210 protein-coding genes, 5 tRNA genes and 2 pseudogenes (1 of these 217 cut by a window edge) are annotated in these 230,686 nt (G+C 67.5%); 94 read left to right on the top strand and 123 right to left on the bottom strand.

What is annotated here, in order from left to right:
- A protein-coding gene (gene valS / locus EV653_RS01060; RefSeq protein WP_134097038.1) for a valine--tRNA ligase crosses the window boundary here: on the top strand, positions 1–2,241 show its 3' portion. Its footprint begins 303 nt before the window's first position; the window shows 2,241 of its 2,544 coding nt (coding positions 304–2,544); the start codon falls outside the window, past its left edge; it ends in the stop codon at positions 2,239–2,241.
- Positions 2,242–2,379: 138 nt separating this feature from the next.
- Positions 2,380–3,234, top strand: coding sequence for a hypothetical protein (locus EV653_RS41940; protein ID WP_238159491.1), 855 nt, complete (start codon positions 2,380–2,382; stop codon positions 3,232–3,234).
- A gap of 31 nt (positions 3,235–3,265) precedes the next feature.
- On the opposite strand, the gene EV653_RS01050 is transcribed toward EV653_RS41940, so the two are convergent.
- Entirely contained in the window at positions 3,266–4,192 is a 927-nt protein-coding gene (locus EV653_RS01050) for an AEC family transporter (RefSeq protein WP_134097036.1), read from the bottom strand.
- Positions 4,193–4,260: 68 nt separating this feature from the next.
- The gene (locus EV653_RS01045) at positions 4,261–4,713 is read right to left on the bottom strand and encodes a MarR family winged helix-turn-helix transcriptional regulator (RefSeq protein ID WP_166679258.1); all 453 of its coding nucleotides are present in this window, start codon (positions 4,711–4,713) and stop codon (positions 4,261–4,263) included.
- 71 nt (positions 4,714–4,784) lie between these two features.
- Here EV653_RS01045 and EV653_RS01040 point away from each other — a divergent pair, with 71 nt between their 5' ends.
- The 5 genes from EV653_RS01040 (at position 4,785) to EV653_RS01020 (ending at position 9,621) form a co-directional block, all read left to right on the top strand.
- Entirely contained in the window at positions 4,785–5,204 is a 420-nt protein-coding gene (locus EV653_RS01040) for a PPOX class F420-dependent oxidoreductase (protein ID WP_134097032.1), read from the top strand.
- 12 nt (positions 5,205–5,216) lie between these two features.
- The gene (locus EV653_RS01035) at positions 5,217–5,675 is read left to right on the top strand and encodes a nitroreductase/quinone reductase family protein (protein WP_134097030.1); all 459 of its coding nucleotides are present in this window, start codon (positions 5,217–5,219) and stop codon (positions 5,673–5,675) included.
- Positions 5,676–5,764: 89 nt separating this feature from the next.
- Positions 5,765–6,298: a YbhB/YbcL family Raf kinase inhibitor-like protein gene (locus EV653_RS01030; RefSeq protein ID WP_134097028.1), complete on the top strand. Its 534-nt coding sequence runs from the start codon at positions 5,765–5,767 to the stop codon at positions 6,296–6,298.
- A gap of 104 nt (positions 6,299–6,402) precedes the next feature.
- Entirely contained in the window at positions 6,403–7,446 is a 1,044-nt protein-coding gene (locus EV653_RS01025) for a LacI family DNA-binding transcriptional regulator (RefSeq protein WP_134097026.1), read from the top strand.
- 129 nt (positions 7,447–7,575) lie between these two features.
- Positions 7,576–9,621: a beta-galactosidase gene (locus EV653_RS01020; RefSeq protein WP_202871442.1), complete on the top strand. Its 2,046-nt coding sequence runs from the start codon at positions 7,576–7,578 to the stop codon at positions 9,619–9,621.
- On the opposite strand, the gene EV653_RS01015 is transcribed toward EV653_RS01020, so the two are convergent.
- The 5 genes from EV653_RS01015 to EV653_RS00995 all read right to left on the bottom strand — a co-directional run bounded on the left by EV653_RS01015 (position 9,615) and on the right by EV653_RS00995 (position 14,115).
- The gene (locus EV653_RS01015; RefSeq protein WP_134097024.1) at positions 9,615–10,130 is read right to left on the bottom strand and encodes a hypothetical protein; all 516 of its coding nucleotides are present in this window, start codon (positions 10,128–10,130) and stop codon (positions 9,615–9,617) included. The genes EV653_RS01020 and EV653_RS01015 overlap by 7 nt on opposite strands.
- A gap of 268 nt (positions 10,131–10,398) precedes the next feature.
- Complete coding sequence (locus tag EV653_RS01010; protein WP_134097022.1) at positions 10,399–11,637, bottom strand: hypothetical protein; 1,239 nt, start codon at positions 11,635–11,637, stop codon at positions 10,399–10,401.
- A 2-nt stretch (positions 11,638–11,639) separates the two neighbouring features.
- Positions 11,640–13,193, bottom strand: a complete 1,554-nt coding sequence (locus EV653_RS01005) for an alkaline phosphatase D family protein (protein WP_134097020.1) — start codon at positions 13,191–13,193, stop codon at positions 11,640–11,642.
- 125 nt (positions 13,194–13,318) lie between these two features.
- Positions 13,319–13,690: a DUF1304 family protein gene (locus tag EV653_RS01000; RefSeq protein WP_134097018.1), complete on the bottom strand. Its 372-nt coding sequence runs from the start codon at positions 13,688–13,690 to the stop codon at positions 13,319–13,321.
- Positions 13,687–14,115: a cupin domain-containing protein gene (locus EV653_RS00995; RefSeq protein ID WP_134097016.1), complete on the bottom strand. Its 429-nt coding sequence runs from the start codon at positions 14,113–14,115 to the stop codon at positions 13,687–13,689. The genes EV653_RS01000 and EV653_RS00995 overlap by 4 nt, the downstream gene beginning before the upstream one ends.
- 121 nt (positions 14,116–14,236) lie before the next feature.
- Here EV653_RS00995 and EV653_RS00990 point away from each other — a divergent pair, with 121 nt between their 5' ends.
- Positions 14,237–15,286: a helix-turn-helix transcriptional regulator gene (locus tag EV653_RS00990; RefSeq protein ID WP_134097014.1), complete on the top strand. Its 1,050-nt coding sequence runs from the start codon at positions 14,237–14,239 to the stop codon at positions 15,284–15,286.
- On the opposite strand, the gene EV653_RS00985 is transcribed toward EV653_RS00990, so the two are convergent.
- Entirely contained in the window at positions 15,276–16,175 is a 900-nt protein-coding gene (locus tag EV653_RS00985; RefSeq protein ID WP_134097012.1) for an AraC family transcriptional regulator, read from the bottom strand. The two genes, EV653_RS00990 and EV653_RS00985, sit on opposite strands and share 11 nt — an antisense overlap.
- A 120-nt stretch (positions 16,176–16,295) precedes the next feature.
- Between EV653_RS00985 and EV653_RS00980 the strand changes: the two genes are divergently transcribed.
- Positions 16,296–17,147 carry an NAD(P)H-binding protein gene (locus EV653_RS00980; protein WP_134097010.1) on the top strand — a complete coding sequence of 284 codons (852 nt, stop codon included), beginning with the start codon at positions 16,296–16,298 and terminating at the stop codon, positions 17,145–17,147.
- Between the two features lie 98 nt (positions 17,148–17,245).
- On the opposite strand, the gene clpX is transcribed toward EV653_RS00980, so the two are convergent.
- The 5 genes from clpX to EV653_RS00955 form a co-directional block, all read right to left on the bottom strand.
- The gene (gene clpX / locus EV653_RS00975) at positions 17,246–18,538 is read right to left on the bottom strand and encodes an ATP-dependent Clp protease ATP-binding subunit ClpX (protein WP_134097008.1); all 1,293 of its coding nucleotides are present in this window, start codon (positions 18,536–18,538) and stop codon (positions 17,246–17,248) included.
- 135 nt (positions 18,539–18,673) lie between these two features.
- Entirely contained in the window at positions 18,674–19,285 is a 612-nt protein-coding gene (locus tag EV653_RS00970; RefSeq protein ID WP_134097006.1) for an ATP-dependent Clp protease proteolytic subunit, read from the bottom strand.
- Between the two features lie 25 nt (positions 19,286–19,310).
- On the bottom strand, positions 19,311–19,934 hold the full coding sequence (locus EV653_RS00965; RefSeq protein ID WP_134097004.1) for a ClpP family protease: 624 nt from the start codon (positions 19,932–19,934) through the stop codon (positions 19,311–19,313).
- 352 nt (positions 19,935–20,286) lie between these two features.
- Positions 20,287–21,687, bottom strand: coding sequence for a trigger factor (gene tig, locus EV653_RS00960; protein WP_134097002.1), 1,401 nt, complete (start codon positions 21,685–21,687; stop codon positions 20,287–20,289).
- Between the two features lie 78 nt (positions 21,688–21,765).
- Positions 21,766–21,838, bottom strand: a tRNA-Pro gene (locus tag EV653_RS00955).
- Positions 21,839–21,945: 107 nt separating this feature from the next.
- Between EV653_RS00955 and EV653_RS00950 the strand changes: the two genes are divergently transcribed.
- A tRNA-Gly gene (locus tag EV653_RS00950) sits at positions 21,946–22,016 on the top strand.
- A gap of 632 nt (positions 22,017–22,648) precedes the next feature.
- Here the strand turns inward: EV653_RS00950 and EV653_RS00945 are convergent.
- The gene (locus EV653_RS00945; RefSeq protein ID WP_134097000.1) at positions 22,649–23,059 is read right to left on the bottom strand and encodes a hypothetical protein; all 411 of its coding nucleotides are present in this window, start codon (positions 23,057–23,059) and stop codon (positions 22,649–22,651) included.
- 261 nt (positions 23,060–23,320) lie between these two features.
- Between EV653_RS00945 and EV653_RS00940 the strand changes: the two genes are divergently transcribed.
- A complete protein-coding gene (locus EV653_RS00940; protein WP_202871441.1) occupies positions 23,321–23,806 on the top strand; it encodes an NUDIX domain-containing protein in 486 nt (161 codons plus the stop codon).
- Between the two features lie 262 nt (positions 23,807–24,068).
- Here the strand turns inward: EV653_RS00940 and EV653_RS00935 are convergent, their stop codons facing one another.
- Positions 24,069–25,928 (bottom strand): hypothetical protein, encoded by a 1,860-nt coding sequence (locus EV653_RS00935; protein WP_134096996.1) that lies wholly within the window; start codon positions 25,926–25,928, stop codon positions 24,069–24,071.
- Between the two features lie 152 nt (positions 25,929–26,080).
- On the opposite strand from EV653_RS00935, the gene EV653_RS00930 reads away from it, so the two are divergent.
- The 5 genes from EV653_RS00930 to EV653_RS00910 all read left to right on the top strand — a co-directional run bounded on the left by EV653_RS00930 (position 26,081) and on the right by EV653_RS00910 (position 34,077).
- Positions 26,081–27,142: an AAA family ATPase gene (locus tag EV653_RS00930; protein WP_134096995.1), complete on the top strand. Its 1,062-nt coding sequence runs from the start codon at positions 26,081–26,083 to the stop codon at positions 27,140–27,142.
- Positions 27,135–28,916, top strand: a complete 1,782-nt coding sequence (locus EV653_RS00925; RefSeq protein ID WP_202871440.1) for a vWA domain-containing protein — start codon at positions 27,135–27,137, stop codon at positions 28,914–28,916. Before EV653_RS00930 ends, EV653_RS00925 begins: the two co-directional genes overlap by 8 nt.
- A gap of 64 nt (positions 28,917–28,980) precedes the next feature.
- Positions 28,981–30,213, top strand: coding sequence for an MFS transporter (locus tag EV653_RS00920; RefSeq protein WP_166679257.1), 1,233 nt, complete (start codon positions 28,981–28,983; stop codon positions 30,211–30,213).
- A 328-nt stretch (positions 30,214–30,541) separates the two neighbouring features.
- Positions 30,542–32,206, top strand: coding sequence for an ABC transporter ATP-binding protein (locus EV653_RS00915; protein ID WP_238159490.1), 1,665 nt, complete (start codon positions 30,542–30,544; stop codon positions 32,204–32,206).
- On the top strand, positions 32,203–34,077 hold the full coding sequence (locus EV653_RS00910) for an ABC transporter ATP-binding protein (protein WP_134096989.1): 1,875 nt from the start codon (positions 32,203–32,205) through the stop codon (positions 34,075–34,077). The genes EV653_RS00915 and EV653_RS00910 overlap by 4 nt, the downstream gene beginning before the upstream one ends.
- A 36-nt stretch (positions 34,078–34,113) precedes the next feature.
- On the opposite strand, the gene EV653_RS00905 is transcribed toward EV653_RS00910, so the two are convergent.
- Positions 34,114–35,049, bottom strand: a complete 936-nt coding sequence (locus EV653_RS00905; RefSeq protein WP_134096987.1) for an RNA polymerase sigma-70 factor — start codon at positions 35,047–35,049, stop codon at positions 34,114–34,116.
- Positions 35,049–35,987 carry an NAD-dependent epimerase/dehydratase family protein gene (locus EV653_RS00900; RefSeq protein WP_134096985.1) on the bottom strand — a complete coding sequence of 313 codons (939 nt, stop codon included), beginning with the start codon at positions 35,985–35,987 and terminating at the stop codon, positions 35,049–35,051. Before EV653_RS00900 ends, EV653_RS00905 begins: the two co-directional genes overlap by 1 nt.
- 206 nt (positions 35,988–36,193) lie before the next feature.
- On the opposite strand from EV653_RS00900, the gene EV653_RS00895 reads away from it, so the two are divergent.
- Positions 36,194–37,345 carry an AAA family ATPase gene (locus tag EV653_RS00895; RefSeq protein WP_134096983.1) on the top strand — a complete coding sequence of 384 codons (1,152 nt, stop codon included), beginning with the start codon at positions 36,194–36,196 and terminating at the stop codon, positions 37,343–37,345.
- Between the two features lie 2 nt (positions 37,346–37,347).
- Here the strand turns inward: EV653_RS00895 and EV653_RS00890 are convergent, their stop codons facing one another.
- The 12 genes from EV653_RS00890 to EV653_RS00835 form a co-directional block, all read right to left on the bottom strand.
- On the bottom strand, positions 37,348–38,184 hold the full coding sequence (locus tag EV653_RS00890) for a hypothetical protein (protein WP_134096981.1): 837 nt from the start codon (positions 38,182–38,184) through the stop codon (positions 37,348–37,350).
- The gene (locus tag EV653_RS00885; RefSeq protein ID WP_134096979.1) at positions 38,185–38,907 is read right to left on the bottom strand and encodes a CDP-alcohol phosphatidyltransferase family protein; all 723 of its coding nucleotides are present in this window, start codon (positions 38,905–38,907) and stop codon (positions 38,185–38,187) included.
- Between the two features lie 150 nt (positions 38,908–39,057).
- Positions 39,058–39,498, bottom strand: coding sequence for a nitroreductase family deazaflavin-dependent oxidoreductase (locus EV653_RS00880; RefSeq protein WP_134096977.1), 441 nt, complete (start codon positions 39,496–39,498; stop codon positions 39,058–39,060).
- Positions 39,499–39,585: 87 nt separating this feature from the next.
- On the bottom strand, positions 39,586–40,047 hold the full coding sequence (locus EV653_RS00875; protein WP_238159489.1) for a hypothetical protein: 462 nt from the start codon (positions 40,045–40,047) through the stop codon (positions 39,586–39,588).
- Positions 40,048–40,058: 11 nt separating this feature from the next.
- Positions 40,059–40,760, bottom strand: a complete 702-nt coding sequence (locus EV653_RS41935; RefSeq protein WP_238159488.1) for a class F sortase — start codon at positions 40,758–40,760, stop codon at positions 40,059–40,061.
- Between the two features lie 34 nt (positions 40,761–40,794).
- Positions 40,795–41,808 (bottom strand): hypothetical protein, encoded by a 1,014-nt coding sequence (locus EV653_RS00865; protein ID WP_134096975.1) that lies wholly within the window; start codon positions 41,806–41,808, stop codon positions 40,795–40,797.
- 192 nt (positions 41,809–42,000) lie between these two features.
- Complete coding sequence (locus EV653_RS41525) at positions 42,001–43,104, bottom strand: hypothetical protein (protein ID WP_441294966.1); 1,104 nt, start codon at positions 43,102–43,104, stop codon at positions 42,001–42,003.
- 122 nt (positions 43,105–43,226) lie between these two features.
- Positions 43,227–44,321, bottom strand: coding sequence for a PP2C family protein-serine/threonine phosphatase (locus EV653_RS00855; RefSeq protein ID WP_134096971.1), 1,095 nt, complete (start codon positions 44,319–44,321; stop codon positions 43,227–43,229).
- A 63-nt stretch (positions 44,322–44,384) separates the two neighbouring features.
- Complete coding sequence (locus EV653_RS00850) at positions 44,385–45,212, bottom strand: Fpg/Nei family DNA glycosylase (protein ID WP_134096969.1); 828 nt, start codon at positions 45,210–45,212, stop codon at positions 44,385–44,387.
- A 186-nt stretch (positions 45,213–45,398) separates the two neighbouring features.
- On the bottom strand, positions 45,399–45,866 hold the full coding sequence (locus EV653_RS00845; protein WP_134096967.1) for a ribose-5-phosphate isomerase: 468 nt from the start codon (positions 45,864–45,866) through the stop codon (positions 45,399–45,401).
- Positions 45,867–45,882: 16 nt separating this feature from the next.
- Positions 45,883–46,662, bottom strand: a complete 780-nt coding sequence (locus EV653_RS00840; RefSeq protein WP_238159487.1) for a class A beta-lactamase-related serine hydrolase — start codon at positions 46,660–46,662, stop codon at positions 45,883–45,885.
- Between the two features lie 66 nt (positions 46,663–46,728).
- On the bottom strand, positions 46,729–47,325 hold the full coding sequence (locus EV653_RS00835) for a mycothiol-dependent nitroreductase Rv2466c family protein (protein WP_134096965.1): 597 nt from the start codon (positions 47,323–47,325) through the stop codon (positions 46,729–46,731).
- A 111-nt stretch (positions 47,326–47,436) separates the two neighbouring features.
- On the opposite strand from EV653_RS00835, the gene pepN reads away from it, so the two are divergent.
- Positions 47,437–50,010 carry an aminopeptidase N gene (gene pepN, locus EV653_RS00830; protein ID WP_134096963.1) on the top strand — a complete coding sequence of 858 codons (2,574 nt, stop codon included), beginning with the start codon at positions 47,437–47,439 and terminating at the stop codon, positions 50,008–50,010.
- 79 nt (positions 50,011–50,089) lie between these two features.
- Positions 50,090–50,620 (top strand): hypothetical protein, encoded by a 531-nt coding sequence (locus EV653_RS00825; RefSeq protein WP_134096962.1) that lies wholly within the window; start codon positions 50,090–50,092, stop codon positions 50,618–50,620.
- On the opposite strand, the gene EV653_RS00820 is transcribed toward EV653_RS00825, so the two are convergent.
- Positions 50,617–51,609 (bottom strand): aldo/keto reductase, encoded by a 993-nt coding sequence (locus EV653_RS00820; protein WP_134096960.1) that lies wholly within the window; start codon positions 51,607–51,609, stop codon positions 50,617–50,619. The genes EV653_RS00825 and EV653_RS00820 overlap by 4 nt on opposite strands.
- 269 nt (positions 51,610–51,878) lie before the next feature.
- On the opposite strand from EV653_RS00820, the gene EV653_RS00815 reads away from it, so the two are divergent.
- Positions 51,879–52,586: a hypothetical protein gene (locus EV653_RS00815; RefSeq protein WP_134096957.1), complete on the top strand. Its 708-nt coding sequence runs from the start codon at positions 51,879–51,881 to the stop codon at positions 52,584–52,586.
- On the opposite strand, the gene EV653_RS00810 is transcribed toward EV653_RS00815, so the two are convergent.
- The 6 genes from EV653_RS00810 to EV653_RS00785 all read right to left on the bottom strand — a co-directional run bounded on the left by EV653_RS00810 (position 52,556) and on the right by EV653_RS00785 (position 58,082).
- Positions 52,556–53,152, bottom strand: coding sequence for a GNAT family N-acetyltransferase (locus EV653_RS00810; RefSeq protein ID WP_134096955.1), 597 nt, complete (start codon positions 53,150–53,152; stop codon positions 52,556–52,558). The two genes, EV653_RS00815 and EV653_RS00810, sit on opposite strands and share 31 nt — an antisense overlap.
- A 3-nt stretch (positions 53,153–53,155) precedes the next feature.
- Positions 53,156–53,557: a DUF5130 family protein gene (locus EV653_RS00805; protein WP_134096953.1), complete on the bottom strand. Its 402-nt coding sequence runs from the start codon at positions 53,555–53,557 to the stop codon at positions 53,156–53,158.
- Positions 53,544–53,834, bottom strand: a complete 291-nt coding sequence (ctaJ, locus tag EV653_RS00800; RefSeq protein ID WP_134096951.1) for an aa3-type cytochrome oxidase subunit CtaJ — start codon at positions 53,832–53,834, stop codon at positions 53,544–53,546. The genes EV653_RS00805 and ctaJ overlap by 14 nt, the downstream gene beginning before the upstream one ends.
- A 412-nt stretch (positions 53,835–54,246) precedes the next feature.
- Positions 54,247–54,750 (bottom strand): hypothetical protein, encoded by a 504-nt coding sequence (locus tag EV653_RS00795; protein ID WP_202871439.1) that lies wholly within the window; start codon positions 54,748–54,750, stop codon positions 54,247–54,249.
- A gap of 144 nt (positions 54,751–54,894) precedes the next feature.
- Positions 54,895–57,012 carry a 4-alpha-glucanotransferase gene (gene malQ / locus EV653_RS00790; RefSeq protein ID WP_134096949.1) on the bottom strand — a complete coding sequence of 706 codons (2,118 nt, stop codon included), beginning with the start codon at positions 57,010–57,012 and terminating at the stop codon, positions 54,895–54,897.
- Between the two features lie 65 nt (positions 57,013–57,077).
- A complete protein-coding gene (locus EV653_RS00785) occupies positions 57,078–58,082 on the bottom strand; it encodes a hypothetical protein (RefSeq protein WP_134096947.1) in 1,005 nt (334 codons plus the stop codon).
- 44 nt (positions 58,083–58,126) lie between these two features.
- On the opposite strand from EV653_RS00785, the gene EV653_RS00780 reads away from it, so the two are divergent.
- On the top strand, positions 58,127–58,915 hold the full coding sequence (locus tag EV653_RS00780) for a mechanosensitive ion channel family protein (RefSeq protein ID WP_134096945.1): 789 nt from the start codon (positions 58,127–58,129) through the stop codon (positions 58,913–58,915).
- Here the strand turns inward: EV653_RS00780 and EV653_RS00775 are convergent.
- Positions 58,863–59,558: a GNAT family N-acetyltransferase gene (locus EV653_RS00775; protein ID WP_166679256.1), complete on the bottom strand. Its 696-nt coding sequence runs from the start codon at positions 59,556–59,558 to the stop codon at positions 58,863–58,865. The genes EV653_RS00780 and EV653_RS00775 overlap by 53 nt on opposite strands.
- Before the next feature lie 115 nt (positions 59,559–59,673).
- Between EV653_RS00775 and EV653_RS00770 the strand changes: the two genes are divergently transcribed.
- Complete coding sequence (locus EV653_RS00770) at positions 59,674–60,663, top strand: chitinase (protein ID WP_134096941.1); 990 nt, start codon at positions 59,674–59,676, stop codon at positions 60,661–60,663.
- Between the two features lie 49 nt (positions 60,664–60,712).
- On the opposite strand, the gene EV653_RS00765 is transcribed toward EV653_RS00770, so the two are convergent.
- From EV653_RS00765 to EV653_RS00750, 4 genes are read right to left on the bottom strand one after another with little or no spacing between them, the layout of a single operon-like run.
- Entirely contained in the window at positions 60,713–61,141 is a 429-nt protein-coding gene (locus EV653_RS00765) for an OsmC family protein (protein WP_130438763.1), read from the bottom strand.
- A 26-nt stretch (positions 61,142–61,167) separates the two neighbouring features.
- Positions 61,168–61,587, bottom strand: coding sequence for a globin (locus EV653_RS00760; RefSeq protein ID WP_134096939.1), 420 nt, complete (start codon positions 61,585–61,587; stop codon positions 61,168–61,170).
- A gap of 15 nt (positions 61,588–61,602) precedes the next feature.
- On the bottom strand, positions 61,603–62,022 hold the full coding sequence (locus EV653_RS00755; RefSeq protein ID WP_134096937.1) for an acyl-CoA thioesterase: 420 nt from the start codon (positions 62,020–62,022) through the stop codon (positions 61,603–61,605).
- A complete protein-coding gene (locus EV653_RS00750; RefSeq protein ID WP_238159486.1) occupies positions 62,019–62,444 on the bottom strand; it encodes an acyl-CoA thioesterase in 426 nt (141 codons plus the stop codon). The genes EV653_RS00755 and EV653_RS00750 overlap by 4 nt, the downstream gene beginning before the upstream one ends.
- A gap of 90 nt (positions 62,445–62,534) precedes the next feature.
- On the opposite strand from EV653_RS00750, the gene fabG reads away from it, so the two are divergent.
- Together fabG and EV653_RS00740 are read left to right on the top strand one after the other, a co-directional pair.
- Positions 62,535–63,287, top strand: coding sequence for a 3-oxoacyl-ACP reductase FabG (gene fabG, locus EV653_RS00745; RefSeq protein ID WP_134096935.1), 753 nt, complete (start codon positions 62,535–62,537; stop codon positions 63,285–63,287).
- A gap of 13 nt (positions 63,288–63,300) precedes the next feature.
- Positions 63,301–63,756, top strand: a complete 456-nt coding sequence (locus EV653_RS00740; protein ID WP_134096933.1) for a MaoC family dehydratase — start codon at positions 63,301–63,303, stop codon at positions 63,754–63,756.
- On the opposite strand, the gene EV653_RS00735 is transcribed toward EV653_RS00740, so the two are convergent.
- The 3 genes from EV653_RS00735 to EV653_RS00725 form a co-directional block, all read right to left on the bottom strand.
- Positions 63,753–64,637, bottom strand: a complete 885-nt coding sequence (locus EV653_RS00735) for a GNAT family N-acetyltransferase (RefSeq protein WP_134096931.1) — start codon at positions 64,635–64,637, stop codon at positions 63,753–63,755. The two genes, EV653_RS00740 and EV653_RS00735, sit on opposite strands and share 4 nt — an antisense overlap.
- 91 nt (positions 64,638–64,728) lie before the next feature.
- Positions 64,729–65,523 (bottom strand): retropepsin-like aspartic protease, encoded by a 795-nt coding sequence (locus EV653_RS00730; protein WP_134096929.1) that lies wholly within the window; start codon positions 65,521–65,523, stop codon positions 64,729–64,731.
- Between the two features lie 3 nt (positions 65,524–65,526).
- Positions 65,527–66,435: a GNAT family N-acetyltransferase gene (locus EV653_RS00725; RefSeq protein ID WP_238159485.1), complete on the bottom strand. Its 909-nt coding sequence runs from the start codon at positions 66,433–66,435 to the stop codon at positions 65,527–65,529.
- A 247-nt stretch (positions 66,436–66,682) separates the two neighbouring features.
- Between EV653_RS00725 and EV653_RS00720 the strand changes: the two genes are divergently transcribed.
- Complete coding sequence (locus EV653_RS00720; RefSeq protein WP_134096927.1) at positions 66,683–67,213, top strand: hypothetical protein; 531 nt, start codon at positions 66,683–66,685, stop codon at positions 67,211–67,213.
- On the opposite strand, the gene EV653_RS00715 is transcribed toward EV653_RS00720, so the two are convergent.
- On the bottom strand, positions 67,204–68,175 hold the full coding sequence (locus tag EV653_RS00715; RefSeq protein ID WP_134096925.1) for a helix-turn-helix transcriptional regulator: 972 nt from the start codon (positions 68,173–68,175) through the stop codon (positions 67,204–67,206). The genes EV653_RS00720 and EV653_RS00715 overlap by 10 nt on opposite strands.
- Before the next feature lie 53 nt (positions 68,176–68,228).
- Here EV653_RS00715 and EV653_RS00710 point away from each other — a divergent pair, with 53 nt between their 5' ends.
- Positions 68,229–68,798 carry a TIGR03086 family metal-binding protein gene (locus EV653_RS00710; RefSeq protein ID WP_238159484.1) on the top strand — a complete coding sequence of 190 codons (570 nt, stop codon included), beginning with the start codon at positions 68,229–68,231 and terminating at the stop codon, positions 68,796–68,798.
- Here the strand turns inward: EV653_RS00710 and EV653_RS00705 are convergent.
- The 3 genes from EV653_RS00705 to EV653_RS00695 are packed head-to-tail and all read right to left on the bottom strand — an operon-like array spanning position 68,795 to position 71,925.
- Positions 68,795–69,547: an SDR family oxidoreductase gene (locus EV653_RS00705; RefSeq protein ID WP_134096923.1), complete on the bottom strand. Its 753-nt coding sequence runs from the start codon at positions 69,545–69,547 to the stop codon at positions 68,795–68,797. The genes EV653_RS00710 and EV653_RS00705 overlap by 4 nt on opposite strands.
- Entirely contained in the window at positions 69,547–70,767 is a 1,221-nt protein-coding gene (locus EV653_RS00700) for an acetyl-CoA C-acetyltransferase (protein ID WP_134096921.1), read from the bottom strand. Before EV653_RS00700 ends, EV653_RS00705 begins: the two co-directional genes overlap by 1 nt.
- A 12-nt stretch (positions 70,768–70,779) precedes the next feature.
- A complete protein-coding gene (locus tag EV653_RS00695; RefSeq protein WP_134096919.1) occupies positions 70,780–71,925 on the bottom strand; it encodes an acyl-CoA dehydrogenase family protein in 1,146 nt (381 codons plus the stop codon).
- 73 nt (positions 71,926–71,998) lie between these two features.
- Here EV653_RS00695 and EV653_RS00690 point away from each other — a divergent pair, with 73 nt between their 5' ends.
- Complete coding sequence (locus tag EV653_RS00690; protein WP_202871438.1) at positions 71,999–72,598, top strand: TetR/AcrR family transcriptional regulator; 600 nt, start codon at positions 71,999–72,001, stop codon at positions 72,596–72,598.
- Positions 72,599–72,642: 44 nt separating this feature from the next.
- Here EV653_RS00690 and EV653_RS00685 read toward each other — a convergent pair whose 3' ends face one another.
- Positions 72,643–73,212 (bottom strand): YceI family protein, encoded by a 570-nt coding sequence (locus tag EV653_RS00685; protein ID WP_134096915.1) that lies wholly within the window; start codon positions 73,210–73,212, stop codon positions 72,643–72,645.
- Between the two features lie 143 nt (positions 73,213–73,355).
- Between EV653_RS00685 and EV653_RS00680 the strand changes: the two genes are divergently transcribed.
- A complete protein-coding gene (locus EV653_RS00680; protein ID WP_134103731.1) occupies positions 73,356–73,814 on the top strand; it encodes a MarR family winged helix-turn-helix transcriptional regulator in 459 nt (152 codons plus the stop codon).
- 20 nt (positions 73,815–73,834) lie between these two features.
- Here the strand turns inward: EV653_RS00680 and EV653_RS00675 are convergent, their stop codons facing one another.
- On the bottom strand, positions 73,835–75,202 hold the full coding sequence (locus EV653_RS00675) for an FAD-dependent oxidoreductase (RefSeq protein WP_134096913.1): 1,368 nt from the start codon (positions 75,200–75,202) through the stop codon (positions 73,835–73,837).
- Positions 75,203–75,287: 85 nt separating this feature from the next.
- On the opposite strand from EV653_RS00675, the gene EV653_RS00670 reads away from it, so the two are divergent.
- Together EV653_RS00670 and EV653_RS00665 are read left to right on the top strand one after the other, a co-directional pair.
- The gene (locus tag EV653_RS00670) at positions 75,288–75,728 is read left to right on the top strand and encodes a MarR family winged helix-turn-helix transcriptional regulator (protein WP_134096910.1); all 441 of its coding nucleotides are present in this window, start codon (positions 75,288–75,290) and stop codon (positions 75,726–75,728) included.
- Between the two features lie 41 nt (positions 75,729–75,769).
- A complete protein-coding gene (locus EV653_RS00665; protein ID WP_134096908.1) occupies positions 75,770–76,642 on the top strand; it encodes an aminoglycoside phosphotransferase family protein in 873 nt (290 codons plus the stop codon).
- Here the strand turns inward: EV653_RS00665 and EV653_RS00660 are convergent.
- The 4 genes from EV653_RS00660 to ettA form a co-directional block, all read right to left on the bottom strand.
- Positions 76,626–77,243: a dihydrofolate reductase family protein gene (locus tag EV653_RS00660; RefSeq protein ID WP_134096906.1), complete on the bottom strand. Its 618-nt coding sequence runs from the start codon at positions 77,241–77,243 to the stop codon at positions 76,626–76,628. The genes EV653_RS00665 and EV653_RS00660 overlap by 17 nt on opposite strands.
- Complete coding sequence (locus tag EV653_RS00655; RefSeq protein WP_238159483.1) at positions 77,240–77,713, bottom strand: SRPBCC domain-containing protein; 474 nt, start codon at positions 77,711–77,713, stop codon at positions 77,240–77,242. Before EV653_RS00655 ends, EV653_RS00660 begins: the two co-directional genes overlap by 4 nt.
- Complete coding sequence (locus EV653_RS00650; protein WP_134096904.1) at positions 77,710–78,048, bottom strand: ArsR/SmtB family transcription factor; 339 nt, start codon at positions 78,046–78,048, stop codon at positions 77,710–77,712. Before EV653_RS00650 ends, EV653_RS00655 begins: the two co-directional genes overlap by 4 nt.
- A 105-nt stretch (positions 78,049–78,153) precedes the next feature.
- The gene (gene ettA / locus EV653_RS00645) at positions 78,154–79,836 is read right to left on the bottom strand and encodes an energy-dependent translational throttle protein EttA (RefSeq protein WP_134096902.1); all 1,683 of its coding nucleotides are present in this window, start codon (positions 79,834–79,836) and stop codon (positions 78,154–78,156) included.
- A gap of 109 nt (positions 79,837–79,945) precedes the next feature.
- On the opposite strand from ettA, the gene EV653_RS00640 reads away from it, so the two are divergent.
- Positions 79,946–80,407: a single-stranded DNA-binding protein gene (locus tag EV653_RS00640; protein WP_166679254.1), complete on the top strand. Its 462-nt coding sequence runs from the start codon at positions 79,946–79,948 to the stop codon at positions 80,405–80,407.
- Between the two features lie 81 nt (positions 80,408–80,488).
- Positions 80,489–81,106, top strand: a complete 618-nt coding sequence (locus tag EV653_RS00635; protein WP_238159482.1) for an SRPBCC family protein — start codon at positions 80,489–80,491, stop codon at positions 81,104–81,106.
- A gap of 77 nt (positions 81,107–81,183) precedes the next feature.
- On the opposite strand, the gene EV653_RS00630 is transcribed toward EV653_RS00635, so the two are convergent.
- The 3 genes from EV653_RS00630 to EV653_RS00615 all read right to left on the bottom strand — a co-directional run bounded on the left by EV653_RS00630 (position 81,184) and on the right by EV653_RS00615 (position 88,712).
- Positions 81,184–82,863 carry a GTPase gene (locus tag EV653_RS00630; protein WP_134096898.1) on the bottom strand — a complete coding sequence of 560 codons (1,680 nt, stop codon included), beginning with the start codon at positions 82,861–82,863 and terminating at the stop codon, positions 81,184–81,186.
- Entirely contained in the window at positions 82,860–86,897 is a 4,038-nt protein-coding gene (locus tag EV653_RS41930) for an AAA family ATPase (protein WP_238159481.1), read from the bottom strand. Before EV653_RS41930 ends, EV653_RS00630 begins: the two co-directional genes overlap by 4 nt.
- Before the next feature lie 90 nt (positions 86,898–86,987).
- Positions 86,988–88,712, bottom strand: a complete 1,725-nt coding sequence (locus tag EV653_RS00615) for a PrsW family intramembrane metalloprotease (protein ID WP_134096896.1) — start codon at positions 88,710–88,712, stop codon at positions 86,988–86,990.
- A 160-nt stretch (positions 88,713–88,872) separates the two neighbouring features.
- On the opposite strand from EV653_RS00615, the gene EV653_RS00610 reads away from it, so the two are divergent.
- From EV653_RS00610 to EV653_RS00600, 3 genes are all read left to right on the top strand, one after another.
- Positions 88,873–88,946, top strand: a tRNA-Arg gene (locus EV653_RS00610).
- A 497-nt stretch (positions 88,947–89,443) separates the two neighbouring features.
- Positions 89,444–90,232, top strand: coding sequence for a bestrophin-like domain (locus tag EV653_RS00605; protein ID WP_134096894.1), 789 nt, complete (start codon positions 89,444–89,446; stop codon positions 90,230–90,232).
- 541 nt (positions 90,233–90,773) lie between these two features.
- Positions 90,774–91,436 carry a hypothetical protein gene (locus tag EV653_RS00600; RefSeq protein WP_134096893.1) on the top strand — a complete coding sequence of 221 codons (663 nt, stop codon included), beginning with the start codon at positions 90,774–90,776 and terminating at the stop codon, positions 91,434–91,436.
- Positions 91,437–91,608: 172 nt separating this feature from the next.
- On the opposite strand, the gene EV653_RS00595 is transcribed toward EV653_RS00600, so the two are convergent.
- Positions 91,609–92,208 carry a muconolactone Delta-isomerase family protein gene (locus tag EV653_RS00595; protein ID WP_134096891.1) on the bottom strand — a complete coding sequence of 200 codons (600 nt, stop codon included), beginning with the start codon at positions 92,206–92,208 and terminating at the stop codon, positions 91,609–91,611.
- Positions 92,209–92,391: 183 nt separating this feature from the next.
- Between EV653_RS00595 and EV653_RS00590 the strand changes: the two genes are divergently transcribed.
- Complete coding sequence (locus EV653_RS00590; protein ID WP_238159480.1) at positions 92,392–92,976, top strand: AAA family ATPase; 585 nt, start codon at positions 92,392–92,394, stop codon at positions 92,974–92,976.
- On the opposite strand, the gene EV653_RS00585 is transcribed toward EV653_RS00590, so the two are convergent.
- Positions 92,969–93,961, bottom strand: a complete 993-nt coding sequence (locus EV653_RS00585; RefSeq protein ID WP_134096887.1) for a hypothetical protein — start codon at positions 93,959–93,961, stop codon at positions 92,969–92,971. The two genes, EV653_RS00590 and EV653_RS00585, sit on opposite strands and share 8 nt — an antisense overlap.
- A 90-nt stretch (positions 93,962–94,051) precedes the next feature.
- Here EV653_RS00585 and dnaN point away from each other — a divergent pair, with 90 nt between their 5' ends.
- Together dnaN and EV653_RS00575 are read left to right on the top strand one after the other, a co-directional pair.
- Positions 94,052–95,185, top strand: a complete 1,134-nt coding sequence (gene dnaN, locus EV653_RS00580) for a DNA polymerase III subunit beta (RefSeq protein WP_134096885.1) — start codon at positions 94,052–94,054, stop codon at positions 95,183–95,185.
- A gap of 85 nt (positions 95,186–95,270) precedes the next feature.
- Positions 95,271–96,377, top strand: a complete 1,107-nt coding sequence (locus EV653_RS00575; protein ID WP_370356976.1) for an acyltransferase family protein — start codon at positions 95,271–95,273, stop codon at positions 96,375–96,377.
- On the opposite strand, the gene EV653_RS00570 is transcribed toward EV653_RS00575, so the two are convergent.
- Complete coding sequence (locus EV653_RS00570) at positions 96,359–97,126, bottom strand: alpha/beta fold hydrolase (RefSeq protein ID WP_166679253.1); 768 nt, start codon at positions 97,124–97,126, stop codon at positions 96,359–96,361. The two genes, EV653_RS00575 and EV653_RS00570, sit on opposite strands and share 19 nt — an antisense overlap.
- A gap of 167 nt (positions 97,127–97,293) precedes the next feature.
- On the opposite strand from EV653_RS00570, the gene EV653_RS00565 reads away from it, so the two are divergent.
- The 4 genes from EV653_RS00565 (at position 97,294) to EV653_RS00555 (ending at position 100,602) form a co-directional block, all read left to right on the top strand.
- Positions 97,294–98,265 (top strand): LysR family transcriptional regulator, encoded by a 972-nt coding sequence (locus tag EV653_RS00565; protein WP_134096879.1) that lies wholly within the window; start codon positions 97,294–97,296, stop codon positions 98,263–98,265.
- 44 nt (positions 98,266–98,309) lie between these two features.
- Positions 98,310–99,470, top strand: a complete 1,161-nt coding sequence (locus tag EV653_RS00560) for an NAD-dependent formate dehydrogenase (protein WP_134096877.1) — start codon at positions 98,310–98,312, stop codon at positions 99,468–99,470.
- Positions 99,471–99,575: 105 nt separating this feature from the next.
- Positions 99,576–99,749, top strand: a complete 174-nt coding sequence (locus EV653_RS40905) for a hypothetical protein (protein WP_166679252.1) — start codon at positions 99,576–99,578, stop codon at positions 99,747–99,749.
- Between the two features lie 97 nt (positions 99,750–99,846).
- Entirely contained in the window at positions 99,847–100,602 is a 756-nt protein-coding gene (locus EV653_RS00555; protein ID WP_134096875.1) for a GntR family transcriptional regulator, read from the top strand.
- 7 nt (positions 100,603–100,609) lie between these two features.
- Here the strand turns inward: EV653_RS00555 and EV653_RS00550 are convergent, their stop codons facing one another.
- The 8 genes from EV653_RS00550 to EV653_RS00515 all read right to left on the bottom strand — a co-directional run bounded on the left by EV653_RS00550 (position 100,610) and on the right by EV653_RS00515 (position 108,960).
- Complete coding sequence (locus EV653_RS00550) at positions 100,610–100,927, bottom strand: DUF1048 domain-containing protein (RefSeq protein WP_134096873.1); 318 nt, start codon at positions 100,925–100,927, stop codon at positions 100,610–100,612.
- 1 nt (position 100,928) lies between these two features.
- Entirely contained in the window at positions 100,929–101,285 is a 357-nt protein-coding gene (locus tag EV653_RS00545) for a DUF1048 domain-containing protein (RefSeq protein WP_134096871.1), read from the bottom strand.
- A complete protein-coding gene (locus tag EV653_RS00540) occupies positions 101,282–101,608 on the bottom strand; it encodes a PadR family transcriptional regulator (protein WP_134096869.1) in 327 nt (108 codons plus the stop codon). The genes EV653_RS00545 and EV653_RS00540 overlap by 4 nt, the downstream gene beginning before the upstream one ends.
- Before the next feature lie 134 nt (positions 101,609–101,742).
- Entirely contained in the window at positions 101,743–102,291 is a 549-nt protein-coding gene (locus EV653_RS00535; protein ID WP_134096867.1) for a hypothetical protein, read from the bottom strand.
- A gap of 2 nt (positions 102,292–102,293) precedes the next feature.
- A complete protein-coding gene (locus tag EV653_RS00530; RefSeq protein WP_134096864.1) occupies positions 102,294–103,790 on the bottom strand; it encodes an Nramp family divalent metal transporter in 1,497 nt (498 codons plus the stop codon).
- A gap of 64 nt (positions 103,791–103,854) precedes the next feature.
- The gene (locus EV653_RS00525) at positions 103,855–105,996 is read right to left on the bottom strand and encodes an acetate--CoA ligase family protein (RefSeq protein WP_134096861.1); all 2,142 of its coding nucleotides are present in this window, start codon (positions 105,994–105,996) and stop codon (positions 103,855–103,857) included.
- A gap of 15 nt (positions 105,997–106,011) precedes the next feature.
- A complete protein-coding gene (gene frc / locus EV653_RS00520) occupies positions 106,012–107,238 on the bottom strand; it encodes a formyl-CoA transferase (protein ID WP_134096859.1) in 1,227 nt (408 codons plus the stop codon).
- A gap of 12 nt (positions 107,239–107,250) precedes the next feature.
- Positions 107,251–108,960 carry a thiamine pyrophosphate-binding protein gene (locus tag EV653_RS00515; RefSeq protein WP_134096857.1) on the bottom strand — a complete coding sequence of 570 codons (1,710 nt, stop codon included), beginning with the start codon at positions 108,958–108,960 and terminating at the stop codon, positions 107,251–107,253.
- Between the two features lie 131 nt (positions 108,961–109,091).
- Between EV653_RS00515 and EV653_RS00510 the strand changes: the two genes are divergently transcribed.
- Positions 109,092–109,361 (top strand): hypothetical protein, encoded by a 270-nt coding sequence (locus tag EV653_RS00510; RefSeq protein ID WP_134096855.1) that lies wholly within the window; start codon positions 109,092–109,094, stop codon positions 109,359–109,361.
- A gap of 529 nt (positions 109,362–109,890) precedes the next feature.
- Here the strand turns inward: EV653_RS00510 and EV653_RS00505 are convergent.
- A complete protein-coding gene (locus tag EV653_RS00505; RefSeq protein ID WP_238159479.1) occupies positions 109,891–111,240 on the bottom strand; it encodes an MFS transporter in 1,350 nt (449 codons plus the stop codon).
- A 262-nt stretch (positions 111,241–111,502) separates the two neighbouring features.
- On the opposite strand from EV653_RS00505, the gene sucC reads away from it, so the two are divergent.
- Positions 111,503–112,660: an ADP-forming succinate--CoA ligase subunit beta gene (gene sucC, locus EV653_RS00500; RefSeq protein WP_134096853.1), complete on the top strand. Its 1,158-nt coding sequence runs from the start codon at positions 111,503–111,505 to the stop codon at positions 112,658–112,660.
- 2 nt (positions 112,661–112,662) lie between these two features.
- Positions 112,663–113,544, top strand: coding sequence for a succinate--CoA ligase subunit alpha (gene sucD / locus EV653_RS00495; protein ID WP_134096851.1), 882 nt, complete (start codon positions 112,663–112,665; stop codon positions 113,542–113,544).
- Here sucD and EV653_RS00490 read toward each other — a convergent pair.
- On the bottom strand, positions 113,530–114,567 hold the full coding sequence (locus EV653_RS00490; RefSeq protein WP_134096849.1) for a LacI family DNA-binding transcriptional regulator: 1,038 nt from the start codon (positions 114,565–114,567) through the stop codon (positions 113,530–113,532). The two genes, sucD and EV653_RS00490, sit on opposite strands and share 15 nt — an antisense overlap.
- A gap of 138 nt (positions 114,568–114,705) precedes the next feature.
- Between EV653_RS00490 and EV653_RS00485 the strand changes: the two genes are divergently transcribed.
- The 4 genes from EV653_RS00485 to EV653_RS00470 all read left to right on the top strand — a co-directional run bounded on the left by EV653_RS00485 (position 114,706) and on the right by EV653_RS00470 (position 119,737).
- On the top strand, positions 114,706–115,647 hold the full coding sequence (locus EV653_RS00485) for a carbohydrate ABC transporter permease (RefSeq protein WP_238159478.1): 942 nt from the start codon (positions 114,706–114,708) through the stop codon (positions 115,645–115,647).
- Positions 115,648–115,664: 17 nt separating this feature from the next.
- The gene (locus tag EV653_RS00480; RefSeq protein ID WP_238159477.1) at positions 115,665–116,507 is read left to right on the top strand and encodes a carbohydrate ABC transporter permease; all 843 of its coding nucleotides are present in this window, start codon (positions 115,665–115,667) and stop codon (positions 116,505–116,507) included.
- 11 nt (positions 116,508–116,518) lie between these two features.
- A complete protein-coding gene (locus EV653_RS00475; protein ID WP_134096847.1) occupies positions 116,519–117,880 on the top strand; it encodes an ABC transporter substrate-binding protein in 1,362 nt (453 codons plus the stop codon).
- A gap of 117 nt (positions 117,881–117,997) precedes the next feature.
- Positions 117,998–119,737: a glycoside hydrolase family 35 protein gene (locus EV653_RS00470; RefSeq protein WP_134096845.1), complete on the top strand. Its 1,740-nt coding sequence runs from the start codon at positions 117,998–118,000 to the stop codon at positions 119,735–119,737.
- Between the two features lie 57 nt (positions 119,738–119,794).
- Here the strand turns inward: EV653_RS00470 and EV653_RS00465 are convergent, their stop codons facing one another.
- Positions 119,795–120,766, bottom strand: coding sequence for a 2-dehydropantoate 2-reductase (locus EV653_RS00465; RefSeq protein ID WP_134096843.1), 972 nt, complete (start codon positions 120,764–120,766; stop codon positions 119,795–119,797).
- Positions 120,767–120,941: 175 nt separating this feature from the next.
- On the opposite strand from EV653_RS00465, the gene EV653_RS00460 reads away from it, so the two are divergent.
- From EV653_RS00460 to EV653_RS00450, 3 genes are all read left to right on the top strand, one after another.
- Positions 120,942–121,493, top strand: coding sequence for a dihydrofolate reductase family protein (locus tag EV653_RS00460; RefSeq protein ID WP_134096841.1), 552 nt, complete (start codon positions 120,942–120,944; stop codon positions 121,491–121,493).
- Between the two features lie 27 nt (positions 121,494–121,520).
- Positions 121,521–122,300 carry a hypothetical protein gene (locus EV653_RS00455; RefSeq protein ID WP_134103716.1) on the top strand — a complete coding sequence of 260 codons (780 nt, stop codon included), beginning with the start codon at positions 121,521–121,523 and terminating at the stop codon, positions 122,298–122,300.
- Between the two features lie 95 nt (positions 122,301–122,395).
- Positions 122,396–122,599: a cold-shock protein gene (locus tag EV653_RS00450; RefSeq protein ID WP_134096839.1), complete on the top strand. Its 204-nt coding sequence runs from the start codon at positions 122,396–122,398 to the stop codon at positions 122,597–122,599.
- 22 nt (positions 122,600–122,621) lie between these two features.
- On the opposite strand, the gene EV653_RS00445 is transcribed toward EV653_RS00450, so the two are convergent.
- Positions 122,622–123,104, bottom strand: coding sequence for a GNAT family N-acetyltransferase (locus EV653_RS00445; RefSeq protein WP_134096837.1), 483 nt, complete (start codon positions 123,102–123,104; stop codon positions 122,622–122,624).
- A gap of 75 nt (positions 123,105–123,179) precedes the next feature.
- On the opposite strand from EV653_RS00445, the gene EV653_RS00440 reads away from it, so the two are divergent.
- From EV653_RS00440 to EV653_RS00420, 5 genes are all read left to right on the top strand, one after another.
- Entirely contained in the window at positions 123,180–124,067 is an 888-nt protein-coding gene (locus EV653_RS00440) for a class I SAM-dependent methyltransferase (RefSeq protein ID WP_134096835.1), read from the top strand.
- Positions 124,068–124,151: 84 nt separating this feature from the next.
- Positions 124,152–124,772, top strand: coding sequence for an oligoribonuclease (gene orn, locus EV653_RS00435; protein ID WP_134096833.1), 621 nt, complete (start codon positions 124,152–124,154; stop codon positions 124,770–124,772).
- A 68-nt stretch (positions 124,773–124,840) separates the two neighbouring features.
- A tRNA-His gene (locus EV653_RS00430) sits at positions 124,841–124,913 on the top strand.
- Between the two features lie 540 nt (positions 124,914–125,453).
- Entirely contained in the window at positions 125,454–125,942 is a 489-nt protein-coding gene (locus tag EV653_RS00425; protein WP_134096831.1) for a SigE family RNA polymerase sigma factor, read from the top strand.
- 14 nt (positions 125,943–125,956) lie between these two features.
- A complete protein-coding gene (locus EV653_RS00420; RefSeq protein WP_134096829.1) occupies positions 125,957–126,745 on the top strand; it encodes a hypothetical protein in 789 nt (262 codons plus the stop codon).
- A gap of 42 nt (positions 126,746–126,787) precedes the next feature.
- On the opposite strand, the gene EV653_RS00415 is transcribed toward EV653_RS00420, so the two are convergent.
- Together EV653_RS00415 and EV653_RS00410 are read right to left on the bottom strand one after the other, a co-directional pair.
- Positions 126,788–127,189 carry a hypothetical protein gene (locus EV653_RS00415; RefSeq protein WP_134096827.1) on the bottom strand — a complete coding sequence of 134 codons (402 nt, stop codon included), beginning with the start codon at positions 127,187–127,189 and terminating at the stop codon, positions 126,788–126,790.
- A 172-nt stretch (positions 127,190–127,361) separates the two neighbouring features.
- A complete protein-coding gene (locus tag EV653_RS00410; protein WP_134096825.1) occupies positions 127,362–127,973 on the bottom strand; it encodes a MarC family protein in 612 nt (203 codons plus the stop codon).
- 47 nt (positions 127,974–128,020) lie between these two features.
- Here EV653_RS00410 and EV653_RS41925 point away from each other — a divergent pair, with 47 nt between their 5' ends.
- Complete coding sequence (locus EV653_RS41925) at positions 128,021–128,371, top strand: thioesterase family protein (RefSeq protein WP_134096823.1); 351 nt, start codon at positions 128,021–128,023, stop codon at positions 128,369–128,371.
- Here the strand turns inward: EV653_RS41925 and EV653_RS00400 are convergent.
- Both EV653_RS00400 and EV653_RS00395 read right to left on the bottom strand, forming a co-directional pair.
- The gene (locus tag EV653_RS00400) at positions 128,368–129,354 is read right to left on the bottom strand and encodes a cation diffusion facilitator family transporter (protein ID WP_202871435.1); all 987 of its coding nucleotides are present in this window, start codon (positions 129,352–129,354) and stop codon (positions 128,368–128,370) included. The two genes, EV653_RS41925 and EV653_RS00400, sit on opposite strands and share 4 nt — an antisense overlap.
- 28 nt (positions 129,355–129,382) lie before the next feature.
- Positions 129,383–129,742, bottom strand: a complete 360-nt coding sequence (locus EV653_RS00395) for an antibiotic biosynthesis monooxygenase family protein (protein WP_134096821.1) — start codon at positions 129,740–129,742, stop codon at positions 129,383–129,385.
- A gap of 93 nt (positions 129,743–129,835) precedes the next feature.
- Here EV653_RS00395 and EV653_RS00390 point away from each other — a divergent pair, with 93 nt between their 5' ends.
- Complete coding sequence (locus EV653_RS00390; RefSeq protein WP_166679251.1) at positions 129,836–130,672, top strand: helix-turn-helix domain-containing protein; 837 nt, start codon at positions 129,836–129,838, stop codon at positions 130,670–130,672.
- A 13-nt stretch (positions 130,673–130,685) separates the two neighbouring features.
- Here EV653_RS00390 and EV653_RS00385 read toward each other — a convergent pair whose 3' ends face one another.
- The gene (locus tag EV653_RS00385; protein WP_134096819.1) at positions 130,686–131,366 is read right to left on the bottom strand and encodes a DUF429 domain-containing protein; all 681 of its coding nucleotides are present in this window, start codon (positions 131,364–131,366) and stop codon (positions 130,686–130,688) included.
- A complete protein-coding gene (locus EV653_RS00380; RefSeq protein ID WP_134096817.1) occupies positions 131,359–133,068 on the bottom strand; it encodes an aminotransferase class V-fold PLP-dependent enzyme in 1,710 nt (569 codons plus the stop codon). Before EV653_RS00380 ends, EV653_RS00385 begins: the two co-directional genes overlap by 8 nt.
- Positions 133,069–133,159: 91 nt before the next feature.
- Here EV653_RS00380 and tenA point away from each other — a divergent pair, with 91 nt between their 5' ends.
- The 4 genes from tenA (at position 133,160) to EV653_RS00360 (ending at position 137,173) form a co-directional block, all read left to right on the top strand.
- Complete coding sequence (gene tenA, locus EV653_RS00375) at positions 133,160–133,822, top strand: thiaminase II (RefSeq protein ID WP_134096815.1); 663 nt, start codon at positions 133,160–133,162, stop codon at positions 133,820–133,822.
- Positions 133,819–135,366, top strand: a complete 1,548-nt coding sequence (locus tag EV653_RS00370) for a phytoene desaturase family protein (RefSeq protein ID WP_134096813.1) — start codon at positions 133,819–133,821, stop codon at positions 135,364–135,366. Before tenA ends, EV653_RS00370 begins: the two co-directional genes overlap by 4 nt.
- 59 nt (positions 135,367–135,425) lie before the next feature.
- Positions 135,426–135,498, top strand: a tRNA-Lys gene (locus tag EV653_RS00365).
- A 478-nt stretch (positions 135,499–135,976) separates the two neighbouring features.
- Positions 135,977–137,173: a helix-turn-helix domain-containing protein gene (locus EV653_RS00360; RefSeq protein ID WP_134096811.1), complete on the top strand. Its 1,197-nt coding sequence runs from the start codon at positions 135,977–135,979 to the stop codon at positions 137,171–137,173.
- A 221-nt stretch (positions 137,174–137,394) separates the two neighbouring features.
- Here the strand turns inward: EV653_RS00360 and EV653_RS00355 are convergent, their stop codons facing one another.
- Positions 137,395–137,865, bottom strand: a complete 471-nt coding sequence (locus EV653_RS00355) for a hypothetical protein (protein ID WP_134096809.1) — start codon at positions 137,863–137,865, stop codon at positions 137,395–137,397.
- A 166-nt stretch (positions 137,866–138,031) separates the two neighbouring features.
- Here EV653_RS00355 and EV653_RS00350 point away from each other — a divergent pair, with 166 nt between their 5' ends.
- On the top strand, positions 138,032–138,340 hold the full coding sequence (locus EV653_RS00350; RefSeq protein ID WP_134096807.1) for a transposase: 309 nt from the start codon (positions 138,032–138,034) through the stop codon (positions 138,338–138,340).
- Positions 138,337–138,888 (top strand): hypothetical protein, encoded by a 552-nt coding sequence (locus EV653_RS41520; protein WP_202871433.1) that lies wholly within the window; start codon positions 138,337–138,339, stop codon positions 138,886–138,888. The genes EV653_RS00350 and EV653_RS41520 overlap by 4 nt, the downstream gene beginning before the upstream one ends.
- 143 nt (positions 138,889–139,031) lie before the next feature.
- Here EV653_RS41520 and EV653_RS00340 read toward each other — a convergent pair whose 3' ends face one another.
- Positions 139,032–141,923 (bottom strand): hypothetical protein, encoded by a 2,892-nt coding sequence (locus EV653_RS00340; protein ID WP_134096805.1) that lies wholly within the window; start codon positions 141,921–141,923, stop codon positions 139,032–139,034.
- Positions 141,924–142,409: 486 nt separating this feature from the next.
- On the opposite strand from EV653_RS00340, the gene EV653_RS00335 reads away from it, so the two are divergent.
- From EV653_RS00335 to EV653_RS41920, 3 genes and pseudogenes are all read left to right on the top strand, one after another.
- Positions 142,410–145,187, top strand: a complete 2,778-nt coding sequence (locus EV653_RS00335; protein ID WP_238159476.1) for a S8 family serine peptidase — start codon at positions 142,410–142,412, stop codon at positions 145,185–145,187.
- A 151-nt stretch (positions 145,188–145,338) separates the two neighbouring features.
- Complete coding sequence (locus EV653_RS00330; RefSeq protein ID WP_166679250.1) at positions 145,339–145,575, top strand: AAA family ATPase; 237 nt, start codon at positions 145,339–145,341, stop codon at positions 145,573–145,575.
- A gap of 17 nt (positions 145,576–145,592) precedes the next feature.
- Positions 145,593–145,775 (top strand): annotated as a pseudogene (locus EV653_RS41920) (IS1634 family transposase); the annotation flags it as partial.
- Positions 145,776–146,254: 479 nt separating this feature from the next.
- On the opposite strand, the gene EV653_RS42835 reads toward EV653_RS41920, so the two are convergent.
- The 11 genes from EV653_RS42835 to EV653_RS41515 form a co-directional block, all read right to left on the bottom strand.
- Positions 146,255–146,581, bottom strand: coding sequence for a DUF7674 family protein (locus EV653_RS42835; RefSeq protein WP_441294965.1), 327 nt, complete (start codon positions 146,579–146,581; stop codon positions 146,255–146,257).
- A gap of 48 nt (positions 146,582–146,629) precedes the next feature.
- Positions 146,630–155,200 (bottom strand): golvesin C-terminal-like domain-containing protein, encoded by an 8,571-nt coding sequence (locus EV653_RS00320; RefSeq protein ID WP_134096801.1) that lies wholly within the window; start codon positions 155,198–155,200, stop codon positions 146,630–146,632.
- 1,786 nt (positions 155,201–156,986) lie between these two features.
- A complete protein-coding gene (mhpA, locus tag EV653_RS00315; RefSeq protein ID WP_134096799.1) occupies positions 156,987–158,543 on the bottom strand; it encodes a bifunctional 3-(3-hydroxy-phenyl)propionate/3-hydroxycinnamic acid hydroxylase MhpA in 1,557 nt (518 codons plus the stop codon).
- Positions 158,540–158,905, bottom strand: a complete 366-nt coding sequence (locus tag EV653_RS00310) for a DoxX family protein (RefSeq protein WP_134096797.1) — start codon at positions 158,903–158,905, stop codon at positions 158,540–158,542. The genes mhpA and EV653_RS00310 overlap by 4 nt, the downstream gene beginning before the upstream one ends.
- Positions 158,902–159,834, bottom strand: a complete 933-nt coding sequence (locus EV653_RS00305; protein WP_134096795.1) for a fumarylacetoacetate hydrolase family protein — start codon at positions 159,832–159,834, stop codon at positions 158,902–158,904. The genes EV653_RS00310 and EV653_RS00305 overlap by 4 nt, the downstream gene beginning before the upstream one ends.
- A complete protein-coding gene (locus tag EV653_RS00300; protein ID WP_134096793.1) occupies positions 159,831–160,964 on the bottom strand; it encodes a VOC family protein in 1,134 nt (377 codons plus the stop codon). The genes EV653_RS00305 and EV653_RS00300 overlap by 4 nt, the downstream gene beginning before the upstream one ends.
- Positions 160,965–161,018: 54 nt before the next feature.
- Positions 161,019–161,723 carry a TetR/AcrR family transcriptional regulator gene (locus EV653_RS00295; protein WP_134096791.1) on the bottom strand — a complete coding sequence of 235 codons (705 nt, stop codon included), beginning with the start codon at positions 161,721–161,723 and terminating at the stop codon, positions 161,019–161,021.
- Positions 161,724–161,750: 27 nt separating this feature from the next.
- Entirely contained in the window at positions 161,751–162,839 is a 1,089-nt protein-coding gene (locus tag EV653_RS00290; protein ID WP_134096789.1) for a catalase family protein, read from the bottom strand.
- Between the two features lie 24 nt (positions 162,840–162,863).
- The gene (locus EV653_RS00285) at positions 162,864–164,195 is read right to left on the bottom strand and encodes a Dyp-type peroxidase (protein WP_134096787.1); all 1,332 of its coding nucleotides are present in this window, start codon (positions 164,193–164,195) and stop codon (positions 162,864–162,866) included.
- An 8-nt stretch (positions 164,196–164,203) separates the two neighbouring features.
- Positions 164,204–164,635 carry a hypothetical protein gene (locus EV653_RS00280; protein ID WP_202871430.1) on the bottom strand — a complete coding sequence of 144 codons (432 nt, stop codon included), beginning with the start codon at positions 164,633–164,635 and terminating at the stop codon, positions 164,204–164,206.
- A complete protein-coding gene (locus EV653_RS41515; RefSeq protein ID WP_202871429.1) occupies positions 164,632–164,811 on the bottom strand; it encodes a hypothetical protein in 180 nt (59 codons plus the stop codon). The genes EV653_RS00280 and EV653_RS41515 overlap by 4 nt, the downstream gene beginning before the upstream one ends.
- Positions 164,812–165,005: 194 nt before the next feature.
- Between EV653_RS41515 and EV653_RS00275 the strand changes: the two genes are divergently transcribed.
- The 3 genes from EV653_RS00275 (at position 165,006) to EV653_RS40900 (ending at position 168,405) form a co-directional block, all read left to right on the top strand.
- Positions 165,006–165,641, top strand: coding sequence for a TetR/AcrR family transcriptional regulator (locus EV653_RS00275; RefSeq protein WP_134096785.1), 636 nt, complete (start codon positions 165,006–165,008; stop codon positions 165,639–165,641).
- 101 nt (positions 165,642–165,742) lie between these two features.
- Complete coding sequence (locus tag EV653_RS00270; RefSeq protein WP_134096783.1) at positions 165,743–167,530, top strand: AMP-dependent synthetase/ligase; 1,788 nt, start codon at positions 165,743–165,745, stop codon at positions 167,528–167,530.
- Between the two features lie 713 nt (positions 167,531–168,243).
- On the top strand, positions 168,244–168,405 hold the full coding sequence (locus tag EV653_RS40900) for a hypothetical protein (RefSeq protein WP_166679249.1): 162 nt from the start codon (positions 168,244–168,246) through the stop codon (positions 168,403–168,405).
- Between the two features lie 48 nt (positions 168,406–168,453).
- On the opposite strand, the gene EV653_RS41510 is transcribed toward EV653_RS40900, so the two are convergent.
- On the bottom strand, positions 168,454–168,705 hold the full coding sequence (locus EV653_RS41510) for an SbtR family transcriptional regulator (protein WP_202871428.1): 252 nt from the start codon (positions 168,703–168,705) through the stop codon (positions 168,454–168,456).
- Between the two features lie 52 nt (positions 168,706–168,757).
- The gene (locus EV653_RS42565) at positions 168,758–171,727 is read right to left on the bottom strand and encodes a helix-turn-helix transcriptional regulator (RefSeq protein WP_134096781.1); all 2,970 of its coding nucleotides are present in this window, start codon (positions 171,725–171,727) and stop codon (positions 168,758–168,760) included.
- 353 nt (positions 171,728–172,080) lie between these two features.
- On the opposite strand from EV653_RS42565, the gene EV653_RS00255 reads away from it, so the two are divergent.
- Entirely contained in the window at positions 172,081–172,530 is a 450-nt protein-coding gene (locus tag EV653_RS00255; RefSeq protein WP_134096779.1) for a hypothetical protein, read from the top strand.
- 67 nt (positions 172,531–172,597) lie between these two features.
- Here EV653_RS00255 and EV653_RS42560 read toward each other — a convergent pair whose 3' ends face one another.
- Entirely contained in the window at positions 172,598–175,594 is a 2,997-nt protein-coding gene (locus tag EV653_RS42560; RefSeq protein WP_305000367.1) for a helix-turn-helix transcriptional regulator, read from the bottom strand.
- Positions 175,595–175,764: 170 nt separating this feature from the next.
- On the opposite strand from EV653_RS42560, the pseudogene EV653_RS00245 reads away from it, so the two are divergent.
- A pseudogene (locus EV653_RS00245) lies at positions 175,765–176,070 on the top strand (ATP-dependent DNA ligase); the annotation flags it as partial.
- A 255-nt stretch (positions 176,071–176,325) separates the two neighbouring features.
- Here EV653_RS00245 and EV653_RS00240 read toward each other — a convergent pair.
- A complete protein-coding gene (locus EV653_RS00240) occupies positions 176,326–176,961 on the bottom strand; it encodes a GNAT family N-acetyltransferase (protein WP_166679247.1) in 636 nt (211 codons plus the stop codon).
- A 225-nt stretch (positions 176,962–177,186) separates the two neighbouring features.
- Between EV653_RS00240 and EV653_RS00235 the strand changes: the two genes are divergently transcribed.
- From EV653_RS00235 to EV653_RS00210, 6 genes are all read left to right on the top strand, one after another.
- A complete protein-coding gene (locus EV653_RS00235; protein ID WP_134096771.1) occupies positions 177,187–177,414 on the top strand; it encodes a hypothetical protein in 228 nt (75 codons plus the stop codon).
- A 250-nt stretch (positions 177,415–177,664) separates the two neighbouring features.
- The gene (locus EV653_RS00230; RefSeq protein WP_134103710.1) at positions 177,665–179,092 is read left to right on the top strand and encodes an alpha/beta fold hydrolase; all 1,428 of its coding nucleotides are present in this window, start codon (positions 177,665–177,667) and stop codon (positions 179,090–179,092) included.
- A gap of 1,043 nt (positions 179,093–180,135) precedes the next feature.
- On the top strand, positions 180,136–181,668 hold the full coding sequence (locus EV653_RS00225; RefSeq protein ID WP_134096769.1) for an MFS transporter: 1,533 nt from the start codon (positions 180,136–180,138) through the stop codon (positions 181,666–181,668).
- Positions 181,669–181,791: 123 nt separating this feature from the next.
- Positions 181,792–182,301, top strand: coding sequence for a TetR/AcrR family transcriptional regulator (locus EV653_RS00220; protein WP_202871616.1), 510 nt, complete (start codon positions 181,792–181,794; stop codon positions 182,299–182,301).
- A gap of 29 nt (positions 182,302–182,330) precedes the next feature.
- Positions 182,331–182,585: a hypothetical protein gene (locus EV653_RS00215; RefSeq protein WP_166679246.1), complete on the top strand. Its 255-nt coding sequence runs from the start codon at positions 182,331–182,333 to the stop codon at positions 182,583–182,585.
- 381 nt (positions 182,586–182,966) lie between these two features.
- On the top strand, positions 182,967–183,581 hold the full coding sequence (locus tag EV653_RS00210) for an SIMPL domain-containing protein (RefSeq protein WP_134096765.1): 615 nt from the start codon (positions 182,967–182,969) through the stop codon (positions 183,579–183,581).
- Positions 183,582–183,590: 9 nt separating this feature from the next.
- On the opposite strand, the gene EV653_RS00205 is transcribed toward EV653_RS00210, so the two are convergent.
- The gene (locus EV653_RS00205) at positions 183,591–183,938 is read right to left on the bottom strand and encodes a TraR/DksA family transcriptional regulator (RefSeq protein WP_134096763.1); all 348 of its coding nucleotides are present in this window, start codon (positions 183,936–183,938) and stop codon (positions 183,591–183,593) included.
- Positions 183,939–184,121: 183 nt separating this feature from the next.
- On the opposite strand from EV653_RS00205, the gene EV653_RS00200 reads away from it, so the two are divergent.
- Entirely contained in the window at positions 184,122–185,360 is a 1,239-nt protein-coding gene (locus tag EV653_RS00200; protein ID WP_134096761.1) for a hypothetical protein, read from the top strand.
- Between the two features lie 212 nt (positions 185,361–185,572).
- Positions 185,573–185,740, top strand: a complete 168-nt coding sequence (locus EV653_RS41505) for a hypothetical protein (RefSeq protein ID WP_202871426.1) — start codon at positions 185,573–185,575, stop codon at positions 185,738–185,740.
- Positions 185,741–185,820: 80 nt separating this feature from the next.
- Here EV653_RS41505 and EV653_RS41500 read toward each other — a convergent pair whose 3' ends face one another.
- A complete protein-coding gene (locus EV653_RS41500; RefSeq protein ID WP_202871425.1) occupies positions 185,821–185,985 on the bottom strand; it encodes a hypothetical protein in 165 nt (54 codons plus the stop codon).
- The gene (locus EV653_RS00190; protein ID WP_134096759.1) at positions 185,982–187,031 is read right to left on the bottom strand and encodes an aldo/keto reductase; all 1,050 of its coding nucleotides are present in this window, start codon (positions 187,029–187,031) and stop codon (positions 185,982–185,984) included. The genes EV653_RS41500 and EV653_RS00190 overlap by 4 nt, the downstream gene beginning before the upstream one ends.
- Before the next feature lie 77 nt (positions 187,032–187,108).
- On the opposite strand from EV653_RS00190, the gene EV653_RS00185 reads away from it, so the two are divergent.
- The gene (locus tag EV653_RS00185) at positions 187,109–187,651 is read left to right on the top strand and encodes a TetR/AcrR family transcriptional regulator (protein WP_134096757.1); all 543 of its coding nucleotides are present in this window, start codon (positions 187,109–187,111) and stop codon (positions 187,649–187,651) included.
- A gap of 302 nt (positions 187,652–187,953) precedes the next feature.
- Here the strand turns inward: EV653_RS00185 and EV653_RS00180 are convergent, their stop codons facing one another.
- The gene (locus tag EV653_RS00180) at positions 187,954–188,337 is read right to left on the bottom strand and encodes an ArsR/SmtB family transcription factor (RefSeq protein WP_134096755.1); all 384 of its coding nucleotides are present in this window, start codon (positions 188,335–188,337) and stop codon (positions 187,954–187,956) included.
- Between the two features lie 108 nt (positions 188,338–188,445).
- Between EV653_RS00180 and EV653_RS00175 the strand changes: the two genes are divergently transcribed.
- Positions 188,446–189,525, top strand: coding sequence for a cation diffusion facilitator family transporter (locus EV653_RS00175; RefSeq protein ID WP_134096753.1), 1,080 nt, complete (start codon positions 188,446–188,448; stop codon positions 189,523–189,525).
- Between the two features lie 371 nt (positions 189,526–189,896).
- On the opposite strand, the gene EV653_RS00170 is transcribed toward EV653_RS00175, so the two are convergent.
- From EV653_RS00170 to EV653_RS00155, 4 genes are all read right to left on the bottom strand, one after another.
- On the bottom strand, positions 189,897–191,525 hold the full coding sequence (locus EV653_RS00170; RefSeq protein ID WP_134096751.1) for a glycoside hydrolase family 13 protein: 1,629 nt from the start codon (positions 191,523–191,525) through the stop codon (positions 189,897–189,899).
- 138 nt (positions 191,526–191,663) lie between these two features.
- Entirely contained in the window at positions 191,664–192,347 is a 684-nt protein-coding gene (locus EV653_RS00165) for a response regulator (RefSeq protein WP_134096749.1), read from the bottom strand.
- A gap of 15 nt (positions 192,348–192,362) precedes the next feature.
- The gene (locus EV653_RS00160) at positions 192,363–192,728 is read right to left on the bottom strand and encodes a response regulator (RefSeq protein ID WP_134096747.1); all 366 of its coding nucleotides are present in this window, start codon (positions 192,726–192,728) and stop codon (positions 192,363–192,365) included.
- 84 nt (positions 192,729–192,812) lie between these two features.
- A complete protein-coding gene (locus EV653_RS00155; protein WP_134096745.1) occupies positions 192,813–194,294 on the bottom strand; it encodes a sensor histidine kinase in 1,482 nt (493 codons plus the stop codon).
- Between the two features lie 151 nt (positions 194,295–194,445).
- Here EV653_RS00155 and EV653_RS00150 point away from each other — a divergent pair, with 151 nt between their 5' ends.
- Both EV653_RS00150 and EV653_RS00145 read left to right on the top strand, forming a co-directional pair.
- Positions 194,446–195,132: a GAF and ANTAR domain-containing protein gene (locus EV653_RS00150; RefSeq protein ID WP_238159475.1), complete on the top strand. Its 687-nt coding sequence runs from the start codon at positions 194,446–194,448 to the stop codon at positions 195,130–195,132.
- A 130-nt stretch (positions 195,133–195,262) separates the two neighbouring features.
- Positions 195,263–195,481: an ANTAR domain-containing protein gene (locus EV653_RS00145; RefSeq protein WP_134096743.1), complete on the top strand. Its 219-nt coding sequence runs from the start codon at positions 195,263–195,265 to the stop codon at positions 195,479–195,481.
- Positions 195,482–195,529: 48 nt separating this feature from the next.
- Here the strand turns inward: EV653_RS00145 and EV653_RS00140 are convergent, their stop codons facing one another.
- The 4 genes from EV653_RS00140 to EV653_RS00125 all read right to left on the bottom strand — a co-directional run bounded on the left by EV653_RS00140 (position 195,530) and on the right by EV653_RS00125 (position 201,013).
- Positions 195,530–196,132: a TetR/AcrR family transcriptional regulator gene (locus EV653_RS00140; RefSeq protein WP_134096741.1), complete on the bottom strand. Its 603-nt coding sequence runs from the start codon at positions 196,130–196,132 to the stop codon at positions 195,530–195,532.
- Between the two features lie 141 nt (positions 196,133–196,273).
- Positions 196,274–197,140 carry an alpha/beta fold hydrolase gene (locus tag EV653_RS00135; RefSeq protein ID WP_134096739.1) on the bottom strand — a complete coding sequence of 289 codons (867 nt, stop codon included), beginning with the start codon at positions 197,138–197,140 and terminating at the stop codon, positions 196,274–196,276.
- A 32-nt stretch (positions 197,141–197,172) separates the two neighbouring features.
- Complete coding sequence (locus tag EV653_RS00130) at positions 197,173–198,168, bottom strand: NADP-dependent oxidoreductase (protein WP_134096737.1); 996 nt, start codon at positions 198,166–198,168, stop codon at positions 197,173–197,175.
- Between the two features lie 145 nt (positions 198,169–198,313).
- The gene (locus EV653_RS00125) at positions 198,314–201,013 is read right to left on the bottom strand and encodes a bifunctional acetate--CoA ligase family protein/GNAT family N-acetyltransferase (RefSeq protein WP_134096735.1); all 2,700 of its coding nucleotides are present in this window, start codon (positions 201,011–201,013) and stop codon (positions 198,314–198,316) included.
- A 251-nt stretch (positions 201,014–201,264) separates the two neighbouring features.
- Between EV653_RS00125 and EV653_RS00120 the strand changes: the two genes are divergently transcribed.
- The gene (locus EV653_RS00120) at positions 201,265–202,113 is read left to right on the top strand and encodes a universal stress protein (protein ID WP_134096733.1); all 849 of its coding nucleotides are present in this window, start codon (positions 201,265–201,267) and stop codon (positions 202,111–202,113) included.
- Between the two features lie 133 nt (positions 202,114–202,246).
- Here the strand turns inward: EV653_RS00120 and EV653_RS00115 are convergent, their stop codons facing one another.
- Positions 202,247–203,299 (bottom strand): zinc-dependent alcohol dehydrogenase family protein, encoded by a 1,053-nt coding sequence (locus EV653_RS00115; protein WP_134096732.1) that lies wholly within the window; start codon positions 203,297–203,299, stop codon positions 202,247–202,249.
- A gap of 252 nt (positions 203,300–203,551) precedes the next feature.
- Between EV653_RS00115 and EV653_RS00110 the strand changes: the two genes are divergently transcribed.
- Entirely contained in the window at positions 203,552–204,052 is a 501-nt protein-coding gene (locus EV653_RS00110) for a DUF1579 family protein (protein ID WP_134096729.1), read from the top strand.
- A gap of 69 nt (positions 204,053–204,121) precedes the next feature.
- Here the strand turns inward: EV653_RS00110 and EV653_RS00105 are convergent, their stop codons facing one another.
- Positions 204,122–205,954: a copper resistance CopC/CopD family protein gene (locus EV653_RS00105; RefSeq protein WP_166679245.1), complete on the bottom strand. Its 1,833-nt coding sequence runs from the start codon at positions 205,952–205,954 to the stop codon at positions 204,122–204,124.
- A gap of 230 nt (positions 205,955–206,184) precedes the next feature.
- On the opposite strand from EV653_RS00105, the gene EV653_RS40895 reads away from it, so the two are divergent.
- Together EV653_RS40895 and EV653_RS00095 are read left to right on the top strand one after the other, a co-directional pair.
- A complete protein-coding gene (locus EV653_RS40895; RefSeq protein WP_166679244.1) occupies positions 206,185–206,850 on the top strand; it encodes a response regulator transcription factor in 666 nt (221 codons plus the stop codon).
- Entirely contained in the window at positions 206,822–207,943 is a 1,122-nt protein-coding gene (locus EV653_RS00095) for a sensor histidine kinase (RefSeq protein WP_134096723.1), read from the top strand. Before EV653_RS40895 ends, EV653_RS00095 begins: the two co-directional genes overlap by 29 nt.
- 17 nt (positions 207,944–207,960) lie before the next feature.
- On the opposite strand, the gene EV653_RS00090 is transcribed toward EV653_RS00095, so the two are convergent.
- The 7 genes from EV653_RS00090 to EV653_RS41890 form a co-directional block, all read right to left on the bottom strand.
- Positions 207,961–208,443: a hypothetical protein gene (locus EV653_RS00090; RefSeq protein WP_134096721.1), complete on the bottom strand. Its 483-nt coding sequence runs from the start codon at positions 208,441–208,443 to the stop codon at positions 207,961–207,963.
- A gap of 66 nt (positions 208,444–208,509) precedes the next feature.
- Positions 208,510–211,554: a multicopper oxidase domain-containing protein gene (locus EV653_RS00085; protein ID WP_134096719.1), complete on the bottom strand. Its 3,045-nt coding sequence runs from the start codon at positions 211,552–211,554 to the stop codon at positions 208,510–208,512.
- A gap of 10 nt (positions 211,555–211,564) precedes the next feature.
- A complete protein-coding gene (locus tag EV653_RS00080; RefSeq protein WP_134096717.1) occupies positions 211,565–212,854 on the bottom strand; it encodes a multicopper oxidase domain-containing protein in 1,290 nt (429 codons plus the stop codon).
- Positions 212,855–212,869: 15 nt separating this feature from the next.
- Positions 212,870–214,147, bottom strand: a complete 1,278-nt coding sequence (locus EV653_RS00075; protein WP_134096715.1) for a multicopper oxidase domain-containing protein — start codon at positions 214,145–214,147, stop codon at positions 212,870–212,872.
- 74 nt (positions 214,148–214,221) lie between these two features.
- Positions 214,222–219,582: an IPT/TIG domain-containing protein gene (locus tag EV653_RS00070; RefSeq protein WP_134096713.1), complete on the bottom strand. Its 5,361-nt coding sequence runs from the start codon at positions 219,580–219,582 to the stop codon at positions 214,222–214,224.
- A gap of 174 nt (positions 219,583–219,756) precedes the next feature.
- The gene (locus tag EV653_RS41895; protein ID WP_255510750.1) at positions 219,757–220,116 is read right to left on the bottom strand and encodes a PEP/pyruvate-binding domain-containing protein; all 360 of its coding nucleotides are present in this window, start codon (positions 220,114–220,116) and stop codon (positions 219,757–219,759) included.
- Between the two features lie 19 nt (positions 220,117–220,135).
- A complete protein-coding gene (locus EV653_RS41890) occupies positions 220,136–220,747 on the bottom strand; it encodes an Rv1733c family protein (RefSeq protein WP_238159474.1) in 612 nt (203 codons plus the stop codon).
- A 265-nt stretch (positions 220,748–221,012) separates the two neighbouring features.
- Between EV653_RS41890 and EV653_RS00060 the strand changes: the two genes are divergently transcribed.
- The 3 genes from EV653_RS00060 to EV653_RS00050 are packed head-to-tail and all read left to right on the top strand — an operon-like array spanning position 221,013 to position 223,007.
- Positions 221,013–221,795 carry a 2-oxo acid dehydrogenase subunit E2 gene (locus tag EV653_RS00060; protein ID WP_134096709.1) on the top strand — a complete coding sequence of 261 codons (783 nt, stop codon included), beginning with the start codon at positions 221,013–221,015 and terminating at the stop codon, positions 221,793–221,795.
- The gene (locus EV653_RS00055; protein ID WP_134096707.1) at positions 221,792–222,574 is read left to right on the top strand and encodes a universal stress protein; all 783 of its coding nucleotides are present in this window, start codon (positions 221,792–221,794) and stop codon (positions 222,572–222,574) included. Before EV653_RS00060 ends, EV653_RS00055 begins: the two co-directional genes overlap by 4 nt.
- A 1-nt stretch (position 222,575) precedes the next feature.
- The gene (locus tag EV653_RS00050) at positions 222,576–223,007 is read left to right on the top strand and encodes a hypothetical protein (RefSeq protein WP_134096706.1); all 432 of its coding nucleotides are present in this window, start codon (positions 222,576–222,578) and stop codon (positions 223,005–223,007) included.
- Between the two features lie 115 nt (positions 223,008–223,122).
- Here EV653_RS00050 and EV653_RS00045 read toward each other — a convergent pair whose 3' ends face one another.
- A complete protein-coding gene (locus tag EV653_RS00045) occupies positions 223,123–223,407 on the bottom strand; it encodes a DUF1876 domain-containing protein (RefSeq protein ID WP_134096704.1) in 285 nt (94 codons plus the stop codon).
- A gap of 159 nt (positions 223,408–223,566) precedes the next feature.
- Between EV653_RS00045 and EV653_RS00040 the strand changes: the two genes are divergently transcribed.
- Together EV653_RS00040 and EV653_RS00035 are read left to right on the top strand one after the other, a co-directional pair.
- Positions 223,567–223,758, top strand: coding sequence for a hypothetical protein (locus tag EV653_RS00040; RefSeq protein WP_134096702.1), 192 nt, complete (start codon positions 223,567–223,569; stop codon positions 223,756–223,758).
- 85 nt (positions 223,759–223,843) lie between these two features.
- Positions 223,844–224,326 (top strand): peroxiredoxin family protein, encoded by a 483-nt coding sequence (locus EV653_RS00035; protein WP_134096700.1) that lies wholly within the window; start codon positions 223,844–223,846, stop codon positions 224,324–224,326.
- 39 nt (positions 224,327–224,365) lie between these two features.
- On the opposite strand, the gene EV653_RS00030 is transcribed toward EV653_RS00035, so the two are convergent.
- The 6 genes from EV653_RS00030 to EV653_RS00005 form a co-directional block, all read right to left on the bottom strand.
- Complete coding sequence (locus EV653_RS00030) at positions 224,366–224,680, bottom strand: hypothetical protein (RefSeq protein ID WP_134096698.1); 315 nt, start codon at positions 224,678–224,680, stop codon at positions 224,366–224,368.
- Positions 224,677–224,964: a hypothetical protein gene (locus EV653_RS00025; RefSeq protein ID WP_134096696.1), complete on the bottom strand. Its 288-nt coding sequence runs from the start codon at positions 224,962–224,964 to the stop codon at positions 224,677–224,679. The genes EV653_RS00030 and EV653_RS00025 overlap by 4 nt, the downstream gene beginning before the upstream one ends.
- A 14-nt stretch (positions 224,965–224,978) precedes the next feature.
- Positions 224,979–226,424, bottom strand: coding sequence for a dihydrolipoyl dehydrogenase family protein (locus tag EV653_RS00020; protein ID WP_202871424.1), 1,446 nt, complete (start codon positions 226,422–226,424; stop codon positions 224,979–224,981).
- Between the two features lie 79 nt (positions 226,425–226,503).
- A complete protein-coding gene (locus tag EV653_RS00015) occupies positions 226,504–229,230 on the bottom strand; it encodes an ATP-binding protein (RefSeq protein ID WP_202871423.1) in 2,727 nt (908 codons plus the stop codon).
- A 146-nt stretch (positions 229,231–229,376) separates the two neighbouring features.
- A complete protein-coding gene (locus EV653_RS00010; protein WP_134096694.1) occupies positions 229,377–230,150 on the bottom strand; it encodes a ferredoxin reductase in 774 nt (257 codons plus the stop codon).
- 44 nt (positions 230,151–230,194) lie between these two features.
- Positions 230,195–230,686 (bottom strand): TOBE domain-containing protein (locus EV653_RS00005; RefSeq protein WP_134096692.1); only part of this gene is annotated, 492 nt, incomplete at its 5' end.

Below are 230,686 nucleotides of genomic sequence, written 5' to 3'. Positions count from 1 at the left end.
GGCGTCAAGTGCGACCCCTCCATGCCGTACGACCCGGATTTCACCCCGCCGGCCAAGCCGGACCCGAAGAAGCAGATCCCGATCGCCCGGCAGAACTTCGTCGAGCTGTGCGGTGAGCTCACCCACATCGACGAGCAGGCGTTCGAGTCGATGTGGCGGACGGTCGGTCTGAGTGTCGACTGGGACCACCTCTACACGACGATCTCCGAGGACTCCCGGCGTACGTCGCAGCGCGCCTTCCTGCGGAACTTCGCCCGCGGCGAGGCGTATCTGGCCGAGGCGCCGACGGTCTGGGACGTCACGTTCCAGACGGCGGTCGCGCAGGCCGAGATGGAGGCCCGGCCGTATCCGGGCGCCTACCACCGGATCGCGTACCACGGCGCCGACGGCCCCATCTACATCGAGACCACCCGGCCCGAGCTGATCCCGGCCTGTGTCGCGCTGGTCGCCCACCCCGACGACGACCGGTACAAGCACTTGTTCGGGACGACCGCGAAGTCGCCGCTGTTCGGCGTCGAGGTCCCGATCCTCGCCCACCCGGCCGCCGAGATGGACAAGGGCGCCGGCATCGCGATGTGCTGCACCTTCGGCGATCAGACCGACATCCAGTGGTGGCGCGAGCTGCAGCTGCCGGTCCGGACCGTCATCGGCCGCGACGGCCGGTTCCTGCGCGAGACCCCGGCCTGGCTCGAGGACTCCGCCGAGCTGTACGGCGAGCTGGCCGGCAAGACCGTCTTCAGCGCCCGCGAGCTGATCGTCCAGAAGCTGCGCGAGAGCGGCGAGCTGGACGGCGAGCCGAAGCCCACCGAGCGGATGGCGAACTTCTACGAGAACGGCGACAAGCCGCTCGAGATCGTCTCCACCCGGCAGTGGTACATCACCAACGGCGGCCGCGACGAGGCGCTCAAGCAGGAGTTCATCGAGCGCGGCGAGGAGCTCGCCTGGGTCCCGGAGCACATGCGCCACCGCTACCTGAACTGGGTCGAGGGGCTGAACGGCGACTGGCTGATCTCCCGCCAGCGGTACTTCGGCGTCCCGTTCCCGGTCTGGTATCCGCTGGACGCCGACGGCGAGCCCGATTACGCGCACCCGCTGATGCCGTCCGAGGCCGAGCTGCCGATCGACCCGACCTCACAGGCACCGCGGGGGTACGACGAGTCCCAGCGCGGCAAGCCGGGTGGGTTCGAGGCCGACCCCGATGTGATGGACACCTGGGCGACGTCGTCGCTCACTCCGCATATCGCCTGCGGCTGGGAGCGCGACGACGACCTGTTCCGGCGTACGTTCCCGATGGACCTGAACACGCACGCGCACGAGATCATCCGGACCTGGTTGTTCTCCCGCGTCGTCCGGGCCCACTTCGAGAACGGCACGCTGCCGTGGGCGCGGTCGATGATCTCCGGGTTCGTCGTCGACCCGGACCGGAAGAAGATGTCGAAGTCCAAGGGCAACGCGGTCGTCCCGACCGAGATCCTGGACAAGTTCGGCGCGGACGCGGTCCGGTGGCGCGCGGCGATGGCCCGTCCGGGGATGGACTCGCCGTTCGACGAGTCGCAGATGAAGGTCGGTCGGCGGCTCGCGATCAAGGTCCTGAACGCGTCGAAGTTCGTTCTCGGGTTCGGCGCGACGACGGTCGACACGTCCGCGGTCACCGAGCCGGTCGACCTGGCGATGCTGCAGCAGCTGCGGTCGATCGTCGCGGAGGCCACGGCGGCCTTCGAGCGGTTCGACTACACCGGCGCGCTGGAGGTCAGCGAGCGGTTCTTCTGGACGTTCTGCGACGACTATGTCGAGCTGGTCAAGGAGCGGGCGTACGGCGGTCAGGGTGACGCCGCGGCAGCTTCCGCGAAGGCGGCGCTCGCGGTCGCGTTGTCGGTCCAGCTGCGGCTGCTCGCGCCGTACCTGCCGTTCGCGACCGAGGAGGTCTGGTCGTGGTGGCAGGAGGGTTCGATCCACCTGACCAGCTGGCCGCAGCCGGATGTCGATCTCGCGGTTGCCGCGCAGGAGCCTGAGGTTCTGGACGCGGTCTCGGAGGTTCTGGCGGGGATCCGCGGGGCGAAGTCCGAGGCGCAGGTCTCGATGAAGACCGAGGTCAGCAAGGTCGAGGTCACCGGTCCGGCCGCGCGGCTGGAGCTGGCCGAGCGGGCCGAGCCGGACCTGCGGGCCGCGGGCCGGATCACCGGGGAGATCGTCTGGCACGCCGACGACTCCGACGCGGTGAAGGTCGTCGCAGCGCTCTGAGCACGATCCCGGTGCCCGTCTCCTGCTGGAGGCGGGCACCGGTGCTTGTCGCGGAACGACTACCCTGCGAGACCGGTTTGTGCTGATGTGGAAGCATCGGGTCCGAACCCCGTGACCGAACGTCCGAGGAGCCAACGCATGAGCGACCCCACCACCCCGGCGGATCCGAGGCCGACGGAGGAGGCCGTCACCACGGCCGACGCCGGCGCGGACACCGCCGAGCTGGCCGCCGTCCCCGCCGCGGCAGAGAAACCCGCTGGGACCGTGAACGCTGATGGGGCCGAGAAGTCCGCTGGGACCACGAACTCTCCTGGCACCGAGAAGCCTGCTGCGACCACGAAGCCTGCTGGCACCGAGAAGTCCGCTGGGGTCGAGACGTCTGCTGGGGCCGCGGAGGGTGTTGGGGAAGTGCCTGGGGATACGAAGGTTGATGTCGCGGCCGAGCAGACCAAGAAGCAGTGGTGGCGGCGGATCAAGCTGCGGGGGCCGTGGCTCACGGTCGGCGCGGCGGTCGTCATCCTCATCGCGCTGGCGTTGCTCGGGTACATCTGGGGTCTCGGGCCACTCAACCGGCTGAACACCGAGCGTGGGATCACCCCGCCGGCAAAGCTGGCCGGGCTCGACCGGATCACCGACGCGAATATCCGCGGCCAGTTGCAGCTGGACCAGACGCGCGAGGCGCTGAGCCGGATCAACAACGGCAAGCAGGCCACGGTCGAGGCGTACGGGACCATCGACGGCAACCGGATGTTCGTGATCATCGCGCTGCGCGGCAAGGTCGACATCGACAAGACAGTCGCCGACTCCGGCGCGACCCCGGACAAGATCAAGAAGATCGGCAGCTCCACCTGCGTCGAGTCGTCCGGCAACCTGCCGACCCAGTGCTACCGCGGCTCCAACACCCTCACCGTCATCGCCCAGTCCGCGAACGAAGGCGTGAAGGTCGACCAGGTCGAGCCGGTCGCCGAAGAAGCCTTCAAAGCCATGCGCTGAGCCGCGCTGACAGGCGCTGACAGACGCTGACTCAGGCCAGCAGTCCCGCGATCAGGATCATCACCGGGATCGACAGCACCGTGCTCAGCAGGACGGCACTCCGCGCGAGCGTCCGGCTGCTCCGGTAATGCACGGCGTACACATAGACGTTCTGCGCGGTCGGTAGCGCAGCCAGCAGCGTCGGCGCGAGCAACGCCGTACCGTGCAGGTCGAGGACCCACCGCGCGATCACGTACGCCGTCAGCGGCTGGACGAACGTCTTCAACGCCACCGCGAGTACGACGTCGCGCCGCAAGGTGATCGAGTCCTTCGTCCCCGCACTCAGGCTCAACCCATAAGCGATCAACGCAACCGGCACGGCCGCGGCGGCGACCAGGTCGATCGGCCGCATCACGACGTCCGGCAATCGCACGCCCAGCAGCGAAAACAGCAACCCGAGCAACGAGGCCACAGTCAGCGGATTGCGGAACGGCCGCGTCAGGATGGTCCGCAGCGACACCCGCCGCCCGCTCCCCTGCCGATCATGGTCCAGGACGGCGAACGCGATCGGCGCCATGATCACGACCTGGAACAAGACGATGGGTGCGACCAACGCACCGTTCCCCAGCACGTAGGCCGCGACCGGTACGCCGAGGTTCCCGGCGTTCACGTACGACGACGCGAGTACGCCGATCGTCGCCTCGGACCGCGTGCGCCGCCAGATCGCGGCCGCGACGACGAGGAACACGACCTGGACCACGAACAGACTCAGCAGGTTGGTGACCAGCACGACCGAGAAGATCGCGCGTAGATCGGCCCGCGCGACCGTCGTGAACAGCAACGCCGGCGTCGCGACGAAGAACGCCAGCCGGGACAGGACGAGCTCGTCCTGCGAACGCAGTACGCCGAGAAGGCCGACGACGTACCCGAGCACGGCGACCGCGACCAGCGCGCCGAAGGCACCGACGACGGCGGACATCTCAGGAACTCAGCAGCTTCGGCACGCTGTGATCGTATAGGAAACCGTTCTCCACCACGCTGGGCAGCTCACCGCTTGGTATCGCTGCGGCAGCTGGTGATGATGCCGGCCATGGTGGCGCTGAACTGCTCCCGATCCGCCGGGCTCAGGTCGGCCATCAGTCCGTTGAGCGCCTCACCGACGTCGGCATGGAACGCCTTCGCAGCCCGGCGGCCCGCCTCGGTGAGATTGACCTGGAGCGCCCGCCGGTTGCCGGGAACCGCGGAACGCTCCGCCAGACCACGCTTCTCGGCCCGATCCATCAGCCCGGTGAGCGCCGCCTTCTCGACGCCGAAGCACGCCGCCAACTCGGCCATTCCGCGCGGGCCGCCGAGCAGCACGCACAGCAGCTTGGCCTGAACGGGCGTCAGGTCGTGCCGGTCGGAGACGCGCGCGTAGATGCCCTGCACCAGCCCGCTCAGCTGGATCAGATTCCCGGCCGCGTCCAACTGATCGAGCGGCGCGATCTCCGTCTCACTCACCCCACCACGGTACAGGGCATGTATAGTCAACGATGCGTACAGTTAATGGCATTAACTATCGAGGAGCATCGATGGCTTTCAGCGACCAGGAACTCGAGTACCTGAAATCCCAGCCCATCGCGCGGCTCGCCACGGTCGGCTCCGACGGGCAGCCGGACGCCGTCCCGGTCGGGTTCGAGTACGACGGAACGTACCTCTACATCGGCGGCGTCGACCCGGTGCGCACACGAAAGTTCCGCAACGTGCGGGCGGGCAATTCCAAGGTCGCCGTGATCCTCGACGACCTCCCGTCGACCGACCCGTGGATCCCCCGCTATCTGCGCATCTACGGCGAGGCCGAACTCGTCGAGCGCACCGGCCGCTTCGGCCCGGGCAGCTACCTGCGGATCACGCCCACCACCTCCTGGAGCTTCAACCTCGAGGGCAAGCCCTTCACCCACGACGACACAGTCATCACCACGCGCACGGAGCATGAGCTGCACGGAACATGAGACCGTGACCGGATGAGCTTCGACACCCGAGCCGGCACCCGTGGCGCTCGGCAGCCGAACGGCCGCGCCTGGCGCTGGCTGAACAACTTCGTGGCCCCTGTGATCCGGCGCCGGGGCGGCAGAGTCGCCGGCATCGACATCTTGGTCCTGCACACGATCGGACGCCGGTCCGGTGAGGTCCGGATGACACCGGTCAGCTGGCTCCCGGCCGCCGATGGCAACCGGCTGATCATCGCCTCCGCGGCCGGCGCCCCGGCGAATCCGGCGTGGTACTACAACTTGGCCGCACATCCCGACCGGGTCCGCATCGAGGTCGGCAAGAAGACGATCGAGGTCCATGCGGAGCAGCTGCACGGCACGGAACGCGCCGAGGAATGGAAGCGGATCATTGAGATCGCCCCGCGCTTCGCCGGCTACCAGCTGAAGACCGACCGCGAACTGCCCGTCATCAAGCTGACCGAGCGGCACTGAAACATCGGTCAGATGCTGAAGCTCGCCGGGAAGTGCCGTGTCCGCAAGGATCAGCCGACCTTCGTCCCGGCCGGTAGTACGTTGAGCGCATGCGACGACTGCTGCTGTGGGCGGCCGTGCTGGTCAGCACGGCCGCCTGCGGCGGCGGGTCCGGGAAGGAGCCTGCCGTGACCGCACCGACCAGCATCACCGTCACGAGTCCGGTCCTCCGCGACGGAGAGGCCATTCCGAGCAAGTACACGTGCGACGGCAAAGGCATCTCTCCACCACTGGCGTGGACCGGTACACCCGCCGGCGCGAAAGCTCTGGCGCTCGTGGTGGACGACCCCGACGCACCCAGAGGTACCTTCACCCACTGGGTGCTGCTCGATCTCGATCCAGGGACGAGTTCGATCACCGAGGGCACCACGCCGCCCGGCGCCAAGCAGGCGAACAACTCCGCCGGCAAACCGTCGTACTACGGCCCGTGCCCACCGAGCGGCACGCACCACTACCGGTTCACCGTCTACGCGTTGTCCAAGGCAACCAATCTCGCCGACGGCGCCGGTCTCGACGAGGCCCTCGAAGCCATCGACGCCGCCACCATCGCCCGCGGCCGGCTCACCGCTCTGTACAGCCGTTGACCTCAATGTGACTCAGGTCACAGGGAGCGAGTCATTGACGTTTCTGACTACGTAGACACATTCTGACTACGCAGTCAGAACACACCCGTGAGAGGCTCATGACCATGGCGAAACCGGAGGGCGGCGTCGGCTCGGCGCGGCGTCGTCCGGGGAGCACGGACGTGGCCCGGCTGGCGGGTGTCTCGCAGAAGACCGTTTCCCGGGTGCTCAACGACGAGCCGTACGTCAAGGAGGAGGTCCGGCTCCGGGTCCAGGCGGCCATGCGGGAGCTCGGATACCGCCGCAACGACGCCGCCAGGGCGCTGAACTCCGGCCGAACCAAGCGGATCGGGGTGGTCTGCCTCGGTACGGCGCTGTTCGGCCCGTCGACCCAACTGGTGGCGGTCGAACGCGCGCTGCGGACGACCGGTTACTCGGTCACCATCGTGAACACCCTCGAAGGCGACACCATCGCGGATGCGGTCGAGCACCTGCTCGAGCAGGGTGTCGACGGGATCATCCTGTCCGAGCCGATCGACGAGGGCGACGGCGTACCGATCGAGGCCGATCTCCCGGTGCTGAGCTTCGGCCGGTTGCACGGGCTCAACGCGAAGCCGAGTCTGGTCACCGGCGGCGACAACGTGGACGCCGGCCGGAGCGCGACCGAACACCTGCTCGGCCTCGGGCACCGGACGGTCTGGCATGTCGCCGGCCCCCAGCGCTGGTGGGCCGCCCAGGACCGGCTGGCGGGCTGGCGCCAGGCGCTGGCGGCTGCCGGTGCGCCCGAACCCCCTGTGCTGGAAGGCGATTGGCTGCCTGCTTCCGGCTACGCCGCGGGCCGTGAACTGGCCGCGAATCCCGATGTCACCGCGATCTTCGTCGCCAACGACGACATGGCCATCGGGGTACTGCGTGCGCTCGCCGAGGCCGGCCGTTCGGTCCCCGGGGATGTCAGCGTCGTCGGCTTCGACGACATCCCCTCCGCGGCGTTCCTGACGCCACCGCTCACCACCGTCCCGCAGGACTTCGACGTCCACGTCGACCGCGGGATCGCGAACCTGGTCACCGAGATCGAGTCGCCTACCGGCGATCGCTCGCCACTCCCGGAGCCACCTCCGCTCCGGCTCGTCGTCCGTCACTCCACCGCCGCGCCACGTCCGGCGGGCTGATCGCCGCATCACCTCCGGCGCGCGGCCGCCGGAACCGCCCTGGGCTTCGCCGCCGCACTGGCTCTGGCCACCTGCGGTGGAAGCGCCGGCGGCGTCAAGACCTGATTCCCTTCTATTATTGGAGAAAGCGTGCACGAGCGTGTGCTCTTCGGAGCTGCGTACTATCACGAATACCAACCCACCGACCGCCTCGAGCGGGATCTCGACCTGATGGCCGAGGCGCGCTTCTCGGTCATCCGCGTCGGCGAGTCCGTCTGGTCGACCTGGGAGCCGGAGAACGGCCGCTTCGATCTCGACTGGCTGCAACCCGTCCTCGACGGCGCGCACCGGCGCGGTATCGCGGTCGTCCTCGGCACTCCGACGTACGCCGTGCCGCCGTGGTTGGTGCGGTTGCATCCGGAGATCACCGGCGAGCGGAAGACAGGCCAGCGGATCGGGTGGGGTGCGCGGCAGGAAGTCGACTTCACGCATCCCGGCTTCCGGTTCCACGCCGAGCGGGTGATCCGGAAGATCGCCGACCGGTACGCCGGGCACCCGGCCGTGATCGGTTTCCAGGTCGACAACGAACCAGGGAACGAGCTGCTGCACAACCACGGCGTCTTCCAGCGCTTCGTGGACAGCCTCCGGCACAAGTACGGCGACGTCCAGAGCCTGAACGACGCCTGGGGCCTCGTCTATTGGTCGCACCGCCTGTCGGACTGGGCTGACCTGTGGACTCCCGATGGCAACGTCCAGCCGCAGTACGACGTGGCGTGGCGGCAGTTCCAGGCAGATCAGACAACGGAGTTCATCGGCTGGCAGGCCGACATCGTTCGCGAGTACTCACGGACGGACCAGTTCGTCACCACGTGCATCGCCTACGACCGCCCGGCCGTCGCCGACGACGAGCTGGTACGGCGTCTGGACGTCACCACCGGCAACGCGTACTACGCGATGCAGGACGGCCTGCAGCACCCACCTCATGGTCCGGCGCGGCAGGGCTGGACCACGACTGGCACCTGGGCGCTCTACCTCAGTGCAGACCGGATGTACTCGTCCCAGCAGCGGCCGTTTCTCGTCACGGAGACCAACGCGCAGTCCATCGGGTCCCCGTGGAGCAACCATCCGGCGTACGACGGCCAGTGGCGCCAGGCAGCATGGGCTCTGGTGTCTCGTGGCGCCACGATGGTCGAGTACTGGCACTGGCACACACTGCACTTCGGTGCCGAGACCTATTGGGGTGGAGTCCTTCCCCACAGCGGCGAACCGGGCCGGGTCTACCGGGAGATCGCACAGCTGGGTGCGGAGTTCGAGGCCGCCGGCTCACTGGTTGCCGGCATCACCCCGGACAGTGACGTGACGATGCTGTACTCGGTGCCCAGCAAGTGGCTGATGCAGAAGTACCCGGCACTCGCGAAGGAAGACGGCAGCCCGGACGAGCGCGCGTACCACGGATTCTTCGACCCCTTCTATCGTGGGGCTTTCGACGCCGGCCTTCAGGTCCGCATCCTGCACACGAGCCAGTTCACGGGCTCGGTCGAGGAGCATCCGATTCTCGTCGTACCCGCGCTGTATCTGGCCGACGACGACCTGCTGGACCGGTGGATCGCGTACGCCGAAGCCGGCGGGCACCTGGTCGTCGGACCGCGCACGGGATACGCCGACGAGGAAGCGCGAGTCCGCACCGACGTCCAGCCCGGCAGGCTGTCGGCCGCAGCCGGTGTCTGGTACGACGAATACAGCAATCTCGACGCAGACCTGTCCGTTCAGGGTGCCGGCCTGGAGCTCGGGGACGACGCTGCCGCAACTCGCTGGGTGGACGGGCTTCAGCTCGACGGCGCCGAGGTGCTGGTCGGCTATGACGATCCGCACTTCGCCAGATGGCCGGCGATCACCACGCGGGCCTACGGCTCCGGCCGGATCACGTACGTCGGCACGGTTCCCAATCCGGCACTCGCCGCAGACCTGTTCCGGTGGATCAAGCCCGACTCATGGTCGGAGCGGCCGAGAAGCGTGACCGTGACGTCCGCGACCGCTGCGGACGGACGGCGGCTCCGGTTCGTCCACAACTGGTCGTGGGACAGCGTCGACCTCAAGATCCCCGGTCCGGCCCGCGACGTGCTCGCGGACCGGCCCACGAACGGCAAGCTCGAGCTCGGGCCGTGGGATGTTCGCGTCCTGGTCGAGGATCAGTAACCGTAGCCGCCGCCACCGCCGGATGAGCTGGACGGAGCCTGGGTGGGCGCCGCTGCCGTAGTGGTAGCGGCGTGCCAGGTGAAGCTCATGCCGGAGAACGAGTCGGTGACGTTGTTGCCCTGGGCCTTGCCGGCCCCGGTGTCGAGTTTGAAGGTGTAGAGCGGTTTGCCCTGGAAGGTGAGCTGGTCGGCGCTGGTGTCCGAGCGCTTCATGACGCCCAGACCGGTGACAGACTTCGCGTCCGCGGCCGTACCCGTGGCCGGCATCCAGAAGCTCAGGCAGTTGCCGGTGCACTTGACCATCCCGCCGGCCTCCTGGTCGGCGAAGTACAGCGTCTTACCGGACGAGTCGACCAGCGTCTGACCGACTCCGCTCACGTTCTGGACCGAAACCGCAGCCCCTGTCGCAGCCCCGCCGCTACTGGTCTGGGCGGTGTTGTCGCTGCCGCACGCGGCCAGCGTTCCGACCGCGGCCACGGTTGCTCCTAGCAACAATATTGTCGTTTTCATCGGTAGCTCCTTTCACCGGCAGATACGTGCGACAGCGCCGACCGGTTCAGTTGAACCTTGTACGGTTCCGCTACGTAGTTCTGAGGTGTGGATAACGACACGCTGGTCCGCGCGTTGTCTCCTGCACGCCGTACCGGTTGAAGACACCGAGACGGAGCGGCCGGAGCTGGGGCCGCTCGTGCTCAAGAAGAGGAAGCGGCCGAGGCGTCTCCGCTGGGTGCGGCCGGGGACAAGGTGCTCAGCACCATGTCCCCGACCTCGCACTGAATCACCAACTGTTGTTGGAGATCCCCGTGCCCAGGATGACCTGGTCGTACGTGTTGCCGTCGTTGTCGTCGGTGTAGGCAACAGCCACTTCGGCGTACGGCGAGACCGCCACCGTCATCTGCTCTTGCCGACCAACTGTGGCCGAGCTCAGCTGCTGCGGCGACAGTCGTCCTGTGTCCGTGCCGTCCGTCCCGAAGCCACGGATCCACACATCGAGATCAGTGGCCTGGACCGTCCAGCCCACCACGGTCTGCGCTTGGTCGTCGATCCCGATCGACGGCGCAGTACCCGCGGCCGCAGCCTGTACGTCGGCATACCGGGCGGTGCCCGCCGAGTCGAACGAGCGCGTGCTGAGCGCCGTACCCGATTGCCATGCGACCGCGAAGTCGCCGTTGAAGTTGGCTGCGACAGCCGCGTGCGTCTGCTGGCCCGTCGTCGTGGCGTTGGCGAGCCGGCGGGACAGGCTGGCTGCGCCGTTGGTCCGACCCAGACGGATCAGTCCGATGTTGTAGTCGCCGTTAGCGTCGCCGTCCTCGTCCCAGACGACCACTGCGTCGCCGGACGCGGACACCGCCACGTCCGGGTTGTGGTGCTGGCCGGTCGTCTGCGAGGCGGTGACCTCCCAGGCGCGTGTGGTCGGTCCGGTGTAGCCGGCTGCCTTCACGGTGGCCGGCGTACCGGTCTGGATGTCCTCCCAGACAACTGAGAACGCGACTGCGGCAGTGGATGGCGCGCCGTCCGGGTCCACAGCCACCCGCGGGTTGATCTGCTGGCCGGTCGCGCTCGTGTTCGCGTTGCCAGACGCTGTCACGGTGCCGGCAGTGTTGAGGACGCGGTACGGGATGTTGTAGAACCCATTGCCGTCCGGGTCGTCCTGCCACACCACGACTGCATTGCCGTTGTCGTCCAGACCGACGTCCGGGTGCAGGTGCCGCCAGTTGGTCACTCCGCTGTCGCCACCGGTGGAGAGCTTCTTCTCGTACACAGCAGTGCCGTTGTGGAACAGCCGGACCCAGATGTCGGTGTGGACGTTGTCGGTCGCGTTGTCGGTGTCGCGGTCGTCCTCCCACGCCACAGCGACGTACCCGTTCCGGTTGATCGCAACGGACGCATTGTCCTGGTCGCCGGTGGACACGCTGTTCGCCGTGACCCACGTGGGTGCGGCAACGTGCGCGTCAGCAGGGATGGCAGTGAACACCAGAGCAGTCGCAGCAAGCGCCGTAATAAGTAGCGTCTTCATAGTCACACCGCCTGCAGTCCGGGCTGGCCCTCTTGGATGACGAACGACTTCGCAGTAGCCGCGGCGGCGCCGTGCTCGGACACCTTCGCGACGTTTCGGAAGTCGGCCCGCATCTCGGTCGGACTGACTGTCGCGCGGATGTAGCCACGCCGGTTGTTGTAGAACTTCAGCCACGGATTCGTACCGACGTCTGGGATCGTCGTAGCTCCGTCGCCGTCACCGCTCGAGGTGACAGAGCTGGTGACGAGTTCGGTGCCGATGGTCGCCGAGTTCGCGTTGTTGTAGTCGGCCTTGAGGTCGTTCGCCCACGCCCGGTGCACATCTCCGGTGAGTACGACGGGATTGCGGACCGACCGATCCACCCAGCCCTGCTGGATCCGCGCCCGCGAAGCGCGGTACCCGTCCCAGGAGTCCATACTCGCGCCGGTCGAGTTGAAGCGGCGGGCGAAGAACACCTGCTGGCCGATGATGTCCCACGTACCGAGGTGCTGCCCCAGACCGTCCAGCAGCCACGTCTCCTGCGGGTTGCCGGGCAGACTGCGGCTGGCCAGATCGGCGTCCGAGCACAGCTGCCAGCCGTCACCACATGCCTGGTCGTTGCGGTACTGGCGGGTGTCGAGCATGTGGAACGTCGCCAGACTCCCCCACCGCAGCCGCCGGTACAGCTGGATGCTGTTGCCGCTGTTCACCTGGGCGGGCCGCAGCGGCATGTTCTCGTAGTACGCCTGGTACGCCGCCGACCGTCGCGCGGTCCACTGCGCCGCGGTCAGCGCAGGAGTGTTGTTCTCGCGCACGGTCCCGGCGTAGTTGTTCTCGACCTCGTGGTCATCCGGTACGACGATCCACGGCGCGACCGCATGCGCAGCCTGCAGGTCCGGGTCCGTCTTGTACTGCGCGTACCGGCGGCGGTAGTCCGCGAGCGACACAATCTCGTTGCCGAGGTGGAGTCGCGGGCGGCCCGTCGTCGGACCGTACTCGTAGATGTAGTCGCCGAGGTGCAGGATGACGCCCGGGTTCTCCTCGGCCATCCGGCGATAGACGGTGAAGTAGCCCTCCTCGTAGTGCGAGCAGGAGGTGAACGCCATCACCAGGTCTCGCCCGGCGGCGCCGACCGCGGGTGTGGTGCGGGTCCGGCCCACGGGCGAGATGTGGCCCTGGGCCCGGAACCGGTAGAAGTAGTCGGAGTCCGGGTTGAGGCCGCCGGCGATGGCGTGCACCGAGTGCGCGGCGGCGTACTGGGCAGTGACTGTGCCGGATGCGACCAGAGTGCTGAAGGTGTCGGTGGTCGACACCTGCCAGTCCACGGTGACGTCGGCGTTCGCCATCCCGCCCTGACCGTCGGCGTTGGTCGGCGACGGGGCCAGGCGGGTCCACAACACGACGCTGCTCGCGTCCGGCTCACCGGAAGCGATACCGAGTTGGAACGGGTACGGGACGGCGGCAGTGGCGGTGATCACGGACGACTGGGCGGTGGCTGATTGACGGGCCGGGAGGGCGCCGACACCAGCCGCGGCGAGTCCGCCGAGAACGAGGGTCCTGCGACTGATTGGGCTCATGAGCCTCACCTTCACGGGTACTCAGGGCGGCAGGCCCCCGGATGGCCGAACGCTGGGTGACCATCCGGGAACCTTGAGTGTGTGCGGTGTTTCATGCCCATGATTGCGCAGCTTTCGTAACTTTCCTACAGCATGAGGATGAGCAAAATCGCGGCAGGAATGCCTTCCATGAGCGCGTTCAGCCACAGACGCCGCTCGGTCACGACCAGTACGACGGCCAGGAACGTGTGCTGCGCCGCGGTGAAGGTCACCAGCGCCTCCCCCGCCGGCTCATGCCCGTTGACCGCGAGGATCACGCCGATCACCAGGGCGGCCGCGGTCGTCAGGTTGTACCAGCCCACGTTCACGGTCCACAGCCGGACCGCGTCGAAGTCGGTCGGCTTGGTGAGGAACAGCGGATACAGCCTCGGATGCCTGTAGAGGATCGACTCCATCACGAACACCACGGCCAGCATCACCGCGATGCAGATCGCCAGCACCTGCGCCGCCGTACTCATGCGAGCGAGACCCCGTGACAGGCGGAAACCTCGCCCAGAGCGGTGTAGTCGGTCGGGTCGGCAGTCGCCAACTCCGCGAAGAAGGCGCCCATCCGGTCGGCCTGGCTGATCGTGAGGAACTTCGCCGACGGCGTCAGCACCGAAAAGGTGTTCAGCGTGCCGGCCGGGATGCTGATCGACGAACCCGGGCCGAGGTCGTAGCCCTGATCGCCTGCCTGGACGAGGATCCGGCCCTGCAGCACGTAGAACGCCTTGCTCCAGGACTCGCTGTGCGGCGGGGCCGCGTCGCCGCGGGGCGCGTCGATCTCGAAGAGCTCGTACTGCCCGTCGGTGTGCTCGGCGCCGATCTTGACTGTCACGGTCGCATCCGGAGCGGCGTGCTCGACCCCGCTGCCGGCGTTGCTCAGATGCACTGATTCGGTCATGGCCGCGACGCTAGGTTGCAGCGGAGGCGGCCGAAATCCCGTGCGGCTGGGCTCAGGAGCGGACCGGAATCCCCACATTTGCGGGATAGTCGGCCCGGGTACGGCGGCGCATACTGAGCGCATGTGGGAGGGCCAGGCGCGGGCCGCGCGCCGGGACATCGCGGCCCTGGCGACGTCGGGGATGGGCGTCGTCGACCTGCACGCGGCCGCGATCGAGGTGGTCGAGCGGGTGGTCGGCAGCGAGCTGACGTGCTGGGCCGGCCTTGATCCGGGCACGCTCGTGATCAGTTCGATGACCAGCGGGCAGGCGCGCATCCCCTCGGAGTACGAGCCGAGGCTGGCGGAGACGGAGTACGCCGGCAGCGTGCCGAACTCGTTCGCGGAGCTGGCCCGGAACGATCGCCGGGTCGCGCGGATGTCCGACCTGCCGTACCGCGAGGTCGTCGGGCACCGGCGGCTGAACGAGGTGTGGCGGCCGCTCGGGATCGAGCACGAGGTGCGGGCCACGTTCACCGTCGACGGGGACTGTTGGGGTGCGGCCGGGTTCGTGCGGAGCGGGTCCGACTTCAGCGATCGCGAGGTGGAGTTCCTCGGGTCGGTGGCGCCGGTGATCGGAGCGGCGACGCGGGTCGCCGTACGGACGGACGCGCACGGGTACCGCGGAGGGGTCGGCCCGTCGATCGTCGTCACCGGGCCGAACGGCGAACCTCGGGCGATCACCGCGGCCGCGCAGACCTGGCAGGACGAGCTGAACGAGATCGCGCCCGGGCGGTTCGACGTACTGCTGCGCGCGGTCGTCACCGGCGCCCGGGTGGCGGCCGGCGGGACCTTCCAGGCCCGGGTGCAGACGGCGTCGGGCGGATGGGTTGTCCTGCAGGGCAGCCGGTTGCTCGGGGACAACCACGAGGAGGTCGTGGTCACGATCGAGCCGGCGTCCGGACATCACCTGGTCGGGATGCTGCTGGCGGCGTACGGCCTGACCACGCGCGAGCGGGAGATCTGCCTGGAGGTGATCTCCGGGCACACCACCACCGAGATCGCGGATCGGCTGTCGATCTCGCCGCACACGATCCAGGACCACCTCAAGTCGGCGTTCGCCAAGGTCGGCGTCCGCAGCCGCGGCGAGCTCGTCGCGACGCTGCGCCCCGAAGATCTGACCGTCAGGCCATAGCCAGCTGCTTGCGATACGTCCCTGGCGGTACGCCGAAGTCGCGCTTGAACGCCTTCGCGAACGCGAACTCCGATGTGTAGCCGATCTCCTTCGCGACGGTGGCGAGCGGGCGATCGTGATCGCGCAACAGCCGCGCCGCGGTCGTCATCCGCCAGCGGGACAAGTACGTGAGCGGCGGCTCGCCGACCGCCTCGGTGAACCGTCGCGCGAACGCGGCCCGCGACAACCCGACACCGGCCGCAAGATCGGCCACCGTCCATGCCGCGCCAGGCTTCTCGTGGATCAGTTCGAGCGACTGCACGACAGCGGGATCGGTCAGCGCCCGCGCCCAGCCGCGATCCGTTGGGCAGTCGTTGTTCTCGAACCAGGCCCGCAGGATCAGAACCAGCAGCGCATCGACGAGCGCCGGTACGACGGCGGCCGCGCCGGGCCGCTGCGCGTCGAGTTCCTCGCCGAGGATGCTGATTGCCGTGTGCAACGTTCGGTGCCGGCCCGGATCCGCCGGCACGACGACCACGTCGGGCAATCTGCTCAGCACCGGGTGCGGACGTTCGCGATCGAGCCGGTACGTCCCGCACAGCAGCAGCGTGCGGGCGCCCTGACCGTGCGGCGGCTCTTCGACCGACGGATCGAAGTCGACGGTCGGCGACTCCGGATGGTCGGCGAGTGTGTGCTGGAGGCCGCGCGGGAGCAGTACGGCGTCGCCCGGTCCCAGCGGGATCGGGTCGCCGTCCGGCGGCAGCAACCACGCCGTACCCTGCAGGACCAGGTGGAACGTGGCACCGAACGAGTGCCGGAACCGCAGTCCCCACGGCCCCCGGACGTCGGTGCGCCCGGACGTGGCCGGACCGGTCTTCATCGCGGAGACGACATCGGCGAGCACATCCATGTCCACCATCATACGCGCGCCAGTCAAGACGATGAGACATAAACCAGCGCTCCATAGACATAGATCCGCTCGCTACACCTGTCTACTGTCGGTGACAGACATCAACGACTAGGAGTACAGATGAGCATCGTCGTCACCGCAGCAACCGGCCACCTGGGCAATCTCGTCATCGACGAACTGCTGCAGCGGGTCCCCGCCGACCAGGTCGTCGCGGTCGCGCGGAACGCCGAGAAGGCCGCCCCGATCGCCGACCGTGGCGTCGAGGTCCGGATCGCCGACTACAACGACCCGGCCGCGCTGGCGAAGGCATTCGGCGCCGGGGACACGGTGCTGCTGATCTCCGGGCTCGAGCCGAACCGGTTGGACCAGCACAAGTCGATCATCGCGATCGCGAAGGACGCCGGCGTCGCGCGGATCGCGTACACCGGCGCGCTCGGCGGGCCCGAGGCCGACTTCGACCTGGCCGCCGATCACCGCGCGACCGAGCAGGCGATCCTCGACTCCGGGCTGCCGTACACGTTCCTCCGCAACGGCTGGTACAACGAGGTCTACACCGACCAGATCGCCGTACAGCTGGAGCACGGTGTTGTCGGCAGCGCGGGCGACGGGCGGATCGGCTCGGCCGCGCGCCGGGACTACGCAGCCGCGGCGGCCGTCGTACTGGCCGGGGACGGGCACGAGAAGAAGGCCTACGAACTGAACGGCGACGTCGCGTGGACGCTGACGGAGTACGCCGCCGAGCTCGCCCGGCAGTCCGGGAAGAATGTTGCCTACAACAACGTTCCGGCCGAGACGCACCTGCAGATCCTGATCGGCGCCGGGGTGCCGGAGACGTTCGCGCCGATCCTCGTGGACGTCGACGCCGCGATCGCCCGCGGTCGCCTCGCCGGCCGCGGCAGCGACCTCAGCCGCCTGATCGGCCGCCCCACCACGCCGATCGCCGACTCGATCGCTGCCGCCCTCACCGACTGACTGTCAGGTAGCTCGTTTCCGTGCTTTCTTGCCTGTAGACGTGAAAGAGGCCGGAATCCGCTGTGCAGCGGACTCCGGCCTCCTGTCGTCGGGTTCTGTTACGCGCTCTTCTCGCGGCGCTTGGTGCGCTCGATCTGGTCGCGTGGGATCAACGTCGGGTTGACGTTCTCCAGGACGACGTCGCCGGTGACGACGACCTTGGCGACGTCCTCGCGGCTCGGCACCTCGTACATCACGTTGAGGAGGACCTCTTCCATGATCGCCCGCAGGCCACGGGCGCCGGTGCCGCGCAGCAGCGCCTGGTCCGCGATCGCCTCGACCGCGTCGTCGCTGAACTCCAGCTCGACGTTGTCGATCTCGAACAGTCGCCGGTACTGCTTGACCAGCGCGTTCTTCGGCTCCGAGAGGATCTTGATCAGCGCCTCGCGGTCCAGCGGCGACACCGTCGTGATGACGGGGAGCCGGCCGATGAACTCCGGGATCAGCCCGAACTTGAGCAGGTCCTCCGGCATGACGTCGGCGTACCCGCCGAGCTCCTTCGGCTTCTCCGGCTCGCGCGAGGTGTTGAAACCGAGGGTCTTCTTGCCGACCCGCTGCTCGACCATGTGATCCAGACCGGCGAACGCGCCACCGACGATGAACAGCACGTTGGTCGTGTCGATCTGGATGAACTCCTGGTGCGGGTGCTTGCGGCCGCCCTGCGGCGGGACACTCGCGGTGGTGCCTTCCAGGATCTTCAGCAGCGCCTGCTGGACGCCCTCGCCGGAGACGTCGCGGGTGATCGACGGGTTCTCGCTCTTGCGGGCGATCTTGTCGACCTCGTCGATGTAGATGATCCCGGTCTCGGCCTTCTTGACGTCGTAGTCGGCCGCCTGGATCAGCTTGAGCAGGATGTTCTCGACGTCCTCGCCGACATACCCGGCCTCGGTCAGCGCCGTCGCGTCCGCGATCGCGAACGGGACGTTGAGCATCCGGGCCAGCGTCTGGGCGAGGTAGGTCTTGCCGCAGCCCGTCGGGCCGATCAGCAGGATGTTGGACTTGGCCAGTTCGACGGCCTCGTCCTTCGCGTGCCGGCCCGCGCTCGAGGCGCCCTGACCGTCGCGAACCCGCTTGTAGTGGTTGTACACCGCTACCGCGAGCGCCTTCTTCGCCACGTCCTGTCCGACGACGTACGCGTTGAGGAAGTCGTAGATCTCCCGCGGCTTGGGGAGCTCTGTAAGACCGACCTCGGAGCCCTCGTTCAGCTCCTCCTCGATGATCTCGTTGCAGAGATCGATGCATTCGTCGCAGATGTAGACGCCGGGACCGGCGATGAGCTTCTTGACCTGCTTCTGGCTCTTCCCGCAGAACGAGCACTTCAGCAGGTCGCCGCCGTCACCAATGCGTGCCACCGGGACAGATCCCTTCTATGCGCAGTCGGACCGTTTCGACGGTACCCCGTCGCGGGCTAAAAAACCGCGCTCGCCACCGGGTTGTGACTACGCCGGTGGCGAACGCGTCGAGCTCTTGACAGCCCGTCGGCCGGGTCAGACGCCGGCCGGGACCGGGGTCTTGAGGGTCTGCAGGACGTCGTCGATCAGGCCGTACTCGATCGCCTGCTCGGCGGTCAGGAACTTGTCCCGCTCGATGTCCCGGGAGACCTCCTCGCGCGACTTGCCGCTGGCGTCGGCGATCATGGTCTCCAGCAGCGCCCGCAGGCGGAGGATCTCGTTCGCCTGGATCTCGATGTCGCTGGACTGCCCGTAGGTGCCCTCGGTGGCCGGCTGGTGGATGATGATCCGGCTGTTCGGGAGGGCGAGCCGCTTGCCCGGCGTACCGGCCGCGAGCAGCACCGCCGCCGCGGAGGCCGCCTGGCCGAGGCAGACCGTCTGGACATCGGGCTTGATGTACCGAACGGTGTCGTAGATCGCGGTCAGCGCTGTGAACGAGCCGCCCGGCGAGTTGATGTAGATGCTGATGTCGCGGTCGGAGTCCATCGACTGCAGGCACAGCAGCTGCGCCATCACCGCGTTCGCGATCTCGTCGGTGATCGGCGTGCCGAGGAAGATGATCCGGTCCTCGAACAGCTTCGTGTAGGGATCGATCCGGCGCATGCCGTACGACGTGCGCTCCTCCCACTGCGGGATGAAGTAGTTCATGGTGCGTCCTAACTGGAGTGGGAGATCAGGAGTTCGGGCTGCCCTGGCTCAGCTGGGCGGCGCTGGTCACGACGTGGTCGATGAAGCCGTACTCCTTGGCCGCCTCGGCGGTGAACCAGCGGTCGCGGTCCGCGTCGTTCTCGACCTGCTCGAGCGGCTGGCCGGTGTGCTCGGCGATCAGCTTGAACAGCAGCGCCTTCAGGTGCAGCGACTGCTCGGCCTGGATCTTGATGTCCGAGGCCGTACCACCCATACCGCCGGACGGCTGGTGCATCATGATCCGCGCGTGCGGCAGCGAGTAGCGCTTGCCCTTCGCGCCGGCGCAGAGCAGGAACTGGCCCATGGAGGCCGCCAGCCCCATCCCGACGGTGGCAACGTCGTTGGAGATCCACTGCATGGTGTCGTAGATCGCCATGCCGGAGTCCACCGAGCCACCCGGCGAGTTGATGTACAGCCAGATGTCCGCGCTGGGATCCTGAGCGTTCAGCAGCAGCATCTGCGCGATGATCGCGTTCGAGTTGTCGTCGCGAACCTCGGACCCCAGGAAGATGATGCGGTTTTTCCGCAGCTCGCGGTAGATGTCGTCGTCTTGTCCGCCGGAGCCGTTGCCGCCCGCGGCGGTGGGGCTGGCTGCAAATGTCTCGTTCACGAACCCGACATTACTGGTCGGCGGCGACAGACCTAAGGCTGGGCCGCAGGTGTTCGCTCACGGCGCACCTCGCCGCCCGTTTCGTCTGCTGTGAGCGAATTCGGCGCGCTTTTCACCACCCGCACAGGACGACGGACCCCTGCTCGTCGACAGCTGCCTCGTCAGGTACTTCGCCGAGCTCCGGCCGGTCGACCTCGGGCTCCTCCAGCAGCACGGTCACACCCGCCTCCTCGCCCGGAAATCGTTTCACCGGCCACGCTAGGCGGTCCAGCTGTCGGTTTCCTTGCAGCCGGTTCGCAAAATGCGAACGGCCCGGAACCCCTGCTGGGGTTCCGGGCCGTTACGGCGTTGATCAGGCCTTCGCGGGCTCCTCGACCGGGGCCTCGGCGTCGGCCGCCTCGTCGGCGCCCTCCGCCTCCGGGTCGGCGTACGTGCCGTCGGGCTGCAGGGTCTTCAGCTCGACCGTGTTGCCGGACGCGTCGGTGACCTTCGCGTTCTCGACCAGGTACGCAAGGGCCTTGCCGCGGACGACCTCGGACACCAGGCTCGGGACCAGGTTGTTCTCGACCGCGTGCTGGGCGAACTGGTCCGGGCTGACGCCGGAACGCTGCGCGTGCCGGACGATGTGCTCGGTCAGCTCCTGGTCGTTGACGCTCAGCTCCTGCTGCTCGGCCACCAGGTCCAGCACGAACTGCGCCTTGATCGCGTCCTCGGAGCGCTTCTTCAGGTCCTCGTCGAACTCTTCCTGGGTCTGCTCCTCGCCCTCGAGGAACTGCTCCATCGTCATCCCGGAGTACCCGAGCTGCTGCTCCAGGTTCTCCTTGCGGGCGGCGAGCTCGTCGGTGAGCAGGCCCTCGGGCACCGGCACGTCGACCAGCGTCAGGATCTTCTCCAGCACGGCGTCACGCGCCTCGCCGGCCTGCTCGAGCCGCTTGCCGCGCTCCAGCCGGGTGCGGACGTCGGCGGTCAGCTCCTCCGCGGTGTCGAACTCCGAAGCGGTCTGCGCGAACTCGTCGTCGAGCTCCGGCAGCTCCTGCTCCTTGACCGCGGTTACCGTCACCTCGACGTCGACGTCGTCGCCCTTCAGCGCACCGCCGACCAGCTGGGTGACGAACGTCTTCTTCTCGCCGGCGTTCAGGCCGATGACCGCCTCGTCCAGGCCGTCCAGCAGCTGACCGCTGCCCACCTGGTACGACAGGCCGGTCGCCTGCGCCTCCTCGACCTTCTCGCCGTCCTTGCTGGCCGACAGGTCCAGCGTGATGAAGTCCTTGTCCTGCACCGCACGCTCGACCGGGTTCAGCGAGCCGAACCGCTGCCGCAGACCCTCGATCTGCTCGTCGACCTCGTCGTCGGAGATCGCGATGTCCTCGACATGGGCCTCCAGGCCCTCCAGGTCCGGCAGGGTGATCTCCGGGCGGACCTCGACCTCGGCGGAGAACTGCAGGCTCTCCTTGTCGTTGAACTCGGTCACGTCGACCTCGGGCCGGCCGATCGCCTTCACCTGGTTGTCACTCACCGCCTGCGAGTACAGCTTCGGGAGCGCGTCGTTGATCGCCTCCTCGAGCACCGGGCCGCGGCCGACGCGCTGGTCGATGACCTGCGGCGGGATCTTGCCCTTGCGGAAGCCCGGCACCTGGATCTGCTGGGCGATGCTCTTGTACGCCGCGTCGAGGCTCGGCTTGAGCTCCTCGAACGGCACCTCGACAATGAGCTTGACCTTCGTCGGGCTCAAGGACTCGACGGTGCTCTTCACGGTGGCGGTTCTCCTTGATTCGGTGACATTGCAAGCCAGGGCGACGGCCCGGACCGCAGCAGTGCTGCAGGGGGTTTGTCGGGGCGACAGGACTCGAACCTGCGGTCTCCTGCTCCCAAAGCAGGCGCGCTAGCCACTACGCTACGCCCCGCAGTGACCGCACGAGTCTAGTCGACCCGAACCAGTGCTCGCGCCACCACCCCGGCCGAATACCGTTTTGAGTCCGACCGGGTCCGTATGGAATCATGTCCGAGCACCGCGGGTGTAGCTCAATGGTAGAGCCCTAGTCTTCCAAACTAGCTACGCGAGTTCGATTCTCGTCACCCGCTCGGGCGAGTGGCGAGGCATGCCTGCGGAAAGCGCAGGCGGCCTCGCCCTCTTCTTTTGTGCGCCTTCGCTCCGCTCGGCGCGAGCGGGGGCTCCGCCACCCGCACCCCCTTTTGCCTTCGCTTCGCTCGGCTCCTGGGTCGGGTTTGCCTCTTCGCTCGGCGCCGGGGTCGGGGTTTGCCGCTTCGCTCGGGACCAGTACTCCGGACAGTTCGTCGTCGTCATCGCCCTTGGCCTCAAGAGTGACCACCTCGCTTAGCAGAGCAGCGATCTCCCGAGCCCGTTCGTCGGTGTTGTGCTGGTAGATGAGCGCCGCGCGCATCGAGCCGTGCCCCATCCGGTGCATCAGTTCCTTGGTCGACGCACCACTCTTCGGAGCCAGGTGATTACCGGTGTGACGCAGGTCATGGAAGTCGAACCCGGCAGTCAGCCCCACCGTCGCGGTCCACTTCACCGTTGAGCGCCAGCTCCCCCGCTTCGGAGCGTCCCCCCGGCCGCTCGATCGTACGGCCATCACGACACGCATCAAGAGCGCCTACGGCGTCCGTACGGGATCGGCAAGCCGACTCTTGACAGGCGCCGCGCTGACCTGTGTTGGCAGCTATTGGGGGACGGGGCAGGTGTGGCCGCGGCGCTAGTCCAGGAACGTCCAACCAGCGAGCACGTATGCCGTTGCACCCCCGATGATGCAAAGGATCAGGAGCAACTGCGACAGGCAGGATGCTCGATCACGTCGGTCGATGGCTTCCCGCTCCTCACGAGACATGCGACGGTAAGCGCGCGCCTTCATCCCAGGCGGATCGAACACCCGCGCCGGTCGACCTCCCGTGATGAGGAGGATCAACAACGAAACCAGCGTCGCGCCTCGAAGAGCACCGAGCAGCGAAGTTCCCTCGATCCCGCAGCGCACGAAGAAGGCGCTACTGGCCGCCACCACGCTCACGAGTACCTCGCCAGCCTCCCATCCACTCGCCCGGGCACTTACCAGGGCGAGCACGACATACACCAACCATGTCGCCGCGAAGAGGCTGAGCCAGAGGGTCATGCCGCGCATCTTCTCGCGGGCGATTAGCGAGCGATTACGAGAGGGCAACTGAGGTCAGTCTCGGTCACTCCGCAGCCACCGGCTCAGGCTCACCACCAGACGGTGAGCGTGGCGGAGACCGATCTTCCAACTAGCTACGCGAGTTAGATTCTCGTCAGCCGCTCGGGCGGATGGCGAGGCATGCCTGCGGTAGGAGGGGCGGCGGTTTCGCTACCGTCAGGCTATGGTCATGCGCGCCCGAAGAGTCGTCAGGTACTGCAAGTGAGCGCGGTCCCGTTCGAGGAGTCGTACGTCGGCAGCTTGCGCAAGTACGTCGGCGCCCAGCGAATCATCACGCCCGGTCCGCGAGCCGTGATTGTCAACGATTCCGGTGACGTGCTCCTCGTCCGACGCAGCGACGACAACACGTGGGTGATGCCGGCCGGCGGCCTGGAGCTGGGCGAGTCGATCTGGGACGCGCTGGTTCGCGAGGTGCTGGAAGAGACCGGCCTGGTCGTCGAAGCGGCAACCCCGATCGCGCTGTACACGGGCCCGCAGTACTGGTTCACCAACGCATACGGCGCTCACCACCAGATGTTCGCGGTCGTGTTCCGGGTGGACCGTTGGAGCGGCTCGCTGCGCACCGAGACCGATGAGACCCGGGATGCTCGGTTCTTCTCGCGCAGCGACCTGCCCCCATTGCGGGACGTCTACCGGGAAACCCTGGCCGACCTGGACGCGTTCGACGGAACCCTGATCCTGAAGTGAGGCCGTGGCTGTCGACACGCCCGCGCGGGCAACGAGATCGGCTGCTTCGGGCTGACCGAGCCGGACTTCGGATCGAACCCGCAGACATGGGACAGCCTGTCGTATCCGTGCATCACCTGACCGACCTGATGGTGTACGGACTGGACGAGATTAGGCGTGTTCGGCCCGTCGACCGACGGCCTTGGGGAGGATTGTGCACCGGATCGGGCGCAGGATCCTCCCCAACCTAGCGTCGCTCATGGAGCGGGTTGACTTGGGTGAATCAGGCACGGAGTAGGGCTACGGCGTCTATGGAGGCGGGGGCTGTGCTGGTGGAGATGATCTTCAAAGCGCCTGTACGGAAGACGGTGGTGGGGAGGTAGGTGACTACTCGGCTGGTGGTGGTTGCGGCCAGGGAGACTGTGCCGATTTTGATGTTGGCGTGGTAGATGTCCACACGTCCCTGGCCCGGGCCGTGGAGGGCTATGAGGGCTATGCGTTGGCCGGCTTCGGTGGCCTTGGTTAGGTAGGCACCGTTGGCTTTGAGGATGGTGGTGGTGCCTTGGAAGGCCAGGGTGCTGGTGGTGCGGGTGACGGTGCCGGCGGAGGTCAGGGCTCGGTCGTCTTCGGGGGCTACTGAGCAGATGGGGGCGGACCACGCGGACAGGTTGCCCAGGTAGTCGCGGGAGCGGACCATGAAGCACTCGTCCCAGCCGAGGCGGGGAGCCCATGTGATCGACGTGATGCGCGTGTTCTGCCAGGTGGCCGGGTAGATCCACTTGCCGAACGCGACACCTGGTGCGGCGGTCTTGTAGACCACGTCGTACGACGCGATGTCGGTGTCGTCCTTGTACGCCCAGCGGACAGTCGCGGACCCACTCAGCTGCACCCGGTCGCCGATCCGCCACGTGATGAGCGACGGCGCGGTGCCGTCGACCTCACTGCAGTACGACGCACTCCACGCACTCACATTGCCCGCGTAATCGCGGGCACGGACCGACCAGCACGTGTCCGTGCCGATCGGAGCGGTCAGACTCGCACCCGTCGTCTTCAGCCCCTGCCACGCGGACACCAGGTTCCAGGCGCCGTACGGCGACGTGCGGTTCGGGCGCTGCTGGATGCGCAGGTCGTAGCTCAACACGCCCGTAGCGGGCGAGTTCGGGTCCTGCGGGTCAGTGAAGGCCCAGTCGAAGGACAGACTGGTGTTGTCACGGACCCGGTCGCCGGCCGACGCACTGGTCAGTACGGGCGCAACCGTGTCCGGGTGCTGCTGCGGGTCCGGACTCAGCCAGCTCAGCGTGATCACACGCGGATTGCCGTCCGAGTCGGCGTACACGATCTTCGCCAGACCGGAGCCGTCCGCGCGGAAGCTGGGACCGGCGGTGCGGATCGGTCCGTACCTGCGCTGCCCGAGAGACGGATCGTTGAGGTCAGTGACCAACAGGTCCGATCCGGACGCCTGAACCGCAAAACCATTACCCAGCTGTGAGTCCGCGGCCACCGACAGATTCCGCGGCGGCTGCGGTCCGTTGACGTCGACAACCTGGTTACAGCCGCTCAGCACAGCCCACCGGCCGTTCACGCCGTCCGGGCCGACGGTGCACGCAGTCGCGACCAGCACAGTCTTCACGTCACCAGTAGTCAGGTTCTTGCCGTCCAGATGCCCTGGCGACGTCACCTTCCACACGGTGTCGCCGGACATGGCGAACGGCGGCGCGTAGTCGGCCAGCTTGGTCTTGGAGGCGACGTCGTACACCTCTGCGGTCGCTCCGGCCGGCGTGCGGTGCGAGACGAGCTTGCCGCCCTTCCCGAGCACCACGTCGTCCGCAGCGGGGAATGTGAGCCCGCCGACCTTCGCCGTACTCCCGTCGAATGTCAGCAGCGCACTCCCCTCGACCTGCAGCGGCTTACCGACATTCGTGCCGCCGGACGCGGTCCAGGTGGTCCCGTTGTTGCTGGTCTCGTAGACCGGGTTCGACACGACCACCCGGGCACCGGACATCCCGACGTCGACCGCAGACCGCCCTGGGACGAGCACACCCGCCCCGAGGTGCGGCGGCGGGTCGGCAGCCAGCGCCTGCGACGCCGAGACCGGCAGCAGTACGGCGGCGCACACAGCCGCCGCCTTGACCCGAAAGCTCACCACGAGAGACCCCCCAGTACTCCGAAGACAACGGGCCGCACCCTAGCCAGTAACCACCGGTAACGGAAGCACCCTGGAAAACAGAGTGACACACCGTGACTCCAAGAGGATCCTGGAGGGCTGACCAAGGACGGCAGCCACGAAAGGAATGAATGCAGGCAGGGATCACGGTATCGGCGGCAGAACTGCCCGAAGTACTGCTGCACGTCGCAGTGGTACGCCCGGTCTTCCTTTGGGGCGCACCGGGGATCGGGAAGAGCAGCCTGGTGCGGGCGTTCGCGGAATCGCTCGGTCTGGAGTGCGTGACGCTCCTGGGCACGCAGCTCGCGCCGGAGGACCTCATCGGCGTACCGCAGATCGTCGATGGCCGCAGCCGCTTCGCACCGCCCGTGGCCATCGCGCGGGACGAGCCCTACTGCCTGTTCCTCGACGAGCTGAACGCGTCGTCGGCCGAGGTCCAGAAGGCGTTCTACTCGCTCATCCTCGACCGCCGGATCGGTGAGTACGAGTTGCCGGAGGGCTCCGTGGTGATCGGCGCCGGCAACCGCGCCACCGACAACGCGCTGGCCCGTCCGATGGCGAGCGCACTGGTCAACCGGCTCGTCCACGTCCACCTGCGTGCCTCCGCGAGCGACTGGCTGCAGTGGGCCGGTACGGCGGGCATCCACCCCTGGGTCCTCGAGTACCTGCGCAACCGCCCCGACCACCTGTGGACCGCCCCGCCGAAGATCGAGGAGCCGTTCTCCACCCCGCGCTCGTGGCACATGCTCTCGGACGCCCTTCACTCGTACGGCGACGGCGTGTCCGACGAGACGCTTCGGGTACTTGCCTTCGGCACCTTGTCCGCCGCGCACGCCTCCATGTTCCGCGCGTACGTGAAGACGGTCCGGCACGCCTTCGGCCTGGACGCCGTACTCAAGGGTGAGACCGGTTGGCCGGCCGCTCCGGAGGACCGCGACCTGCTGTACTTCCTCGCCGAGACCTTCCGCGCCCGTCTGATCAAGGAACTGGCCGCCGACAAGGCCTCCGCGAATCCAGCCGCCCGTCAGCTCGCGCACCGCGGCAAGGCGCTGCTGGTCGAGCTGGCGGAGATCTCGCTCGAGATCGCTCAGCTGGTGATCGCGTCCGACGACGACGGCCGTCCGGTGCTGCCGACGTGGTTCCTGGTCGAGGTCAGCCGCGATCTGCCGCGGCTGGTGGCGGCGCGTGCCTAAACGCCACAAGCAGCGGGACCCGGCGTGGGAGGCGATCCAGGCCGCCTGGACGACCGTCGTACAGCACCCGCTGTTCGCTCCGATGGCCGATTGGGCGCGCAGCCCGATCCGTGACGACGACTGCCCGGCCGACGCCTGGGCGATCATCGACTCGAACGGCCAGATCCGTACGCACCGGACCCGCCGCGCCACGCCGGACGAGTGGACGTGGGTCTTCGCGCACCTGCTCATCCACCTCGGTCTCGGCCACGCAGACCGCGACCGACCGGAGCCGGACCATGCTGCCCAAGCCGCGTGCGACGTAGCGGTCAACCGCTACCTCCAGTCGCTCAAACTCGGTACGCCGATCGTCGAGCTGCCCGCGTCCTTCCCCGCGATGGAGGAGGACGCGCTGGCACGCCTCTGGCGGCGCGAAGGCGTACCAGCGGAGTACGACGGACTCGGCACGGCAGGCCGGACCTCCGACGTCGAGACGGCCCGCTGGAACGGCTGGGGCAAGCCGCCCCAGTGGGGCGAGTTGTTCGCCGCCGGACTGTCGGCCGCAGCAGCAGCGGCCGTCGAGGTCGCAGGCGGTGCACGCTCTTCGCTGAGCGCGGACCGTGGCGGACGGGACAAGTGGGACCTCGCGCTCGGCTGGTTCGTCTCGTCGTACCCACTACTCGGTGCGATTGCGTCGAGCATGACGATCGTCGCCGAGGCGGAGCTCGCCCGCGGCTGGGACATCCACGTCGCGGCAGTGAATGCAGCCGCCGGCGAGATCTACGTCAATCCGCTCATCAGCATGACGCTGAGCGAGTGGCGGTTCGTGATGGCCCACGAGATGCTGCACGCCGCACTGCGCCACGGTGAGCGTGTCGGTGGCCGCGACCCGTACCTGTGGAACGTTGCCGCCGACCTGGTGATCAACGGCTGGCTCCTGGAGATGGGCGTCGGCAGCATGCCGGACGGTGCGCTCCACGACCCGGTCCTGAAGGGCATGTCCGCCGAAGAGGTCTACGACCGCATCACCACGGACCTGCGTCGCTACCGCAAGCTCGCGACCCTGCGTGGCGTCGGACTGGGCGACGTACTCGGCCAGCCGCTGCCTCACGCAGGTGAAGCCGCACGCGGTGCTGGTCTGGACGACATCTACCGGCGGGCACTGACCACTGGTCTGGCGTACCACGACTCCGCCCGTGGCACGCTGCCTGCCGGACTGGTCGAGGAGATCCGCGCGCTGGACCACCCGCCGCTCGCCTGGGACGCACAGCTGGCCCGCTGGTTCGAGGAGCACGTGCCGGCCCTCGAGAAGACCCGCACGTACGCCCGCGCGTCTCGGCGCCAATCCGGTACGCCGGACATCCCGCGCCCGGGCTGGATCCGCCCGGTCGAGCTCGACCGGCTCCCGACGTACGGCGTGGTGCTGGACACGTCCGGCTCGATGGACCGCGAGCTGCTGGGCAAGGCGCTCGGCGCGATCGCGTCGTACTCGCGTGCTCGCGACGTACCGGCCGCCCGGGTCGTGTACTGCGATGCGGCGGCGTACGACGCCGGGTATGTGCCTGTCGACGACATCGCCGGCCGGGTGCAGGTCCGTGGGCGTGGCGGGACGGTGCTGCAGCCCGGCGTCGACCTGCTCGAGCGGGCGGAGGACTTCCCCGCGGAGGGCCCGATCCTGCTCATCACCGACGGGCAGTGCGACGTCGTCCGGGTACGGCGCGAGCACGCCTGGCTGATCCCCCGCGGTGCCTCACTCCCCTTCACTGCAAGGGGTCCTGTGTTTCGCGTGGAGTGAACAAGCTCTGCCGGCGGCGAACAGCCGTAGTCGAATGACTCTGCTGGGTGACAGGTTCACAGGTATGGCGTGGGTCGTTAACGGCGAGTTCAGGAAGCTGTGGATCGGACAGCTGGTGTCGGCATCCGGCAGTGCCGTCACGACTGTTGCCCTCCCGCTGGTGGCGGTCGTGACGCTGCAGGCATCGGCTGTGCAGATGGGTGCGCTGTCCGCAGTGTCGATCGCGCCCCATCTGCTGTTCGGACTGCTGGCCGGTGTCTGGGTGGACAGGTGGTCGCGACGGCGCGTGCTGATCTGGACCGACGTCGGACGCCTTCTGCTGCTCGGCTCGGTGCCGGCCGCGGCGGCCCTGCAGGCACTGCGGATCGAGCAGCTGTACGTCGTCGCCGTACTGACCGGGGTGCTCACGCTGCTGTCCGACACCGCGTCCCAGACGATGATCCCGATCCTCGTTCCACGAGAGGACCTCATGCGGGCCAACAGCGCCGCCCTGCTGAACCTGAACCTCGCCTCGACTGTCGGCCCGTCCGTCGCCGGTTTCCTGGTGCAGGTCCTCACAGCACCCTTCGCGATCGTCATCGACGCCGCGTCGTACGTCGTGTCCGCAATCGCGGCGTACCTGATCCGCGAACCGGACCGCATGCGCGCGCGACCCCGCTCCGAGGTGCGGCTGTCGGCAGGCCTGCGAGTGCTCTTCGGTCACCGGATGCTCAAACCACTCGTCCTCTCCGCGGCCATTGCGGCCCTGGCCGGATCTCTGCAGGCGCCACTGGTCGTCCTGTTCCTCATCCGTGAGCTGCACCGCTCGCCCGCGTTCGTAGGACTCACGCTGACCGCCTTCGGCGCCGCTGCGGTCGCGGGGACGCTGGTAGCCGGTCCGTGGTGCCGGCGGGTCGGCATCGGCCGCTCCTACCTGTCCGGCTGCTTCCTTGCCTCGCTCAACGGCGCCTTGCTCTGCACCGGCCGTACGCCGTTCATCCTGCTCGGCCAGGTGCTCGCCGGCGTCGGCATGGCGCTGTTCGGCGTACCTCAGCGCACGCTGCGGCAGGCGCTGGCCCCCGCCCACCTCCTGGGCCAGGTCACGGCCTCCTGGCGCACGCTGGTCATCGGCGGCCAGACCGCGGGCGCGGCCGTCTCGGGCGTCCTGGCGACCGCCCTCCACCTCCGCCCCACCCTCCTCATCGCCACCGCGGGCATGCTCGCGGGATCCCTGGTCGCCCTCTTCTCGCCGCTGCGCGGACTGCGCGACCTGCCGGAACTGCCCGAAGAGGAACCGGCAGGGCGATCGATGGCCTAGCACTGATTACGAACCGCGATAGGTCCGGACAGGCCTCCCGCGTGGCACCGGGACGGGTTATTGCGTCCGGTGGTTATTCATCGACGGGGAATGGAATTGGCAGGACAAGCGCTTACCTACTGGGCGATACTGGAAAGTGCGCCGTTTTCCGGTCGCCCAAGCCCCTTGTGAACCGAAGTAGATGGGAAGTGCGCCCGTCCAGATGCCGTCAGAGCACGCTGTCACAGCGCCGTCGATCGCTGCCCCTACCACCCGTGTCCCCGAACGCAGCCGCAATCTGTGGCGACTGCGTCCTTACCTGAAGCCACACCGCTGGCGCCTCGCGGTGATGTTCTCCACCGCCATGCTGGGCGTCGGTGTCAGCCTCACCGTCCCACTGGTCACCAGGTCCATCATCGACGGACCTGTCACCCGCCACGAACTGAGCATGCTGGTACCGCTCGCGCTGCTGGCCCTCGGGCTCAGCATCGCCGAGGTCATCTTGGTGTGGATGCGCCGCTGGGCGCAATCCCGGACGGTCAGTGATTTGGAGGCGACTCTCCGGCATGACCTGTACGTCCGGCTGCAGTCGCTGCCGATGGAATTCCACACCCGGTGGCAGAGCGGTCAGTTGCTCTCCCGCGTCACCACCGACCTGTCCACGATCCGCCGGTTCATGGGCTTCGGCCTGCTGTTCCTGGTGATGAACATCCTGCAACTGATCGTCGTCACCATCCTGCTGCTGCAGCTGTACTGGCCGCTCGGTCTCGTGGTCCTGGTGGCCGCCGTACCGGTTGTGATGGTGTCGCTGAAGTTCGAGAAGAAGTACCTGCGGATCTCCCGCAAGGTCCAGGACCAGCAGGGCGACCTGGCCACCCGGATCGAGGAGTCCGCGCTCGGCTTCCGGGTGATCAAGGCGTTCGGCCGGCGGCCGCACGTCCAGCGACAGTTCGACGACGAGGCGACCACGCTGTACGACACCGAGGTCGAGAAGGTCCGGCTCGCCTCGAGGTTCTGGAGCTTCCTCGGCGTGATTCCGAACCTGACCCTGGTGATCGTGCTGCTACTCGGCGCGCTCGCGGCCGGGCGCCAGGCGATCACCCTCGGCACCCTGGTCGCGTTCATCACGCTGATGCTGTCGCTGGTGTGGCCGGTCACCTCACTCGGCGCGATCCTGGCGATGGCGCAGGAGTCGATGACCGCGGCGGACCGGATCAGCGAGATCCTCGACACCTACTCCGTGATCAAGTCCGGTCCGGAGGAGCTCACCAACGCGCGTGGTCACCTCCGGTTCGAGCACGTCGGGTTCCGGTTCTCCGACGACTCGACCGAGGTGCTGCACGACATCAACCTCGACCTGACCCCTGGTACGACGCTGGCCCTGGTCGGCGCGACCGGGTCCGGCAAGACCACTCTGACCGCACTGGTCCCCCGGCTGTACGACGTGACCGCCGGACGGATCACCATCGACGGGCACGACATCCGGGACCTGTCCCTGGTGTCACTGCGGAGCGCGGTGGCGTCGGCGTTCGACGACCCGACCCTGTTCTCGATGAGTGTCCGGGAGAACCTGACGCTCGGACGCCCGGACGCCAGCGACGCCGACGTACAGCAGGCGTTGGAGGTGGCACAGGCGCAGTTCGCCAACGACCTGCCGTGGGGTCTGGAGACCCGCGTCGGTGAGCAGGGCATGTCGCTGTCGGGTGGACAGCGGCAGCGGCTCGCACTGGCCCGTGCAGTGCTCGCCAGGCCGGCCGTACTGGTGCTGGACGACACGCTGTCGGCGCTCGACGTCCACACCGAGGCTCTGGTGGAGGAGGCGCTGCAGAACGTGCTCGCCGACACCACCGGCATCGTGGTGGCGCACCGCGCGTCGACCGTGATGCTGGCCGACAAGGTCGCCCTGCTCCAGGACGGCACGATCACCCACGTCGGAACCCATCAGGAACTGCTGGCGACAGTGCCGGAGTACCGGCACCTGCTGGCAGCCGAAGAAGAGGAGGTGCACGCATGACGACGACCCAGCAAACACCTCCTGCAGCGAAGGAACGGGAGCAGAAGCCGCCGGAGGAGCAGAGCTGGCGGGGCCTGTTCGAGGAGGACCCGGATCGGGAGATCTCCCGGGCGACGACCATCCGGCTGAAGGAGGACTCCCGCAAGCTGCTCGGGGAGCTGCTCCGGCCGTACCGGAAGCTGATCTGGCTGCTGGTCGCGATCGTGATCGTCGAGAACGGCGCCCGGCTCGCGGTGCCGTATCTGGTCCACCTGGGGATCGACAACGGCATCCCGCCGATCCTGGCCGGCAAGGGTTCGCAACAGCTGATCACGATCGTGATCGCGGTGTTCGCGGCGGCGTTGCTGCAGGCGTGGGCGCGGCAGATCTTCCTGATGCGGTCCGGGCGGCTCGGTCAGACGATCCTGCTCGGCCTGCGCAAGCGGGTGTTCGACCACTTCCAGCGGCTCAGCCCGGCGTTCCACGACCGGTTCACCTCGGGTCGCGTGATCTCCCGGCTGACGTCCGACGTACAGGTCATCGACGAGATGCTGGCGAGCGGCTTCGACAGCCTCGTTACCGCAGTACTGACCCTGGTCGGCACGTCGATCATCCTGCTCACGCTGGACGTGAAGCTCGGTCTGCTCGCACTGCTGTCGTTCCCGGCGCTGCTGGTCCTGACGGCGTGGTTCCGGAAGCGGTCCGCGGTCGTGTATCGGCAGACACGTGAGGCCGTCGTCCTGGTCATCGTGCACTTCGTCGAGTCGATGACCGGGATCCGCGCGGTCCAGGCCTTCCGCCGGGAGCCGCGCAACGAGGAGATCTTCCACGGGGTCAACGACCGTTACCGGAAGGCGAACCTCGAGTCGTTCCGGCTGAACGCGGTCTTCATGCCGGCGATCAAGGGCGTCGGCAACATCACGATCGTCGCGATCCTGGCGTACGGCGGTTACCAGGCGTACCACGGGCACGTGACGGTCGGCGTCCTGACGGCGTTCCTGCTCTACCTGCGGCAGTTCTTCGAGCCGCTGCAGGACATCACGCAGTTCTACAACACGTTCCTGTCCGCCTCGGCGGCGCTGGAGAAGCTGTCCGGTGTGCTGAACGAGACCCCGGACGTTCCGGAGCCGATCGAGCCGGCCAAGCCGCGCAAGGCGCGCGGTCACCTGGAACTGCGGAACGTGCGGTTCGAGTACGTCGACGGCGTACCCGTGCTGCCCGGTCTGCAGCTGGACGTGCCGGCTGGTCAGACGCTGGCCCTGGTCGGTACGACGGGCGCCGGCAAGACCACGATCGCCAAACTGGTCGCACGGTTCTACGACCCGACCGGCGGGCACCTGCTGCTCGACGGCGTGGACCTGCGCGACCTGTCCGAGGACGATCTGCGCGAGCGGGTGGTCATGGTGACCCAGGAGAACTTCCTGTTCACCGGTTCGGTGGCCGACAACATCCGCTTCGGCAAGCCCGACGCCACGATGGAGGAGGTCGTCGAGGCCGCGAAGGTGATCGGCGCGCACGACTTCATCTCGGCTCTGCCCAACGGCTACGAGACCGCGGTGGAGAAGCGCGGTTCCCGGTTGTCGGCCGGTCAGCGTCAGCTGGTCGCGTTCGCGCGGGCGTTCCTGGCCGACCCCGCCGTACTGATCCTGGACGAGGCCACGTCCAGCCTGGACATCCCCAGCGAGCGCCTGATCCAGCGGGCCCTGAAGACGATCCTGGCCGACCGTACGGCGATCGTCATCGCCCACCGGTTGTCCACCGTCGAGACCGCGGACCGGGTGCTGGTGCTGGAACACGGCCGGATCATCGAGGACGGCTCACCCGACGACCTCATCACCCATGACGGTCACTACGCCGGGCTGCACCAGGCCTGGGAGGACTCCCTGGCCTGAGCGGCTTCAGGCAGGTGCGGGCGCGTGGGGGCTTCCCTACGCGCCCGCATCGGTTTTCCGGGCCTCGGTGGTTTCGCGAACGACGGCCCACGCGTCGGCGACCGGGCCGACGTGCCGCAGCTTGTCCGGGTTGACCACGGCCCGGATGGCGACGATCTGGCCGTCGGCGATGTCGAGGGTCCAGGTGTTGACCACACGGCCGGCGGCGTCGCGGAAGATCGCACCCGGCTGCCCGTTCACCTGGTGCGGCTCGACGACGCCTCCGATGCGCGCGAACGGCTCTGCGAGCGCGGAGAGCATGGCGGCTACATTGCGAGCGCCGACGATCAGGCCGCGACCCCACTGCGGCGCCTTGCCCCCCGCGTCGCCGACCAGCTGTACGTCTGCTGCCAGGAATTGCAGCAAGTCGTCGACGGCACCTTCCCTGAACGCGTCGAAGAAGCGGACCGCCAGCTCGTCACACTCACGCCGGTCCGCCTCGAACCTCCTCCGGCCGTCGTCCATGTGCCGCCGCGCCCTGGCCACCAACTGACGGCACGCGGGCTCCGAGCGGCCCAACGAAGCGGCGACCTCCGCGAAACCGAAGCCGAACACCTCGCGCAGTACGAAAGCTGCGCGCTCCAACGGAGACAGGCGTTCGAGCAGGAGCAGCGCCGCCGTCGACACCGAGTCGGCGAGTTCAGCCGCGCGCTCCGGGTCCTGGTACGGGTCGGACAGCAGCGGTTCGGGTAACCACGGCCCGAGATACGCCTCGCGTCGATGTCGGGCCGACCGCAGTACGTCGACCGAGATGCGCGTGACGACAGCCGACAGGAACGCTTTCGCCGACGCCGGCCGGATCCCGGAACCGGCGTACCGCAACCAGGTGTCCTGGACGGCGTCCTCCGCCTCACTCACGCTGCCGAGGATCCGGTAGGCGATCGAGAACAGCAGCGGTCGCAGTTCCTCGAACTCCTCGTCGCGATCTGCCATCAGGACTCCGCCAGCTCGGCCTTGAACCCGAGCCGCCAGGACGGGTACCGCAGCTCCCAACCGAGCTCCTTCTTGGCTTTCGCGTTGGAGAATCCCCGGCCCTCGGTCATCATCACCACCGCTTGGTCCCCCGCCAGCCGCCGCGCGAGCCAGACCGGAACACGCATCGGCGGCTTCGCGCCGGCGCACTCGGCCAGATACGGCAGCCACTCACTGGCCGGCGCCGGGTCGTCGTCGACGATGTTGAAGACGCCATGGACCCGTTGCTCGACAGCCAGCACAGTCGCGCTCGCCGCGTCGTCGAGATGCACCCAGGAACTGTAACCAGTCCCCTTTCCGACCAGCGGGTACTGGCGTTTGCGCACCAGCTCCACCTGGTCGTCGATGGCGCCGGGTCCGTAGAACGCGCCGTACCGCATGACCGCGCCGCCGATCCCGAGGACGAGATCCTCGATCCGGCTCAGCGCCTTCAGGCCGGCGTACGCCGCTGTTCCGTCGAGCAGATCGAGCGGATCCTCCTCGGTCTTCACCCACCCGCCTTCGCGGATGCCGTTCCAGCTCGCATATCCCTGGGCCACGAAGTGCGGCACACCGACCGCCTCGGCCGCGGCGAGCAGGTGATCGGTGCCCTCGGTCCGCAGCCGGTTCGTCTTCGCGAACCAGCGGTCCGGGTGCTTGATATCCGGCTTGCCCGCGTGGGTCATGGAGATCGCGGTCATCTGATGCACGATCACATCCGGCTTCGCCAGCGCGACCGCCTCACCGACGGACGCTCCGTCCAGGCCGTCCATGACGACCGCCTCGGCGCCCGCGGCTGTGATCAGGTCCAGCTTGGCCTTGGTCGTCGTGGTCGCCGTCACCTCGTGCCCACGGGCCACCAGTTGCGGCACCAGACGACGGCCCAGGACACCACTGCCACCGGCTACGAATACTCGCATCTGCCTTCACGCTCCTCTGTGTCGCCCCCCGAGACGAGACAGCGCCACAGATCGTGACACGATCAGCAAAAGATGCTGAGTAATGCCTATTAGCGTCTAGCGCCTGCGCGAACCCAGTGAGTACGCCGACGGCTACCTGATCGCCGACGCCGTCCGCTGGTGCCGCGTGTCATAGAAGTGTCCGGGGGCGTCGGTACCTTGGGCGCATGCTGACGACGCTGGCGGTGGAGAACTACCGGTCCCTGCGGCGGATCGTCATGCCGCTGGGTGGGTTGAACGTGGTGACCGGAGCGAACGGGACGGGCAAGTCCAGCCTGTACCGGGCGCTCCGGTTGCTTGCCGATGCCTCGCGCAACGGCGCCATCGCAGCCCTGGCACGCGAAGGCGGACTCCAGTCGACGCTGTGGGCCGGGCCGGAACATGTCCGTAAGGACCGGCCGGTCCAAGGCACGGTGCGGACCGGTCCGGTGACATTGCGGATGGGGTTCGCGGCCGATGACTACGGCTATCTGATGGACCTCGGGCTGCCCGTGCCCAACGGCTCGCAGTTCGATCTCGATCCCGAGATCAAGCGGGAAGCCTTGTGGGCAGGCCCGTTCCTCCGACCGGCGGCGCTGCTGGTCGATCGGAGCAATCGTGAGGCGCGGATCCGTTCGTCCGGTGGCGAGTGGGAACGCGCGGGTCATCAGCTCCAGACGTTCGACAGCATGCTGAGCGAGTTCGCGGATCCTGAGCGTGCGCCGGAGCTCATGCTGGTGCGGGACCGGCTGCGCGGTTGGCGGTTCTACGACCATTTCCGCACCGACGCCGATGCGCCCGCCCGGCGAGTGCAGATCGGGACGCGGACCGCCGTACTGTCCCACGACGGCGGGGACGTCGCGGCCGCGCTGCAGACAATCCGCGAGCTCGGGCCGAACGGCGCACTCGACGAGGCCATCGAGCTGGGCTTCCCCGGCAGCCGGGTGGATGTCGTGAACACCGCCGGCCGCTTCGAGATCGCGTTCCGCCAGCACGGTCTACTCCGGCCGCTGTCGGGTGCCGAGCTGTCCGACGGCACGCTCAGATATCTCCTGTGGGTCGCCGCACTACTGACGCCGAGACCGCCAGAACTCCTGGTCCTCAACGAGCCCGAGACGAGCCTGCACCCCGACCTCCTGCCCGCCCTCGCGAATCTCGTGGTCACCGCGGCCAAGGAGGCGCAGGTCATCGTCGTCACCCACTCGCGCCCGTTCATCTCCTCACTGCAGGCCCTGTCCCCCGAACTGCACACGATCGAGTTGGTCAAGGACCGCGGCGCCACCACCATCGCCGGCCAAGGCCCGCTCGACGAACCACCCTGGAAGTGGCCGTCGCGCTGAGGTCAGTGCTTGACCGACTCGAAGCGGACCAGGACCACCGATCCGGCTGCGGAGAGGGCGAAGCCGATGATCGCCGCCGGCCACCAACCAGCGCGTACGGCGTCGTTGAGGACGAAGACGCCGACCGCGGCCGGGGTGATGGTCTGAAGGGCGATCATCGGCGTCGTCGCCAACGTCACCGAACCGCGCTGCAGGGCCAACGAGTACAGGATGAAAGCGAGCGCTCCACTGATCGGGAGCGCGTAGAGCGTCGGGCTGTGGAACAGCTCAGAGAGGGAACCGTCCTGCAGCAGACGAGCGGAGATGGCGACTCCGGCGTACCCGAGACCGGCCAGCAGTCCGAGCAGGGCGGTCGACACACCGTGCTGCGACCGGCTGGCGAGGGCGCCCAGTACGGCGATCGTGATGAGGCCGACGATGATGCCGATCGTGAGGCCGTGATGCTGGGCGGCCGCGCCGGCGTCCCCTGCTGACACCGCGAGCAGGCCGAGTCCCACGACGACGCCCGCAACTGCCGACCACTCGAGCGCGCTGAGTTGATCCGACATCAGCCGGGTCGCGAGCAGGGCGGTGACGACCAGGCTGACCGCGATACCGGCTTGCGCCAAGTACAACGGCAGCAGCCGCAGCGCGACGAAGTGCAGGCCGAAGCCGGCCAGATTCAGCGCGAGTGCGCCGAGGAACGCGGGCTGCCTGAGCAGCGCGACGACGAACCCGCCGAACCGCCGCGGATTCAGCTCCGACTCGGTCGGCACCTTGCGCGAACCGACCGCCTGCATGATCGCGCCGACACCGAACAGCACCGCGGCCCCCAGAGCCGCGCCAAGACCGAGAACCATCTACGCGGCAGCCTTACGGCGCCAGGTCAGGTACAGACTCAGGATGCCGTAATACACCAGATACGACAGCGAGACGCCGACCACGATCGGGTTCGGGTTCGGCATCTGCGCCAGGAGTACCGCGTACGACGCGAGCCAGACCGCGGTCGTCAGCAGGTTCAGCGAGCGGAACGCCTTCGTGCGCGACGGGTACACGTACTTCACCGGGATGAAGACGAGGATCGAGCAGACGACCAGGATGATGCCGGTGGTGACCGGGCTGAGGCTGAGCACCACGACGTAGAACGCGACCACGTTCCAGTAGCTGGGGAAGCCGAGGAAGAAATGGTCCTCGGTCTTTGCGTCGACCCGGCAGAACTGGTAGCTGGAGGCAAGCAACGGCAGCGCGCCGAGGATCGCGCCCCAGGTGCCGGACGGCAGGTAGCCGCCGGTCCACAGCAGGACGATCGGGGCGAACGCGTAGGTCAGGTAGTCGACGATGTTGTCGAGCATCGCGCCGTCGAACCACGGGATGGTCTCCTTCACCCGCAGCCGGCGCGCGAGCATCCCGTCGGTACCGTCGATCACCAGGGTCGCCAGCCCGAGCCAGAGGGCGCGGACCGCGTCGCCGTCGATGGCGGCGATCACGATCAGCAACGCGAGCACCGTTCCGCTCGCGGTATAGGCATGCAGTGCAAGTCCGGCCAGACGCAACCGCGTCGACCCGACGAACGGTTCCTGCACCGCGTCGTGTGTGGTCAGGACGACTCCCAGAACTCAAGCGACGCAGCGCGCCGGGCCGGGTCGAAGTGAACCCAGCCGTCGCCAGCGTCTCACAAGCCTGGTCCCGCCCTGCTCACCGACCGTCATCCGGAGCGAGATCTTTGCAAGGACTTAGTTGATGGGGTCCAGCACAAAGAGCGGGATCTTCCGGGTGGTCTTGGTCTGGTACTCCGCGTATGGCGGGTAAGCCGCGACGGCCCGCGACCACCACTCGTCGTACTCGGCGCCCTCGATCTCGCGGGCGACGTACTCCTTCGTAACCTCGCCGTCCTGCAGGGTGAGCTTCGGGTCTGCCTTCAGGTTGTAGTACCAGACCGGGTTCTTCGGCGCGCCGCCCAGCGAGGCGACAGCGGCGTACACACCGCTGTGCTCCACCCGCATCAGCGGGACCTTGCGGATCTTGCCGGACTTGGCGCCGCGCATCGTCAGCAGCACCACGCGCATCCCCTTGATGTCGACCGCCGCGGTGGTGCCGGCCTCGGTGACCTTCTCCACCTGCTCGCGGACCCAACCGGTGGGGCTGGGAGCGTAGTCGTCGTTGTTCGATGTCATGTCACCAATCTTAAGGTGACACGTCACCATTACCAATCGCCGCGTGTCGCCCCGCCTCGGTCCGAGGCCGGGGGCGTTCGGGTCCGGTCAGACGGCGCAGGAGCGGAGCTGGGTCGCGGTGGCGATCGTCGCCTCGATCCAGCGGCGGCGCAGGAAGTGCGCCTTGGCCAGCCGGTGCACTCCGTCGAGGACGACGAGCCGGCCGCGGTACGCGACCAGGTTGATCGGGAAGTCGAGGTCCGCGTCCATCACCCGCTGGTAGTGGGCCCGGAAGTTCATCGGCGTCTCCGCAACCTGGTTCGGCGTGACCCGGAACCGGTCGCCGTCGAGCTGCCACAGCGGCAGGTCGAACATCCAGACCAGGTCGGCGATCTCCACCGGCTCGACCTTCAGGTCCAGCTCCCACAGCTTGGCCAACTGCCAGCGGTACGGCGGGAACACCTCCCGCAACGCCTCCGGCATCATCGCGACCAATTCGTCGAACGAGACGTCGGGCGCGACCCGGTCCACCTCGGCGCCGAAGGTGTCGCCCAGCCCATCGATCGTCACGACGGAGCAGGCTACGCCATCGGCAGGGCGATCACGACCACGTTGCTGAGGTACACCTGGCCGTTCCAGTCCTCACACGTCACCAGGACGAGCCGGCCACGAACGCTCTGGTCGAACAGTTGCGCGGCGCGCTTGGCCAACGTGGCTTTCCGGTACGTCGTCACTGTGGAGACCTGGTACCGCAGCTGACCCCGAACCGTCGCCACCTGTACGACCGATCCCGGGTCGAGCTTGCCGAGGTTGTCGAAGGCCCCGCCGCCGTTGTGCACCGTGTGCCCGGTGATGACCGCCGACCCGGTCTTGCCACCAGGCTGGGCGCCACCGGACCACCAACCGACCTTCGACGGGTCGGACGGTGGCATCAGCGCGGCATGAACTGCGCTGATCGCCACGACCGGAGCGTCCACGCCCAGTTGCGCGATGTGGATACCCGTGGGGCGTCCGGCGCGCGCCGTCGTACGACTGCTCGACGGGACGGCCGGAACGGACTCAGGAACCGCTCGACGGGACTGAGCGACCGGACTGCTGGATGGGACCGGTGAGGTCGGTGAGGCGAATCCGGTGGTCGGCACGGTCGGGGCGCCGGTGTGCTCGTCGCCACCGCGGCCGAACTGCAAGTACGCACCGGTCGCGAGCGCACAGACACCCACGAGCGCGACCGCCCCGCTCCACCGGAGTGGAGCCGGGCGGCCGCGTCGTCGGGCAGAACTCACGTCAGACCCATTTCAGACCGATTTCGGGCCCACGTCAGACGCTGTGCTTTCCACGCCGCCGGAAGGCGACGACACCAGCGCCGGTCAGCAGCAGACCGCCGACGGTCAGCAGCAAACCACCGGCCAGACCGAAGGGACTGTTGCTACCGGCAACCGAGTTGGCGGAGCTACCAGGACCACCGAAGCCGGCGTCGACCTCGGTCGGTACGCCGGGCGTCGGCGTCCCACTCGGCACGTCGGGGGCCGGCGTCGACGTGGTGGCTACCGGCGAAGTGCTTGACGGCGACGTCGAGGTGGTCGGTGCGGTCGGCGTTCCCGGAGAGGTCGGTGTGGTCGACGGCGAACTCGGCGGCGTCGTGGGGGCAGTCGTCGGCGGGGTGTCCGTCGTGGTGGGCGGCGTGGTCGGCGGCGTGTCGGTCGTCGTCGGCGGAGTCGTCGGCGGCGTGTCCGTCGTCGTCGGAGGCGTGGTCGGCGGGGTGTCCGTCGTCGTGGGCGGACTCGTCGGCGGCGTGGTCGGCGGGGCGTCGCAACCCTGCACCCAGAAGACCTTGTGCTTCACGTCGTTGCCGATCGAGCCGGGCGCGTTCACCGTGAGCTTCACGTGGTAGCCCTGCTGCGGCTGCGGCTGACCGGTGAACTTCAGCGTGTAGACCTCCCTGGCGTCCAGGTCGGTGCCGCCGCCGGCTGCATCCTCGCCGATGAACGGATGAAGGTTGCCGGAGACAACCTGCAGTCCGCCGTCCTTCGTCGGCGCCTGGTCCTCGAACGTGACCGTGGCGTTGTAGTCGCCCTCGTCGTAGTTGTAGAACTCGACACTGAACGTGCAGCCCTGGTGCGGGTTGTTGTCCGGCGGTCCGCTCTGGATGTCGGCGCCCTCGATCTTGACCGTGCCGTTGTTGCCCGGCGGATTGTGGCTTCCGGCCACAGCCGCCTGGTCCGCGTTGGCGGACGGCGCGACCAGCAGTGCGGTGGCGCCGAGTAGAAGTGAAAGTGCTCCGGCCCCGGCAAAGATGCCGGTGGCACGGGAGCGGATGCCCGTGTGGGTCATGTCCGTCCTCGAACAACGCAGGGGATTCAGATTCTGGAGAAGTATTTCGGTTCCGTCACAGCAATCAAGTTTGTTGGGTAACGATTGATCGCGTGTCGCGGCCGTTGTCCACAGGCCCGCAGCGGCGGGCCTGTGGACATCACGCATCGGCAGCAATTGGTGACCGTCAGTGCTCGGTCAGGTCGTCGGGCGTCAGCGGGCGTGGCGTCCGCGGCGTCGCAGCGATGCGACCGCACCGCCGGCGAGGAGCATGCCGCCGAACGTCATCAGCAGGCCCCCGGCTTGATTCGTGCGACCGTCGTTCACCGCGGCGACCGGGCGGGTCGGCGGACCGGAAAGCCCTGCGTCCACAGCGGTCGGCAGACCCGGAGTCGCCGTCGTACTCGGATGGTGCGTCGGCAGAGGAGTCGCCGAGCTGGTCGGCGACGTCGCGGGGCTGGTCGGCAGCGTCGTGGCTGGAGTAGTCGGCGGAGGCAGCGTCGTAGCCGGAGTGGTCGGCGGCGTCGTGGGTGGTGTGGTGGGTGGTGTGGTGGGTGGTGTGGTGGGTGGTGTGGTGGGTGGTGTCGTCGGTGGCGTGGTGGGAGGCGTCGTCGGAGGCGTCGTGGGAGGCGTGGTGGGAGGCGTCGTCGGAGGCGTCGTGGGAGGCGTGGTGGGCGGTGTCGTCGGAGGTGTCGTCGGCGGCGTCGTCGGAGGTGTCGTCGGCGGTGTCGTCGGCGGCGTGGTGGGCGGAGTTGTCGGTGGCGTGGTGGGAGGGGTGGTGGGTGGGGCGTCGCAGCCCTCGACCCAGAAGACCTTGTGCTTGGTGTCGGCGCCGATCGAGCCCGGGGCGTGGACGGTGATCTTGACGTGGTAGCCCTGCTGCGGCTGCGGCTGGCCGGCGAACTTCAGGGTGTACGTCACCCGCGCGTCCAGGTCGTTGCCGCCGCCGGCCGGATCACCGCCGATGAACGGAGTGAGATCGCCGGAGACGACCTGCAACCCCCCGTCGGCCGTCGGCGCCTGATCCTCGAAGATGACCTGCGCGTTGTACGGCCCCTCGTCGAAGTTGTAGAACTCGACGGTGAACGTGCACCCCTGGTGCGGGTTGTTGTCCGGCGGCCCGCTGGCGATGTCCACCCCTTCGATCTTGATCGTGCCGTTGTTCCCCGGCGGCGCGGCCAGCGCCGCACCGGCCGGAGCGATGGACCCGTCGCTCCCGGGACCCGGCTGGACGAACATCGCCGCGGCACCGATCAGAACCGTGAGCGCTCCGGCGGCAACCGCCGCACCGGCCAATTGAGCATGAACCCGCTTCACGACCATTCCCCGTCCCCTGTCTTGCGTATGGTCATTGCCCGGGCGGACATCTCACCTGCAGTATGGCCCTCTAGTTGCCCAAGTCAACAAACAGGAGAATGACAACGAGAGACTTAGTTGCCTCAAGCATGCGCCGTGCGGTGGATGATCACGATCGCCGAATCGTCACCCGGGCCGCCGGCGGTCGCGACCAGTTCGGCGGCGCCGCCGACGAATCCCTGCGCCACAAGGCGTTCCGCGTGGCCCGTGAGGCGGTCGGTGCCGCGGCCGATGTCCCGCCGGGGCGTCTCCACCATGCCGTCGCTGTACAGGAACAAGGCGTCCCCGAGGCGCAGCTGCCCGTGGTTCGCTTGGAACTCCGGGGCCTCCATCAACCCGAGCAACGGGCCGTCCGCGTCCCGCGTCTGCCACCGCCCGGACCAGGCATCGAACTGGATCGCCGGCGGATGCCCGGCCGTGCGTACGTCGAACTCCCCGGTCCGTAGGTCGAGCACGACGTGGACCACGGTCGCGAAGTCGTCGTCCCAGTCCTGCCGGCGGATGTACTGGTTCGCCGACGGCAGGAACTCCGCCGGGGGTACGACGCCGAGCAGACCGCCGAACGCACCGGACAGCAGCAGCGCCCGCGTCCCGGCATCGATTCCCTTGCCCGAGACATCGACCAGCGCCACCTCGAGGAACTCGTCGTGCATCGTCGACACGACGAAGTCACCCGAGAACGTCGATCCGCCGGCGGACTGGATCGCCACCTCGACCCGCCAGCCGGGCGGCAATGCCGGCATCTCCCCCTGCGCGGTGAGTGTGTCCCGCAGCTCCATCAGCATCGACTCGCTCCGGGTGCCGGCCACACCGAGCCGGCTGCGCACCTTGGCGCTGGCGATCATGATCCAGCCGACGATCACCAGCACCAGCACGAAGCCGATCCGCGGCATCGTCATCCCGCGGGACAGTACGACGTACGAACCGAACGCCGCCGTGATCCCGGTCAGCGCCACCAGCTCGCCGAAGCGCAGCAGAACGCCGCCGACGACGAGCGGGACGATCAGGAAGGACGCCGGCACGGAGGTCATCCAGATGGCGCTCGCCAGTGCGATCACCAGCTGCATCAGCGCCAGGGCAACGAACGCCAGCCGGTGGGACCGGCGAGCACGACGGCCCAGCGCTTCGACCCGGCGGCCGATGCGTCGTACCAGCGCGAGACCGCCGTTCTTCCTCATGGTGTGAAGAAGATAACGGCACCACTCGGTCCGCGCATCAATTCGCAACACAACTGATGGGTTTCAGCTCTTGCGAGTGAGTCCGGTCCGTTGACATTTGGGACACCAGAAAAGGTTGCGGCCGGCCAGGATCTTGGTCCGGATCACCGACTGGCAGACGAAGCAGTGCTGCCCCTGCCGCCGGTAGACGTAGACCTCTCCGCCATGGTCGTCCTTGCGTGGGTCGCGGCCCATCGCCTCCGGTGTGTGGTCGTCGGCAACGGTGTCGATCCGGCCGGTCTCGACGCCGTACTTCATCAGCGCCAGCAGGTCGTCCCACATGCCCTGCCACTCGCGCTTCTTGACCACATTGCCCGGCGTCATCGGGTTCAGCTTGGCCCGGAACAGCACCTCGGCGCGGTACACGTTGCCGACCCCGCTCAGTACGTCCTGGTTCATCAGCAGCTGCCCGATCGGCAGCTTGCTGCGGTGGATCCGCTTCCAGGCGAGCTCCGGATCGGCGTCGTCGCGCAGCGGGTCCGGTCCGAGCCGGCTGAGCAGCTTGTCGCGTTCCTCGCCGGTGATGACCTCGCACACGGTCGCGCCGCGCAGATCGGCGTACGACGTGGCGTTCTGCAGCCTCAGCCGCACCTGTCCGACGGGCTCGGGCACCGGGGCCGGACGGATGTCCATCTTGCCGATCAGGCCGAGGTGGATGTGCAGCCAGCCGGCGCCCTCGAAATCGGCGAGGAAGTGCTTGCCGTGGGCCTCGGTCTGCGTCAGGACATGTCCGTTGAGCAGCGCGGCGCCGTCGACGAACCGGACCTGCGGGCTGGACGCCTGGACCAGGCGGCCGCCGAACGCGTCCCAGACGTCGTTCGCCAGGCGGTGCAGGGTGTGACCTTCAGGCATGATTCCTCATATGGGGACGACAGGTGGTTCTGGTGCAGCTAAGGGCGGACGCGCAGCGCCGCCCACTCCGGCCGTGGTCGGCACCGGCCGGTCGATGCGGGCCCGGGACGTCTCCCGGCCGCGTCGAGAGGTAGAACGCCGGCCGGCGCCACAAAAGTCCGGCGACGGCCACGGCGGTCAGGGCGATCAGGGCAAGGGCGGGAGCTCACCGGTCGCCTCGTAGTCCGACAGCATGTCGATCCGGCGGGTGTGCCGCGCCGCGCCGGAGTAGTCGGTGGCCAGGAACGTGTCGATGAAGCCGGTCGCCTCCTCCTCCGAGTGCATCCGGCCGCCGACGCTGATCACGTTGGCGTTGTTGTGCTCCCGGCCGAGGCGTGCGGTCTCGGTGCTCCAGGCCAGCACGGCCCGGACACCCTTCACCTTGTTGGCGGCGATCTGCTCACCGTTGCCCGAGCCACCGATCACAATGCCCAGGCTGCCGGGGTCGTCGACGACGGCCTGCGCGGTCCGCAGGCAGAACGGCGGGTAGTCGTCCTCGGCGTCGTACGCCGCCGGACCGTGGTCGACGACGTCGTGCCCAGCAGCAGTGAGGTGCTCTACCAGGTGGTTCTTCAGCTCGAAGCCGGCATGGTCGCAGCCGATGTGCACTCGCATGGCCAGCAATCTACTGTCAGCCTGCTTGCGCGCGTACGCCGCCCGGCACCGTCAGCCCTGCGGTCAACTGGGTCACCACGGCATAAGCCTGCTCGTACGGCGTTCCGCTCGGATGCAGCGTGAAGACCGCGACGATGCTGCGATCGTCCACGCCGACCGTTCCGGTGGTGTGCAGTGCGTCGCTGACCAGGTCCAGCGCGGACTCCGGCTTCGCCCGGTCCGACTGGTAGCCGCTCGACCCGTGGAATCCGGACCAGCCCTGCTTGATGCTGAAGTCCGGGTCGAACACCGACGGGATGCCGAAGAACTGGTCGAAGCCGTCGGTGCCGTAGCGGGTCGGCGTGTGCAGCAGATCCATCACGTACGCCCCGACCGGCTGCGGAGCACGGTCCAGGATGTATCGATAGATCCGGACCGTGTCGGCGGCGGTGATCGCGACGTACCCCCAGAAACCTGGGTGGGTGGCGGGCGGTCCGGCCGTGTCGGTCAGGCCGAGCCGCGCCACCATCCGCTCCACGATCGCCGCGCCGCCGAGCTCGTCCCAGTAGTAGCTCGCCGCGTCGTCGTCACTGCTGCGCAGCATGACCTCCAGCCGCTCCTGGTCCGCGGGCGGGACGTCGTACTGCGGGCCCCGGTCCCACATGAAGTCCAGCACGATCAGCAGCTTCACCACGGACGCCGACCGGAACTGGTGGTCGGCATTCAGCTGCTCGACGAACTGTCCGGTGTGACGGTCGAACACAGCGACCCCGGCGGTCACAGCTGGAGGTACGGCGATCATTCGGAACCTACTCACCACTTGACGACTTGCTTGGTGAGCAACTTTCGCCGTCAGGGGACTTCGATCGCAACCCCTGAACCGTTAGTCGAAGATCGGACCGCGGTCGCGGGTGCGCTTGATCTCGAAGAAGCCCTCGGTGCCGGCGACGAGCCGCACGCCGTCCCAGAGCTTGCCGGCCGCCTCACCCTTCGGCGCCGGTGTCACGACCGGCCCGAAGAACGCGGTGCCTTCGACCGCGATGACCGGCGTACCGACCTCCATGCCGACCAGGTCCATGCCGGCGTGGTGCGACTTCCGCAGCGCGTCGTCGTACTTGTCCGAGTCGGCCGCTTCCAGCAGCGACGCCGGCAGGCCGACCTCCTCGAGCGCCTCGGCCAGCACCGCTTCGTCATTGCCGCCACGGCCCTCGTTGTGGATCCGGCGGCCGAGCGCGGTGTAGAGCGGCAGCAGTACTTCGTTGCCGTGCGCCTCCTCGGCCGCGATCAGCACCCGGACCCGGCCGAGCAACCGCAGCCAGTCGGCGTCGTGCTCACGGCGGTCTTCGTTCAGGACGGCGAGGCTCATCACGTGCCAGGTCGTCTTCACATCCCGGACCTGCTCGACCTCGAGCATCCAGCGGGACGTCATCCAGGCCCAGGGGCAGGCCGGGTCGAACCAGAAATCTGCAGAGGCAGTCATATTCACCATCATACAAAGTTGAAGGACACCAGATATCGTCTCGGTATCCAATACCCAATATCGCGGGGAAACCCTCGGCGAACCTGAGAACCAGGTGCATAGGATGCGGACATGCCTGGAACCAACCTGACGCGCGACGAGGCGCGTTCCCGTGCGGGCGTGGTCAGTGACGTGACCTACGCGATCGAGCTCGACCTGACCGGTGCCCCGAGCGGCGCCCCCACGTTCCCGTCCGTGACCGCCGTGACCTTCACCGCCACCGCCGGCGCGAGCACCTTCGCCGACCTGATCGCGGACAAGGTCCGCTCGGTGACCCTGAACGGCGTCGCCCTCGACCCGGACGTGGTGTACGACGGCGCACGCATCCAGCTCGACGGGCTGGCGGAGCGCAACGAGCTGACCGTGGTCGCGGACTGCCTCTACTCCCGCACCGGTGAAGGGCTGCACCGCTCGGTCGACCCGGCCGACAAGGAGACCTACCTCTACACGCAGTTCGAGGTGCCGGACGCCCGCCGGGTGTTCACCACCTTCGAGCAGCCCGACCTCAAGGCCCCGTTCACCTTCACCGTCTCCGCACCTGCCCGCTGGGTGGTCATCTCGAACGCCCCGACGCCGGAGCCGACGACGTACTCCGGTGAGCACGGGGAGGAGCTGGCCCGGTGGGAGTTCCCGCCGACGGAGCGGATCTCGACGTACATCACCGCGGTCGTCGCGGGTCCGTACCACGTGGTGACGGACGCGTACGAGGGCCCGCACGGGACGTACCCGATGTCGCTGCTGTGCCGTCCGTCGCTGAAGGAGGCGCTGGACATCGAGGACCTGTTCGAGGTCACCAAGCAGGGCTTCGCGCTGTTCGAGGAGGCGTTCGGGACGCCGTACCCGTTCCACAAGTACGACCAGGCCTTCGTGCCGGAGTACAACATGGGCGCGATGGAGAACGCGGGCTGCGTGACGCTGCGGGACGAGTACCTGTTCCGCAGCCGGACCACGCACGCGGAGATGGAAGCCCGCGCCAACACCGTGCTGCACGAGCTGGCCCACATGTGGTTCGGCGACCTGGTCACGATGACCTGGTGGGACGACCTGTGGCTGAACGAGTCGTTCGCCGAGTGGGCCAGCCACTGGGCCCAGGTGGTTGCGACGACGAAGTACTCCGACGCGTGGACGACGTTCTGCAACGCCCGGAAGAACTGGGCGTACCGGCAGGACCAGCTGCCGTCGACGCACCCGATCGCCGCCGACATGATCGACTTCCACGCGGTCGAGGTGAACTTCGACGGCATCACCTACGCCAAGGGCGCGTCGACGCTGCGTCAGCTGGTCGCCTTCGTCGGTGAGGAGACGTTCGTCACCGCACTGCAGGAGTACTTCCACGACCACGCGTTCGGCAACACCGAGCTGACCGACCTGCTGAAGCCGCTCGAGAAGGCGTCCGGCCGCGACCTGGACGACTGGACCGAGCGCTGGTTGCGGACGGCCGGTGTGAACACGCTGCGCGCCGACTTCACCGTCGACGACCAGGGCGCGTTCAAGACGTTCGCGATCGAGCAGACCGCGACCGAGAAGTTCCCCGTACTGCGCCCGCACCGCCTCGCGGTCGGGCTGTACCGGCGTACCGACGAGGGCCTGGTCCGGACCGAGCGCTTCGAGGTCGACATCGACGGCTCCCGCACCGAGCTGCCCGAGCTCACTGGCGCCACGCAGCCGGACCTGGTCCTGCTGAACGACGACGACCTCACCTACGCGAAGATCCGGCTGGACGAGCGCTCCCGCGCCACGCTGGTCGAGTCGATCGACCAGCTGACGGAGTCGTTGCCCAGGGCACTCGCCTGGGGCTCGGCGTGGGACATGACCCGCGACGCCGAGATGCCGGCCAGCCAGTACGTCGGCATCGTCCTGCGCGGCATCCGCGCCGAGACGGATCTCACCGGCGTCCGCTCGCTGCTCGCGCAGGCCAACACCGCCGTCAACCAGTACGCCGCCCCGCAGAACCGCCCTGCTCTGCGGGCGCAGCTCGAGGAGGCACTGGCCGGTCTTGTCGCGGACGCGGAGCCGGGCAGCGACCACCAGCTGGCCTTCGTCCGGGCGTACAGCTCGGCGGTGTTCTCGGCGGCGGGCGCCGACCGGATCGCCGGCTGGCTGGAAGGTCGCGACCTGCCGGAAGGCCTGGTCGTCGACACCGACCTGCGCTGGACGCTGATCGTGGCACTGGCCCGCCTGGGGAAGATCGGCGCGGACGAGATCGACGACGAGCTCACCCGCGACACCACGATCACCGGTCAGGAGCGGGCCGCACAGGCCCGTGCCGCCCGGCCGACGGCCGAGGCGAAGGAAGAGGCCTGGCGGATCGCGGTGGAGTCCGAGGACACCCCGAACGAGACGCAGTTCCGGACCATCCTCGGCTTCCAGCAGCCCGGTCAGGAGGACCTGCTCCGGCCGTACGTCGACAAGTACCTGAACGCGGCCAAGGACGTCTACACCCGGCTCGGCTCGTCAATGGGCGAGAACGTGCTGGTGTACCTGTCGCCGCGTCACCTGGCCGACCAGGCCGCACTGGACGCGTTGACCGGCTGGCTCGCCGCGGAGACGTCGACAGTCGACGCTCCGACGCTCCGGTACGTCACCGAGGCGCAGGCCGACCTGACCCGCGCGATCGCCGCGCAGGCGACGGACGCCGTCGCCTGATCGACCCTCTGACAGGGCCGGTCTCATCAAGAGACCGGCCCTGTCGCATTGAACCTGGCTGTGCGGTAAGACTGGTTCGGTGCCCGCCTCCGACCCCGCCTTGGCCGGTGCGGCAGCTGTTGCGCTGACCGGACTCGCAGAGGCGTACAGACCCCACCCAGTCACTCCCCTGATGCCCTGGCGGTACTCCAACCGCCTGGTGAAGCCGTACATCATCACCGCCCGCGGGCGGCAGTGGGACGACCACATGGTTGACGTAGCCCGCGGCACTGCCACGCGCCAGCTCGAGTTCGACGACGCAATGGGGTCGGTCGGCCTCGGCGTCGTCGTACTGCACCTGGGCGACGACGGCATCTACCTGGTCGTGCAGAGCTGGGCCAAGGACTTCCAGTCCCGTCTGAGCATCTTCAGCGGCATGGAGGTGGACGACCTCCGCCCTGCCCCGATCGGCGCCGGCCCATGCGTCTGGGAGCTGGAGGTCCTCAGCCACGAGCGCGCGTCGTACGTGCAGCACATCCTCTCCGCGGGCGTCGACATCGACGCCTGGCTGGACGACGCCATCGACACCCGCCCGAAGGCGAAGTACGACGGCATCCCGTCCGGCACCTAGTTCTGGCCGGCGGCGTCCAGGTGGTTGCATTGCTCGGGGGTGAGCTCGAGGTCGGCGGCTGCGAGGGTCTCGTCGAGCTGGGCGACGGATGAGGCGCCTACGAGCGGAATGATGGGGATGTCGCCGCCCATCAGCCACGAGAGGACCACCTGGTTCGCCGTAGCACCGGTCTGTTGTACGACGTCGTCCAGCGCGATCTTGCGGGCTCTGGTTCCGGCGTGGTCGTACAACTCATCCAGCGGCTTGTCAGCTCGGACGTAGGCGCCGCTGAGGAGTGGTGTGTACGCCACCAGCGTCAGGCTGGGCTCTTCGCGCAGATAGCTCAGCAACTGCCCGTCGGTGACGCCGATACTCCCGTCGCGTGAACGGAGGCCGCCCTGGTCGGTCCGGGCCCGGAAGTACGTGTGGTGATGCTGCAGCACCTCACAGCCCGGCAGACCGGCAGCTGCGGCCAGCGTCCTCGCCCGCTCGATCTGCCAGCTCCAGTAGTTGCTCAGCCCGAGCAGACCGACCGTCCGGTCCGCAGCCAGCTGCCCGAACGTCTCGACCTGCTCCTCCAGCGGTACGGCGGGATCGGGCACGTGGGCGTAGTACACGTCGACGTGGTCGCGGCCGAGGTTCTCCAGGCTCCGGGCCAGGGACTCCTTGATCACCTGAGCCGACAGGCCCTCGAGATGTTCGCTCAAGGCCTTGGCCGGCCGCGGCGGCCGGCCGCCTACCTTCGTCGCGATGGTCAGCTCGTCCCCGATGCCGCGGCTGCGCAGCCACCGGCCGAGCAGTTGCTCGCTCTCGCCGCCCTGGGTGCCGTTGACCCAGAACGCATAGTTGTTGGCCGTGTCAACGAACGTGCCGCCCGCCTCGACGTACCGGTCCAAGATCGCGTACGACGTCGCCTCGTCGGTCGACGTACCCATGAGCATCGCCCCGAGGGCGATCTGGCTCACCCGGCGCTGTCGCGCGGGGTCATTTCCGATGGTCAGATAACGCATGGCAGGAGCGAATCAGCTGGAGTGCGGTCTAGGTCAAGACTGGTGCTCCAAGCGCCGTAGCGCTTCCGGACCGCCCGACCCCGCTCGGTGAAAGTCAAACGATTGCTCGTCGGCAGATCGTGAGGGGACGTGTGCGGTGCGCGATTCGCTTGCAGGGAAAGAGATTCTCCCCACCTGAGAGAGGCTCATTTATTCGGTCGTTCGGTTTAAGCTGCACCGGACTATCCATCCACGGACAGTCCGGGTTTTCTTGGGGAGGGGCCCTTGCCGTGACTCGCGTCGATCACCGGAAGCCGCCCGCTCGGGTTGCGCGCAAACAACAGAAGACCGCTGCCGGCCGGAGTACGCCGGAAGCCGGCCCGCGGAAGGCACAGCGTTCGCACAGCGCCATCGGCGCGGGTGTCGTGGCCGCGGCGGCGATGGTCGCGGTGTTCGGGTTCATCCTGACCCGGGGAACCTCCGACGACCCGCCGGCGGACGGGCTGCGGATGGGATCGGGCACCGATACCGGCGCCGCCGCACCGCAGGTTCCGACCGAGGCCGCGAGCGGGACCGCCTCGAAGGCGGATCGGCAGCCGCCGGCCTCCACGACGGCGCCGAAGGCCAAGGCGGAGAAGACGACGCCGCAGGTGGACACCGGGCCGATCTCGCCGAAGTTCAAGCGCGGCCAGTGGATCGTCGTGATCGACAAGTACCCGACCGACGTCGGCATGCCCGCGGACCAGACTGCGAAGAACACCGCGGCAACGCTCACCCGGGCCGGGATCCCGGCGAAGGCGATGCTGGTCAACGGTCAGTACCCGGGCCTGAAGAACAGCAGCTCGATGACGCCGGTCATCAACACCTGGATCGTCTACCTCGGCCCGGGCTCCTCCTCGGCGCAGGTCCTCAACCTGTGCCTGGACCCCCGCACGCAGGCGGCGTACCCCAGCCCGGCCTGTCCGACCTACGAGCCGGCAGCTCCGGCGGGCGGCTGAGCGACGACGTCGGTGGCCAGCCGGGCGTGCAGGTGCGAGTCGTGCCGCTTGCCGGTCGGTTCGACGTAGTAGTCACGCATCACGCCCTCCAGCTGGAAGCCGGCGCGGAGTGCGACGTGGCACGAACCCTCGTTGATCAGCGAGTGGTCGAGTGAGATGCGATGCAGTCCCAGTCCGTCGGCTGCGAAGCCCCAGGTCGCTGCGGCATCGAGTGCGCGCGCACCGAGCCGGCGGCCGCGGGCGACCGGGCTGACCCAGTACGCCGCGACAGCCTGATCCGGGATGCGGTGCACGTCCCGGAGCGACACGTTGCCGAGCACCTGGTCCGTGGCAGCGTCTGCGATCGCGAAGACGGCGCTACCGCGGTTCCAGCCGTCGATGCGTGGCTCCAGCCACCGGCGGGCGCGCTGGTCGGCTGGTGCGCGGATGACCGCCGTACCAGCGGTCCAGCGGAGGATGCCGGGGTCACGCAACGCCTCGGCCACTGCAGCCTCGTCCGATGCGACGAAAGGACGCAGTACGACGTCGCCCAGCTCGATGCGGCGGGGCTGCAGGGCCGGTGGCACGGGCTACAGCTTGTGCTGCTCGTCGCTGGCGTGCAGCAAGGGCGGCTGGTGGGCGTGCGTGCCCAGCTGCTGTACGCCGGTGACCAGACCGCCGGTGAGGTCGCCGGTGGCGAACGACGTCTGCATGGTCAGCGCGGCCAGTCCGGCGGCTGTGTCCGACAGCTGCCGCTTGGCGAGCGGGCCGGTGACGATCTCGAGGCGGCGTCCGGCCGGGTCGACGTACACCAGGACGGAGCTGTCCGGGTCGTCGAGCTCGTTGAACAGCTCGAGCGCGAACGGGCGGGTCTCGGAGTCCGCGCCGCCGACGTACACGGAGAAGTGCAGGCCGGACGTCTCCTCGGCGTACCGGACCGCTCGCTCGAGGTCGTAGAGCTGGTCAGGGGTGAATGCGTCACCAGCTGGCACTTGCGCCTCCGGTCGTGCGGGCGACGCCGGTGCCGGCGGTCGCGGTGGTACCCGGCGCGCCGGTCAGCTCAGGCAGCTCGGGCAGGTTGGCCGGATCCGGCTTGGTTGCCGTCGGCCCGTTGATCCAGACCGGCGGAGCCCACCAGGACAGCCCTGGACGGTACCGCGGCCCGTCAGCGATCGACGACGCGAACACCAGCAACGCCAGCACCGCGACAACCAGCAGAGGAATCCCGACGAACACCAACAGGGAGTGCCCCGACAATTGAGGTATCACGCCCCGAAGCCTAGTACCCACCAACCGACGACCGCCCCAGGGCCTCACCCCAGGGCGGCCGCCGGTCCCAGAAGCGGATCAACAACCTCCGCAGTTGCCTCTTCACAACCCCGCGCGGAGCGCGGCTGCCTTGTTGTCAGCAGCCGCGACAGTCACCTATCCACAACCCGCGCGGAGCGCGGCTGCTTTGGTTCATAGCAGCCGCAGTTCCCTTTCCACCACCCGCGCGGAGCGCGGCTGCCTTGTTGTCAGCAGCCGCCGCGGTCGCCTCTCCACAACCCGCGCGGAGCGCGGCAGCTTTGGTTCATAGCAGCCGCAGTTACCTTTCCACCACCCGCGCGGAGCGCGGCTGCTTTGTCAGCAGCCGCCGCAGTTACCTCTCCACCACCCGCGCGGAGCGCGGCTGCTTTTGTCAGCAGCCGCCGCAGTTGTAGTACGTGATGTCCCAGTGGCTGCCCTCGTCGGCGTAGATGTTGCCGGCGCCGGACCGCCATTGCGGGTACCCGTCGCCGCGGTCGGCGATGCGGGTGAAGGTGTTGTGGATGTAGTTGCCGACGCAGGTGTACTTCGAGATGTCGACCTTGTAGCCGTTCCAGTGGCTGTAGGTGCCGCTGGCGTGGCCGGTCTCGGTGCCGCCGGTGATGTTGATGGCGCAGCCGCTGGCCTGCTTCAGCGTGCGGACGCCGTACACGGTGCTGTCGTTGATCTGGTCGAACGACGTGCAGGTGGAGTTGTTGCGGTTGGAACAGTTGCCGCTGGACGACCAGGTGATGCCGGCAGCCGAGAAGATCGCGGTCGCCTGGGCGTGCGTCAGCTTGGTGAGCGCCGACGCCTGCTCGACTGCGACCACACCGGGCAGCAGGCCGACCAGCAGGGCGACAAGCGGGACCACGACGCGACGGAGCACTGACTTCATGGGGACACTCCTCGAAATATGGGGCGGTTATTTCAAGGAGTGCACTGCCCGGGAAAGATATTGGCGAAACATCAGATTGAACGCGAAATTAACATCCGAGCACCGGTAGAAGGCGTTCGAATGTGTCGGCGCTGGTCCAGGACGCTAGATGTTCAACGCGCCGATCAGCCGGCGCAGGCGGTGGTTGTTGGGCAGGTCCTCGATCAGGACCGGCTCGCCGTCCGGGCCGCCCAGCGGGATGCGCCAGTTCGGGTACTCGTCCGTGGTCCCCGGTTGGTTCTGCGTACGCCGCTCGCCGACCGCATCCGTCAACGCGACACCGACGAGCTTGGACGGCGTATGCGCGACGTACTGATGCAGAGCCTCAACGATCCGCTCGACGTCCCCGTCGGTGTCCCTCAGCAGATGGCGCTCGCGCAACGCCGCCAGCCACGCGTCCCGATCGGCCTCGTCGACGGCAAGCTCCTCCGCGACCGGACGCGTCAGCAGACCGAGCCGGTTCCGCAGCTCGACATGATCGCCGGCCAGGTAGCCCGCCGTCGGCGGCAGGTCGTGCGTGGTGACGGTGGCGAGGCACAGCTCCCGCCACCGCTCCGGCGCGAGCGGCTTCCCGTTCGCGTCCCGCTCGAACCACAGCACCGACGTACCGAGGATCCCGCGCTCGGTCAGGTAGTCGCGCACCCACGGCTCGACCGTCCCGAGGTCCTCGCCGATCACGGTCACACCGGCGCGCTGGGCCTCGAGCACCAGGATCCCGATCAGCGCCTCGTGGTCGTACCGCACGTACGTCCCCTCGGTGGGCCGCTCCGGCGACGTCACCCACCACAGCCGGAACATCCCGAGGATGTGGTCGATCCGCAGTCCGCCGCCGTGCCGCATCTCGGCCCGCACCAGATCCCGCCACGCGGCGTACCCAGTCTCGGCCAGCGCATTGGGCCGCCACGGCGGCTGCGACCAGTCCTGCCCCTGCTGGTTGAACGCGTCCGGCGGCGCACCGACGTGGATGTTTTGCGCAAGGACGCTCTGCAGCGCCCACGCGTCCGCGCCGTCGGGATGCACACCGACCGCAAGATCGTGGACGACGCCCAGCGCCATGCCGGCCGCCTTCGCCCGCGCCTGCGTCCGCGCGAGCTGCTCGTCCAGCTGCCACTGCAGCCAGCAGTGGAACTCCACCGCGTCCGGGTTCTCGTTGCGGAAGGCAACAACCGCCGGTGACGTCGGCTCCTGCAGCTCCTCCGGCCACTTGCTCCACTCCGGCCCGTGCACATCCGCGATGGCGGCCCAGGTGGCGAAGTCGATCAGCCCCTGGCTCTCCCGGTCGCAGTACGCTCCGTACTCCGCGATCCGTCCGATCGACGGCTGCACGCGGAACAACAACTGCAGCGCCTCTCGCTTGGCCGCCCAGACCGTGTCCCGGTCGATCGCGGTCACGTCCTCGCTCAGCGCCCGCGCCTGCAGCGCCAGCGTCCGCACGCGATCCCGCTCCGCCGGCGCGAGGTCGCCGTACTCGTCGATGTCCTCGATCCGCAGGTAGATCGGGTTGCTGAATCGCCGCGACGCCGGGAGGTACGGCGAGGGCTCCATCCGTCCGGCCAGCTCCGCGGCGTGCAACGGGTTCACCAGTACGAACCCGGCGCCCAGGTCATGCGCCGCCCACGCAGCCAGGTCACCCAGGTCATGCAGGTCGCCGATCCCCCACGACCGCCGCGAGCGAACCGAGTACAGCTGCAGCACCCAGCCCCAGGTGCGGCGCAGCTTCTCCGGCTCGAGCTTCCGCGGTGTGACGATCAGCGTGCCGACCGAGATCTCCGGACTGGTACCGATCCGCGCGCACAGCCGGTGATAGCCGAGCGGCAGGTCCCCAGGCAGCTGGAACGTCGCCTCGCCGACCTGTACGCCGTCGACCCACTCTGGCTCCGCCCAGTGGTCCTGCTGCGGGATGTCCCGTCGCTGACCGCCGTCCTCGAGGTCGACCCACACCTCCGCCGTCGACCCGTGCGGCAGGTGTACGGCGAACCATGGCGTCCACCCCTCCCGCATCACCAAGGTGGCGGGAAGCGTACGCCGCCAGCGCGCCAGCTGGTGCTCAGCGAGCGCAAGAGCCGCCTTGTCCGGCGTGGACGCGTCCACGCCGAGCGCAGCGAGTACGTCGGCCACGACCTCGCTCGAGACGATCACATGCTCGCCTTGCCAGTTCCAGTACTCCGTCGCCACGCCATGGGCAACCGCTAGCTCGACAAGGGCTGGAGTGGGAGCTGTCACCTCAGCGAGTCTGCCGCATCAACCGCGTCAACGGCTAAACGGCGCGCGCCGTACGAGGGCGTCTGCTACTCGTTCGAGCGCCGCCGACTCAGCATCAGGACCGCGAGCAGGAGGACTCCACTCGCTACGACCAGTCCGACCGCCACACCGGCCATGTTGTCGGTGAGCTGGTACAGCGACGTCGGCCAGATGACCAGGAGGATCGCGCAGCCCACCACGGCGTACGACGAACGCCGGGTCAGGCCGTAGGCGACCAGCAACGCGGCTGGGCCGGCCGTGCCGACGGCCAGCGCCATGATCTCGCCGCGCTCCTGCACCAGCCAGCAGATCGACGAGCTGAACATCGCCGCTCCGGCCAGTGACCACGACGTCACCTGATCACGCACCAGGCCGAGCATCGCGAACACGAACGCCACGATGATGAATCCGGTGCCGGCGATGCCCGCGCTGTTCGCCGCCGATCCGGTGTCCGGAGTGAGGACATCTGCCGTGATGACCAACACACCGACGGCCAGGATCCCGAACGTTGCCACCAGCAACGATGACCCCTCGAGCCACCACAACCCGACCGCGGCCAGCGCGAGCGCGACCGCCACCCCGGCGACCTGCCCGGTCTCCCCCTCGATCGCCACGTACGTCGCGAAGCCGGCCACGCAACAGCCGAGCGACGCGAGCGCCGAGCTCAGCTGTTCGCGGCGGCGCAGCAACGCGAGAACGACGGCCGCACCGAGCAGCACCACGGCTGCCGTCGTACCGGTGCTGACTCGGGCCGCGCGACCCATTTCGCCCCAGTTCGCCAAGGTCAGGAGCGCGACCGCGCCGAGCAGCAGCGCGCCGCCGATGTACCCGAGCACCTCGACCAAGGCGTTCGGGTGGACCTCGACGGGAGGCGCCTTGGGTTTGGCCGGCTCGGGCGCCTGGGCCGCGGCCTGCGGATGGGGCCGGCCGGGGTCGGCCAGCGCCGCGTCGATCTCGGCATCGGCGGCGTCACGGATCGAGTCGGCCTGGTACTGGCGCAGCACACCAGCGCTCACGAGCCTGGACAGCTCGTCATCCAGCCGGCTCGACATGCTTTTCCGTCTCCTTGTCAGCCTTACTAAGATCAGGCGGCGAGATGCCTATTCTGACCAGCTACCTTCTGTCCCCGTTCAGTCACCCCCTGTTTTCGCGCTTGTTGTCGCCCCCGGACGCGTTTCCGACGTTCTTCCGCACCGGCAACGACGGCAAACTCGAGGTGACCGATCAGGTCGTGGTCGTCCCGGCCCGCATCGCGGGACTGATCATCGGCTTCTTCGTGCTCCGCTGGCTGCTGCACAAGGTCATCCGGCGGTTCGCCCGCCGGACCGGCAACGGCGCGGTGGCGGGCGTGCTGTCGAAGTCCAAGCGCGGCCAGGAGTTCGTCGAGAACACCCTCGCGAACGAACGCCGGGCGCAGCGCGCGGAGACGATCGCGTCGCTGCTGACCAGCGCGGTCACTATCGTCCTGACCGCCGTCCTCGTGGTGATGGTGCTGGCCGAGCTCGGCTTCAACATCCTGCCGGTGATCGCCTCCGCCAGCATCATCGGCGTGGCGCTCGGTTTCGGCGCCCAGACGCTGGTGAAGGACTTCCTGGCCGGCGTGTTCATGATCTTCGAGGACCAGTACGGCGTGGGCGACCTGATCGACATGGAGAAGGCGACCGGGACCGTGGTCGCGGTCGGCCTGCGGATCACCACCCTGCGCGGCGAGGACGGCACCACCTGGTACGTCCGCAACGGCGAGGTGGTCCGGATCGGCAACCTGACCAACCGCGACCCGCACAGCGAGGCCCCTTCCGGTGTCGGCTCCCGCACCGAGAAGGAAGAGGAAACTAAGGCCGACGAAAGTGTGACGAGCGGAAAGCAGGACGAAACCCAAGCTTGAGGTAGAGCCGCTCCGCGTCCGATCCCTCGACCACCTGCAGCGTGAGCCGCCCGCCGGCCGCGTCCCGCCGGGCCTGCGCGAGCAGCGCCGTCGCCAGCCCTCGCCCGCGGTACTGCGGTTTGGTCGCGACTGCGTAGACACCGACGACTGATCCGGTCCGCAGCACCAGCGTGCTCGACGCGGGCTCGCCATCGACGCGGAGCAGATACAGGGACTGGTCCGGCGCTCGGTAGTTCTGCAACGCCCGCTCGACGAACATCTTCTGCCACCAGTCGTAGTCCGGCTCGCCGACCTCGAGAAACGCCGCACTCTGCACCTCCGCAAACCCCACCGCGTCCGCATCCGAGTCGATCGCCGCGACCGGCTCTCCCTCCGCGGACCCGGCCGGCGCCTCCATGTGAACCAGGACCTCGGCCGGCTCGAAGCCATCCGCAGTCAGGCGCTCCACCCATCCCGCACCGCTCCATGGCACTAGGCGGACCGTAGAGGTCCCGGCCGGGAGCTCAGCGGCCGGCGAGAGCGGGATCCACGCCGAGAACTCGTCCGATTCGCCCACCACCTCGATGGCCGCGGCGGAGCGGCGTACGGCTCCGCGATGGGCGGCGAGGAAGGCGAGGTGGTTGTCGACCAGTTCTTCGAGCATGCGAGCAGTCTGGTCGACGGCGCCGACATAAATCGGTCTCCGATATTGACCGGTTCTCCAATTGATAGGAAACTTTCCTAACTCTTTGCCCGCCCCCAAGGATCGGAGTTTCGAGATGCACATGTTCAAGGCCGCCGTCGTGACGGCAGCCGTCGGCACATTGCTGCTCGGTGCGGCTCACGCCGCGCAGGCGTCCACCCAGCAGGTCCAGGCGGACCCGGCAAGCATCGGGGCCGCGCCGTACGAGTACCTCGGCTGGGGTAACCCGCAGAAGCCCGTCGACGTGATGAAGGCGGCCGGCAACAAGTGGTTCACGCTCGCGTTCATCCTGTCCGACGGCGGCTGCAACCCGAAGTGGGACGGCGACCGCGCGCTGACCGGCGGCTCGGACCAGACCGCGATCAACAACATCCGGGCCGCCGGCGGCGACGTCATCCCGTCGTTCGGCGGCTGGTCCGGTAACAAGCTCGGCGAGAAGTGCACCTCGGCCTCCGCCCTGGCCGGGGCGTACCAGAAGGTGATCGACGCCTACAAGCTGAAGGCGATCGACATCGACATCGAGGACACCGAGTTCCACAGCTCCGCGGCGCGGCAACGGGTCGTCGACGCGCTGAAGACCGTCAAGAGCAAGAACTCCGGGATCAAGACCTACATCACGATGGGCACCGACCAGACCGGTCCGGACTCGTCCGGTGTCGACCTGATCAACCGGGCCGCCAAGGCCGGCCTGGCCAACGACGGCTGGGTGCTGATGCCGTTCGACTTCGGCGGCGGCTCGACCAACATGGCGACGCTGACCCAGAAGGCCGAGGAGGGCCTCAAGGGCCGGCTGAAGACGGCGTACGGGTACTCCGACGACACGGCGTACCGGCACATGGGCATCTCGTCGATGAACGGCAAGACCGACGACGGTGAGACGGTCCGCCTGCAGGACTTCAAGACGATGCTCGCCTACGCGCAGCAGCACCACCTGGCCCGCTTCACGTTCTGGTCGGTCAACCGGGACCGGAAGTGTGGAGGTAGCAACACCGATGGTGACTCGTGCAGCGGGATCTCGCAGAACGCGTACGACTTCACCAAGGTCGTCGCCCAGTTCCACGGCTGAAACGACGGAACGCCCGGCGAGCGACTGGCTCGCCGGGCGTTCCGGTACGTCATGCGGTGAAGGTGACGTCCAGCGTGATCGGGACGGCCGACAGCGCCTGCGAGACCGGGCAGTTCTTCTTCGCGCCCTCGGCGTACTCGGCGAACTCGTCGGCGGTCAGGCCGGGGACGTTGCCGTTGACCGACAGCTTGATGCCGGTGATGCCCTCACCCGGCTGGAAGGTGACGTCGGCCTGGGTGTCGATCGACGTCGGCGCGTGGCCCGCACCGGCGAGCGCGTGCGACAGCGCCATCGAGAAGCAGGTGGAGTGCGCGGCCGCGATCAGCTCCTCCGGGCTGGTCTTGCCGTTGGCGTCGTTCGCGCGGGAGGCCCAGGTGACGTCGTAGGTGCCGACACCGGACGACTCGAGAGCGACCTGGCCGGCGCCCTCCATCAGCGAGCCTTCCCAGTGGGCCTTGGCCGTACGAGTGGTAGCCATGCTCGTGTTGTCTCCTTCGAAGAGGTTCAGCGGCCGGACACGTCGATCGCGCCCGGGTACTGCGGTTCGTCGGTGTTCACCATGCTCTGCGCGGCCATCACCATGTAGGTCCAGATCTGCTCGTCCTGCTCCGGTGTCAGGGCGAGCTCGTCCAGCGCGGCGCGCATGTGGCCCAGCCACAGGTCCCGAGCGCGTGGAGTGACCGCGAACGGGGCGTGCCGCATCCGCAGCCGGGGGTGCCCGCGCTGCTCGGAGTACGTCTTCGGGCCGCCCCAGTACTGCTCCAGGAACATCCGGAAGCGCACCTCGGCCGGACCGAGGTCCTCCTCCGGGTACAGCGCTCTCAGTTCCGGGTCGGCGGCAACACCGCGGTAGAAGGCTGCCACCAACCGGTGGAAGGTATCCGCCCCACCGACGGCGTCATAGAAGCTCTGCTGCTCACTCATGTCGGATCTAGTCTCTCAAGTGGTCACAACGTGCTCGAGGAGGGCTGCCCGTTCGGCCTCTCCCAGCTGCCGCTTCGCGTGCGTCTCACCGTCCACCACGACCAGTACGGACTCCGCCTTGGCGTACACGTCCTCCGACTCGCCACTGCGGTCCACGATCCGCGACCCGAGCGTGTACGACGTCGTACCGACGGAGGCGACCCACACGTCCACGTCGTACGGCGGGTGCCGCAGGTGGATCGGACGCAGGTAGTCCACTGTCTGGCTGACGAGCACGACCGGGTACTGCGCGAAGTAGTCCCCCGTGGTCCCCATGATCTGTGCGAGGAACGCGATCCGGGCTTCTTGCAGGTAGTCGAAGTACCGCACGTTGTTGACGTGGTCGTACGAGTCGATGTCGGACCAGCGCACCAGGACCTGGTACGTGAAGCTCATGCGCCCACCAGCTTGGTCAAGGCCTCGCGCTCCACCGGCGTGATCCGGCGCAACCGATTGGCGTTGAAGTCGAACGGCACCAGCCGCGTGCGCGCCTCCACATAGGTACGGCGCTCCGGCTCCGCGTCGAGGATCTCGTAGTCCACCGTGAACGAGGCGGCCTTGATCTCACTGATCCACAGCTCGATCCGGACCGGCTCCGGGCGGAACAGCAGCGGCGCCCGGTACTGGACCTCGTGCCGCGCCACCAGCAGCCCGGTCTCGAGGGCGTCGGCGCCGAGCTCCTTGGCCGTGCGGAACAGGAAATCCACGCGGGCGTCCTGGAGATAGTCGACGTACCGGCCGTTGTTGACGTGGCCCAGGGCGTCCATGTCACCCCAGCGCAGCGGACAGTGGTACACGTGCCGGTTGTGATGATCCACACGGCGATCATCGCATCCGGAGTACTTCCCGGGTGACGGAGCGTGGGTAATGTCATCCCCGGCAGACCAGTGGACCGATTGGAGCGGTGAATGACGGAGCGGGTGGCGATCGTGACCGGGGCGGCCCGGGGAATCGGCGCGGCCGTCGCGCAGCGGCTCGCACAGGACGGGAACGCCGTCGCCGTCATCGACCTCGACGAGGGCGCCTGCGACGCGACCGTGAAGGCGATCACCGAGGCGGGCGGCAAGGCGATCGGCGTCGGCGCCGACGTCAGCAAGTCCGACCAGGTCGCCGCCGCGGTCGAGCGGGTGGTGGCCGAGCTCGGCGCGCCGACGATCCTGGTCAACAACGCCGGCGTACTGCGGGACAACCTGCTGTTCAAGATGTCCGAGGACGACTGGGACACGGTCATGTCGGTCCACCTCAAGGGCAGCTTCCTGATGTCCAAGGCGGTCCAGTCGCACATGGTCGACGCCGCGTACGGGCGAATCGTGTTCCTCTCCTCGACCTCCGCGCTGGGCAACCGCGGCCAGGCCAACTACGCCTCCGCGAAGGCCGGTCTGCAGGGCCTGGCCAAGACGCTGGCGATCGAGCTGGGCAAGTTCGGCGTCACCGCGAACGCGATCGCGCCGGGCTTCATCGAGACCGACATGACGGCGGCCACCGCTGTGCGCGTCGGGGTCGACTTCGAGGAGTTCAAGAAGGCGACGGCCGCGACCATCCCGGTGCAGCGGACCGGGAAGCCGGAGGACATCGCCGCCGCGGCCTCGTTCTTCTGCAGCGAGGAGGCCGGTTTCGTCTCCGGCCAGGTGCTGTACGTCGCCGGCGGACCCCGGAACTAGGGAGCGAACGAGCATGCCGCAGACCTTCAACGGTGCCGACGAGGTCGCGCACGCGGTCGGCACCCAGCTCGGCGACACCGAGTGGCTGGAGATCACCCAGGAGCAGGTGAACCAGTTCGCCGAGGCGACCGGTGACCACCAGTGGATCCACGTCGACGTCGAGCGCGCCAAGAAGGGCCCGTACGGCGGGACGATCGCCCACGGCTACCTGACGCTGAGCCTGATCGCCCGCTTCGGCGACGAGCTGTTCAAGGTCGACGGCGTCACCGCCAAGCTCAACTACGGCGTGAACAAGGTCCGCTTCCCCGCCCCGGTCCCGGTCGGCACCCGTGTCCGGGCCGGCGCCTCGATCTCCAACGCGGTCGAAACCCCGGCCGGCGTACAGGTCTCGCTGAACTGGGTCATCGAGCTCGAGAACTCCACCAAGCCCGCCTGCGTGGCCGAAACCGTCGTACTGCTCGTCCCCTAGAGAGGGCAGATCAGGACCGCGTGGGTGGCAATGCGGTCGTAGCCGAGCCAGTCGTTGACCGCGATCATCGGGGTGTTGCCGTCGTAGTTGGCGGTGTAGGCGCCCTCGATACCGGCGTCGGCGGCGCGGTGCAGGGCGGCGCTCTTGACCAGTTTGGCGAGCCCGCGACCGCGGTACTCCGGCATCGTCGACGTCATCCTCGACCACATCTTGGCGCGATCGCCGTGATTGCGGGTGAAGGCGATGACCTGGCCGTCGTAGATGGCGGCGACGCTCACCTCGCGGACCAGGTCCGGTGCGTTCCAGATGTCGGCGAGCCACGCGTCGTACGGGTGCGAGAAGATCTTCGCGTCGCCCGGCTTGGTGCGCTGGGCAACTTCGTCCGCGGCGTGCAGCAGGCGCGGATCGACCTCGGTGAACGGCACCAGGCTCACCTGGCTCGGGACCTCCGGGCTGTCCTGGGCTTTGCGCGGGTCGATGCCGGCGTAATGCACCTGCCGCGTCTGCCGGTAGCCGAACCGAGCTGCCCAGTCGACACTGCGCGGGTCGGCGAACACCCGGGCCGACGTCGCCCCGGCCGAACGCAGGTCCGCGTGCATTGCCTCCAGCAAGCTTGTGCCGATCCCGCGACCGCGGTACTCCGGCCGGACCAGCAGCCGTAGCTCGCCGTCCAGCGGGTCCGAGCCGCCGATCAGCCCGCCCGATGCCCAACCGACCAGTTCACCGTCGTGCACCGCCGCGAACGCGCCTCGCCCTGGAGCGACCGGTGCCGTCAGCCGCCGGATCAGCGAACTCCGGGTGACCACCAGATACGGAACGAGCGCGTCGTGTAATGCGACCGCCGCGTCCACATCTTCTGGTCCAGCCGCCCTGATCTCCATCCCAACTCCTCGGGAACTCCAACGACGAAGTCCCCCGGAAGGTAACGCCCTTTCAGGTGCATACCGGAAATAAACCGATTACAGCTCCGTCTCAGAGGGTTCGCGCCCCGAGCACAAGCCGAGCCCCCGTGATGTCGAAAGTCATCCTGTACCGGTCGAGATACCCGGTACCCACCAGACCGTCATGAATGATGTCCTGGAACATGATCCGCGGCGCTGCCTGCGCGGTCTGTCGCGCAGCAGCCAGATGAACACTCCCGGCGATCGTCGCCCAATGTCGTTGCCATCTGTAACCGGTCTCGTCGGTCCCGGTCCGCATGGTCACGTCAGGATCCGTCAGATCGATGCCGCAGTCCGCTGCGAAGCGGGTGTCCAGGATCAGGCTGTCCGATCCCGTGTCCACCTCCACAGTGATCTCCCGTCCGCTCGGCAGCACGAGCTGCGTGAATGGGTCAGCCGACACCGACTCACGCCGTACGTCCAACGGAATCTCGGGGCCATCGGCAAGGAAGTAGTCCCGCGGCTGAACTGTCAGCGTCCTGGCGTCGGGATCCGTCGTGACGGTGTGATTCTCGAAGAAGGTCGGCCCGAGGATCCCTGCGAAGTCATCACCCAGATCGGCGACGCCGGCGATATGCCCCTCGACCACATAGTCACCGAGCGCGATCCGCGGCACCCGGACCAACGGCACCTCGATCGCCTGGCCGGACATCCGCCGCCCGGTGAACGTCTCACCTGTCGTTGCCGCGTCGAGGCGATCGGCGACCGCCGACGAGACCACCGTGGTCCCGATGCCGGTGTCGACGAGGAAGCGATACGTCGCAGAGCCGATCGTCACCGGTACCTGGACCAGATGTTGCACGCGATCGAACGCGATCGTCGTCACCGCTCAGTTGTCCAGGGTGCGCAGGAGGCCGAGTTCGGTCTGGACGCGGCGGTAGCCGAGCCAGTTGTTGATGGCAAGCATCGGGCCGTTCTCGTCATCGTTCGACGTGTACGCCGACGTGATCCCGGCCGCGGCCGCCCGGCGCAGCGCGACGGACTTCACCAGCTTCGCCAACCCCCGGCCGCGGTACGCCGGAATCGTGCCGGTCATGCCCGACCACATCCGATCGCCGTCGGTCTCGACCAGGGTGAACGACGCCATCTCGTCACCGGCCATCGCCGCGACGCTGAGCGACTTGTCCAGCGACGGGCTGTTCCAGATCTCCTCGACCCACCGGTCGTACTCCATCGAATCCATCGGCGAATCACCCGGCTCGTCCAGCGACGCGATCGTGTCGCCGGTGTACGCCGCGCGCGGATCCACCTCGCCGAACGCGACCACCTCGATGCCGTCCGGCGTCGCGGGCTGCTCCGGCAGCGACGTCAGCTCGACGCCGGCGAAGTGCATCTGCCGGGCGCCGTCGTACCCGCGGTTGCGGGCGAACTCCAAGCCGTCAGGGTGGACGAAGGTCCGCACCCGGATCGCGCCGACCTCGGTCAGGTGCTGATGCAACCGCTCGGCCAACTGACTGCCGATGCCCTGCTTGCGATGAGCGGGATGCACGAAGACCATCACTTCGCTCTGGCCCGGCTCACTCGTCCAGACGGTCAGGCCGGCCGATCCCCACGCAACGATCTCGCCCTCGTATTCCGCGACCAGCGGCAGGAAGCGCTGCCCCGCCGACGGGACGTCGATCATGTGCCGGATCGCCGCCGGTGACATCGCCTTGTACGGGTACACCGCTCGCCGTACCGCCGCCACTGCTTCGGCGTCGTCACCGACCGCCTGCCGGATCACCACCCGCGTCGTCATGACCCGGACCCTAGCCAGCACGCCGCACCCACGCCATGCATTAACAACCAGCAACGCGATCGCAACAGCGGCGAGAGTCTCGTGATTCGGCTGTGTGGCGGAGTCGTACTAAAGTGACGCGGTGCTGTCGGACTGATCGCCCCGACCGCCGGAAGTGCCATCGTGGTTGCACGCGACGGGGTCACCGGCGGCGGGGCGTCCGCATTCACGCTTGACCCCGTTCGGATGTCAGGCGTAAACAACAATCATGCAGATTACCGACGGCCCCTCGGCTGCCCGGACCTTCGCCGAACTGATGGTCTCCGAGGCCCCCCGCCCGGAGTACGCCGAAGCCTTCGAGCCGTTCGCGTCGCTGATCGGCAGCTGGGATCTCGACGTCGCCTGGTACGACGAGACCGGTGCCGTCACGCGGCAGACAAGGGGTGAATGGCATTTCGCCTGGGTGCTCGACGGACGCGCCGTCGCGGACATCTGGATCACCCCGAGCCGGGCGGCCCGCGCCACCGACGGCGACGGCGAGTGGGGCCTGTCGATGCGCATCTTCGATCCCGAACTGCAGGCGTTCCGCTCGACCTGGATGGGACCGAAGGCAGCCTTCGTGATGCCGTTCATCGCGCGCGCGACCGCGGACACGATCACGCTCGAGTCGCAGAGCGCGAAGACCCGTTGGGAGTTCACCGGCATCACCGAGACCGGCTTCCACTGGCGCAACGAGGATGAAGATGCCGACGGCAACATCATCTTGCGGCAGACCTTCGTCGCAACCCGTCAGCGGTAGGTCGCGACCGCAGCCTCGGCCAACTCCAGCATCCGCGCCCTGATGTCGGCCGGTTCGAGCACCTCGACATCACCCGCGAACCCGAGCAACACCCCGCACGCCGCCTCCCGCACCCGGAAGTGCATCCGCAGATGCGGCCACTCGTCGTCGCTCGGTACGTCGCGCGCGACTTCGCCCTTGGCCAGCATCGGCGTCGCGATCCGCCGCACCATCTCGACGCGCTCCCGACGTACGCGGACCAGTACGTCGACCCCGAGCGGCATCTGTCGCTCGAGCGCCGACCGCAGCCGCTCCCACTCCGCACGCACGTCGAGCCCGTCGGGCCGATCCGCCAACTCCTCGAGGATGTCCGCTTGCTCCACGCGCGACACCCGGTACATGCGCGCCGCGCCCCGATGCGCCGCCACGAGGTACCAGCGTCCGGCCTGTTCCACCAACCCCCACGGATCGACAGTACGGCGCTGCACGCCTTCGCTGGCCGATGCGTAACGCAGGCGGACCCGTCGGCGCTTGACCACCGCCTGTCGCAGTACTGGCAGCGCACCGGTGTCCTCGGCCTCCGCGAACCACCGTCGCCGATCGACCACGATCGCACCCGACAACGCGTCAGCGTCCCCCTGCAGCTCGACGGGCAATGTCGCGGACAACTTCCCCATCGCCGAGTGCAGCGCGTCCTGCAGCCCGAGCTCCTCGGACAACGCAGCGCGCCCCGACCAGGCGAACAGCGCCTGCGCCTCCCTCGGCGTCAGCTCACTGACGTCGGCGCGGTACCCCGGCAGCAGCACACAGCCCCCATTACGCCCGCGCTCGCTATAGACCGGTACGCCGGCCGCCGACAACGCCTCCATGTCCCGCAGGACGGTCCGCGTCGACACCTCCAGCCGCTCGGCGAGGTCGCGCGCACTCAGCCGCTCATGCCGCTGCAGCAACAGGATGATCTGCAACAACCGGTCCGCTCGCATAATCTCAGAATATGCGACAGAAGATGTCATATATACCCCGCGAAGCTGTTGCCATGAACAACTTCGAAGACGCGCGACCGATGTTCGTCCGTTCCGTCGACCAGGCCCAGCAACTGATGGAGTCGGTCCAGCCCGAGGAGCTCGGCCTGCCCACTCCGTGCACGGAGTACGACGTCCGCACGCTGCTCGGCCACCTGCTCACGGTGATCGGCCGGATCGACCTCGCGCTGTCGGGCGAGGACATCTTCAGCATCCCGACGGTGACCGAGACCGAGGACGTCGCCGCCGTCTGGAAGGAACGCCGGACCGCCCTGGAAGCGACACTCGCCGAAGACGGCGTGCTGGAGCGGGTCTGCCGCGTTCCCTGGGGCACGGTGTCCGGCGCCGTGGCCCTGAACTCCTATGCCCGCGAGCTCGCCACCCACTCGTGGGATCTCGCGAAGGCCACCGGCCGGCTGGACGTGCTCGACGACCGGATCGCGACGTACCTGCTCCCCATGACCAAGCAGTACCTTCCCGCCGAGCCACGCGGCGGCCAGATCCCGTTCGACGCGGTGGTGCCTGTCGCCGACGACGCGGCGCCGTACGACCGGCTGGTGGCCTGGCAGGGCCGTCAGCCCTAGGCGATCCCGCCGTTCAACGTCAGCCCGCCGTCGATCGTGATGGTCTGGCCAGTGATCCACGACGCCTCGTCGGACAGCAGGAACCACACCAGCGAGGCGACGTCCTCCGGCCGGCCCAGCCGGCCCAGCGGGTACGTCGACGCGACCTTCTCCTCACGTCCTTCGTAGAGGGCTCCGGCGAACTTTGTCTTGACCACAGCCGGAGCCACCGCGTTGACCCGGATCTCCGGAGCCAGCTCGACGGCCAACTCCTGTGTGATCCGGGACAGCATCGCCTTGGTCGCGCCGTACCACCCGATGCCCGGCGACGGACCCAGCCCGGCCACCGACGACAGGTTGACCACGGCCCCACCGTGCGCGCGCATCCACGCGTCCCGGCAGGCCTTCACCCACGAGATCGCAGCCAGCACGTTGGTGTCGACCATCTTGGCCGCCACTCCTTGGTCGACGTCGAGCAGCTTCCCGTAGATCGGGTTGATGCCGGCGTTGTTCACCAGCAGATCCACCGACCCGTACGTCGCCACCGCCGCCGCAACCACCGCGCCGCGATGCGCTGGATCGGCTGCGTTACCGGCGATCGCCAGCGCATGCTGACGACCGCCCAGCAACTTCACGGCCTCGTCGAGCGTCTCCTGGGTGCGGCCTGTGATGACCACCCGCGCACCGTCTGCCACCAGCCGCTGGGCGACCGCCAGCCCGATCCCTCGCGAGGCTCCGGTGACGATCGCCGTACGGTTCTCCAGCGTCATCAGCTGAGACGCTCGAGCACGACCGCCATACCCTGACCGCCGCCGACGCACATGGTCTCGAGGCCGAACTGCTTGTCCTCGAACTGCAGGCCGTTCACCAGCGTGGTCATGATCCGCGCACCGGTCGAGCCGAACGGGTGGCCGAGCGCGATCGCGCCGCCGTGCACGTTCAGCTTGTCCTCGTCGATGCCGAGCTCGCGCGCCGAACCGATCACCTGGACCGCGAACGCCTCGTTGATCTCGACCAGGTCGATGTCGTTGATGCTCATGCCGGCCCGGGCCAGCGCCTGCTTCGACGCCTCGACCGGACCGAGGCCCATAATCTCCGGCGACAGACCGCTCACACCGGTGGACACGATCCGCGCGAGCGGCGTCAGGCCGAGCTCGCGAGCCTTGGTGTCGCTCATGATCACCACGGCTGCCGCACCGTCGTTCAGTGGGCAGCAGTTGCCGGCCGTGACAGTGCCGTCGGGGCGGAAGACCGGCTTCAGGCCACTGACACCTTCAAGCGTGGTGCCCGCCCGAGGGCCGTCGTCCTTGCTCACGACAGTGCCGTCCGGCAGTGTCACCGGGACGATCTCCCGCTCGAAGAACCCGTTGCCGATCGCCTTCTCGGCAAGGTTCTGCGACCGTACGCCGAACAGGTCCTGGTCCGCCCGGGTGATCCCCCGCGACGTGGCGACGTTCTCCGCGGTCTGGCCCATCGCGATGTAGATGTCCGGGATCTGCCCGTCCGCGCGGGGATCGTGCCAGGTGTCGTTGGTCTCGGCGTACTTCTCGGTCCGCGCGACCGCGTCGGCGAAGACCGGGTTGAACGAGCTCGGATCGCCGACCCCGGCCGAGCCGAAGTTCTTGTACCGCGACACACACTCGACGCCGGCGCTGACGAAGATGTCGCCCTCACCGGACTTGATCGCGTGGAAGGCCATCCGCGCGGTCTGCGTCGACGACGCGCAGAACCGGTTCACGGTGGTCGCCGGCGTGTTGTCCCAGCCGAGCTGCACCGCGACCCGGCGGGCCATGTTGCCGCCGTGCTCGTCGTGCGGCTCCGCGCAGCCGAGCGCGAGATCCTCGATCTGGTCCCCGGTCAGCCCGACCTTGTCGACCGCCGCCTTGATCATCTGGACGGCGAGGTCGTCCGGCCGGATCGTGGTCAGCGATCCCTTGAACGCGCGGCCGATCGGCGAGCGCGCGGTGGAGACGATGACTGCTTCAGGCATCTCTTATCCCTTTCAGAGGCCCAGATCGCGGCCGATGAGTTCCTTCATGATCTCGTTCGAGCCGGCCCAGATCTTCGTCACCCGGGCGTCGCGCCAGGCACGGGCCACCCGATACTCGTTCATGTAGCCGTACCCGCCGTGCAACTGCACGCACGCATCCAGTACTTCGTTCTGCACCTGCGCACTCCACCACTTGGCCTTCGCGGCATCGACCGCGGACAGCCGGTCCTCGTCGTGCGCGACGACGCCGTTGTCGACGTACGCCTGCGTGACCTCGACCTTGGTGACGAGCTCGGCGATCAGGAACTTGTTGTACTGGAACGAGCCGACGGACTGGCCGAAGGCCTTGCGCTGCTTCACGTACTCGATCGTCTCGTCGAGGATCTGGGTCGCGTGCGCGATGTTCGACACCGCGGCGCCGATCCGCTCCTGGGCCAGCCGCTCCATCATGTGGATGAAGCCGCGGTCGAGCTCGCCGAGCACGTTGTCGTCGGCGACGAACAGGTCCTCGAAGAACAGTTCCGACGTACCCGACTCGGTCTGGCCGACCTTGTCGAGCTTCCGGCCGCGGGCGAAGCCCTCCATACCCTCCTCGACCACGAACAGCGTGATGCCCTTCGCGCCCTTCTCCGGGTTGGTGCGGGCCGCGACGATCACCAGGTCGGCCATGTCGCCGTTGGTGATGAAGGTCTTCGAGCCGTTCAGCACCCAGCCGCCGTCGGCCTTCTTCGCGGTCGTCTTCAGCGCGGCGAGGTCGGAGCCACCCGACGGCTCGGTCATCCCGATCGCGGCGACGTACTCACCTGAGCAGAACTTGGGCAGCCAGCGCTGCTTCTGCTCCTCGGTGCCGAGGTCGACGAAGTACGGCGCGGCGCAGTCGTAGTGGATGCCGAAGCAGCTCGACAGCGATGCGGAGACCTTCGAGACCTCTTCGGCGAAGACCTGGTTGAAGCGGTAGTCGCCGACGCTCGAACCGCCGTACTCCTCCGGCACGTCCAGTCCGAGGAAGCCCTGCTTGCCGGCCTCCAGCCAGGCGGCCCGATCGATCGTCTTCTCTTCGAGGAACTGCTCCATCCGCGGTACCAGCGAGCGGTCGCAGTACTCCTTCGCACTCGCTCGGAATGCATGGTGGTCCTCGTTGAAGATGACGCGCTGCATCGGGCCTCCCCAAGGTGTGAGATGCATGGCTAAGCGCTTGCTTAGCTTCACGCGTCTGGTGCAAGGTGTCAACGTGTCCGCAGTCACGACTCCCCTGGTCTGGGAGCATGTCCAGCCGGCCGCCGCGCGCCGGCTGCTGACCGGCGCCGTCGATGCGTTCGCCGAGCGCGGTTACCAGGCCACGACGACCCGCGACATCGCGTCCCGCGCTGGGATGAGTCCGGCCGCGCTCTACGTGCACTACCCGTCCAAGGAGCGCCTGCTCTTCGAGATCAGCCTCTACGGCCACAACGCAGCGCTCGAGGTACTGCGCTCCGCCGACGTCGGCTCGACGCCCGCCGTCCGGCTGCGCTCCCTGGTCGCGGCGTTCACCGCCTGGCACGCCGAGCACCACACGATCGCCCGCGTGGTCCAATACGAGTTGGCCGCCCTGACGCCGGAGCACCTCGCCGAGGTGGCCGTCATCCGGCGGGCCATCTCCACCCAGATCGAGCAGGTGCTGGCGGACGGCGTACGCGACGGATCCTTCGCGGTTTCCGACCTTCCAGGCACGACACTCGCCGTACTGTCGCTGTCCATCGACGTCGCCCGGTGGTACACCCCGCACCGCGGCGACCCCGCGGCGTTGGGCAAGCTGTACGCCGACCTCGCCCACCGGATGGTCCAGACATAGCAAAGACCCCGCACCACCGGTGCGGGGTCTTTCGCGTCAGCAGATCAGGCCTGCAGCGCTGCCTGGACGTCGAGGTGGATGTCCACCTTGTCGCCGATCAGGAGCTTGCCACCCTCGAGCGGGACGTTGAAGTCGATGCCCCACTCCTTGCGGCTGATCGAGGTCGAGGCCTCGAAGCCGATGATGGTCTGGCCGTAGGCGTTCTGGTCGACGCCGAGGAACTCGACGCCGAGCTCGACCGGCTTGGTCACGTTCTTGATGGTCAGCTCGCCGGCGAGGACGTAGTCGTCACCCTCGGGCTTGATCGCGGTGCTGACGAAGGTCATCTTCGGGCTGTTCTCGGCGTCGAAGAAGTCGCCGGACTTCAGGTGCCCGTCGCGCTGCGCGTTCCGGGTGTGCACGGAACCGAGCTCGATGGAGACGTTGGTGCCGGACTCCTCGATGGTGTCCTTCACGGTGATCTCGCCGCTGAACTCCTGGAAGGTGCCGCGGACCTTGGTCATCAGGTGCCGGACGGTGAAGCCGATCTCGGTGTGCGCGGTGTCGATCGCGTACGTGCCGGCGACCAGACCGGGGATGGTGCTGGTCAGGGTGCCGGTGGTGGTGTCGCTCATGGGGTCCTCTCGGGAAGGTGTACGTACTGGTCGGGGGCGACGCAGCCGGGTCTATAGTTAAAACTTCAACCGATGACTACGACAGTAGGCAGTAACGGTTTAAAAGTCAACTACATTCCCGGTACACTGTTCCCGTGACGACGATGGAGACTGGGACTCGGTGGCTCAGCCCCGAGCAGCAGGTGGCGTGGCGTGCGTACCTGCTGGGCACCGCACGCCTGATGGCCAAGCTGGATGACGACCTGCGCCGGTTCGGCATCGGCATCAACGACTACGAGATCCTGGTCCGGCTCTCCGAGTCCCCCGACCGGCGGCTCCGGATGGCGGATCTGGCCGACCGGCTGCACCAGAGCCGGTCGCGCCTGACCCATACTGTCGGTCGCCTGGAGGCCGCCGACCTGGTCCGCCGTACGTCGTGCACGAGCGACAAGCGCGGCGTCTGGGCCGAGCTGACCGACGCCGGGTTCTCCCTGCTCGAGCAGGCCGCGCCGTACCACGTCGAGGGCGTCCGGGAGAACCTGGTCGACCTCGCCAGCTCGGAGGACTTCGCTGCCGTCGGCCGCGTGTTCGACGCTGTGTCGGAGCACGTCGGCCAGCGCTGACCAGCCTTGGCCCGCACCGATCAGCGGGCCGCCGGGCGGGGTGTGATCTCCAGGGTCAGCTCGGCCCGGTCGGCGCCGCGGTAGGCCAGCATCGAGTCGCGCATCCGCCGCTTGACCGGCGGTAGGTGGTTGACCGTGCGCATCGCCGTACGCATGCCGGCCAGCGCCACGCGCCCGACGACCGGCTTGTGCACCGGATCGGTCGACGTCATCTGCGCCCGCGACTTGATCACGGCATCGAAGCCGTACTCGATCATCTTCGCCTCGTACTCGTTGACGGCCGGGATCAGCTCCCGGCGACCATCGCGTACGTCGATCAGCGCGCGGCACAGGTTCACGGCGTCGCGGAGCGCGGTGTTAGCGCCGACCCCGCGGCCCGGGGTCATGGTGTGAATCGCATCACCCAGCAGCGTGACATTCGTGGTCTTCCACGGGTCGAGCGGGACCGAGGTCCAGATATTCACCGGGAAGCACGTTCCGGGATCGGTCAGCTCGAACAGCCGGCGCAGGTTCGGATGCCACCCCGGGGTGACGTCGAGGGCGACCTTGATGAGCTCGCGGCCCCTCAGCTCCATGATGTTCGCCGGCAGCTTGTCCCTGGTCGCGGACAGGCCCCAGTTGATGTAGTCACGGGTGTTGTCGAACTGCAGGCCGGGCCAGCGGCGGATGAGCTCCTCGGTGTTGCCGCCGATCCCGCTCTTGACGTGACCGTCGCGGTCCCACTGGAACTCCATCACATGCAGGATGCAGGCGAAGCCACGCGGCGCGGTGACGATCGAGATGCCCTCGAAGACCTTCGGCGGCACCAGCTTGGCGCTCTCCGCGGTGATCGGCAACTTGCCCGCGATCGCGACGATCCCGGTCTCCTCGGTCTTCGCCTGCGGCAGGTACTGACGCCTGACCCGCGATCCTGATCCGTCCGCGGCGACGAGCAGGTCGCCGGTGGCGCTCGTACCGTCCGCGAAGTACGCCGTGACTTGCTCGCCGTGCTGCTCGAACCGGGTGAACTCCTTGCCGAACTCGACGATGTCGTCCAGCCCGGTCAGCAGCACCTGCCGCAGCGTCATCCGGCTGATCGACTTCTCGCTCTCGACCGGGTCCGTCGACGCCGGGATCTCCATCGACAGGACCTCCTTGAGGTCCTCGGTGAGCATGTTGAAGTACTTCGGGTCGCGCGCCTTCGTGGCCACGAACGTGTCGTACAGGTCCTTCGGCAGCAGCGCATGCAGCGCGCGACTGCCGTCCGGGTCGATCCCGACCCGGTAACCGTGCAGGCCGTCGGTCCGGACCGCGTCCCGCTCGAACACGGTCACGCCGATGCCGGCCCGCTTCAGGCCGTGCGCCAGAGCCAGGCCGCCGGTCCCGCCGCCGATCACCAGTACCTTCATTGGTTCCCTCGCTTCTTCAAGTATCTCGGTAATCCGAGTATCTTGGAGATCCGAGAGAAACGCAAGCCCTATGCTGAGGCGGACCATGACCAGTACTCGTGAAGAGCTCACCGGCGAGATCCAGGGGCGCCTGATCCGATTCATCGCCGAAGCGGTGCTCTACAACCACGCCGTGTCGGCCAAGGTCGGACTCGGCGCCAGCGACTCGCAGTTCATGACGCTGCTGCAGACGTACGGCCCACTGACGCCACGGCAGCTCGCCGAGCGCACCGGTCTGACCTCCGGCACGGTCACCGGCGTCATCGACCGGCTCGAGTCGCACGGCTTCGTCACCCGGCAGCCCGATCCCGGCGATCGCCGCAAGGTGGTCGTCACCCCGTCGTTCGAGGCGATCCAGGAGAAGCTCGTCCCGCTGTACGCCGACCAGGGCGAGCGGATGCGCGGCATCCTCGCGACGCGGAGTGTCGAGGAGCTCCGGACGATCTCCGAGTTCCTCGCCGACTCGGTCGCTGAAGCCGGCGGCTAAAGCGTTTGAGCCTGGAGGACGGCTCCGGAAGCCTTCTCGGTGTGACGGACTCTCCTGAAGACGGCCGCGCCGGCATCGACGCAGACCTGGTACGGCGACTTGTCGCGACGCAGTTCCCGCAATGGGCCGACCTGCCGGTGACGCCGGTCAAGGTCGACGGCTGGGACAACCGCACGTACCGGCTGGGCACCGATCTGACCGCGCGCCTTCCAACGGCTGCTGCCTATGTGCCGGCCGTGGACAAGGAACACCAGTGGTTGCCGGTGCTCGCGCCGTACCTGCCAGTCGAGATCCCGACCGCCATCGCCAAAGGCGCGCCGGGCGAGGGATATCCGCATCCGTGGGCGATCCGGCGGTGGATCGACGGCCGGACCGCATCGACCGAGACCGTGACAGACCTGCCCGCCTTCGCCGAGGCGATCGCGGACTTCATCCACGCACTGCAGAGCATCGACGCCACGGGCGGACCACTCGCCGGCAAGCACAGCTTCTATCGCGGTGCGCCGCTGCAGCACTACCACGAGGAGACGGTCGAGGCCCTCGCCGAATTGAAGGACCACATCGACGCGGATCTCACGAGCGAGGTCTGGGACGCCGCCCTGGCGTCGACCTGGGACCGGCCGCCCGTGTGGTTCCACGGCGATATCGCGCACGGAAACCTGTTGGTGCAGGAGGGCCGGCTGACGGCTGTCATCGACTTCGGTACGTCGGGCGTCGGCGATCCGGCCTGCGATCTGGTGATCGCGTACACCTTCTTCTCCGGCTCATCGCGCGACGCCTTCCGCTCCGCGGTCGCCCAGGACGCTGGAATGTGGGCGCGAACCCGCGGCTGGGCGCTGTGGAAGGCGCTCATCACCGCGGACTTCCCGGTCATCCAGACCGTCCTGGACGACCACGTCACACAAACGCGCTGACGCCTTCGTAATCCCCCACCGCAGCAACGCCGGCAGTCTCGTACTCCAACAGCATCAGGCCACTCGGCGTTGCCTCATACTTCGCCAACTTCAGCCCCGCAGTCTCAGCCGATTGCTCGAACAGCCGCCTGCCGGCCCCGATGACTGTTGGCGCAACCACCAATCGCACCACATCCACCAGCCCGGCCCGCACCAGCGCGCTACCCAACCGAGCACTCCCATGGATCTGCAGCTCGCGACCCTCTCGCGCCTTCAGCTCTTCAACGCCGTCGAGCTGCAGGACGGTGGTCGGCTGCCAACCACCTTCGCTGATCGTTTGGCTCACGACGTACTTCGGCAGTGAGTTCATCCGATCCGCGAACGGATCGTCGGGGTCGGTGATCCGCGGCCAGTCCCGCGCGAACGCGTCGTACGTCCGCCGTCCCAGCAACAACCCATCAGCAAGGTCGAGCCACTCGGAAGTACGACGTACGAACGTCTCGTCGATGAATGGCACCAGCCACCCGCCACGGGTGAACCCGTCGCTCGTGTCTTCGCTCGGAGACCCAGGCCCTTGGCTGACGCCGTCCAGCGTCACGAACTCCATCAGTACGAGCCTCATCGCATGCCCTCCACGACCGCAGCGAGCTGCTTCGTGACGGTTCCCCAGCCGTCCGCGAACCCTAGCTCCTCATGCCGCGCCCGAGCAGCGGACGTCCCGTGCCGCACGATGATCCGGTAGTCCGTGCCCTCCGGATGCTCCGCGAGCATCACCTCGGCCGTCATCAGAAACGGCTCAGGGCTGGCAGGACGCCAGCTGCTGTCGATCGCATTGGTGAACACCAGTCGCTCGATCTCCTCGACCACGAGGAAGCTCGCATCCAGATGCGGCACGAACTGCGTCCCGTCCTCGCTCAGCTGGGTGACCATCGCCCCGCCGGGACGAACCTCGAGCCTGTCGACCCGGCACACCGCGGGCGCCGGCACCCACCACTGCGCGAACTTCGCCGGATCGGTCCAGGCCTTCCAGACGGTCGCCCGCGGCGCTCGGATCACGCGCTCGACGGTCAGATCAAGCTCGGGATCAATCATGACTCTTCCTCCTGGGATTCCGTGACGAGGCGTTCCAGCCGGTCCGTGCGGTCCGTCCAGATCCGGCGCTGCTCGGCGAGCCAGTCGTCGACGAGCGCGAGTCGCTCGCGGTTCAGCACACAGGTCCGCACCCGGCCGACCTTGACCGTGCGGATCAGCCCGTTCGACTCGAGCGTCCGGACGTGCTTCATGAACGAGGGCAGGGTGATCGGGAAGTCGGCCGCGAGCTCACCCACGCTGGTCGGCCCGCGCCCGAGTCGCCGGATCACACTGCGCCGGGTCGGATCAGCGAGCGCGACGAACACGCCGTCCACGTCAGCCGAATACTGTGCCATGAGGCTGAGTATTGCGGTGAGCTAATACTTAGCGCAAGGGCTAACTGTCAGAAAGCACGGAGGACCCCGCCTCCGATCCGGAAGCGGGGCCCTTCGACGGCTTGCTCAGTCGCGAGTGAGCTTGCGGTGGGTGACCCGGTGCGGACGGGCCGCCTCCGGGCCGAGCCGCTCGACCTTGTTCGCCTCGTACGACGCGAAGTTGCCCTCGAACCAGAACCACTTCGCCGGGTCCTCGTCGGTGCCTTCCCAGGCGAGAATGTGGGTTGCCACGCGGTCCAGGAACCACCGGTCGTGGGACACGACCACCGCACAGCCCGGGAACTCCAGCAGCGCATCCTCGAGCGACTGCAGGGTCTCGACGTCCAGGTCGTTGGTCGGCTCGTCGAGCAGCAGCAGGTTGCCGCCCATCTTCAGCGTCAGCGCGAGGTTCAGCCGGTTCCGCTCACCCCCGGACAGTACGCCGGTTGGCTTCTGCTGGTCGGGACCCTTGAAGCCGAACGACGCGACGTACGCGCGGCTCGGCATCTCGAAGTTCGCGACCTTGATGAAGTCGAGCTCGTCGGAGACCTGCTGCCAGACCGTCTTCTTCGGGTCCAGGCCGCCGCGCGACTGGTCGACGTACGAGATCTTGACCGTCTCGCCGAGCTTCAGGCTGCCCGCGTCCGGCTGCTCCTCGCCGACGATCATCCGGAACAGCGTCGACTTGCCGACGCCGTTCGGACCGACGATGCCGACGATGCCGGCCCGCGGCAGCGAGAAGCTCAGGCCCTCGATCAGCTTGCGGTCGCCGAAGCCCTTCTCCAGCTTGCTGACCTCGAGCACCGTGCTGCCCAGGCGCGGACCCGGCGGGATGTTGATCTCGTCGATATCCAGCTTCTTGGCGCGCTCGGCCTCGGCGGCCAGCTCTTCGTAGCGCTGCAGGCGTGCCTTGCTCTTGGACTGCCGGCCCTTCGCGTTCGACCGGACCCACTCGAGCTCGCGCTCGAGGATCTTCTGCCGCTTGGCGTCCTTCTGACCTTCGACGACCAGACGCGCCTGCTTGGTCTCCAGGTACTTCGAGTAGTTGCCCTCGTAGCCGTACGTCCGGCCGCGGTCGAGCTCGAGAATCCACTCGGCGACGTTGTCCAGGAAGTACCGGTCGTGGGTGATCGCCATGACGGCGCCCGGGTACTTCTGCAGGTGCTGCTCCAGCCACTGCACCGACTCGGCGTCAAGGTGGTTGGTGGGCTCGTCCAGCAGCAGGAGATCGGGCTGCTGCAGCAGGAGCTTGCACAGCGCGACCCGGCGGCGCTCACCACCGGAGAGCTTGTCGACGATCGCGTCCGGCGGCGGGCACCGCAGCGCGTCCATCGCCTGCTCCAACTGGGCGTCGATGTCCCAGGCGTTGCGGTGGTCGAGCTCGGTCTGCAGGTCGCCCATCTCGGCGAGCAGCGTGTCGTAGTCGGCGTCCGGGTCGGCCAGCTCGGCGGAGATCTCGTTGAAGCGATCGAGCTTCTGCTTGGTGTCGCCGACCCCTTCCTGCACGTTCTCCAGCACGGTCTTGCCCTCGGTCAGCGGCGGCTCCTGCAGCAGGATCCCGACCGTCGCCCCCTCCGCCAGCCGCGCCTCGCCGTTGGAGGGCTGGTCGAGCCCCGCCATGATCTTGAACAGCGAGGACTTACCGGTGCCGTTGGGCCCGACCACGCCGATCTTCGCGCCGGTGAGGAAGTTCAGGGTGACGTTGTCGAGAACGACCTTGTCACCGTGCGCCTTCCGGACGTTGCGAAGTGTGTAGATGAATTCCGCCATACCTAGAGCCTATGTGCTTTCTCCACAGCCGCGAATTCGGGCGTCCGATCGGGGCGCGACGAGTGCATCTTCTCCGTCGACAGGACATCCGCACGGAAGGCAGAACCCGATGAGCGTCAACGAAATCCACCTGACCGTGGTCGGCCGGATCGGCAGCGAACCCGACTTCAAGGAGATAGGCCAGGTCCCCCACCTCTCGTTCCGGCTCGCCTCCACCCCCAGGCAGTTCGACAAGGTCCTCGGCAGGTTCGTCGAGAAGACCACCTCGTGGCTTCAGGTGGAGTGCTGGCGCTACCTCGCCCAGAACGCGTTCGACTCGACGCGCATCGGTCAGCCGGTCATCGTCTCCGGCAAGCTCCGGACCCACGAGTGGACCGACGACAAGGGCGAGCAGCGGAGCCGCCTCGTCCTGGAAGCGTTCACGATCGGGCATGACCTCAACCGAGGCACGGCGACGTTCTCCAAGTCCGCTCCGCGAGGTGAGCACGCCGTTGCTGAGGTGACCGCCACACCGTTCCCTGCCGACGAGTACCCCGTCGCACCACTCCCCCTGTCGGCGGAGGCGGCATGATTATCTCAGTCTTGACTTATATAAGCACCGCCCGGCATTCTGAGGTCTACCCCAGCAGCCGAGCAGGAGAGGGAACTACCTGTGATCGACATCCTCGAGCACATCAACGCGGTCCAACGCGAGGTCAGCCGCACCGGCGAGACCGTGACGGTGCTGATGCGCCGCTCGTACAAGGCCGAGCCGGCGGAGGTGTGGGACGCCCTCACGGATCCCGACCGGATGAAGCGCTGGTTCATGCCCGTCTCCGGCACCCTCGAGGTCGGCGGCTCCTTCCAGCTGGAGGGCAACGCCGGCGGCGAGATCCTGGAATGCGAGCCGCCCAAGCGGTTCAAGGTCACCTTTGGCGGCCCCAACAGCCTTCTCGAGCTGCGTTTGCTCCCCGGAGCGGACGCCTCCACCGAGCTGGAGCTCGAGCACTCGATGAGCGAGGCTCCGGCGCCCGGCGGCGCGGGGGCGCTCTGGGTCGGCCCGGGCTGGGACGGCGGCCTGCTCGGCCTCGCGCTCTACGTCACCGGCGAGCTCCCCGCGGACGCCGACCCGACCGAGATGGCCAACTCCGCCGAGGTGATCAGCTACAACGAGCAGTCGGTCCGAGCCTGGATCGAAGCCATCCGCGCCTCAGGAACGACGACGGAGGAAGACCTGAACTCCGCGGCCAAGATCTCGATGTCTCAGTACGCCCCCGACGCCGAGCTCTGACCTCTGCTGTCCGCCGGGGCGCGCGCCAACTCGTGCGCGTGCTCCGGCGGCAGCTCGGTTACCAGACCGGTGGGCGCCTAGCCGCGTGCAATGGCGAGGCTGTCGCGGCAGGTCGTGTATGCGGCGAGCTCTTCACGAGCCGGCGCAACTACGTGGCTGTCGGCAACCTTCTCGAGTTCGCTCCGCAGCGCCTTCTCCACCTGACGGGAGCGACGCAGCGCCCCGGTGGTCGCGAACACCCGGCAGACGAGGGAGACCGCCAGGCCCAGGACGGCACCACCGACCAGCATGATCCACGCGTAGGGGATGCCGTTCCACTCCGGCAGCGGCGGGTCGTTCAGATCGGCGATCCGCGCCACCAGCAAGGCGATCAGCCACGCGGCACCGCCGAGCGTGACCAGAAACAGCAGCCATTGCACGATCCGCGCGAAGCTCCACCAGCCCGGATTGTTGGTGACACCAAGGTCCGTCCGCGCGACCGACTGGTCGAGCTCGTCGCCGAGCGACTCCTCGCGCCGCCGGATCGCCGTCCGGACCGAATCCGCCCACGGACGCGACAGCCCATCCGCAGCCTTGTTCGTGATCGTGCGTACGGCGGCATCCATCCGCGCCCGCTGCACCGGTGTTGCCGCAGGCAACGAAGAGCGCGCGATCGCGACCTCGCTCGATGCCGACTTGCGCAACGCCTTGCCCTGCTCGCGCGACACCTGGTCGCCGTGCAACCGGCGCAACGGATCCGGACGGAACCGCTCGAGCCACTTGGTCAACGGCCATCCCGTCGCAGCCCGAGCACGCTGCAGGTAGGAGCGGCGTACTGCGTCGGCAACGACCGACAGCCCGCTCGCGTCCGAGAGCGCGTCGACCAGTTCGGTGACGTCAGCCTCGGCGATCTCGGGCGTCTTCGCGTTGCCGCACTGACTCGCCATCCTGTCCGCGACGCGGTCCACGTCGGCGGAGAGTCGCTCGCGGGCCGAGCGCTTGTTACTGACCCGCTTGACCAGCAGGCCGCGTACCTCTTCCAGACCATCGCCGCTGACGGCCGAGGTCGCGACGACCGACGGCGACCTGAGACCGTCCGACTTGAGCAGCCGGTCCAGGTCTTCCAGGCAGCTCTTCCGCTGCTCCGGCGTCAGCTTGTCGATGTGATTCAGCGCGAACACCATCACCCCGGAATGCGAGGCGAACGGTTTGATGTACCGGTTGTGCAGCGCCGCGTCGGCGTACTTCTGCGGGTCCACCACCCACACGAGCAGGTCGACCAACTCCACGAGCCGGTCGACGATCAGGCGGTGCTCGACCTCGGTCGAGTCGTGGTCGGGAAGGTCCAGCAGGACGAGTCCGTCCAGGTCCTCGGAGTGCGCCTCCTCGAGCGAGCTCCGGTGCTGCACCTGGTGCCGGCGCGGGATACCGAGCCAGCTCAGCACCTCACCGGCCGGCTCGTCGCCCCAGACACAGGCGAGCGGCATCGAGCTTGTGGGCCGACGCGTCCCGATCGCGGCCAGGTCGAGCCCGGTCAGCGCGTTGAACAGCGACGACTTGCCGGAGCCCGTCGCGCCGGCCAGCGCGACGACAGTCAGGTCGCCGGACATGCGCAGGCGTTGTCCGGCCCGGTCGACGATCTGCGTCGCCTCGGTGAGCACCACCGGGTCGAGCCGACCGTCGCCGGCCTTAGCGGCCACCTCGATGGCGTCGATCTTCTTCAGGACATCGGTTTCGCCCCGGACCGGGGTCTCGACCGTATCCACTGTTTCCGTCACGTGCAGTCCTCCACCGCGCGCGCGGCCTCCGTCAGTTGCCTCGCCGTCTCGGCGTCGACCGGATGCTGGTCAAGGACAGCCAGATAGCGGGCGAATTCGGCATCCATCAGTGCATGAACCTTACCGTCAAGGTCCTCGCGTGCCTTGTCCACCATGCCCTGAACTGCCTTGTCGCCGAAAACTGCTTCCAGCAGCCGCTGTCCGACCACCGCGCTGCCCGCGCCGGCGCTCGCCTCGGCGCCCTTGGGGATCCCGGTCTCGCGGGCGAAAACCACCACCATCAGCGAAAGGCCGAGCCCATTGACGCCGTACTCCAGGATGCGCGCCGTCGACTTCTTGGCGCCGCCTTCCTTGCGGATCACGTCGAGGACGAACGCCTGCCACTCGCGGACCGCACGAGCAGCAGCATCCGGGAACGCCGGCGACAGCGCGCCGAGCGAATTCTCGGAGTCTTCCTCGGCGAGCGCCGCGTCACCGGCTGCCAGCAGTTGGCGACCGGGAGCAGTTGCCTGCCAGGCCTTCTCGGCACGCTCCGCGGCGGCTGTCGCGTGCTCACGCAACAGCGACTCCAAGCCGGACTGGATCGCGTCGCTGACGTCACGCGTTTCCGCCGGCTTGTTGCCGAGCGAAGTCTTCAGCCGATCACGCAGCCGGCCTGCGTTGGACTGCAGGCCCTTCAGCAGTTCACCCGTGCCGACGAACTCCTGCCAGCGAGCCAGGACCTCGCCACGCAGCAACGTCCCGTCCTGGCACGCCTTGGCAATGTCCTTCACAGCCTGGTCGTAGGCCGACTCCACCGACGACCGCAGCTCGATCGCGGTATCCGCCTGCGCCTTCACCGCCTCCGCGAACGGTGGCGTCTTCTTCACCATCGCGCTGACCGCGCCCTGCAGCGTACGGCGGACTACGCCCGCACGCGCCTCCGCGTCGGCGGCGAGGTCGACCAGCCAGTCCTTGATCGAGGCAACCGATGTCTGCGGCAGCATTCCGTTGTCATCGACAACGGTCTCCTGGATGGAGAACAGCGGCGAGTCACCGAGTCCGCGCTCGAGCAGCATCTGCGCGAGGTGCCCGGTGATGTCGTCGATCGTCTCGCTCGGAGCCCGGTCGAGCACCACCGCGACCGCAGTACTCCGATCCGACGCGCTCTGCAGGAACTCCCACGGGACAGCGTCGGAGTAGCGCGCCGCCGTGGTGACGAACAGCCAGAGGTCTGCGGCCCCGAGCAGCTGCGTCGCCAAGTCACGGTTCGCCTCGACGACCGAGTCGATGTCCGGCGCGTCCAGGATCGCGAGCCCGCGCGGAACGGTGTCAGCGGCAACCAACCGCAACTGCCCCGCATCCTCCATGCCACCCGGCTCGTCCGCACTCGTCCGTGCCATCCCCGGCAGCACCCGGTCACCCACGAACCAGTCCGCGTCCGCCGGGTGATGAATCAGCACCGGCGACCGGGTAGTGGGCCGCAGCACACCCGGCTCACTCACTACCTTGCCGATCACGGTATTGACCAGCGTCGACTTCCCAGCGCCCGTCGATCCACCAACCACAGCGAGAACCGGTGCCTCCAGCTGTACCAACCGAGGCAACAGGTAGTCATCCAGCTGATCCAGCATCGCCTTCTGCTGCTGCCGAGCCTCGTCAGCCCCCACAACCTCCAGCGGCAACCGACTGCTGGCCAGCACCCCCCGCAACTTCATCAACGCAGTAATCAAAGCCATAGCAGCCTGCTCAGCCGCCAACCGCTCCGCCAACTGCGCCGCAGTCAGCTCCTCTTCCCCCTCATGACCAGCATCACCCTCAGCCGATCCGTCACCACCGTCGGCCGCGCCCTCGGCACCACCGTCAGCCGCACCCTCGGCACCACCATTGGCCGCGCCGTCGGCACCACCGTCTGCTGCGTCAGCGCCACCATCGTCGATCGCCTCAGCGCCCGCACCAACGGCCTGGGAGTCGCCGCCAGCACCACCAGCCGACTCATCAGCCGAACCACCAGCGTCACCATCAACCGCACCAGCAGCCGCGCCGTCAGCAGCCTCGTCCACCGCCTCACCCGCGGCAGCACCATCTACCGCTCCAACGCCGCCATCCCCCGCAGCCTCATCAGAATCGCCGGCACCGTCACCCGCAACCCCATCCGCGGACTCGTCCACACCATCAGACCCGGCACCCTCGCCACCATCTGCGACGGCCTCGCCCGCACCATCCGCAGGCTCCCCAGCCGAGGCATCCGAGGCATCCGAGGCATCGTCCACCGCGGTCTCGTCCGCGGACGGGTCACCGGCGTCACCGGCTCCACCGTCCCCAGCAGCAGCCGCCTCAGCGCTAGCGTCCTCCGCAGCACCGGACTCAGCACCACCATCGCCCGCACCGTCGCCCGCCGACTCGTCCGCACCGTCGCCCGCCGACTCGTCCGCACCCTCGCTCGCCGACTGGTCGGCGTCCTCAGCCGAACTCGACGCAGCTTCCCCGGCGGCGTCATCCGCGGCACCATCTGCCGACCCGCCGTCAGACTCACCCGTCGCCGCGTTCGCCGACTCGCCCTCGGCTCCGTCCGCCTCGCCAGAGGGGTCGTCCGTCGACTCGCCCTCGGTGTCAGACGAGTCGTCCGTGCTCTTGTCTGAGGTCTCGTCGGCCGCGGCAACTGCCGTTTCCGCGCTCGCCTGCTCGTCCGCGCCTCCTGCCGCACTCGATTCGGCCGCCGAGCCGGCGGCGTCATCAGGCACGTCAGAGGCTGCAGCGTCCGGAGCCTCGGACGCCGCATCATCCGCGTCGTCTGGCTCGTGTGCGGTCTCTGCCGACTCGTCCGCGGCTGCATGGGCGCCATGCTCAGCGGCACCGCCGGCGCTCCCGTCAGCGGCAGCATCCGTTGCCTGGCCGTCGCTCAGGGCGAGCTGCTGCTCGCTCGAGGCGGTCTGATCGTCCAGGTCGATGTCAGATTGCGCTTCTGCGGCGTCCTGGGTGGTGTTCTCCGGCTGCTTGGGGAGACCGATGATGATGTTGCCGTACTCGAGGGGAAAGCCGTCAGGCGACTCGTCCGGCTCGTACACGACACCCACCGGCGGCCGCACCTCCTCGGCGTCATGAGGTACGGCGGCACCCTCGGCGTGCGGTGCCGCGTCCGCAGCGCCTTGCACCGCCCTGTCTTCACCGACGTCCGCGGTGCCCACGCCGGTCCGCTCGGTGCCCTCACCGCTCTGTGCGGTGCCTTCGTCCGCCTGTCCAGCGCCCTCGCCGGCCCGCTCGGTGCCGTCATCGCTCTGTGCGGTGCCTTCGTCCGCCTGTCCAGCGCCTTCGCCGGCCCGCGCGATGCGCGCGTCGTTCTGAGCCGTGTCGTCACTGGACTGCTGTGCAGCATCCTCGCCGGCCTGCGCCGGGGCTTCAGCAGCGTCCGTGGTGCCGTCAGCCGCTTGTACGCCGACGTGCTCGGTGGCCCGTGTGTCGGTCGAAGACGACGAGTCGGTCGGCGTGGACGTGTCGTCGGTTGGGGTGGCCTCTGCGGTGGGCGACGGGTCGCTGTCCTCAGACGGCGCGTCGGTCGTCGTACCGGGCTGCTCGGAGTCCGTGGTGGGTCTCTCGGCGGCGTTGTCTGCGGCTTCTGCGGACTTAGCGTCGTTGGAGGTGCTCGCGGCGGGCTCAGTTGACTCGGCGGCTGCTGTCGTCTGGTCAGACGTGGCTGCGCCGTCGTGGGCCGCCGTGTCCTTGGAGTTGGGCGTGGCTTCGCCGTTCTCGGTCACCGTTTGCTTCGAGTCAGGCGTGGCTGCGGTGGCCTGGGTCGGGCTGGCCTTGGAGTCGGGCGTGACTGCACCGTTCGGTGCCTCGACGGCGGACTGGCCGTCGGAGGATTGACTCTCGGGTTGGGGCTGCGTGCCGGGGGCTTCCTGGTCAGCAGCCGGCTTTTTGCGGCGGCGGCGCCAGAAGCCTCGGGGTTTGGGGGTGGACTGGGCGATGAGGTTCGCGAGCTCCTGGGCAGGCTGATCCTGGCTCGGGACCCGCGGTTCCGAACCTTCACCAGCTGCTGACCTGATGTCAGCCACGTTGTCCGCCCACGAGCACAGAGTGCCCGGTCGGACAGCGCAGAAGCAAAGTCATCGTCAGTCCCGTTTGGCGGCGTGGACGGGTGGCAGTCACTGCGGTGGTGGATACGGACCGTATCCTCCCGGCGGTCCTTGCTGACCGGCGGGTCCCGGTGGGTAACCAGGCTGACCTGCTGGGTAACCGGGTTGCCCCGAGGGATACCCCGGCTGGGCGGGCGGATAACCACCCTGCGCCGGTGGGTATGCGCCTTCCCCGGCGCCACCTCCCGGAGCCGCAGGACCCGGCCCACCGGGCCCCTGCCCCGCCCCACCCGGCCCTGCCGGACCAGACCCGACCGGACCACCCGGACCACCCTGCCCGACCGGAGCACCCGGCCCCGACGGACCACCCGGACCCATCGGACCGGCTTGCCCCATGGGCACGCCAGGCCCCATCGGACCACCAGGCCCCGTCGGACCACCAGGCCCCATCGGTCCAGCAGGACCCATCGGCACGCCGGGACCCATTTGCCCCATCGGCATCCCCGGAGCTCCGGGCGGGAAGGCTCCCCCGGCGTACTGCGGAGCTGCCTGTGCGAACGCAGGCATCGGAGGGAAGGGCACGCTCGGCCTCCGCTCCCGCAGCTCGTCCAGCAACTGCTTCTCCGTCTGTAGTGCTTCCGGCCCGATCACCTGGCGCACGATCTTGTCCCGCAGGTAGGCCAGCTCGGTCGCGTTCTGCTGGAACGCCTTCGCGGACGCCTCCGCCTGCGGGCCGTACCGCCGAGCGTTCTGCCGCAGCGCCTTGCGCCCTCGCAGCGTCGCTATCAGTGGCACGTCCTGTGGAACCAGCCATCCGAACCGCACATAGTCATACAGCCGGGAGGCGATCATCTGGCCCTCCCGTGATCGCATCACGAGCGCGAAGACGACCAGGCAGATGAACAGCGGCACCATCAGACACAGGTACGCGACGATGAAGCCCCCGCCACCCGCCCAGCTCGCCGAAGCGTTCCAGGAGGCGTGCGCCAGCACCGCAGCCAGGTACCCGACGACCGGCGCGAGAAAACGGACCACGGTACTTCGGTGGCGTATCGCGACGCCGATCCCGATCGCGGTGAACGACGTGAAGAGCGGATGGGCGAACGGCGAGATCACGCCGCGGATGATGAACAGCGCGAACGCACCGCGCAGACCGGCGTCGCTGCCGGACTCCTCGGAGAGCGTGTTGAAGACGCGGCCGTAGTACAGGATGTTCTCGGTGAAGGCGAAGCCGACGCCGACCATCCCGGCGTATACGAGGCCGTCGATGATGCCGTCGAACTCCTTGCGGCGTACCAGCGCCAGCAGCAGGATCACGGACCCCTTGGCGAACTCCTCCACCGGCGGGGCGACGAAGACCGCGGACCGGTCGCCGCCGACGCCGGTCTCGGCCAGCCGGTGCGACACCTCGGTGTTGATGAAGATCGCGGCCAGCGTGGCGATGAAGGCGCCCCAACAGAGCGCGAAGACGATGTACCTGGTCGGCTCCGGCTCGTAGCGGTCCAGCCAGAGGTAGAGCGCGATGACCGGGATGACCGGCACGAACGCGAAGATCAGACCCCAGGTGAAGCCGCCCGCGCCGGTCGACTTGGCCACGATGCCGAAGATCACCAGACCCGCGATCGCGAAGACCACCGCGATCACGATGCCGATCAGGACGCCCTGGTTTCGGCGCTGGCCGGGGACCGGATGGCTGCCGAGAACGTTCGGCTGCGGGTACGGTCCGCCGGGCGAGTACGCCGACCCCGCCGCGGGTTGCGGCGTACCTGCCGGGCCTGGTGAGGGGTGACTCATGCCCCGAAGCCTAGTTGGGGTGCCGATCAACCGGCAGAACCACCCACTCAGCGTTACCGGGATGGAACGACAACCCTGTACTTCGCTCCCGCTCGAGCCGCGCCGATCAGGAACCCGGAGGCGGGATCACCCCCCGATCTGAGAGACTCTTCCCTGCCACGCGCCCGTAGCTCAGCTGGATAGAGCGTCGGACTTCTAATCCGTTGGTCGCAGGTTCGAATCCTGCCGGGCGCGCAATCTGTGACCAGGGCACATGCTCGAACCGGCATCTGCCCTGGTTCGTCTGTGGGTCAAGTTTTGGGTGCCGGCCGTCGTAGGCAGCCGAAGGGCAAGATCACCGTCAGCGCCCTGATCGAGAAGTGGTTCGCCGCCGCCGAACTCGAGGACTCCACGCACGAGCCAAACGAAGGCTCAACAGGAAGTACATAGTGCCGGCGTTCGGCTCGATCCAGTTCGCGAAGCTCGGCCCAGAGCACCTCGACACGTTCTACTCACGGCTCCGCAAGTGCAGGCATCTCTACGACAAGCGGCGCCGCCAAGAACCACGTCTGCGCACCGCTGGCACCGAGCAGCGCTCGACAGATCCGCGCCGTGCTGACGGGTGCCAGCCAGCGCGGAGTGCGCTGGACGACCGTCGAGAGGTTATCCGGCTCGGAGGATGTCGCGGCGTACGCGCCGGGGCGACAATCAAGCCCACGTGTCCGGCGACGCTGCCTTGTTTGGGGGTTTAGATGTTTTTCGCCCTTTCCAGCCTGGTGCTTGGTGTCGTTCTGTTGGTGATCGTGCTGGGATCGTGCGCTATCGGTGTGCTGGTCGGGCGTTGGTTGCACGGTCGCCACGAGACGTGGCGCGAGCCGATCGGAGTCGTGCAGGGGGCGTTGCTGGGGTTCGTGGCGCTCATCCTCGCCTTCGGATTGACGATGGCGGTGGGTCGGTACGAGACCCGGCGGGTCGAACTGGTGACGGAGACGAACGCGATCGGCACCACCTACCTCCGGGCGCAGACGTTGTCGGAGCCCGTCCGGAGCCAGTCGCTGGAGTTGCTGAAGAACTACACCGACGGGGAGATCCGTTTGTCGACCACCCGGCCGGGCTCCGCCGAGGCACGGCGCGTCGTGGCGGACGGCGGGGCCATCCAGCGTCAACTGTGGACGCTCGCCGCCGACTCACTGCGGGAGGCCCCCGACGCCAGCGCTCCACGTCTGTACGTCGACAGCCTGAACTCGATGTTCGACAGCCAGACCTCACGTGTCGCAGCACTCGGCAACCGTGTGCCTACAACGGTCCTGGTCCTCGAGGTGGTCGGCGCATCGGTGGCGTTGGGACTGCTTGGCCTCTACCTCACCGTGCTCGGCCGTGGCCTGCTCCCCATCATGCTCGCCGCCGTGTTCGTCTCGCTCCTGCTGCTGGTCACCTTCGACCTCGACCGGCCGACCCGTGGCCTCATCACGGTCCCGGACACCCCACTGGTGGAACTGCGGGCGTCGATGAACTTGCCGCCGGCGGCCGGCGGCGGCTAGGTGCGCTATGTCGGTGTCTCGCCGGTCGGGAATGTCGATGTGAGGATTGAGTTCCCCCTCGACTGCGCTGACCTGGACCACATGACCAGGTTCTGCGGGACGCCGTCGGGTTCGTCGTGGTTGGCGTTAGCGAAGGCCGGTACGTCTCGCTGCGTGGGCACGTTCACGTCTCCCCTCGGGGCGGGTCTGGGAGGTTCGGAGCGGGACCGGTTCGCTCGGTCGAGATTGCGGGCGGCTCCCAGAGCCGACCTCGTCGGCGGCCTGGCGGGGCTGCCTCATGCCGATCGACGTACGGCCGGCCCGCCGGCGCCCGTACTTCCACGCGAACCAGGTCGACCGCCGGCCCGGTATCGGCCGCACACGACCTCAGCGCGGTCGATGCTGTGGGAGCCAGCCGCCCCCAAACGAGCGACTCCCGCCCCCTGGCCGATCCTGCTCGAGCCAGGAAGCGGAGGCCATCGGTGCTCCTCCGAACGCGCCGACCCAGACCCTACGATGCACTCGGCCGTGCGGTGGCGGTCGTCGAGAGGAACCGAGTGAGATGAGCACCCAACTTCCCGTAGTGACCGCCCGATTCTGGCGGAACCGGCGGTCGGCGGCGATCGCCGGGATCGTCTTCGGCGTGCTGCTCCTCGCGTCCCTGACGATGACGCGGATTGCGCTGTCCGAGGACAGCCTTCAATCACTCGAATCTGATGCACAGCGACGCACCCTGATCCGGCTCAGTCTTCACCTGGTGCCGTTCGCGGGCATCGCCTTCTTGTGGTTCATCGGCGTGATTCGCGACCAGCTGGGCAGTGTCGAGGACCGCCTGTTCTCCACGGTGTTCCTAGGCAGCGGTCTACTCTTCCTGGCGATGCTGTTCGTAGGCGCAGTCACCACGACCAGCATGATGGAGATGCTCGCGGGAGCCAACGTCAACCCCGATGTCTGGGCCTTCGGTCGCGGCAGCACGCAGACACTCATCTCGGTCTATGCCATGCGGATGGCTGCGGTATTCACCCTCTCGGTCAGCACAGTCGGGCTTCGCACGGCCGCCGTTCCCCGGTGGGTCGCGATCCTCGGCTACCTCGTCGCCCTGGTACTGCTATTGGCGGCCGGTGAACACCGATGGACTCAGCTCCTCTTCCCCGCCTGGGTCCTGCTGCTCAGCGTGGTCATCCTTGTCACCCGCCCGCCGATCCGTGACGGCAGCATCGGATAAGAGACCACGGAAATGCGCCGAACTGCGCCGTGATCTTCCCCGCGAGGCTCGTTCGCCGGCTTCTTGGCTCTCGTGAGGACACTCGAGAGCGGGCGCGGGCGGCCAACGGGAGGCCGCATGCGCGCGTCCGCGGCGCGCGCCGAAGGTGCGCGGCGCGCCACTTCCCCGCGGATCAGGCTGCTGCGTGGGCCGGATCGCTCGGGTGGACGGTGAGCGGGATGGTGTCGGTCTCGAGCCAGTCCGCGAGGGGAAGCGACGTCAGGATCCTCGTCATCTCCTCAGGGCTGTCGGCCTGCCAGAGGCCCAGGGAACGGCCGTCGTCGCGCTTCCAGAGGCGGACGAGCTTGCCCTCGGCGGCCAGTCGGCGGGTGTTCGTTGCCTCTCTGGCGATCTTCTCGTCGACGAGCGCGGCCGGAGCGCCTTCCGGGACCGTCAGTTTGAAGATCGTGAAGTACTCCGTCGCGCCGGCGTCGAGCGGAGTCGGCGATGCCGGGTCGTTCGGGTGTGGTTCGAGAGGCATGACGTCGTCGTGGCGCCAGATCCGGAGCGGCATGGAGGACAGGACCTCTTCCAGCTGATCGGCGTCGTTCGCCTCGAAGAGGCCGAACGTGCGCCACTCCCCGGGTTGAAGCGGCGGCCGCCACAGCCGAAGCAGCTGGCCGGCCGCGGCGAGCTCGCGCGAGTGAGCCGCCTCCCGGGCGCGTACCTCGTCGACCTCCGCCTCCATGACCCCATCCGGTACCTGCGTGGTCATCGTGACCAGGAACTGCATCTCGCCCTCCCGATGCTCAGCCTGCCGCTCAGCCTGCTGCGGTCAACAGGATCGCACCGACGGAGATTCCCTCAGCGAGTTCCTAAGCACTTCTCAGTCTTCTCACGGACCGGTGGTGTGAGCTGGTTCGTCCTATCTGTACTGACAGGTGACGGAAGGGCCGGTGTGGTGGCTTCGGGAGTTGTGGGTGTCCTTCAGACGACGAACGGGTTGCGGGACCTGCGGTACGCCGCGGACGCCTTGGTAATCCTGGCGGGCATTCCGGGTGCCGGTAAGACCACTCTGCTCCGGAGGCTCTACCCGGTCGGCGCGGACCACGGCGGCGTACGCGTATTCGACTCGGAGCGCCTGCGTGCGCGATGGATGCCGGTCCTGGGGCGGGTGCCGTATGCCTGGTGGCGTCCGTTGCTGCACCTGGAGTACTACGTGCGTGTGTTGACGGCGATGCGTCGAGGCGGAGGCCCGCTCGTCGTCCATGACTGTGCAACAAGGCCTTGGGTGCGCCGTCTGCTTGGCTGGCGCGCCCGCCGGGCCGGACTGCCCTTGCACCTCATCCTCCTCGACGTACCAGGCGATGTGGCCCGCTCAGGCCAATGGGCGCGCGGCCGCGTCGTACGGTCCAGCAGTATGGCCACGCACTGCCAAAGGTGGCCCGAGCTAGTTGCACGGGCCGCTGAGGATCCGGGGTACGTCGTACCTGGCGCTCTGTCGGCCCACGTACTCACGCGAGCTCAGGCCAACGGGTTGGAGCGCATCAGCTTCAGCTGAGGCGCAGGCGGGTCAGAGTGCCCTCGTCGCCTGACGTCGTCCAGATGCTGTCGTACGCGATCAGCAGGCTGCCTGCGGTGATCTGCTGGCCGTCCGGTGCGACCTGTTCGACAGCCTGGCCGGTCGACGGATCCAGCCGGGTGATGGTGCCGTTGCCGGCGCGTAGCCAGACAGCGTCGGGCGTGGCGACCAGATCGCCGCCCAGACCGGCACCGAGGCTGGGGTACTTCGCCTTGACACTTAGATCCCGCGACATCCGCACCAGGCCGTCGCCGGTGTCGACCCAGATGTCGGACCCGCTGACCGCCGCTAGCCGCGGAGCCGGCAACGTCGTACGCGCGATCACGGACCCGTTGGTGGCATCCAAGGCGATCACTGCGTTCTCTGTCGCCGAGGTTGCTACGACCAGATCCTCCGCAGCAGCCACCTGGAGACCTCGGACGCCGAGCGGGTACTTCGTCACTCGCCCGGTTTCATGGTCGACAAGACTCACGTCGGATCCGCTCAGCACCCACAGACCGCGTACGGTCGACGGCAGCGCCAGTTGGTCGAATACCTTGCCCACTGCGATCCGCCGTACGATCCGCCTGTTTGCTGGATCGATCTTGACGACGTCTGTCCCTTTGTCGGTCGTCGCGCACGCCCACACGGACGTCTGGTCGGTCCCGATGCCCTGGCAGTAGTCGTTCGGGTCCGAGTTCGTGTCGAGTTTGAGTACGCCGGAGACTCGATTCGTTGCTGGATCGATCCGTACGACGCGACCGTCATCGGTCTTCACCCAGAGCGCTCCACCTGCCGCGGTGAGCCCGTCTGCGTTCTCGATCGGGATGACGCTCTGGAGACGCGCGGAGTACGCCGCCGTCCGCGCAGGACTGACCGAGACGGTGGCCGGTCCGGCCGGCGCCGGATCCGTCCCGCCCGAACATCCACCGACAACGAGAAGGAGCCCCCACCCCAGTGAGGACACCCGAAGAGCAGCGCCCATGGGACCAGCATGGACCCCGAGGTCGTGCCTGGACAGGAATTGTCGGTGGCTGCTGATTGAGTCGTACTTCGAGATGGGGAGGAGTGCGGCATGAAGGTGCGAGTCGGGCGTGAGGTGCTGGCGGAGGCGGTTGGATGGGTGGCGCGTGGGTTGCCCAGTCGGCCGAGTGTGCCGATCCTGGCCGGGATGGTCGTCGAGGCGGCCGACGGACAGCTGACGTTGTCCGGGTTCGACTACGAGAGTTCGGCGCGGGTGAGTGTGCCGGCGGAGGTGGCCGACGAGGGACGGGTGCTGGTGTCCGGGCGGCTGCTGTCGGACATCTGCCGGAGCATGCCCCGCGACTCGGTGGATCTGAGCGGCGAGGCCGCTCGGGTTCAGGTGAGTAGCGGTGCGGCTCGGTTCGTGCTGCACACGCTGCCGCTCGATGAGTATCCGCCGCTGCCGGAGATTCCTCAGCCGAGTGGAGTGGTCGACGGGGACGTGTTCGCACGGGCCGTCTCGCAGGTGGTGAGCGCGGCGGGCCGGGATGACACGCTGCCGGTATTCACCGGGATCCGGCTCGAGATCCGTGGCTCGACGATCTCCTTGCTCGCCACCGACCGGTATCGCTTAGCTCTGCGGTCGTTCCCGTGGCAGCCGGTCGACGCCGGAGTCGAGGCCAACGCGCTGGTCCCGGCGAAGCTGCTCGCCGATATGGCGAAGGCGATGACCGGCCATGAGCTGACGCTTGCGCTCGGTTCGACCCGCACAGGGGACGGGTTGATCGGGTTCGAGGGCGGCGGTCGGCATGCGACCAGCCGGCTGATCGACGGCGAGTTCCCGAAGGTCCGCAGTCTGATCCCGGTGGAGAACGCGATCACGAGCACGGTGACTGTCGATACCGGTGCACTGGTCGAGGCGGTCAAGCGGGTCGCGTTGGTGGCCGAGCGGTCGGCGCCGATCCGGATCACGTTCGCCGATGGTCTGGCAACGCTTGATGCCGGCAACGGTGAGGAGGCCCAGGCGTCGGAGTCCGTCGAGGTCACACTGACCGGCGAGCCCGTGGTGACCGGTTTCAACGCCGGCTACCTGCTGGACGGGCTCGGCTCGCTCGGTACGCCGATCGCACACTTCGCCTTCACCCAGACAACCAAGCCGGCCAACCTGACCGGCCTCCGCGCTCCGGACGAGACGCCCACGTCGGACTCCGCCTACATCCTGATGCCCATGCGCCTGCCGACCTGATGTTGCCGCAGGCCCCGAGTCATCCGTAGGTCGGACGAGTGAATCGTGCCGTGGGCTGACGCTTGCGATCGTCCGTTGCGATGGAGTGGAGCCGGAAGCGCGACGCGACGGAAGGGTGGCTGTGGAAGGCTCACGGGGACGGCTGCACGAAGTTGACTTGTTGCGGATCTTCGCTGCGTTCTCGGTGATGGCGTACCACTACCTCTTCTCCTCGTACGCCGATGGCACGTCCGCGATGCATTTCCAGCACGTGGACGTCGTCGCGCGGTACGGGTATCTCGGCGTGGATCTGTTCTTCACGATCAGCGGTTTCGTCGTGCTGCTCAGCGCGTGGGATCGCAGCCCGCGCTCGTTCGTCGTCTCGCGCGCGGTTCGGCTGTACCCGGCGTACTGGATCGCGGTCAGCCTCACGGCGTTCGTGTCCGTTGCCTTCAGCCAAGGACGGTTCCCGGTCTCGCTTCCGCAGTACCTCGCCAACCTGACGATGTTCAACTCGCTGCCGAACATCCGGAACGTCGACGTCGTCTACTGGACGCTGTGGGCCGAGGTCAGGTTCTACGCGATGATCCTGGTCCTGACCTGGATCGGCATCACCGCGCGCCGGGTGACGATCTTCCTCTGGGCCTGGCTGGCAGCGACGCTCGTCTTCCAAACCGGACTGTTGCCGCACGCAACCGACCTCGTGCTCAACACCCAGTTCTCGCACTACTTCATCGCCGGTATGGCGCTCTGCCTGATCCACCGGCACGGCGCCACGCGACAGACCCTCGCCATCGTCGCGGTCGCGCTCGGCAACGCGCTCTACCGCGGCATCGGGTTCGCGGACCGGGTCGGCATCCGCTACCACACCGAGATCCACCGGACCGTCGTCGTCGCGATCATCATCGCGATCTTCGCGGTCATGCTGGCCGTCGCGCTGAAGCTGACGCACCACCTCGGCCGACCGTGGTTCGCCGTCCTCGGCGCGCTCACCTACCCGCTCTACCTCGTGCACGCGCACATCGGCTTCATCGTCTTCGAGCGCCTCGGCGACCAGGTGAACCACGTCGTCCTGGTCGCCGCCACGATGCTGCTGATGATCGGCATTGCGGCCGCACTGCACTATGGCGTCGAGCGACCGCTCGCGCCGCGCCTCAAACACCTACTGGACCGGGTCCTCCCGGGCCGACCGGTTCACGCGCTCAGGAAGTAGCCCGTCAGCACCCGCGCCATCGTCTCCGGCGGCAGGGTGTGGAACGTCCCGTCGTGTCCCTCCAGCGTCCCGTGCGGAAGCGCCTCAGCCGCCTGGCGAGCCGCCTCCTTCAGCCAGTCCGGACTGGCATTGCTGTACATCGCCAGCGTCGGTACGTCGACCGACGCCAGCAGTTCACGCGGTACGGCGCTGTCGCCCATCTGCAGCCCGTCGTACACCAGGGTGTGCGCGATCGCCTCCATACCGGCCCACATCGGCGTCTGCCGTATCTGGTCGACCACCTCCTTCGGCTGGCCGACTGCCTCGACCATGAACAGCTCAGCCGCCCCACCCGGGTTCCCGGCGTCGACGAACTCCTGCAGCCGCTCGATGTAGCGGTCCGGCGCCTGCGGTGCTCCGTCGACCCGGAACGGCGGCTCCAGCATCGCCTGCTTCTCGAACGGCAGCCCGGCCTGCAGCAGCACCATCGACCCGGACGAGTAGGCGCAGGCGTACTGCGCACCGGTCGCCGAGCGGATCGCGTCCAGGTCCTCCCACTCACGCTCCACGGCGTACGGCAGGGTGTCGCCGGAGTCACCGCGACCACGCCGGTCGTAGTTCACCACGGTGAATGCCGACGACAGCGCCTTGGCGTCGTCGACGTACCGCGAGCGCTCGGTGAAGCCGCCCGCGACGAGTACCAGGACCGGCCCGCTGCCGTACGTGTCGTACGCGAGTTCGGTGCCGTCCTTCGAAACCACCTTCTGCATCACAGCTCCTTCGCCAGAGAAATCTCTGCCCATCCGTCGAACGGATCCACGCCGAAAGGACACCCTGTGATCCACATCACAGCATGCCGAGATCTTCCGGGCGACGGCGCACCTCACTACAGTTGGATTATGTATACAGGCGACTGCACACCATCCCGGGTTCGTTGATGCTGCTCCGCCAGCTGGAGTACCTCGTCGCCCTCGCCCGCGAGAAGCATTTCGCGCGGGCGGCGCAAGCCTGTTACGTCTCCCAGCCGTCGCTGTCCGCGGCGATCCGCAAGCTCGAACAGGAGCTCGACGTACCCATCGTGCGTCGCGGCCGGCGGTTCGAGGGCCTGACGCCCGAGGGCGAGCGGGTGCTGCTCTGGGCGCAGCGCATCCTCTCCGAGCAGGACGCCCTCCGGCACGAGTTGTCGGTGCTGCGCGGCGGCCTCAACGGCACCCTCCGGCTCGGCGCGATCCCGACGGCGATGCCGGTGGTTTCGTTGCTCACGACACCTTTCTGCGAACGGCACACCAACGCTCGGGTGTCCCTCGAATCGCTCTCGTCGCGCGATATCACGCAGAAGCTCGCCGAGTTCGATCTCGATGTCGCGATGACGTACCTCGACGACGACACGCTCGGCCAGGTGCGGAAGACTCCGCTGTACGAGGAGCGCTACCTGCTGCTGACTCCGACCCATTCGAAGCTCGCCGATCAACCGCTCGCCACGTGGGCGGAGGTCGCCGAACTGCCGCTCTGCCTGCTCTCCCCGGAGATGCGCAACCGCCGGATCATGAACGGCTATTTCACCGACGACGGCGTAACCGCAACGCCGGCCATCGAGAGCGACACACTGTCCGGGCTGTACAGCCATCTGCACGGCAGTCACTGGTCGACCGTGATCTCGCACGCCTGGTTGCACATGTTCGGCGTACCGGACGGGATGCGCGTCGTACCGCTGAAGGGGCCGGCACACGGACCGCGGGTCGGTCTGGTGATCGCGGCACGCAGTCCGGAGCCGGTTCTGGCGCGGGCGTTGCTCGACGTCGCGCGGCAGGCCGGCGTACACAAAGCCCTCGACGATCTCCTCGACGTACATCTGATGGATTCCGGCTATCGCGACATAGCGAGCAAGTCTTTGACCGTCGGACCGTGACACCGCGATGGTGGAAATCCCTTCAGAACAAGGAGATTCCCATCATGGCGAAGATTGTCTGTGTCCTGTACGACGACCCGGCGGCCGGCTATCCGACGTCGTACGCGCGGGACGGCATCCCGACCATCGACGGCTACCCCGGCGGTCAGACCGCCCCTTCGCCGAAGGCGATCGACTTCACGCCGGGCGCGCTGCTCGGCAGCGTGTCCGGTGAGCTCGGGCTGCGCGAATTCCTCGAGAGCCAGGGACACACGTTGGTCGTCACGTCCGACAAGGAGGGCGCCGACTCGGTACTCGATCGCGAGCTGCCGGACGCCGATGTGGTGATCTCGCAACCGTTCTGGCCGGCGTACCTGACCGCCGAGCGGATCGCGAACGCGCCCAAGCTGAAACTCGCGATCACCGCCGGCATCGGCTCGGACCACGTCGACCTGGATGCGGCGATCGAGCACGGCATGACCGTTGCCGAGGTCACCTATTCGAACAGCATCAGCGTCGCCGAGCACGTGGTGATGATGATCCTCGGCCTCGTCCGCAACTACATCCCGGCATACCAAACGGTATTGGATGGCGGCTGGAACATCGCGGATTGCGTGGCGCGCTCGTACGACCTCGAAGGCATGCACGTCGGTACGGTCGCGGCCGGCCGGATCGGGACCGCAGTACTGCGTCGGCTGGCACCGTTCGACGTGAAGCTGCACTACACCGACCGGCACCGTCTGCCGGAATCGGTCGAACGGGAGCTCGGGCTGACCTTCCACCCGAGCACGGCCGACATGGTGCCGCACTGCGACGTCGTGACGATCAACGCGCCGCTGCACCCCGAGACCGAGGGGCTGTTCGGCGACAAGCTGCTCGGGACGATGAAGCGCGGCTCGTACCTGATCAACACCGCACGGGCTCGCATCACCGACCCCGACGCGATTGTCCGTGCCCTGGAGAGCGGACAGCTGGCCGGGTACGCCGGTGACGTCTGGTACCCGCAGCCCGCGCCGGCCGATCACCCGTGGCGGACGATGCCGCACCACGGGATGACGCCGCACATCTCCGGCTCGTCGCTGTCCGCCCAGACCCGGTACGCCGCGGGCACCCGGGAGATTCTGGAGTCCTGGCTTGCCGGTACGCCGATCCGCGACGAGTACCTGATCGTCGACGGCGGGCAGCTGGCCGGGGCCGGAGCGCACTCGTACTCGACCCGGGTGTAAGCGGGATCACGCCGTACGTAAGCCGGATCACGTGAGACGCGGGCATAACCGATCAGCCCACCTGGTTGAATGTATACAGAAGCCAGAATTCAAGGAAGGGTTGACATGATCTTTACACGTAGGTTCGGCGCTCTGGCGGCTCGCCCGCAGTTCCCGGATGCCCCGGAGCTGCAGCAGGAGCTGAACACCCCGGTCGACCTGGACGCGGAACTCGCGCAGCTGACCGCCGACGGCGCCGCCCGGGAGGACCGGCGGCGCGCCGACGAGTCGGCCGCCTGAGGCTGAGGCCGGCCGCCTGAGGCAGCGTCTATATGGCAGGCCATGGCACTTGGTAGACTGTCTACCAAGTGCCGTGCTGTTTTCGGGAAGGGACCTCATGACGACGATCAGCGCAGGGCCAGGGGCCGGTGCCGAACCGGCCGGAGTGCGGCACGTCAAGCGACCGACGCCGCTGCGGGAGTCGGTGTACGAGGCCCTGACCGAGATGATCATCGACGGCACCCTCGAGCGCGGCCGCCACCTGGTCGAGGTCGAGCTGGCGGGCATGCTGGGCGTGTCCCGGCAACCGGTCCGCGAGGCCTTGCAGCGGCTGAACAACGAGGGCTGGGTGGATCTGCGTCCCGGTTTCGGCGCGATGGTGCATGTGCCCGCCGAGGACGAGGTCGACCAGCTCCTTGCCGCCCGCGCGGCGCTGGAGTCCGAGTCGGCTCGCCTGGCCGCCCGGCACGCCACGAAGGACGACGTCGCCCGGTTGCGCGAGCTCTGCAAGGTCGGCACGGCGTACCAGGAGTCCGGCGACATCGACGGCACCGTCCGCACCAACGGCGAACTCCACAGCCTCATCACCGAGATGTCCGGCAACCGCTTCTTGGTCGACTTCGCCGCCCAGGTGGACCGCCGGGTCCGGTGGTACTACACGCCGGTCGCCCCGGTCCGCGGCGCAGCCTCCTGGCGCGAGCACAACCGCCTGGTGAAGGCCATCAGCGAAGGCGACGAAGACAAAGCCGCTCAAATCATGCGAGAGCACACCGAACACACCCGCAAGGCCTACCACGACCTCCAAGCCGGCGCCGCCCCCGCCGAAACCCCCGACCCGGAACCAGCTCCCCGCCGCCGTCGCCGTACCAACTGACGACGAGCTACTTCTCGGTCTTCTTGGTGATCGACTCCTGGTAGATCTCGGCGTAGGTGCGGGAGTCTTTGATGAGGTCGTCACAGAAGGCGGCGACGTCCGGGCCGATCAGTTCGAGGACACCCTTGCCGGCGGCGACGCCTTCTTCGAAGAAGTCGACGATTCCGGACAGCAGGTTGCCCTCGGTCAGGTCGGTCGGGCCGACCTTGATCAAGTACTTCTGGATCTCTTTGTAGACGATCTGGTAGTCCGGCGGGAGCGCCTTGATTCTTGCCAGGTGCGCTCGCCATTGCTTCTTGCCTTCGATGATGTCTTGGATGCCCACGTCAGTCTCCTAGCCGGCCCAGTTTTCTTGCGACGTTGCGGTTCAACTGCTCGCGCCAGCGGTCGCGATAGCTGCGAGCGCCCTCCCCGCCGGCCAGCGCCGCGCAGAAGCCGGCGATGTCGTCACCCAGTACGTCGTCGATGCTCTGCCCATCGGCTGCGGTTTCCTCGAGCAGCCCCAATGCCCCGTCGAGGATCGGCATCAGGTTGCGACCGGTGAAACCCGAGTACGGCGACAGGTGGGCCTTGATCTGCTCCCACGCGGCCCGATAGTCGGCCGGCAATGCCGCGGCCCGAACCTCGAACGCCTGGTACTCCCTGGTGAGGTCGTTGCCGGTGATCGTGTCCCAGAAACTCATCTCCCACCCTCCTTGAGTTTGTCGATGCGCGATGAGAGGTACTCCCACTTCGCCCAGAACTTCCCGAGCTCGGCACGCCCCGCGTCGTTGAGCGAATAGAACTTGCGCGGCGGACCCATTCCCGACGGCCTTTTCGTCACCTGAACCAGCCCGTTGCGCTCCAGCCGCAGCAGGATCGTGTAGACGGTCCCCTCGATGACATCGGCGAACCCGAGCTCATTCAGCTGACGCGTGATGACGTAGCCATAGGTCTCCTCGCGGCCGATGATCTCGAGCACACAACCCTCCAGCGTGCCCTTCAACATCTCCGTCAGGTCATCCATCGCGAGCCGGTCCTCTCAGTACTCCGTATCACCGAGTACCACTATACGGTATCACCGAGTACCGCTCCAAGAAGGCGTCAAACCGAGCAGCCGCCCGCAAACCCCCGAGAGGGTTGCGGGCGGCTGGCGGGGAATCAGGCGGTGCGCTTGTTGCGGACGCGCCCGCGGCCGGTGGCGGCTTTGCGGGCCTGGAGGGTGGCGGCCAGGTGGGCGTAGGCCTCGACAGTTCGACGTGCGTAGAGGTTGTGCTCGAGGATGCGCGGCCACCACAGCCGGCCGAGCTGTTCGTGCATCCAGAGGAAGCCGATCGCGAACCCCATGCTCACCAGCGCCCGGAACGCGAGGAACTTCCCCACCTCCGGCGGCAGCCCCGGCGTACCGGTGACCACCCATGCAGTCACGATCGCATGCACCAACAGCGACACCGGGAACGCGACCGCCCAATAGACCGCCGCCGGCGCGAACACCCCGGCGGGGACTTTGCCCAACGCAACGAGTGCGGCGTACCCGGCGCCGAACAGGACCAGTGGTACGCCGAGACCGAGCCCGGTCACCACCGCCCAGCCGACGGGCTGGCCGACGAAGCCGGCCAGCCCTCCAGCCATCAGCCCGGCTGCGGCGCCGACCGCCGCCGCCGGGACGGCGAACTCCGCCAACTGCTTCAGCTCGGCTCTGTGAGTCATGGTCAACCCACTGCCACGCCGAAGCGGAACAGGCAGTAGAACAGCATGCCGAGATAGAAGACGGCCCCGAACCCGATGATCACGTTCCGCACCGGACCGGGCCGGATCTTCTTGGGCAGCAGCATGTTGTTGGTCAGCAGCAACACGATGCAGTACGCGCCCATCGCGAATGTGGACAGGAACGCGAGCGTGTCCAGGATCCCGGCCGGGCCGTCGGCCGGACCGAACAGCAGGATCAGGATGCCGAACAGGATCACGCCCCACAGGAACCCGGCGTACAGACGAGACATCGAGAACCGTTTGGCGCCCGGCACGAAGTAGTACGTCATGTCCGCCTGACCGCGGGAGAACGAGTCGAACAGACCGAGGGTCGCGTTCAGACCGATCAGCGCGATGAAGGCGAAGAACAACGTGCCGAGGATCGGTGAGCCGGCGGAGGCGAACGCGTCGGACATCGCCTTCAGCGCGGCCTCCCGGTCACCGCCCTCGATCAGCTCCGCCACGTTCGGGTTCTCCCGGGCCGCCGACATGGCCAGCACGGTGAACGAGATCGTGACCAGCATCGTGATACCCCAGAAGAGCAGGATCGCGTCGAACGTGACCCACTTGCGCCAGCCCTTCCACTTCTCCATCTCGGCCGGGTCCTCGGTGTCGAACATGAACCCGCGCGACGGCATCGACTCCGCCTCGCCCGCGGCCCGCAGGCCCCGGATCTTCGGGATGTGCGCACCCATGCCGGCACCGCTGTCGCGCAGTTGCAGCGTGTACCACATCTGCTGCATGCCGGACGGGCCCGCGAACGCGATCGAACCGACCACGACAGGGAACCAGGCCGACGTCATCGCGTCGTGCGGGAAGTACCCGAACGCGAACATGCCGGACAGCGTCCGGCCCAGATCGTCCCAGTTGCCGACGATCGCCGCGATCACCGACGTACCCACGACCAGCAGGCCGATCAGCAGACCGAGCAGTTTCTCGAGGAAGTTGTAGATCACCGACAACAGACTGAACAGCACACCGACGAACACCAGAGCCACGCACGCGGTGACCTGCCAGGGTATGCCGGTGATCTCCTCGAAGGCGGCCGCGCCGGCGGACAGATGGCCCGGCCACATGTAGATCAGGATCGCCGCCGCGTAGAAGAACCACATCAGCGGTTTGAAGATCCGGGCCGCGCCGAAGAAGATGCTCTCCCCGGTGGCCATCGCGTACCGCGCCATCTCCAGCAGCACGAACGCCTGCAGCGTGACACCGACCATGAACAACCAGCGGATGTCCGGCCCGAACACCAGGACGAGCCGGGGCCACATGTACGACTCCCCCATCCCCACCCCCAGTGCGACCAGGAAGACGGTCGGACCGAGGATGTGCATGGAGGGTGGTGCGTCCGGAAGTTTCCGGATCGGCATGGGTTCGAGCCGGCCGGCCTTCCAGACCTTCTCGGTGACAACGGCCGCCGGCTCTTCGGGAACTTCTGAGGTCTTGCTCGTGACGTCCAAGGCGGTCTCCTTAGATTGACGCCAACTAGCGGAATGAACGCTCCCCCGCGACTCCTTCCTCCAATCAGCCGAGCGGCCCTGCGTTACGGGCCCAGCGGTATTTCGCACCGAGGACCTGGACGGGGGTCTCGGTGGTGTACGGGTAGGCGACCACACCGTGGTCGAACAGGTACTGCGACGCTTCCTCGACCTCGACGTCGCCGGACAGTGAGGCCACCACCGGCTTGTCGATGCCTTTGGCCCGGAATTCCTCGACCACCTCGGCGACCAGCTTCGCGAACACCATCGGCGGCGTCACGATCGTGTGCCAGTAGCCCAGGATCAGGGCGTGGATGCGCTCGTCGGACAGGCCGAGCGCGACGGTGTTGCGGTACGTCGACGGCGGCTCGCCACCCGTGATGTCCACAGGGTTTCCGGCGGCACCGAACGGCGGGATGAACTTGCGGAACGCCGCGTCCAGATCGGCCGGGATGTCCATCAGCGTGAGCCCGTTGTCGACACAGGCGTCCGACAGCAGTACGCCGGAACCGCCCGCGCCGGTGATGATGACGACGTTCTCGCCCTTCGGCGTCGGCAGCAGCGGGATCCCGCGGGCGTACTGGAGCATCTCGTTCAGCCCGGGCGCCCGCACCACCCCGCTCTGGCCCAGGATGTCGTCGTACACCTTGTCGTCGCCGGCCAGGGCGCCGGTGTGCGAGCTGGCCGCCCGCGCGCCCATGGACGTCCGGCCGGCCTTCAGCACGACGACCGGCTTCTTCTTGGACACCCGGGCCGCCGTCTCGGCGAACGCCCGGCCGTCCTTCAGGTCCTCAAGATGCATGGCGATCAGGTTGGTGTTGTCATCGCTCTCGAAGAAGGTCAGGAGGTCATCCTCGTCGATGTCGGCCTTGTTGCCTACCCCAACGATCGCCGAGACTCCCATCCGGCTGGACCGGCTGAAGCCGAGGATCGCCATCCCGATCCCGCCCGACTGCGACGACAGGGCAACGGATCCGCGGACGTCGTACGGCGTACAGAACGTCGCGCACAGACTCTCGGGCAGATAGTAGTAGCCGTAGATGTTCGGTCCGAGAATTCGGACATTGTGTTCACGGGCGATCGCGACGACCTCGTCCTGGAGCTCCTGCTCACCGGTCTCGGCGAACCCGGACGGGATCAGGATCGCGCCCGCGACCCCCTTCTGCCCGCACTGCTCGAGCGCCCCGGCGACGAACTTGGCCGGTACGGCGAACACCGCGACATCCACGTCACCCGGTACGTCGAGGATCGACGGGAACGCCTTCAGCGCGAGAACCTCGCCGCCCTTCGGGTTGACCGGGTAGATGTCCCCGGCGTACCCGCCGTTGACCAGGTTCTTCATCACCGAGTTGCCGATCTTGCCGTCCTCGTTGGACGCCCCGATCACGGCCACCGCGCGCGGCCGCATGATCCGCGTCATCGCGGTCAGGATCTCCTCCTGGCTGAACCGCTCGACCGGCTTGCCGGCCTCGGCGTCGACGATGATCCGGAAGTCCACCGCGGTGGCGCCGTCGGGCCCGGCCAGCACCGGGTTGAGATCCACCTCGGCGAACTGCGGGAAGTCCGTGACGAGGTCCGACAGCCGCTTGATCAGCTCCCCGACGGCCTCCTTGTCGACCGGCTGCGCACCGCGAACACCCTCGAGCATCTCGTGCGCGCCGATCCCGTCGACCATCGCCCGCGCTTCGCCGGCCGTCAGCGGAGCAAGCCGGAAGGTCACGTCCTTCAGCACCTCGACGAGTACGCCGCCCAACCCGAAGGCGACCACCTTGCCGAACGTCGGGTCGGTGACCGCGCCGACGATGACCTCCTGCACGTCACCGCCGGTGACCAGCATCTTCTGGACCTGTACGCCGGTGATCGCCGCGTCGGCCCGGTAGGCGCGCGCATTGGCGAGGATCTTGTCGAACGCATCCCGCGCCGCGTCCGCGCTGTCCACGCCGACCACCACACCGCCGGCCTCGGTCTTGTGCAAGATGTCCGGCGAGACGATCTTCAGTACGACGGGGAACCCGATCTCGGCGGCGAGACCGGCGGCTCCCTCGGCAGTCGTGGCCAGTCCCTCGCCCGGCGTCGGGATGCCGTACGCGTCGGCGACCTGCTTGGCCTCGGGCGCGCTCAGCGACGTACGGCCGTCCGCCAGAGCCTGGTCGAGGATGGCCCGGACTGCTGCCTTGTCATAGGTCATTGCGGGAATCTCCATTCAGATGACGCCGGCGGCTTTGAGCTCGGAGAGTTCGGCCGTGTCGATCCCGAGCGAGCTGTAGATGGCAGAGTTGTGCTCGCCCAGACCGGGTGAGGTCTGCACCTCGACCGGGGAGTCGGACAGCTTGATCGGGCAGCCGACGGTCTTGAACGTGCCGCGCTGCGGGTGCTCCACCTCGACCACCGCGCCCAGGTCGGCGAGGGTCTCGTCGGCGATCAGCTCCGCGGTGGACATGATCGGCCCGCACGGCACGTTCAGCGCGTTGAGCTTGTCCATCACCTCGAACTTCGTGTGCTGCTCGGTCCACTGCTCGATCAGCGCGAACATCTTGTCGAGCTTGTCCAGCCGCGCGGCCGGCGTCGCCCAGTCGGGATCCTCGGCGAGCTCGGGCTTGCCGATCAGGTTGGCGATCGGAGCCCAGCCGGGCGGCTGGACGATCACGTAGATGTAGTCGTTCGGCCCACCCGGCGCGCACCTCAGAGCCCAGCCGGGTTGGCCGCCGCCCGACGCATTTCCCGAGCGCGGCACCTCGTCGCCGAAGTTGTCGTTCGGGTACTCCTTCAGCGGTCCGTGCGCGAGCCGCTGCTGGTCACGGAGTTTCACCCGGGTCAGGTTGAGCACGGCCTCCTGCATGGCCACGGTCACCCGCTGGCCCTTGCCGGTGTGGGTCCGCTGGAACAGCGCGGCAAGGATGCCGGCGACCAGGTGGATGCCGGTGCCGGAGTCGCCGATCTGCGCACCGGTCGCGGTGGGCGGTCCGTCCTCGAACCCCGTCGTGCTCATCGCGCCGCCCATCGCCTGGGCGACCACCTCGTAGGCTTTGAAGTTCTCGTAGCGGCCCGGGCCGAAGCCCTTGATCGACGCGAAGATCAGGCCCGGGTTCAGCAGTTGCAGTCGCTCCCAGGTGAAGCCCATCCGGTCGATCGCGCCCGGGGCGAAGTTCTCCACCAGGATGTCGGAGTTCTTCACCAGGTCGGTGAAGATCTCCTTGCCCCGGTCGGACTTCATGTTCAGCGTGATGCTGCGCTTGTTGCAGTTGAGCATCGTGAAGTAGAGGCTGTCGACGTCGGGGAGGTCGCGCAGCTGCTGGCGGGTGATGTCGCCGGTCGGTGCCTCGAGCTTGATCACGTCGGCGCCGAGCCAGGCAAGGATCTGGGTGCAGGACGGTCCGGACTGCACGTGCGTCATGTCGAGAACGCGGACACCTTCGAGGGCCTTGGTCATGACGGGTCCCCTTTACTTGTACATGGTCTGGTTCATGGTTCCGGGGGCATACGCGTCTGGGTCGACCCAGACGTTGATCAGCGACGGCAGTCCGGACTCGCGGGCCCGCTGCATGGCCGGCCCGATGTCCTTCGGGTCGCGGACCTCTTCGCCGTACCCGCCGAGCATCCGGGCGAATTCGTCGTACTTCACGTCGCCGAGGGTGTTGCCGATCCGGCCGCGGTCATGGCCGTACTTCGCTTCCTGGCCGTAGCGGATCTGGTTCATCGAAGAGTTGTTGCCGACGACACCGACGAACGGGAGGTTGAAGCGCACCAGCGTCTCGAAGTCCCAACCGGTCAAGGAGAAAGCGCCGTCGCCGAACAGCGCGACGACTTCCTTGTCCGGTCGCGCGTACTTCGCCGCGAGCACGAACGGGATGCCGACGCCGAGCGTGCCCAGCGGTCCCGGGTCCATCCAGTGGCCGGGTGACTTGGGCTGGACGACGCCACCGGAGAACGTCACGATGTCGCCGCCGTCACCGATGTAGATCGAGTCCTCGGTCAGGAACTCGTTGATCTCGTGCGCCAGCCGGAGCGGGTGGATCGGGTTCGCGTCGGACAGCTGGCGCGGCAGCCGCTTCTGGTACGCCGCGTCCTCCTCGGCGCGCAGCTCCGCGAACCAGGCCTTGCGATCCGTCTTGTGCAGGCGGCCCGATGCGGCCTGGGTGACCGCGGAGAGGATCGCGCCCGGGTCGCCGACGAGGCCGAGATCGATGTCGCGGTTCTTGCCGACGGTGCGGTAGTCCATGTCGATCTGTACGACGGTCGCACTCTTCGGGAGGCGACGCCCGTACCCCATCCGGAAGTCGAACGGCGTCCCGACGATCAGGATCAGGTCGGCGCTGTTGAACCCGTACCGACGGGACAGGTGGAAATGGTGCGGGTCGCCGGGAGGCAGCGTGCCGCGGGCGGCGCCGTTCATGAAGGCCGGTACGTCGAGGGTCCGTACGAACGCGGTTGCCGCGTCGCTGCCGCGGGCGGTCCACACCTGGGTGCCGAGCAGTACGACGGGCTTCTCGGCCCGCACCAGCAGATCGGCCAGCGCCTCGATGCTTGCCGGGTCGCCGATGCTCTTCGTCGACGCGCGGTAGCGGCCGGCCTCGGGGACCGTCGCGGAGTCAACCGGGACCGAGTTGTCCAGGATGTCGCGCGGGATCTCCAGGAACGACGGGCCGGGTGCACCGTTGTAGCACTCGCGGAACGCCATCGACACCATGTCGGCGGCGCGCGCGGTGTGCGGCACGGTCGCGGCGAACTTGGTGATCGGCGTCATCATGTCGACGTGCGGCAGGTCCTGCAGGGACCCCATCTTGTGCTGGTTGAGCGCGCCCTGACCACCGATCAGCAGCATCGGGCTCTCGGCGCGGAACGCGTTCGCGACGCCGGTGACCGCGTCCGTCGTACCCGGGCCGGCGGTGACGACCGCGCATCCCGGCTTGCCCGTCACTCGTGCGTAGCCGTCCGCGGCATGCGCGGCGACCTGCTCATGCCGTACGTCCACCACGGCGATGCCCTCGTCCACGCAGCCGTCGTAGATATCGATGATGTGACCGCCGCAGAGCGTGAAGATCACGTCGATCCCCTCGGCCTTCAACGCCTTGGCGACCAGGTGACCGCCTGAGATGGTCTCCGGCTCCTTCACTTCGGCGACGGGCTGGGTCTCCGACACTGTCTGCGCCATCTGCAGTCCTCTCCTCGGAAGGGGCCGAACTTCGTTCGTCGGCTTGAATGTAGATTGCATACCGTATGGTGTAGTCGTAGTCTTATCCCACGCGATGGCGGTTGTCCAGAGTTCGCGTCGAGGAGGCCGAGATGACCATTTCCGAGGAACTCGAACGGACCCGTGCCGCACTCCTCGCGCTGGAGAAATCCCTTATGGCGTTGAGGAATCGGATCGGTCCGCACCTCGACGTCCTGCGGTTGCTGGACGATCTGGAGCGATGTACGGCGGACCTCCGCCGGCTCGAGCAGCAGGTCCGCGCGCCGCACCGGGGTGAGCTCGTGGCGATCCCTGACGGCGACTACGACCCGGACTTCTGGGCCGACGCCGAGCAGGAGGGATTGGGTCGTACGGCGCCTTGAGCCGCGAGGCACAGCTTGAGCAGACTCTTCAGCCGTACGTCGTTCGCAGTCCTGGCGGTGACCGCTACCGCTTCGGCTGCTTGTTCAGGGGCTACGAAGGTTCGGTAGAACGGCTCACTCCAACGGCCCAGGGCCGGCAGCCAGAACCGAGCGGCTCCACCAGGGCCTTTCTCCGTGACCGGCGGCGTCCTCTCCGTCGTGGCCAGCAGGTGCAGCGCGGTCTGATGCGCCGCACCTAGACGCCGCCGCTCATCTCCTGCGAGTTCGCCGCCGGCCAGTGCGGTGGACACGCACAGTGCTACCAGCCGGCCAGACGACTCAAAGCCGGGGCGGGCGGTGTGGAGAAACAGAGGCGCGAGCGGCATCAGCTCGCGGCGACCTGCCGAGCTGCTGTGGTCATGGACGGCGCGTGCCACCGCACTAAGCACCGGATGTACGCACGCAGGACGGTCCGTCCAGGGCTCTCGCGCCAGGCGGGACACAAGCTCCATTAGGCACGGATCCGACCGATGGGCCACTCCGTATCCGCTCATTCGCCCGCCACCGGCGTGCCGAGCTGCTGCCGGATCGAAAGCGCAGGCCTGCCCGGCTGTTTGAGGAGACGCACGCTCAGCGCGGTCAGCAGGCCGAGCAGTCCGGCGCCAAGGAACAGCGGGCGGTAGCCGACGGTCGCGATCAGCGAGGCGGCGACACCGATGCCGATCAGGCCGCCGGCAGCCTTCGCGGAGTACAGGATCGCCTGGTTCTGCAGGAGGCTGTTCTCGCCGAAGAACTCGAGGACCAGGTTGGCCATGATCGCGTAGAACGCACCACCGCCCAGCCCGGCGAACATCGCGCAGACGACGAAGGCCCAACCACTGCCGGCGATCACGAGACCGACGTGCGCGAAGCCTTCGATCATCAGTACGGCGGCCAGCACTCGGCGACGGCCGAACCGATCAGACAGATGACCCGCCGACGACCGTCCGAGGCCGTTGACGGCGGCGAGCATTCCGGCGGCCGCACCCGCGATCGCGAGACCGAAGTCGGACATCACCGCGTAGCTCGCGACGAAGGCGATGCCGAGCAGCGACAGCGCCGTACTGATTGCTAGTAGCAACCACATCATCGGCAGCGCGCCGGTCCTCATCGCCTCCGCCGGACGGTAGTGCCGGACGGCGGGCGCGTTGTTCGGGATGCTGCGGTTCAGTTTCCGGTCGACCGCCCATGCCTGGGCGTCGAGGTCTGCGGGCCACCAGTACCTCGGCGGATCCTTCAGCAGACCGCCCGCGACGACCACGATCAGCAGCGCGACCAGCGCGGTCACATCGAAGACGATCCGTTGACTCGACTCGAAGATCGCCAGCAGGGCGATACTCGGTACGGCGCCGACGGCGAAGCCACCGGTCACGAAACCGATCGTCGCGGTACGCCGGTCCGGGAACCAGCGCGCCGACGTCGTGATGCAGGCGGAGTACACGAGACCTGCACCGATGCCGCCGAGGAGCGCGTAGCCGACGACAGCGGCGACATAGCTGTGCGCGTGGGCCAGTGCTGCGAGACCGATCGAGGCCAGCACACCGCCGAGGACAACGAGCTGTGTCGGCGTGGCCCGGCGTACCCGCTGGATCCAGGCGGCGGGGATGGCGACCAGCGCCTGGCAGGCGACGAAGATCGCCAGCAGCCACAGGGTTTGCGTCGCACCCCAGCCGCGGTCGAGGCCGAGCGCGGCGGTGCCGAAGGAGTACTGCAAGGGGCTGATCGCGACCATGCACGCCAAGGCCGCCCAGAGCTGCCAGCGGCGCGAGTGCCCGGTCAACTCACGGGCATCCTCGCCGATCCGGTACCGCCGGCCGTAGACGTCACGCACATCCCGGGGCGTGGGTATCACGTGATTCATATCGCCTCCTGACTCAGTTGAATGCCGCGCCTGCGGCGCGGTCGTCATTGCGCCTGGACTCCCGGCCTTCCCTCGTCGCTCCGGTCGCTTCGCTCCCTGCGCTCCTCAGTCCAGGCCGGGGGCGCAATGACTACTGCATACCGTATGAAGTCTGTGGTACTCCCCTGCGCCGGAGCTGTCCAGACCTGGCGCGTTGCAACCGGCTCTTGTGACTAGATTGCATACCGCATACAGTCGTCCGAAGACCTTCAAGGAGGCTGACGTGGACCTGATGGAGTACCAAGCCAAGGAACTCTTCGCCCGGCACGGCGTCCCGGTGACGCTCGGCCGGGTGATCGAGGATCCGGCCGAGGCGGCGGAGGCGGCCGCGGAGCTCGGCGGCCGGGTGGTGGTGAAGGCCCAGGTGAAGACCGGCGGCCGCGGCAAGGCCGGCGGCGTGAAGCTTGCCGCGACACCCGAGGACGCGGTGGCGAAGGCGGGCGAGATCCTCGGGATGGACATCAAGGGGCACACCGTGCACCGCGTGCTGCTCGCCCCCGCGGCGGACATCGCCGACGAGTACTACTTCTCGTTCGTGATCGACCGCGCCAACCGCGAGTACCTGTGCATCGCAAGCACCGAGGGTGGTGTGGAGATCGAGGTGGTCGCGCACACCAACCCGGCTGCGATCGCGAAGGTGTCGATCGATCCGGCGGTCGGCGTCGACGACGCGAAGGCGGCAGAGATCGTCGCGGCCGCCGGATTCCCGGTCGGCGCACAGGACGTCGTACGGAAGTTGTGGGACGTGTTCGTCGCGGAGGACGCGTCGCTGGTCGAGGTGAATCCGCTGGTGAAGTTGGGCGACGGTTCGCTCGAGGCGCTCGACGGCAAGGTGACGCTCGACGACAACGCGGCGTACCGGCACGCCGACCATGCAGTCTTCGAGGATCACGCCTCAGCCGATCCGCTCGAGGCCGCCGCGCTCGAGAAGGGCCTGAACTACGTCAAACTCGACGGCTCGGTCGGCATCATCGGGAACGGCGCCGGCCTGGTCATGTCCACGCTCGACGTGGTCGCGTACGCCGGTTCGCGGTACGGCGTGAAGCCGGCGAACTTCCTCGACATCGGCGGTGGCGCTTCAGCCGAAGTCATGGCGAACGGATTAGGGATCATCCTGTCCGACCGGCAGGTCCGCAGCGTGTTCGTGAACGTGTTCGGCGGAATCACCGCCTGCGACGCGGTCTCGAACGGCATCATGCAGGCACTCGAGCTGCTCGGCGACCAAGCCGACAAGCCGCTGGTCGTGCGCCTGGACGGCAACAACGTCGAGGAAGGTCGCAAGATCCTTGCCCAGGCCAACCATCCGCTGGTGACCGTGGTGGAGACGATGGACGGCGCGGCGGCGCGAGCAGCCGAACTCGCCGCCGGGAAGGGACGGTAGAGATGGCGATCTTCCTGACCGAGAAGAGCCGGGTCGTGGTGCAGGGAATGACCGGATCCGAGGGACAGAAGCACACCAGCCGGATGCTTGCCGCCGGCACCGACATCGTCGGCGGCGTGACCCCCGGCAAGGGCGGCCTGTCGATCGACTTCGCGAAGCGGTCGATCCCCGTCTACGGATCGTGCGCCGACGCGGTGAAGGCGACGGACGCGGACGCGTCGGTGGTGTTCGTGCCGCCGCGTTTCACCAAGGGCGCCGTGATCGAGGCGGTCGATGCCGGCGTACCGCTGGTCGTGGTGATCACGGAAGGCGTGCCGGTGCAGGACACCGCGGCGTTCTTCGCGCACGCGCGAGCCCACGGGACGCGGGTGATCGGCCCGAACTGCCCGGGGATCATCAGCCCGGGGCGCGCGAACGCGGGGATCATTCCCGCTGACATCGCGGGACCTGGCCGGATCGGTCTGGTCAGCAAGTCCGGCACCTTGACGTACCAGATGATGTACGAGCTGCGGGACTTCGGGTTCTCGACCGCGATCGGGATCGGCGGCGACCCGATCATCGGGACCACGCACATCGACGCGCTGCAGGCGTTCCAGGACGACCCGGACACCGACGCGATCGTGATGATCGGTGAGATCGGCGGCGACGCCGAGGAGCGGGCGGCCGCGTTCATCAAGGAGAACGTGACCAAGCCGGTCGTCGGGTACGTCGCGGGCTTCACCGCGCCGGAGGGCAAGACCATGGGCCACGCCGGCGCGATCGTCTCCGGCTCCTCCGGTACGGCGGCAGCAAAACAAGAAGCGCTCGAAGCCGCCGGTGTGCGCGTCGGCAAGACCCCCACCGAGACCGCGGACCTGATGCGTTCGGTGTTAGTTGCGGTTTGAGGGCGGGGCAGTGCTCTTGCGGATGACGAGCTCGGTCGGGACCGCGACGGGCACCTTGTGGTGTTCGCCGGAGTGGATCTCGGCGATCAGCGCGTCGACGCTTTGCCGGCCGACCTCGGCGAAGGTCTGACGGACGGTGGTGAGAGGCGGCCAGAAATGGGCCGCCTCTTCCATGTCGTCGAAGCCGACCACGCTGACGTCGTCCGGCACCGCAAGACCCCGCTCGTACAGCGCACGCAGCAGACCGAGAGCCATCTGGTCGTTGGCGACGAAGACCGCCGTCACCTGATCGTCTTCCGCAAGCCGACAGCCGGCTTCGTACCCGGAGGTCGCCGACCAGTCCCCGTCGTACACCGGCGGCACCTCGCGCCCGTGGTCGATCAGCGTCTGTTCCCACGAGCGCCGACGCCGATCCGCGGCGAACGAGGTCGGCGGACCACCGAGATGCCACACCGTCTTGTGCCCCAGGTCGAGCAGATGCTCCGTCGCGAGCCGCGCACCCTGTCGCTGATCGGTGTCGACGATCGGATAGTCGTAGTGGGCGCTCGAGTCGACCACCACGACCGACAGTCCCTCCGGGAGCCGTACGCCGGCCGCGTCCAGCGTGTGCGCCTCGATCAGGATGATCACGCCGTCGACAGCCTGCTCCCCCAGCCGCCCGAACGCGTTCGTCACCGCGCTCTGGGTCACGTCGAGCACGGGGACGAGGTTGATCGAGTACCCGCGGATCGTCGCGGCGGTGGCGATCGCGTCGAGCGTGCGCGTCGTACCGAAGCTGTGGAGTTCGAAGACGATCACGCCGATGCTGCGGTACTCGCCGTTGCGCAGCGCGCGAGCCGCACTGTTCGGCCGGTACCCGAGCTGGTTCATCGCGGCCCGGACCCGGTCGCGGGTCTCCGCGTCGACGTTGTGCCGATCGTTCGCGACCCTCGAGACGGTCTGCCCTGACACGCCGGCCAGCCGGGCGACGTCAGCCATCGACGGGCCCCGCCGCCGCTTCCCCGGTGATTCCTCCGCTGACATCCCCACCTCCTCGGTCGTGTCCGCAGTGTAGACATGTTGACGTAAACACGTTACCGTCGCCGCGTCGATGTTGACGTCAACATTCGCGCGTCGCCGCGCGACCGGGGGCGTCGTGAGGGCGAAAGGAGGTCGACGGACATGGCAGAGTCCATGGCCCACGAGTCGGCCCGGCAAGTACGGCCTGTCTCCGCGACCGGCCGGAACCGGCGGCGAGCGTCGCAGGACGGCAAGGGATGGATCTTCGTCGGCCCGTTCCTGGCGGTCTTCGCGCTGACGTTCCTGGCCCCGATCGGGTACGCGATCTATCTCAGCCTGTACCGCAACCAGGCCTTCTTCGGCGGCAAGGTGTTCGTCGGGATCGACAACTACACCGAGGCGCTGCGGGACCCGAAGTTCTGGGAGGCGTTCGGCCGGGTCGCGGCGTTCCTGGTGGTACAGGTGCCGATCATGCTGATCCTCGCCCTCCTCGCCGCGCTCGCGATCGACAGCGCGCGGTTGCACGCGTCCGGCTTCTTCCGGATCGTGATCTTCCTGCCGTACGCCGTACCGGGCGTCGTCGCGGTCCTGATGTGGGGCTACATCTACGGCGACAACTTCGGGCTGGCCGCGAACCTCAACGACCTGTTCGGCACGACCGCGATCCAGCCGCTCAGCGCGCGCTGGATGCTGCCGTCGATCGCCAACATCGTCACCTGGGAGTTCGTCGGCTACAACATGCTGATCTTCTACTCGGCGCTGCGCACAGTACCTGGCGAGCTGTACGAGGCGGCGGCGATCGACGGGGCCGGCACGTTCCGGACGATCCGCGCGGTCAAGCTGCCGGCGCTGCGCGGGGCGATCGTGATCGCGACGATCTTCTCGATCATCGGCAGCTTCCAGCTGTTCAACGAGCCGAACATCCTGCGCACGCTCGCGCCGAACGTGATCACGACGTACTACACGCCGAACATGTACGCCTACAACCTGTCCTTCGCCGGCCAGCAGTTCAACTACTCGGCCACGATCGCGATCGTGATGGGCGTCATCACCGCGATCATCGCGTACATCGTCCAGCTCCGCGGATCCCGGGAGTCCCTGTGAGTACCCTGACCTCTCCCTTGCGTAGGAAGCGCTCGAAGCTGCTGACCGGCGCGATGGTGCTGTACCTGATCTACACGCTCGTCCCGCTGCTCTGGTTGTTGCTGAGCGCAACGAAGACGCAGGACGACCTGCTGTCGACGCCGGGCCTGTGGTTCGGCAAGAGTTTCGCGTTCTTCAGCAACATCAAACAGACGCTGACCTACAACGACGGCATCTTCCTGCGCTGGCTCGGCAACACTGTTCTTTACGTGGTCGTCGGCGCCGGCGGCGCGACGCTGCTCGCAACAGCGGCCGGCTACGGACTCGCGAAGTACAAGTTTGCCGGCCGTCGCGCGGTCTTCGCCGTACTGCTCGGAGCGGTCGCAGTCCCCGGTACGGCGCTCGCCGTGCCGACGTTCCTGATGTTCTCCAACCTCGGACTGACGAACACCGTGTGGGCGATCATCATCCCGTCGCTGGTGAGCCCGTTCGGGCTGTACCTGATGTGGGTGTACGCGACCGACGCCGTACCTCATGAGCTGCTCGAGGCGGCGCGGATCGACGGCGCCGGTGAGGTCCGGACGTTCTTCACCATGGCCTTGCGATTGCTTGCCCCGGGCATCGTGACGACGCTGTTGTTCGCGGTGGTGTCGACCTGGAACAACTACTTCCTGCCGCTGATCATGCTCAGCAAACCCAACCTGTACCCGCTCACGGTCGGGCTCACCCAGTGGAGCAACCAAGCGACCGGCGTCGGGGCCCGCCCCATCTACAACCTGGTGATCACGGGGTCGTTGCTGACCATCGTGCCTCTGGTGATCGCCTTCCTTCTGCTCCAGCGGTTCTGGCAGTCCGGCCTGTCCGCGGGCTCCGTCAAGTGAAAGGCAACAAGATGAAGGTACATCGGCCGCGTTCACCTCGATTCCGGCGGCTGGTGGTCGCCGGAGCCGCGCTCACGGCGCTCGCCGTGGTGGCCGCGTGTGGCGGCGGCTCCAAGACCGACAGCAGTAGCGGCAGTGCGACGACGGGCTCGGCCGACGCCGTCGACGCGGCGCTCAAGGCCGGCGGCGAGATCACGTACTGGAGCTGGACGCCGTCGGCGGAGGCCCAGGTCAAGGCGTTCATGGCGCAGTACCCGAACGTCAAGGTGAACTACGTCAACGCCGGCACCGGCAACGACCACTACACGAAGCTGCAGAACGCGATCAAGGCCGGCTCCGGCGCACCGGACGTGGCCCAGATCGAGTACCAGGCACTCCCCCAGTTCGCCCTGCCCGGTTCGCTGGCCGATCTGAACCAGTACGGCTTCAGCCAGTACGAGTCGGCGTACACCGCCTCCACCTGGGCGGCAGTGCACGCGGGCAGTGGCCTGTACGGTCTGCCGCAGGACTCCGGCCCGATGGCGCTGTTCTACAACAAGGAGGTCTTCGACAAGTACGGCATCGCCGTACCGAAGACCTGGGACGAGTACGTCGCCGCCGGGAAGAAGCTGCACGCCGCGAACCCCAAGGCGTACATCACCAACGACTCCGGTGACGCGGGCTTCACCACCAGCATGATCTGGCAAGCCGGCGGCCAGCCGTTCAAGACGGACGGCAAGAACATCAGCATCAACCTGGCCGACGACGGTTCGAAGAAGTGGACCGGCACCTGGAACAACCTCGTCGAGGGCGGTCTGGTGTCGCAGATCCCCGGCTGGACCGACGAGTGGTTCAAGGCGCTCGGCGACGGCACGATCGCGACGCTGCCGACCGGAGCGTGGATGCCCGGCGTGATGGAGTCCTCGGTGAAGGCCGGCGCGGGCAAGTGGCGGGTCGCCCCGATGCCGACGTACGACGGCCAGCCGGCGACCGCGGAGAACGGCGGTAGCACCGAGTCCGTGCTCAAGCAGAGCAAGAACCCGGCGCTGGCCGCGGCGTTCGTCCGGTGGCTGAACCACGACGAGGGCGTGAAGCCGTTCCTCGCCAGCGGTGGTTTCCCGGCAACCACGAAGGACCTGAAGGACCCTGCGTTCGTGGACAAGGCCAGTGCGTACTTCGGTGGCCAGAAGATCAACCAGGTCCTGACCGGTGCGGCCGACAACGTCGTGAAGGGCTGGAGCTACCTGCCCTACGAGCTGTACGCGAACAGCATCTACGGCGACACCGTGGGCAAGGCGTACCAGTCGAAGTCCGACCTGAACGCCGGACTGAAGTCCTGGCAGGATGCCCTTGTGACGTATGGCAACCAGCAGGGCTTCCAGGTCAACGGCTGACACAGTGTTGAATGCCTCGCTACCGCTCGGCGGGTCACAGGGCTGCGACTCCCGACCTTCCCTCGTCGCTCCGGTCGCTCCGCTCCCTGCGCTCCTCAGTCCAGGTCGGGAGGCCCTGTGACCGTGCTTGAGATTGGTGAGTCCGACTTCCTCCTCGACGGCCGGCCCTTCCGGATCCTGTCCGGGGCACTGCACTACTTCCGCGTGCACCCGGACAGCTGGGCCGACCGGATCGAGAAGGCCCGCCTGATGGGGCTCAACACCATCGAGACGTACGTGCCGTGGAACGCGCACAGCCCGCGGCCGGGCACCTTCGACACCGCCGGGATGCTCGACCTCGAGCGTTTCCTGCGGGAGGTGGCCGCCGCCGGCCTGTACGCGATCGTCCGCCCCGGCCCGTACATCTGCGCGGAGTGGGACAACGGCGGTCTCCCGGCCTGGCTCTTCCGGGAGCCGGGCCTGGGGGTCCGCCGGTACGAACCCCGGTTCATGGCCGCGGTGCAGGAGTACCTGTTCGACGTACTGCGCATCGTGGAGCCGTTGCAGGTCTCCGCGGGCGGGCCGGTGCTGATGGTGCAGGTGGAGAACGAGTACGGCGCGTTCGGCGACGACCCGACGTACCTGAAGGCCGTGGCCGAGATCATCCGCAGCGCGGGGATCACCGTGCCGCTGGTGACCGTGGACCAGCCCGTCGACGCGATGCTCGCGGCCGGCGGGCTGGACGGCGTACTGCGGACCGGATCGTTCGGATCGCGGGTCGCCGAACGCCTGGAGACGCTGCGGAGACACCAGCCGACCGGACCGCTGATGTGTATGGAGTTCTGGGACGGGTGGTTCGATCACTGGGGAGGACCACACCACACGACCAGCGTCGCCGAGGCAGCGGCCGAACTCGACGCACTGCTCGCGGCAGGCGCTTCGGTGAACATCTACATGCTGCACGGCGGTACGAACTTCGGACTGACCAGTGGGGCCAACGACAAGGGTGTCTACCGTCCGACCATCACGTCGTACGACTATGACGCTCCGCTGGACGAGGCTGGGCATCCGACGCTGAAGTACCACGCGTTTCGAGAGGTGATCTCCCGGTACGCGACCGTTCCCGACGATGTCCCGGCGTCGGGAACGGCCGCACCGGAGACGTCTGCGGCACTCGGCTCACCACTCCGGTTGCTGGCTGATCCATGGGGTGTGTGGAGCGAGCACTCCGACATGCCGACGCTGGATGCGCTGGACGCGCGGCTGGTGCTGTTCCGGACCGAGGTGTCGGCTGGGGACCCGGTGCTGCTGACAGTCGGTGAGGTGCGGGACCGGGCGTATGTGTTCCTGGACGGTGCTCCCGTCGGAGTGCTCGACCGGGAGCGGCACGACCGTGCACTGATGCTGCCGCGCGGCGGGCGCCTGGAGATCCTGGTCGAGGACCAGGGCCGGGTGAACTACGGACAGCGGATCGGTGAGCCCAAAGGTTTGATCGGTCCGGTTCGGCTCGACGGGGTAGAGCTGACCGAGTGGTCCGCGTGCGTGATCGATCTCGACGCCGTCCCTGACCTGTGGGACTCCGTAGGTCCGTCGGCCGATGCTCCCGGTGTCGGTCCCACCGCCTGGCGAGCCTCCTTCAACGTCGAGACCCCGGTGGATCACTTCCTGTCGACCGTTGCTTGGGGCAAGGGATTCGCCTGGGTCAACGGCTTCAACCTCGGCCGCTACTGGCGCCGCGGCCCACAGCAGACCCTGTACGTACCGGGTCCTCTGCTTCGCCCCGGCCGCAACGAGCTCGTCGTACTCGAGCTCGACGTCATGCTCGATCCGGTGGCCCACTTCGTCGCCAGGCCTTCACTCGGCCCGCTGGAGCTCTGACTGGAACAGGTGGGTCCGACGTCGCTGTAGCCGGACCCACCTGGCCATTGGTACTGCTCAAACGCCGACCTTGGTGGCCAGCAGGTCCGCTACGGCGTGCACGGCGCGGAGTGTGGGCGCCTTGACGCCGGTGAGGTCGGCGAGTTCGACGACCGCGGCGAGGATGACGTCGAGCTCGAGCGGCTTGTCCTTCTCGAGGTCCTGGAGCATCGACGTCTTGTGCTCACCGACGCGTTCGGCTCCGTCGAGGCGCTTGTCGACGGAGATGTCCGGGTGACAGCCGAGGGCGCCCGCGATCTCCAGCGACTCCTCCATCATCATCCGCACCATCTGCCGTGTGCCCTGGTGCGTCGCGATCTCCACCATCGTCGCCCGGGCGAGCGCGCTGATCGGGTTGAACGCCGCGTTACCGAGCAGCTTGATCCAGATGTCGTTGCGGATGTCCGCCTCGACCGGGCACTTCAGTCCGCCCGCGATCATCGCCGTACTGAACTCTTCACACCGCAGCGACGGTCCGCCCGCGGGCTCACCAATCGAGAAGCGGGTGCCTTCCAAATGCTGTACGACGCCTGGACCGGCCAGCTCGGTGGAGCAATAGACCACGCAGCCGATCGCCCGATCGAGGTCGAGGACCCGGGTGACCGAGCCGCCTGGGTCGACCGACTCGATCCGGCGACCTTCGTACGGTCCTTTCAGGCCGTGGAAGTACCACCAGGGGATGCCGTTCTGCGCGGCCACGACGACCGTGCGGTCGTGCAGGAGCGGCTGGAGCAGCGGGCCGGCGCTCGCGTACGAGTTCGCCTTGAGCCCGAGAAAGACATAGTCGACCGGACCGATCTCGGCCGGATCGTCGGTGGCCGGTGTCCTGGCCTCGAAGTCACCGCGTGGACTGAGCACCTGTACGCCGTGCGAGCGGATCGCTTCCAGATGCGCGCCGCGAGCCACCAGGTGGACCTCGGTCCCGCCACGGTGCAGCGCCGCACCGACGTACGCACCGATCGCGCCGGCGCCGAGAACCGCAACTCTCATAGGGGTCCCTGCCTTCCGGGTTTTGTATACGGCATACAGTAGGCCGGGCCGTGAATGCGGTCAAGATCACACTTCGCGGCAAGCGCTCGCCAAAAGGGTTCTGTGGCAAGCGATGAATCGGGGCCGGCCCGGCAGTAAGTACGGGTGGAATCACTCGACCGAAGGAGCAGGAACCATGGGCCACGTCATCGTCACCGGATTCGTCAGCCTCGACGGCATCGTCACCGACCCCGACGGCTCCGGCGGCACGCCGGCCGGCGGCTGGGCGTTCCGGCACGGTCCGGAGACGCACGGCGGAGACAAGTTCCGGCTCGGTGAGCTGATGGACACCGGCGTGCTGCTGCTCGGCAAGAACACTTGGCAACTGTTCAGCAAACTCTGGCCGAACCGGACCGACGAGTTCTCCACCCGGATGAACAAGATGGCCAAGGTTGTGGCGTCGCACACGCTGACCGACCTGTCGGCCTTCCCCAACTCGACGCTGATGAAGGGTTCACTGGCCGACTACGTACGGTCCGAGCCGCGGACGATCGCGGTCACCGGCAGCGTGAGCGTGATCCGCGCGCTGCAGGCTGCGGACCTGGTCGACGAGTACCGGCTGATGACTCTGCCGTCGGTGGTCGGCAGCGGAGAGAAGATGTTCGGACCGTCCGACCACCCATTGCACCTGCGGCTCGAGTCGGTCGTACCGGCCGGCGCCGCCTCGCTGGCGACGTACGTGCGTTGACCCTGCTCTTGGCAGGATGGCCGGGTGATGGTTTGGATCGGCGGTGCCCCAGGCGCGGGGAAGTCGACGATTGCTCGGGAGCTGGCTCGGCGGGGTGACCTGCCGCTGCACCCGATCGACCTGTGGACCTACGCGCATCTGGACCGGATGCCGCCGGTCCGGCCCCTCGCGGAGGACCTGGCCGAGGGTCCGGAGTACGCCGCTGATGCCTTCGTACGGATCGCGCGGTTGCGGCTGGAGCTGGTGGCCGAGGATGTGCGGGAGCGCGCGCTGGGCGACGTACCTGCGCTGGTGGAGGGGCCACAGCTCTTCCCGTCGATGGGTGACGACGTCGCGGCGGCAGTGTGGTTGGTGCCGGACGCGGAGCAGACCCGGCATGCGCGTGAGGAGCGGCTGGCCCGGGTGGACGATCCGGCTGGTCGGGCCCGGTTGGAGAGCCTGCTGGCGCGGGACGCCGTACTGGCAGATCGGGTACGGCGCGAGGCTGCGGAGTACGGACGGACCGTCATCGAGGTTCCGGCCACGCCGGACTGGTCGGCTATCTCGGCCGCTGTGGAGGCGGCACTTGGTCCGCTGCCACGGCTGGAGGCTGGTGAGGAACTGTCGCGTCAGCGACGGTACGAGAACCTGGCAGCGTGCCGGCAGGGGCGGCTGTGGCAGGCGGGCATCGGGCTGGCCGAGCTGCCGCCGTACCCGTTCGCGTGCGAGTGCGGCACCTCCGGTTGCACGGAGGTCTGGTCCGGTACGCCGGACTCGTACGACGCGCGCCGCGGTCAGGGATGGCTGAGAACTCATTCAGCGTGCTAGGGTTTCTCCGGTTGATGTTTTGCAGTTCCACGTTCGTTTCGAAGCGCCCGCGGATTTGTGATCCGCCGGGCGTTTTGTCGTATCAGGAGAAAATCATGGCTTTGGGAACAGTGAAGTGGTTCAACGGCGAGAAGGGCTTCGGCTTCATCTCCCAGGAGGACGGCGGCGCTGACGTGTTCGTCCACTACTCGGCGATCCAGACGCAGGGCTTCCGCTCGCTGGACGAGAACCAGAAGGTCGAGTTCGAGATCGCTCAGGGCCCGAAGGGCCTGCAGGCGGAGAACGTTCGCCCGATCTGAAATGCTTGACGGCAGGCCCGGGTCACCGGGCCTGCCGTGAAGTGCTCCACAGGTACTCGCCGTCCTCGACCACGTCGGTGCGCGTGAGACCTACAGCCGCTGCCACAGCGGCCGATGCAGTGTGATCCGGATGGACGTGCGCGATGATCCGGTCGACATTCTGCGCTCGCAGCCAGGTGACGAGTCCCTGGGCTGCCTCCTTCGCATAACCCCGGCCCTGCCACGCGGTGCCGATGACCCACGCGATCTCCGCCGTACCGCCCGTGATCGTCGCCTGCACGTAGCCGATCAGGTCGCCGTCGTGCTGGATCACCCAGTTGAGCCACTGCTCGTCCTCACGGCCCGGACCTTCGAGCTGCCGGGCGTAGCGAGCTTCCAGGGCCTCGACGGTCGGCGGCTCGCCACCGGTGAACGTGTACAGGCTCGGGTCGGCAAGGACCTTCGCCATCGCTCCGGCGTACTCGACCTTGAGCGGCAGCATCGTCAGGCGGTCCGTTGCGATCATCGCGCCACGGTAGCGCCACTTGCCGGTCCGGCAACATGCGCCGCACTGCGCCCCTTATAGGACCAGACTGTCGCCATGATCGAGATCGATTGGGCTGAGGAGGCCGGGCGACTGCGGGCGTCCGCCGAGGGCGAAGGCGACTGGAACGCGGCAGTGGCCCGCAGTCTGGTACGGGACGGCGACAAGGTCATGGCCGACATCGGCTGCGGTGGCGGAGGAATGGCCAAGGCGCTGGCTGAGGCGCTACCCAGCGCGACAGTGGTTGCTGTCGACGCGGATCCCGACGTACTGGAGCAGGCGCGGGAGCACACCGGCGGACTGGTTCGCTGTGAGCTGGCGTCGATGGACGAGGGGGCAGAGCCGTTGCGCCGGGCAATCGACGCGCCGGCCGACCTGATCTGGGCCTCGGCCTCGGTGCACCACGCTGCCGACCAGCAGGCCGCTATCGACGCGCTGGCGTCGCTGCTTGCGCCGGGAGGGCGGCTGGCTCTCGCAGAGGGCGGACTGCCTGCTCGGTACCTTCCGTGGGACCTCGGGGTCGGTGAACCCGGTCTGGAGCTGCGGCTGGACCTGGCGCAGGACAAGTGGTTCAAGGTGATGCGGGAGTCGCTGCCGGGGTCGGTGCCGATGCCATACGGCTGGACCGAAGCACTGACGCGGGCCGGGCTGACCGACGCAACCACGCGAAGCGTGCTGACCGAAACGCCGGCACCACTGACGCAGGAGCGGCTCGACGGCGTTGTGCAGAGCTTCCAGACGCGGATCGCGCGGATGACCGGCGAGGGGCACGGGCACGGGCATGGGCATGGGCACGTTGTCGCCGATCAGGAGTGGCTCGATCCGGAGGACCTCGCGGTCTGGAAGCAGTTGCTGGACCCCGACGGACCGTACTTCCTCGGACGCCGCCGCGACCTCGCCGTACTATCCGTCCGCAGCATCCACCTGGGGTACGCGCCGCGCTGATAGGGCACTGACAGGGCACTGACAGGGCACTGACAGGGCACGCCGTCGCAGGAGTGTCGGCGGCTCACCGTAAGGTGGGTGCCCATGAACGACCGGCTGGTGTGGATCGACTGCGAGATGACCGGCCTCGACCTGGCGGAAGACGCCCTGATCGAGGTCGCCGTAGTCGTCACCGATTACGAACTGAACGTGCTCGGTGACGGGATCGACGTGGTGATCGCACCACCACCGGCCGCGCTCGAGCAGATGGGCGACTTCGTCCGCGACATGCACACCGCGTCCGGGCTGCTCGACGAGCTCGCCAACGGCATCCCGCTCGCCGACGCCGAACAGCAGGTGCTCGACTACATCACGTCGTACGTGAAAGAGCCGCGCAAGGCCGCCCTCGCCGGCAACTCCGTCGGCACCGACCGGACCTTCCTCGTCCGCGACATGCCCCGCGTCGAGTCGCACCTGCACTACCGCAACGTCGACGTCAGCTCGATCAAAGAACTGGTACGCCGGTGGTACCCGCGCGTGTACTACGCGACCCCGGCCAAGAACGGCAACCACCGCGCCCTCGCCGACATCAGCGAAAGCATCGACGAACTGCGGTACTACCGGCAGACCGTGTTCGTGCCCCAGCCCGGACCCGACTCCAACGCCGCCCGGGCCGCCGCCAGCCTCATCGCCGCACCCATCCAGGACACCCCCACCGGCTCCTGACACCTCGATTTCAGCTCCGGACAGTTCGTCGCTATGATTGCTCAGCCGTCGCGGTTCGGACGGCAATGGTGGGTGTAGCTCAGCTGGTAGAGCACCTGGTTGTGGTCCAGGTGGTCGCGGGTTCGAGTCCCGTCACTCACCCGATGGCCGGCCATGCCTGCGGAAAGCGCAGGCTTGGTCGGCTTCGTCATTTTGTGCGGCTGCGCTCCGCTTGCCGCAAGCGGGGGCTCCGCCACCCGCACCCCCTTGCGCCTTCGCTTCGCTCGGCTCCGTGGCTGGGTTGTGTGGTTCGCTCACCAGCGGGGGTTGGGTTTGCTTGTCGGCTCGGCTCCGTGGCTGGGTTGTGTGGTTCGCTCACCAGCGGGGGTTGGGTTGTGCGGTTCGCTCGGCGGCGTGGGTTGGGTTTGCTGGTCGGCTCGGCTGCGGGGGTTGGGTTTCTTGTCGGGTCGCCGCGTGGGTTGGGTTTGTTGTCGGCTCGCGGCTGGGGGGATGGGAGGATGCCGGGGTGAAGGGTTCCGGGAGTATGTGGTTCGGGTATGCGGTCGTGGTGCTGGTGACCTTCGTGGTTGGTTTCTTGGGCTTTGCTGTTTGGGTGCTCTCTAAAGTGTTCTGACTCGGGGTGTGATCTGACCGGTCCGTCGGTGCGTCTCTTGGGGTGAGGGCATCGACGAGAGGGTGTGGATGAGATCTACCGAGGAGTTTGAGGAGTTCGCTCGGGCTCGGATACCGCAGTTGTATCGGACTGCCTGGTTGTTGTGCGGGGATCGGCATCATGCCGAGGATCTGGTGCAGGACACGCTGGCCAACGTGCTGAAGGCTTGGCATCGGGTTGACAGTCCGGGGGCTTATGCGCGGACCGCGTTGGTGCGTACTTATGTGTCTCAGCGGCGTCGGCGGAGCTGGTCCGAGCGGCCTACTGAGGTTGTGCCTGAGGTGGTTGAGCGGGCTGGGGATCCCGAACTACGTCTGGCGTTGCAGAGTGCACTGGGCGAGCTGGCGCCGTTGGATCGCGCTGTGCTGGTGCTGCGGTTCTTCGAAGATCGCAGCGTCGAGCAGGTGGCGCTTGATCTTGGCAAGAACGCCAGTGCGATCAGCACTCGCACCGCTCGCGCCCTGAATCGTCTCCGGGCGGTTCTCGGTGACGACGCCGTCCAGCTGATCGCGCTCTGAACCGAGGAGAACACATGAACACCCAACTCACTGACCTGATGAACCGGGCCACCGAGAACCTCGAGCCGGTTACTGCCGACCTGCTGGAACGGTCCGTCGCGCAAGGGCTGCGGCAGCGGAGGCGTCGTACGGCGTTGCTCACTGCGAGTGGTGCTGGTGCCGTACTGGCTACTGCTGGGCTGATTGGTGGCGGAATCCAGCTGCTCAGCTCCCCCGCGGACGCTGGGGTTGCCGGCACAGCTGCTCCGCTGACCAAGCCATCCGTGAAGTCGTCCACGAAGACTCCGCCTGCGTCGGTGACGCCGAAGGAGACGCTCGCCACGCTGCGGTCGCTGCTGGCGGCCCGTGGGCTCAAACTGAGCCAGCCTGAGACGTGGGGCGGCGGGGACTTCGCCGGTGCGGCGTACGTCGTTGACGACGGCAAGGGGGCTGCCCGTGTCGACGTGATGGTGTCCGGCGGCGGTGAGGGCAACCCGTGCGTGCCCGTCCGTTCGGGCTGCACCACACTGGCCGACGGGTCGGTGCTCTACGTCTCGCCGGTCTCCCCCGAGTACACCGACGGCCGCCAGGCGCAGTACGGCGTCGTCAGCCGCTACGTGACGCTGTTCCGCAAGGACGGCCGCAACATCAATCTCACCAGCTACAACGGGCCGGCCGAGAAGGGCCAGTCCCACACCAGGAAGAACCCGATCCTGTCCGCGGCCGAGCTCTCCGACCTGGCCAAGAGCAAGTCCTGGAAGCTCCCGCCCGTCAACACGATCAAGCCATCGGGCAAGTCATCGCTGAAGCTCAAGACGAAGTAGCCCGCGGGATCAGGTGCTGTTCCAGTGGGGCGATGAGGTCCGTCAGGTGGCGGACCTCATCGGCTGTGCAGTGGACAGCTCCTGCAGGTGATCGAGATCGGCGCCCGGGGCAACGATCTCCGGTGCCAGCCCAGGCGCGAGGTTGCCGATACCTGGCGTGATGCCGTGAGCACCGGCGCGTACGGCGTCCGCCAGACCCTGCTCGTCACCCTGGCTGACCTCGATCCCGAGCGACATCAACCGGCGTACGCCGGCCGAAGCCATTGCCACGAGCAACTTCTCCGTAGCCTCAGCAGCCGGCACACCGGGCTCAGACATCGGCGTCACCAACGGCACGAACACGCCGCTCGAGTAGTTCTCGTGGATGTGCCAGTGGTCCCGCCACCCCATCAGCACAAGCCGTTCGGCGCCCTCGGTCCGGCGGCCGATCTGCGCCGTACGCAACGACGTGCCGCGATAACAATCCGAAGGGGAGACCGAGCGCCTCCGGGAGCGGGACCTGGGTGAGCACGCTGCGGGTGTCCCAGGTGTTCCAGCTACGTGCCACATCGCCTTGAGTGCGCTCGTACTCGATCATCAGACGACCACCTCGCACCGGAATCGATGCTGATGCCAATTACTTCACGGCGAGTACGCCGTGTGTCACGAGTTCGACGCCGATCGCCAGGGTCAGGAAGCCGATGATCCGGGTGAGTGCGCCCAGTCCCGTCGGGCCGAGCTTGTCGACCAACGGCGTACCGAAACGCAGCAGGACGGCGACGAGACCGGCCACGACGACGCCCGCGATGATCACGCTCACCCGGTCGGCGATCCCGGGGTGCCGCGCGGTCAGCGCGATCACCACACCGATCGCGCCCGGTCCCGCGATCAGCGGCAGCGCCATCGGCGAGAACGACACATCGGGTTTCGCCACGCCGTGTGTCTTCTCGTCGTCGGTGAGGGTCTCGCGGGAGACGATCATCCCGAAGCCCGAGTGCGCGACCACAAGGCCGCCAGCGATCTGCAGAGCGGGCAGGCCGATGCCGAGCCCTTCAAGGACAAGCGTGCCGAGCAGCGCGAACACGGCGAGGATCGCGAGCACGTAGACCCCGGTCATCACCGCTTGGCGCCTCATCGCGGCGCTGTCGACGCCCTCCGTGAGCCCCGCGAAGGCGGCCAGCGCCCCGATCGGATTCGTGATCGGCAACAATGCAGCCAACGCAGAAACTGCAACGTGTACGGGCTCCACGGCCGGGAGCGTACACCCGCCGACGGGCCGAGAAGGGGCAGCTTGCCGTGCGCCATGAAGTGACACCCGCGGACACCGCGCTCGCCGTCGGCAGTGGGGACGTCGAGGTCCTCGCCACCCCGCGCCTGCTGACCTGGCTCGAGCACGCGACCGCCCAACTCGCCCTACGCGTGCTGGAACCCGGCCAGACATCGGTCGGTACTGCGGTTCGCATCCGCCACCGGCTGCCCACCCGCGTCGGCGACACCGTGGACATCGCCGTGGACGCTCCGTCCATGGATGGCCGCCACTTGCTCTTCGGGGTCCGCGCTACGAACTCGGCCGGTCAGCTCATCGCGGACGGTGAGCTGGAACGCGTCGTGGTCGACCGCTCGCGGTTCCTCGCGAACGTGCCCTAGGCCGGATCGACGTACCAGTCCGGAAGCTGGCTCGGCTGGAGGCTGGTGGAGTCGCCCGGGCGGGAGAGCGTGAGGATCGCCTGCTGGATCTCCTTGCGGGCGTTGAGCGCGTCCTCGATCGCGTACAGCCGAGCGGCGACCTCGGACTCGGACTCGTTACCGGTGACGTCGACCGCGGCGACCAGGAAGATGCGGTCGGCCCCGACCCACTCCATGTGCAGGAACGTGATCCGCTCGATGTCCTTGTGCTCGAGCAGCGCGCGAAGCACTCTGTTCCGCGCGAGCGGCGTCACCGCCTCGCCGGTCAGGAAGTCCATGTTCCGGCTGATCAGGAACAGCGCGACCACGCCGAGCAGGATGCCGACCACGATCGAGCCCACCGCGTCCCAGACCGCGTTGCCGGTGAGCTGATGCAGGAGGATCGCCAGCGCGGCGATCAGGATGCCGATCAGCGCGGACAGGTCCTCGACGAACACAGCCCGCAGGACCGGGTTCGACGTGAGCTGCACGTACCGCCACGGTCTGAGCATCCGCGCCAGCGCACCGGCCTTCGTCTGCCGCATCGCCTGGGTGAACGAGATCCCCTCGAGCACGAACGAGACCCCGAGTACGGCGTACGCCCAGCCGTACGACGTACCGTCCGCCTCGCCGTGCTGCAGGGACTGGATGCCGTGCCAGACCGAGACAGCGGCGCCGACCGTGAACAGGCCGAAGGCGGCGAACATCGACCAGATGTAGCCGGCCCGCCCGTACCCGAGCGGGTGGGTCTGATCGGCCGGTTTCTGCCCCCGCCGCTCCCCGACCAGCAGGAAGATCTCGTTACCGGTGTCGGCCCAGGAATGCGCGGCCTCGGCCGTCATCGAGGCCGACCCGGTAATCACGGCGACCACCGTCTTCGCGACCGCGATCAACAGGTTCGCGGACAGTGCGACCAGCACTGTCAGCAGGCTCTCGCCCCCACCCGCCTCGTCCTCGGTGCTCACACGACGACACTAATGCCCCACCCGCGCTCTACCCGACTGCCGTGACGACTTCGAACAGGAGTGGCGCGCTCGGGAACTCGGCCCACTCCGGCCGGGTCACGACGCGACGGAACTCGTCGGTGCCGTGCGCCGCCCGGAAGTCCGCCTCCGACCGCCAGTTGGCGACGTTGACCCACCGGTACTCGGCGTCGGACGAGACCACCCGGTGAAGACGCAGCGAGACGAAACCCGGCTGCGCCATGAAGTACTTGCTGGTCTCGGTCCACAGCGCCTGGAACGCCTCGTCCCGCTCGGGCCGCACCGCGAACCGATTCATCAACGTGACCGGTCCGTCCACCTGGTGCTCCCCCTTCGGTGCGATTCGCTGCTCGGCCGACATCTGGTTCATGTCCACTCCTCCCGTTTATTGCACTGGTGTGCAATGACTGCACTCAGGTATACTCATGCTCGGTCGAGCACGTCAAGGGGAATCGAGGAACTCGTGAGTGACACCGCAGCGGAGTCCGGGCGGGTCCGGCAGCGGCGCCGGACCCGGGCCGCGATCGTCAACGCCGCCGCGGAGCTGTTGCGCCAGGGGCAGATAGCGCCCGGGGTCAACGAGATCGCCGAAGCCGCCGAGGTGTCGCGCCGCACGATCTACCAGTACTTCCCCACCCTGGACCAACTGTTGCTCGACGCAACAATCGGCTTGCTCACCCAAACAGACGTCGACGCCGCAATCGAGGCAGCCTCCAGACACGCCGATACTTCCAGGCAGGTCGCTGCATCGGGGCAGGTCGATGCGCCCGGGCAGGTCGATGCATCTCGGCACACCGACGACGCTGGAGGCGCCGACGCTGCGGCACGCGTCGACGCGATGATCCGCGCGCTCGGCGACGCCACCGCGTCCTCACTTCCGCTCGGCCGCTCGCTCATCCGGCTGACCGTCGACGCGCCTGCCGTCGATACCACCACCGGCAATACGACCAACGACGCCGCTGCCGGCGGTGCGCCCGAGGGCCGCGCGACAGCGCGCGGCGCGACTGCGCGCAGTGCAACTGCAGGCAGTGCGACAGCGGACGGCGTGCAGCCGAAGCGGGGCTACCGGCGGATTGCGTGGATCGAGCAGGCTCTCGACCCGCTGCGGGCCGGGTTGGACGACGACCTGTTCGAGCAGCTTGTCTCCGGGATCGCGATGGTTGTCGGCTGGGAAGCGCTCATCGTGCTCCAGGACCTCCGCGGCCTCGAGCCGGACGCCCAGACCCGGGTCTCGACCTGGGCCGCCCGCTCGCTCATCCAGTCGACCTTGGACGAGCAGCGTCGCAGAACCACTCCCTGACTTTCACCTCGGATCAGGCCCAGATAGCGGCCGACGAGCCGTCCGGGAACATCTCCGGCGGGTTCGGGTACGCGCGAGCTCGCCCGTCGACGTACCGCCCGGCCGACCATGCAGCCGCAGCCGCATCGAGTACGTCGTCGACGCCCGCCACCTCACCAGCCAAACCGATATCCCCGACCACACTCATCCCAACGCCCGCAAGCAACCGCCGCCGCTCTTCCCCACCCGCCCAGGTGGACTTCGCGTGCAACAGCGGCCGACCAGCCATCGTCGCGAAACACACCTCCGGATGCACCTCGATCACCGCACAGTCCGCACCCGGCGCCCACGCATCGACTTCAAGGATCCGTTTGGCCAACGCGAACGCCTGCTGACTCACGCCCTTCCCCGTCGCCACGACGTTCAACGCCGTTGCCTCCGCATGCGTCGCGGCTTCCAACGCCGCCCGCACAGGCGTCGCGAACACCGACGACGCCCGCCTGCCCACCGCCCGCCTTGCCAGCACGTCGGCCTCGCGCACCCCGCGCTCGGGCAGCCCGATCGGTATGTCGATCCCCACCACCGCCAGCGACCCGTCGACCTCTGCCTGCTCGACCAGCTCGCCGATCGTCACAGCGAAGTACGCCCGCAGATCTCCCGCGATGCCGATCCAGCCCTTCCTGCAGGCATCGACCCCCAGCACCCGGCTAGTCACGAATCAGGCAGCGCGACGGCAGGTCGAACCAACGGAGGTGATCGAAGTCGGTGTTCACCTGACCCTCCGGATCGCTGACCTGCTGACACGTGGAGAGCAGGTCCCGGGCTTCAGCGAGGTAGTCGTCCAGAGCAGACTCGGGAGCGGTGTGATCGTGGCGCGGGTATCTAAGCTTGCCGTCGGCGTCGTACCCGACCTGCGACAGGCGCATCGGCGGCTCGACCGGCCCCCGATGATGCCGCCACAGGCCATTGGACGGGTCGAAGCGGTAGTCCCCCAGCAGCCGCCAGCCGTCGCGGGCGACCAGCTTCACCGCCTCGACGACGTACGTGAACACGGCCTCCGAGATGAAGTAATTGAAGTTGACCCGCACCCAGCCGGGCTTGATCCCCTCGCAGCCGTGCAGGATCTCCTCCTCGAACAGGTGCGAGCGATCGATGTCGATCCCGAGCAGCGTGTGACCGTACGGGCCGGCGCACGAGCACCCGCCGCGCGACTGGATGCCGAACAGGTCATTGAGCAGCGCGACCACGAAGTTGTGATGCAGATACCGCCCCGACGGAGCCTTGACCACGAACGAGACGATCGACAGCCGCTCGGAGTCGACATTGCCCAGGATCTGCAGGTCCGGCTCGGCCTTCCACGCCTCGACCGCCCGCCGCAGGTACGCGTCCTCGTGCGCGCGGATCACGTCGATCCCGACCGCCTGCTTCAGCTGGAACGCCAGCCCGGCGCGGATCGACCCGATGATCGCCGGCGTCCCGCCCTCCTCACGGTGGATCGGGTCGTCGAGGTACCGATGCTCGAGCGGGTTCACATAGGCGACAGTCCCGCCGCCCGGCACATCCGGCACCCGATTGCGGAGCAGCTCCCGCCGAGCGACCAGTACGCCGGGAGTGCCCGGCCCGCCGATCAGCTTGTGCGGACTGAGGAAGATCGCGTCCTTGTACGACAGCGGGTCCTGGTCGCGGCCGCCATACATGTCGATCTCGACGTACGGCGCGGCGGCGGCGCAGTCCCAGAACGACAAAGCGCCGTACCGGTGGAGGAGCGCCGAGACCCGCTGCGTGTTGCTGACGATGCCCGTGACATTGCTGGCCGCCGAGAACGATCCGATCTTGAGGGGCCGATCGGCGTACTCCTGCAGCCTCGACTCCAGCTGGTCGATGTCGATATGGCCGTCGCTGTCCTGGCTGATCACGACCACATCCGCGATCGACTCACGCCAGGGCAGCTCGTTCGAATGGTGCTCGTACGGCCCGATGAAGACGACCGGCCGCTGAGCCGGCGGTATCTGATCGGTCAGGTGGTACTTATCGTCGAGCTCGGCCGGAATCCGCAGTCCCATGATCCCGATCAGCTTGTCGATCGCGCCGGTCGCGCCGGAGCCGCAGAAGATCAGCGCGGTCTCGTCGTCGCCGCCGACGCTGTTGTGGATGATCCGGCGAGCGTCTTCGCGCAGACGGGTGGTCTGCAGACCGGTCCCGCTGGACTCGGTGTGGGTGTTCGCGTACCGCGGCAGGACCTCGTCGCGGATGAAGTCCTCGAGGAACGTCAGCGCGCGCCCGGAGGCGGTGTAATCGGCGTACGTCACCCGTCGCGGACCGTACGGCCCGGGCATCACCTGGTCGTCACCGATCACCGACGCACGGATACGTCGCAGCAGCGGCGTGTCCGGCGGCATCTCCCCCTGGCTGTTCATGCCTCAGAGTACGGCGCACGAGTGACGTTCGTCTCGTGCCGTCGCCGCGTCTGTGGATAAGGTCGGTCGCATTCAACGGCGAGGAGTTGGGATGACGTTTTCCGGCGAGCTGTGGGACCGCGGTGCCGCCTCGGTGTACGACGAGATAGTCCGGCACCCGTTCATCACCGGCCTGACCGACGGGACCCTGAACCACGACGCGTTCCGGTACTTCATCATCCAGGACAGCCACTACCTGCGCGCGTACTCGCGGGCGCTCAGCCTGGTCGCAGGGCGCGCTCCGGATGAAGACGCTGTCAGCATGTTCGCGCTGCACGCCGCCAACGCCATCGCGGTCGAGCGGGAGCTGCACACGTCCCTGCTGGAGTCACTGGGCATCACCGCCGAGGACGTCGACGCAGCCGGCTCGGGTCCGACCACAACGGCGTACATGTCCTATCTGACCGCTGTGTGCGCCACCGGTACGTACGCCGAGGCCGTGGCCGCCGTACTGCCCTGCTACTGGATCTACCGCGACGTCGGGCGGGAGTTGCTCAAACGGTCTTCACCGGACCCGCTGTACCGCCGGTGGATCGAGACGTACGGCTCGGAGGAGTTCGACGTGGTCGTCGAGCAGGTGCTCGCCGTGACAGACGGACTGGACGTGGGAGCCGCGGAGCGGGACCGTTGTCATCAGCACTTCGCGATGGCGTGCCGCTACGAATGGATGTTCTGGGACGCCGCTTATCACGAGCTCGATTGGCCGGTGGGATGAAGGACTTCTACGACGTCGTCATAGTCGGCGGGGGGCACAATGGCCTCGTCGCCGCCACGTATCTGGCCCAGTCCGGGCTGTCCACCCTCGTCCTCGAGCAGCAGGCGCACACCGGTGGCGCAGCGGTCAGCGAGCGCGTGTTCCCGGGTGTGGACGCCCGCCTGTCCCGGTACTCGTATCTGGTCAGCCTGCTGCCCGACAAGGTCGTTGCCGACCTTGGCCTCGGTCTGGACCTCCGCTCGCGCGCGGTCGCGTCGTACACGCCGGTACGCCGTTCCGGCCGCGACGTCGGCCTGATGGTGGAGCGACCGGAGGGTGCGGTCACCCGTGAGTCGTTCCGGGCGCTGACCGGTGGCGACACGGAGTACGAGGCCTGGGCGGACTTCTACGGCTCGGTGAGCTCGCTGGCCGAGGCTGTCGCACCCACACTGCTCGAACCGCTCCAGACCGCTGATGACATGCGTGCCCGTGTCGACGGCGCGCTCTGGGACGAACTGGTGGAGCGGCCGCTCGGCGAGACCATCGAACGGCGTTTCGCCGACGACACCGTCCGTGGGGTCGTCGCGACGGACGGCGTCATCGGTACGTTCGCCGGACTGCACGACAACTCCCTGATCCAGAACCGGTGCTTCCTCTATCACCTCATCGGCAACGGCACTGGTGAGTGGCGAGTGCCTGTTGGCGGCATGGGCGCGGTCACCGATGCGCTCGCCGCCGCGGCCCGGCGCGCAGGTGCCGCACTCGTCACCAACTCGTCAGTGACCGCTGTCGAGGTGGACGGCGTACGCGGCTCGGTCACCTGGCTCGGCGGCGACGGTGAGCGGTCTGTGGACTGCTCCTGGGTGCTGTCGAACGTCGCACCGTCGACGCTGGCTGCGCTGCGTGGCCAGACCGGCGTGGAGAGGCCAGAGGGGTCGCAGCTGAAGATCAACCTCCTGCTGCGTCGTCTGCCGGCCCTGAAGACCGGCGACGACCCGGCACGCGCGTTCTCCGGCACGTTCCACATCGACGAGGACTACAGCCAGCTCGAGTCGGCATACCAGTCCGCTCTGCGCGGTGAGCTGCCGGCCGTGCCGCCGTCCGAGGTGTACTGCCACTCCCTCACCGATCCGACCATCCTGTCCCCCGAACTGATTGCCTCCGGCCACCAGACCCTGACGGTCTTCGGCGTCCACTTCCCGGCCCGATTGTTTGCCTCGGACAACGATGCTGTCCGCACCGAAGCCACCCGCCGCGTCCTGGCCGGCCTCGAGTCGTACCTCGCCGAGCCGCTCGAGGACTGCATCGCCCGCGACGCCGACGGCAACCTCTGCATCGAGGCCAAAACGCCGTACGACATCGAGGCATCCGTCGGCATGCCCGGCGGCCACATCTTCCACGGCGACCTCCAATGGCCCTGGGTCACCGACCCCTCCGAAGCCGGCCGCTGGGGCACCGAAACCGACGCCGCCAACCTCCTGATCTGCGGCTCCGGCGCCCGCCGCGGCGGCGCCGTCTCCGGCCTCGGAGGCCACAACGCCGCCATGACCATCCTCACCCGCTAACCGATTTCGCATCTCCCCCACAGCCCTGCTACGATCCTCTTCGTTCGAAAGCAAGAAATGCGCCGCTAGCTCAATTGGCAGAGCAGCTGACTCTTAATCAGCGGGTTCGGGGTTCGAGTCCCTGGCGGCGCACAAAAGCCCAGGTCACGAAGGTGCCCTGGGCCTCTTCATGTCTGGCACGGACCCTTTACGTTCCTCTTTCCTGAAAGTTGCCTTCGCAGCAGGCTCACGTCCTCGACTCCGAGTCGGCCCCGCGCACGCAGCATTACCGTGACTGTGCGTCACATCACATCGGTTCGCATCACTGCCAGATTCTCGGATTCCCTGCCGCGACCGGCGTTGAGCAGCCAACCATCACCACGGTTGGAGGCATGACATACCGAGGCCCCCACTTCCCATCGGAACCTGGGGAAGCATCTCCACCAGCGTTGAGAGAACTGACAACAAGGGCAAGCCCGCCGCCTACCGTTCCAAGGCGAAGTTCCGAGATCACGACGGTCACGTCCGCCTGGTCTTCGCGTTCGGCAAGACCAAAACGGCGGCCGAACGCGCCCTGCTGAAGAAGCTCCAGGACCGGGCCAGAACCAATCAGTCCGGCGAGCTAACCGCAATGCACAAGATCTCCCACCTCATCGACCTGTGGGAGAAGAAGTTCGAAGAACGCGTCGCAGATGGCAAGCGATCCCCGACCTCCCTCGAGACCTACCGACGCGTCATCAAGAACCACATCCGCCCCGCCCTGGCCGAACTCCGTATCGGTGAGGCCACCACCCAACGCCTCGACACCGCCATCACCAAGATCAAGCACCGCGCTGGCGCCCCCACCGCCAAAACCTGCCGCGCCGTCCTGTCCGGCATGATGAGAATCGCCGTCCAGTTCGGCGCCATCTCCTACAACCCGGTCCGCGAGATCGACTCCATCGAAGCCCCCGCCGCGAACCCACCCAGGGCCCTCACCGCCGAACAAGTCACCCTGCTCCGCAAGCACCTCGCCACGAACGATTACGCCGTTCGCGCTGACCTCCCCGACCTGGCGACCTTCATGCTCGGCACCGGCGTCCGCATCGGCGAATCCCTCGCCGTCCTCTGGTCCCAGGTCGACGTCGAAGCCGGCACTGTAGAGATCACCCACACCATCGCCCGCCTCCGCGGCGTGGGCCTGATCCGCAAGGCCACCAAGTCCAAGGCCGGCGTACGCATCCTCCATCTCCCCAACTGGGCCGTCGCGGTGCTGCGCATGCGCCATGCCGCCGGCATCCGGCTCGATGACCCGATCTTCTCCGATACCCATGGCGGCTACCGAGACCCCTCCAACACCCGCCGAGCCCTCCGCGACGTACTGTCACCGGTCGGAAGCACCGCCCGCCGCGATCTAGGCCTCACCCTCCGAGCCCTCCGCCGCGACGCCGGCATGTCCCGCCAACAGGTCGCGGAACTGCTCACCTGGCCCCAAACCAGAGTCGAACTCCTCGAGACCGGCCGCATCAAAGTCGACCGTCAACTGGTCGCGGAACTAGTCAGCACCTACAAGATCGCTCTCGACGAGCACCCAGACCTACTCACCCAGGTCGACGAAGCCACCCGACCAGCAGAGTCGGACAAACTCGCGTGGATCAAGTCCCACGCCCTTCGCAAAACCACCGCCACCGCACTCGACCAAGCCGGCCACACCGCCCGCCAAATCGCCGACCAGCTAGGCCAAGCCAAGGTCTCGATCACCCAGGATGTCTACATGGGCCGCCAAGCCGCCAATCCAGCCGCCGCTGACGCCCTCGAACATGCCTTCACCGACCCTGACTTCCTCTAGGAACTGCCCCGAGGCCCCGCCTCCGCCATGCCACCCGATCCATCGACTAGAACATAGGTTCCCTTAAGCCCTGAACTGAGATTCGGTGGGTGACCTGGGCGGTTGCGCCGTGGACACTGTCCGCGACGTAGAAGGGCTAAACCAGACTCGACGTCGCTCGGGGCCGATCGTCCGGCATCGCGGTCCGCCGGGCGCCCAACGCGGCAGATCCGGACTTTCGCCTAGCCGTTTGACGGCGCGACGAGGTCGAGCATGGTGTCGTCGCTATCGGCTGGTGCGACCGCCTTCACGAGCCAGTCGGCCCGCGATTCGCTGAGCGCGAATGCCTCCCACTCGTACTCGCCGACCACCGTTAGGCGTCCTGTCACCGTCACCCGAGACCCTGTCGGCACATCACGTGCCCAGCCGTCCGTTTGCACTTGGTATCGGTCAGACCCGACTGTTAGCACGAACTCAGCGCCCGCATGCCGTCCGCCCTGTCCGGTGTCCACGTCAAAGTCCCTGGGCGCACCCGCTCGGCCCGTCAGCCGATACATGACCTCATGTGGATGCGCCTTCTGAGCCTCGACGATTTCATCTGGCGAGTCGGGTCGCGCAGCAGTCACTTCGCCACGCACCCGTAGACCCACACCAGTGAGCAGCAAGCCGACGCCTGGCAACGATCGCTCCCCGTCGGCGATCATCCAGTCCATCAGCCGAACCCACATATGCCCATCATCGTGCAAATTGCGGATCGCCCGCACATCAGGAGTTCTGGGCTTCACTGTCTGCAGTACCGGCGTGCAGTAGGTGGGTCTGCTGCACGAGTAGGTGACATCTGAAATGGCTTGCCGAGAGGTGGCCTGGAAGGATGTTGCTGTGCCCAAGCCTTACCCACGTGAGTTCCGTGATGACGTCGTTCGCGTGGCTCGCGATCGGGGACCCGGAGTCACAGTCGAGCAGGTCGCCAAGGACTTCGGGGTCCATCCGATGACGCTGTTCAAGTGGCTGCGACAGGCTGAGATCGACGAGGGCGTCAAGCCGGGTGTGTCTGGTGGTGAGTCGGCCGAGCTGCGCGAGGCGCGTCGGCGGATCAAGCTGCTGGAGCAGGAGAATGAGGTGTTGCGCCGGGCGGCGGCGTATCTGTCCCAGGCCAGTCTTCCGGGAAAAGGCTCTACCCGCTCGTGAGCGAGCTGGCCGCTGACGGGATCCCTGTCGCGGTGACGTGCCGGGTACTCAAGATCGCTCGCCAGCCGTATTACCGGTGGCTGGCCAGGCCGGTCACCACTGCCGAGCTCGAGCAGGCCTACCGGGCCAACGCGTTGTTCGACGCTCACCGCGATGACCCGGAGTTCGGCTACCGGTTCCTGGTCGACGAGGCCCGCGATGCCGGTGAGCCGATGGCGGATCGAACCGCGTGGCGGATCTGTTCGGCCATGGGCTGGTGGAGTGCGTTCGGCAAGGCGCGTGGCAAGAACGGCAAGAAGCCCGCCCCCACGCCGCTCGATCGTACGGCTACCACGACCTACATAAAGAGCGCCTGCGGCGTCCCTGCGGGATCGGCAAGCCGAGTCTTGACATGCGCCGCGCTGGCCGGGGTTTGGCACCGGGAGGGCACCGCAGGCTCGGCTCCAGGCGGTGAACGGGGCTCGGCCGTTCTTCCGAACTGGCTATTCCTCGAGGAATCGATACCGCCGCCTGGAGTTCCAGGCCGATCGACAAGGAGTGGTTCTTGAGGCTGTCGCTTCTACCCCCGGCTGGAAGGGCAGACGGTCACCGTGACCTGGTTTCACAACGGCAACCCGGCCGGATGACCTGACATCCTCTCCGATTGGGACTGCGCCGCCCATCGGCGCAGTCCGTTTGTTTTCGGGGGTTTTCAGTACCGTAGCGCGGTGAAGCCGTCGATCCAGGCGTACGACGTACTCGCCGAGACGATCGAGACCGTGCCGGAGGCGTAGGGGGTGACCGGCAGGTAGTAGGTGCGCCTGCTCCAGCTGGTCGCGGCGAGTGAGATCCGGCCGAGTTTGCGGCCCGCGTGCCAGACGTCGACGGCGCCTTGACCGGGTCCGCTGAGCGCGACGACGGCGATCCGGTTGCCGACCTGGCCGGTGCGGTACAGGCCCGCACCGGGCTTGTTGAGGCGCGAGGCGGTGCCGTAGATGCCCATCGCGGTGGTGGCCCGGGTTACGGAGCCGGTGATGCTGAGCGAGCGGTCGTCGAGTGGCAGCGACGTACAGACCTGTGGTGACCAGGCGGTCAGGTTTCCGGCCGCGTCGCGGGCGCGGACCATGAAGCAGGTGTCGGAGCCGCCAGCGACGGTCATCGACACCGACGGGGTTTTCGTCTTCTGCCAGGCGGCCGGGAAGACCCAGGGGCCGAGCGAGCGACCGGCCCCCGCGGTCCGGTACACCACGTCGTAGGAGCCCAATTGGGTGTTGTCCTTGTAGGAGAAGGTGAACTTCACGGCGGAGGTGTACCGGACCCGGTCACTGGGCGAGAGACGCGCGAGGGTCGGCTTGGTGCCGTCGACCTGGCTGCATTGTGACGCGCTCCAGGGGCTGACGTTGCCGAGCTTGTCGGTGGCGCGTACCCGGAAGCAGGTGTCCATTCCTGGTGCCGCGGTCATGGTGACCTTGGTCGCGGTCGTGGCGGACCATTGCTGTTTCCAGGCGCCGTACGCGCCGCTGGCGCCGGTGCGCTGCTGGATGCGGACGTCGTAGGACGCCACGCCGCTGGCCGGCTCCGCGTCGGAGGTCGGGTCGGTGAAGGCGTAGCTGAACGCGATCGACTGTGTCGGCGAGGTCCGCGGCCCGGCCGTGGCCGAGGTCAGTGTCGGTGCGGTCTTGTCGGCCCTGGTGGTCGGTGGCGCCGGCTTGAGCCAGTCGACCTTGGTGACACGGACCTGTTCGGCGTTGTCGACGTAGGCGAACCGCGGATCTTCGGCACCCGCCTCGGCGATGATTCGCCGCTCGTCCCGCCAGGCTTGGGCGGCAACGTACCCGTAGCTGCGGTGCGGTAAGTCTGGGTCGTTCAGATCGGTGACGAGCAACTCCGGCGGGTTGTCGCGTGACAGTGCGAGTGAGGCGATGAAGCCGTCGCCGAGGACGCGGCTCCAGCCTTCGCCGACGGTCAGGGTCCGGTCTGGCACCACTCCGAGCAGGTCGACCACGACACCGCAGTACGTCGCCCAGCGACCAGCAACCTGCAGGCCGGCGCCCGGCGCGCAGCTCTGCGGGACGGTGGCCTGTACGGTCTTGGTCCGACCGGTGCTGGTGTCCTTGCCGGAGAGAATCCCGGTGCTGTCCGGCCCGGTCCAGACCCAGGTGCCGTCGATAGCCGTCTTGGACCGGTCTTTGACGGCCGCGTCGGCCGGTGCGCCGGTCCGTGCGTCCTGAAGGACGTCCCCGACTCCGTTGACGAAGGTGGTCAGCAGCCGGCCGCCGCGCCCGAGCCGGACGGTGTTCAGAGAAGTCATGGGAATGTCGCGGTGTCCGCCGGGCCACGCCACCACGTACTGCGGTTGGGTGATGCCGGGGGTGCGTTGCGTCGTGACCAGCACGTCGCCGGAAAGCTGGAACGGCTCGTCCGGGCGCTGCAGGCCGGGAATCGACGTCCTCGGCTGTGTCCATTCGGCGCCGGCGGTCGTCGTGATCTCGGACATCGGGACGTCGAAGAACGCCATGTCGCTCGAGTCCATCCAGGACGCGACCACCCGGTCTCCGGACATGCCGATGCCCCAGGCCAGCTCGCGCGCCCTGGGCAGTGGCATGACCTCGCGGCGACCGCCGTCGCCGGACAAGAGGTCGAGCGACGTTGGCCGGCCGACGAGGAAGGTTCCGTCGTCGAGTGCGGTGCCACCGCGGGCATCGGTCAGCAGCGGTGCGCTCACCGCGCCGTCGGCCGCGGCGATCCGCCGTACCTCGTACTGGTAGTCGGCGGCGGTCTTGTGGAGCACGAGGAGGTCGTCGCCCAGGGTCTGCAGATCCTCGGTGAAACCTACATCGACGGTCCCGCTCGCCTGACCGTCCCGATCGGCCCACGCCACCTGCTGCCCGGTCGCGGTCTGCCCAGTCCGCCAGAACACCCGGCCGGGCGTCAGCGTCGCCCATTCCGGGGAGACCGCCGCGATGGTCTTGCTGGCCCCGGTCTGCACGTCGATCAGCCGCAGATCGTCCACCGTCTTCACGAGCAGGTGGCGCGCGTCCTGGTCCATGCACACGAGCGTCCCGATCGGCGTGGTGGCTAGCTCGCGCTTCGCACCGTCCGGCTGCTGGATCCAGAGGTGCTGCACGTCGTTGTCCACCGTTCGGAAGACGACGCCGACCTCGTGCAAACAGACTGCCCAATCCGGGATGAGCACGGTGCCCTTGGATTCCGACGTCGCGGGATCGATGTACTCGTATTTGTACTGGCTCACGCTGGGTGAAGTCGCCTTGACGAAATACTTTCCGGCCATCGCCGGACCGGAGTACTCCGAAGAGACATCGGGAATCACAATGTGCCCGTCGGCCACGCTGGCCACCTGCCAGTTCTTGTTGCTGGCGCCGCTCCAGGGGTCCTGTCGATACGCGAAGTACTCAGAGGTGCCGACAGACGTGAACGGATGCTGCGCGTCGTCCCACAACGGGGCCAGCAGCTCGCCCTGCTCTGCGGTGACGGCCGCCTCGGCAGGATTGGAACGGAAAATGGTCAATGGGACAGTCACGGCTCCAGCGGCGATCACAGCCGCGCAGACGAGACCGGCAACGACGACACGCGGGCGGCGCATCAGAACTCCTGACGTTGGGGGCCTCAGAGTTATAGCAGGGCCGAACCACAGCTGCTAGACCAGTTGCAGCTAGTGGCAACGCACTTCGTCCTCGAGATTGTCGAACTCGAGGACACCCGCTCTGATCCCAATGTGTCCCTAAACCCGGCTGCCCCTGCCGACACCACGAAGCAAGCCCACTAGTCCAACAGGCCGAGGGCGGGCCGGCCGGCGCGCGAGAGCACCGGACGCACTGCTGGGGAGCGGATCTTGTCCCAGCGTCCTGGTGACAACGATGGTCACAGTCCGATCACCGCCGTAACGACCGGCTGACGGTGCCGATATAGCCAGTGCGCCCGGACCCCGAGCTTCCGGCGTAGCGTCGCGATCCGTCGAGATCCGGCGATCCGCCCACTCGAGACCCTTGGGGATCCGTTGCCATCTCGTTCTGCTCTGGTTGTTCGCTTCGGTGTCCCGGCCACCCTGATCGCGGCCACTTTGGTGACCGTGACGGGATCGTCCGGCCAGGCTGCCGAACCGCGGCCCGCACGGTTCGGGCTCGCCGCGGGCGTGTCCAAGCCGGTCTACGACCAGTCGTCGGTCGTGGTCAAGTTCAAGGCCGGAGCCACATCGGCAGCCAGGAAACAGGCCCTTGGCCGATCCGCGGGCCGGGCGAGCGACTCCATCACACACGATGTCGTCAAGGTCACCGGCTCAGAACCCGCAACTGACCTGCTCAAGAAGCTGCGCGCCGACCCCAGCGTCGAGCTCGCGTCACTGAACTACATCCGCAAGGCCAGCGCCACCCCCAACGACGAGTTGTACGCCGCCAACCAGAAGTACCTGCCGACCGTCCGGATGCCGCAGGCCTGGGACGTGACCAAGACGGCCGGCAGCCAGACAGTCGCAGTACTCGACACCGGCGTCGATGCCGGCCACCCCGACCTCGTCGGCCGCACGGTCCCCGGGTACAACGTCCTTGCCCCCGGCACCGCGCCGGTCGACGACAACTTCCACGGAACCTTCGTAGCCGGTGTCATCGCCGCGAACACAGGCAACGCCGCCGGCATCGCGGGCGTGGCCTGGAACGCCAAGGTGCAGCCGGTCAAGGTCCTCGATCAGTACGGCGAAGGCACCGACGACGAGATCATCGCCGGCATCAACTGGGCAACCTCGCACGGCGCCCGGGTGATCAACATGTCTCTGGGCGGACCCGGCGACAACCCGATCCTCCACGACGCGGTGGACAACGCAGTCGCGAAGGGCGTCGTCGTCGTGGTGTCCGCCGGGAACAGCGGCGACAACGTCCCGCAGTTCCCAGCTGCCTACCCCGAGGCGCTTACCGTCGGCGCAACGGACGACAACGGCTCCCTGACCGGGTTCAGTTCGTACGGCGACTGGGTTGACCTCGCCGCACCCGGTTTCGACATCGCCAGCACCGTACCGCGGGCGCTGGCACCCAACTTCCCGTACGGCCTGGCGAGCGGCACGTCATTCTCGGCTCCGATCGTCGCCGGCGTCGCCGCACTCGTGCGGAACAAGTACCCGGCATTCACCCCCGCCCAGGTCGTCGCACAGCTAAAGGCAACGGCCCGCGATGCAGGGCCCCGAGGCATCGATCCGTACTACGGCGCAGGCATCCTCGACGCCTACGGAGCACTCGGAGGTACCTGGACGAGCGAGTTCCCGTCCGCAGCACCGGACGGAAACGACTATCCGGCCAAGGCCAGCCCGATCAACGGAAACGCCATCACGGGATCCATCGACTCCGAGGGAGACGTCGACTGGTACAAGATCGACTCGCCCGCACGCAACGCGGTCGTCACCGTCACCAGCCCCGAGTACAGTTCGGCGGACTACGCCCAGAACATGGGACCGGTCGTGTCGGTCTACGACCGGGATCTCCGGATCATCGGCGCCGCCCAAACACCGTCACCGAAACTGGACGACGAAGGCCACGAGGTCATCGGCTCGCTGGACGCCGCGACCAACGTGAACCTGATCGACGGTACGACCTACATTGCCGTGCGCAGCTACAACGGCTCACACGACAGCAGGCCGTACCTTCTGACCATCGGAGACAGCACCACCTACGGCAACGCGACAGGGGACGGCGTCTGGATCCGGGATGCCTCCGTCGCGAGCCTGTCCACCAACGTCCCGCTCGATATTGCGCCTCGCGTCACATTCGGACGCTCCGTGCCTCCCGGTGTCATCACCAGCGACACCGTCCGCTTGATCAACGGCAAGACCGGCGCGTCCGTGGCGACAAACCTCAGCTACGACACCGACACCCAGACGGTGACCCTCATCCCCACGGCACCACTGCTCGACAACACGCCGTACCGGATCTGGATCGGCGCGATCCAAGATGCGGATAGCAGGTACTTCACCGGTTACTCGTCCTGGTTCCGCACCGTCGACAACGCGCCCCAGCCGGTCGGTTCCTTCACCGGCACCGGCGCCTATCTTGGCGCGACCCTGACCTGGAAGGTCCCACCGACGACCGACCTCGACCAGGTCATCATCCGACGCAACGTCGGCAACACCGCTCCCTCGTTGAGCACCGGCACTCTCGTATACGCCGGCACCGGGGCAGCGGTGAAGACCACGGGCCTCGCCAACGCCACGACGTACACCTTCGCCGCGTGGGTCAGGGATCGCAGCGGCAAACTCAGCTCGGGTGCCGTGGCTCGGCTGACTGGCACCAAGACTGCGGCCGGCCTCAAGTCCACATCGGTCACCTACGGCGCCGCTGTGACACTGAAGGGCACGATGCTCAAGATCGACAACAAGCCGGTGCCCGGCACCCCCGTGGCGTTGTACTGGCGTCCGAAGAACGTCGCGACCTTCAAACTGCTCACCACCCTGAAGACGACCTCGACCGGTGCGGTCAGCTTCACCTACAAGCCGTCGGTTTCCTCGGTCCTCGCGATCGCGTATCTCGGTTCGACCGAGCTGATGGGTTCCCGCAGCGCGAACCTACTGGTCGAGGTCAAGCCGACGATCAGTGCCGCCATCTCCCCCACCACCATCGCGCTCGGCGCCACGACGAAGTTCTACGGCGCCGTGCGACCCGCACACGCCGGCCAGCCGGTCTATCTGCAGCAGTACATCAACCGCACCTGGAAGACCCTCGCGAACGTCAAGCTCACCATGACCGGTTCCTACGCCTTCGGCATCAGGCCAAGGACCCGCGGCACCTACGCCTACCGAACTGTCTTCACCGCAGACGCCGACCACGCACAGGCCATCTCGGTCGCCAAGGCGGTGACCGTCCGCTGAGATCGCTCCACCACTCTCAGGCCAGGCTGCAGATTCCCAGTCTGTCGGCGGTAATGCGTTCCCCCTGCCGGGCGCTGAGGTGTCCCCGCCCAGGATCCGTGTGTCCGTCACATAGACGATGCGAGTGGACGATGCACGCGCGGAAGTTTCGGTGCGCGGCCTTCGTCTGGTGAATGCCGGCGCCGCTGACGACGACGCCCACCTCTCCGCCGCCGACACCGGCGGCGCCTTCCGACTCATCGCCAACGACACCGAGGCCGCAGAACTCACCGGTGTCTGGCGCTTCACCAAATCCTGGGAACGCGTCGTCAGCCTCGCCCTCCGACGTGGTGATCTGACCGCCATCGACACGTACGACGATGGGCAGATGGTGGCGTTGGGGAAGTAGGCTCGGTCGGTCGGGATCTCGTCTTCGCCGCACTAGCTATCACCCGGTTCATCGAGGCCCGCACCGGCTGGTCGATCAAGAAGTTCGTCCGCACCGCACGCCGCTACCGCACCGTCCAAATAACCGCCGGACAGCACGTCCTCACCGCCGAGGACCCGCTGCCCACCGACTTACGCGACGCCCTCGCCCAGATCACCTGACCAAGCCGTGCGCACTAACCTTGAGCCAGGTCGGGTTACACAGAACCGCCGTCGCATCCGCCAACACCACGGCGAAGAGCTTGCCCAGATCGACGCCACGTTCGCCAGGTGCGACCGTGATCCGCACCGACCCGGAAACTCGTACGGGCCCGGCAGAGTTCGACCAAATGCGCCGATACCGACATACCCCAGCGTGCATGCCACACAGTTTCGCCGCTTTGTGAGACTGTCGCATCGACCTGCCTGACATCAAGCACTGTGCGCATGACCCAGCCGGCGATCCGGCATATTGCCAGCCGGTCGGGGTGTGCTCAGCAATGGACCTCGAGCTCTACTGCCATCTACGCACCCTCTCACGGGGGTAGTGGCCGCCGAGTTGGCCGCTCCGAAAGCCCATGCTCAACCGAGGCTCCGGAGCGGGTACGCCGACGGATTAGTTGATGGACCCGCAATATTCGGTGTAGATGATCCAGAGCAACTCACAAATGATCCGGGCTAGTCAGAACTCTTCGCACCTTCGGCCCAGCATATCGGAGGACTGCTTCTTGCCAGGTCGGATCGAATAGATAGTCGAGAACTCTTATACTCAAGGCATCCTGGATTACCGAGTCACCTTCATCAAGGAGGCGTTCAGTGACCTCCAGGCACCGCTTTATCGCATCTACGTCATTTGCACGAAGTGCTGGCTCGAATATACTCCACCAAAAGCATTCCGAGACAATTCCAAAGGTTAGGACGGCACCTTCGCCTGGCCGTTCACGAATCAGCGCGCTGAGCGACTCCTCCGAGGATGGGAACCACTCCACCAGAACGGAAGGTAATTGATCATAGGTTATCAAAAGAACATCACATGACTATGAGACCGGCGCGCTGCAGCCATAACAGAACTCTCGCCATTGGTCACCATAAACCGCCTTGGCTAACTCGTCGAAATTGCCCGCCTTGTACGATTTGTAGGCCGCGATCGCAATCGGAATGTCGAGCACGAAACCAGCAGCTCCCAACGCTCTACCAAATATCATACCACTCGGCGCACGAGCGATCCGAGGCTGCTTGTAGGGGACTTGCTCAAAAGGTTCGCCAGTGATGTCAGCAACTGCAGCCGTCGACCGAATGTTCTTCATCGTATTCGATGTGGAGTCCGCGAGCCCGCGCGAACGGATATTATCCGTCACCTTGCCAGTCGGATCGTCGGCTGACAGTTTCTCCCATAGCTCAGCGAACTCGAACCGCGCCCGCCCAGCTTCATCCTCAGTCAGGAGAGCACCCTTTGCCTTGCGATCAGCTTCGAGGATCAGAGAATATCTCCTGGCTAGGTCCGCGACATCGGTGTGGTGATACCCAAGTCGCCCATTGCGCCCTTCTGTCATCTTTCCGGTCCGCAACTCAAACTCTAGAGCGCTTCCAGCTTTCCCATCGCCGATAACATCCTGCGCGCCACGCTTGGCGTAGGTATCGTTCAGAATCATCTGCAGGTCGTGATTCTGAACGGTCGGCGCCACCGCCGGTCCTGACGGTTTCGGCACATATTGCTCGCCGTTTTCGTCAATGGCGATGTGGCCGTCGAGTTCGATGGCGGTGATGGGGTTGCCGCCGGCGAAGGTGTAGCGGTTGTTGGTCCAGGGGTCGACGCCGAGGTTGAGGTCGGCGAGGGCGCCGGTGTAGGTATCGCGGGTGAGGAAGCGGTTGAGACCTGGGGAGTAGTCGCGGAAGCCCATGTCGTAGGACTCGGAGGACTGGTCCCAGCGTTTGGCGTTGAAGCGGTAGACGTTGTAGGGCTCTTTGCCTGGGTTTTGGGCTTCGGGCTTGTCGACGCCGGTGAAGCGGTCGTCGTCGTTCTTGCCGTACGCGGTGTAGCCGTAGGTGGACCGGGTGTCGCCGGCGTCTGACGTGAGGGTCTCGACGTCGGAGTGGGGGTTGTAGCCGTAGTAGGAGTCCTCCGAGGTGCCGTCCGGCTTGAACTTCACCTGGGACAGACGGGAGCCCCACGGCGTGTACTGGTAGGACGCGATGATCTGGCCGGCGACCTCTTCGGACAGCACCTCGCCTGTCAGGCCGAGGTAGTTGTACTCGGTGGTCTTGGAGCCTTCGACCTTCGAGCTGGTGCGGTCGAGGGCGTCGAAGCTGGTCTCGGTCGTCTTTGTGCTGCCGTCGTCCTGCAGCCGGCGATTCTTGATGATGCGGTCGTAGCCGTCGTAGGTGTTGCGCTCGATCACCTTGCCGCCCGCCGACACCTGCGACAGCCGGCCGAACGGGTCATAGGTGTACGACGCGGTCGCGCCGTCCGTGGTCGCGGTGAGGAGCCGGTTCCGGTCGTAGCTGAACGTCGTGTCGACGTCCTTCACGGTCTGAGCGATGACGTTGCCGGCCGCGTCGTGGGTGTACGACTCCGACGAGATCAGGTTGGAGTTGGTCACGTCCTTCTTCTCGACCTTCGCGACCCGGTCGAGCGGGTCGAACGTGTAGTTGTACACGTTGTCCAGGTAGGCCGAATGGTTGTCGGCGTTCTGGACCTTGGCGGTGTCCTTGACCCGGTCGCCGTTGGGCGAGTACTCCATCGCATGCTGGGAGACCAGGGTGCCGTTCGACTTCTTCTCGACCTGCGACGCGACCAGCCCATCGAGGAAGTAGTCGCTGTCGACGGTGTTACCGTTCGCCTTCGTCTCGATATCGGTCTCGCCACGCGACGTGTAGGTGTACGAAGCGATCTTCGGCGACGGATCGGAGGCGGACTTGGCGTTCTTGACCTGTTCGACGAGGTCGCGGAGGTCGTAGCTGTACGACGAGAACTGGTCGTTCTTGTCCGTGACGTCGTCGAAGGTGCGCGTCACCGGCTCGCCGTTCTCGTTGTAGGTGTAGGTGGTCGTCTTGAGGAGCGAGGTGCCCTTCTTCTCCTCGACCGTGGCTACCTGGTTGAGGCCGTTGTAGGTGACGACGTAGTCGCTGACCTTGGCACCCGGCTGGGTGTCCGTGATCTGGAGCAGGTTGCCGTTGACGTCGTACGTGTAGGTGAAGTCCTTCTTCTCGGTGTCGGCTTCACCCGTGTTGTCGCGCACGAGCTTGACCGCGTCGGCTGCAACGGTTCCCGTGGTGGCTGGAGCGAGCGTGACCGAGCCGGTGGTCGCTTCGGCGAAGGTGAACTGGCCCAGACTGACCCAGCTGCCGGCTCCGGTGGTCTGGTTGACCGGCTTGGACACTGGTGTCGAACCAGTGCTGACGGAGTACGGCGCCGCTGTCGACGCACCGGCCACGGACGGGTAGCGGACGTAGACCGTGTACTTGCCGTCGGCCGGCACGTTGAGCTTCCAGGTGTGCTTGTCCGTACTGCCGGTCGCCGCGGCGTGGGTCCGGTAGTCCGTGCCCTGGAACCCGGAGCCGGTCGTCGCGGTGGCCCAGGTCCCGGCGACATCGACATCACCGGTGTCCGAGTTGTCGACGAGCGCGACGTTCAAACCGACCGGCACACCGTCGTCGCTGCGTGACTTCAGCTTGCCGTCGGGGAAGAAGTCCCACGTCATCGTGCGCGACGACGAGCCGCCGGCACTGGTCAGCGTCCGCGCAGTCTGCTGACCCAGATCGTTGTAGCCGTAGGTGGCCGCGATCTCCCACGGGTCGGCGCTCGACTTGACCCAACCGTTGTCGAAGTAGGTGTACGACGTGTCGTTGCGCGTCGTCTGCCCCTCGGAGGCCGGGGCGCTGACTTTCGTCACGTTGCCGATCTCGTCGTACGTCATGACGGTCTTGTCCGGCGTGTTGTAGCGCACGTCGTCCCGGTCGTACGGCGCGATCTGCTCCTTCGGCCGGTTCAGCGCGTCGTACGCCGTGACATGCGCGAAGTCGTCCGGATCGTCGGTCGTCTCGACACCGCGCGGGCTGATCACCTTGGTCTGGTTGCCGACCTGGTCGTATTCCACCTGGGTAGTGCGATACGTGACCGTGCCGCCGGCGTCCTTGCTGTGCGGCACCTTCACCTGAACGGTCTTTCCCCGCTCGTCCAGCGTCATCAGTGTTTTGTTGCCATCGGCATCTGTCCGACTGACGACGTTGCCGTCGCGGTCGTAGTCCTGCGACGTGGTCTTGCCGGCGGCGTCGGTGGACGTCTTGGGCCGGTGCGCCTTGTCGTACGTCGACTTGGTGGTGAAGTCCGCGGGATCGGTGGACGCGGACTTGCGCGGGTCGACCACCGTCACGACATTGCCGACATTGTCGTACTCGTAGCTGATCGTGTCACTCTGTGCGTTCGTAACCGACAGCAGCTGATACACCGGGTCGTACGCGTAGCTGGTGACGAAATCGGTCGTCTCCGGTGTCAGAGCGCCCTTCGGTTCCGTCTGCCGGAGCAGGTTGCCGACCACGTCGTATTCGTACTTCGTCTCCCGCTCCGGGCCGGTCACGAGGTCCTTGGGCGTCTTCGCGGAGATCAGCTGGTCAGCGTCGTCGTAGACGTTCGTGCTGACGGCGCCGTTGGGTGCGGTTGCCTGCATGACGTTGTCGTTCGCGTCATACAACGGTGCCGGGGTATTGATGTACAGGTTGGCGTTCTGGTCCTTCGGCACCTTGCTCGTCATCGGCCGGCCGAACAGGTCGTACGTGTAGCTGCTCGTCTTGAGCTTGGCGTCGGTGACGGCCAGCACGTTGCCACGACCGTCGTACCCAAAGTCCGTGAACCGCGTCAACGCATCGGTGATCCGCATCGGGTATCCGGTGTCGTGGTACAGCGAGTACGTCGTCGTGTTGTTGTTGGCGTCGGTCGAGGTCTTCAGCTGCCCGAGGGCGTCGTAGGTGTACTTCGTGGTGTAGTCGTCGGCCGTAGCTGTGGCGTTGCCCTTCGGGTCGGTGACCGAGGTCAGGTTGCCCAGCGGGTCGTAGCCGAAGGTCCAGGCGCGACCCTCCGGACTGGTCTTGCGGATCAACTCACCGTAGAAGCCGTTGCCGCCGACGTTGTAGCTCAACACCGTCGCGGGCGTCCCGTTGGCGTTGGCCTCGGCGTCCTTGACGGTCAGTGGGAAGCCCGTCTTCGGGTCGTAGCTCCAGGTGCTCTTGGCGCCGTTGGCCTCCTCGAGCTGGGTGACGTTGTGGTCGTCGTCCCAGGTGAGTTTCGTGACCTCGTTCTTGGCGTTGGTCGTCTGCACCGGCCGGCCGAAGCTGTCGGTCAGGTACTTGGTCGCCCGCGGCGTCGCGTCGGTGACGGTTGTCTCCACTGTTGCCCCGGGCGTGGTCACGGGCACATAGCCGAATGTCGTCGTCTTGCCCAGCCGGTCGGTCAGCTTCTCGAGCTTCCACTTGTCCTTCGGATCGGTGGGCGCAGCGAAGTATGACAGGTTGGTCGACTTGCCGCGCGGGTCGGTGATCCGCACGAGCTTGGTGTTCTTGTTGGTGTTCGTCGCGTCGTAGACGAACTTGAACGTCTTCGCCAACGTGGTTCCCGCTCCGTCCACGAGTTCGGCCATCAGGCCCTTGTCGGAGTAGGCGAAGGTCACCTGTCGGCCCGAGATGTCCGTCATCGATTCGACCTGGTCGATGATCTTCGGGTTCGTCAGGTTGGTGGCCGCCGTCTTCACGCCGGCGTCGTTGATGTAGCTGTAAGCCTGACCCTTCTCGTAGTAGTCGAGCGTGAGAGTACGCCGACCCGCCGCATCGGTGATGTAGTCGAGGAACTTGACCGGCTTGTTCGCACTCTTGCGGTCCTCGTACGTGAACGTGGTCTCGTTGCCGTTCTTGTCCCGGATGACCGACTGGAAACCCTGGTCGTCGAAGAAGAACTGCGTGCGGTCCGGCCGGGTCAACGACCAGGCCCGGTTCACCGAGGTCTTGTTGTCCGGCGGGTCGGCCACCTTCTGCAGGTACAGGTGCACACCCTTGGGATGGTCGTAATCCCACTTGGTCTCATCCGTCGTCCCGTGCTTGTTGAGCGCAAAGGTATGACTCGTCCCGTCGCCATCAGTCAGAGTGATCTCACCGGGCCACTTCTGACCACGTGGATGAAAGTCCAGCGCAGACCCGAGGCGGTTGAGCGTCGACGCCGACAGCGACCAGCCGTAGCCCATCGACGATGCCGAGGTGTCCAGGCTGTTGTAGGTCATCCGGACGAACGTCGACGCACCCCGGCTGGGGTTCGAGAATGCGTTGTACCCGAACACGACGTTCCCGGTCGCCAGGTTCACCATCGTGGACGAGCCGGCGCCGGTGTTCTTCCCGGCGTACTGGTAGAACTTTTCGAGTCCCAGTTGGTCGGAGGTGGGCTCCTCGACCGCGGCGTTCTGGTCGAGGGTGCCGACGCCGCCGGTGGTCGTGGACAGCCAGGCGTTGGTGATCTTGTTGCGAAGATCCCACTTGAGCAGGAAGTCCTCGCGCTTGTTGCTCGGATCCGCAATCGGGGGGCTCTTCACCTGAGCGGTCACCTTGACCGCCGCACCCGGCGCGAGATCAGCCGGCAACGCCGTGTCCAGCCGATTCGCCGCCGTGGTGACATCGGTGCCGTCGGGCAGAGTCCAGTGGTAGGACAAGGCGTAGTCGGAGGCCTTCAGCGTCGAGGCCTGCGTATTCGTGATCGTGACATCGACCGGATATTGAGCCGCGGGTGCTTGCCGCTGGGGAGTCTTCGGTGCGTGATAGGTGGTTTCCGGCGTCTTGGTCAGGTAGGTCACCTTGAGGATCGGCCGCAACAGCGGCTCGGCGGCCTCGGCGCTCAGGAACAGCGCATGCCCGGTCGTGGTCTCCGTGGCCTGCTTGACCAGGAAGCCATGCTCGCTGCCAGGCGTGTTGACCCATCCCTGTACAGCGGCCTTGGCCTGCCACCAATGCCAGGTCGGATCCGGTCCCATGTTCGCGGCCGGAACATAGTCCAGCAACGCGCCGAAGTCCCCACCCGGTGTGGTCCAGGAGGTCGTCGAGCTGGCCTTCTGCCACGTGGTGGACGTCTCCACGATGGTCTTGCTGAGCGCATGCGCGTTGAGCTGGGCCGCGCCGCCTTCGTAGTGGGCCTTCCACAGACCGAGCTTGGCGTCCAGGATCGTCGAGCCCGCCGGGATAGCGCCGGTCACCGTCCCGAAGTTCACCACCGCCCGAGTCTTGCCATAGGTGCTGTTGTTACCGACCTCGAGCCACGCCTCGCCGTCGATCTTGTCGAGGTTCGTCGCGTACTGCACGCTCGACAACGTCGAGTCGGCAGCTGCCTGGATGTACTTGACCACCTGGCCGGCCTTCGGCAGACGCGCAAGCTGCGTCGCGGACGGAGTCAGCCCGCCATCTTTGGTCTTGACCGCAACCATGTAGTAATAGCCGTCACCTTCGTCCGACGTGTCATCGGCAGGCGTCGGCTCGGCACTGGTGTCGGCGTACGTCGTGGTTCCGGTGGGCACCGGGGAAACCAGAGTGTCCGCGGTCGGGGTGAAGTTCTGGAAGGTGCTGCGATGCACCTGATACTCGACGATGTCGTCGGCTGTGCTGGTGCTCGGGTCGACGTACGCGCTCCAGTTCAGGGTGGCGCCGGTGGCGGAGATCGTGGTCGGCACGGCGAGGGTGACCCCAGGACGGCCGTAGGTAATGACCAGCTTCGGGCGGTTCGCGTGCCTGTGAAGATCCGAGCCGTTGTAGGCGTACTCGCTCGCCTCGTAGACCGGCCCACCGCGCCCGAGGGTCTCGTCCGTCGCCTTGACCACGAGACCGTTGTTGGGGTTGCCATCGAGCCAGTACTGCACCGCGTTGCGCACGCTGAACGTATGCCAGACACTGCTCTCGCCGGCATCCTTCGTGTCATAGGCACGCTTGATCAGCCGCAGCGTGTCCGCCGTCGTGACCTTGCCCGCGACGTCACCCATCGTGATCCGGTAGCCACCACCCACGTTGAACGGAAGCGAGCCGAGGGCCTTCAGAACATTCCCAGATCCCTGCGTCTGGTCGACCGTGTAGTTCGACGTTCCCCCGCCGTGCAAGACGCTGTACGGCGTATTGGTCGCGCGATCGGCCCCTTGGATGTACCCCGCGTACACGTCGTAGTAACCGGTCTCGGTCACATCGGGCATCCAGGTGAACGACGATCCCGTCGCGGCATCGTTCTGATACTTGTACCCGCCGCCATCAGCCGCTGCCGACGTACCGGACAGCCAGGCACCCACCATCGACGTCTTACTGGTGTAGCTGTCGTCGACGTACGACATGTTGTAGGCGAGGCTGCCCAGCGTCGTGTTGACCGGCGAGTTCCAGTTCACCGTCGACTCGGTCCACGGCGAAGCCCCAAGTCGCGCCTCCAACTGGACCGCATTCGCGTCGGTCCCGAACGACTGATCGAAGTACAGCTTCAGCTGGGCGGAGTCGACCGTAGTGCCGGCCGGGACGCTCGAGATGTCGAACTTCAGCAGACTCCGGTACTTGGCCGACGCCGTCGTACCGGCATACAGGCCGGTGATGCCGCCGTAGTTCGTCGTCGGCGCACTGGAGTCCACCATCGCGTCCTGCGCCTGATCCGGCGCCGGCTCGATCGCAATCGTCGGATCGATAACCACCGGATACTGACGCTCCGCGCTGTTCAGCCACGCCGCGTCGGCCCGCACCGTGACCTCGATGTTCGCGCCGTTCTGCGTGACCGTCTGCGTCACCTGCTCGCTGTACGCCTTGCCGTACGGCGAGGACGCGTCATCACGAGCGTCCGTCATGAACGGCCCGGGCATCGTGAACAGCGGCCCGCCGACCCCGCTCTGCCGGTAGAACGCAATCGAACCATCCGCCTGCGCCTCGGCCTTCACACCGGCCAACTTCATCGTGAAGCGATACGTCGGATCGGCCGGCACCGACGGCAGAACGATGCTCTCCTTCAACTGATCGGGTCCGACCTGATAGACGACATCCGCATCACCGAAAACATCCGGATACGTCACGCTGTCGCCGGAACTCGTCGGGGCAAGCACCTTCGTGCCACTCGCACCGAGCGTCAGACTGCGGCCGTCGAACTCGAACCGGACCAGCTGGTCTGACCGGTTGCCGAACGAGCTCCGGAAGCTGTTCGTCTCGTTGACGAAACTGAACCCGCTGGCGCGAGTCGATCGCACCGTCGTGTCGATCGGCTGCAGACTCCCGTCAGCCGCCCGATAGTGAACAGGCTCGCTGGACAGCTCCGCCTCGCGCCGGCCATCCGCCAGCTCGAAGACCTTGCTGGTCGGAGTCCTCTGACTGGTCAGCTCCTTGACCCGTCGACCATCCCGCTTGACCGGCGCTGGAGCTTTCTCGTTGTGGGGTACTGCGGCAGGCAGTACGCCGTTGAGCTCAGGATCGGGTTGCCCAATCTGGCTTCGCCACCCCTGAAGGTCAGCCGCCGATGCCGCGGCCATCGAGTGACTGGACCGAGCGAAGGCCTGGGTGGGGAGCATCGGCGCGAGTAGCGCGACGGCCAGGGAGATGGGGATCAGCACGCGGCGGTAGCGGGACATACCGGGCAAGCTCCTCGGGACGGCGCCCAGCGGCCGCTACGAGGAGCGGACCACGGGCGGAGCGGTCAGCGCGGCGGGTAGCCGGGTGGATGCATAGTGCCAGGGATCCGAAGCGTCGCCGAAGGGCTACGGATAGGTAATGTCACTTGCTGCAATCCCTGTAACGCTGGACACCCGAATCGCGATCGCGCGCGAGGCAATCCCTTGTAATACAGGCGTTTGAACGTCAAAACAGGTGCTAAACAACCGAGCGTGCAACCTCAGGTCTCGGACAGGTAGCGCACGCGGATCTGCGATCTGATCTGGTCCAGGATCCGGATGACCCCTACCGATGATTGCCATGGCACGGCCGGAGGTTCCTGGAGACCCGCTCCGCAGACATCGGCCCACCCCTAGGATCTCGTCGATGGAGCCGAGGCTCTCGTGCGGCGCCGATACGTGCTAGGCCTCGACCCGCGCTGCAACAGGAAACCGGAGGGACGGATGAACGGCTCACCCGATGGTGATGCGACCGCGAGTGCCGGTGTTGCCGCGGCCGCGGGGCTTGCGGCGTCAATGCCGCATTAGCCGAGGGCCAGCCCCGTGCTCCAGGTATGCCCGACAGACAGTTGACTCAAGCACGAACCCTTTTCGGCTGTCACTCCTAGCAGCGATCAGTCCGAGGGTCCCAGCCACCAACGGCGTCGAGCACGGGCCGGTCGCGCACCTCTTTACGCACCGAAATCCGCGCGACAGGATGGTCAGCGATGAGACGTCACGGTCACGCGCAACAGCCAGATACCTTATCCAAGAGATTCTGCGCATCAGCAAACAGCGATGAACGGCGCCGAGTGGAAATCAGCGGGTTCGGGGTTCGAGTCCCTGGCGGCGCACAACAGCCCAGGTCACCACGGTGCCCTGGGCTTCGTGGTGTCTGGAACGAACCACAAACTGACCACTTTGCTGGCTTGACGCCTCCGGCCGAGCTGCAACCACCTCTCTTCGCGCATCACTCGGGCCATGACTTCGACCTTCATCTGATCCTGACTGTGCGTCACATCACAACGCTTCGCATCGTTGCCGATGTTCCGCATTCGGCAGCCTGCCCAGCGTTGAGCAGCCAACCACCACACAGGTTGGAGGCTTGACATGTCGAGACCACCACTGCCTCTCGGAACCTGGGGACGCATCTCGACCTGCCGATTCATATCGGCGCCAAGCTTCTCGGGCACCTGGATCTGGCTACCACGCAGGGCTACGTCGCAGTGTTCGAGGAGGACACCGTGCGGCACTACCAGGACTTCCTGGCCCGCCGCCGCGCGCTCGCCCGGCCGACGAATGCGGCCCTGTCCGCCCACAGGAGTGGTCGGAATTCGAGGAGCACCTCGGCAAGCGCAAGGGCGAACTCGGCAACTGCGACAGGCCCTACGGCAGCCCCTGCCAGCACGAACATGCCTGCATTCGCTGGCCAATGCTCCGCGTCAACCCCGGGATGCTGCCAAGACTTGACGAACTCGAAACAGACCTCCAGGCCCGCCGAGAACGAGCCTCGGCGGAGGGTTGGCTGGGAGAGATCGAAGGTATCGACCTGACCCTGCGGCTACTGCGCGAGAAGCAACGCACTGCACAGCGCGTCCGCGCGAACGCTGCCAGCAGCGGTGTGGTGGATCTTTGCATGCCAAGCGTCGTGGGCGCCGGAATAGTCGGAGTCGTCTGACTGTCCTTTCGTTGCGATCGTCATCCTTGCCTGCGCCGTCGGGTCCGGACGCATCGACAAGAGGCCGGCTCCCAGACTGACGCCTGTCTGTCATTCGACGCCTGTTGGCGTCGCTGCGGAGGAGCGTCCGCTAAGCAACTTGTCGGTCTGGGTGCTCGTCGGCTGGATCGGCATGGCGACGCACGCCTTAGTCAGATCGCGACCTGCGTAGAGGACCGTCCAGTCGGGGCGCACGACCGCCACCAGCGCCCGCTCATGGTGCAGCCAGTCGTACAGATCGTCGCCGGGGTGGGCCTGGATCAGGACGGCAGCATGTCGCTCGGCGGTGGCGCGTTGCGTCGGGGACGGGGTGGTCGAGGTGACGATCGCGAACTGCCCCGCGACCACGTCGTCGAAGCGGCGACCATCGGTGAGGACAGCGTTCGGGCATAGCTTGCCCACCAGGCCGCGTCGCAGCCGGGTTCGAAGCACAAGGCTGGAGCTGTGCAGTGCGGGGGTCTGGCTGCTGAGGATCCGGTCTTTGATGCCGGGTATCAGGTGCAGGCATGGCGCCAGGGCCCGGCGGACGCGGTTGGCCATGGTGCCGCCCTCCGTCATCGCGTGGCCGATCAGTTTCGCCAGGCGGATCAAGGCACGCGCGTGCGGTTCCCGTTCTGTCTGATAGGTGTCCAGCGCCGACTCGGGCAGCGTTTGGTCGATCACGCCCGCGAGCTTCCACGCCAGGTTGGCCGCGTCGCGCAATCCCGCGCCCATGCCCTGGCCGATGAACGGCGGAGTGAGGTGGGCGGCGTCGCCGAGCAGGAATACTCGCCGGTCGCGCCACCGATCGGCCGTCTGGGCGCGGAAGGTGTATTCAGCGGTGCGGACGAGCTCCAGTTCCTCGATCGGGACCTGCCTGGTCCACGGCTCGATCAACGGGTGGAGTTGGACGATGTCTCCGTAGTCCTGCGCGGTTTCGTCGGACGCGAGACGGAACTCCCACCGGTAGCGTCGGTCTCCGATCCGCATGTAGGTAGCGGCGCGGTTGCGGTCGCACACCTGGTGTACGCCGTCCCATTGGCCAAGCTCGGCGTCCGTGGCGATGTCGACGACCAGCCAGCGCTGTGCGAAGCCGAGATCCCGCATGGTGGCGCCGATGGACGCTCGGACCAGGCTGTTGGCGCCGTCGCAGCCGAGGAGGTATCGCGCCCGCACCGTCGAGGACGCGCCGGTGACGCGGTCGGTGAATTCGACCCGCACCGAGCCGGCGTACTGGTCGATCCCGGTGACCTCGACGTTGCCGCGCAGTGTGACGGCCGACGGCAGGTCCGAGCGCAGCAGGTGTTCCAGATCCGGTTGGTCGAACATGTTGGCCTCGGGATAGCCGTGCCGGCCGTCCAAGGCACCGCGCCGGAACTCGGCCAGCACGCGCATGCCCGAGTCGACCAACCGCAGCCCATAGCAGGGACGGGATGTCGCCGCGAACCGCTCGCCGAGCCCCATTCGCGCAAGGATCCGGTAGACCTCGTCGTCGAGGTGCACCGCGCGCGGTTGCGGGTAGACAGACTCCCACCGATCGAGCACCAGGCATTCGACGCCGCGCCCTGCCAGCAACCTGGCCGCGGTAAGGCCGGTCGGCCCGGCCCCGACGATGACGACCGGGATCATCCGGTCGCTCCGACCAGGACGGCCGCGTAGGAGCCGACCAGCACGGCACACACGACGGCCGGCATCACCTCGGACATAACCGCGGACATCGCCTCGCGACGACGCAGGTGGACGGTGAGCGCACCGGCCAGCAGACACAGCAAACCAGCCGCGGCCAGCACCCCGAGCAACGGCACCACCAGACCGAGCGCCACACCCGCAGCACCGGCCAATTCCAGTACGCCGATACGCCGGTACGCCGCGGTGGAGAAGCCGGCCTTCGACGCCAGCACTCGCATCCGTGGAACAGCCAGAACCTTCGCCAGCCCGAGCATGCCGAAGACCCCTGCCACCAAGACCGCAAGGACGATCACTGCCGTCATCGCACCCACCTCACGATGGTGTGCTGCCTGCCCAGGTCGATGGCGCCGTCGTCGGTGGCGACGGCGACCTCGACGACGTCGCCGTCGTGGAGGTACTTCGGGTTGCGGGCCTGGGCCTTGAAGAACAGGTTCCATTTCGTCGCCGCGGGCAGCAGGGATGCAATGATCTCGACTGGTTTGGCTGGGGCGCTGAGCGCCGTACCGACCGGTGTGCCGGTGAGCAGCAGGTCACCGGGATCCATCCGCTGGAACCTGGTGAGCGCCCGGAGCGCCTCGAGCGGCTGGTAGAGCATGTCGGCGGCGGTCATGTCCTGCCGAGGCTCGCCGTTGACCCACAGCCGCAAGCGCAGATCGGTGAATCGCTTGAGCTCGTCGGCGTCGAGCAACACCAGCGCGGGGCCGACCGGGGTGAACGTCGGATAGGACTTCGACTCGTAGAACTGGGTCTTGGGCAGTTGGATGTCGCGGGCGGAGATGTCGTTGGTGACCACGACGCCCGCGACATGATCGGCCACGGAGTCCGCGGTGAGGTCCGCGCCCACGGGCAGCGCGGCACCGATCACCAGTCCAATCTCGGCCTCGTAGTCCAGTAGCCGGACGTGCCCTGGCTTGACGATGTCGTCGTACGGTCCGCTGACGGATCCGGACGACTTGCGGAAGAACGTCAGCGGCACCGTGTCGGGGTTCATCCCGGCGTCCTTGACGTGGGAGACGAAGTTGGTCATCTGGGCGACGACTCGGCACGGGGTGGTGACCGGCGAAACCAGGTCCAGTGATTCGACGGGGACCGGATCCCCGGTGGCCTCGTCGATCGCGCGGCGATCGGCGAGCAGGTCGGCGGTGGTTTCGGCGTCCGTGTCGATCCGGATCGCGCCTGCGGGGGTGCGCACCCACCAGGCGTCGGCGGTGCGGAGAACAGACGTGCTCATGAGTTGGCTACTTTCAGCAGACCGCGTAGTCGGTCGAGGTCGAATTCGTTGTCGTCACGTAGTGCGCTGAACATCGAGCGCAGCTCACGCATGGACTCGCGGCTGGGTGCGATGCCCATGAAGTCCTTGGTTGCTGGAGGCCCCCACTGGGCGAGGCCGGACGCGGTCATCGGCGTCCACCCTGGTTCGAGAGTGCAGTCGAACATGTCGCCGTCGGTGAAGTGTTCGACGAGGAACCCGTCGGGATCGCGCCAGTAGTCGAAGATCTGGCTGCCTTGGATGTGCCGACCGATACCCCAGGATCGGTGGTAGCCCTGGTCCAGCAGGTGCTCCCCGCCGGCCGCCAGGGTGTCCAGATCTGCTACCTGGTACGCCGAGTGGACGTACCGGTTGGCCGGTCCGAGCGTCATCGCCAGCGTGTGGTGGTCAGTGGGTGTGCTGCCCCGGTCGCAGCGGATGAAGCTCATCACCGGCCCGCGATCGCGTTGTCCGGCGTAGAACAGGAAGTCGCTGACGATCAGCCCCAAGTGCTGCAGGTACCAGTCCAGCGTTTCCCTGTACCGGGTCGTCTGCAGCACCACATGCCCCAGCCGTTGTACCTTCGCGGGCTCGCGGGGCGGCCTCTGGGTCGCATTGGCGCGGGCGGTGTCGTGACCGAAGTTGAGGGTGAGTGGCCGCGGGGATGGCAGCGGCGGCAGTTGGTGCATGTCCGCCACTACCCGCACCGTCAATCCGCTGGGATCCACCAGGTCGACACCGATCCCGCCGAGGCTGTCGGGCAGTTTGACTGCAGCTGCCCCGGTGGCGTTCGCGAGCCGCAGTACATCGTTCGCGTCGACTGCCTGAAACGCTGGGCCGAGGAACCGCGAGCGCCGCCCACGCCGGATCAGCACGCACGGCGCGCCGGCGTCGGTTCCTCGGAGCTGCAGTTCGGTCGACGTCCGCAGTGCGGTGGTGAAGCCGAACGCGTGCGCGAACGACTCCGCGCCGCGCAGATCAGGTTTCTCGAACTCCAGCCACGCGACGTCGTGCACCTTCACGATCGGGTTGGCGGCTCTGCCAGGGTGCTCACCCCGTAAGGCGCCGTGCTCGCTGTGCAGCCCGGCATGCGGATCTCGGTACTTCGTCATCGGGGTCACTCCTTCAGATACTGATGAAATCATCAGTTGCGATCACAGCATCAGTCAAGGGTTCGGGGTGGGTCGACCGCGAGCGAACCGACTCGGATGCCGCCCCGGCGGTCCAGTTGGGCAGCGGCCCACCACGTGGTCGACGTCCGGCAGTGGCCGATGGCACAGGTCGACGGCCTGGTCGGGCGGCAGTCCGAACATTCGAAGCAGGTTCTCGGTGAGTTGGTCGGTGGCCTGCTCGGCGTTGCGGTCTGCCTGATCGTGGAGGAGTTGGCCGAGCGCCAGCATCGCTCCTGCGGCCGCCACCAGGGCGACGTCCGCGTCCGGGACGGTGAACCGTCCCGCTGCGGTCGCTGCGGTGATGTCGCGCAGCGCACGGGGCGCCAGGCCGTGGTCGGAGACCAGCACCCGAGTGCCGTGGTTCAGCAGGACCCGGCTCGCTCCGGGATAACGGCGATGCAGTCTTCCGGTCAGCCGGAACGAACGCGTGAACGCTTCCGCAGGGTCGGCGATCCCCTCCGAGACCGCGTCCATGAGTCGCCCGTGCGCCTCGAGCATCTCCTCGATGGCGGCGTCGAACAGGTCCTGCTTGCTCTCGAAGTGGTTGTAGAACGAGCCGAGCCCGACATCCGCGGTCTCGGTGATCTCGAGCACGCTGACCGCGGTCCGGTCCTCGGCCAGGAGCCGGCGGCCCGCGCCGATCAGGGCGGCCCGGGTGTGCGCCCGCCGACGATTCAGACGTGCGGCAGGCTCCCTCATGTCCCCTCGCGGCAGTCGCATGGGCCGTCAGGCCGGCAGTTCGTCGATGCCGGCCGGCTCCTGCTGATTGATGCCGTTGTAGCCGTGCCGGTAGCCGCTCGACTGCGGGTAGGCGGCGCGGCGAGATCGCATGATGGAGCCCAGCGGACGGTGCGCCTCGAGGGCATGCCACGGGCTGAACGACAAGACGTCGTCGGCATAGCGGCGACGTGCGTCGCTGTAGGCGTCCTGGGCGGGCAGGTACAGTGTCGCGACGACCTGGTGTGGCGACAGTTCCTCCGGCCATAGCACCGAGGCGTTCTCGACGGGCATCTTCTCGATGTCGGCGCACAACTGTGCCCGCAGTTCGTACTCGGCGCTGTCATGGCTGAAGAAGTCGGCGACGAGGTCGCGCAGCGCGGATTCGCCGGCTTTCCTGCCAACTGGTACGCCGGTGAGTGCCCGGACGTTGTCCGAACGTGGCGCGGCCGAGATCTTGGCGACGTAATCGCCGTACCGCAGCGCGGCCATGGAGTGGAAGGTCTCGCCGAGGATGTGATTGTTGGCGGCGGCAAGGGTCTCGATCGCCGGTGTCAGCGGGCGGCCCAGGCGCGTCAACGTGCGGGCGGCGACCCGGGCGCCGAGTCCGGTGACCTTCAGTTGCTGGTCGCTCTGCCCGGGCTGGCTTTCGAGCAGCTTCTGCAGCTTGGCGTAGTCGCCGATGGTGCCGACCGGCAGGGTCGGATGATTGACCAGGAGGAAGTCCTGGGTGGTGAATCCGTCGTCAACCGCACGGGGTCCCGGCACGCCGAGCACCTTGATCGCGAAGCCACGCTGGACCGATACCTGGTCGGAGCGCAGATCACCCGGCGCGGTGGAAAGCCGGACGATCACCGGATAGGTCCGTGCTTCGGCGAACAGTCCCTGCGCCAGGTGGGACGGGAGGCCACTGTGGACCCGCAGTTCACCGGCCAGGACACCGTGGCTCTTGGCGTGCGCGTCGCGCAGACCGTGGCGGTGCTTGGCTGCGACCTGTTCGTTGGCGCGCTGCATCGCGGCGACGACCTGGCGGGTGAGCTCTTCCTCGTCCGGGAAGGGTTTCTCCAGATCGGGGTGGTACGGAACGTAGCTGGTCATGGAAGTCTCCTGGTGGTACGGCGGTCAGCCGGCGAGCCAGCGGATCGCGGACAGGCTGGGCAGGAAGAAGTACTCGCCGCCGAGCAGGGTGTTGAAGCTTTGGATGTTGTGCACCCGGCGCGGTGGCGATCCGGGCACCGTGAAATAGGCGCCTTTGTCCTGCCGGGAGATGAGCGGGTCCTTCTCCTTGCCGAGGCCGGCGAAGCTGCCGGAGTTGACCCACTCGCTCTGCAGAAACTCGACGGTGTCGACGGCCCGCGCGCCGAGCGCGATGAAGTCGAGGCCGCGCGACGCGCCGTCGTCGCGGAGCCGGTCGGACGGGAGCGGATCGCCGTACGACGTGCTGCGCCGGATGATCCGGCGGATGTTGACGTCGCTGAGGATCTCGAGCTTCGAGTCGCGTGGGTTCATCCGCCGGATGTGGGATCCCACTGGCGTCCGTAATCCGCGCGGGTCGTCGGCGTAGCCGAAGTTGTTGATCCGCTGTGGATCTTCGCCGATAGCAGGGTCGTCGCGCTCGGGTGCGAGTGCCAGCGGTGCTCCGCTGCGCCAGCGGCCGACCAGCTTGGCGGCGAGCAACTCCCGCTCCTGCTCGGTGTGGCCGTTGTCGTACAGGAACTTGTTGAACGCGGCGACATGCGAGTGGTACTTGCGGAACACCACGTAGGAGCCGTTGCGCCCGAGCACGTCGGGAGCCGGCATTCCGAGCGGCTGCCCGGTCTCGCTGGGATAGCCCAGGACGAACTCCCCCGCCTTGATCGCGCGCCCGTCGCCGGGCAACGACTCCGCGCCACTGCCTTCGACCAGCGGCTGTGAGAAGCCGTCGCGGTAGCCGAAGACATTCCAGCCGGTGGCGCCGAAGTCCTGGTGCGACAGCAGGTTCACGCCGGGCAGATCGTGGAGCTGACGCCGGTACTCCGCGACCTCGCGGCGCCAGTCGTCCTCGTTGTCGGAGTAGACACTCACCGCCACGTGCACCCGAGACGTCCCGAACGGGAACTCCCAGTTCTTCGGCGCGTTCACGCCGGTGTCGCGCAACCGGTCGGCACGGGCCGCCATCCCGGCGCGGAAGTTCGCCGGGAACGACGCCAGCGAGCTCTCGGGCACCCCCAGCGCCACCAGACCCTGATAGCTGATCGCAACCGCCGGCCACGACGGCCGCGGCTCGTCCCAGCCCGCCGCCGAGGTCAGCCTCGGCGCAAGCCGACGCAACATCTCCTGGCCCGCGGCGCGGTCGCCGATCTCGAGAATCGCGTGCGACCCGAAGTACGGTTCAGGCCTGGCGCGCAGTACGACTGCCTGAATGTCGTCCAGCTCGAGAGTGGGACGGCGCCGTAGCCGTCGAAACAGGTCCATGATTCCTGTCAGTTCAGCTCGACGAGGAACCGCTGCACCGCCAGGTCCTGCCGCTTGAGCCGCGTGGCCTCGGAGACAGTGATGTCGGGGTGCGCCACGAACCACGCCGCCGCCTGCAGCTGGTACTTGGTGATGAAGTCCTTCACCTCCGGCGACGCGATCCCCGGCCAGCCTTCGACATTGCCGAACAGGTAGTCCATCATCTCGGGGATCTTCGTCGCGAAGTCGTCGATGTAGGCGTCCCACTCACCGTCGTACGCCGTCGCGAACAGCAGCTTCGTGTCGTTGTCCAGGAACACGAACCGCATGTTGTGCAACGTGCCGACCTGCCCGGCACCGACCAGGTTGCCGTCCACCAGCTTGAAGAACTTCCGCAGCCGCTCGGCGCCGTTCGGCTTCAGGTCGAAGATCCCCGTCAGCTCCGACACGTCGCCGCTCATCGCGCCGATCCGCCCGCGGTGGTGACCGCGTGCAGCGCCTGCTCGTCCTTGTCGGACAGCGCCTCGCCGACCTTGACCTTCAGTGCGACCTTCGCGTCCATCAGGACGTTGTTCACCTTCTCCCGCACCGCCGCGGGGAACGCCTCGAACCGCGCCTTCAGTTCCTGCTCACTCATCTCTTGCTCCTTGATCTCGGGGCCGGCCAGGTGCCGGGCACTGACATCACAGTAGGCAGATTCTGATGAAATCGTCAATTCTGAGCTACACATCATTTCTGGTCATGGTGGGGATCGGTACGTGACCAGGCGGCTTGGGAGACCATCGCAGGTGTGATGACCAGGTCAGGACTGATCTCGTCTACGCTGCGGACATGAGTGAGACGACGTCCCGCAACCGTTCCGACCGCAGGAGGGAGCGCACCCGCGCCGCGCTCGTGGCGGCCGCCAAGGCGATGCTGACCACCCGTGAGCCGGGTGAGGTCAGCATCCAGGAGCTCACCGACGCCGCCGACGTGGGTTTCGGCTCGTTCTACAACCACTTCAACTCCAAGCAGGAGCTCTTCGAAGCCGCTGTCGAGGAGGTCATCGAGGAGCACGGCGCGATGCTCGACGAGATCACCGCCGACATCGAGGACCCGGCCGAGGTCTTCGCAGCATCGGTGCGCATCACCGCACGATTCCCCAGAACGCACCCCGAGCTGGCGAAGATCATCGACCGAGTCGGGCCGCGCTACATCACCTCGGACTCCGGACTGGCACCGCGAGCCCTGCGGGATCTGCAGCGAGCCAAGGACGCCGGCCGACTGCGGTTCGAGGACCCCGCGGTGGCCATCGCCTGCGCGGGCGGCGCGTTGCTCGGCGTACTGCATCTGGGCCTGACCGCACGTAAGCCGGCTGCCATCGACCGCGCGGCGAACCAGCTCGCCGAGAACCTGCTGCGGATGTTCGGACTGACCGAGACCGACGCCCACGAGGTGGCCGGACGCACGTTGCCGCGCATCCGCTGATTGACAAGCCACCTCCGCATAACTGATGCTTTCATCAATTATGCGGAGGTGATCAGAATTTGAGGTCGCCGTCGCGACACCTTCGGCCGAAGGGCAGTCCCATGACGACCGTTCCGACCGCAGCGGCCACAGGCTCCGTGGGCGCGCGCTTCCTGGCCAACTGCGAGCGGCATGCCGACGCTGAGGCATTTCGCTACCCGACCCCAGACGACCGCTGGGTATCGCTCACCTGGCGCGACCTGGCGACCCGCGCCACCGAGTTGGCCGCCGGGCTGATATCGCTCGGGATCACCGACGGCCGGCGCGTCGCGATCGCTGCCTCGACCCGCATCGAGTGGGTCGAGGCCGATCTGGCCATCATGCTCGTCGGTGCGACGACCACGACCATTTATCCCAACACCAACTGCGAGGACGTCACCTACATCCTCGACGACTGCGCGGCGGTCGCGGTCTTCGCCGAGAACACCACCCAGGTAGCCAAACTGCGCTCGGACACCGGATGGGCCGGCGCAGTGCGGCAGGTGGTGACCTTCGACCCGGTCGACGATCCAGCGACACTAGGACTGGACGCTCTGCGCGAACTCGGCCGTGATCACCTGTTGTCGAACCCGAACGCCATCAGCAATGTCCTCGACGCGACAGGTCCGGATCACCTGGCCACCATCGTCTACACATCCGGCACCACCGGAGCACCCAAGGGCGTCGAATTGACGCACGCCAACTGGCTGTACGTCGGCGCCGCCGTGGCCTCCGAGCACTTCATCCGGACCGACGCCGTACAACTGCTCTGGCTGCCGCTGTCGCACGTTTTCGGAAAGCTGCTGCTGGCCGCTCAGTACGAGATCGGGTTCGTCACCGCCATCGACGGACGCGTCGACAAGATCATCGACAACCTCGCCGCAGTTCGGCCGACCATCATGGCCGCTGCGCCGCGCATTTTCGAGAAGGTCTACAGCCGAATCGTCACGGGCGCGACCGCCGCCGGTGGGTTTCGCGCCGCGCTGTTCCGATGGGCCTTCCACCTCGGCGCCGACGCAGTGGGCTGCCGCCAGGCGCGCAGGAAACTGCCGGTCTGGAGACGCCTTCAGTTGGCGATCGCCGACCGCCTCGTCTTCGCCAAGATCCGCGGCCGGCTCGGGGGGCGACTCGAGATCCTGTTCTCCGGCAGCGCCGCGCTGGCTCCCAGCATCGCCGAGTGGTTCGCCGCAGCCGGCCTGCCGATCCTCGAAGGCTACGGCCTGACCGAAGCCACCGGCGTCTCGTTCGTCAACCGCCCCGGCCACCTACGCATCGGCACGGTAGGACAGCCGCTGGCCGGCACCGAGGTCCGCATCGCCGACGACGGGGAGATCCTGCTCCGTGGCCCCGGCGTGATGCGCGGATATCACAAGCTGCCGACCGCCACCGCCGAGGTCCTCGACGCCGACGGCTGGTTCGCCACTGGAGACATCGGCCAACTCGAGCTCCACGACTACCTGCGTATCACCGACCGCAAGAAGGATCTCGTCAAAACCAGCGGCGGCAAGTACATCGCACCCACCGCCATCGAATCCGCCATCGAATCCGCCATCAAGGCCGCCTGCCCGCTGATCAGCACGGCGATCGTCATCGCCGACGGCCGCAAGTTCGCCAGCCTCCTGGTCACACTCGACTCCGACGCCTGCCGCGAGATCCCGACCGAGACCATCCACGACACGGTCGCGCGAGCCGTAGCCGACGTCAACAAGGGCCTCAACCGATGGGAGACCATCAAGCACTTCCGCATCCTCCCGCGGGAACTCAGCGTCGAAGCAGGCGAAATCACCCCCAGCCTCAAGGTCAAACGCGCGGCCGTCGCCAGAAACCACGCCAACCTGATCGAATCCATCTACTCGGAGCACGGATCGTAGCCACCGCCGGCCCTTGGCCGACATCGGCCCGCCGGCAAGACCGATGCTGCTGGATCCCACATCTCGACCACCCCGTCACCAGATCCGCGCAGGCCGGAGGTGCACAACCTGCCCCCGGCCGGGAACCAGGGAATAGTGCACACTTCGAGTACCGACACTTCACGAGTCCACCGGCTGTGCCCGCACCGCGACAGGTCACTGACTGTGCGCGGCCTGCGCAGGGTGGTCTGGCCGCCGTTCAGCCGATGGCGCCACTGGAGCGGGCACGGCCCCGGCCCGACGCCGAAATGAACCTTTCCCAGGCGAGGATCCCGGGCGAGCTGGTCGGGCCGGTCGGGGTCGCGCTCGCGCCATCCGCTGAACGGCGCTGCCACTCACCGAAGCCCTTGCCGGATCTCAGGATCGTACGCGCGTCCTGAAGATGTTCATCCTCCGCGAGACTGTGCGGCTGAGAGGGATCATTGACCGCCGCACGGCGCGCGGCCCCGCTGTCGAGGACCTGAGCAGCCATCACCTCGGTCAGCTCAAATCTGGTGATACTCCGCCAGGACGCCGGCCGCGCGCTCCTTGAGGACGGCCATCTACCGGTTGAGCAGGGAGGATCGACTTCGCCACCGGGTCCGGAGCCCATCATGTCAAGCCTCCTGTCCCCCCGCGGCACGCGGGGTTCGGGGCCAGAACGGCAGCAATTCGACTGTAATCCCGGAGCCGCGATGAGTCCCGCCCGGTTCGGAACTGAGATCAAGCAGGTCCCGGTCGACCTGGCCCGGCCGGTCGAGGTTGCGCTGGCGAGATCGGTCGACCAGATCCCCGGCCCGCGGGCGATGCCGGGCGGGTCACGCTACGAGGTGAAATGGGACGGTTACCTTCACTGAACCTCTCTAGCGATCAGCTGACTCGGCAGAGGCTCGATATGCCGATCTCTACTGGTGGGGTTGTGGGCGGAGCCCGTCGAGATGAGGGTGAGCATGCGAGGTGACGGGTACATGGGGCTCGGATGGAGTGCGCCAGAGTGCGCCGGTGAGTTGGAGGAAGTCGCCGGCGTCGGCATCCGTGCGGATACTGCCGTCCTTCTTGCCTGCGTCAAGGAGTTGGGTGATCGCTGCGACAACAGGCCCGTAGGTCTGCTCGGTGATCGCCTGGCGTGCGATGGGGCTGAGGGCATTTCGCCGCACCTACAACGCATCTCGCAGGTGCGGTGAGTTCCGGGTCGCCGCTGGCCGACCGTCACTTGTCTCGCTGGATAGCCAGTCGTTCGTTGAGGGCGGCCCGTTCTGCGAGTGCTGCCGCCTCCACACGGGTCGTGGTGCCGGTTTTGCGCAAAATGTTGGAGACGTGCACGCTGACGGTCTTGTCGCTGATCACCAGTTGTTTGGCGATCTCGCCGTTGGATCGACCGGCCACCAGGAATGACAGGATCTCTCGTTCGCGCGTGGTCAGGCCAGCGAATCCGGAAGGCGTTCGGGGTGTGGCTGCGAGCGGGACAGGTGCGTTCAGGTTGACGCGTGTGATCCGTGCGAGTGACTCGGTCTCTTCCAGCAACGGCTGCGCGCCAAGCTCGAGGAAAGTCAGGTAGGCCTGCTGCAACAGCTCACTCACCGCCGCCACAGCTGATCCTGCTGCGAGCATCGCTTCCGCGCACCGCAGCCGGGATCTTGCCTCCAGCCAGGGCCACCCGACAGTATGACAGTCAGCGATCGCTCGTCGCCACAGCTCCGCCTGACCTGCATCGTTTCGGCATCGCGCAACCTCGGCGTTGAAAAGCGCCTTGCCCGCAAGGGCTATAAGATCCACCCGCCGTCTGAACGGTTCGTGTGGCCACCTGGCGATGAGGTCCTCAAGGGTAGCGACGGCTTGCGCTGCACCATCCCCGTCGCCAGCATCGCGCGCAGTCAGGGCAGACTCTGCAGCCGCGTGGGCGAAATCAGCGATGAAGTCCTCGTTGTACGCGGCATCCTCCGGGAGGATCCGGCTGTAGAGCCAATGCAGCGCCTCATGTGGTTCGCCGGAGGCTAGGAAGACCTCGGCTGCAGCAATAGTTAAGTGCGGATGACTCCTCGCGAACTGTGCGGAGACCAATTCCGTAGCCCGGTTCAGGTGTTGTTTGGCTTCCCGAGTCCGGCCGCATCGGGCGGCTAGTTGTGCTGCCCTCAATCGGACCGATGCACCGGTGACACCTCCGCAGCGCGCTGCCAACGCCGCCCGGAGCACGTCTCGACACTCGCTCCAGTGTCCACTCCACAAAAGCCCGTCGGCGGCGTATGCGGCCAGATGGTAGGCCCGCTCGGACCCGGCCGCGAGCACCTCCTCGAACATCGCTCGAGCCGCCGCGGTGGCCTCCACGTTCTTGCCGAGGGCCAGCAAGCACCTCACCTTTGCAATGGCTGCGCTCGCCAGCCAGTCCGTGGAGCCACAGGACCGAGCGAGCCGCTCGGCTTCCTCCGCGTCGTCCAACGAGTTCAGGTCGGACTCGAAACGATGAACCAAGGCGCGGGCGCTGAGGGCGGCCGCTAAGGCCAGCTCTGATCCGGACCTTTGTGCAGCTAGCACAGCCTGCGCCGAATGCGCCGCCGCCCGGCCGAAGGACCCGTCTGCGCGTTCGGCGGACGCCAACTCCTGCAATGCGAGGGCACGCTCCGGGCTGTCAGGGAATTGGTCAGTGAGTCGGACAGCTTCGATGAGCTCGTCGCCCACCATCTTCCCGGGCACGGAGCGGAGATACTTCGCTCTCCAGCATGCCTGGAGCAGGACACTCTTCAAGAGAGGATCGGAATTCCGATCGACGAGTTTCAACGCACGTTCCGCAAAGCTGACAGCTGAGTCGAGCCGGCCGACGCGTCCGCAGACATCACCGGCCCGACGGAGCAGCTCCAGGTATCCGGTTGGTGAGCCACGCACACCTGGCGAAACCTGTTCCCACAACGAGCAGGCGCGGTCTAGGTGGATGGCCTCCTCTGCTGCGGCATGAAGTTCTGCGGCGTGGGAAGCGGCGATCAGCGACCACCGATAGGCGTCGTTAACTCTTCCGGCTCGGTGGTTATGGACTGCCAGATCGTCGGCCAGTCCGGCCGGCCTGGTGCCCCCTACGACTGGTTCGAGCACCCGCACGTATGTGGCGTGGATGTTGACGGCCTCGCCAGGAGGCATGCCGTCATACAGCACGTCGGCCAGTAGCGGGTGTCGGAACCAGAGGCGGCCCATGTCATCTGGGGCAACGACTCCGTGATCACGGGCCTCGGTCAGACATCCCGTCAGCATCGTCGGCACGACGCCATGCTCGCCGACGACGTCAGCTAGCCGCATGACCTCGATCGGATGGCCGCCCACCGCGAGCACCCGCGCGACCTGGCGCGCGGCGGCCGACAAGCCGTGCCAAGTAGCCAGCAGTGCGTCCTTCAGATCTTCCGGTGCGGCTGTTGGCAGAGCTGTTTCGGTGCCCGACAGCCCACGGACCAAGAGCTCGGTCAGGTATGGGTTGCCGTCGGATCGTTCGTGCACCTGGGCCGCGAACCCGACGTCGACGACGTTCCCCACGAGACCTCTGATCTGGGCCTCAGTCGCCGCCAGGTCGAGCCGGTCAAGGTGGATCTCCGTGAATCCAGGCATCCGCCGCATATCTGCGAGCCACCCATGCAATGGATGCCCTTCGCCGCGGTGCTCGTCGCGACACGTGGCCAGCAATGCCATGCGCTGCCCGCGGAAGCCCGCGATCAGGTACGCGAGAACATCCAGCGAGCTACGGTCCGCCCACTGCAGGTCATCGATCACGAGAACGGCCGGACCTCTGCCCACGAGACGGTTGAAGACCAGGTTGATCTGGGGCAGCAGCCGCCCCGGTTCGCCCATGCGGGCGTCACCCATTGCGGGCAGCAGGATGCCGAGCTCACCAGCCCCGGAAAACACCTCCACCCGCGCAGGAGCGTCAGCCCGCTCCAGCCATGACTGCAACGCGCCGGACACTGGCGCGAACGGAACTGACGCCTCTCCGAAATGCACACAGGTGCCCCACAGCACCTGAAAATCGGCATCCAGACCGTCGCATATCTCACGGAGAAGCCGTGTCTTGCCGACACCGGCCTCGCCATGCACGACTACCGCGCACGGGCGACCGCTCGCGGTCCCCTCCAGAGCTCTCACGAGAAGCTGCTGCTCGACTCCCCGACCTGCAAGCCGACTATCTGCCCCCAGGGAAGCCATCCCCACAAACTCATTATCGACCGATCTGGGCCGATATCACCGCTAGATGACCCCAAGCAGTCCGCTGGCCGGACGCGGGGTACGCACACAGAGCGGCGGACCCACGCCCTTGTAGGCACTGTCCTGAGCCCACGTGCGTCGTCTAGGAAGGCTGATAGCGCTGTTGCTGGAGACCGATTCTGCCGGGACGGCGGCTGCCGCAAGGACGGCTGCATGATCGAGCGGCCGGGCAGCAAACCTAAGGGAGTAGGGCGCGAGATCTGAGGGGGGACGCATGATGTGGCGGCAGGGCCTGCGGGCTGACCTTGGAGAGAGCGGCGAACTTCGCGGCCAGCCTTTAAAGGGGAGGAATCATGCATTACAGGTACTCAGCCCTCGCAATGTTCGCACTTGCGCTGGGCACCGTAGTTCTCACCACGACCGACGCATCGGCCATGCTGAAGGATCCGGGCACGCGGGCCGCAGCCTCGGCATCAACAGCGGACGAGTGGCCGGACGAAGGTTCCAGCTACCCGGGCTTCGGGGCCAAGAGCCCCGAATACACCTCCCCGGACTCCGACCCGCAACACCACGGGAACATGACGACGCCGGAGGGCAGCAAGCCGGAATACAACTACCCGGAGTACAAGCTCGACGTGCCAACATCGCCGGCGGTTCCGACAACAGCGCCGGCAAGGCTCCCAGCTCCATCAGACGACACTCGGGTCGAGTTGCTGCAGGCCGGCGCGGCCGCACTCGGCGGTGCCGGTTTGGCGCTCGGAGGGCTGTGGCTGTATCGGCGCCTCCACGCACCTGCTGTTTAGACTGATCGCCGGGTCAGTCAGCCACCTGCGCGGGCATACCGAGGTCGGGTCCGAGGCCCGTTCATCGTCAGCTCTCGGGGTGGCCGGTCAGTCGTTCGGCAAGGGCTGCCGCCTCCACCCGTGTCGACGTGCCGGTCTTGCGGAGGATGTTGGACACGTGCACACTCACAGTCTTGTCGCTGATTACAAGGTCCTTGGCGATCTCACCGTTCGAGCGGCCGGCGACCAGGAAGCTCAGGATCTCCCTTTCGCGCGCTGTAAGGCTCGCCAGCGCGGGCGGAGTCGGAGTCGAGTCCGTCGCCTTCGCGGGTTCGAGGAGGGTGACGCGCGCCATCCTCGCGAGGGCGTCGACCTCGCGCAGCAATGGCTGGGCTCCGAGTGCGACGGCTTGGCGGTGGGCCCCGCGGAGCAAGTCGGCCACGTCCGGGGAGGTTGTCCCAGCTGCGAGCAGGGCATTGGCGCGGCGTAGTTGCGCTACCGCGGTGTTCCATGGAGCGCCGGCGGCGTCGCATTTCTCAATTGCGCTTTGCCAGCGCTCGGCCTGGCTCGGATCGTTCTTGCAGCGGGCGACTTCGGCCGCAAAGAGCGCCCTGCGCATCGCCTGGGTCGTAGTGGCACGCGTGGCAGCGAAAGGCTCGTGCGGCCACCGCGCGATCATGTCGGCCAGGACGGATTCTGCCCGAGCCACATCCGGGGTGGCGCCAGCGTCACGTCTGGCCACCGCGAGTTCAGCCGCGGCGTTCGCGAGGGGTAGGAGCAGTTGGTCGTTGTACTTAACTGCCCGGAGGTTTCCTGTGCCGGTCGCCGTTCGGTCGTGGTGGGTGATCCGGGACGTGACCCATTCGAGGGCCTGGAGGGGCTGACCAGATGCGACGAAGACCTCGGCGCCAGCCAGTGCCATCCGCATCCGAAGGCCAGGGTAGTCACCCGGGATCAGTTCGAGTGCTCGCCCAAGGTGCTGTCTGGCCGCCGTCAAGTTTCCCGATCGGACCGCGAGTCGGGCCGCAACCATTCGCAGCCCGGCCGCCGGGATCGGGCCGCGGTGTCTCGACAACGCGTCCCGCAGAAGATCTTGGCACTCCTGCCAGCGCCCGGAGTGCAACAGGCCCTCAGCTGCGAGAGCCGCCAGAAAGTATCCCCAGTGCGGCGACCCGTTCCTAACTGCGGCATCGAACCCATCCAAGGCGGCTGTGGTGGCTTCGGTCGTCGAACCGAGTTCGGACAGACAGATGACGCGCCAGTTCGCTGCGGCCGCTTGCTGCGCGCTGTCACCACATGATCTAGCAAGCCGATCCGCTTCTTCGGCGTCCGCCATGGACGCCTCGACTTCGTCGCGGTGTAGGCGGACGGATGCTCGGGCGTTAAGAGTGCCGGCGAGGGTGGCTTTCGATCCCGACTTGCGGGCGATCTGGACCGCTTCGTCTGCGTGCATTGCGGCATCGGGTAGAAGGTCATCCCATTTCTCCGCGTCAGCCAGACCGGCGAGCGCTCTCGCCCGCTGGGGGCTGTGAGGGAATCGCTGGGTGAGCTGGACGGCTTGGACACTTTCGGGAAGGACGGCGTTCCCAGGTGCCGCTTGCTGCCATTTGAGTTCGCGCATTGAGCACAGAAGTGTGCTGGCCAGAAGGGGGTCGCGCTCCGGGTTCACCAACCTTACGGCTTGGTCCAAGCAATCGATGGCGGCATTGACCCGTCCGGCACGGTCACAAGCCTGGCTGGCCCTGAACAGCAGATCGATGCGGGAGGTTATTGACCCACGGACATTCGGAGAAGACTTATCCCACAGCGTGCATGCGCGCTCGAGATTCGTGGCTTCCTCGGCCGGGGCGTGCAGGCTCTGCGCGTAATCGGCCGCCGCAAGCGACCATCGATAGCTCTCGTCAGTCCGGCCGGCGAAGGCGTTGTGAACCGCCAGATCCGCTGCCGCCCTCTGTGGATTGTCGCCGAGCCGGGATCCGAGCACCTCCGCATAGGTTGCGTGGACGCGGGCCGCCTCGTCTGGCGCCATGGCGCTTTCCAGAACCTCGGCCAGGAGCGGGTGGCGGAACCACAGCCGTCCGTCATCCTCCGGACTGACCACGCCCTGATCCCGAGCCTCCCTGACGTAGCCGGACAAATCTGCAATTTCCACGCCGCGCGCTGCCAGGACGTCGGTCAGGATGCCGAATTCGATCGGGCGTCCGGCAGCCGCAAGCACGCGGGTGATCTGCCTCGCAGCGGCGGACAGGCCATGCCAATTGGACAGTAATGCCTCGCCCAACGCTGTCGGCGTAGCAGCTGGAACCACCCACTCGCTCTCGAGTCGTCCCCTCCCGGCCATATCGCGGATCAACAGTTCTGTGAGGTAGGGGTTGCCGCTCGATCGATCATGGACCCGGGCAGCCAACTCAATGTCTACCGCATGCCCTAGCAAACCTGCGATCTGCGCTTCCGTTGCCGCGAGATCGAGCCGGTCGAGGTGGACTTCGGTGAATGCCGGCGTTCGCCGCATGTCAGCCAGCCAACCGTGCAGGGGATTGCCCTCGTCGCGATGCTCGTCGCGACACGTCGCCAGCAAGGCTAGACGCTGTCCGCCGAACCCGGATATCAGATACGCCAGAACATCGAGCGAAGTACGGTCCGCCCATTGCAGATCGTCCAGTACTAGGACAGTCGGCGCGACCTGGGCGATCCGGTTGAACACGAGGTCTAGCAGGGGAAGCAGCCGCCCTGGGTCGTCGGACCGTGAATTCCCAAGAGCTGGCGAGAGGGAACCGAGCTCGTCAGCTCCGGCCAACACCTCCTGGCGAGTCGTCGCATCAGCATGCATCAACCATGCGTTAAGCGCGCCGATCACCGGCGCAAAAGGGACCGTTGCCTGTCCGAAATGCACGCAAGCACCCCACAACACCTGCACGTCACCGCCGAGACCTTCGCATACTTGACGGACCAGCCACGTCTTGCCGACGCCGGCCTCACCCTGCACGACAACTGCGCATGGCTCGCCACTCACGGTCCTCCCTAGAGCACTCGCGAGAAGTTCCTGCTCGGCTGCTCTTCCCGCAAGCCGAGATAGTGGCTCCATGCCGCCTGCCCCCACGATCCCCAGTGTCCACCGGCCGAGACCAATCTGGACCCCCTCTGCTTCTGGTTCGTCCGCTGACCGGACCGGCGCGAGGCAGCAGAGTTCAGTCAGCTATCCGGGTCGCGATCGTCCGCCGCGGGCAAGAGGCGCGGCTGTGAACCCGCAACCGCAACGACATCACCGACCGGTTCCCCGACATCGCCGCCGCGGCGATCCGTCAAATCCCCGACGGCGCGGTGCTCGACTGTGAGCTGGTGATCCTCGGCGCTGACGGGCGCTTGAGTTTCGATGCGCTCCAGCAGCACCTCGTCACCAGCCCGACGAAGGCTCGCGCCAAGGCCGCCGAGCTGCCCGCATCCTACGCCGCGTTCGATCTGCTCGCGGTAAGCGGCGTTGACCTGCGCACGCAACGCTGGACCGTCCGCCGCCAACGCCTCGAGCAGCTGTCCATGGGGTGGGGCCCTTATCCGAACTAGGCAGTTTGGAGTGCGCGATGCACCTCGACGGGCTGGTTCCTGCCGTCTTATTGGGGCGCTGTGCCTGAAGTTCTGTTCGGCCTCGGACGAGCACAGTGTGCCGCCGACCTGGCCGGCTCACCGCTGTACCGATGTTCCCCGAGGCCGAGAAACCCGCGGTGGCGTCGGTGCGCCCGATTCGGCGATCCGGCGCAGGTCGCAGCACCAGGAAGACCGGCCCGAATGTTCAGTTGATTGCTGCGTCAGAAGGCGCCCCTATTGGTGGCAGGGCGCCTTGTCGCGCGTTGTTTCTTCATCCGGCCGGCGCATTGCCCACTCAAGCGGCAGCGCCGCGAACCACATCACGTCGCAGCGCTTGCCCTGCCAAACGCTGTGTGCGCGCATCGTTCCCTCATACACAAACCCGGCTCGGCGAGCCACAGTGACTGAACCCTCATTCCCCGCCACGATCGTCAGGAAGACGCGAGCTGCTCCCACGTCGAAGAGCCAGCCCGTGAGCAGGATCGCGGCTCGAGTCGCATGGCCGCACCCTCTCGCATTGGGTGCGATCCAGTAACCGAACTGTGCTACGTCCTCTTCGGACCAGTCGTCGACGCCACAGCAGCCAACCAGTTCGCCACATCTCGTGTCCAGGATTGCGAACGCAACACCAGAGGGTGTCCCAGTCGCAGCAAACGCACGCCAGCTCAACGCGAATTGGTCGATGACGGCCTCAGCGTCCGCGGTCGAGAGCGGTGGAGTCGGGTGTCCTACCCGGTCGTGGCTACCGTTATAGCGTCGGATCGCTGGATCGGCGCTTGCTTCCGCCATGAACCGGGCGTCATCTCTCGACCAAGGCCGCAGGGTGATCAGGCCGTCGGAAAGCGTCACGACTGGACGTTCGTCAGGCATGTGACCATCCTGCCACCGCGCCGAACCCATAGCTCCAAGCCCCTGACATCGACGCCGATGAACCCCGGTTGCTGACCCGTCGCCCGAACGCAGCCATCGGCACGGACATCCGGATCAGGCGTCCTGCTGCTCCCAGTCATGCCTGCAACGCTGCTCCCAGCACACAAGCCACCCGCTTCGACACGCCCTCTAACCACGCAGACTGATTCGGTTAATACACCGCCCTTGCAGCTGACGCCTGTCAACGACGACGTCGACGAGGCGACCGAGTGGTTCGATGTACTGCCCGCCGCGATGGGGGTCGACGGACTTGTCGTCAAAGACGCAGCGTCGCGCTACATGCCGGGCCGCCGTGACGCCTGGGTCAAGGTCAATTCTGTCGGGGTCGCGGTGACCGATGAGCTCACCCGTGGCAGATTCGACCAGGTCAGCCATGGTTCGCGTTTGGGTTGACCGTGAGCGACACCTGTCGGACACGCTGCGGAAGAGCCAGAACTGGACCACCGCGACAGACCGTGGGTCGCGGATCCGTGACCGACGCCGCTCCAACCCGTAGCCGATGAGCGGTCGGCGTGCGCGGGCTCTCTCTGAGTGATCCCAGCCATATGTTGGCGGCCCGCTGCGGATCTCGTCATCTTCGGGGCGGATCAAATCGATGTTCTGCGCGTAGTGTCGGAGATGACGGAACGTGCCTCAAGTGCAGATGACTGTGCTCGCGCTGCGCCACATGCGCGAGGAGTTGCGTTTCATGGCCACCACCCCCACTGCCCCCGGTCAGGTCCGTCCGGGCGACGGCTCCGATCCCCAACCCGCGGGCCACATCGGCCGGATCGTGGCCGCGTCACTGGCGACCGGCCTGATCGCCGCCCTGCTCCTCGTTGCCGCCCCGTTCATCTCGCCAGAAGAGAACGACGTGACGGGTGCAGTGCTGTGCGGATTCGCTGTGGGCTGGGCGATGTTGGCGATCCTCTCGACGAGGTACACCGATCAACCCCAGAGATGGGCGGCAGTACCTGCGCTGTTCATGGGCCTGGGTGGTCTTGTCCTGATCGGATTCGGCAGCTCATCGCGGGAGGTGCTGAACTGGGTATGGCCACCTGTGCTACTGGCACTGGTGATCTGGATGTTCGTACGGGCACGGCGACAGCTTCATAGCCGAAGCCGACGCTGGCTGCTCTACCCAGTATTAGCGGTGTTGGCTGTCGCCTCGGTCGGCGGCGGCTACCAGACCGTTCGCGAAGCGGGGGACGCCAACGCGTACCCGATGCCGGGTCAACTGATCGACGTCGGCGGACACCACCTCCACCTCAACTGCACCGGCACCGGCAGCCCCACCGTCATCCTCGAACCGGGAGGAGGCGACTTCTCCTCGGTCATGGCATGGATAGCGCCCGCCGTAGCCGCCGATACCCGGGTCTGCGTCTACGACCGAGCGGGTCGCGGTTGGAGCGAGCCCGCAGACAGCCCACAAGACGCCACCCAGATAGCAATTGACCTGCACACGCTGCTGCAACGCGGAAACGTTCCAGGACCCTACGTGCTGGCCGGTCACTCCTTCGGCGGCCTCTACATCCTCACCTACGCCGACCGCTACCCCGGCGACGTCGCCGGCATGGTGCCGATTGACTCCACCAACCCGGCCACCCACGCCGACCGGGCCAGAGCAACGGCGTACGACAGCGGCTCCTACGACGCCGTCACGGATCGTGTTGCAGCACTCGGCGCCACAGCTGCACGTATCGGGCTGGTGCGCTTGGTCGGGAGCTTCGGCTACGGCGATCTGCCCCCGCAGTCGCGTGACGAAGTCCGCGCCAAGACCGCAACCGCCGACTACGCCTCCGGCTGGATCGACGAGTTCGTCCAGGCGAACGCCTCCGGAGCAGAGGCCGCAATGCTCACGAACTTCGGTGACAAACCGCTGGTCGTCCTCACCGCCGGCGCCGAAACCGACGCCGCCCACGACACTGCACAGAACAAACTGGCGACGTTGTCGACCGACAGCTCGCACCGCGTCGTCGAGGGCGCCAGCCATCCTGGGCTTATCACCGACGAGCGGTACGCCAAGGCCACCACCCGGGCCATCCTCGACGTCGTCTCATCGGTCCGGAACAACCAACCACTGGTGAAGTGATCTAAAGCGCGGCCCTGGGTCAATGACCGTTCCCGCCAACATCCGCTCGTGGCGCAATCCGGCAAAGCGCCGAGGTCCCATTCAGGAGCCTGCGTGCCGTGGACCCAAGCAGCTCCACATCCCGACATGGCTGTCGCACACGTACTGATCAACACCCTCAACATGACAGTGCGGGACGCCCCTAAGGACCCCGACGAAAGGTCAAGCACCGCGAGACCCGAGAGGTCATCGTCGGCGGCGTTCTCGGCCCGATCACCCACCCCGACGTCGTCATCGCCGGCCCCTACACAGCCGACGGCGAGCTGTGAACATCGGTCGAACCGTTCCGCTGAAACTGGACCAGTCAGGTCAGCTCGCCGCAGTACTGACCCCGGCTGAGTCTGGCTCTCCCTGGCCCGACGAGTTCACCTCCTACCGCTGGGGCGGCGCCGACGTGAAGAAGCCACTGGTCAAGGTGCAACCGAACGGGGTGGTCGAAGTCACCGCCCCACTGCGTTCCCTCCACGCTCTTCGACGACGAGAGTCGTGGCTGCTGCTACCACAACGCAACTGGCTGCCGGGAGCGCCGCGTCCGGATATCGATCACCTGCGCATCTCGGGCGGCGGGCGGGAAACCCGACATCGGCCCGCAGCCTCTGCCGCGCGCGGCCTATCTGAGCATGCAGACCCGAGGGCGGGCGGCCTGCATTGGGTCAGCGGCGCGGACGACGGGGTGGTCGCCGGGGTGAGCCGGGTGCCGATGGGGTTGTCAGCACGAGCGGGCATGGGTATGGCACCAGCGGTCTCGTTCGCAGCCTCGCCGCTGGCTGATCTGACGGCACGCCCTGGGAACTGCCGGGCCGTGGAGGACTGTCAATCGACGGCCTGCGGTGCCCGCCATCAGTCCTTCAGTGGATGCGCGGATCGGCTCGATCTTCCCAGGCATGTTCGTCCTGCCCGCGACGACGGGTGTTAGTGAGTTGACTCACTTGACACGGCGAGGTGTCACACCCAAGACTCAGTGAGTCAGCTCACTCACTCCCTCGCATGAGGAGGCGTACGCGATGGCGTCAGCGGACCAACAGGGCACTGCCAGTGTCGACGGAAATGGCGACGCGCGTCTGGTTCTTCGGTCCAGGCTCGGCGCGATCACTCTGGTGCTGCTGTGCGCGGTGCAGTTCCTCGACATCGTCGATGCTGCGATCGTGAATGTGGCGTTGCCTTCGATTCAGCACAGCCTGCGGTTCTCCCAGCAGAATCTGCAGTGGGTCGCCAGCGGCTACGTCCTGACCTATGGCGGTTTTCTGCTGCTAGGGGGGCGCCTGGCGGACCTGCTCGGGCGCCGGCGCATGCTGCTGATTGGTCTGAGCGTGTTCGCGGTCACCTCGCTCACGGCCGGGCTGGCTGGCAATGCCGGGCTTCTCATCGCCGCCCGGCTCGTCCAAGGGATCGGTGCCGCGCTGATGGCGCCGGCCGCGCTGTCCGAGCTCACCACCAGCTTCAGCGAAGGCAAGGACCGCAATGGCGCTCTGGGCGTGTGGGGAGCTGTGAGCGGGATGGCCGCAGCAGCGGGTGTTTTCTTTGGCGGTGTGCTGACCGCCGGACCGGGCTGGCGGTGGGTATTCTTCGTCAACCCTCCGATCTACCTGCTGGTGGCGGCAGGGGCGATCGCTCTGCTCGCCAACGACCACGGAACCAAAACCGGAGCCAGGACGGGTGCATCGTCGGCGTTCGATACGCAAGGCGCCGTGCTGGTCACCGGCGGCATGCTGCTACTCGTCTACAGCCTGGTGCGGGCACCCATTGTCGGCTGGGGATCAGCCCAGACAGTAGCCACGCTGGGCGGGTCGGCGATCGTGTTGGTCGCGTTTGTCCTCAACGAGATCCGAAGCGCCAACCCGCTACTGCCACTGGCGATCGTTCGGATCAAGGGACTCGTGGCGGCCGACCTGACCCAACTGATCGCCTTTTGCGGCTTTTTCTCCCTGTTCTTCTACGCCACCCTCTACATGCAAGAAGTCCTGAACTACTCACCGCTGAAAGCCGGCGCCGCCTACCTCCCGATCACCGCCGGATTCGCCATCGCCGGCGGCCTCGCCTCCCAACTCGTCACACGTTTGGGCACCCGTCCTGTCGTGATCGCCGGCTGCCTGCTCGCCGCCATCGGCATCTACTGGGTGTCCCGAGTACCGCTCCACGGCTCCTACCCCACCGACCTGCTACCCGGATTCCTCACCATGTCCCTCGGCGCCGGAGCGGTATTCGTCTCGGTCACCGCCGCCGCGAACGCCAGCGTGCCCGCCGACAAGGCAGGTCTCGCCGCCGGGCTGCTCAACTCCTCCCAACAGATCGGCAGTGCCCTCGGCCTAGCCATCCTCTCCGCTGTCGCGATCTCCCGCACCAACCATCTGCTTGCGTCCGGGACCACGCCCGTTGAGGCCACCAAAGACGGGTACCACCTAGCCCTGCTGGTCGGAAGCATCATGATGGCCACCGCGGCGCTGATCGCCCTACGCATCGGCAACACCCACCAGGCCGCCCCCCTTGTCATGATCAACGCAGACACCACCCCCGAACCCGGCCCAACAGCCACCTGACCTGCACCGCCCCGCCCCAACAAGCCGCGCTATTCTGTTAGTGAGATGACTGACTCAACGACGGACCGGGCTACCGCCGACCAGCCGCAACCAAGCAAACGAGACCGCTTAGTGACAGCGGCCGTGCAACTGCTGCACGAAAACGGCATCGAACGGACAACACTGGCCGACATCGCCCACGCCGCCCACGTTCCCCCCGGCAACGTCTACTACTACTTCAAAACCAAAGACGACATCATCGGCGCGGTCATCCAGGCCCACACCCATGACATCAACGCCACCCTCGCCGCCATCGACGCCCAGCACCGAACACCTAAAGCCCGGCTGAAAGCCCTCATCCACGAGCTCGCCGGACAATCCCAGACCGTCGCACGCCACGGCTGTCCGCTCGGCAGCCTCTGCACCGAACTCAACAAACGCACCAACCCCACCGCAGCCGACCTGATGCGACGACTCACCACCTGGGCAGAACAACAATTTCGCGACGCCGGCCATCGACGCGACGCCCACCAACTCGCACTCGAGCTCATCGCCGCCTACGAAGGACACGCACTACTCGCCAACACCCTGCAAGACCCCGACATCCTCACCGCAGCCGCCCGCCGACTCGGCAGCCGGATCGACAAACTCTGACCCCAGACCCAGCCCATCTGAATCATGGTGTGGCCGATGAGCGGGAAGCCGTACGAGCTGTCCGTGGACAACGCGAGTGTGGTCAAAGTGAGGCTCTGCGCCGGGACTGCGACCAGCACGGCACCGCTTTGTCGTACCGGCCGCCGGTTCTGCCGCACTTCGGCGGGATCGTGGAGCCGGTGATCGGCACGATGATGCGCCTGGTCCCCGACGAACTGCCCGGTACGGCGTTCTCGAACGTGGTGAGCGCGGCACGTACGACTCCGATGGCCGTTCGGTCATGACGATGACCGAGCTGAACGTGTGACTGGTGCTGGTACCGGCCCGCGGCCGCGGGTGGGTGTGTGCTGCCGGGCCTGGTCATCGAGATCGATGCCAACCCGGTCACCTGTCACCGGCAAGAAGGGATCGGCTGCTGCCACGGCGACCGACCTGGCGCCGGCGCAGATCCCCGACACCGAGCCGTACGGTCACTCGATCCTGGTCCGGGTCATCGAGCGCATCGTGCGATCCGTCTGCTCCACCAGCCCGCGCCGCCGCCGATCCACTCGCGCTGAGGTCAAAGTCGCGGAGATCTCACCTCAGCCCCCACCCCAACTGCCGCCGGCTTTCAAGAGCAAACGGCGTCAGGATTCGCTGTCACGGCCGAGTGGCACACTGCCGACATGGATCCAGGGATCACAGTTGTGGGGTCGGGGCAGGCCAGTGCGCCGCCTGATGTGCTGCGGATGTCGTTGGCGGTCGCATACCGGGCCGGCGACGTGGCGACCGCTGTCGCCGAGGTGGCCGAGCGTACCGACGCCGTCACGGCTGCTTTGCGGGCCGAAGGTGTGGACACGTCCGCGATCAGGACCACCGAAGTCGAGGTCTCCCAGCACTACCGGGAACCAGGGCGGCCGCAGACATATGGCGCGGCGCATCTGCTGACCGTGACGAGCCGGGACTTGCTCGGTTTCGGGCGGTTGCTCAACGTGGCTGTGGAGGCAGCCGGAAATAGTCTCGACCTACACGCCATCCGGTTCGACGTCGACGACAAGACCGCGCTGTTGACTGAGGCCCGGGCGTTGGCCTTTCGGCAGGCGCGGCAGAAGGCCAAGGAGCTGGCCGAACTGGGCGGGCGCTCCCTCGGCGCGGTCACCGGGATCTCGGAGACCTACGGCCACCACGGCTTCCATGAACAGGCTCTGGGAGCCAAGGCCGGGTTCGAGTCCGAAATCCACATCACCCCCGGGGACACCAAGCTCGAGGTCTCCCTCGAGGTCCACTTCACCTGGTCCTGAGCTGGGCATTCACGTCGTCCCGAGCTGAGCACAGTTGATGCAGGTGCGGGCTGCAGGTCTTGCTTGCAGACGGGCTGCGGGAATGGGTTGGGCGCAGTGTTCGCAAACGCCGTAGGTGCCGGCTGCGAGCCGGTCGAATGCTGCCTCGATCTCCGCCAGCTGCTTCTCGACCTGTTGCACAAGCGACGTGACCTGGGATCTCTCGAAGGCGATCGTCGCGCCCTCAGGGTCGTGTTCGTCGTCGGCGTTGGAGTCTCGTGAGGCTGCGACCACCTCGTGAAAGTCGCCCGACAAGCTCGCCAGCCGTCGGAGCGCTTGTCGCCGTTGCGCCTCCAGCAGGTCGTGAGCTTCCTCCATCTCTCCATCGTGGCACGTGTCTCAGCGGCGTCGTGCAGGGTTTCTCGAAGGCTCAACGTCTCAGTCACGAATCGGCCGAGGACCAGGTATCGGTTCGGAATGAGCCACCGACAAAGATTCGGATCTTGTCGGTGTCCCGGACTTTGCGGGCGGTTCCAGGGGTGCGGTGATTTCATGGGGGGTGTGGAGCGTGATCAGGAAGAGCTTCTCGAGGTGGGGAACGCTTCGAGGCGTGGGCGCCGGATCGCCGGGTGGGGGCTGATCCTGCTGGCGGTGCTGACCCTGATCGTTCTTCGCGCCTCGACGGGTCCGGCGCCTACGCCGCCGAATACCACCCCGTCCGAGCTGATCAGCGTCATCCCCGATGGACGGGCGGCGAGCCCGTGGCCGACAACGCCCGGCGCGTGTGGAGCAGACGTACTGCTGCCGATCGTGTCGAGTACGCCGCCGGCCGAGCGCACCGGGATCCAGGTGCTGCTCGGCGGGGACCGGCTACGGCTGGTCGACTTCGACAGCGGCCGGACGACGACCTTGCCTGACGAAGTCGTCCGGCCGGGCGAGTACGCCGCTGTGCTGGCCGGCGATCCGATCACGGCGTACGCGACCACCGGCTCCTGCGACGAGGCGGCTCCGTACGCGATGCTGCGCGTCGGGGTCGATCACCAGGTGAGTGTCATCCGGCCACTCGGTCCTACCGAGTCGCCCCTGACCGATGGCAATCACCTGTGGATCGCATCCTTTGCCAGCGACATCGACAACCCCTACGGAACGATCGCTCCGCTCGCCGGCGGGCAGCGGGTGCGGCTGCCGCTCGGCTTCTACGCGTCCGCCATCGTGGGCGACACGGTCGTCGGTCTGATGCAGCCCGATCCGGGAATCTCACCGACGTGGCTCGCACTCGTCGATGCACGCACCGGTCGGTTGCAGGCCAAGCTGGATCAACATGTGGCACCGCTCGCGACGGGTGCAGGCCAGGTCTTCTGGACCAGCGGCTGCCACGACGACCCGTCATCGTGCACGCTGCACCGCCGGGCCATCGCCGGCGGCAAGACCACCGCATCCCCGCTTCCCCGCCCCGCCTGCTGCGGCGTCGTCAGCCCCGACGGCAAGACGCTCGCCTTCCTCCTCGACCACCCCTCCACGTCCGACTCCGACCTCGAAGGCCACCCACTCCCGCCCCTCGACATCGCGACGCTGCAGCTCGACACCGGCCGCCTGGAGATCGTCCCCGGCATCGAACTCCCCGCCAAATTCCAACCGGCCCTGGCCTTCACCAAAGAAGACTGGCTGGTAATAGCCCTGGACGCAGGATCCCGCACCCGCCTCCTGGCCTGGCACCCAGGCCTACGCCACGCCTACGAAACCGCCGCACTCCCAGGCGTCGTCCATCCCCCACCAACCCTCGTCGTCACCAGCCACTGACGTACGCGACTCGCGCTCCCGACGGCCGCCGCGTTGGAAGATGCCGCTGTTCCACACCCAGCCGGTGAACACGTCGGCGATGAAGACGGGAACATGGCCAGGCCGAGGATGCCGAGCACGAGGCTCGCGCTGGACCGGCCGCGGTCGAGCCCGATGCGGGATCCGTTGGCGCCGACGACCATCGCCATGCCATTGCCGGCGGGCAGGACACCTTGCGCGTCGAGGTGTGGAACGCGATCAGGCCGTTGGCGACGTTCTGGTTCGATCCCTGGAACAGACCGACGAGCGAGACGCCGGCGAGGACCGCGAGTACGACGAACACGATCGGGCGGGCACCCTTGGCGGAAGTCGAGCACGAGGAGGGTGCCGACGATCAGTAGGACCCGTAGATCACCCAGCCTGCGTCCATGACCACCCCCAGCGAGGAGTTCCCGACCTGCCCGAACGCGGTCTGGGCCGGTCAGGTCGGGCCGAGGTGACTGACCCAGTTGTAGAGCGGCGCGTACGGCGGGTCCGGCCAGGCTGCCGCGGTGATGAACTCGGCGGCCCAGGACACGAGTGGATCGAGGAGGAGCAGGAGCGCGCCGGTGCGAGCAGTCGCGCCGGCGCGCACGATGCGATTCACGACAGTGCCATTCCGGGGACGCGTCGGCGGATGGCCTCCAATTCGGCCTCGTCGGAGATTCCCTGCCAGTCGTAGCGCGGCGTGTAGGGAGCCTCCAAGGCGCGTACGTCGTCGTCGCTGAGTTCGACGTCCAGGGACGACACAGCCTCGTCGATCTGCTGGATCGAACCGGCCCCGACCAACGGCGCTGTGACGACCGGCTGACGGCGCAGCCAGGCGAGTGCGACCTGGGCGCGACTGACGCCGTGGATCTGTGCGACCTGTCCGACCGCGTCGATGATCGCGCGGTTGGACGCCTCCTGCTCAGGCGAATAGAGCATGTCCGCAAAGGCGCTGTCGGTCTCGGACCGCATCGTCGACCTGGCATCGTCCCAACCGCGAGCAAGGCGGCCGCGGGCCAGCGGCGACCAGATAATCGTGCCGACGCCCTCGTCCAGGCACAGCGGGATCATCTCCCGCTCCTCCTCGCGGGCGAGCAGGTTGTAGTGGTCCTGCATCGACACGAACCGCGCCCAGCCGTTCTGCTGCTGCAGATGCAACGCCTTCGCGAACTCCCAGGCGTGCATCGAGGACGCACCGAGGTACCGCACCTTGCCGGCCTTCACGAGATCGCTGAGCGCCTCGAGAGTCTCCTCCCACGGGGTCGAGTGGTCGTTGCGGTGAATCTGGTACAGGTCGATGTAGTCGGTCCCGAGCCGGCGCAGCGAGTTGTCGACCTCGGTCATGACCGCCTTCCGCGACAGGCCGCGGCCGTTGGGGCCGGTGCGCATCGGATGCCGGAGCTTGGTCGCGATCACCACCGCGTCGCGGTCGCCGAAATCCTTCAGCGCGCGACCGAGGATCTCTTCGCTGGATCCGTTGGAGTACATGTTCGCGGTGTCGAAGAAGTTGATGCCCGCGTCCAGCGCGTGCCGGATCAGCGGTCGCGCCTCGTCCTCGCCCTTCGACCACACGGGATGGCCACGATCGGGCTCGCCGTAGGTCATCGCGCCGATCGCGATCGGTGACACGTCCAGGCCGGTCGTGCCGAGCTTGATGTACTGCATGATGCTCCTCTAAGCTATGTGGAGAGGTCTCCAGATAGAGTAGTGGAGAGCTCTCCGCTTAGCAAGGTGAGGTTCCAGTGGTTCGTTCGGACGCCCGCGAGAACCGGGCTCGCATCCTCGCGGCCGCGCGCGACGCCTTCGCCGAGGACGGCACGACCTCCATGAACCAGGTCGCTCAGCGCGCGAGCGTCGGCGCAGGCACGCTGTATCGCAACTTCCCCACCCGGGAGGCGCTGGTTCTCGCCGTCTACCAGGACGAGGTCGAACGGATCATCGGCACCGTGCCCGGGCTGCTGGCCGAGATGCCGCCAGTTGAAGCGCTTCGGCACTGGACGACCGACCTCGTCGAAGCGATGCGCAGAAAGCACGGCCTCGGTGATGCCCTCAGCCCCACCGCACACCAGGCGATCACCGAGCAGACCTACGGGCCTGTTGTCGCAGCGATCACCAAACTCCTTGACGCAGGCAAGAAGGACGGCAGTATCCGCACGGATGCCGACGCCGGCGACTTCCTCCAACTCACCGGCGCACTCTGGCGCGCTCCATCCGAGCCCCAGGACCGGTCACCTCGCATGCTCGCCCTCATCCTCGACGGGCTCCGCCCACAACCCGACCAGTAGATATCGGCAGGTCGAGCCTCTTGCCGAATCAGCTGATCGCTAGAGAGGTTCGGTGAAAGAACTCGTCCCACTTCAGTTCGAACCGGGCCCCGCCTCGCATCGCGTGCTCGCCGGGCAGTTGGTGGACAGCGCGACCAGTTCGAGCCGAACCGGCCCGATCAGATCCGGCGCCCACGTGGCCATGTCGCCAGTTTCCGGCCGGCACCGGCCGCCGGGTAGTTGCCTGCGGCGACGAACGCCCGACGATCGCCGTGCAGTCGCGCCGCCCGGCAGACAATGTGCGCAACCTGAACGAGGCGGGTTCAGGCCGGACGTGTCACCGAACCGTCATCGGTGTCCGCAGCTTCGGATGCGACGCCGGGCATGTCGCGGTCGATGTGATCGGCGTGGAACAGCGCCTGATCCAGCAGGCTCTTCACGTGGTCGTCGGCGGCGGAGTAGTAGACGAACGTCCCTTCCCGCCGGCCTTTGACCAGGCCGGCCAGGCGTAGCTTGGCCAGGTGCTGGCTGACCGCCGCGGGTGCCGCGCCGGCGAGCTCGGCCAGGCACGCCACCGAGGACTCGCCCTGCAACAGCGCCCACAAGACCTTGATCCGCGTCGGATCGGCCAGCAGCCGGAACGACTCCGCGGCCAGGTGGACCTGTTCCTCATTGGGCATCTCGAAGTTGTCGAGCGACGAGTGCATCCACCCACACTAACTTATCCGCCTACTTGCGTATATGCGTGCTTGCGCAGATAACATAGGCGGGCAGTAGCAAGCACCAAGAGCAGAGCGAACGGAGCACGGCCGGCCATGAGCACCTCCGACAGACACGGCCGCAGTCAGGGCCACGGGCATGGGCACGGGCACGGACATCGGCACGGACATGAGCACGGCGAAGAGTCCGGCCGTTTCGTGGGCTGGGCCTGGTCGCTGTTCCGGCCGCACAGCCACGAGGCCGCGGACTCGGTCGACTCGGCCTTGGAGTCCAATGCTGCAGGGATCCGGGCGGTCAAGATCAGCCTCGCCGGCCTCGGTGTCACGTCCGTTGCTCAGGCGCTGCTGGTCGTGTTCACCGGGTCGGTCGCCCTGTTGGCCGACACCATCCACAACCTTTCCGATGCGCTCACCGCCGTGCCGCTGTGGATCGCGTTCGTGCTCGCGCGCCGCCCGGCCAGCCGCCGCTACACCTACGGCTTCGGTCGCGCCGAAGACCTGGCCGGTGTGTTCATCGTCGCCATGATCATCTTGTCGGCCCTGGTCGCCGGCTACGAATCCGTACGACGTCTCCTCGACCCCCGACCGCTCGAACACACCGGGATCCTCATCGTCGCGGGGCTCATCGGGTTCGCCGGCAACGAACTGGTCGCTGTCTACCGCATCCGCGTCGGCCGGCAGATCGGCTCGGCGGCGCTCGTCGCCGATGGTCTGCACGCCCGCACCGACGGCTTCACGTCACTCGCGGTGGTCCTCGGCGCCCTCGGTGTTCTGGCGGGCTTCCCGCTCGCCGACCCGATCGTCGGGCTTGTCATCACCGCCGCCATCCTCGTCGTCCTCAAAGGCGCCGCCACCGACATCTCCCGGCGACTCATGGACGCCGTCGACCCCGCACTCGTCGACACTGCTGAACACACCATCCACACGACGACCGGCGTCGAGAGCATCGAAGAGCTGCGCCTCCGCTGGTCCGGCCACCGCATCCACGGCGAAGTCAGCATCGTCGCCGACCCGAGCCTGAGCCTGATCCAAGGCCACGAGATCGCCAACGAAGTCCACCACCGACTGCTGCATCAGCTACCCAAACTCGAGGCGGTCACCGTGCACGTCAGCCCACGCGACACCGGCGACACCGACCATCACGCGGCACTCGCGCACCACCGCCAACCCCGCTGATCAGCCGGCACGCACGGCGACCGACACCACCTGGACCCCGCGGCCGTGAACCAGAACGGACACCGCATGCCCTCCTCATCACCGGCCGCCCGCGGTTCAACGCCGGCCGACTTCGACCTCGAGCACCGAACGGTCGACGGCCGTACCTAGGAGCTCATTTATCGGCCAACCTGGCACGTCTGAGCTGTGCTTGTTTGGCTCGGACGATGTCCGGGTCCCTGGGGTCGAGCGGGAGCGCAGCGTCGTCGTCGTACCGTCTGTCTTTTCTGCGAATGACTTTGGCTATCCGAATCTGTCGCATCGGAACTCCTTGGAAGGGCAGGCCTGGCGCCGAGGTGTTGGAGGGGTTCTCAAGACGCCAGGCCCGCCTGCTAGGTGGGGGTCGGCGACGACAGCAGGTACCACGCCGCGCTGTTGGGCGAGAGTTTGTCGCCCGCATCCTGGTGACTCGCGAGCAGTAGTTCGCCGTCGACCGGCGGAGCGACCACTCTCGACGAGCAGTTGACGACGCAGCAGAAGCCGTCGCCGCGGGTGAAGGCCAGTACGCCGGGTTCGGTCGCCAGCCAATCGAAGTCGTTCGAAGCCAGTGCCGGAAGCCGCCGGCGCAGACCGAGTGCCTCGCGGTACAGATGCAGCATCGATTCGCCCCTGCCCAGCTGATGGTCCACAGCATGCGTGGCGAACCAGTCAGGCTGCGGCAACCAGGGATCCGACCAGGAGAAGCCGAAAGCGTCCTGGCCGGCCGACCAGGGCAAGGGAATCCGGCAGCCGTCCCGGCCCCGCCGTGCCCCGTTGCTACGGTGGAACATCGGATCGGTCAGCACACTGTCCGGCAGATCCGTGACCTCGGGCAGACCGAGCTCCTCGCCTTGATAGAGGTACGCCGCTCCCGGCAGCGCGAGCATCAGCAGCACACTCGCCCGCGCACGCGCGGTCCCGAGATCGACGTCCCCGGCATGTGCGCCTGGGGCCCCACCGCCGTACCGGGTGACGGATCTCGGCATGTCGTGGTTGTTCAGCACCCAGGCGACCGAGGAGCCGGCGTCCTGGATCGTGCCCAGCCCGCGGTCGACGACGTCGGAGAGAATCTGCGCGTCCCAGTGCGCGCGCAGGAACTCGAAGTAGAAGGTCTGATGCAGTTCGTCCGGCCGCTGGTACAGCGCGAGTTGCCGGGTATCCAGTACGCCGACCTCGCCGATCAGCACGCGTTCGCGGCCGGTGAACGCCGAGTATCCATCGGCGATCTGCCGCCAGCGGCGCCAGACGTCGTGCACCTCGGGCTGGTTCCACGCGTGTGGGTTGAGCGGGTCGCCAGTGAGCTCGTCGTCGATCGCCTGCCCGTGGTCCGGCAGTCCGTCCGCCTTGTGCAACCCGTGCGCGACGTCGATGCGGACGCCGTCGACGCCGCGCTCGAGCCAGAATCGCAGTACCTGCTCGAAGTACGCCGCCACGTCCGGGTGGCGCCAGTTGAAGTCGGCCTGCTCCGGCGCGAAGCTGTGCAGGTACCACTGGCCGTCGGGAACCTGTTGCCAGGCCGGGCCGCCGAAGACGGAGCGCCAGTTGTTGGGCGGTTCCTCGCCCCGGCCGTCGGCGAAGTGGAACCGCTCGCGCTCGGGGCTCCCCGGGCCCGCGGCCAGGGCCGCTGCGAACCAGGGATGCTCGGTCGAGCAGTGGTTCGGGACAAGGTCGATGAGGACCTTGATGTCATGCCGGTGCGCGTCGTGAACCAGACGGTCGAAACCGTCGAGGGTGCCGTAGCGGGGATCGACCGAGAAGTAGTCGGAGACGTCGTACCCGTGGTCGTGCTGCGGTGAAGGGTAGAACGGGTTGAGCCAGATGCCGTCCACTCCGAGCGTCCGTAGGTACGGGAGCTTCGCGCGGACGCCGGCCAGATCGCCGACACCGTCGCCGTCGGAGTCGTGGAAGCTGCGCAGGTAGACCTGGTAGATGACGGCGGTCCGCCACCAGTCGGCTCCGGGCCGGGGCCTTGTCGTGAACATCGCGATCGGTCCCTCTGGTCGTTCCCCAGGCCGCTGATCTCGTGAATACGATCCGCTATCGGAGGGCGGGCGTCAGCACGGCCAGCGTCCAGACGGGCTACCTGGTAACCGGAATCCTGGCGGCTGGCTGACCGGTACTCAGTGGGCGTCGAGATACCGGACCACGGCCAGCACCCGGCGATGGTCGTCGCTGGTCTCGGGGAGGCGCAGCTTGGCGAAGACATGCCGGACATGTTTCTCCACCGTCGCTTCGGTCACCCACAGCCGGCGTGCGATGCCCGAGTTGGAGCGACCCTCGGCCATCAGTGCGAGCACTTCGTGCTCTCGGGGACTGAGCTCGGCGAGCGGGTCGCCGGCCCGGCGGGCGTCGACCAGTTCCTGCACCAGGGCAGGGTCCATCACCGAGCCACCTCTGAGGATCCGCTCCATCGTCTCGATGAAGTCGCCCACATCCGTCACGCGGCTTTTCAGGAGGTAGCCGATCCGCTGGCCGGACGCGAGCAGCTCCATGGCGTGCTCGACCTCGGCGTGGGCCGACAGGACGAGGATCCCGGTGGCCGGAAACTCGCGCCGGATCTCCCGGGCGGCGTCCAGCCCTTCGGTGCTGTGCGTCGGCGGCATCCGGATGTCCACCACGACCAGGTCGGGCGAAAGGTCCCGCACCAGCGGGAGGATCCACACACTGTCGCCGGTCTGTCCGACGACCTCGAACCCCGACTGCTCGAGGAGGCTGGCCAGCCCCTGGCGCAGGAGTACGTCGTCCTCGGCCAGGAGAACGCGGGTGCGTGTCGCACCGCCATCGACGGCCGAGTCGATCGTCATCTCCTAACGGTAGACCTACCTGTCGTCGAGGATCCGGCGAAGAGCCACACCCGACAACGCTGTCTTGGACAGCAGAGCCGCGGCCGGCACGCTCTCGACCAGATCGATCAGGTCCTCCGCCGCGTGGGTGGAGATCAGAACGACCTGCGCGGGGTCCACAGTCGTCTCGGTCTGGATCCGCCGGGCCAGGTCGAGGCCGCTCTCGCTGCCGAGATTCACATCGACGAGTACGACGTCGGGCTCGGCGCCGTCCAGTTGCGCCAACGCCGCGTCGATCGTCGAGGCGACTCCGACCACGGTGACGCCGTCACTTTCGAGGCGGGAGCGGGCGGCGTCCAGGAAGTCAGTGCTGTCGTCGACGATGAAGCAGCGCAACCCCATGGCTCCAGAATCACGCGACGAGGGCCCCTGCGCATTCCAGCTAACGCGACTCTCTGTGCAATCGAACGTTGGCTCCGGCGGCCGTCAGCTGCCGGTCAGCGGGAACTCAGCGGTCAAGGTGGTCCCCTCGCCCCGGGGACTGTCGAGGTTCAGCCGGCCGCCCAGTGCTTCCACCCGGTCGCGGAGGCCGAGCAACCCGGTGCCCCGGCTGAAGGCCGCGCCGCCTTGTCCGTTGTCGCGGACCTCGACGCGGAGCGCGTCGCCGGTGATGTCGGTGGTGACCGCGACCAGCGAAGCGTGCGAGTGTTTCGCCGCGTTGGTCAGAGCCTCGGACACGAAGTAGTAGGCGCTCGCCTCGAGCCGCTCCGACAGGCGCGGCTCCGCACGGAGCGTCAGGCGGATGGGGATCGCCGACCGGCGGCCCAGCGACTTCAGTGCCGGGCTGAGGCCGCCCTCGGCGAGGATCGCCGGGTGGATTCCGCGCGCCGTCTCGCGAAGCTCGTCCAGGGCGTCGGTCAATCCGCCATGGACCTGGTCAAGCTCCGCGTTCAGCTCGGACAACTCCGGCGGCACTTTCGTCTGGGCCGTCTGCAGCCGGAGGGCAAGTGAGACGAGCCGCTGCTGCGCGCCGTCATGCAGATTGCGCTCGATCTGGCGGCGCGTCCGGTCGGCGGTGACCACCACGCGGGCGCGGGATGCCATCAGTTCGGCCCGGGCCTCCGCGTTCTCGATCGCGGTGGCGACGAGCTCGGTGAAGCCCGCGATCTGTGCCTCGGTCGCGGCCGGGAAGGGTCTGTCGCTGGTCTTGGAGGCGGCGACGACACCCCAGAGCCGGCCGCCCACGGTGATCGGGCAGCCGATCGAGGAACGGATTCCGAGGGCCTGCGCCTCCTGCGCGATCGCGCCGGATGCACCGGCGAAGCTGTCCAACCGGATCGGTCCGGCGCTGCGGCGTACCTCACGGGCGATGCTCAGGCCGTCGAGATCGAACCGCTCGCCGACGGCCAGATGGGCCGGCACCCGGCTCCAGGCCGCGACACCGGTGACCGTCCCGTCCGGTTCGTACCGCTCCATCCGCGCGAGATCGGCGTCGCACAGTCGGCCCACCTCTTCGGTCACGGCTGTGAACAGGGCACTCGGCGCCACCCCTTGAGCGACCTGAGTGGCGACCCGCCGGAGCGCGGACTGTTCGTTCGACAGCCGTTGGGCCTCCAGCGCCGCCCGCCGTAGCCGAGCCGCAAGCTCGCCCACGACCACCGCCGTCACGAGAAACACACCCAAGCCGATCGCGTCCTGGGCGTCGGCAAGCAGGAGGGAGTGCACCGGGCTGATGAAGAAGTACGCGTACGCCCACACGCTGAGCACGGCCGTGACGACAGCGAGTGGCGTACCCCAGAAGATCGCGATGGGCAGTACCGCGAGCAGATAGAGCACCAGCAGGCTGAGTGTCGGGACGTGGGACTCGCCGAGCTTGATGAGCCCGGTCACGGCAGCAACCAGCAGGCCGGCTGCGAGCAGTCCAGTCAGCCGGCGGACAACCGCAGAGCTCGTCCGGCGCCGCTCCATCCCACCACACTTTCCCCTGGACGAACGCTAACCGATAGGCCCCGACACTGACGACCACTGCGTCGTCGGAGGGGTGACGGGATAGATTCGGCAGCGCGGACTGAGGGTTTCCTGGGTGCTTGTCAGCCCCATTGACGAGAGGGCACTGGTTGTGGAGATAGCGCAGCTGTTCGAGGCGGTGGAGAAGGTGGCGGCATCGCTGCGGTTCCCACTCGATGGCGAAGACGCGGTGCGGATGATCACCTGGAGCGCGGCCGACACCATTCCCTCGATCGATCACGCGAGCATTTCACTGACCACCAAAACCGGCGAGATCCAGACGCTGGCCCCCACGGATGCGATCGCGGCACGCGCCGACGAGCTGCAGTACGAGCTGCACCAAGGCCCCTGCCTGGACGCCGCGATCGAGGAACCGATCGTGCAGGTCAACGACCTCCGGGACGACCCACGCTGGCCGGTGTTCGGTCCCAAGGCCGCGGATCTCGGTCTGCGAGCACAGGTGGCTTTCCAGTTCCGGGCCGACCCGAACGTGCGCGGTGCGCTGAATCTGTACGCCAACCAGCCGCGCAGCATCGGCCAGGATGACCGCCTCCTGGGTCTGATGTTCGCGAACCTGACAGCGGTCGCGCTCGGCTGGACCCGACACGCAACCAGCCCGGCGATTGCCTTGGACCCACGAGAAGAGATCGGCCGAGCCGTCGGCATCGTCATGGACCGTTACCAGGTGGATCCGGAGCGAGCATTCGCCTTCCTGGTCCAGGTTTCCCAGAGCGAGAACATCAAGCTCCGAGAGGTCGCCGCGAAGCTGGTGGCTGACACCGCACCTGAACCGAACTGATGCATGACCTACAGTGGAACAACCGCCGGGCGACCGTCGAGCCGGAAAGGGCGAGTCACCCGCAGTTGCACCATGAACGTAGACCCGCATCAGCCCGCCCAGCGGAGAAGGGCCTTGAAGGACGTCTCGCATGGACGCCGAAGACGATGAGCTCTCCGAGCCATTCGGAGACTGGACCCACCCGGCACTCCTCCTCGGAATCGCCGAAGGAATCCTGATGAGCCGGTACCAGATCCCCGCTCACGTCGCGAACGCTCTCCTCCGGTCGTGCGCGGCCACCGTCGGCCTCTCACTCGTCCAGGTCGCCGACTGGCTCATCAGCACCGGCCGCCTCCCCCAACCCGTCTGACCACGCCGTCCAGACAGTCCGTGAGTACGTCGGACCCGGCCCGCGCAATTACCTCGGCAGCAGGACGCGGACCTGGTCTCTGATCTCCTGCACGATGTCGCCGACCGGCTTTTCGATGTTGATCGTCGCAGCCATGCTGACGAACATGATCGCGGAGACGACGTGCGCGAGGGTCGCCGCGTCGCCGGCGGTGGTGCGCCCGTCTCGCTGCAGCACGTCGGCGATCGCCTTTTCGGTCTGCACGGTCAGGGCGAGCGCGTCGCGGTGGTGCGGCTCTTCGGGGTCGCCGAAGACGATCTCGCGCAGATAGGTCCGCCCGTTGTCGACCTGTTTGCGGTTGCATTCCACGACTGGCCGGATGATCGCCATGACGGCATCGAGCACGTCGGGGATGCTCTCGGCTGCCGACCTGCCTTGGGCGAGGGCGTCGGCGTACGTGGAGTTCTGCACGAGAAGGAGGAGCTCGCCCTTGGTCTTCGCGTAGAGGAACAGGGTGCCCGTTCCGATGTCGGCCTGGTCGGCGATCTCCTGGGTGGTGACCTCGTCGACCCCGCGCTCGGCAAACAGGTCTCGGGCGGCGGCCGTGATGCGTTCGAGCTTCTCCTGCTTGTTCCGTTCGCGCCGTCCGACCGGTCGGGAGTCGAGTGGCATGGCTGCCGTCCTTGTCTGCTGTGCGGGCTCCGGCTGTGTGGGCTCGAATGTGCCGGCCTCATTCTTCCACGGTGACGAGCGGGGCCCTTGTGCCGCGGAGCTCCGGACGGCGCCCCTCGCGTGCTTGGGCTGTTCGGGTGGTCAGCGCGCGAGGAACTCGACCGCGGCAGGCGCGAACGTCTCGTGGTACTGGAAGATGCCGCCGTGTCCGGAGTCGGGGTAGATGATCAGCCGGCTGTTCTTGATGCGTCGGTGCAGGTCCTCGGAGAGGATCGAGGGCACCATGCGGTCGTTGTCGCCGTTGGCGATCAGGGTGGGTTGGGTGATCTTCGACAGGTCGTCGGGGGCGGAGCGGCCCCACTTCTTGATTGCCTTGAGCTGGGTCTGGAAGGCCCTGGTTTTGATCTGTAGGTCGCGGTCGGACGTGCGCTCCTCGAGCCGGTCGACGAACGCGCGCGCGGCGGGTTTGCCGGTGGCGTTGCGGTTGAAGAACAGGAACTCCTTGGGGTCAGACCGGGTCAGGGTGGCGCGCAGGATGTCCCAGTACGTCGTGCTGGCGACCTTGTCGATGTCCTTGCCGCCCCTCGGCCCGGTGCCGGTGAGGACGAGCTTGCGGACGAGCTCGGGGTGCTTCACCACGAGGGCCTGGGCGATCATGCCGCCGAGCGAGAAGGAGAAGATGTCGACCTTGTCGAACCCCAGCGCCGTGATGAAGGTGTAGGCGTCGTCAGCCATCGCCTCGACGCTGTCCGGCACACGGCCCGTGGAGGCCCCGACTCCACGGTTGTCGAAGGCGATGACGTGGCGGCCCTTCGCGATGGGGTCGATGATCCGGGGGTCCCAGTTGTCGAGGGTCGCGGCCAGGTGGACGAAGAAGACGACGGGGATGCCGCCCTTCGGTCCGAGTTCGCGGTACGCGTAGGTGACGCCGCCGGCGTCGACGGTGCGGCCGCGAGCGTCTTTGTACGCCGTGGTGAAGCTGTCGTGTACGTGCCTGCTGGTGTTCATGGTGTTCTCCTGTTTCGTGGTTGAGATGGGTGTCACGGGCCGGTGATGACGGCCTTGCCGCGGATGCCGCCGACTTCCAGCGACTGCACCGCCTGAACGGTCTGGTCGAAGTCGAAGACCCGTCCGACGACGGGCCGCAGTACGCCGTCGTCGACGAGCGCGGTGATCTGGCGAAGCTGGTCGCCGCTGGCGTGCATGAAGAGGAACTCGTACGTCACGCCGAGGCGCCGGGCCTGGCGGCGGATGCGGCTGCTCAGGGCGGTCATCGCCAGCCGGAGCAGCGGGTTCGCGCCGAGCTCGCGGGCGAACGCCGCGTCGGGAGGCCCGGCGATACCGATCACCTTCCCGCCGGGGCGCAGAACGCGGAGCGACTTCTCGAGGTTCTTGCCGCCGAGACTGTCCAGGACCAGGTCGTATCCGGCGAGGAGCTGTTCGAAGTCCTGGCTGCGGTAGTCGACGACGACGTCCGCCCCGAGCTCGCGCACAAAGTCGGCGTTGCCGGCACTGACCGTGGTCGCGACCGTCGCGCCGAGGTACTTCGCGAGCTGGATCGCGACCGAGCCGACGCCGCCCGAGCCGGCGTGGATGAGGACCCGTTGGCCCGGCCGAAGATTGCCGCGCTCGACGAGCGCCTGCCACGCGGTCAGGGCCACCAGCGGCAGCGAGGCCGCTTCCTCGAAGCTGACCGCCACCGGCTTCAGCGCCAGGTCGGCCTCGGCGACCGCGATGCGCTCCGCGAACGTTCCGATCCGGTCCTTGTCGGGCCGGCCATACACCTCGTCGCCGAGCCTGAATCCCTGCACCCTCGCGCCGACGCCGATCACCGTTCCGGCGACGTCGTTGCCGAGGATCTGCGGCAGCTTGTACGGGAGGATCTGCCGGAATTCACCGGCCCGGATCTTCTCGTCGAGCACGTTGAGCCCGGCAGCCCGGACCTGGACAAGCACGTCATGCTCGCCGACCACAGGCTCCGGAACGTCCGCCTGCTGCAGCGGCTCCTTGTACTGACTGACGACGAACGCTCGCATGACGCCTTTCCTTCTCGTTCCGATGACTTGTCTTAATCTGAGTTGACTCAATAATGAGTCGACTCAGTTAAGTTGTCAAGGGCGTGAACGAGAGGGTGCCGTTGCCGCTGTTCGCGGTGTGCCTCCAGCGGCTTTGTGGGTGCGGTCAGTCGCCGCGCATCCGGCGGGCGTACCAGTCGGGCTCGGGTGTTGCCGGCGCCAGACGAATCCGGACGTCGACCGCGAAGGCTCCGGTCGGGCCGGCGACCAGCGGGTTGATGTCGAGCTCGGCCAGCTCCGGGACCTGCTCCGCAAGCCACGCGATGCGATGGATGACATCGAGAACCGCTGCCTGATCTGCCGCCTCCGCGCCGCGGTAGCCCGCCAGCAGCGGTGCGCATCGGAGCGAGTGGACCATGTCGGTCGCATCGAGATCGGTCAGTGGCAGCCCACGCCACTGCCGGTCGGCCAACAGGTCGGTGAGTACGCCACCGCTGCCCGCCATCAGCAGCGGCCCGAACAACCGGTCCCGCACCGCACCGATGACCAACTCGGTCCCGGCCGGCGCCATCGCCTGAACCACGACCTGCGGGTCCCTGGCCGCCGCCGCGACTTCGTCGTACGCAAGGCCGACCTGCACAGCATTCGTCAGACCGACCCGCACTCCCCCGATGTCGGTCTTGTGCAGTACGCCGGGCGCCGCGGTCTTCAGCGCGACGGGATACCCCGCCGTCTCCGCGGCCTTGATCGTCTCGGCGCGGTTCAGCGCAGTGGTGACCGGGATGACCGAGACACCGGCACACTGCAGCAGCTGGCACGCGCGGCGCGGGTCGAGCCATCCACCCTCGGGCTGGTGCTTGAAGAACCGCTGGACGACGGCTCGGGTTCCGAGGGCGTCCACCCGAGGAAGCTCGGGTACGACGCCCTGCGGCCGGGACCGCCACTCGGCGTACCGAACGGCGTGGGCGAGGGCGCGAACAGCGCTCTCCGGGAACGGGAACACCGGCAGCCGGCGTCCGTCGGTGAGCGCGATCTCCGGGGTGGCGTGCGTCGAACCGACGCAGTTCACCACGATCGGCAGCTCGGCCTGCGTGGCGGCGGTCGCGATCGTCGCGTAGATGTCTTCCACCCGACCCGCGCGGGTCACGGCGTAGTTGATCACGACGCTGTCGACCTCACCGCTGTCCACGATCACCTTCAACGCCTGCGCCAGACTCGCCGGCGAGGCGGCCGCGCCCAGGTCGACGGGATTGCCACTACTGACGGCGCCCGCTTCTTCAAGACGGCGCTGCACTGCCTCGCTCAGCTCCGGCAGCTCGAGCTCGAGCCGGCTCGCCGCGTCCGCGGCCAGGATGCCCGCGCCGCCGGCGTTGCCGACGACGGCGATCCGCCGTCCACGCGGAAGCGGCGGGACGGCCAGCACGCGGGCGGTCTCCACCAGCTCTTCGATGGTGTCCATCCGGAGTACGCCGGACTGCGCGAAGAGCGCGTCCACCGCGGTCTCGGGCGTCGCAGCCGCGGCCGTGTGCGATGCCCCGGCCCGGCGGCCGCCGACCGAACGACCGCCCTTGACGACCAGGATCGGTTTGGTCCGGCCGATCATCCGCGCCAGCCCGCCGAACTTGCGCGGGTTGCCGAACGACTCCAGGTACAGGCCGATCACGGTCGTGCGCGGATCACCCCACCAGTGCAGCAGCACATCGTTGCCGCTGACATCTACTTTGTTGCCGAGGGAAACGAACTCCGAGATCCCCAGGCCGGCGCGGCCCGCGTGCTCCAGTACGGCGATGCCCACGGCACCGGACTGCGCCGCGATCGCGAGTGTTCCTCGCGTCGGTGCCATCTCTGCGAAGGTCGCGTTCAGGCTCACCTCGGGAGCCGTGTTCACCAGACCCAGACAGTTCGGGCCGACCAGGCGGATGCTGTGCCGACGGGCAATCGCCAGCATCTCCCGCTGCAACTGGCGGCCGGCCGGGCCGAGCTCGGAGAATCCTGCCGTCAGCACGACCGCACCCCCGACTCCGGCCTCGCCGCATTCGGCGAGTACCTCGGCCACCCGCTCGGCCGGCACCGCGATCACCGCGAGGTCGACCTCGCGCGGCACCGCTGCGATCGTGGGGTAGGCGACGACGTCGGCAATCGTCGCGGCGTGCGGGTTGACGGCGTACACCGAACCGGTGAAGCCGCCGTTGACGATGTTGCGCAGTACCTCGTGCCCGATACCGCCAGCTGTCCGGCCGGCGCCGATCACAGCGACCGTCCGCGGGGAGAACAGCCGATGCAGCGAGCGGTTCTCGGCTGCGCGCTCACGGTCGGCCATCCGCTCCAGCGTCAACGGATGGTACGCCGTGTCGAGAACCAGCTCGACCACGCCGCTGTCGAGCTTGCGGACCTGCTCGAACCCCGAGTTGGCGAGCACCCGAAGCATTTTGGCGTTCACACCGAGCGTGTCGGCCCGCAAGCGCTGGATACCGTTCTCACGCGCGGTCGCAGCCAGCTGTTCGAGCAGCAGCGTCCCGATCCCCCGGCCGTGCACCGAGTCCTGCAGCAGGAAGGCCATCTCGGCCTCACCCGTTCGCAGCAGCTCGTAGCTCGCGATCCCGACGACGTCGCCGCCGTACTCCGCAACCAGCGCGACATGCCCGTCCTGCTCCGCGGCCAGGTGATGCGTGTACTCGTCGGCCATCGTCCGGCTGATGCCGAAGAACCGCAGGTAGATCGACTCGTCCGACACTCGGCCGTTCATCGCCTCCAATGCCAGCTCGTCGTCCTCCCGCACCGGCCGGATCCGCACCACCGACCCGTCTGCCGCCAGCACGTCCCAACCCGCGCCGGGCAATGCCTCAGGCCGCTCGATCGTCGTCATCGCGTCTCCCTCCGCCACCCCACCAGCCCACCGCGCGGGACCCGTGCCAGGCCAGTGCCGTTGGTCCCGGCCGCCAGGACCTTCGCCTCTAGGACGGCACGCGTGACCGGCGGGAGGCTGAGGATCATGCACCACCGGAGCCCCTGTCGCCGTGAGGTGCGCGAGTGTTTGACCGACCGGCGGGGGCACCGCCACGGCTACGTCCTGGAGCGCGGTGCTGCTGAGATCCGCAACTGGCAGTGGAGGACGCCATGGGAGTCGTTGTCGGTGTCGACGGACGACCGGACTGTGAGAACGCGATCCGCTGGGGCGCGATCGAAGCCGCGGCGCGCGGAGCCGAACTGCAGCTCGTGCACGCGTTCGTGTGGGCCGAGTTCCGGGTCCCGCTCGGCCCGAGCGACGTGGCGCCCGGACTTCGGGCCAATGCCGATCGGATCGTCGCGGAGGCGGTCCAACTGGCGCGCGAGTTCAAGCCGGGGCTGTCGGTGACGGGGCGCCGGGTCGACGGATTCCCGTCGGCGGTACTGCTGGCCGAGTCGAAGTCGGCCGATCTCGTCGTGATCGGCAGCCGGTTCGTCGGACGCGTGCTCGGCCTGGTGGTCAGCTCAGCGGGCATCGAATTGTCCGCCCACGCGCAGTGCCCGGTGGTCGTCGTACGTCCCACCGACGACGAGCTGGCCGGCGACGAGGTCGTCATCGGGTACGACGGCTCGCGGCCCGCGCACGCCGCGGTCGACTTCGGCCTCGACTACGCGCAGCGCCACGGACTGGCCACCCGGATCGTCGCGGTGCTGGACGAGGGCGAGGACGACGATCACGATCTGCTGGCCGGCGTCCGCGCCCACCCGCTCGCCCACGACACCGAGCTGATCGAGGTGACTGGACATCCGTCCGAGCTCCTGCTCGAGTGGTCGGCCGACGCACAACTGCTCGTCGTCGGCTCACGCGGCCGCGGCGGATTCGCGGGTTTGCTCCTCGGTTCGGTGAGCCAGACGATGCTGCACCAGTCACCGTGCCCCGTCGCCGTCATCCCCCAAGCTGCCCGATCATTTCCGGACGTACGCCGGAACGACGCAGCCGGCGCACCGACCGACGCGTGACTGCCCGGCTCGCCCGATCGCCATCCTCCGCTGAACTTCTCCTGGAGGCGCTCAACCCCAGGTCCCGGTCGGTGAAGTTGACGTACGCGGCCGGAGCCCGCGACAGCTTGTCGCGGGCCCGGCTTCTGGTGTGTTACTCGAATCCCTTGTCGCCGAAGAGTGCGACCTTCAGGGCGCCGGTGGTGGCCGGGTCGGCGAAGACGTCGTACGCGTCCTGCATCTCATCGAGGCCGAACCGGTGGGTGATCAGACCGGGCATCTCCAGCCGGCCGGCGGCCAGCATCGACAGCAGCCGTGGCGTGGAGAACGTGTCGACCAGTCCTGTCGTGATGGTGACATTCTTGATCCACAGGTCCTCGAGGTGCAGCGTCGCCGGCGCACCGTGGACGCCGATGTTCGCGACCGTGCCGCCCGGGCGTACCACCTGCGTACACAGCTCGAACGTCGCTGGGACGCCGACCGCCTCGATCGCGACGTCCGCGCCGAGTCCGCCGGTCAGCTCGCGGATCTTCGCCACCACATCCTCGTCCGGGCCGAGCGCCAGATCGGCGCCCCGCTCAAGCGCGGCCTTGCGCCGCGCGTCGGCCGCGTCGACCACGACAACATACGACGGCGTGAACAACTTGCTGGTCGCGAGCGCCGCCAGCCCGATCGGACCGGCGCCGACGATCACCACGGTGTCACCCGGCGAGACCTTGCCGTTGAGTACGCCGACCTCGAACGACGTCGGCAGGATGTCGGCCAGCAACACCGCCTCTTCGTTGCTGACGTTGTCCGGCAGCTTGTACACCGACCGGTCCGCGAACGGGACCCGCACCTGCTCGGCCTGCGTGCCATCGATCAGATGACCGAGGATCCAGCCGCCACCGCCGAGGCACTGACCGTAGTGTCCTTGCCTGCAATATTCGCAACGCCCGCAGGCCGTGATGCACGAGATCAGCACCCGGTCGCCGATGGCCACGCCGCGAACGCCGCTGCCGACGGCCGTGACGGTGCCGACCGCTTCGTGCCCCAGAATCCGTCCGGGCTGCACAGTCGGCACGTCGCCTTTCAGGATGTGCAGATCGGTACCGCAGATCGTGACCGCGTCGACGCGAACGATCGCGTCCTCAGGATCCTGAATCACCGGATCCGGCACGTCGCGCCAACTCCGCTGACCCGGACCGTTGTAAACCAATGCCTTCATCGCGAACCTCCCTGGACGAGACTTCCCACCGTCGACTCTGGCCCGGCTCACCGGCTGCCACAGCGGCCGAACATCACCGTTCGGCGGGACCTTCGGCCCTGGCCGACGCACACTCCCGCGGTTTGACTGAAACTGCAGAAGCACCGGCCCCGGGAGGTGCCATGTCCACCGAACAACCTGTGCTGGTGGGGATCGATCGTGCAGGCGTTTCAGGCACCGCCCATTGACCTCAACACCCAGAGGAGCCCGACGATGATCCAATCGGTTCCGCTGCCGCTGCGCGCCGGTGACGAGATGACGCGCCTGGCGCGCTTCTTACGTGACGTTCGCTGGACCGGCACGATCGAGGCCGGCGCCATGGGGCCCGACAGCCCGGCGATGACCGCGACCGGCGAAGGGCGACACCACGCCATCCAGGACGGGTTGTGGATCGTCGGCGACTATCAGCAGGACCAGTTCCTCACCGACGGAACCTTCGTCCTGCACTGGCAGCTGCACTGGGTCTCCGGGTGGGATCCCCCGGCCGGCGAGTACCGCGCCTCGGTGGCCGACAACTACGGGCACCTCGAACTGCTGTCCGGCCGCATCGAGGGCGACCGGCTCACCTTCGGCAGCATCGGCCGCCTACCCATCCGCACCCGGCTGTCCTGGCACATCGTCGACGACAACACCATGACCTGGCGCAACGAGGTCTCCATCCAGAACGGCCCCTTCGAGCTGGTCGAGCAGTACGTCTGCACAACGATCGCCTGAATCCGTCAGCGCAACCCCCGTCTGGTGCGGCAAACCAGCTTGCCGTTGGCAAGAGCCACCGTACGACGGTCACCGAACCCCCGACGGCTCCCGGTCCACGGTCCCGGGAAGTACGACGCGGGCCCGGCGATGCCGACGGAGGAGGACTACCCCGGCGGCCGCGGCGAGAACCGCGAGTATCAAGGCCGCAGCCGTCGTCCATGGCGCCAGCGGGCGGTTCGAGACCGCGACCGGTCGCGGCGCCAGACCCGACGGCACGACCCAAGTCGTCGTCAGCACCGCAGCACCCGGATGGTTGCGACCAGCAACGACCCTTAGCGGCAACGGCCCCGTCGCCTCCACGTCGACGGCCGCCTGCCACCGGCTGTCGCCCTGCGCACCACCCGCGGTACGTCGAAGGACGATGCCCGAGATCGATCCGAGGTCAGCGGTGAGCGTCGTGATCGGACCCGGCGACGGACGGCGGCTGCTCACCACGTCGACCAGCAGCAGGCTGCGTCCGGGCTGGTTCGGCCCGAGCGAGACCGTGATGAGGAGATCGTCCACCTGGTAGTCGGCGCGTGAGATCGCCGGTTCGGGCTTGTCGAACTGCGGACCACGGGCCGGCGGCGTCCCTGCCAGTACCACGGCCATCAGCACGACTCCCACACCGAGCAGCGGCGCGAACGCTTGTGCACGCCTCGGCGGAGCGGCGGCCGGTCGCAGCCGTCGTACCAGCCATGGGTGCAGCCGAACGGCGTGTCTCAGGCCGAGTGCCATCAGGACGCCGGCCAACGTCAGCTTGACCATTAGAGCCCGGCCGTACGGCGTGCCGAGCGCAGCGTCGAGTGTCGCGACCTGACGGCCGGTCAGCAGCAGCCCTGTAACCGTCAGCACCGCCACCGAGCACGCGCCTGCCGGACCGAACCTGCGCCAGATCTCGACCGTGTCCTTCCGCCGGCCAGGCAGCCGGGCGGTCAGGATGCCGAGCACGACCAGGCCTCCGACCCAGGTCAGCGCGGATGCCTGATGAAGCGCCAGCACGGCAAGCGTCAGCGGACCGCCCCGGGCATGGCTCGTGCCCGCACGGAGAACGAGATCCGCGAGCAGCAGGCACGACAGCGTCAGGATGCCCGCCCAACTCGATCTACCGCGGCGAGACTGGCGGACGAGCAGCACGCAGATCGCAACCAGAACGACCTCTCTGAGCGACCAACGCAGCAATTGGCCGGAGTCTTTGAGCACAGCCAGACCAGAGTCCGTCCCGGCTGCCTCAGACCATTGCCGGCCACCCCGGGCCAGCGACGCAAACACCGTGAGAAAGCCGAATGCGCCTGCCAGGCTGCGCAGCGCGGTCATCGGGTCGGCGGGCACGTCGTACCTGCCGCGGGTCAGCAGGGCGGTCACCAACACCCAGCCGCACAGCACCGAGGTCGCGGCGAGGTCGAGCCAGCCCAGTACGACGTCCGCCACCGTCCCGGCCGGACCGGTGACCGTCTCTGCCGGCCGACCGTTCGCGGTAGCGGCGAGGCCGACACCGAAGACGAGCGTTCCCTGGAGTCGGTGCAGGTCGTACTTCGACACCACGCTCCAGCGCAGTTCGTACACCGACCGCGGCAGCTCGGGAAAGCCCGTGAGTACTACGTGGATGCCTTGGTCGGCGATCCTTGCGCTCACTGGAAAGGCTTTGCCGTCCCGATCGGAGAGCGCGACGTCGAGACCCGCGGATGTCGGCGGCTCGGAGAACCACAGGTCGATCTGCCGGGGCGCGGCCCGGACCGTCTGACCGTCGGACGGGGACGAGCGGAGCAACACCGGGTGCGCCTCGGCGACTCCGGCTTGGCCCAGCCAGAGGATGCCGGCCACGGCCAGCAGCACCGCTACTTTCGCGGGTCCGCTACGTCGCCACGCCGCCCAGCTCATGCCCACGGTTCCCCCCTCGGACACCACCAGTCCCGGTCGTGACGATCCCGTACGACGCTGCGGGGAGACGCCAGATGACGGAATTCTCATCTGGTTGTCACGCTCCGCCGCGGCCGGACGGAGGTTCTGGGGCTTCCCTCCGGCGGCTCGCGGCGTCAATATGTGCTTGGGGCTCGGGGGAGCAACCGGGACAGCGGGCACGCCAGGCGTCGCCCGGCTGGGGGGAACGAATGACAACAGTGCTGGTGATCGACGACGAGCCTGAAGTGGTCCGCTTCGTGCGCCGCGGGCTCGAGGCAGAGGGCTATCAGGTGCTGACCGCGACCGACGGCGGCGAGGGCCTGCGGATGGCGCTCACGAAGCGGCCGGATCTGATGGTGGTCGACCTGCGGATGCCCGAGGTGGACGGCGAGGCGGTGATCGCGGCGGTCCTGGTCAGCAGCCCGGGGACCCGCGTCCTGGTGCTCTCGGCCGTCGCGGACGCAGAGGTCCGGGTCCGTTGCCTCGAGCAAGGGGTGGACATCCTGCCGAAACCGTTCTCGATCCGGGAACTGCTGGCCCGGGTCCGGTTCGGGCTGCGCGATGCGACCGGCAAGACAACCGAGGAGCTGGTGCTCCGCGTCGGCCGGATCGTGCTCGACATCCGCACCCGCAGACTCCGGGTCGACGGCACCGAGTCGGCCCTGTCGGAACGCGAGTTCCTGCTGATGCAGCATCTGATGCGCAAGGCCGACGTGGTCTGTTCCCGCAGCGAGCTGTTGTCGGCGGTGTGGGGCTACGACTTCGATCCGGCGACGAACGTCGTCGACGTCTACGTCCGCCGGCTGCGCGGCAAGATGACCCGTGACGTGATCCAGACCGTGCGCAATGTCGGCTATCAGCTTCAGAGCGCGTAACCTCGCGCCCGTCCGGGCCGGACGGAACACCGACGGCCGGACCGGACCACGCTGGCATCGCCTGACCGACGGGCTGCTCGCGGTCTTCGTGCTGGCCATGCTGGCGCTGATGAACATGATGATCGAGCGCGAGGTGATCCCCTATCACCTGTTGTTCCTCGGTCTGACGCTGGTGTACGGGTTCCGGGTCTGGCCGCTGCGACAAACCCTGCTCGTCACGTTCCTCGTCACCGCGAGCACCGGCTGGATCCTGGTCGCCCATCAGCTCCAGGACGGCAGCAGCCGGGCGGAGTGGGCAGAGATCCCGCTGATGCCGATGCTGTTCCTGGCCATGGTCTGGCACGCGCGGCGGCGCAAGTCCGCGCAGGACCAGCTCGAACTGATGTCCGAGGAACGATTGGCCGTCTTCGAGCGCGAGCGTGACTTCTTCCGCGACGCGTCGCACGCGATGCGGACGCCGGTGACGATCGCCATCGGTCATCTCGAGCTGCTCGAACCCGTGGTCGACACCCCGGAGTCCGCCGAGGACTACGCGATCGTGCTGCGCCAGATGGATCGGCTCTCCGCGTTGTCGACTCGGCTGCTCGCGCTCGCCAAGCTCGACTCGGGCCGGGCGCTGCGGTACGTCGGCCTCGATCTCGGCGAGTTCCTGGACGATGTTGCGCGTAACTGGCGCGAGAGCGCCGACCGGGACTGGGTCCTCGAGCGGCTGCCCGGCGTCCAACTCGTCGGAGCGGACCGGGCGTGGCTCGAGCTCGCCCTCGACGCGCTCATCGAGAACGCGGTGCACTTCACCGGACCGGGTGACCGGATCCGGCTCGCCTGTGATCGCTCCGGACCCTCGTACGTGCTCAGCGTCGCCGACGCCGGGCCGGGCATCCGGCCGGTCGACCTGCCACACGTGTTCGAGCGCTTCTGGCACCGCCGGCCGCCGGCTGCCGCGCCGATGGGTAGTGGGCTCGGACTGGCGATGGCCCAGGCCACCGCGCAGGCGCACGGTGGCCGGATCGTCGCCGGGCAGGCGCCCGAAGGAGGTGCCCTCTTCCAGCTGTTCCTGCCGGCCGCGAATGAGGCGGACGGCGCGGGCGGCTGAGGGCACAGCCCACGGGCTCACAGCACCGGCGCATGGCTCAACGTGAGGTCGCCGAGGTGGATGGATGCCCGCTCGCCGTGACGAAGAGCGCCCTTCGTGTTCTGGTAAACCAGGTAGTAGGTCTGACCAGCGGGCAGAGTATGACCCTGCTTCATCACCGAGATGCGCTTCGTCCCACCGTCCCGGTTCTCGCTGAGCAGCTCCGGCGGATGCTGTACGTCGGATTGGAAGCGCCCGGCCTTCTCGCTGTCCAGGACGACGTACGTCAGCGTGATCAGGCCGCCGTCGCCGACGACCGCGATCCGGCTGAAGCGGACGCCGTACTGCTGCTCGATCGCCGCGCTCTGCGGGAACGACGAGCCGGGATCCGCGGACGACCAAAGCTTGAGCCCGACGAGCAGGCCGACGACCAGTGCCGTCGCCAGCACTGCGCTCAGCACCACCAGGCGGTTGACTCCTCTGGACCGGCCGGTGGGCCGGCGGATTGTTGCCTCGAGCATGTGAGTTCCTCCCCCTGGGTCGAAGCCGGGATCGCAGTGTGGGGATGCGATCCCGGCTTCGGTCAGTTACGGCATCGTGTATCTGGTCGAGTTGAAGGTGTCGAAGTACGCCTGCCCGGTCGAACTGGAACTCATCCCGGCCGACAACCCGAGCCAGGTCGTCTCGATCCGCAGCGTGCTGGTGTTGCCGGTCTGCAGCGAGCGGCTCACCCCATCGACCACTAGCCGCAGCGAGCCGGCCGAACCGCCGGTGGCCGGACCGGACGTCCAGTCGACCTGCAGTGTGTGGTTCCCCGCCGTCAGTGTGACCCACGCACCCGTCAGCGTCCCGGCTCCGCTGCGGTCCAGAATTGTCCGCACCTGCGCCGAGCCTGCCGACAACCTGTACTCGAGCGCGAACACCTGGCCGTTGGCCGCAGTCCGGGTCTGCAACAGGCTGATTGCCGTGTTCGCGTTCGTGCCGGAGGTCAGCGTGTTCCGGTTGAAAACGAAGCGCGCGTGGTACGACGTCTCGGCCGTCGGCGTGTTGTCGGTGAGATAACCGGCACCCGGCAGGGTGACCTGCAGCCCGCGAAGGCTACCCGGCTCCAGCGGCCCTGGCCGCGCTGCGGTGGTTGTGTTGGCGACCCCACCGGTGCTGCCACTCCAGAATCCGAACCCACTGGATTCGAAGTCGTCCCCGAAGATCCGGTTCGGACGCTGGACCGACACCGTCGTGTTGACCGGCTTGCTCCAGTTGCCTGCCAGATCCTGCACCCGCAGGTTGAAGACCTGGTTCCCCGGCGGCACGGAGGTCAGCGGGACGGTCACCTGGACCTTGCCCGCAACCACGCTCACCGGCACAGAGACCCCCTTGCCCAGGCCCGGATCGGTCGTGCCCAGCCAGTACTCCGCTTTCGCGATCAGCGAGGCGTCGGTGACCGGCGCGGTCAGCGTCAGGTTCTCCGCCCCGTTGGTCGGGTTCGGCGCGGCCGTCAGGGCGCCCAGTACCGGTGCGGTCTTGTCGACCACGAGGTTCACGGCGAACAACGGTCCCCAGTTGCCCGCGGCATCCTGACCGCGGACGTAGACGTGATGGGTGCCGTCGGCAAGCGCCTTCACCTGGGTGAGCGGAATCAGGCCATAGAAGGTCTCTCCGGTCGAGTCCAGCTTGCCGTCCACCGGCAGCAGTTGCAGGCCGGTGCCGCCGGGCGGGTTCGGCACGGTCGGGTCGACGAACGCCTCCGCGTCGGCGAGCAGACTCTGCAGGGCTCCGCCGGCGTCCTTGTCGGTGATCTCCGCCGAGACCAGCAGATTGCCCGGGTGGCTCTTGTCCGCCAGGACGCCGTTGGTCGGGTTCGGTCCTACGGCGGCCGCGTCGACCGCTGGTCCGGTCACATCGATCGGCAACGGGATGTCGAGCAGCGGTCCCCACAGCCCCAAGGAGTCCTTGCTGTGCACCAGTACGTGATGCGTGCCCTCGGTCAGGGTTTGCAGGACGGCGGCCGACAGGTCGGCGTCCTCCGACACCACGGTCGCGCTGCGGTTCAGTGTCAGCGCCGTACCGCCTCCGCTCGTCCCCGGGGTGTCGAGGAAGTACTCCGCCGCCGTGATCAGCCCGCCCGCGTCCGAATCGTCGCCGGTCGCCGACACGGTCACCGGGACCGTCGCGTTGGCCGGCACATCGGCGATCGAGCCGTTGATCGTTTGCGGACCGGTCTTCGGCAGGTTGAGGATCACCGAGCCGACCACGCCCCAGTTGCCTGCGGCGTCGAAGGCGCGGACGAATACCGTGTGCCGGCCGGCGTCGAGCGCGGCCAGCGTCGCGGTCGTGATCACGCCGGTGGCGCCGGTGACGGTGATTCCACCGCCTGGCAGGCTCATCGGCGTACCGAAACCGGGTCCGACGGTGACCGCGTCGTCGATCACGAACTCGGCCTGGGTCACCGCCGAACCGCCGGTGGTCGCGTCACTGAGGTCCGCGGTCACGGTCACCGGCAGCTCTCCGGTCGCCGGGTTCGGGGCCAGCCGGAGATGCGTCGAGACCGGCCCGACAGCGTCGGTGCTCGGCGGTGGCGCGTTCGTGTCCAGGAAGGTGAGCATGCCGCCGAAGGCGAACTGCGCCGGGTCGGCAGTGTGTTGCCCGTTGTTGTCGAGGTGCCGCGCGGGCTCGTACAGCGCCAGTTTCGACTCGGGCCCGGTCGGCATCGTGACGAGGGCGTCCAGGGTCTGCCCCGGATCGACGCTCTCCGCGGCCACCGTGGTCGCGTAATGCATCGGATGCCCGCCCTGGGCGATCTCGGTCTGCGACCCGCCGAGCACCGTCATCGGATGCGTCACCGAACCGGCGTTGACATAGCGCAGCAGCACCTTGTGGCCCTGGTCGGTCGCCACCGGGTCGGTGGCTGGGAACGGCTTGCCGTTGATCAGCCGGTACTTCGGGGCGAACTTCCGCAGGTCGAAACCCGCGGGGTTCGCGTTGAACGCCGGATCGACCTCACTCAGTACGACAACAGCGTCGTCGTCGTACTCACTCCCGGGATAGCCCGCCGGCTGACTGCCGTACGCCGTGCCGTCGGACGGCAGCACGACCAGTGCACCGGCCAGGCCCATCGCGACCTGGCGCGCGCCCGCCGCGGTGTGGCCCGCCTCGTACAAGAACGTTCCCGGCTTGGCGGCGGTGAACGTGTACGTCTTGGTTCCCGCGGCGATGCCGGCGGTGTCCTCACCACCAGTGGGCATCGGCTGGCCCGGGAAGGCCAGTGAGACGGTCTGCCCGACGAGTTGGTTGTGCAGGGTGACCGTCACCTGGTCGCCTTGGCGGACGACCAGCACCGGTCCCGGGGCCGTCGCCGTACCGGTCGCGCCGGTCGACGAGAAGCCCCAGATCGGGACGGTCGCCCCGAGCAGGGATGTGGTGCCGGCGAGCGCGTAGAGATCGCAGACGGCCGTGGCCGTGCCGAACGTACAGCCCCGCGGCGTGAGTTTGCCGACGGCAACCGATGCGTGCGCCGGCGCCTGCGGCAAAGTCACGGTCACTGGCGCGGCAGCGGCCGGGAGCGGTGTCAGCAGCGCAGCGGCCAGAGCTGTGGATGCGACGCCGACGGTGGCGATCCGGAGTCTGTTCGTCATCGTCGTGTCCTCACTGGCTCACACAGCCGGCGGGCGGGTCGATGCGGAAGACCGTCATCATGCCGCCGAAGGCTGCACCGTAGTTGGTTGCCTGCTCGAGCGCGTGGCTGTGTGCGATGTGGTAGTACTCGCCACACTCGTTGTTCTGCGTCAGGTTCGACGGCACCGCGTTCTTCGTGCCGAGGTACCCGCTCTCCGAGAACCACGTGTCCGGCCCGACCAGCAACTGGTCGGTGATCGCCGGGATCTGCGTCGGGATCGGGTTCGTCGTCGCGTTCCAGTGCTCGACGTCGCGCCAGTCCATCAGCACGTCGAGGGTCTGCCCCGGACCGACGTCGAGGTCGTACTTCAGGTACGACAGATCCTGACCGGACGGTCCCTGGAGCGCGTGACCGTCGCGGTTGATCACCCGTTCGTCGCTGCCGTGCGGGTGGAACGGATAGTTCACGCTGCCGGCGTTCAGATAGTGGATGGTCGCCGGGAGCGGATTGGTCACCGCGTCGTACGGCTTGATGTGCACCAGCGCGCCGTACGGCTGGCCCGGCAGCCAGGGCGCGTTGTTGGGCGCCAGCGTGTCCGGCATGCTCCGGCCGTTGATCATGAAGTACCGCGACTTGGACGAGTTCACGTCGACCGGCTGGTTGCGTTCGACCGCGAGGTGAACGTCGGGGTCGACCTCGGAGAGCAGGTACACGTACTCCTTGCCGTTCGCGAAGGCCGAGTCGGGCCGGTCGTTCACCTGGTTCGGGTGACCGGCGGGCCGTACGACGAGAGCGCCGTACAGGCCCATCTGCAGTTGCTTGTCGACATCGGTGCCGGTCTCGTACAGGTAACTGCCGGGGCTGCCGGCAGTGAACGTGTAGGTGACCGATCCGTCGGTCGCCGGCGCGGACTGGACCAGCGAGGTCAGCGACCCGCCGGAGTCGAACTGCGGCTGGGCTGGGTTGCCGTTCGCCTTCACCCCCAGCTGGCCGGGAAAGACGATCGAGGTTGCCTCGGGCAACGTGTTGTGCAGGATCACGGTGACGGGCCGGCCGGACTCCACGCACAGCGTCGGACCGGGCAGCTGGAAGCCGCGTTTGCTGCTGCTGTAGCTCCACATGTAGATCGAGTTGCCGTCCGGCGTGGAGATGTAGCCGTCGCGCGCCGTCAGCGAGAACGTCTGGTTGGTGTCGGTGTCGCAGAGCGCCCCCTCGGACATCTCGGCGGCCGATGCCTGGGTGCGCACCACGACCGGCGTCACCGCGACCAAAGCCGCGGCGGTCAACGCCAGGACACGCTGGACTGTGAGTCGTCTCATCGGATCATCGCCCCCTCAGACGTTCGCCGCGGTCTGGGCGGGATAGGTGCCGGGCGCACCGACGACGATCTTCGTCATCATGCCGCCGTACCCGGCGCCGCCGCCGTTGTCGAGATAGGAGTACTTGCGGTCGTAGAGCAGGTACTCGCCGGGGCCGGGCGCGACGAAGATCGCGTCCCGGCTCTCTCCGGGTCCGACTTCGACCGCGTTCGTCGTCAGGTAGTTCGTCGTACCGTCGCGTCCCTTCAGGAGGCTCGCGTCCTTGGCGATCACGGTCAGGTCGATGTTGTCCACCGTCAGCTCGTGGTTCTGGTAGCCGAGGTTCGACATCCGGAGCAGCACCCGGTCGCCGGCGTTGCAGCGGATCAGCGACGAGATCGGCTGGTACTGCAGCCGGCCGGCCGCCGTACTGAGCGGATCGCCGTTCGGCGCGGTCGTGTCCGGGTAGGCGCGACCGTTCAGCAGCCAGAAGCTCGGGTCGTAGTCGGTCCAGTCGTTCACCTGGATATGGGCGTCGCGGTAGTGCGCGGCCGACCACAGCTCGGTGATCATGAACGCGAACTCGCGATCGTAGGCCGTCGACCCGTCGCCGTCGTTGTACGCGTAACGCTCCCCCGCGTGCAGCGGCGTCCGGTTCTGTGCCGGCCGGACGAAGACCATGCCGGTCATGCCCATCTGGACGTGTTCGACATCCTCGAAATGGCAGTGGTACATGTACGTCCCGGCGTCGTGCGGACGGTAGAAGTACGTCAGGTCCCGGCCGATCGGCACTGCGAGCGAAAGCTCCGGGACGCCGTCGAACAGCGGGATCGCATTCACGAACCCGTGCCAGTGCAGCGTGTGCCCGTCGAACAGGTCGGGCCGCTGTGCCAGCCCGAGGTTGGTCAGCGTCAGGTAGATGTCGTCGTCCTCGTCGAACGCCATCATCGGCGCGCTGATCTGAGCCTTGCCACGCTGTGCGGCGACCAGGTTCGACGTCATGCCGGTCACGTCCCGGAAGCCGAACACGTAGGTGTTGAACGGGCTCGGCGCCAACGGGTCGGGGAAGAACGGCGGGTCCGGCGGCGCGTCGCCCGGCATGCCCACCCAGCCGTCGGTACCGGCCAGGTGGACCTGCTTCACGGGATGGGTTACGGCCGCCGAGGACTTCGCCACGACCGCTGTCCGGCCCGGAGCGGCCATCACGGTGCTGGTGGTCAGCAGCCGGCCGCCGAGCACCACGCCCGCTGCCGCCGCCGTACCGGTAAGGAAAGAACGCCGCGTGGGTCCACGCGACACGGAATTGTCGGTCACTGGTGTCTCCCGTTGCTGGAACTGGGTGCGGAAAAGGTGTGGCCCGCCGGAGGGGGTACGGCGGGCCACACGACTCACGGCGTCATCTGGTCCGAGCCCGCGTCGTACCGGCGTGCGGATCCGGTCCCGGTCGGCCGCGGCTGCCCGTCGATGTCCGGGCTGGGCGCCGTCACGGTGTAGCTGAACCCGGTCGTGCCAGTCCCCCACCGGACGGTCGTGTTCGCCGCGCCGAGCCCCCGGGCCGGGGACGCCGGCGTTCCGGTGGCGAGGTGGAAGTCGCCCATCAGATCGGGTGGCAACAGCTGCGCCACGACGACCGCCTCCCGGAAGGCCGGGTAGGACCGGACGGCGAGGATGTTCACCGACACCTCGTACGGCGAGACGAATCGCGGATCCGCCGACGAGTTGGTCGGGTCAGGCGCCGTACCCGTGGTGTCCTGCAGCACCGAGTGCGTCGGCGTCAGCAGGGCGTCCGGTACGTCGGCCGCACCCATGTCCCAGTTGTTCACGGAGTTCGCCGTACCGTCGGGCAACTGCCCGCCGATGCCGTAGACATAACCACCCGAGAACGACCCGGCGCGGTTGTCCCAGAACACGTTGTTCAGCAGCGTCGGTTTGCTGTACGTCGTTGCCGCCAGCGTTGCCGATCCGGAGAACAGCGAGGTAGTCCGCAGGCGCGCCTGCAGCGGATCGCTGTTCGCCGCGGTCGACAGCCCCGCCGGAGCCGGCTGGCCGTCGCTGGTCACGGCCGAGGCCGTGGTCAGGTTCTTCGTGACGGTGTTGTTGACCAGATTCACGAACACCGCGTCGTCGAGCGCGAGCCCGCCGCCCTCATGCGCCGAGATGTTGTCGGCGATCGTGTTGTTCGTGATCGTGATGGTCTGCGGATCGGTCCGGGAGATGTGCGATCCGCTCACCTGGAGCAGCCGGATACCGCCGCCGTCGTCGTTGGCCAGGTTCGCCTGGATGACGTTGGCGTCGACGGTCACCGGCCCGGAGCCCGGCGAGAGCGCGGTCGGCGTGGCCGGCAGCTCGCCGGCGATCATCACGCCACCGCCCTCGTCGTACGAGGCGTTGAACCAGATCCGGTTGTTCGTGATCCGGCCACCGGTGCTGCCACCGGGGTTCGCCATGTAGCCGAACGCGGTCAGGGCGCCGCCGTACTCGGCCGAGAAGTTCCCGCACAACGCGTTGTCCTCGATCCGGTAGCCGTCGCTGCCGGTGAACAACCCGATCCCGCCGGCCAGGTTCGTGCCGCCGTTGTCGCGGATCTGGTTGCGCGCGATCACCGGGTCGTAGTTGCGGTTGTCCCCGACGTACGGCGTGCCGATCCGGATGCCACCGCCGTACGAGCCGCCGTTGCCGTGGATGACGTTGTCGGTCACCTGCAGGCCACGGACGTTGGAGTGGACGTAGATGCCGCCGCCCTGCGTGACCAGCGCGCCGGCCGCGCCGTACGGCGTGGTCACCGCCCCCGTCAGCACGTTGACGTTGCCGGGGATGTCGGCCTGTGCTCCGCCGGTGATGCTCAACCCGTCGAGCGTGACCGGCCAGCTGCTCGGCACGAAACCTGCCCGCGCCGGGTCGTCCAGCACGGTCACGACCGCCGAGTCCGGCACTGCCGGGTCACCGGAGTACTGCAGGCTGCTGAGCCGGTTGATCCAGGCGGTTCCGTTCGGGTTGTCCAGGTTGAAGCCGGAACCGTCGAGGATCGATCCGGGGACCCACGTCCCGGCCGAGTCGAAGCCACCGGGACCTACACCCTGGATCCGGACCTGGTGATGCACGATGACGTTCTCGTTGTAGTCGCCGCGCGGGTTGGCGGAGCTCTGGGCGTTCGGCCACACGACCACGAGCCAGTACGGTCGCAGCCGGGTCGGCGTCGCCGCCTCGAGCGCGGCCTGGACGGTCTTGTAGGTCTTGGCCGGACCGACCTCCGCGATCAGCGGGTTGCTCGCAGACATGCCGGCCAGCAGTGGGACGTTCAGCCCCAGCACCTGCAGGGTCAGTCCGTTGACGCTCTGCTTGCCGTTGTGCCCGGTGATCTCGAGTACGGCGGAGCCTGTCGCGAAGCCCACCGGGACGGTGAACGTGATCTTCTTGTCGCTCCAACTGGTGACCGTCATCGCTGTGCCGTTGAGGGTCACCTGGTCTGGTGCACCGGCAGCCCCGAAACCGAAGCCGGTCACCGTGACCGACCGGTTCGCGTCGCTGCGGCGGATGTACGGCCGATCCACGGCCAGCAGTTGCGGCACGTTGGAGCCGAGGTCGCAGACTGTCGGATTAACTGTCGTGGTGTCCGGCGCGAGGACTGTCGCAGCGACCTGGGTGGGCGCCTCGTCAGTCACTGTGTAGAGCCCGGGCCACGCCTGGAAGTTCGTCGCGATCGTCCGGAATCTCGGGTTGTAGTCAGGATTCAGTGCGCCTGGCTGCCCGGGATCGTTGCCCACGAACCGGTACATGTTCGGGCACGGACCGGCTGGCAGCGGACAGTTGTAGGTGCCGGTGGACGGCTCCAGGGCCTCGTACAACCCGTTGAAGTCGGTGTGCACCGTGTCGACCAGCCGGCCGGACCAGTCGTACAGACCGACTGGCACGAACGGCAGGCCCTGTGCCTCGCCGTAGTTGACGCTGCGCTTGTCGAGGGTCAGGCCGAGGTCGTTGAGCGTCAGACCCCAGAAGTGCGTCGGGATCGGCACATCGGTGAACAGGTTGAAGTTGGGCGCGGTCGCCTGCTGCGCCCGCAGACCGACCAACTTGTCGCCGCACAGCGGGCGCTCGTAGCCCTGGAACGGGCTGCCGCCGCCGGCGTTGAACGCCTCGTTGGTCACATTGACCGTGTGCAGTGGTCCCGCGCAGGGCGAGATGATGCCGGCCTGCTGTGACGGGGGCTCCGCGGGCGGCGTCGGCGTCGGATCCGGCGGACCGGCCGGATCGTTCGCCTGACCCGGGGTCGTCGGCGGGTAGTTCTCCTGCGGGAGGTAGCTGTCACCGTCGAAGACGTTCACGTCTTCTTCGCTGGTGACCTTGTACATCGGCTTGCCGTCGACCGGGTCGTTCGGGATGTCGACCGACACGATGTAATCGCGAGCCGGCAGATCCTGCTGCTGGCCTGCCGGCAGCGGAGCGTAGAGCGCCAAACCGTCCGGGTTGTGCACGGTGTCCGTCGGCGGGTACAAGTTGATCTTCGAGGTCGTGAAGCCGTAGTTGCCGTTCACTGTCTGGCCGCCGCCGGCGCTGTCGCTCGCGCCGACGGTCACACCCATCATCGGGGCCTCGACACACAGCCGGTTCTCCGCCGGACCGAAGGCCGGCAGTGCCTGCTGGTCTGTCAGTGGCTGGCCGTTGTACGTTCGCGCGGTGCAGCCGCGCGGCGGCGCCCACTCCTCCGACGTGTACGCGTCCTGGACCTCAGGACCCTTGACGAATGCGCCGTACTTCGGGTTGTCGGCCATCCCACCGTTGCCGTCGGCAACCTGCTTCGGCTCGATCTCGTATCCCTGGCGGCACAACTCCGCGGGAGTCGTGTCCGTACACGCCTTCGGCAGATACAGGTGCACCGGGATGCCGGGGATGCCCGGCTGGTAGGGCTCGGTCGCCGCCATCGCCGGGTCGAGCTCGTTGCGCGTGGTGTCGTAGGTGACCGTGCCGACGATGCCACCGTTGGTGCCCGCGTCGTACGGCTGGACGCCCCAGTCGATCCGCCCCCGGAGCCCGATGATCGGCAGGAAGTTGATGTCCACGAGACTGCCCAGCTGTGTGGTCGGCTTGGTCTCGTTGGCAGCCTGGTACGTGATGCCGGTGGTCTTGTAGCGGGTGTTGAACCCTTCCAGGACCAGCCACTTGCCGAGCGGGTAGGTCTCCCTGATGTCGTAGTTGCCGGCCGAGTCCGTCACGGCGGTGTTCGTGTACTGGTCCATCAGGGAGTTGTCCCGCTCCCGGACGGTGAGAGCGAAGCTGGGCACGGCACGCTCGCCGATGTCCCGCTTACCGTTGCCGTTAGCATCGATGAAGACGCTGCCGGTCACGTGGGTGAACCAGCCGACGAGCATCTTGTTGCCGACATCGGTGACGTCACCGTTGTGGACCTCGACGTTGAAGCTCCAGAGGATGTAGTCCTGGTCGTCGTCCCACAACGTGAGCTGGTAGGTGCCGTCCGGCACATTCGTGATGTCGAAGCTGCCGTCCGCCGCACCGCGACCGACGTACACCGCGGCATCACCCGCGTCGAGGTCCGACAGGGCCACCCACGGATACGGGATCGGTCCGTCGGCCTTCGCTCCGGCGAAGCCGGTCTCCGGTACGACCTGGCCGTTCTGCCCGCCGATGTAGGGCAGACCGGCGATCACGACACCCCTGACCTCGCCCGTCGTACCGGCCGGCGATGTCAGGGCCTTGGTCCGGACGAACCCGAACTGTACGGCGGAAACCAGTTCGGCGCCGCGCACCTGCTCGGTGTCGTACCCGGTCTCGCCTTCCTGTTGCCAGATGTCGTGGTCGTGGCCGCCCTCCAGTGTGGTGGTCTGCACCCATTGCCCGGCCTGCGCGGCCGGCGGTGTCACCGTCGCCGCGTAGCGGTTCGGGCCGAGGTTCGGGATGACGATCGCGCCGGTCGCGTCGCTTGTGCAATGCCCGGTGGAGCGGGCGGTGTCGATGACCGGCCGGTTGTTCGCGTCGAACAGCATCGCGCCGGTCCCGTTGGCGTTCGCGTGCTTGTAGACCGTGCACAGCGGGTTGCCGTAGTAGTCGGTGCTGACCAGGCCGAGTACGTCGGTGAGGGACGCCGTGAAGCCCGCGAGTCCCTGTTCCGCGTCGGCCTCGTACGTACCGTCGACCGGGATGCTGTCGTTGAAGACCTGCAGGCGCAACGTCGTCAGAGGCAGAGGGGTCGGGTTCATCCGAACGACCGCGTGCGTCGTCGCGCCGGAATTGATCGTGAAGTGCTGCCCGTCGATCTTGAAGCCGTCGGCCGTGACCGAGATCAGGTACTTGCCGGCCGGCAGGTTGCCCAGCGCCGTGCCGTCGTTCAGATCCGCCTCGGTGCCCTGGGCAACGATCGGGGCGAAGCCGGACGTCGGCCGGGTCGACGGCCATGGGCACGTGTCGGCGTAGTCCGGGTCGGAGGAACCGCCCGGGGCTGTCGCCGGCAGGCACCGGTCGATCAACTGGCTTGCGCGGGTCCCCGGGTCACCGGTGTCGTCGACGTTGATCAGCCACTTGTAATGAGCCACCGGATCGTTCTCGTGAACGAATCCGGGACCCGAGTTCACCGATCGGGCGCTGGCCACGTGCAGGGTCAGGCTGCCCGGCCCCGCAGCCACCGCGGGCGCCGCATACCGGCCCAACTGCCCCGCAGACATCACCGCCGCGATCAGGCCGAGCGCGACCATCACCCGCAGCCATCGCCGCGGTACGGATCTCCACTGCTGTGTCACGATCCCTCCCCCACTCGCGCGCCCAACGGGCGCCACGCCGTCAGCGCAACAGTGGAGGAGGGAACCCGTGCGTGGCCTCGGATGACAGAGTTCTCATCTGTTTCTCATCGCCGCCACCGCCGGACGAAGGCCGCCCGACACCCGCCCGTCATCGACGGGGCACGTCCGTCATGGTCACCAGCTGGTAGCAGTCACGAACAGCTCACCGGTGCGACCGTCCTTTGCCCATTCGAGGGTCATCGGGCGGCGGAAGTGCTTGTCGGCCGCGACCGACCACCACGCGAGTTCCTGCAGGTCGTCGTCGGCCAGCACGAGACTGCCCTGTTCATCTGGCGTGGTCGGCACCGTCTGCGTTCCGCGCGGATCGGCGTACACGACCTTGGTCGGCTTGGCGCCGTGGTGCTTGACGATCAGCGGGCGTGCGCCTGGGTGAACGGAGTACTGGTCGGCGCCGGCGGCCGTCGGTTCGCCTGTGGCAGGGTCGAAGGTCCCGGCTTCGGTTGCCTGACGACGGCCAGCAGAACCAGGGGCCAGGCTCGTGCAAGCCGGACTGTCAGCGCTGGCCGCGTTGCCAGCGGGGTGCGGTGGTCTGCCATTCGGCGGTCCACTCGCGGAAGCGGCGGCGGTCCAACGGGACCCGCGCGAGGCGGAACAGACCCCAGAGTACGAGCCACGAGCCGAGGACGGTGAAGAGGCTGAGCGTCCCGCCGAGGGCGGCGCTGTCCGACTTCGAACGCGGCGTCGTGACGATGTTTCCCGACTGATCCAGCCAGACCGGCACAGCAGCGCCGGCCTTGGTGCCGATCACGACGCTCCGCATCCCAACACGTTCCACGCCCTGCGGGTCGACATAGGACACGCGAACCATCGGCAGCGCAGCTCCAGGCACGGCCGGCACCCCGCGATCCGAGCCCTCCAGGGTTTTGCCCTGAACCTCGTGCAGGCTGGCTCGCTGCCGCGCTGCCGACGCGTCCAGGAACGTCTGGAGGCTTCTCCCGACGGCCGCGCCCACCGGGATCATCAGCAGCGCGGCAATCAGCGCACACCACAGCAGCGCGGTTTCGATCCGGTCCGACGGGCGGCGCAGCGAGTTCCGTCCGAAGCCCAGGCGACGAGCCTGCATAAGCACCCACAACTCCGCGGACCTATGCATCACGGTGCTCATGACGGCCTCCCCCTGCCCCTCACGGTTCGACACAGGGCACCGGCTCACCGGATCGGTTCCGTCTTGGCGACGGTGGGTCTCGTGGCCTGTAGCCACCTTTGTCGGTCCGTTTCCGGTGAGCCGGTCGTCTCCCCACCAACAGATTCGCCGAGCCGACGGCGTCGCCGACAGGGTCCAAGGTCCCGTGTTCGAGGGACCGATCGGCCGATGCGGACGGCGGGTGCGGCTGCCGATGCTTGAGTCAATCGGCTGAGGAGGTGGACCGGTGCGGGACACACAGGTACGACGGGTGCCGTGGGTTCGGCAACTCGTGATCGACACCGGGCGCGCTGCCCAGCGACGCCACGCCATTCATGGTCTGTTCGAGGTCGACGTGACGTCGGCTCGCGCGGCCTTGCGCCCTCACCTGTTCACCGCGTTCGTGATCCGTTGCATTGCCACCGCGGTCGCCGAGGAACCAAGCGTGCAGGCCTATCGTGATTTCCGCGGCCGGCAGATCGCGTTCGACGAGGTCGACATCGGTCTCCCGGTCGAGGTCGACGTCGAGGGAACTCCTTTCGCGTTCACTCATGTGCTCCGCGACGCAGCTCGGCGTACGGTCGAGGAACTGCACCAGGAGATCCACGCGGTCAAGTCCGATCCGTCGCTGAGTCCGTCCGTGCACAGGGCCACCTGGGCCCACGCCTACCTGTTGCTGCCCGGCTTCATCCGGGTCGGGCTGCTCGGCGGGCTGCACCGGATGCCGCATCGCCAGCGGGCCCTGGCGGGCACAGTCGGGGTGACAGCCGTCGGTATGTTCGGCGCCGGAGCAGGCTGGGGCATCGCGTTCCAGTTGCACACGCTGAGCCTCGTCATCGGCGGCATCGCCAAACGGCCGATCCTCTTCCAGGGCCGGCTGGTGGAGCGCGAGTTCCTGCAGCTGACCGTGAGCGCCGACCACGACATCGTCGACGGCGCCCCGGCCGCCCGCTTCGTCGGCCGGCTCCGAGAACTGCTGGTCACCGGCGACGGGATCCCGTCGCCGGTCGTCATGAGGAGACCCGCATGAGGCACAAACCCGTTGTCGTCGGCATCGACGGATCACCGGCCGCAGCCGTCGCGATCGAATGGGGCGCCGTGGAGGCCGCCACGCTGCGAAGCCCACTGCACCTGGTCCACGCCGTGAAGTCCGGTGGATCGCCCGGGCAGGCCGGCGACATCGTCTACAAGGGGGTTGCCCAGGCGCGCGGACTGGAGCCGGGCATCGTCATCGACTCCCGGATCGAACGCGGATCGCCGTCGGTCGCGCTGGTCAAGGCGTCCGGCGACGCAGCCGTCGTCGTGATCGGCAGCCGCGGTCTCGGAACCCTGATCGGCGGCCTCGTCGGCTCGACCGGCCTCGACCTCGCGGCGAATGCCCGCTGCCCGGTCGTCGTCGTACGCCCCGACCTCGGCGCGACGGCCGCCGTGCGGGTCGTGATCGGGTACGACGGTTCGCCGGCCAGCGACACCGCGCTCGCCTTCGGGCTCGACTACGCCCGCCGCCACGACCTCGCCGTACGCGTCGTCGCGGCGCAGCCCGAAGGGACCGAGCTGCACCGGATCACCGAGGACGAACTCCGCGAGGCCGTCCACGCACGCGGCGGCAGCGACGCCGAACTGATCCAGATCACCGGCCATCCGGCGGAGCACATCCTGCGGCTGTCCGGCGACGCCAGGCTGATCGTCATCGGCGCTCGCGGCCGCGGCGGGTTCGCGGGCATGCTGATCGGCTCTGTCAGCCAGACGGTTCTCCACCACGCCGGCTGTCCGGTCGCCATCATCCCGGCCGCCGCAACCGGAGGCTGACATGACTACTCCGACCACTCAGATGCCGTCGGCAACCATCTGGCGGACGGTCCACCGGGGCTTCGTCGCCGTCTTCGCCTGCGGCGCCGGCGTACACGTCCTACTCGCCTTGACCACGCCGCACTCGTACGACGGCTTCGCCGACGCGGCCTTGTTCGGCTGGGTCCACGACGGCTGGCAGAACATCTTCATGGCGCACCCGACCGCCTGGGCGGTCCTCCTCGCCTTGCTCGAGCTCACCATCGCGGTCCTGCTCGTCAAGGCCCCGCTCCTCGGCTACGTCGCCGTCATCGCCTTCCACCTGGCCCTCATGCTCTTCGGCTGGGGCTTCTGGCTCTGGTGCGTCCCAGCTCTCGCCCTCGCACTACCGGCAGCCCGCAACACCTTCCGAACCACCCGCGACGTTCAGGGGCACCGTCGGCCTCCTCGATGAAGTCGACGGCGAGTCCGACGAGGCTACGTTTCCGTGATTCGGAGATGACTGCCACCCAGCTGCTGTTGACCGCCTGCATCTGCTGCCTGCTGCTGGTCCGGCGGGACAGCTTGCGTCAGCCGTGTAGGCGGATGCGTTCGTGGGTGATTGCTTCGACGTCGGACGCGGCTGCGTGCAGCAGCTTGTGGGCGAGGTCCGACAGCGCGCGGGCAACGGCCAGCTCGTCGCCGATCTCGGCGATCTCGCGGTCATGAGGGCTCCGGTGGGCGGCGCCGCGGCCGACCAGGTGGGTCTTGTCGTTGGTGTGCAGGCGAGCCTCGGCGTGCGTGGTCCGTTCGTCCTCGTGTTCGTCGACGAAGACATCGACGCGCCAGCGCCTGCTCGTGATCCTCGTGGTCATGGTCTCGTCCTTCAGCCCTGGGGATACCTCTCTAGAGGCCATCGTCGGAAACCGGCCGGGCGACAACCAGGGCCGTCCGGTCCACTGTGCCCAGGCCCTTCTGCACTGTCGGCCGATCGAGGACGGGCGTGTGCTGAAGGTGAGAGAAGGGAGCCGGCCATGAGCGACCTCGAGAAAGGCCGCGTCCAGCGAGACGCGCAACGTACCGTTACCCGCCGCCGCGCCGCCGGTTCGACCAACCCGGAACGTGCGATCGTCCGCCACCTCGGCATCGAGCTCTACAAGGAGCAACACAGCGCCGAGCACCCGCCGAAGAAGTCCTCGCCGGTGGTGGGCCGGGGTAAGGACTAGGCACCTGCCGGAAGCGCAACGGTGCTGTGGTTCGAAGACTGAGGGGGTACGGCGAGCGACCACCCACTCGACAGGAGTCCTGCTGATGCCCTTGCTTCATCCCGGAGATCGGTTCCCGGATCTGACCTTCGCTGTGCCGGGCGGTGAGAAGGTCACCGTTCCGGCGCTGTTCGACGGCGGATTCGGCGTGATGCTGTTCTACCGAGGGTCCTGGTGCCCGTACTGCAACACGCAGCTGCGGGCCTTCCAGCGTGCGACGAGCTCGCTGGACGAGCTCGGGGTGCGCGTGGCGGCGCTGTCGGTCGATGACGAGGCGACCACTGCCGAACTGATCGCCAGACACAAGCTCGCCTTCCCGGTCGGCTTCGGGGCCGACGCGGCGTCGGTCGCCGACCTCACCGGGGCGTTCGTGAATCCCGACCCGCAGTATCTGCAGTCCACCGGGTTCGTCCTCGACCCCGACGGCAAGGTCGTCGTCAGCGTCTACTCCAGCGGGGCGATCGGACGGCTCGTTCCGGACGACGTCGCCGGGCTGGTCCGCTACCTGCAGGAGCACCCGACTGCCTGACGCCCAGGCCCCGGCCAACCCGGCCGGGGCCTGCGCCTGTTACCGCTCGTACCACCCGTCGAAGCGCGATCCCCGCGCCGGGTCGATGAACGTCAGACCTACCACGACGCCGTTCTCGACAATCCACCGCAGCTCGTACCAAGCCCGGAACGACGGCGGCCAGAACGAGCAGAACCTGCCGTCCTCCACCGACCACGTCCCGCGGGTATCGCTACTGCCCTCGGTGTACGTCGTGGTGCCCGACGCCTCGAACACCTGCCGCGCCCCATCGCCGTACCGAAGCACGCCCGCGGTCACCGCACGCGCGATGTCCGCAGCGTCGACCGCCTGCCCGTTGCTCAGCGGCTCCGTCATCTCTCCCCCTTGCGCTGCACGGCGAATCCCAACTCGCCGAGCACCTTGACCGCTCCTGCCTTGCCGCCCTCGAATTCGCCCGACGCGAGCCGGCGTCCGGTCGCAAGCTCGAATGCCGTGCCCAGGATCGCTTTCGGCGGGTACGTCCGTCCCTCACGGACCAGCTCGTACGTCGTCGTCGGCGCGAAGCCATGCGCGGCGAAGAACGGCTCGGCACCCAGCCGGTCGTACTCGTCCATCGCGCGCTCGACCTCCGCCGGCGTCACCTGACCCCAATCGATCATGCCCGCACCCTCCTTCAGCCTCGGTACGCTTCGAGGAGGCGCAACCACACCTCGCTGATGGTCGGGAACGACGGGACCGCGTGCCACAACCGGTCGATCGAGACCTGGGCCGCGACCGCCACCGTTGCCGAGTGCAGGAGCTCGGTGACGCCCGGACCGACGAACGTGACGCCGAGCAACGTCCGGGTGTCCTCGTCCACGACCATACGGGCGCGGCCGCGGTACCCGTCGGCGTACAGCTTGGCGCCGACCACGACGTCACCGATCTCGACGTCGACCACACGAGTCCGGAAGCCGTCCACCTCCGCACGGGCCGCGGTCCGTCCGACAGACGCCGCCTCCGGCGTCGTGAACACGACCTGCGGTACGGCGGCCGCGTCCGCGCTGGTCACGTGCGGCCCCCAACTCGCCAGGTCGAGCGGCCGGTCGGCGGCCTGGTCGACGATGGCCTGGCCCGCGATCCGGGCCTGGTACTTGCCTTGGTGAGTCAGCAGCGCGCGGTGGTTCACGTCACCGAGCGCGTACAACCAGCCGTCGTCGACGCCGCGGACCCGGCAGGTGTCATCCACCTCGAGCCAGGTCCCGGACGGCAGCCCGACCGTTTCCAGACCGATGTCGCCGGTCAGCGGGATACGGCCGATCGCGAAGAGCACCTCGTCGGCCTCGACCCTGTCACCGTTGTCGAGCGCGACCGTGACGGGTCCGGCCTCGACCGGGCGGCGCAGCGACTCGACGATCGACGCCGTACGCACCGTCACACCCGCGACGGTCAGCCCCTCGGCCACCAGCTCGCCGGCGAACGGCTCCATCTGCGTCAGCAGCCCGTGCTCGCGCGCGATCAAGGTGACCTCGGCTCCCAGGCCGTTCCATGCCGTCGCCATCTCGACGCCGACCGGGCCGCCGCCCACGACCACCAGCCGGCCCGGGACCACGCTGCTGTCGGTCGCATGCCGGTTTGTCCACGGCCGCGCCTCGGCGATCCCGGGGAGGTCCGGTGCCGCGGCGATACTTCCGGTGCAGATGGCCACCGCCTGCCGTGCCGTCAGAACGAGCACCCGGTCGTCGGCCGTCGTCACCGCGACCCGGCGCGGACCGTCGAGCCGGCCGTGCCCGCGAATCAGTGTCGCACCGATGCTGCCGACCCAGTCCGCCTGACCGGAGTCGTCCCAGCCGGTGACGTACCGGTCGCGGCGACCGAAGACACCCTTGGCGTCGATCGATCCCGTCACCGCCTCGCGCGCGCCGTCGACCTCGGTCGCCTCCGCGATCGCGACCACCGGACGCAACATCGCCTTGCTCGGGATGCAGGCCCAGTACGAGCATTCGCCGCCGACGAGCTCACGTTCCACCACCGCCACCGTCAGGCCACCGGCTCGCGCACGGTCGGCCAGTGTCTGGCCGATCGGGCCGGCACCGATCACAACAACGTCGAACTCCTGCGTTTCCTCTGCACTGGTCACAGCAGCGACTGTCCGCCGCCTGGCCCGGCGACCGCGTCTGTCAGATCCCCGGTATGCGGCACTGGTAGGGGTCCCGGGCTCAGCTGGAGCCTGGCAGCTGCTCGTGCCGTAGTTGCCGGCGCGACGTCAACTGGAGCTTCGCGAACACCTTGCCCAGGTGCCACTCGACGGTCCGCGGGCTGAGGAACAGCCGAGCGGCGATCTCGGCGTTGGACAAACCATCCGCGACCAGCCGGGCGACCTGCGCCTCCTGCGCCGTCAGCAGGTCCGGAGTCGGGGTACCCGTGCCGGTCGGCACCGGACCACCCGCTGCCCTCAGCTCGCCGGCCGATCGCTCCGCGAACGCCTGCATCCCCATCCGGCTGAACTGTTCGTACGCCGTCCGCAGCTGCTCCCGCGCCTCGCTCACACGGTTCGCCCGGCGGAGCCACTCGCCGAACAGCAGGTGACTGCGGGCGAGCTCGCCGCGGATCCGCGTTTGCGAGAGGTGCTCGATCGCGGTCCGGTACTGCGCTTCCGCATCGTCGTCGGCCGCCAGCAACGCACGGCAGCGGGCTTCGATCCCAAGCCCCCAGGCGGTACGCGTGGCCTGGGTAGTCTCGGCCAGCCGTTCGCAGGCCGCTTCGGCTCCGGCACGACGGCCGAGTCGCACCGCCGCCTCCGCCAGCTCGGCCAGGACGGCCCACGGCTCCACGCCCATGACCGGCGGCCGTTGCGCGGCCTTCGTCGCCTCCTCATACGCTTCCTGGTACTGCCCGAGGCTGTTGTTCAGCACAGCTGCGGCCGTTCCGGTCAGGATCAGACCGAAACTCTCGCCACGACGATGCGCCTCGCTCACCGCCCGGACGATCAACGCACGGGCGCGCTGCTCGTGTCCTTGCCACGCTGCCAGCAGCAAAGCGCCGTACGGAGCCATGGGCAGCCTGGTGACCTCGTTCACTGCGTCGAGCTCGGTCTGCAGCCCGGCGGCTCGGTCGAGCTCGCCGGTCAGGACGTGCGCGCCCATCCGGACGCTGAGCGCGAGCGGAAGGGTCGCCATCGCTCCGAGCGCCCGCGCCAGGTCCAGGTGACGCTGGTTGTCGAGCGTCTGTTCGTTCCAGAGATTGCCCGCCACGATGTGCGCGAGCCAGAACCACCGCATCGACTCAGCCGTGAGCGTAACGTCCTGGAACGCCGCCAGGGCCTCGGTCAGCAGCGGAACCGCGGCCGCATAGCCGTCCGTGAAGCGGACTGCCAACCCGTCCAGCAGCAGGTCCATGGCACCCGCGGCGGTCGGCCGGACCGCGTTCCGGGCTGCCTCGGCAACCTCGGCGAGGCTCTTCGCCGCCCCGTCGTCGGCGAACATCGCCGCGAACAGCGCATCGAGGTACGTCTCACGAGCCCTCGCCGGGTCGATCGTCTCCAGCTGCCGCGCCGCCCGCAGCAACAGCGGTGGCGCCTCGACGCCGCGGTTGGCGGTGAACGCGATCTGCGCCCGGAGCAGATCGATCTCCGCCCGCGTCCGGTCATCGAGGCGGCCCGTCTCCGCAACCAGCAGCAGCCGCAACGCGTTCTCGGAACGACCGGCCTGGTGGAAGGCCCCGGCCGCCGCGATCGCCCGTCGGGTACGGCGCGACGTCCCGCCGGTCAGCTCGACCGCTCGCGACAGGAAGGCGGCTGCGGCGATCAGACCGCCGCGGCTCTGAGCCCTGGCCGCCGATTCCTCGAGTTCGGCGGCGACATCCTCGTCCGGCCCGATCACCGACTGCGACCGGTGCCAGGCGCGTCGCTCGGGGTCCGCACCCGGATCGGTGGCCGCCGCGAGGGCCGCATGGGCCTGGCGGACTTCTTCCGGTGCGGCCGAACGATAGACAGCCGACCGGACCAGTGGATGCCGGAACCGGACCCGCGTCCCGATCCGCACCAGGCCGGACGCCTCCGCCGGTCCGGCGGCCGGCAGACCGATGCCGAGCGTCTCCGCGGCACGCCACGTCAGCAGCGCGTCACCCAGTGGCTCAGCCGCAGCGATCACCAAGAGCCGCCGGGAGTCCGCGGGGAGCTCGTCCAGGGCGCGAATGTACGTCTCCTCGACCGAGCGCGGCACGAGCTGCGACCCCGGCAGACCGAACCCGCCGGCCAGCTGGGCCGGGTCCAGCGTCCGCGGCGCCTCGATCAGTGCGAGCGGGATTCCCCGTGACTCGGCGACGATCTGGTCGAGTACCCGCTGGTCCGCGGGACCAGGCAACACCGTACGCAGCAGCTCGCGCGCATCATCGTCGTCCAGCCCTCCGAGCGCCAACTGCGGGATGCCCGCGAAATCCTTGGCCCCGTCGCAGTCACGCGCCGCGAACACCATCGCGATCCGCTCGGCCACCATCCGCCGGGCAGCGAAGGTCAGGGCCTGCAGCGACGAGGTGTCGAACCACTGAGCATCGTCGACGATGCAGACCAACGGCTGTCTGGTCGCCGCCTCGGCCAGCAGGCTCAAGGTGCCGAGGCCGATCAGGAACGGGTCCGGAGGCGGTCCGGACCGCAGCCCGAAGGCGGTCGACAGCGCGTTGCGCTGTGGTTCGGGCAGGACCTCGAGCCCGTTTAGAAAGGGCCGGCAGATCTGGTGCAGGCCTGCGAAGGCCAGCTCCTGCTCGGCCTCCAGCCCGGACACCCACGTGACCTGGCAGTCGGACACCTGTTGCACGAAATGGTCGAGCAACGCGGTCTTGCCCACGCCGGGCTCCCCGCAGACAACCAGGCTGCGGCTACGACCAGCGCGAACAGCATCGAGAAGGCTGCTCAGCAGCCGATTCTCTTCCCGCCGATCGTGCAACACGCTGCGGAGTTTACGTCTCCGACTGCCCGTATCCCCTGGGTGAACGGCGTCCCGCCCGCGGACCGGCCACACGGCTAGCCACTGGCTGGTAAGCACCGGGTCATCCCCGGGGCAACCTCGTCCACGCGGCCGCGACCGGGTTCAGGTCAGTCCCCCGGAGTCGACGCGCGGGTCATCCCTGTTCCACCGAAGCGTTCGGTGCGGATCCGGAGCGGATCATGGCCCAAGGCAACTAAATGGTCAGCTGCCGTCTCGACGAAGCCGGTCGGTCCGCAGATGTAGGTCAAGGGCCGGTCCGCGGCCGGCCAGCCGGTCTCCGTCAGCAGCTCGCCGTCGACCCGCCGCCGGTACCCGCGCCAGCTGCCGGCCGGCTCCCGGGTCAGCGTGACCGAGATGTCGAACAGGTCGTAGGCGGCGATCTCCATCAACTCGTCGCGATAGATCAGCAGGTCCAGGGACCGAGCCGAGCACAGCAGCCGCACCGGCACCCGACTGCCGGCGGCCCGGTGGTGCCGCAGCATCGCCCGCAGCGGCACGAGCCCCGATCCGCCCGCGACCAGGAACAACGGACCGCCGAGCTCGTCGCCCCAGACGAAGTACCCTCCGAGCGGGCCGCGGAGTGCGAGCTCGTCCCCCACCCGCAACTCGTCGACGAGGTACGGCGAGACCTCGCCGTTCACGATCCGCTCGACGGTCAGCACGACGTACTCGTCCTCGGGCGCCGACGCGATCGAGTAGCTGCGTTCGGCCTGATACCCGTCGGCCGCGGTGAGCCGCACATCCACGTGCTGCCCGGGACGATGGGTGGTCCACTCGGGTACGGCGAGCTTGATCGTCCGGGCCTCCGTCGTCTCCTGGACCGCTTCGACGACGGTTCCGGTCTGCCAGCTCAATCGCCGCTGTGGCGCTGTTCTTTCCACGGGTCTCCGTAGTTCTGGTAGTCCAACGTGCCGAGGGCTCCTACTCAGGCCGTCAGGCGTTCCTCGGTGGAGGTGGAGAACAGGTGCAGCTTGTCGGGGTCGGGGGCCAGGTAGACCTCGGTGCCCTTGTCGTTGTGCAGGCGGGTGCCGATGCGGGCGATGATCTGCTGGTTCTCGGCGTGGTCGGCCGAGCCGTACAGGAACGCGTCGGAGCCGAGTTCCTCGATGACGGAGACCTTGACCGGCAGCCCCTGGTCGGCGATGTGCAACGCCTCGGGCCGGACACCCAGCGTCAGGGTCTTGTCGTCGCCGGCCTTGGCGAGCAGGTCGCGGGCGATCGGGACGACGTAGTCGCCGATCTTGGCGCCGCCGTCGACGATCTGGGCGGTGATCAGGTTCATCGCCGGGGACCCGATGAAGCCGGCGACGAACTTGTTGCGGGGCCGGTCGTAGAGGTTCAGCGGGGTGTCGACCTGCTGCAGCACGCCGTCCTTGAGGACCGCGACCCGGTCGCCCATCGTCATGGCCTCGACCTG

The organism is Kribbella pratensis (genome assembly GCF_004365355.1).
Lineage (GTDB): Bacteria > Actinomycetota > Actinomycetes > Propionibacteriales > Kribbellaceae > Kribbella.
This window is presented reverse-complemented; position numbering and strand designations above follow the sequence as displayed.

Bases quoted from the DNA above. Each gene is read 5' to 3' on its own strand.
- EV653_RS00920 (WP_166679257.1), top strand. From the start codon at position 28,981: ATGGCGTGGGTCGTTAACGGCGAGTTCAGGAAGCTGTGGATCGGACAG.
- EV653_RS00775 (WP_166679256.1), bottom strand. From the start codon at position 59,558: ATGCTCGAAGAACTGGTCGACAACCACCTCGCCTTCCTCGCCGCCCAT.
- EV653_RS40895 (WP_166679244.1), top strand. From the start codon at position 206,185: ATGACAACAGTGCTGGTGATCGACGACGAGCCTGAAGTGGTCCGCTTC.
- EV653_RS00040 (WP_134096702.1), top strand. From the start codon at position 223,567: ATGAGCGACCTCGAGAAAGGCCGCGTCCAGCGAGACGCGCAACGTACC.
- ettA (WP_134096902.1), bottom strand. From the start codon at position 79,836: ATGGCGGAATTCATCTACACACTTCGCAACGTCCGGAAGGCGCACGGT.
- EV653_RS00395 (WP_134096821.1), bottom strand. From the start codon at position 129,742: ATGAACCAGATGTCGGCCGAGCAGCGAATCGCACCGAAGGGGGAGCAC.
- EV653_RS00900 (WP_134096985.1), bottom strand. From the start codon at position 35,987: ATGCGAGTATTCGTAGCCGGTGGCAGTGGTGTCCTGGGCCGTCGTCTG.
- EV653_RS00360 (WP_134096811.1), top strand. From the start codon at position 135,977: ATGCACAAGATCTCCCACCTCATCGACCTGTGGGAGAAGAAGTTCGAA.
- EV653_RS00115 (WP_134096732.1), bottom strand. From the start codon at position 203,299: ATGAAGGCATTGGTTTACAACGGTCCGGGTCAGCGGAGTTGGCGCGAC.
- EV653_RS00675 (WP_134096913.1), bottom strand. From the start codon at position 75,202: ATGAAGGTACTGGTGATCGGCGGCGGGACCGGCGGCCTGGCTCTGGCG.
- EV653_RS41515 (WP_202871429.1), bottom strand. From the start codon at position 164,811: ATGAGTGAGCAGGAACTGAAGGCGCGGTTCGAGGCGTTCCCCGCGGCG.
- pepN (WP_134096963.1), top strand. From the start codon at position 47,437: ATGCCTGGAACCAACCTGACGCGCGACGAGGCGCGTTCCCGTGCGGGC.
- EV653_RS00505 (WP_238159479.1), bottom strand. From the start codon at position 111,240: ATGAATCACGTGATACCCACGCCCCGGGATGTGCGTGACGTCTACGGC.
- EV653_RS00090 (WP_134096721.1), bottom strand. From the start codon at position 208,443: ATGCTCGAGGCAACAATCCGCCGGCCCACCGGCCGGTCCAGAGGAGTC.
- EV653_RS00045 (WP_134096704.1), bottom strand. From the start codon at position 223,407: ATGACCACGAGGATCACGAGCAGGCGCTGGCGCGTCGATGTCTTCGTC.
- EV653_RS00170 (WP_134096751.1), bottom strand. From the start codon at position 191,525: ATGTTCACGACAAGGCCCCGGCCCGGAGCCGACTGGTGGCGGACCGCC.
- EV653_RS00290 (WP_134096789.1), bottom strand. From the start codon at position 162,839: ATGACCAGCTACGTTCCGTACCACCCCGATCTGGAGAAACCCTTCCCG.
- EV653_RS00785 (WP_134096947.1), bottom strand. From the start codon at position 58,082: ATGTCGAGCCGGCTGGATGACGAGCTGTCCAGGCTCGTGAGCGCTGGT.
- EV653_RS00560 (WP_134096877.1), top strand. From the start codon at position 98,310: ATGGCGAAGATTGTCTGTGTCCTGTACGACGACCCGGCGGCCGGCTAT.
- EV653_RS00285 (WP_134096787.1), bottom strand. From the start codon at position 164,195: ATGGACCTGTTTCGACGGCTACGGCGCCGTCCCACTCTCGAGCTGGAC.
- EV653_RS00640 (WP_166679254.1), top strand. From the start codon at position 79,946: ATGAGCGTCAACGAAATCCACCTGACCGTGGTCGGCCGGATCGGCAGC.
- EV653_RS41940 (WP_238159491.1), top strand. From the start codon at position 2,380: ATGAGCGACCCCACCACCCCGGCGGATCCGAGGCCGACGGAGGAGGCC.
- EV653_RS00710 (WP_238159484.1), top strand. From the start codon at position 68,229: ATGAACAACTTCGAAGACGCGCGACCGATGTTCGTCCGTTCCGTCGAC.
- EV653_RS00140 (WP_134096741.1), bottom strand. From the start codon at position 196,132: ATGCCACTCGACTCCCGACCGGTCGGACGGCGCGAACGGAACAAGCAG.
- EV653_RS00025 (WP_134096696.1), bottom strand. From the start codon at position 224,964: ATGATCGATTGGGGTCAGGTGACGCCGGCGGAGGTCGAGCGCGCGATG.
- EV653_RS00535 (WP_134096867.1), bottom strand. From the start codon at position 102,291: ATGACTCACAGAGCCGAGCTGAAGCAGTTGGCGGAGTTCGCCGTCCCG.
- EV653_RS00915 (WP_238159490.1), top strand. From the start codon at position 30,542: ATGTTCTCCACCGCCATGCTGGGCGTCGGTGTCAGCCTCACCGTCCCA.
- EV653_RS00035 (WP_134096700.1), top strand. From the start codon at position 223,844: ATGCCCTTGCTTCATCCCGGAGATCGGTTCCCGGATCTGACCTTCGCT.
- EV653_RS00370 (WP_134096813.1), top strand. From the start codon at position 133,819: ATGAAGGACTTCTACGACGTCGTCATAGTCGGCGGGGGGCACAATGGC.
- EV653_RS01025 (WP_134097026.1), top strand. From the start codon at position 6,403: ATGGCGAAACCGGAGGGCGGCGTCGGCTCGGCGCGGCGTCGTCCGGGG.
- EV653_RS00095 (WP_134096723.1), top strand. From the start codon at position 206,822: ATGTCGGCTATCAGCTTCAGAGCGCGTAACCTCGCGCCCGTCCGGGCC.
- EV653_RS00510 (WP_134096855.1), top strand. From the start codon at position 109,092: ATGACCATTTCCGAGGAACTCGAACGGACCCGTGCCGCACTCCTCGCG.
- EV653_RS00680 (WP_134103731.1), top strand. From the start codon at position 73,356: ATGGAGACTGGGACTCGGTGGCTCAGCCCCGAGCAGCAGGTGGCGTGG.
- EV653_RS42565 (WP_134096781.1), bottom strand. From the start codon at position 171,727: ATGGCTTCCCTGGGGGCAGATAGTCGGCTTGCAGGTCGGGGAGTCGAG.
- EV653_RS00695 (WP_134096919.1), bottom strand. From the start codon at position 71,925: ATGCAGCGCGTCATCTTCAACGAGGACCACCATGCATTCCGAGCGAGT.
- EV653_RS00210 (WP_134096765.1), top strand. From the start codon at position 182,967: ATGGATCCAGGGATCACAGTTGTGGGGTCGGGGCAGGCCAGTGCGCCG.
- EV653_RS00595 (WP_134096891.1), bottom strand. From the start codon at position 92,208: ATGCAGTTCCTGGTCACGATGACCACGCAGGTACCGGATGGGGTCATG.
- EV653_RS00820 (WP_134096960.1), bottom strand. From the start codon at position 51,609: ATGCGTTATCTGACCATCGGAAATGACCCCGCGCGACAGCGCCGGGTG.
- mhpA (WP_134096799.1), bottom strand. From the start codon at position 158,543: ATGATCCCGGTCGTCATCGTCGGGGCCGGGCCGACCGGCCTTACCGCG.
- EV653_RS00180 (WP_134096755.1), bottom strand. From the start codon at position 188,337: ATGCACTCGTCGCTCGACAACTTCGAGATGCCCAATGAGGAACAGGTC.
- EV653_RS00565 (WP_134096879.1), top strand. From the start codon at position 97,294: ATGCTGCTCCGCCAGCTGGAGTACCTCGTCGCCCTCGCCCGCGAGAAG.
- EV653_RS00545 (WP_134096871.1), bottom strand. From the start codon at position 101,285: ATGAGTTTCTGGGACACGATCACCGGCAACGACCTCACCAGGGAGTAC.
- EV653_RS00995 (WP_134097016.1), bottom strand. From the start codon at position 14,115: ATGACCGAATCAGTGCATCTGAGCAACGCCGGCAGCGGGGTCGAGCAC.
- EV653_RS00420 (WP_134096829.1), top strand. From the start codon at position 125,957: ATGAACACCCAACTCACTGACCTGATGAACCGGGCCACCGAGAACCTC.
- EV653_RS00465 (WP_134096843.1), bottom strand. From the start codon at position 120,766: ATGAGAGTTGCGGTTCTCGGCGCCGGCGCGATCGGTGCGTACGTCGGT.
- EV653_RS00425 (WP_134096831.1), top strand. From the start codon at position 125,454: ATGAGATCTACCGAGGAGTTTGAGGAGTTCGCTCGGGCTCGGATACCG.
- EV653_RS00890 (WP_134096981.1), bottom strand. From the start codon at position 38,184: ATGGTTCTCGGTCTTGGCGCGGCTCTGGGGGCCGCGGTGCTGTTCGGT.
- frc (WP_134096859.1), bottom strand. From the start codon at position 107,238: ATGACCAAGGCCCTCGAAGGTGTCCGCGTTCTCGACATGACGCACGTG.
- EV653_RS00205 (WP_134096763.1), bottom strand. From the start codon at position 183,938: ATGGAGGAAGCTCACGACCTGCTGGAGGCGCAACGGCGACAAGCGCTC.
- EV653_RS00600 (WP_134096893.1), top strand. From the start codon at position 90,774: ATGAGCACCCAACTTCCCGTAGTGACCGCCCGATTCTGGCGGAACCGG.
- EV653_RS00175 (WP_134096753.1), top strand. From the start codon at position 188,446: ATGAGCACCTCCGACAGACACGGCCGCAGTCAGGGCCACGGGCATGGG.
- EV653_RS00300 (WP_134096793.1), bottom strand. From the start codon at position 160,964: ATGACGAAGTACCGAGATCCGCATGCCGGGCTGCACAGCGAGCACGGC.
- EV653_RS00735 (WP_134096931.1), bottom strand. From the start codon at position 64,637: ATGGAGATCAGGGCGGCTGGACCAGAAGATGTGGACGCGGCGGTCGCA.
- EV653_RS00130 (WP_134096737.1), bottom strand. From the start codon at position 198,168: ATGCGAGCGTTCGTCGTCAGTCAGTACAAGGAGCCGCTGCAGCAGGCG.
- EV653_RS00660 (WP_134096906.1), bottom strand. From the start codon at position 77,243: ATGAGGCTCGTACTGATGGAGTTCGTGACGCTGGACGGCGTCAGCCAA.
- EV653_RS00105 (WP_166679245.1), bottom strand. From the start codon at position 205,954: ATGAGCTGGGCGGCGTGGCGACGTAGCGGACCCGCGAAAGTAGCGGTG.
- EV653_RS00740 (WP_134096933.1), top strand. From the start codon at position 63,301: ATGCCGCAGACCTTCAACGGTGCCGACGAGGTCGCGCACGCGGTCGGC.
- EV653_RS00525 (WP_134096861.1), bottom strand. From the start codon at position 105,996: ATGACCTATGACAAGGCAGCAGTCCGGGCCATCCTCGACCAGGCTCTG.
- EV653_RS00125 (WP_134096735.1), bottom strand. From the start codon at position 201,013: ATGACGACGATCGAGCGGCCTGAGGCATTGCCCGGCGCGGGTTGGGAC.
- EV653_RS00990 (WP_134097014.1), top strand. From the start codon at position 14,237: ATGTGGGAGGGCCAGGCGCGGGCCGCGCGCCGGGACATCGCGGCCCTG.
- tenA (WP_134096815.1), top strand. From the start codon at position 133,160: ATGACGTTTTCCGGCGAGCTGTGGGACCGCGGTGCCGCCTCGGTGTAC.
- EV653_RS00880 (WP_134096977.1), bottom strand. From the start codon at position 39,498: ATGACATCGAACAACGACGACTACGCTCCCAGCCCCACCGGTTGGGTC.
- EV653_RS00050 (WP_134096706.1), top strand. From the start codon at position 222,576: ATGACTACTCCGACCACTCAGATGCCGTCGGCAACCATCTGGCGGACG.
- EV653_RS00720 (WP_134096927.1), top strand. From the start codon at position 66,683: ATGCAGATTACCGACGGCCCCTCGGCTGCCCGGACCTTCGCCGAACTG.
- EV653_RS00835 (WP_134096965.1), bottom strand. From the start codon at position 47,325: ATGACTGCCTCTGCAGATTTCTGGTTCGACCCGGCCTGCCCCTGGGCC.
- EV653_RS00085 (WP_134096719.1), bottom strand. From the start codon at position 211,554: ATGACGAACAGACTCCGGATCGCCACCGTCGGCGTCGCATCCACAGCT.
- EV653_RS00970 (WP_134097006.1), bottom strand. From the start codon at position 19,285: ATGAACTACTTCATCCCGCAGTGGGAGGAGCGCACGTCGTACGGCATG.
- EV653_RS00110 (WP_134096729.1), top strand. From the start codon at position 203,552: ATGATCCAATCGGTTCCGCTGCCGCTGCGCGCCGGTGACGAGATGACG.
- EV653_RS00270 (WP_134096783.1), top strand. From the start codon at position 165,743: ATGACGACCGTTCCGACCGCAGCGGCCACAGGCTCCGTGGGCGCGCGC.
- EV653_RS00985 (WP_134097012.1), bottom strand. From the start codon at position 16,175: ATGGATGTGCTCGCCGATGTCGTCTCCGCGATGAAGACCGGTCCGGCC.
- EV653_RS00605 (WP_134096894.1), top strand. From the start codon at position 89,444: ATGTTTTTCGCCCTTTCCAGCCTGGTGCTTGGTGTCGTTCTGTTGGTG.
- EV653_RS00865 (WP_134096975.1), bottom strand. From the start codon at position 41,808: ATGACCCACACGGGCATCCGCTCCCGTGCCACCGGCATCTTTGCCGGG.
- EV653_RS00755 (WP_134096937.1), bottom strand. From the start codon at position 62,022: ATGAGCTTCACGTACCAGGTCCTGGTGCGCTGGTCCGACATCGACTCG.
- EV653_RS00190 (WP_134096759.1), bottom strand. From the start codon at position 187,031: ATGCAGTACATCAAGCTCGGCACGACCGGCCTGGACGTGTCACCGATC.
- EV653_RS00760 (WP_134096939.1), bottom strand. From the start codon at position 61,587: ATGAGTGAGCAGCAGAGCTTCTATGACGCCGTCGGTGGGGCGGATACC.
- EV653_RS00765 (WP_130438763.1), bottom strand. From the start codon at position 61,141: ATGGCTACCACTCGTACGGCCAAGGCCCACTGGGAAGGCTCGCTGATG.
- EV653_RS00030 (WP_134096698.1), bottom strand. From the start codon at position 224,680: ATGACGGAGCCGCTGAGCAACGGGCAGGCGGTCGACGCTGCGGACATC.
- EV653_RS01015 (WP_134097024.1), bottom strand. From the start codon at position 10,130: ATGAAAACGACAATATTGTTGCTAGGAGCAACCGTGGCCGCGGTCGGA.
- EV653_RS00340 (WP_134096805.1), bottom strand. From the start codon at position 141,923: ATGCGCCGCCCGCGTGTCGTCGTTGCCGGTCTCGTCTGCGCGGCTGTG.
- EV653_RS01010 (WP_134097022.1), bottom strand. From the start codon at position 11,637: ATGAAGACGCTACTTATTACGGCGCTTGCTGCGACTGCTCTGGTGTTC.
- EV653_RS00980 (WP_134097010.1), top strand. From the start codon at position 16,296: ATGAGCATCGTCGTCACCGCAGCAACCGGCCACCTGGGCAATCTCGTC.
- EV653_RS00225 (WP_134096769.1), top strand. From the start codon at position 180,136: ATGGCGTCAGCGGACCAACAGGGCACTGCCAGTGTCGACGGAAATGGC.
- EV653_RS42560 (WP_305000367.1), bottom strand. From the start codon at position 175,594: ATGGAGCCACTATCTCGGCTTGCGGGAAGAGCAGCCGAGCAGGAACTT.
- EV653_RS00165 (WP_134096749.1), bottom strand. From the start codon at position 192,347: ATGACGATCGACTCGGCCGTCGATGGCGGTGCGACACGCACCCGCGTT.
- EV653_RS00160 (WP_134096747.1), bottom strand. From the start codon at position 192,728: ATGGGGTTGCGCTGCTTCATCGTCGACGACAGCACTGACTTCCTGGAC.
- EV653_RS00780 (WP_134096945.1), top strand. From the start codon at position 58,127: ATGCCTATTCTGACCAGCTACCTTCTGTCCCCGTTCAGTCACCCCCTG.
- EV653_RS00715 (WP_134096925.1), bottom strand. From the start codon at position 68,175: ATGCGAGCGGACCGGTTGTTGCAGATCATCCTGTTGCTGCAGCGGCAT.
- EV653_RS00615 (WP_134096896.1), bottom strand. From the start codon at position 88,712: ATGAGTCACCCCTCACCAGGCCCGGCAGGTACGCCGCAACCCGCGGCG.
- EV653_RS41890 (WP_238159474.1), bottom strand. From the start codon at position 220,747: ATGAGCACCGTGATGCATAGGTCCGCGGAGTTGTGGGTGCTTATGCAG.
- EV653_RS00650 (WP_134096904.1), bottom strand. From the start codon at position 78,048: ATGGCACAGTATTCGGCTGACGTGGACGGCGTGTTCGTCGCGCTCGCT.
- EV653_RS00445 (WP_134096837.1), bottom strand. From the start codon at position 123,104: ATGATCGCAACGGACCGCCTGACGATGCTGCCGCTCAAGGTCGAGTAC.
- EV653_RS00145 (WP_134096743.1), top strand. From the start codon at position 195,263: ATGGACGCCGAAGACGATGAGCTCTCCGAGCCATTCGGAGACTGGACC.
- EV653_RS00120 (WP_134096733.1), top strand. From the start codon at position 201,265: ATGGGAGTCGTTGTCGGTGTCGACGGACGACCGGACTGTGAGAACGCG.
- EV653_RS00770 (WP_134096941.1), top strand. From the start codon at position 59,674: ATGCACATGTTCAAGGCCGCCGTCGTGACGGCAGCCGTCGGCACATTG.
- fabG (WP_134096935.1), top strand. From the start codon at position 62,535: ATGACGGAGCGGGTGGCGATCGTGACCGGGGCGGCCCGGGGAATCGGC.
- EV653_RS00460 (WP_134096841.1), top strand. From the start codon at position 120,942: ATGGGCCACGTCATCGTCACCGGATTCGTCAGCCTCGACGGCATCGTC.
- dnaN (WP_134096885.1), top strand. From the start codon at position 94,052: ATGAAGGTGCGAGTCGGGCGTGAGGTGCTGGCGGAGGCGGTTGGATGG.
- EV653_RS00655 (WP_238159483.1), bottom strand. From the start codon at position 77,713: ATGATTGATCCCGAGCTTGATCTGACCGTCGAGCGCGTGATCCGAGCG.
- EV653_RS00440 (WP_134096835.1), top strand. From the start codon at position 123,180: ATGATCGAGATCGATTGGGCTGAGGAGGCCGGGCGACTGCGGGCGTCC.
- EV653_RS00355 (WP_134096809.1), bottom strand. From the start codon at position 137,865: ATGGACTGGATGATCGCCGACGGGGAGCGATCGTTGCCAGGCGTCGGC.
- EV653_RS40905 (WP_166679252.1), top strand. From the start codon at position 99,576: ATGATCTTTACACGTAGGTTCGGCGCTCTGGCGGCTCGCCCGCAGTTC.
- EV653_RS00305 (WP_134096795.1), bottom strand. From the start codon at position 159,834: ATGAGCACGTCTGTTCTCCGCACCGCCGACGCCTGGTGGGTGCGCACC.
- EV653_RS00380 (WP_134096817.1), bottom strand. From the start codon at position 133,068: ATGAACAGCCAGGGGGAGATGCCGCCGGACACGCCGCTGCTGCGACGT.
- EV653_RS00455 (WP_134103716.1), top strand. From the start codon at position 121,521: ATGGTTTGGATCGGCGGTGCCCCAGGCGCGGGGAAGTCGACGATTGCT.
- EV653_RS01050 (WP_134097036.1), bottom strand. From the start codon at position 4,192: ATGTCCGCCGTCGTCGGTGCCTTCGGCGCGCTGGTCGCGGTCGCCGTG.
- EV653_RS01000 (WP_134097018.1), bottom strand. From the start codon at position 13,690: ATGAGTACGGCGGCGCAGGTGCTGGCGATCTGCATCGCGGTGATGCTG.
- EV653_RS00485 (WP_238159478.1), top strand. From the start codon at position 114,706: ATGGCAGAGTCCATGGCCCACGAGTCGGCCCGGCAAGTACGGCCTGTC.
- EV653_RS00080 (WP_134096717.1), bottom strand. From the start codon at position 212,854: ATGAGACGACTCACAGTCCAGCGTGTCCTGGCGTTGACCGCCGCGGCT.
- EV653_RS00135 (WP_134096739.1), bottom strand. From the start codon at position 197,140: ATGAACACCAGCAGGCACGTACACGACAGCTTCACCACGGCGTACAAA.
- EV653_RS00555 (WP_134096875.1), top strand. From the start codon at position 99,847: ATGACGACGATCAGCGCAGGGCCAGGGGCCGGTGCCGAACCGGCCGGA.
- EV653_RS00230 (WP_134103710.1), top strand. From the start codon at position 177,665: ATGACTGTGCTCGCGCTGCGCCACATGCGCGAGGAGTTGCGTTTCATG.
- EV653_RS00540 (WP_134096869.1), bottom strand. From the start codon at position 101,608: ATGGATGACCTGACGGAGATGTTGAAGGGCACGCTGGAGGGTTGTGTG.
- EV653_RS00845 (WP_134096967.1), bottom strand. From the start codon at position 45,866: ATGCGAGTGCACATCGGCTGCGACCATGCCGGCTTCGAGCTGAAGAAC.
- EV653_RS00585 (WP_134096887.1), bottom strand. From the start codon at position 93,961: ATGGGCGCTGCTCTTCGGGTGTCCTCACTGGGGTGGGGGCTCCTTCTC.
- EV653_RS00155 (WP_134096745.1), bottom strand. From the start codon at position 194,294: ATGGAGCGGCGCCGGACGAGCTCTGCGGTTGTCCGCCGGCTGACTGGA.
- EV653_RS00905 (WP_134096987.1), bottom strand. From the start codon at position 35,049: ATGGCAGATCGCGACGAGGAGTTCGAGGAACTGCGACCGCTGCTGTTC.
- EV653_RS00795 (WP_202871439.1), bottom strand. From the start codon at position 54,750: ATGAAGTCAGTGCTCCGTCGCGTCGTGGTCCCGCTTGTCGCCCTGCTG.
- EV653_RS00705 (WP_134096923.1), bottom strand. From the start codon at position 69,547: ATGACGCTGGAGAACCGTACGGCGATCGTCACCGGAGCCTCGCGAGGG.
- EV653_RS00055 (WP_134096707.1), top strand. From the start codon at position 221,792: ATGAGGCACAAACCCGTTGTCGTCGGCATCGACGGATCACCGGCCGCA.
- EV653_RS01030 (WP_134097028.1), top strand. From the start codon at position 5,765: ATGCGACGACTGCTGCTGTGGGCGGCCGTGCTGGTCAGCACGGCCGCC.
- sucD (WP_134096851.1), top strand. From the start codon at position 112,663: ATGGCGATCTTCCTGACCGAGAAGAGCCGGGTCGTGGTGCAGGGAATG.
- EV653_RS00475 (WP_134096847.1), top strand. From the start codon at position 116,519: ATGAAGGTACATCGGCCGCGTTCACCTCGATTCCGGCGGCTGGTGGTC.
- EV653_RS00930 (WP_134096995.1), top strand. From the start codon at position 26,081: ATGCAGGCAGGGATCACGGTATCGGCGGCAGAACTGCCCGAAGTACTG.
- EV653_RS00895 (WP_134096983.1), top strand. From the start codon at position 36,194: ATGCTGACGACGCTGGCGGTGGAGAACTACCGGTCCCTGCGGCGGATC.
- EV653_RS00275 (WP_134096785.1), top strand. From the start codon at position 165,006: ATGAGTGAGACGACGTCCCGCAACCGTTCCGACCGCAGGAGGGAGCGC.
- orn (WP_134096833.1), top strand. From the start codon at position 124,152: ATGAACGACCGGCTGGTGTGGATCGACTGCGAGATGACCGGCCTCGAC.
- EV653_RS00945 (WP_134097000.1), bottom strand. From the start codon at position 23,059: ATGACCCTCTGGCTCAGCCTCTTCGCGGCGACATGGTTGGTGTATGTC.
- EV653_RS00450 (WP_134096839.1), top strand. From the start codon at position 122,396: ATGGCTTTGGGAACAGTGAAGTGGTTCAACGGCGAGAAGGGCTTCGGC.
- EV653_RS00910 (WP_134096989.1), top strand. From the start codon at position 32,203: ATGACGACGACCCAGCAAACACCTCCTGCAGCGAAGGAACGGGAGCAG.
- EV653_RS00240 (WP_166679247.1), bottom strand. From the start codon at position 176,961: ATGCCTGACGAACGTCCAGTCGTGACGCTTTCCGACGGCCTGATCACC.
- EV653_RS01040 (WP_134097032.1), top strand. From the start codon at position 4,785: ATGGCTTTCAGCGACCAGGAACTCGAGTACCTGAAATCCCAGCCCATC.
- EV653_RS01005 (WP_134097020.1), bottom strand. From the start codon at position 13,193: ATGAGCCCAATCAGTCGCAGGACCCTCGTTCTCGGCGGACTCGCCGCG.
- EV653_RS01035 (WP_134097030.1), top strand. From the start codon at position 5,217: ATGAGCTTCGACACCCGAGCCGGCACCCGTGGCGCTCGGCAGCCGAAC.
- EV653_RS00255 (WP_134096779.1), top strand. From the start codon at position 172,081: ATGCATTACAGGTACTCAGCCCTCGCAATGTTCGCACTTGCGCTGGGC.
- EV653_RS00490 (WP_134096849.1), bottom strand. From the start codon at position 114,567: ATGTCAGCGGAGGAATCACCGGGGAAGCGGCGGCGGGGCCCGTCGATG.
- EV653_RS00280 (WP_202871430.1), bottom strand. From the start codon at position 164,635: ATGAGCGGCGACGTGTCGGAGCTGACGGGGATCTTCGACCTGAAGCCG.
- EV653_RS00850 (WP_134096969.1), bottom strand. From the start codon at position 45,212: ATGCCTGAAGGTCACACCCTGCACCGCCTGGCGAACGACGTCTGGGAC.
- EV653_RS00570 (WP_166679253.1), bottom strand. From the start codon at position 97,126: ATGCAGAAGGTGGTTTCGAAGGACGGCACCGAACTCGCGTACGACACG.
- EV653_RS00700 (WP_134096921.1), bottom strand. From the start codon at position 70,767: ATGCCTGAAGCAGTCATCGTCTCCACCGCGCGCTCGCCGATCGGCCGC.
- EV653_RS00515 (WP_134096857.1), bottom strand. From the start codon at position 108,960: ATGGCGCAGACAGTGTCGGAGACCCAGCCCGTCGCCGAAGTGAAGGAG.
- EV653_RS00670 (WP_134096910.1), top strand. From the start codon at position 75,288: ATGACCAGTACTCGTGAAGAGCTCACCGGCGAGATCCAGGGGCGCCTG.
- EV653_RS00855 (WP_134096971.1), bottom strand. From the start codon at position 44,321: ATGAGGAAGAACGGCGGTCTCGCGCTGGTACGACGCATCGGCCGCCGG.
- EV653_RS00310 (WP_134096797.1), bottom strand. From the start codon at position 158,905: ATGACGGCAGTGATCGTCCTTGCGGTCTTGGTGGCAGGGGTCTTCGGC.
- EV653_RS00295 (WP_134096791.1), bottom strand. From the start codon at position 161,723: ATGAGGGAGCCTGCCGCACGTCTGAATCGTCGGCGGGCGCACACCCGG.
- EV653_RS00685 (WP_134096915.1), bottom strand. From the start codon at position 73,212: ATGAGCGACACCACCACCGGCACCCTGACCAGCACCATCCCCGGTCTG.
- EV653_RS40900 (WP_166679249.1), top strand. From the start codon at position 168,244: ATGAGTCCCGCCCGGTTCGGAACTGAGATCAAGCAGGTCCCGGTCGAC.
- EV653_RS00320 (WP_134096801.1), bottom strand. From the start codon at position 155,200: ATGTCCCGCTACCGCCGCGTGCTGATCCCCATCTCCCTGGCCGTCGCG.
- EV653_RS00725 (WP_238159485.1), bottom strand. From the start codon at position 66,435: ATGACGACGCGGGTGGTGATCCGGCAGGCGGTCGGTGACGACGCCGAA.